The 220,580-nt window shown below is 40.1% G+C and carries 240 protein-coding genes, 17 tRNA genes, 11 pseudogenes and 3 riboswitches (1 of these 271 only partly in view); of the genes and pseudogenes, 76 read left to right on the plus strand and 192 right to left on the minus strand.

Going from position 1 to position 220,580, the window contains the following annotated elements:
* The 7 genes from AC3ZVC_RS23610 to AC3ZVC_RS23640 all read right to left on the minus strand — a co-directional run.
* A protein-coding gene (locus AC3ZVC_RS23610) for an ABC transporter ATP-binding protein (RefSeq protein ID WP_490065504.1) crosses the window boundary here: on the minus strand, window positions 1-323 show its beginning. Its footprint begins 472 nt before the window's first position; the window shows 323 of its 795 coding nt (coding positions 1-323); its start codon is at window positions 321-323; the stop codon falls past the left edge of the window.
* The gene (locus AC3ZVC_RS23615; protein WP_490065505.1) at window positions 298-1,329 is read right to left on the minus strand and encodes an ABC transporter permease; all 1,032 of its coding nucleotides are present in this window, start codon (window positions 1,327-1,329) and stop codon (window positions 298-300) included. The genes AC3ZVC_RS23610 and AC3ZVC_RS23615 overlap by 26 nt, the downstream gene beginning before the upstream one ends.
* A 205-nt stretch (window positions 1,330-1,534) precedes the next feature.
* Window positions 1,535-2,545, minus strand: coding sequence for an ABC transporter substrate-binding protein (locus AC3ZVC_RS23620; RefSeq protein ID WP_490065507.1), 1,011 nt, complete (start codon window positions 2,543-2,545; stop codon window positions 1,535-1,537).
* Window positions 2,546-2,731: 186 nt separating this feature from the next.
* Window positions 2,732-3,508, minus strand: coding sequence for an enoyl-CoA hydratase-related protein (locus AC3ZVC_RS23625; protein ID WP_490065508.1), 777 nt, complete (start codon window positions 3,506-3,508; stop codon window positions 2,732-2,734).
* A gap of 410 nt (window positions 3,509-3,918) precedes the next feature.
* A complete protein-coding gene (locus AC3ZVC_RS23630) occupies window positions 3,919-5,475 on the minus strand; it encodes a fatty acid--CoA ligase family protein (protein ID WP_490065509.1) in 1,557 nt (518 codons plus the stop codon).
* Between the two features lie 193 nt (window positions 5,476-5,668).
* Entirely contained in the window at window positions 5,669-6,658 is a 990-nt protein-coding gene (gene lplA / locus AC3ZVC_RS23635; RefSeq protein ID WP_490065510.1) for a lipoate--protein ligase, read from the minus strand.
* 13 nt (window positions 6,659-6,671) lie between these two features.
* Window positions 6,672-7,406, minus strand: coding sequence for an MBL fold metallo-hydrolase (locus AC3ZVC_RS23640; protein WP_490065511.1), 735 nt, complete (start codon window positions 7,404-7,406; stop codon window positions 6,672-6,674).
* A 356-nt stretch (window positions 7,407-7,762) separates the two neighbouring features.
* Here AC3ZVC_RS23640 and yhfH point away from each other — a divergent pair, with 356 nt between their 5' ends.
* Window positions 7,763-7,897, plus strand: coding sequence for a protein YhfH (gene yhfH / locus AC3ZVC_RS23645; protein WP_069187882.1), 135 nt, complete (start codon window positions 7,763-7,765; stop codon window positions 7,895-7,897).
* Window positions 7,898-7,945: 48 nt separating this feature from the next.
* Here yhfH and AC3ZVC_RS23650 read toward each other — a convergent pair whose 3' ends face one another.
* The 5 genes from AC3ZVC_RS23650 to hemE all read right to left on the minus strand — a co-directional run bounded on the left by AC3ZVC_RS23650 (window position 7,946) and on the right by hemE (window position 14,475).
* On the minus strand, window positions 7,946-10,114 hold the full coding sequence (locus AC3ZVC_RS23650; RefSeq protein ID WP_490065512.1) for a YhgE/Pip family protein: 2,169 nt from the start codon (window positions 10,112-10,114) through the stop codon (window positions 7,946-7,948).
* Window positions 10,115-10,186: 72 nt separating this feature from the next.
* Window positions 10,187-10,759 (minus strand): TetR/AcrR family transcriptional regulator, encoded by a 573-nt coding sequence (locus tag AC3ZVC_RS23655; protein WP_490065513.1) that lies wholly within the window; start codon window positions 10,757-10,759, stop codon window positions 10,187-10,189.
* A gap of 121 nt (window positions 10,760-10,880) precedes the next feature.
* Window positions 10,881-12,320 carry a protoporphyrinogen oxidase gene (gene hemY, locus AC3ZVC_RS23660; RefSeq protein ID WP_490065514.1) on the minus strand — a complete coding sequence of 480 codons (1,440 nt, stop codon included), beginning with the start codon at window positions 12,318-12,320 and terminating at the stop codon, window positions 10,881-10,883.
* Window positions 12,321-12,346: 26 nt separating this feature from the next.
* The gene (gene hemH, locus AC3ZVC_RS23665) at window positions 12,347-13,285 is read right to left on the minus strand and encodes a ferrochelatase (RefSeq protein WP_490065515.1); all 939 of its coding nucleotides are present in this window, start codon (window positions 13,283-13,285) and stop codon (window positions 12,347-12,349) included.
* A gap of 143 nt (window positions 13,286-13,428) precedes the next feature.
* Complete coding sequence (gene hemE / locus AC3ZVC_RS23670; protein WP_490065516.1) at window positions 13,429-14,475, minus strand: uroporphyrinogen decarboxylase; 1,047 nt, start codon at window positions 14,473-14,475, stop codon at window positions 13,429-13,431.
* A gap of 410 nt (window positions 14,476-14,885) precedes the next feature.
* Between hemE and AC3ZVC_RS23675 the strand changes: the two genes are divergently transcribed.
* Window positions 14,886-15,398 carry an antibiotic biosynthesis monooxygenase family protein gene (locus AC3ZVC_RS23675; protein ID WP_490065517.1) on the plus strand — a complete coding sequence of 171 codons (513 nt, stop codon included), beginning with the start codon at window positions 14,886-14,888 and terminating at the stop codon, window positions 15,396-15,398.
* A gap of 21 nt (window positions 15,399-15,419) precedes the next feature.
* Here the strand turns inward: AC3ZVC_RS23675 and AC3ZVC_RS23680 are convergent.
* The 3 genes and pseudogenes from AC3ZVC_RS23680 to liaF all read right to left on the minus strand — a co-directional run bounded on the left by AC3ZVC_RS23680 (window position 15,420) and on the right by liaF (window position 17,949).
* Window positions 15,420-16,075, minus strand: a pseudogene (locus AC3ZVC_RS23680) (response regulator).
* A gap of 1 nt (window position 16,076) precedes the next feature.
* Complete coding sequence (locus tag AC3ZVC_RS23685; protein WP_490065518.1) at window positions 16,077-17,114, minus strand: sensor histidine kinase; 1,038 nt, start codon at window positions 17,112-17,114, stop codon at window positions 16,077-16,079.
* 10 nt (window positions 17,115-17,124) lie between these two features.
* A complete protein-coding gene (gene liaF / locus AC3ZVC_RS23690) occupies window positions 17,125-17,949 on the minus strand; it encodes a cell wall-active antibiotics response protein LiaF (protein WP_490065519.1) in 825 nt (274 codons plus the stop codon).
* 261 nt (window positions 17,950-18,210) lie between these two features.
* Between liaF and AC3ZVC_RS23695 the strand changes: the two genes are divergently transcribed.
* On the plus strand, window positions 18,211-19,521 hold the full coding sequence (locus AC3ZVC_RS23695; protein WP_490065520.1) for a hypothetical protein: 1,311 nt from the start codon (window positions 18,211-18,213) through the stop codon (window positions 19,519-19,521).
* On the opposite strand, the gene AC3ZVC_RS23700 is transcribed toward AC3ZVC_RS23695, so the two are convergent.
* The 3 genes from AC3ZVC_RS23700 to AC3ZVC_RS23710 are packed head-to-tail and all read right to left on the minus strand — an operon-like array spanning window position 19,518 to window position 21,480.
* Complete coding sequence (locus AC3ZVC_RS23700; RefSeq protein WP_490065521.1) at window positions 19,518-20,159, minus strand: hypothetical protein; 642 nt, start codon at window positions 20,157-20,159, stop codon at window positions 19,518-19,520. The two genes, AC3ZVC_RS23695 and AC3ZVC_RS23700, sit on opposite strands and share 4 nt — an antisense overlap.
* A 14-nt stretch (window positions 20,160-20,173) precedes the next feature.
* Window positions 20,174-21,292 (minus strand): FtsK/SpoIIIE domain-containing protein, encoded by a 1,119-nt coding sequence (locus AC3ZVC_RS23705; protein ID WP_490065522.1) that lies wholly within the window; start codon window positions 21,290-21,292, stop codon window positions 20,174-20,176.
* Window positions 21,289-21,480: a hypothetical protein gene (locus AC3ZVC_RS23710; protein WP_490065523.1), complete on the minus strand. Its 192-nt coding sequence runs from the start codon at window positions 21,478-21,480 to the stop codon at window positions 21,289-21,291. The genes AC3ZVC_RS23705 and AC3ZVC_RS23710 overlap by 4 nt, the downstream gene beginning before the upstream one ends.
* A 352-nt stretch (window positions 21,481-21,832) precedes the next feature.
* Here AC3ZVC_RS23710 and AC3ZVC_RS23715 point away from each other — a divergent pair, with 352 nt between their 5' ends.
* Together AC3ZVC_RS23715 and AC3ZVC_RS23720 are read left to right on the plus strand one after the other, a co-directional pair.
* Window positions 21,833-22,045, plus strand: a complete 213-nt coding sequence (locus AC3ZVC_RS23715; RefSeq protein WP_490065524.1) for a helix-turn-helix transcriptional regulator — start codon at window positions 21,833-21,835, stop codon at window positions 22,043-22,045.
* Window positions 22,042-22,236: a DUF4177 domain-containing protein gene (locus AC3ZVC_RS23720; protein WP_490065525.1), complete on the plus strand. Its 195-nt coding sequence runs from the start codon at window positions 22,042-22,044 to the stop codon at window positions 22,234-22,236. Before AC3ZVC_RS23715 ends, AC3ZVC_RS23720 begins: the two co-directional genes overlap by 4 nt.
* 14 nt (window positions 22,237-22,250) lie before the next feature.
* Here the strand turns inward: AC3ZVC_RS23720 and AC3ZVC_RS23725 are convergent, their stop codons facing one another.
* The gene (locus tag AC3ZVC_RS23725) at window positions 22,251-22,475 is read right to left on the minus strand and encodes a LexA family protein (protein ID WP_490065526.1); all 225 of its coding nucleotides are present in this window, start codon (window positions 22,473-22,475) and stop codon (window positions 22,251-22,253) included.
* Complete coding sequence (locus AC3ZVC_RS23730) at window positions 22,468-22,695, minus strand: hypothetical protein (protein ID WP_490065527.1); 228 nt, start codon at window positions 22,693-22,695, stop codon at window positions 22,468-22,470. Before AC3ZVC_RS23730 ends, AC3ZVC_RS23725 begins: the two co-directional genes overlap by 8 nt.
* Window positions 22,696-22,798: 103 nt before the next feature.
* Between AC3ZVC_RS23730 and AC3ZVC_RS23735 the strand changes: the two genes are divergently transcribed.
* Both AC3ZVC_RS23735 and AC3ZVC_RS23740 read left to right on the plus strand, forming a co-directional pair.
* A complete protein-coding gene (locus AC3ZVC_RS23735) occupies window positions 22,799-23,128 on the plus strand; it encodes a YolD-like family protein (protein ID WP_490065528.1) in 330 nt (109 codons plus the stop codon).
* A 2-nt stretch (window positions 23,129-23,130) separates the two neighbouring features.
* Window positions 23,131-23,511 carry a YhjD family protein gene (locus AC3ZVC_RS23740; RefSeq protein WP_490065529.1) on the plus strand — a complete coding sequence of 127 codons (381 nt, stop codon included), beginning with the start codon at window positions 23,131-23,133 and terminating at the stop codon, window positions 23,509-23,511.
* Here the strand turns inward: AC3ZVC_RS23740 and AC3ZVC_RS23745 are convergent.
* Window positions 23,508-23,681 (minus strand): DUF8096 family protein, encoded by a 174-nt coding sequence (locus AC3ZVC_RS23745; protein ID WP_490065530.1) that lies wholly within the window; start codon window positions 23,679-23,681, stop codon window positions 23,508-23,510. The genes AC3ZVC_RS23740 and AC3ZVC_RS23745 overlap by 4 nt on opposite strands.
* A gap of 183 nt (window positions 23,682-23,864) precedes the next feature.
* Here AC3ZVC_RS23745 and AC3ZVC_RS23750 point away from each other — a divergent pair, with 183 nt between their 5' ends.
* Together AC3ZVC_RS23750 and AC3ZVC_RS23755 are read left to right on the plus strand one after the other, a co-directional pair.
* The gene (locus AC3ZVC_RS23750; RefSeq protein WP_490065531.1) at window positions 23,865-24,026 is read left to right on the plus strand and encodes a hypothetical protein; all 162 of its coding nucleotides are present in this window, start codon (window positions 23,865-23,867) and stop codon (window positions 24,024-24,026) included.
* A 119-nt stretch (window positions 24,027-24,145) separates the two neighbouring features.
* Window positions 24,146-24,928: a hypothetical protein gene (locus AC3ZVC_RS23755; RefSeq protein WP_490065532.1), complete on the plus strand. Its 783-nt coding sequence runs from the start codon at window positions 24,146-24,148 to the stop codon at window positions 24,926-24,928.
* Window positions 24,929-25,004: 76 nt separating this feature from the next.
* Here the strand turns inward: AC3ZVC_RS23755 and AC3ZVC_RS23760 are convergent, their stop codons facing one another.
* The 26 genes and pseudogenes from AC3ZVC_RS23760 to AC3ZVC_RS23885 form a co-directional block, all read right to left on the minus strand.
* Entirely contained in the window at window positions 25,005-25,253 is a 249-nt protein-coding gene (locus tag AC3ZVC_RS23760) for a DUF3006 domain-containing protein (protein ID WP_490065533.1), read from the minus strand.
* Entirely contained in the window at window positions 25,240-26,943 is a 1,704-nt protein-coding gene (locus AC3ZVC_RS23765; protein ID WP_490065534.1) for an S-layer homology domain-containing protein, read from the minus strand. Before AC3ZVC_RS23765 ends, AC3ZVC_RS23760 begins: the two co-directional genes overlap by 14 nt.
* Before the next feature lie 118 nt (window positions 26,944-27,061).
* Window positions 27,062-27,847 (minus strand): N-acetylmuramoyl-L-alanine amidase family protein, encoded by a 786-nt coding sequence (locus AC3ZVC_RS23770; RefSeq protein ID WP_490065535.1) that lies wholly within the window; start codon window positions 27,845-27,847, stop codon window positions 27,062-27,064.
* A gap of 44 nt (window positions 27,848-27,891) precedes the next feature.
* On the minus strand, window positions 27,892-28,149 hold the full coding sequence (locus AC3ZVC_RS23775) for a holin (RefSeq protein ID WP_490065536.1): 258 nt from the start codon (window positions 28,147-28,149) through the stop codon (window positions 27,892-27,894).
* 12 nt (window positions 28,150-28,161) lie between these two features.
* Window positions 28,162-28,446 carry a hypothetical protein gene (locus tag AC3ZVC_RS23780; protein WP_490065537.1) on the minus strand — a complete coding sequence of 95 codons (285 nt, stop codon included), beginning with the start codon at window positions 28,444-28,446 and terminating at the stop codon, window positions 28,162-28,164.
* A gap of 95 nt (window positions 28,447-28,541) precedes the next feature.
* Complete coding sequence (locus AC3ZVC_RS23785) at window positions 28,542-28,682, minus strand: hypothetical protein (RefSeq protein ID WP_490065538.1); 141 nt, start codon at window positions 28,680-28,682, stop codon at window positions 28,542-28,544.
* Between the two features lies 1 nt (window position 28,683).
* Window positions 28,684-28,989: a hypothetical protein gene (locus AC3ZVC_RS23790; RefSeq protein WP_490065539.1), complete on the minus strand. Its 306-nt coding sequence runs from the start codon at window positions 28,987-28,989 to the stop codon at window positions 28,684-28,686.
* Between the two features lie 10 nt (window positions 28,990-28,999).
* Window positions 29,000-30,049, minus strand: coding sequence for a hypothetical protein (locus AC3ZVC_RS23795; RefSeq protein WP_490065540.1), 1,050 nt, complete (start codon window positions 30,047-30,049; stop codon window positions 29,000-29,002).
* Complete coding sequence (locus tag AC3ZVC_RS23800; RefSeq protein WP_490065541.1) at window positions 30,049-30,888, minus strand: hypothetical protein; 840 nt, start codon at window positions 30,886-30,888, stop codon at window positions 30,049-30,051. The genes AC3ZVC_RS23795 and AC3ZVC_RS23800 overlap by 1 nt, the downstream gene beginning before the upstream one ends.
* Window positions 30,888-31,997, minus strand: coding sequence for a siphovirus ReqiPepy6 Gp37-like family protein (locus AC3ZVC_RS23805; RefSeq protein ID WP_490065542.1), 1,110 nt, complete (start codon window positions 31,995-31,997; stop codon window positions 30,888-30,890). The genes AC3ZVC_RS23800 and AC3ZVC_RS23805 overlap by 1 nt, the downstream gene beginning before the upstream one ends.
* A 1-nt stretch (window position 31,998) precedes the next feature.
* The gene (locus AC3ZVC_RS23810; RefSeq protein WP_490065543.1) at window positions 31,999-32,889 is read right to left on the minus strand and encodes a phage distal tail protein; all 891 of its coding nucleotides are present in this window, start codon (window positions 32,887-32,889) and stop codon (window positions 31,999-32,001) included.
* Window positions 32,890-32,903: 14 nt separating this feature from the next.
* Window positions 32,904-33,680 (minus strand): phage tail protein, encoded by a 777-nt coding sequence (locus tag AC3ZVC_RS23815; RefSeq protein WP_490065544.1) that lies wholly within the window; start codon window positions 33,678-33,680, stop codon window positions 32,904-32,906.
* Between the two features lie 29 nt (window positions 33,681-33,709).
* Entirely contained in the window at window positions 33,710-36,352 is a 2,643-nt protein-coding gene (locus tag AC3ZVC_RS23820; protein ID WP_490065545.1) for a phage tail tape measure protein, read from the minus strand.
* 220 nt (window positions 36,353-36,572) lie between these two features.
* A complete protein-coding gene (locus AC3ZVC_RS23825; protein WP_490065546.1) occupies window positions 36,573-36,917 on the minus strand; it encodes a hypothetical protein in 345 nt (114 codons plus the stop codon).
* Between the two features lie 12 nt (window positions 36,918-36,929).
* A complete protein-coding gene (locus AC3ZVC_RS23830) occupies window positions 36,930-37,505 on the minus strand; it encodes a major tail protein (protein ID WP_490065547.1) in 576 nt (191 codons plus the stop codon).
* Window positions 37,506-37,835 (minus strand): hypothetical protein, encoded by a 330-nt coding sequence (locus tag AC3ZVC_RS23835; RefSeq protein WP_490065548.1) that lies wholly within the window; start codon window positions 37,833-37,835, stop codon window positions 37,506-37,508.
* The gene (locus tag AC3ZVC_RS23840) at window positions 37,832-38,191 is read right to left on the minus strand and encodes an HK97 gp10 family phage protein (protein WP_490065549.1); all 360 of its coding nucleotides are present in this window, start codon (window positions 38,189-38,191) and stop codon (window positions 37,832-37,834) included. The genes AC3ZVC_RS23835 and AC3ZVC_RS23840 overlap by 4 nt, the downstream gene beginning before the upstream one ends.
* Window positions 38,191-38,538 carry a phage head closure protein gene (locus tag AC3ZVC_RS23845; RefSeq protein WP_490065550.1) on the minus strand — a complete coding sequence of 116 codons (348 nt, stop codon included), beginning with the start codon at window positions 38,536-38,538 and terminating at the stop codon, window positions 38,191-38,193. Before AC3ZVC_RS23845 ends, AC3ZVC_RS23840 begins: the two co-directional genes overlap by 1 nt.
* A pseudogene (locus tag AC3ZVC_RS23850) lies at window positions 38,525-38,786 on the minus strand (hypothetical protein). The gene AC3ZVC_RS23845 and the pseudogene AC3ZVC_RS23850 overlap by 14 nt, the downstream one beginning before the upstream one ends.
* Before the next feature lie 47 nt (window positions 38,787-38,833).
* Window positions 38,834-39,016 (minus strand): hypothetical protein, encoded by a 183-nt coding sequence (locus AC3ZVC_RS23855; RefSeq protein WP_490065551.1) that lies wholly within the window; start codon window positions 39,014-39,016, stop codon window positions 38,834-38,836.
* A 24-nt stretch (window positions 39,017-39,040) separates the two neighbouring features.
* Window positions 39,041-40,197: pseudogene (locus tag AC3ZVC_RS23860) on the minus strand (phage major capsid protein).
* 16 nt (window positions 40,198-40,213) lie between these two features.
* On the minus strand, window positions 40,214-40,978 hold the full coding sequence (locus AC3ZVC_RS23865; protein WP_490065552.1) for a head maturation protease, ClpP-related: 765 nt from the start codon (window positions 40,976-40,978) through the stop codon (window positions 40,214-40,216).
* Window positions 40,975-42,126, minus strand: a complete 1,152-nt coding sequence (locus AC3ZVC_RS23870) for a phage portal protein (RefSeq protein ID WP_490068993.1) — start codon at window positions 42,124-42,126, stop codon at window positions 40,975-40,977. The genes AC3ZVC_RS23865 and AC3ZVC_RS23870 overlap by 4 nt, the downstream gene beginning before the upstream one ends.
* A 4-nt stretch (window positions 42,127-42,130) precedes the next feature.
* Window positions 42,131-43,801, minus strand: a complete 1,671-nt coding sequence (locus AC3ZVC_RS23875) for a terminase TerL endonuclease subunit (RefSeq protein ID WP_490065553.1) — start codon at window positions 43,799-43,801, stop codon at window positions 42,131-42,133.
* The gene (locus AC3ZVC_RS23880) at window positions 43,798-44,169 is read right to left on the minus strand and encodes a hypothetical protein (RefSeq protein ID WP_490065554.1); all 372 of its coding nucleotides are present in this window, start codon (window positions 44,167-44,169) and stop codon (window positions 43,798-43,800) included. Before AC3ZVC_RS23880 ends, AC3ZVC_RS23875 begins: the two co-directional genes overlap by 4 nt.
* A 129-nt stretch (window positions 44,170-44,298) precedes the next feature.
* Window positions 44,299-44,634, minus strand: a complete 336-nt coding sequence (locus AC3ZVC_RS23885; protein ID WP_490068994.1) for an HNH endonuclease — start codon at window positions 44,632-44,634, stop codon at window positions 44,299-44,301.
* A gap of 141 nt (window positions 44,635-44,775) precedes the next feature.
* On the opposite strand from AC3ZVC_RS23885, the gene AC3ZVC_RS23890 reads away from it, so the two are divergent.
* Window positions 44,776-44,931, plus strand: coding sequence for an aspartyl-phosphate phosphatase Spo0E family protein (locus AC3ZVC_RS23890; protein ID WP_490068995.1), 156 nt, complete (start codon window positions 44,776-44,778; stop codon window positions 44,929-44,931).
* 125 nt (window positions 44,932-45,056) lie between these two features.
* Here the strand turns inward: AC3ZVC_RS23890 and AC3ZVC_RS23895 are convergent, their stop codons facing one another.
* From AC3ZVC_RS23895 to AC3ZVC_RS23920, 6 genes are all read right to left on the minus strand, one after another.
* The gene (locus AC3ZVC_RS23895; protein ID WP_490065555.1) at window positions 45,057-45,470 is read right to left on the minus strand and encodes a hypothetical protein; all 414 of its coding nucleotides are present in this window, start codon (window positions 45,468-45,470) and stop codon (window positions 45,057-45,059) included.
* Window positions 45,471-45,497: 27 nt separating this feature from the next.
* Window positions 45,498-46,067, minus strand: coding sequence for a hypothetical protein (locus tag AC3ZVC_RS23900; protein WP_490065556.1), 570 nt, complete (start codon window positions 46,065-46,067; stop codon window positions 45,498-45,500).
* Window positions 46,068-46,386: 319 nt separating this feature from the next.
* Window positions 46,387-46,950 carry a BA5345 family protein gene (locus tag AC3ZVC_RS23905; RefSeq protein WP_490065557.1) on the minus strand — a complete coding sequence of 188 codons (564 nt, stop codon included), beginning with the start codon at window positions 46,948-46,950 and terminating at the stop codon, window positions 46,387-46,389.
* Between the two features lie 225 nt (window positions 46,951-47,175).
* A complete protein-coding gene (locus tag AC3ZVC_RS23910) occupies window positions 47,176-47,436 on the minus strand; it encodes a hypothetical protein (protein ID WP_490065558.1) in 261 nt (86 codons plus the stop codon).
* The gene (locus tag AC3ZVC_RS23915) at window positions 47,436-47,891 is read right to left on the minus strand and encodes an ArpU family phage packaging/lysis transcriptional regulator (RefSeq protein ID WP_490065559.1); all 456 of its coding nucleotides are present in this window, start codon (window positions 47,889-47,891) and stop codon (window positions 47,436-47,438) included. The genes AC3ZVC_RS23910 and AC3ZVC_RS23915 overlap by 1 nt, the downstream gene beginning before the upstream one ends.
* A 59-nt stretch (window positions 47,892-47,950) precedes the next feature.
* Window positions 47,951-48,091 carry a hypothetical protein gene (locus AC3ZVC_RS23920; protein WP_490065560.1) on the minus strand — a complete coding sequence of 47 codons (141 nt, stop codon included), beginning with the start codon at window positions 48,089-48,091 and terminating at the stop codon, window positions 47,951-47,953.
* A 122-nt stretch (window positions 48,092-48,213) separates the two neighbouring features.
* Here AC3ZVC_RS23920 and AC3ZVC_RS23925 point away from each other — a divergent pair, with 122 nt between their 5' ends.
* Window positions 48,214-48,693: a DUF3221 domain-containing protein gene (locus AC3ZVC_RS23925; protein ID WP_490065561.1), complete on the plus strand. Its 480-nt coding sequence runs from the start codon at window positions 48,214-48,216 to the stop codon at window positions 48,691-48,693.
* Between the two features lie 29 nt (window positions 48,694-48,722).
* On the opposite strand, the gene AC3ZVC_RS23930 is transcribed toward AC3ZVC_RS23925, so the two are convergent.
* The 16 genes and pseudogenes from AC3ZVC_RS23930 to AC3ZVC_RS24005 form a co-directional block, all read right to left on the minus strand.
* A complete protein-coding gene (locus AC3ZVC_RS23930) occupies window positions 48,723-49,442 on the minus strand; it encodes an NUMOD4 domain-containing protein (protein ID WP_490065562.1) in 720 nt (239 codons plus the stop codon).
* 10 nt (window positions 49,443-49,452) lie between these two features.
* Complete coding sequence (locus AC3ZVC_RS23935; RefSeq protein WP_490065563.1) at window positions 49,453-49,713, minus strand: hypothetical protein; 261 nt, start codon at window positions 49,711-49,713, stop codon at window positions 49,453-49,455.
* Window positions 49,710-49,829, minus strand: coding sequence for a DUF3983 domain-containing protein (locus AC3ZVC_RS23940; protein ID WP_490065564.1), 120 nt, complete (start codon window positions 49,827-49,829; stop codon window positions 49,710-49,712). The genes AC3ZVC_RS23935 and AC3ZVC_RS23940 overlap by 4 nt, the downstream gene beginning before the upstream one ends.
* Window positions 49,830-50,162: 333 nt before the next feature.
* Window positions 50,163-50,453, minus strand: coding sequence for a nucleoside triphosphate pyrophosphohydrolase family protein (locus tag AC3ZVC_RS23945; RefSeq protein WP_490065565.1), 291 nt, complete (start codon window positions 50,451-50,453; stop codon window positions 50,163-50,165).
* Window positions 50,440-50,664, minus strand: a complete 225-nt coding sequence (locus tag AC3ZVC_RS23950; protein WP_490065566.1) for a hypothetical protein — start codon at window positions 50,662-50,664, stop codon at window positions 50,440-50,442. Before AC3ZVC_RS23950 ends, AC3ZVC_RS23945 begins: the two co-directional genes overlap by 14 nt.
* A 215-nt stretch (window positions 50,665-50,879) precedes the next feature.
* The gene (locus AC3ZVC_RS23955; protein ID WP_490065567.1) at window positions 50,880-51,137 is read right to left on the minus strand and encodes a hypothetical protein; all 258 of its coding nucleotides are present in this window, start codon (window positions 51,135-51,137) and stop codon (window positions 50,880-50,882) included.
* Window positions 51,138-51,163: 26 nt separating this feature from the next.
* A complete protein-coding gene (locus AC3ZVC_RS23960) occupies window positions 51,164-51,703 on the minus strand; it encodes an ERCC4 domain-containing protein (protein ID WP_490065568.1) in 540 nt (179 codons plus the stop codon).
* A gap of 3 nt (window positions 51,704-51,706) precedes the next feature.
* Window positions 51,707-52,132, minus strand: coding sequence for a hypothetical protein (locus tag AC3ZVC_RS23965; RefSeq protein WP_490065569.1), 426 nt, complete (start codon window positions 52,130-52,132; stop codon window positions 51,707-51,709).
* Between the two features lie 264 nt (window positions 52,133-52,396).
* The gene (locus tag AC3ZVC_RS23970) at window positions 52,397-54,751 is read right to left on the minus strand and encodes a phage/plasmid primase, P4 family (RefSeq protein WP_490065570.1); all 2,355 of its coding nucleotides are present in this window, start codon (window positions 54,749-54,751) and stop codon (window positions 52,397-52,399) included.
* 83 nt (window positions 54,752-54,834) lie between these two features.
* Window positions 54,835-55,311 (minus strand): DUF669 domain-containing protein, encoded by a 477-nt coding sequence (locus AC3ZVC_RS23975; protein WP_490065571.1) that lies wholly within the window; start codon window positions 55,309-55,311, stop codon window positions 54,835-54,837.
* Window positions 55,312-55,331: 20 nt separating this feature from the next.
* Window positions 55,332-56,003 (minus strand): annotated as a pseudogene (locus tag AC3ZVC_RS23980) (AAA family ATPase).
* 14 nt (window positions 56,004-56,017) lie between these two features.
* Window positions 56,018-56,575: a host-nuclease inhibitor Gam family protein gene (locus tag AC3ZVC_RS23985; RefSeq protein ID WP_490065572.1), complete on the minus strand. Its 558-nt coding sequence runs from the start codon at window positions 56,573-56,575 to the stop codon at window positions 56,018-56,020.
* Window positions 56,553-56,759, minus strand: a complete 207-nt coding sequence (locus AC3ZVC_RS23990) for a hypothetical protein (protein WP_490065573.1) — start codon at window positions 56,757-56,759, stop codon at window positions 56,553-56,555. Before AC3ZVC_RS23990 ends, AC3ZVC_RS23985 begins: the two co-directional genes overlap by 23 nt.
* Before the next feature lie 98 nt (window positions 56,760-56,857).
* A complete protein-coding gene (locus AC3ZVC_RS23995) occupies window positions 56,858-57,016 on the minus strand; it encodes a YqaI family protein (protein ID WP_490065574.1) in 159 nt (52 codons plus the stop codon).
* A 250-nt stretch (window positions 57,017-57,266) separates the two neighbouring features.
* Complete coding sequence (locus AC3ZVC_RS24000) at window positions 57,267-57,416, minus strand: hypothetical protein (protein WP_490065575.1); 150 nt, start codon at window positions 57,414-57,416, stop codon at window positions 57,267-57,269.
* 50 nt (window positions 57,417-57,466) lie between these two features.
* Entirely contained in the window at window positions 57,467-57,721 is a 255-nt protein-coding gene (locus AC3ZVC_RS24005; protein WP_490065576.1) for a helix-turn-helix domain-containing protein, read from the minus strand.
* A gap of 178 nt (window positions 57,722-57,899) precedes the next feature.
* Here AC3ZVC_RS24005 and AC3ZVC_RS24010 point away from each other — a divergent pair, with 178 nt between their 5' ends.
* The 4 genes from AC3ZVC_RS24010 to AC3ZVC_RS24025 are packed head-to-tail and all read left to right on the plus strand — an operon-like array spanning window position 57,900 to window position 60,337.
* Window positions 57,900-58,259 (plus strand): helix-turn-helix domain-containing protein, encoded by a 360-nt coding sequence (locus AC3ZVC_RS24010; RefSeq protein WP_490065577.1) that lies wholly within the window; start codon window positions 57,900-57,902, stop codon window positions 58,257-58,259.
* A 51-nt stretch (window positions 58,260-58,310) separates the two neighbouring features.
* Window positions 58,311-58,739 (plus strand): ImmA/IrrE family metallo-endopeptidase, encoded by a 429-nt coding sequence (locus AC3ZVC_RS24015; protein ID WP_490065578.1) that lies wholly within the window; start codon window positions 58,311-58,313, stop codon window positions 58,737-58,739.
* Between the two features lie 13 nt (window positions 58,740-58,752).
* Window positions 58,753-60,177 carry a recombinase family protein gene (locus AC3ZVC_RS24020; protein ID WP_490065579.1) on the plus strand — a complete coding sequence of 475 codons (1,425 nt, stop codon included), beginning with the start codon at window positions 58,753-58,755 and terminating at the stop codon, window positions 60,175-60,177.
* Between the two features lie 4 nt (window positions 60,178-60,181).
* Window positions 60,182-60,337, plus strand: coding sequence for a hypothetical protein (locus AC3ZVC_RS24025; protein ID WP_490069012.1), 156 nt, complete (start codon window positions 60,182-60,184; stop codon window positions 60,335-60,337).
* A 30-nt stretch (window positions 60,338-60,367) separates the two neighbouring features.
* Here AC3ZVC_RS24025 and AC3ZVC_RS24030 read toward each other — a convergent pair whose 3' ends face one another.
* Window positions 60,368-60,817, minus strand: a complete 450-nt coding sequence (locus AC3ZVC_RS24030; protein ID WP_490065580.1) for a phosphatase PAP2 family protein — start codon at window positions 60,815-60,817, stop codon at window positions 60,368-60,370.
* 366 nt (window positions 60,818-61,183) lie between these two features.
* On the opposite strand from AC3ZVC_RS24030, the gene AC3ZVC_RS24035 reads away from it, so the two are divergent.
* The gene (locus AC3ZVC_RS24035) at window positions 61,184-62,392 is read left to right on the plus strand and encodes a M20 family metallopeptidase (RefSeq protein ID WP_490065581.1); all 1,209 of its coding nucleotides are present in this window, start codon (window positions 61,184-61,186) and stop codon (window positions 62,390-62,392) included.
* 6 nt (window positions 62,393-62,398) lie between these two features.
* Here AC3ZVC_RS24035 and AC3ZVC_RS24040 read toward each other — a convergent pair whose 3' ends face one another.
* The 4 genes from AC3ZVC_RS24040 to AC3ZVC_RS24055 form a co-directional block, all read right to left on the minus strand.
* Window positions 62,399-62,626: a hypothetical protein gene (locus AC3ZVC_RS24040; protein ID WP_490065582.1), complete on the minus strand. Its 228-nt coding sequence runs from the start codon at window positions 62,624-62,626 to the stop codon at window positions 62,399-62,401.
* A gap of 18 nt (window positions 62,627-62,644) precedes the next feature.
* Entirely contained in the window at window positions 62,645-63,370 is a 726-nt protein-coding gene (locus AC3ZVC_RS24045) for an EcsC family protein (protein WP_490065583.1), read from the minus strand.
* A gap of 77 nt (window positions 63,371-63,447) precedes the next feature.
* Window positions 63,448-64,656: an ABC transporter permease gene (locus AC3ZVC_RS24050; protein ID WP_490065584.1), complete on the minus strand. Its 1,209-nt coding sequence runs from the start codon at window positions 64,654-64,656 to the stop codon at window positions 63,448-63,450.
* A complete protein-coding gene (locus tag AC3ZVC_RS24055; protein ID WP_490065585.1) occupies window positions 64,649-65,389 on the minus strand; it encodes an ABC transporter ATP-binding protein in 741 nt (246 codons plus the stop codon). The genes AC3ZVC_RS24050 and AC3ZVC_RS24055 overlap by 8 nt, the downstream gene beginning before the upstream one ends.
* Window positions 65,390-66,070: 681 nt before the next feature.
* On the opposite strand from AC3ZVC_RS24055, the gene AC3ZVC_RS24060 reads away from it, so the two are divergent.
* From AC3ZVC_RS24060 to AC3ZVC_RS24070, 3 genes are all read left to right on the plus strand, one after another.
* Complete coding sequence (locus AC3ZVC_RS24060; protein WP_490065586.1) at window positions 66,071-66,490, plus strand: HIT family protein; 420 nt, start codon at window positions 66,071-66,073, stop codon at window positions 66,488-66,490.
* Between the two features lie 206 nt (window positions 66,491-66,696).
* On the plus strand, window positions 66,697-67,779 hold the full coding sequence (serC, locus tag AC3ZVC_RS24065; protein WP_490065587.1) for a 3-phosphoserine/phosphohydroxythreonine transaminase: 1,083 nt from the start codon (window positions 66,697-66,699) through the stop codon (window positions 67,777-67,779).
* A gap of 128 nt (window positions 67,780-67,907) precedes the next feature.
* The gene (locus AC3ZVC_RS24070) at window positions 67,908-68,435 is read left to right on the plus strand and encodes a tryptophan transporter (RefSeq protein WP_490065588.1); all 528 of its coding nucleotides are present in this window, start codon (window positions 67,908-67,910) and stop codon (window positions 68,433-68,435) included.
* 51 nt (window positions 68,436-68,486) lie between these two features.
* Here AC3ZVC_RS24070 and yhzF read toward each other — a convergent pair whose 3' ends face one another.
* Window positions 68,487-68,696, minus strand: a complete 210-nt coding sequence (gene yhzF, locus AC3ZVC_RS24075) for a membrane protein YhzF (protein WP_490065589.1) — start codon at window positions 68,694-68,696, stop codon at window positions 68,487-68,489.
* Window positions 68,697-69,019: 323 nt separating this feature from the next.
* On the opposite strand from yhzF, the gene AC3ZVC_RS24080 reads away from it, so the two are divergent.
* The 3 genes from AC3ZVC_RS24080 (at window position 69,020) to AC3ZVC_RS24090 (ending at window position 71,074) form a co-directional block, all read left to right on the plus strand.
* The gene (locus AC3ZVC_RS24080; protein ID WP_490065590.1) at window positions 69,020-69,379 is read left to right on the plus strand and encodes a YtxH domain-containing protein; all 360 of its coding nucleotides are present in this window, start codon (window positions 69,020-69,022) and stop codon (window positions 69,377-69,379) included.
* A gap of 300 nt (window positions 69,380-69,679) precedes the next feature.
* Window positions 69,680-70,255, plus strand: coding sequence for an HTH-type transcriptional regulator Hpr (locus AC3ZVC_RS24085; protein ID WP_214726123.1), 576 nt, complete (start codon window positions 69,680-69,682; stop codon window positions 70,253-70,255).
* Window positions 70,256-70,525: 270 nt separating this feature from the next.
* The gene (locus AC3ZVC_RS24090) at window positions 70,526-71,074 is read left to right on the plus strand and encodes a DUF3267 domain-containing protein (RefSeq protein WP_490065591.1); all 549 of its coding nucleotides are present in this window, start codon (window positions 70,526-70,528) and stop codon (window positions 71,072-71,074) included.
* A 408-nt stretch (window positions 71,075-71,482) separates the two neighbouring features.
* On the opposite strand, the gene AC3ZVC_RS24095 is transcribed toward AC3ZVC_RS24090, so the two are convergent.
* Both AC3ZVC_RS24095 and AC3ZVC_RS24100 read right to left on the minus strand, forming a co-directional pair.
* Window positions 71,483-71,575, minus strand: a complete 93-nt coding sequence (locus AC3ZVC_RS24095; RefSeq protein WP_144543361.1) for a YjcZ family sporulation protein — start codon at window positions 71,573-71,575, stop codon at window positions 71,483-71,485.
* A gap of 63 nt (window positions 71,576-71,638) precedes the next feature.
* Window positions 71,639-71,722, minus strand: coding sequence for a YjcZ family sporulation protein (locus AC3ZVC_RS24100; protein ID WP_490068996.1), 84 nt, complete (start codon window positions 71,720-71,722; stop codon window positions 71,639-71,641).
* Window positions 71,723-72,132: 410 nt separating this feature from the next.
* Here AC3ZVC_RS24100 and AC3ZVC_RS24105 point away from each other — a divergent pair, with 410 nt between their 5' ends.
* Window positions 72,133-73,017 carry a peptidylprolyl isomerase gene (locus AC3ZVC_RS24105; protein WP_490065592.1) on the plus strand — a complete coding sequence of 295 codons (885 nt, stop codon included), beginning with the start codon at window positions 72,133-72,135 and terminating at the stop codon, window positions 73,015-73,017.
* 114 nt (window positions 73,018-73,131) lie between these two features.
* Here the strand turns inward: AC3ZVC_RS24105 and AC3ZVC_RS24110 are convergent, their stop codons facing one another.
* From AC3ZVC_RS24110 to AC3ZVC_RS24140, 7 genes are all read right to left on the minus strand, one after another.
* Window positions 73,132-73,317: a sporulation YhaL family protein gene (locus AC3ZVC_RS24110; RefSeq protein WP_214726118.1), complete on the minus strand. Its 186-nt coding sequence runs from the start codon at window positions 73,315-73,317 to the stop codon at window positions 73,132-73,134.
* 123 nt (window positions 73,318-73,440) lie between these two features.
* Window positions 73,441-74,385, minus strand: coding sequence for a 3'-5' exoribonuclease YhaM (gene yhaM / locus AC3ZVC_RS24115; RefSeq protein ID WP_490065593.1), 945 nt, complete (start codon window positions 74,383-74,385; stop codon window positions 73,441-73,443).
* Window positions 74,386-74,623: 238 nt separating this feature from the next.
* Window positions 74,624-75,241, minus strand: coding sequence for an LrgB family protein (locus AC3ZVC_RS24120; protein ID WP_490068997.1), 618 nt, complete (start codon window positions 75,239-75,241; stop codon window positions 74,624-74,626).
* Complete coding sequence (locus AC3ZVC_RS24125; protein ID WP_490065594.1) at window positions 75,181-75,312, minus strand: hypothetical protein; 132 nt, start codon at window positions 75,310-75,312, stop codon at window positions 75,181-75,183. The genes AC3ZVC_RS24120 and AC3ZVC_RS24125 overlap by 61 nt, the downstream gene beginning before the upstream one ends.
* Complete coding sequence (locus AC3ZVC_RS24130) at window positions 75,309-75,668, minus strand: CidA/LrgA family protein (protein WP_490065595.1); 360 nt, start codon at window positions 75,666-75,668, stop codon at window positions 75,309-75,311. Before AC3ZVC_RS24130 ends, AC3ZVC_RS24125 begins: the two co-directional genes overlap by 4 nt.
* Window positions 75,669-76,059: 391 nt before the next feature.
* Window positions 76,060-79,059, minus strand: a complete 3,000-nt coding sequence (locus tag AC3ZVC_RS24135; RefSeq protein ID WP_490065596.1) for an ATP-binding protein — start codon at window positions 79,057-79,059, stop codon at window positions 76,060-76,062.
* A gap of 30 nt (window positions 79,060-79,089) precedes the next feature.
* Window positions 79,090-80,316: a metallophosphoesterase family protein gene (locus AC3ZVC_RS24140; RefSeq protein WP_490065597.1), complete on the minus strand. Its 1,227-nt coding sequence runs from the start codon at window positions 80,314-80,316 to the stop codon at window positions 79,090-79,092.
* A gap of 223 nt (window positions 80,317-80,539) precedes the next feature.
* On the opposite strand from AC3ZVC_RS24140, the gene AC3ZVC_RS24145 reads away from it, so the two are divergent.
* Complete coding sequence (locus AC3ZVC_RS24145; protein ID WP_214726112.1) at window positions 80,540-81,172, plus strand: LysE family translocator; 633 nt, start codon at window positions 80,540-80,542, stop codon at window positions 81,170-81,172.
* 51 nt (window positions 81,173-81,223) lie between these two features.
* On the opposite strand, the gene AC3ZVC_RS24150 is transcribed toward AC3ZVC_RS24145, so the two are convergent.
* Together AC3ZVC_RS24150 and AC3ZVC_RS24155 are read right to left on the minus strand one after the other, a co-directional pair.
* Window positions 81,224-82,474 (minus strand): ABC transporter permease, encoded by a 1,251-nt coding sequence (locus AC3ZVC_RS24150; protein ID WP_490065598.1) that lies wholly within the window; start codon window positions 82,472-82,474, stop codon window positions 81,224-81,226.
* On the minus strand, window positions 82,467-83,366 hold the full coding sequence (locus AC3ZVC_RS24155; RefSeq protein ID WP_490065599.1) for an ABC transporter ATP-binding protein: 900 nt from the start codon (window positions 83,364-83,366) through the stop codon (window positions 82,467-82,469). The genes AC3ZVC_RS24150 and AC3ZVC_RS24155 overlap by 8 nt, the downstream gene beginning before the upstream one ends.
* 347 nt (window positions 83,367-83,713) lie before the next feature.
* On the opposite strand from AC3ZVC_RS24155, the gene AC3ZVC_RS24160 reads away from it, so the two are divergent.
* Window positions 83,714-83,899 (plus strand): YhzD family protein, encoded by a 186-nt coding sequence (locus AC3ZVC_RS24160; RefSeq protein ID WP_214726108.1) that lies wholly within the window; start codon window positions 83,714-83,716, stop codon window positions 83,897-83,899.
* Between the two features lie 297 nt (window positions 83,900-84,196).
* Here AC3ZVC_RS24160 and AC3ZVC_RS24165 read toward each other — a convergent pair whose 3' ends face one another.
* The 4 genes from AC3ZVC_RS24165 to AC3ZVC_RS24180 form a co-directional block, all read right to left on the minus strand.
* Window positions 84,197-84,988, minus strand: a complete 792-nt coding sequence (locus AC3ZVC_RS24165; protein WP_490065600.1) for an enoyl-CoA hydratase — start codon at window positions 84,986-84,988, stop codon at window positions 84,197-84,199.
* Window positions 84,989-85,148: 160 nt separating this feature from the next.
* Window positions 85,149-86,774, minus strand: a complete 1,626-nt coding sequence (locus AC3ZVC_RS24170) for a long-chain fatty acid--CoA ligase (protein ID WP_490065601.1) — start codon at window positions 86,772-86,774, stop codon at window positions 85,149-85,151.
* Between the two features lie 143 nt (window positions 86,775-86,917).
* Window positions 86,918-88,435 carry a coproporphyrinogen III oxidase gene (locus AC3ZVC_RS24175; RefSeq protein ID WP_490068998.1) on the minus strand — a complete coding sequence of 506 codons (1,518 nt, stop codon included), beginning with the start codon at window positions 88,433-88,435 and terminating at the stop codon, window positions 86,918-86,920.
* 431 nt (window positions 88,436-88,866) lie between these two features.
* Complete coding sequence (locus AC3ZVC_RS24180; protein WP_490065602.1) at window positions 88,867-89,733, minus strand: Cof-type HAD-IIB family hydrolase; 867 nt, start codon at window positions 89,731-89,733, stop codon at window positions 88,867-88,869.
* Window positions 89,734-89,959: 226 nt separating this feature from the next.
* A riboswitch (TPP riboswitch) is annotated at window positions 89,960-90,060 on the plus strand.
* 272 nt (window positions 90,061-90,332) lie between these two features.
* Between AC3ZVC_RS24180 and AC3ZVC_RS24185 the strand changes: the two genes are divergently transcribed.
* The 5 genes from AC3ZVC_RS24185 to AC3ZVC_RS24205 all read left to right on the plus strand — a co-directional run bounded on the left by AC3ZVC_RS24185 (window position 90,333) and on the right by AC3ZVC_RS24205 (window position 94,351).
* Window positions 90,333-90,938, plus strand: a complete 606-nt coding sequence (locus AC3ZVC_RS24185; RefSeq protein WP_490065603.1) for a YkoF family thiamine/hydroxymethylpyrimidine-binding protein — start codon at window positions 90,333-90,335, stop codon at window positions 90,936-90,938.
* Between the two features lies 1 nt (window position 90,939).
* Entirely contained in the window at window positions 90,940-91,536 is a 597-nt protein-coding gene (locus AC3ZVC_RS24190) for an ECF transporter S component (RefSeq protein WP_490065604.1), read from the plus strand.
* Window positions 91,520-93,214, plus strand: a complete 1,695-nt coding sequence (locus tag AC3ZVC_RS24195) for an ABC transporter ATP-binding protein (protein WP_490065605.1) — start codon at window positions 91,520-91,522, stop codon at window positions 93,212-93,214. The genes AC3ZVC_RS24190 and AC3ZVC_RS24195 overlap by 17 nt, the downstream gene beginning before the upstream one ends.
* Window positions 93,201-93,980 (plus strand): energy-coupling factor transporter transmembrane component T family protein, encoded by a 780-nt coding sequence (locus tag AC3ZVC_RS24200; RefSeq protein ID WP_490065606.1) that lies wholly within the window; start codon window positions 93,201-93,203, stop codon window positions 93,978-93,980. Before AC3ZVC_RS24195 ends, AC3ZVC_RS24200 begins: the two co-directional genes overlap by 14 nt.
* A gap of 170 nt (window positions 93,981-94,150) precedes the next feature.
* Window positions 94,151-94,351, plus strand: a complete 201-nt coding sequence (locus AC3ZVC_RS24205) for an alpha/beta-type small acid-soluble spore protein (protein WP_144543346.1) — start codon at window positions 94,151-94,153, stop codon at window positions 94,349-94,351.
* 66 nt (window positions 94,352-94,417) lie between these two features.
* Here the strand turns inward: AC3ZVC_RS24205 and AC3ZVC_RS24210 are convergent, their stop codons facing one another.
* From AC3ZVC_RS24210 to AC3ZVC_RS24220, 3 genes are all read right to left on the minus strand, one after another.
* Window positions 94,418-94,942, minus strand: coding sequence for a D-glycero-alpha-D-manno-heptose-1,7-bisphosphate 7-phosphatase (locus tag AC3ZVC_RS24210; RefSeq protein ID WP_490065607.1), 525 nt, complete (start codon window positions 94,940-94,942; stop codon window positions 94,418-94,420).
* Window positions 94,943-95,106: 164 nt separating this feature from the next.
* Complete coding sequence (locus AC3ZVC_RS24215; protein ID WP_490065608.1) at window positions 95,107-95,457, minus strand: YlbF/YmcA family competence regulator; 351 nt, start codon at window positions 95,455-95,457, stop codon at window positions 95,107-95,109.
* 416 nt (window positions 95,458-95,873) lie between these two features.
* Window positions 95,874-97,013: a DUF445 domain-containing protein gene (locus tag AC3ZVC_RS24220; RefSeq protein WP_490065609.1), complete on the minus strand. Its 1,140-nt coding sequence runs from the start codon at window positions 97,011-97,013 to the stop codon at window positions 95,874-95,876.
* Between the two features lie 172 nt (window positions 97,014-97,185).
* Here AC3ZVC_RS24220 and AC3ZVC_RS24225 point away from each other — a divergent pair, with 172 nt between their 5' ends.
* The 4 genes from AC3ZVC_RS24225 to AC3ZVC_RS24240 are packed head-to-tail and all read left to right on the plus strand — an operon-like array spanning window position 97,186 to window position 102,184.
* A complete protein-coding gene (locus AC3ZVC_RS24225; RefSeq protein WP_490065610.1) occupies window positions 97,186-98,568 on the plus strand; it encodes a YheC/YheD family endospore coat-associated protein in 1,383 nt (460 codons plus the stop codon).
* A gap of 1 nt (window position 98,569) precedes the next feature.
* Window positions 98,570-99,673, plus strand: coding sequence for a YheC/YheD family endospore coat-associated protein (locus tag AC3ZVC_RS24230; protein ID WP_490065611.1), 1,104 nt, complete (start codon window positions 98,570-98,572; stop codon window positions 99,671-99,673).
* Complete coding sequence (locus AC3ZVC_RS24235) at window positions 99,651-101,015, plus strand: YheC/YheD family endospore coat-associated protein (RefSeq protein ID WP_490065612.1); 1,365 nt, start codon at window positions 99,651-99,653, stop codon at window positions 101,013-101,015. The genes AC3ZVC_RS24230 and AC3ZVC_RS24235 overlap by 23 nt, the downstream gene beginning before the upstream one ends.
* On the plus strand, window positions 101,012-102,184 hold the full coding sequence (locus AC3ZVC_RS24240; protein ID WP_490065613.1) for a YheC/YheD family endospore coat-associated protein: 1,173 nt from the start codon (window positions 101,012-101,014) through the stop codon (window positions 102,182-102,184). The genes AC3ZVC_RS24235 and AC3ZVC_RS24240 overlap by 4 nt, the downstream gene beginning before the upstream one ends.
* Before the next feature lie 145 nt (window positions 102,185-102,329).
* Here AC3ZVC_RS24240 and AC3ZVC_RS24245 read toward each other — a convergent pair whose 3' ends face one another.
* Window positions 102,330-102,497, minus strand: coding sequence for a hypothetical protein (locus AC3ZVC_RS24245; RefSeq protein ID WP_490065614.1), 168 nt, complete (start codon window positions 102,495-102,497; stop codon window positions 102,330-102,332).
* A gap of 110 nt (window positions 102,498-102,607) precedes the next feature.
* On the opposite strand from AC3ZVC_RS24245, the gene AC3ZVC_RS24250 reads away from it, so the two are divergent.
* On the plus strand, window positions 102,608-102,817 hold the full coding sequence (locus tag AC3ZVC_RS24250; protein ID WP_490065615.1) for a YheE family protein: 210 nt from the start codon (window positions 102,608-102,610) through the stop codon (window positions 102,815-102,817).
* Between the two features lie 101 nt (window positions 102,818-102,918).
* Window positions 102,919-103,110 (plus strand): hypothetical protein, encoded by a 192-nt coding sequence (locus AC3ZVC_RS24255; protein WP_490065616.1) that lies wholly within the window; start codon window positions 102,919-102,921, stop codon window positions 103,108-103,110.
* 67 nt (window positions 103,111-103,177) lie between these two features.
* Here the strand turns inward: AC3ZVC_RS24255 and AC3ZVC_RS24260 are convergent, their stop codons facing one another.
* Window positions 103,178-103,438, minus strand: a complete 261-nt coding sequence (locus AC3ZVC_RS24260; RefSeq protein WP_026583956.1) for a metal-sensitive transcriptional regulator — start codon at window positions 103,436-103,438, stop codon at window positions 103,178-103,180.
* Window positions 103,439-103,566: 128 nt separating this feature from the next.
* Here AC3ZVC_RS24260 and AC3ZVC_RS24265 point away from each other — a divergent pair, with 128 nt between their 5' ends.
* From AC3ZVC_RS24265 to AC3ZVC_RS24275, 3 genes are all read left to right on the plus strand, one after another.
* Entirely contained in the window at window positions 103,567-103,932 is a 366-nt protein-coding gene (locus AC3ZVC_RS24265; RefSeq protein ID WP_490065617.1) for a hypothetical protein, read from the plus strand.
* Window positions 103,893-104,459, plus strand: coding sequence for a PucR family transcriptional regulator (locus AC3ZVC_RS24270; RefSeq protein ID WP_490065618.1), 567 nt, complete (start codon window positions 103,893-103,895; stop codon window positions 104,457-104,459). The genes AC3ZVC_RS24265 and AC3ZVC_RS24270 overlap by 40 nt, the downstream gene beginning before the upstream one ends.
* A 114-nt stretch (window positions 104,460-104,573) precedes the next feature.
* Window positions 104,574-105,683, plus strand: coding sequence for an ABC transporter ATP-binding protein (locus AC3ZVC_RS24275; RefSeq protein WP_490065619.1), 1,110 nt, complete (start codon window positions 104,574-104,576; stop codon window positions 105,681-105,683).
* 129 nt (window positions 105,684-105,812) lie between these two features.
* Here the strand turns inward: AC3ZVC_RS24275 and AC3ZVC_RS24280 are convergent, their stop codons facing one another.
* Window positions 105,813-106,055 (minus strand): hypothetical protein, encoded by a 243-nt coding sequence (locus tag AC3ZVC_RS24280; RefSeq protein ID WP_490065620.1) that lies wholly within the window; start codon window positions 106,053-106,055, stop codon window positions 105,813-105,815.
* 412 nt (window positions 106,056-106,467) lie between these two features.
* Here AC3ZVC_RS24280 and AC3ZVC_RS24285 point away from each other — a divergent pair, with 412 nt between their 5' ends.
* Entirely contained in the window at window positions 106,468-106,686 is a 219-nt protein-coding gene (locus tag AC3ZVC_RS24285) for an alpha/beta-type small acid-soluble spore protein (protein ID WP_009331467.1), read from the plus strand.
* 62 nt (window positions 106,687-106,748) lie between these two features.
* Here the strand turns inward: AC3ZVC_RS24285 and fumC are convergent, their stop codons facing one another.
* From fumC to AC3ZVC_RS24335, 10 genes and pseudogenes are all read right to left on the minus strand, one after another.
* On the minus strand, window positions 106,749-108,131 hold the full coding sequence (gene fumC / locus AC3ZVC_RS24290) for a class II fumarate hydratase (protein ID WP_490065621.1): 1,383 nt from the start codon (window positions 108,129-108,131) through the stop codon (window positions 106,749-106,751).
* 683 nt (window positions 108,132-108,814) lie between these two features.
* Window positions 108,815-110,826: pseudogene (locus AC3ZVC_RS24295) on the minus strand (ABC transporter ATP-binding protein).
* A complete protein-coding gene (locus tag AC3ZVC_RS24300; protein WP_490065622.1) occupies window positions 110,823-112,580 on the minus strand; it encodes an ABC transporter ATP-binding protein in 1,758 nt (585 codons plus the stop codon). The pseudogene AC3ZVC_RS24295 and the gene AC3ZVC_RS24300 overlap by 4 nt, the downstream one beginning before the upstream one ends.
* Before the next feature lie 715 nt (window positions 112,581-113,295).
* Window positions 113,296-114,084 carry an alpha/beta fold hydrolase gene (locus tag AC3ZVC_RS24305; RefSeq protein ID WP_490065623.1) on the minus strand — a complete coding sequence of 263 codons (789 nt, stop codon included), beginning with the start codon at window positions 114,082-114,084 and terminating at the stop codon, window positions 113,296-113,298.
* Between the two features lie 272 nt (window positions 114,085-114,356).
* Window positions 114,357-114,674: a YbjQ family protein gene (locus AC3ZVC_RS24310; protein ID WP_490065624.1), complete on the minus strand. Its 318-nt coding sequence runs from the start codon at window positions 114,672-114,674 to the stop codon at window positions 114,357-114,359.
* Complete coding sequence (locus AC3ZVC_RS24315; RefSeq protein WP_490065625.1) at window positions 114,655-114,858, minus strand: hypothetical protein; 204 nt, start codon at window positions 114,856-114,858, stop codon at window positions 114,655-114,657. The genes AC3ZVC_RS24310 and AC3ZVC_RS24315 overlap by 20 nt, the downstream gene beginning before the upstream one ends.
* Window positions 114,859-114,869: 11 nt before the next feature.
* Complete coding sequence (locus AC3ZVC_RS24320; RefSeq protein WP_490065626.1) at window positions 114,870-115,076, minus strand: sigma-Y antisigma factor component; 207 nt, start codon at window positions 115,074-115,076, stop codon at window positions 114,870-114,872.
* Window positions 115,073-115,423, minus strand: a complete 351-nt coding sequence (locus tag AC3ZVC_RS24325; protein ID WP_490065627.1) for a YxlC family protein — start codon at window positions 115,421-115,423, stop codon at window positions 115,073-115,075. Before AC3ZVC_RS24325 ends, AC3ZVC_RS24320 begins: the two co-directional genes overlap by 4 nt.
* Window positions 115,377-115,940, minus strand: a complete 564-nt coding sequence (sigY, locus tag AC3ZVC_RS24330) for an RNA polymerase sigma factor SigY (protein WP_490065628.1) — start codon at window positions 115,938-115,940, stop codon at window positions 115,377-115,379. Before sigY ends, AC3ZVC_RS24325 begins: the two co-directional genes overlap by 47 nt.
* Before the next feature lie 151 nt (window positions 115,941-116,091).
* A complete protein-coding gene (locus AC3ZVC_RS24335; RefSeq protein WP_490065629.1) occupies window positions 116,092-117,378 on the minus strand; it encodes an MFS transporter in 1,287 nt (428 codons plus the stop codon).
* Between the two features lie 406 nt (window positions 117,379-117,784).
* Between AC3ZVC_RS24335 and AC3ZVC_RS24340 the strand changes: the two genes are divergently transcribed.
* Both AC3ZVC_RS24340 and AC3ZVC_RS24345 read left to right on the plus strand, forming a co-directional pair.
* Window positions 117,785-118,090 carry a helix-turn-helix domain-containing protein gene (locus tag AC3ZVC_RS24340; protein WP_490064307.1) on the plus strand — a complete coding sequence of 102 codons (306 nt, stop codon included), beginning with the start codon at window positions 117,785-117,787 and terminating at the stop codon, window positions 118,088-118,090.
* Complete coding sequence (locus AC3ZVC_RS24345; protein ID WP_490064306.1) at window positions 118,087-119,046, plus strand: IS3 family transposase; 960 nt, start codon at window positions 118,087-118,089, stop codon at window positions 119,044-119,046. Before AC3ZVC_RS24340 ends, AC3ZVC_RS24345 begins: the two co-directional genes overlap by 4 nt.
* Before the next feature lie 263 nt (window positions 119,047-119,309).
* On the opposite strand, the gene iadA is transcribed toward AC3ZVC_RS24345, so the two are convergent.
* A complete protein-coding gene (gene iadA, locus AC3ZVC_RS24350) occupies window positions 119,310-120,482 on the minus strand; it encodes a beta-aspartyl-peptidase (RefSeq protein WP_490065630.1) in 1,173 nt (390 codons plus the stop codon).
* A gap of 223 nt (window positions 120,483-120,705) precedes the next feature.
* On the opposite strand from iadA, the gene AC3ZVC_RS24355 reads away from it, so the two are divergent.
* Complete coding sequence (locus AC3ZVC_RS24355; RefSeq protein ID WP_214728440.1) at window positions 120,706-121,029, plus strand: HPr family phosphocarrier protein; 324 nt, start codon at window positions 120,706-120,708, stop codon at window positions 121,027-121,029.
* A gap of 176 nt (window positions 121,030-121,205) precedes the next feature.
* Here AC3ZVC_RS24355 and AC3ZVC_RS24360 read toward each other — a convergent pair whose 3' ends face one another.
* Complete coding sequence (locus AC3ZVC_RS24360) at window positions 121,206-121,952, minus strand: class I SAM-dependent methyltransferase (RefSeq protein WP_490065631.1); 747 nt, start codon at window positions 121,950-121,952, stop codon at window positions 121,206-121,208.
* Window positions 121,953-122,021: 69 nt separating this feature from the next.
* The gene (locus AC3ZVC_RS24365; protein WP_490065632.1) at window positions 122,022-124,094 is read right to left on the minus strand and encodes a transglycosylase domain-containing protein; all 2,073 of its coding nucleotides are present in this window, start codon (window positions 124,092-124,094) and stop codon (window positions 122,022-122,024) included.
* Window positions 124,095-124,610: 516 nt separating this feature from the next.
* On the opposite strand from AC3ZVC_RS24365, the gene AC3ZVC_RS24370 reads away from it, so the two are divergent.
* On the plus strand, window positions 124,611-125,153 hold the full coding sequence (locus tag AC3ZVC_RS24370) for a universal stress protein (RefSeq protein ID WP_490065633.1): 543 nt from the start codon (window positions 124,611-124,613) through the stop codon (window positions 125,151-125,153).
* A 64-nt stretch (window positions 125,154-125,217) separates the two neighbouring features.
* On the opposite strand, the gene AC3ZVC_RS24375 is transcribed toward AC3ZVC_RS24370, so the two are convergent.
* Both AC3ZVC_RS24375 and AC3ZVC_RS24380 read right to left on the minus strand, forming a co-directional pair.
* Complete coding sequence (locus tag AC3ZVC_RS24375; protein ID WP_490065634.1) at window positions 125,218-125,607, minus strand: hypothetical protein; 390 nt, start codon at window positions 125,605-125,607, stop codon at window positions 125,218-125,220.
* A 24-nt stretch (window positions 125,608-125,631) separates the two neighbouring features.
* The gene (locus tag AC3ZVC_RS24380) at window positions 125,632-126,102 is read right to left on the minus strand and encodes a helix-turn-helix transcriptional regulator (RefSeq protein WP_490065635.1); all 471 of its coding nucleotides are present in this window, start codon (window positions 126,100-126,102) and stop codon (window positions 125,632-125,634) included.
* A 321-nt stretch (window positions 126,103-126,423) separates the two neighbouring features.
* Here AC3ZVC_RS24380 and AC3ZVC_RS24385 point away from each other — a divergent pair, with 321 nt between their 5' ends.
* A complete protein-coding gene (locus AC3ZVC_RS24385; RefSeq protein ID WP_490065636.1) occupies window positions 126,424-127,557 on the plus strand; it encodes a histidine kinase N-terminal domain-containing protein in 1,134 nt (377 codons plus the stop codon).
* Between the two features lie 43 nt (window positions 127,558-127,600).
* Here the strand turns inward: AC3ZVC_RS24385 and AC3ZVC_RS24390 are convergent, their stop codons facing one another.
* A complete protein-coding gene (locus AC3ZVC_RS24390; RefSeq protein WP_490065637.1) occupies window positions 127,601-128,869 on the minus strand; it encodes a dicarboxylate/amino acid:cation symporter in 1,269 nt (422 codons plus the stop codon).
* A 457-nt stretch (window positions 128,870-129,326) separates the two neighbouring features.
* On the opposite strand from AC3ZVC_RS24390, the gene AC3ZVC_RS24395 reads away from it, so the two are divergent.
* Window positions 129,327-129,869, plus strand: a complete 543-nt coding sequence (locus tag AC3ZVC_RS24395; RefSeq protein WP_490065638.1) for a GNAT family N-acetyltransferase — start codon at window positions 129,327-129,329, stop codon at window positions 129,867-129,869.
* Between the two features lie 224 nt (window positions 129,870-130,093).
* Here AC3ZVC_RS24395 and AC3ZVC_RS24400 read toward each other — a convergent pair.
* Window positions 130,094-130,210, minus strand: a pseudogene (locus tag AC3ZVC_RS24400) (hypothetical protein); the annotation flags it as partial.
* 198 nt (window positions 130,211-130,408) lie between these two features.
* On the opposite strand from AC3ZVC_RS24400, the gene AC3ZVC_RS24405 reads away from it, so the two are divergent.
* The 4 genes and pseudogenes from AC3ZVC_RS24405 to AC3ZVC_RS24420 all read left to right on the plus strand — a co-directional run bounded on the left by AC3ZVC_RS24405 (window position 130,409) and on the right by AC3ZVC_RS24420 (window position 133,788).
* Window positions 130,409-131,701: a hemolysin family protein gene (locus AC3ZVC_RS24405; protein ID WP_490065639.1), complete on the plus strand. Its 1,293-nt coding sequence runs from the start codon at window positions 130,409-130,411 to the stop codon at window positions 131,699-131,701.
* Window positions 131,702-131,969: 268 nt separating this feature from the next.
* Window positions 131,970-132,155 (plus strand): annotated as a pseudogene (locus AC3ZVC_RS24410) (MerR family transcriptional regulator); the annotation flags it as partial.
* Between the two features lie 9 nt (window positions 132,156-132,164).
* Window positions 132,165-132,371, plus strand: coding sequence for a MerR family transcriptional regulator (locus AC3ZVC_RS24415; protein WP_490065640.1), 207 nt, complete (start codon window positions 132,165-132,167; stop codon window positions 132,369-132,371).
* Window positions 132,372-132,435: 64 nt separating this feature from the next.
* Window positions 132,436-133,788, plus strand: coding sequence for a hemolysin family protein (locus AC3ZVC_RS24420; RefSeq protein WP_490065641.1), 1,353 nt, complete (start codon window positions 132,436-132,438; stop codon window positions 133,786-133,788).
* 213 nt (window positions 133,789-134,001) lie between these two features.
* Here AC3ZVC_RS24420 and AC3ZVC_RS24425 read toward each other — a convergent pair whose 3' ends face one another.
* Both AC3ZVC_RS24425 and AC3ZVC_RS24430 read right to left on the minus strand, forming a co-directional pair.
* Window positions 134,002-135,414 carry a sensor histidine kinase gene (locus AC3ZVC_RS24425; RefSeq protein ID WP_490068999.1) on the minus strand — a complete coding sequence of 471 codons (1,413 nt, stop codon included), beginning with the start codon at window positions 135,412-135,414 and terminating at the stop codon, window positions 134,002-134,004.
* A complete protein-coding gene (locus AC3ZVC_RS24430) occupies window positions 135,404-136,105 on the minus strand; it encodes a winged helix-turn-helix domain-containing protein (protein ID WP_490065642.1) in 702 nt (233 codons plus the stop codon). Before AC3ZVC_RS24430 ends, AC3ZVC_RS24425 begins: the two co-directional genes overlap by 11 nt.
* 175 nt (window positions 136,106-136,280) lie before the next feature.
* Here AC3ZVC_RS24430 and AC3ZVC_RS24435 point away from each other — a divergent pair, with 175 nt between their 5' ends.
* Both AC3ZVC_RS24435 and AC3ZVC_RS24440 read left to right on the plus strand, forming a co-directional pair.
* Window positions 136,281-136,919 (plus strand): hypothetical protein, encoded by a 639-nt coding sequence (locus AC3ZVC_RS24435; protein ID WP_490065643.1) that lies wholly within the window; start codon window positions 136,281-136,283, stop codon window positions 136,917-136,919.
* Window positions 136,920-137,010: 91 nt separating this feature from the next.
* Entirely contained in the window at window positions 137,011-137,331 is a 321-nt protein-coding gene (locus tag AC3ZVC_RS24440; RefSeq protein ID WP_490065644.1) for an ArsR/SmtB family transcription factor, read from the plus strand.
* A 24-nt stretch (window positions 137,332-137,355) separates the two neighbouring features.
* On the opposite strand, the gene AC3ZVC_RS24445 is transcribed toward AC3ZVC_RS24440, so the two are convergent.
* Together AC3ZVC_RS24445 and AC3ZVC_RS24450 are read right to left on the minus strand one after the other, a co-directional pair.
* Complete coding sequence (locus AC3ZVC_RS24445; RefSeq protein ID WP_490065645.1) at window positions 137,356-138,267, minus strand: cation diffusion facilitator family transporter; 912 nt, start codon at window positions 138,265-138,267, stop codon at window positions 137,356-137,358.
* 230 nt (window positions 138,268-138,497) lie between these two features.
* Window positions 138,498-139,793: an NCS2 family permease gene (locus tag AC3ZVC_RS24450; protein ID WP_490065646.1), complete on the minus strand. Its 1,296-nt coding sequence runs from the start codon at window positions 139,791-139,793 to the stop codon at window positions 138,498-138,500.
* A 95-nt stretch (window positions 139,794-139,888) separates the two neighbouring features.
* A riboswitch (purine riboswitch) is annotated at window positions 139,889-139,990 on the minus strand.
* 202 nt (window positions 139,991-140,192) lie between these two features.
* Here AC3ZVC_RS24450 and AC3ZVC_RS24455 point away from each other — a divergent pair.
* Window positions 140,193-140,507, plus strand: coding sequence for a DUF948 domain-containing protein (locus AC3ZVC_RS24455; protein WP_214728412.1), 315 nt, complete (start codon window positions 140,193-140,195; stop codon window positions 140,505-140,507).
* Window positions 140,508-140,536: 29 nt separating this feature from the next.
* Here AC3ZVC_RS24455 and AC3ZVC_RS24460 read toward each other — a convergent pair whose 3' ends face one another.
* A complete protein-coding gene (locus AC3ZVC_RS24460) occupies window positions 140,537-141,442 on the minus strand; it encodes a YihY/virulence factor BrkB family protein (protein ID WP_214728410.1) in 906 nt (301 codons plus the stop codon).
* 271 nt (window positions 141,443-141,713) lie between these two features.
* Between AC3ZVC_RS24460 and AC3ZVC_RS24465 the strand changes: the two genes are divergently transcribed.
* Both AC3ZVC_RS24465 and AC3ZVC_RS24470 read left to right on the plus strand, forming a co-directional pair.
* Complete coding sequence (locus AC3ZVC_RS24465; RefSeq protein ID WP_490065647.1) at window positions 141,714-141,884, plus strand: hypothetical protein; 171 nt, start codon at window positions 141,714-141,716, stop codon at window positions 141,882-141,884.
* A gap of 30 nt (window positions 141,885-141,914) precedes the next feature.
* Complete coding sequence (locus AC3ZVC_RS24470; RefSeq protein WP_490065648.1) at window positions 141,915-142,040, plus strand: hypothetical protein; 126 nt, start codon at window positions 141,915-141,917, stop codon at window positions 142,038-142,040.
* A gap of 47 nt (window positions 142,041-142,087) precedes the next feature.
* Here the strand turns inward: AC3ZVC_RS24470 and AC3ZVC_RS24475 are convergent, their stop codons facing one another.
* The gene (locus AC3ZVC_RS24475) at window positions 142,088-142,615 is read right to left on the minus strand and encodes a hypothetical protein (RefSeq protein ID WP_490065649.1); all 528 of its coding nucleotides are present in this window, start codon (window positions 142,613-142,615) and stop codon (window positions 142,088-142,090) included.
* A 309-nt stretch (window positions 142,616-142,924) separates the two neighbouring features.
* On the opposite strand from AC3ZVC_RS24475, the gene AC3ZVC_RS24480 reads away from it, so the two are divergent.
* The gene (locus tag AC3ZVC_RS24480; RefSeq protein WP_490065650.1) at window positions 142,925-143,818 is read left to right on the plus strand and encodes a YitT family protein; all 894 of its coding nucleotides are present in this window, start codon (window positions 142,925-142,927) and stop codon (window positions 143,816-143,818) included.
* A 351-nt stretch (window positions 143,819-144,169) separates the two neighbouring features.
* Here the strand turns inward: AC3ZVC_RS24480 and AC3ZVC_RS24485 are convergent, their stop codons facing one another.
* The 15 genes from AC3ZVC_RS24485 to AC3ZVC_RS24555 all read right to left on the minus strand — a co-directional run bounded on the left by AC3ZVC_RS24485 (window position 144,170) and on the right by AC3ZVC_RS24555 (window position 156,056).
* On the minus strand, window positions 144,170-144,532 hold the full coding sequence (locus tag AC3ZVC_RS24485; protein WP_490065651.1) for a YidH family protein: 363 nt from the start codon (window positions 144,530-144,532) through the stop codon (window positions 144,170-144,172).
* Window positions 144,533-144,631: 99 nt separating this feature from the next.
* Window positions 144,632-145,408 carry a sulfite exporter TauE/SafE family protein gene (locus AC3ZVC_RS24490; RefSeq protein WP_214728400.1) on the minus strand — a complete coding sequence of 259 codons (777 nt, stop codon included), beginning with the start codon at window positions 145,406-145,408 and terminating at the stop codon, window positions 144,632-144,634.
* A gap of 62 nt (window positions 145,409-145,470) precedes the next feature.
* Window positions 145,471-145,698: a sulfurtransferase TusA family protein gene (locus tag AC3ZVC_RS24495; protein ID WP_144543301.1), complete on the minus strand. Its 228-nt coding sequence runs from the start codon at window positions 145,696-145,698 to the stop codon at window positions 145,471-145,473.
* A gap of 64 nt (window positions 145,699-145,762) precedes the next feature.
* Window positions 145,763-146,887, minus strand: a complete 1,125-nt coding sequence (locus AC3ZVC_RS24500) for an MBL fold metallo-hydrolase (RefSeq protein WP_490065652.1) — start codon at window positions 146,885-146,887, stop codon at window positions 145,763-145,765.
* 38 nt (window positions 146,888-146,925) lie between these two features.
* Window positions 146,926-147,504, minus strand: a complete 579-nt coding sequence (locus AC3ZVC_RS24505) for a sulfurtransferase TusA family protein (protein WP_490065653.1) — start codon at window positions 147,502-147,504, stop codon at window positions 146,926-146,928.
* A 35-nt stretch (window positions 147,505-147,539) separates the two neighbouring features.
* A complete protein-coding gene (locus AC3ZVC_RS24510; protein WP_394136593.1) occupies window positions 147,540-148,016 on the minus strand; it encodes a DsrE/DsrF/DrsH-like family protein in 477 nt (158 codons plus the stop codon).
* Window positions 148,017-148,453: 437 nt separating this feature from the next.
* Window positions 148,454-149,587 (minus strand): MBL fold metallo-hydrolase, encoded by a 1,134-nt coding sequence (locus AC3ZVC_RS24515; protein ID WP_490069000.1) that lies wholly within the window; start codon window positions 149,585-149,587, stop codon window positions 148,454-148,456.
* Between the two features lie 66 nt (window positions 149,588-149,653).
* Window positions 149,654-149,950: a rhodanese-like domain-containing protein gene (locus AC3ZVC_RS24520; protein ID WP_490065654.1), complete on the minus strand. Its 297-nt coding sequence runs from the start codon at window positions 149,948-149,950 to the stop codon at window positions 149,654-149,656.
* A 15-nt stretch (window positions 149,951-149,965) separates the two neighbouring features.
* A complete protein-coding gene (locus AC3ZVC_RS24525; RefSeq protein ID WP_214728390.1) occupies window positions 149,966-150,325 on the minus strand; it encodes a rhodanese-like domain-containing protein in 360 nt (119 codons plus the stop codon).
* A gap of 112 nt (window positions 150,326-150,437) precedes the next feature.
* Window positions 150,438-150,833: a metal-sensitive transcriptional regulator gene (locus tag AC3ZVC_RS24530; protein ID WP_490065655.1), complete on the minus strand. Its 396-nt coding sequence runs from the start codon at window positions 150,831-150,833 to the stop codon at window positions 150,438-150,440.
* A gap of 843 nt (window positions 150,834-151,676) precedes the next feature.
* On the minus strand, window positions 151,677-153,452 hold the full coding sequence (arsA, locus tag AC3ZVC_RS24535; RefSeq protein WP_490065656.1) for an arsenical pump-driving ATPase: 1,776 nt from the start codon (window positions 153,450-153,452) through the stop codon (window positions 151,677-151,679).
* A 16-nt stretch (window positions 153,453-153,468) separates the two neighbouring features.
* Complete coding sequence (arsD, locus tag AC3ZVC_RS24540) at window positions 153,469-153,816, minus strand: arsenite efflux transporter metallochaperone ArsD (RefSeq protein WP_490065657.1); 348 nt, start codon at window positions 153,814-153,816, stop codon at window positions 153,469-153,471.
* A 64-nt stretch (window positions 153,817-153,880) separates the two neighbouring features.
* On the minus strand, window positions 153,881-154,303 hold the full coding sequence (gene arsC, locus AC3ZVC_RS24545) for an arsenate reductase (thioredoxin) (protein WP_490069001.1): 423 nt from the start codon (window positions 154,301-154,303) through the stop codon (window positions 153,881-153,883).
* A 96-nt stretch (window positions 154,304-154,399) separates the two neighbouring features.
* Window positions 154,400-155,698 (minus strand): arsenic transporter, encoded by a 1,299-nt coding sequence (locus AC3ZVC_RS24550; RefSeq protein WP_490065658.1) that lies wholly within the window; start codon window positions 155,696-155,698, stop codon window positions 154,400-154,402.
* Between the two features lie 13 nt (window positions 155,699-155,711).
* Window positions 155,712-156,056 carry an ArsR/SmtB family transcription factor gene (locus tag AC3ZVC_RS24555; RefSeq protein ID WP_490069002.1) on the minus strand — a complete coding sequence of 115 codons (345 nt, stop codon included), beginning with the start codon at window positions 156,054-156,056 and terminating at the stop codon, window positions 155,712-155,714.
* Between the two features lie 239 nt (window positions 156,057-156,295).
* On the opposite strand from AC3ZVC_RS24555, the gene AC3ZVC_RS24560 reads away from it, so the two are divergent.
* Window positions 156,296-156,625, plus strand: a complete 330-nt coding sequence (locus AC3ZVC_RS24560; protein WP_490065659.1) for an ArsR/SmtB family transcription factor — start codon at window positions 156,296-156,298, stop codon at window positions 156,623-156,625.
* 251 nt (window positions 156,626-156,876) lie between these two features.
* Complete coding sequence (locus tag AC3ZVC_RS24565; protein WP_490069003.1) at window positions 156,877-157,737, plus strand: permease; 861 nt, start codon at window positions 156,877-156,879, stop codon at window positions 157,735-157,737.
* A gap of 52 nt (window positions 157,738-157,789) precedes the next feature.
* Here the strand turns inward: AC3ZVC_RS24565 and AC3ZVC_RS24570 are convergent, their stop codons facing one another.
* The 4 genes from AC3ZVC_RS24570 to AC3ZVC_RS24585 all read right to left on the minus strand — a co-directional run bounded on the left by AC3ZVC_RS24570 (window position 157,790) and on the right by AC3ZVC_RS24585 (window position 160,873).
* The gene (locus tag AC3ZVC_RS24570) at window positions 157,790-158,278 is read right to left on the minus strand and encodes an STAS domain-containing protein (protein WP_490065660.1); all 489 of its coding nucleotides are present in this window, start codon (window positions 158,276-158,278) and stop codon (window positions 157,790-157,792) included.
* A 32-nt stretch (window positions 158,279-158,310) separates the two neighbouring features.
* Window positions 158,311-158,613: a hypothetical protein gene (locus AC3ZVC_RS24575; RefSeq protein WP_490065661.1), complete on the minus strand. Its 303-nt coding sequence runs from the start codon at window positions 158,611-158,613 to the stop codon at window positions 158,311-158,313.
* Between the two features lie 282 nt (window positions 158,614-158,895).
* Window positions 158,896-160,308, minus strand: coding sequence for a SpoVR family protein (locus AC3ZVC_RS24580; RefSeq protein ID WP_490065662.1), 1,413 nt, complete (start codon window positions 160,306-160,308; stop codon window positions 158,896-158,898).
* Window positions 160,309-160,552: 244 nt separating this feature from the next.
* Complete coding sequence (locus tag AC3ZVC_RS24585) at window positions 160,553-160,873, minus strand: DUF3889 domain-containing protein (RefSeq protein ID WP_490065663.1); 321 nt, start codon at window positions 160,871-160,873, stop codon at window positions 160,553-160,555.
* A gap of 203 nt (window positions 160,874-161,076) precedes the next feature.
* On the opposite strand from AC3ZVC_RS24585, the gene AC3ZVC_RS24590 reads away from it, so the two are divergent.
* Window positions 161,077-161,331, plus strand: coding sequence for a YhdB family protein (locus tag AC3ZVC_RS24590; RefSeq protein WP_490065664.1), 255 nt, complete (start codon window positions 161,077-161,079; stop codon window positions 161,329-161,331).
* A 70-nt stretch (window positions 161,332-161,401) separates the two neighbouring features.
* Here AC3ZVC_RS24590 and AC3ZVC_RS24595 read toward each other — a convergent pair whose 3' ends face one another.
* The 6 genes from AC3ZVC_RS24595 to AC3ZVC_RS24620 all read right to left on the minus strand — a co-directional run bounded on the left by AC3ZVC_RS24595 (window position 161,402) and on the right by AC3ZVC_RS24620 (window position 168,307).
* Complete coding sequence (locus tag AC3ZVC_RS24595; RefSeq protein ID WP_490065665.1) at window positions 161,402-161,941, minus strand: NADPH-dependent FMN reductase; 540 nt, start codon at window positions 161,939-161,941, stop codon at window positions 161,402-161,404.
* 141 nt (window positions 161,942-162,082) lie between these two features.
* A complete protein-coding gene (locus AC3ZVC_RS24600) occupies window positions 162,083-162,733 on the minus strand; it encodes a response regulator (protein ID WP_490065666.1) in 651 nt (216 codons plus the stop codon).
* Window positions 162,734-163,867 carry a GAF domain-containing sensor histidine kinase gene (locus AC3ZVC_RS24605; RefSeq protein WP_490065667.1) on the minus strand — a complete coding sequence of 378 codons (1,134 nt, stop codon included), beginning with the start codon at window positions 163,865-163,867 and terminating at the stop codon, window positions 162,734-162,736.
* A gap of 227 nt (window positions 163,868-164,094) precedes the next feature.
* Window positions 164,095-164,817 carry an SDR family oxidoreductase gene (locus AC3ZVC_RS24610; protein ID WP_490065668.1) on the minus strand — a complete coding sequence of 241 codons (723 nt, stop codon included), beginning with the start codon at window positions 164,815-164,817 and terminating at the stop codon, window positions 164,095-164,097.
* Window positions 164,818-164,869: 52 nt separating this feature from the next.
* Entirely contained in the window at window positions 164,870-166,618 is a 1,749-nt protein-coding gene (locus tag AC3ZVC_RS24615; RefSeq protein ID WP_490065669.1) for a phospho-sugar mutase, read from the minus strand.
* 186 nt (window positions 166,619-166,804) lie between these two features.
* Entirely contained in the window at window positions 166,805-168,307 is a 1,503-nt protein-coding gene (locus tag AC3ZVC_RS24620; RefSeq protein ID WP_490069004.1) for a GNAT family N-acetyltransferase, read from the minus strand.
* Window positions 168,308-168,748: 441 nt separating this feature from the next.
* Here AC3ZVC_RS24620 and AC3ZVC_RS24625 point away from each other — a divergent pair, with 441 nt between their 5' ends.
* Together AC3ZVC_RS24625 and AC3ZVC_RS24630 are read left to right on the plus strand one after the other, a co-directional pair.
* Complete coding sequence (locus AC3ZVC_RS24625) at window positions 168,749-169,186, plus strand: disulfide oxidoreductase (protein WP_490065670.1); 438 nt, start codon at window positions 168,749-168,751, stop codon at window positions 169,184-169,186.
* Window position 169,187: 1 nt separating this feature from the next.
* Window positions 169,188-169,658 carry a thioredoxin family protein gene (locus tag AC3ZVC_RS24630; protein WP_490065671.1) on the plus strand — a complete coding sequence of 157 codons (471 nt, stop codon included), beginning with the start codon at window positions 169,188-169,190 and terminating at the stop codon, window positions 169,656-169,658.
* A gap of 35 nt (window positions 169,659-169,693) precedes the next feature.
* Here the strand turns inward: AC3ZVC_RS24630 and AC3ZVC_RS24635 are convergent, their stop codons facing one another.
* Window positions 169,694-170,092, minus strand: a complete 399-nt coding sequence (locus AC3ZVC_RS24635) for a YhcU family protein (protein ID WP_214728350.1) — start codon at window positions 170,090-170,092, stop codon at window positions 169,694-169,696.
* 343 nt (window positions 170,093-170,435) lie between these two features.
* Between AC3ZVC_RS24635 and AC3ZVC_RS24640 the strand changes: the two genes are divergently transcribed.
* Window positions 170,436-171,356 (plus strand): RluA family pseudouridine synthase, encoded by a 921-nt coding sequence (locus AC3ZVC_RS24640; protein WP_490065672.1) that lies wholly within the window; start codon window positions 170,436-170,438, stop codon window positions 171,354-171,356.
* Window positions 171,357-171,450: 94 nt separating this feature from the next.
* Here AC3ZVC_RS24640 and AC3ZVC_RS24645 read toward each other — a convergent pair whose 3' ends face one another.
* The 3 genes from AC3ZVC_RS24645 to helD all read right to left on the minus strand — a co-directional run bounded on the left by AC3ZVC_RS24645 (window position 171,451) and on the right by helD (window position 175,356).
* Window positions 171,451-171,708, minus strand: a complete 258-nt coding sequence (locus tag AC3ZVC_RS24645) for a GlsB/YeaQ/YmgE family stress response membrane protein (RefSeq protein WP_214728461.1) — start codon at window positions 171,706-171,708, stop codon at window positions 171,451-171,453.
* A 221-nt stretch (window positions 171,709-171,929) separates the two neighbouring features.
* Window positions 171,930-172,751 (minus strand): aldo/keto reductase, encoded by an 822-nt coding sequence (locus AC3ZVC_RS24650; RefSeq protein ID WP_490069005.1) that lies wholly within the window; start codon window positions 172,749-172,751, stop codon window positions 171,930-171,932.
* Window positions 172,752-173,088: 337 nt separating this feature from the next.
* On the minus strand, window positions 173,089-175,356 hold the full coding sequence (gene helD / locus AC3ZVC_RS24655) for an RNA polymerase recycling motor HelD (RefSeq protein WP_490065673.1): 2,268 nt from the start codon (window positions 175,354-175,356) through the stop codon (window positions 173,089-173,091).
* Window positions 175,357-175,761: 405 nt separating this feature from the next.
* Between helD and AC3ZVC_RS24660 the strand changes: the two genes are divergently transcribed.
* The gene (locus AC3ZVC_RS24660) at window positions 175,762-176,025 is read left to right on the plus strand and encodes a CD3324 family protein (protein ID WP_490065674.1); all 264 of its coding nucleotides are present in this window, start codon (window positions 175,762-175,764) and stop codon (window positions 176,023-176,025) included.
* 142 nt (window positions 176,026-176,167) lie between these two features.
* Window positions 176,168-176,806 carry a FusB/FusC family EF-G-binding protein gene (locus AC3ZVC_RS24665; RefSeq protein WP_490065675.1) on the plus strand — a complete coding sequence of 213 codons (639 nt, stop codon included), beginning with the start codon at window positions 176,168-176,170 and terminating at the stop codon, window positions 176,804-176,806.
* A 43-nt stretch (window positions 176,807-176,849) separates the two neighbouring features.
* On the opposite strand, the gene gntK is transcribed toward AC3ZVC_RS24665, so the two are convergent.
* The 3 genes from gntK to gnd all read right to left on the minus strand — a co-directional run bounded on the left by gntK (window position 176,850) and on the right by gnd (window position 180,886).
* Window positions 176,850-178,394, minus strand: coding sequence for a gluconokinase (gene gntK / locus AC3ZVC_RS24670; RefSeq protein WP_490065676.1), 1,545 nt, complete (start codon window positions 178,392-178,394; stop codon window positions 176,850-176,852).
* Between the two features lie 129 nt (window positions 178,395-178,523).
* Entirely contained in the window at window positions 178,524-179,867 is a 1,344-nt protein-coding gene (locus AC3ZVC_RS24675) for a GntP family permease (RefSeq protein WP_490065677.1), read from the minus strand.
* A gap of 122 nt (window positions 179,868-179,989) precedes the next feature.
* Window positions 179,990-180,886: a phosphogluconate dehydrogenase (NAD(+)-dependent, decarboxylating) gene (gene gnd / locus AC3ZVC_RS24680; protein WP_490065678.1), complete on the minus strand. Its 897-nt coding sequence runs from the start codon at window positions 180,884-180,886 to the stop codon at window positions 179,990-179,992.
* Between the two features lie 235 nt (window positions 180,887-181,121).
* Between gnd and AC3ZVC_RS24685 the strand changes: the two genes are divergently transcribed.
* On the plus strand, window positions 181,122-181,976 hold the full coding sequence (locus AC3ZVC_RS24685; protein WP_490065679.1) for a MurR/RpiR family transcriptional regulator: 855 nt from the start codon (window positions 181,122-181,124) through the stop codon (window positions 181,974-181,976).
* Between the two features lie 28 nt (window positions 181,977-182,004).
* On the opposite strand, the gene AC3ZVC_RS24690 is transcribed toward AC3ZVC_RS24685, so the two are convergent.
* Window positions 182,005-182,649, minus strand: a complete 645-nt coding sequence (locus AC3ZVC_RS24690; protein ID WP_490065680.1) for an HAD family hydrolase — start codon at window positions 182,647-182,649, stop codon at window positions 182,005-182,007.
* Window positions 182,650-183,042: 393 nt separating this feature from the next.
* Window positions 183,043-184,698: a M20/M25/M40 family metallo-hydrolase gene (locus AC3ZVC_RS24695; protein ID WP_490065681.1), complete on the minus strand. Its 1,656-nt coding sequence runs from the start codon at window positions 184,696-184,698 to the stop codon at window positions 183,043-183,045.
* Window positions 184,699-185,021: 323 nt separating this feature from the next.
* Between AC3ZVC_RS24695 and AC3ZVC_RS24700 the strand changes: the two genes are divergently transcribed.
* A complete protein-coding gene (locus tag AC3ZVC_RS24700; RefSeq protein WP_490065682.1) occupies window positions 185,022-186,323 on the plus strand; it encodes an NCS2 family permease in 1,302 nt (433 codons plus the stop codon).
* 141 nt (window positions 186,324-186,464) lie between these two features.
* Window positions 186,465-187,040, plus strand: coding sequence for a YitT family protein (locus AC3ZVC_RS24705; RefSeq protein ID WP_490069006.1), 576 nt, complete (start codon window positions 186,465-186,467; stop codon window positions 187,038-187,040).
* Between the two features lie 40 nt (window positions 187,041-187,080).
* Here the strand turns inward: AC3ZVC_RS24705 and AC3ZVC_RS24710 are convergent, their stop codons facing one another.
* Entirely contained in the window at window positions 187,081-188,469 is a 1,389-nt protein-coding gene (locus AC3ZVC_RS24710; RefSeq protein WP_490065683.1) for an L-cystine transporter, read from the minus strand.
* Between the two features lie 414 nt (window positions 188,470-188,883).
* On the opposite strand from AC3ZVC_RS24710, the gene AC3ZVC_RS24715 reads away from it, so the two are divergent.
* A complete protein-coding gene (locus tag AC3ZVC_RS24715; protein ID WP_490065684.1) occupies window positions 188,884-190,128 on the plus strand; it encodes an ATP-binding protein in 1,245 nt (414 codons plus the stop codon).
* A 54-nt stretch (window positions 190,129-190,182) separates the two neighbouring features.
* On the opposite strand, the gene AC3ZVC_RS24720 is transcribed toward AC3ZVC_RS24715, so the two are convergent.
* Both AC3ZVC_RS24720 and proC read right to left on the minus strand, forming a co-directional pair.
* A complete protein-coding gene (locus tag AC3ZVC_RS24720) occupies window positions 190,183-190,659 on the minus strand; it encodes a GNAT family N-acetyltransferase (RefSeq protein WP_490065685.1) in 477 nt (158 codons plus the stop codon).
* Between the two features lie 57 nt (window positions 190,660-190,716).
* Window positions 190,717-191,532, minus strand: coding sequence for a pyrroline-5-carboxylate reductase (gene proC, locus AC3ZVC_RS24725; protein ID WP_490065686.1), 816 nt, complete (start codon window positions 191,530-191,532; stop codon window positions 190,717-190,719).
* 251 nt (window positions 191,533-191,783) lie between these two features.
* Here proC and AC3ZVC_RS24730 point away from each other — a divergent pair, with 251 nt between their 5' ends.
* The 3 genes from AC3ZVC_RS24730 to AC3ZVC_RS24740 all read left to right on the plus strand — a co-directional run bounded on the left by AC3ZVC_RS24730 (window position 191,784) and on the right by AC3ZVC_RS24740 (window position 193,165).
* Window positions 191,784-192,410, plus strand: a complete 627-nt coding sequence (locus AC3ZVC_RS24730) for a DNA-3-methyladenine glycosylase (protein WP_490065687.1) — start codon at window positions 191,784-191,786, stop codon at window positions 192,408-192,410.
* 117 nt (window positions 192,411-192,527) lie between these two features.
* Window positions 192,528-192,920 carry a DUF421 domain-containing protein gene (locus AC3ZVC_RS24735; RefSeq protein ID WP_490065688.1) on the plus strand — a complete coding sequence of 131 codons (393 nt, stop codon included), beginning with the start codon at window positions 192,528-192,530 and terminating at the stop codon, window positions 192,918-192,920.
* Between the two features lie 50 nt (window positions 192,921-192,970).
* Entirely contained in the window at window positions 192,971-193,165 is a 195-nt protein-coding gene (locus AC3ZVC_RS24740; protein WP_490065689.1) for a YetF domain-containing protein, read from the plus strand.
* Window positions 193,166-193,187: 22 nt separating this feature from the next.
* Here AC3ZVC_RS24740 and AC3ZVC_RS24745 read toward each other — a convergent pair whose 3' ends face one another.
* Window positions 193,188-194,336 carry a cation:proton antiporter gene (locus tag AC3ZVC_RS24745; protein WP_490065690.1) on the minus strand — a complete coding sequence of 383 codons (1,149 nt, stop codon included), beginning with the start codon at window positions 194,334-194,336 and terminating at the stop codon, window positions 193,188-193,190.
* A 277-nt stretch (window positions 194,337-194,613) separates the two neighbouring features.
* Between AC3ZVC_RS24745 and AC3ZVC_RS24750 the strand changes: the two are divergent.
* Window positions 194,614-195,078 (plus strand): annotated as a pseudogene (locus tag AC3ZVC_RS24750) (CBO0543 family protein); the annotation flags it as partial.
* 157 nt (window positions 195,079-195,235) lie between these two features.
* Window positions 195,236-195,430 (plus strand): hypothetical protein, encoded by a 195-nt coding sequence (locus AC3ZVC_RS24755; protein WP_214728312.1) that lies wholly within the window; start codon window positions 195,236-195,238, stop codon window positions 195,428-195,430.
* Window positions 195,431-195,513: 83 nt separating this feature from the next.
* Here the strand turns inward: AC3ZVC_RS24755 and AC3ZVC_RS24760 are convergent.
* Both AC3ZVC_RS24760 and AC3ZVC_RS24765 read right to left on the minus strand, forming a co-directional pair.
* Window positions 195,514-196,727: pseudogene (locus tag AC3ZVC_RS24760) on the minus strand (homoserine dehydrogenase).
* Between the two features lie 106 nt (window positions 196,728-196,833).
* Window positions 196,834-196,938, minus strand: a riboswitch (SAM riboswitch).
* 99 nt (window positions 196,939-197,037) lie between these two features.
* Window positions 197,038-197,670 (minus strand): NUDIX hydrolase, encoded by a 633-nt coding sequence (locus tag AC3ZVC_RS24765; protein WP_490069007.1) that lies wholly within the window; start codon window positions 197,668-197,670, stop codon window positions 197,038-197,040.
* Between the two features lie 294 nt (window positions 197,671-197,964).
* Between AC3ZVC_RS24765 and AC3ZVC_RS24770 the strand changes: the two genes are divergently transcribed.
* Entirely contained in the window at window positions 197,965-198,804 is an 840-nt protein-coding gene (locus tag AC3ZVC_RS24770; RefSeq protein ID WP_490065691.1) for a YsnF/AvaK domain-containing protein, read from the plus strand.
* Between the two features lie 213 nt (window positions 198,805-199,017).
* Here AC3ZVC_RS24770 and yhbH read toward each other — a convergent pair whose 3' ends face one another.
* Window positions 199,018-200,190, minus strand: a complete 1,173-nt coding sequence (yhbH, locus tag AC3ZVC_RS24775) for a sporulation protein YhbH (protein ID WP_490065692.1) — start codon at window positions 200,188-200,190, stop codon at window positions 199,018-199,020.
* Window positions 200,191-200,522: 332 nt separating this feature from the next.
* Window positions 200,523-200,708 (minus strand): hypothetical protein, encoded by a 186-nt coding sequence (locus AC3ZVC_RS24780; RefSeq protein WP_214728304.1) that lies wholly within the window; start codon window positions 200,706-200,708, stop codon window positions 200,523-200,525.
* Window positions 200,709-200,823: 115 nt separating this feature from the next.
* Between AC3ZVC_RS24780 and AC3ZVC_RS24785 the strand changes: the two genes are divergently transcribed.
* Complete coding sequence (locus AC3ZVC_RS24785) at window positions 200,824-200,961, plus strand: hypothetical protein (RefSeq protein ID WP_490065693.1); 138 nt, start codon at window positions 200,824-200,826, stop codon at window positions 200,959-200,961.
* Window positions 200,962-201,256: 295 nt separating this feature from the next.
* Here AC3ZVC_RS24785 and AC3ZVC_RS24790 read toward each other — a convergent pair.
* From AC3ZVC_RS24790 to queG, 5 genes and pseudogenes are all read right to left on the minus strand, one after another.
* Window positions 201,257-203,151: pseudogene (locus tag AC3ZVC_RS24790) on the minus strand (PrkA family serine protein kinase).
* A gap of 540 nt (window positions 203,152-203,691) precedes the next feature.
* Window positions 203,692-204,441, minus strand: coding sequence for an oxygen-insensitive NADPH nitroreductase (nfsA, locus tag AC3ZVC_RS24795; RefSeq protein WP_490065694.1), 750 nt, complete (start codon window positions 204,439-204,441; stop codon window positions 203,692-203,694).
* Window positions 204,442-204,538: 97 nt separating this feature from the next.
* Entirely contained in the window at window positions 204,539-205,012 is a 474-nt protein-coding gene (trmL, locus tag AC3ZVC_RS24800) for a tRNA (uridine(34)/cytosine(34)/5-carboxymethylaminomethyluridine(34)-2'-O)-methyltransferase TrmL (protein WP_490065695.1), read from the minus strand.
* 60 nt (window positions 205,013-205,072) lie between these two features.
* A complete protein-coding gene (locus tag AC3ZVC_RS24805) occupies window positions 205,073-205,954 on the minus strand; it encodes an amidase domain-containing protein (protein ID WP_490065696.1) in 882 nt (293 codons plus the stop codon).
* A gap of 261 nt (window positions 205,955-206,215) precedes the next feature.
* Entirely contained in the window at window positions 206,216-207,349 is a 1,134-nt protein-coding gene (queG, locus tag AC3ZVC_RS24810; RefSeq protein WP_490065697.1) for a tRNA epoxyqueuosine(34) reductase QueG, read from the minus strand.
* A 107-nt stretch (window positions 207,350-207,456) separates the two neighbouring features.
* On the opposite strand from queG, the gene AC3ZVC_RS24815 reads away from it, so the two are divergent.
* Window positions 207,457-208,125 carry a B3/B4 domain-containing protein gene (locus AC3ZVC_RS24815; protein ID WP_490065698.1) on the plus strand — a complete coding sequence of 223 codons (669 nt, stop codon included), beginning with the start codon at window positions 207,457-207,459 and terminating at the stop codon, window positions 208,123-208,125.
* Window positions 208,126-208,239: 114 nt separating this feature from the next.
* Here the strand turns inward: AC3ZVC_RS24815 and AC3ZVC_RS24820 are convergent.
* The 26 genes and pseudogenes from AC3ZVC_RS24820 to AC3ZVC_RS24945 all read right to left on the minus strand — a co-directional run bounded on the left by AC3ZVC_RS24820 (window position 208,240) and on the right by AC3ZVC_RS24945 (window position 220,561).
* A tRNA-Gly gene (locus AC3ZVC_RS24820) sits at window positions 208,240-208,313 on the minus strand.
* A 142-nt stretch (window positions 208,314-208,455) separates the two neighbouring features.
* A complete protein-coding gene (locus AC3ZVC_RS24825; RefSeq protein WP_490065699.1) occupies window positions 208,456-209,424 on the minus strand; it encodes a sugar phosphate isomerase/epimerase family protein in 969 nt (322 codons plus the stop codon).
* 19 nt (window positions 209,425-209,443) lie between these two features.
* A complete protein-coding gene (locus tag AC3ZVC_RS24830) occupies window positions 209,444-210,475 on the minus strand; it encodes a Gfo/Idh/MocA family protein (protein ID WP_490065700.1) in 1,032 nt (343 codons plus the stop codon).
* 9 nt (window positions 210,476-210,484) lie between these two features.
* A pseudogene (locus tag AC3ZVC_RS24835) lies at window positions 210,485-211,514 on the minus strand (Gfo/Idh/MocA family protein).
* Between the two features lies 1 nt (window position 211,515).
* The gene (locus AC3ZVC_RS24840) at window positions 211,516-212,256 is read right to left on the minus strand and encodes a ThuA domain-containing protein (protein ID WP_490065701.1); all 741 of its coding nucleotides are present in this window, start codon (window positions 212,254-212,256) and stop codon (window positions 211,516-211,518) included.
* 20 nt (window positions 212,257-212,276) lie between these two features.
* Window positions 212,277-213,008, minus strand: coding sequence for a response regulator transcription factor (locus AC3ZVC_RS24845; protein ID WP_490065702.1), 732 nt, complete (start codon window positions 213,006-213,008; stop codon window positions 212,277-212,279).
* Window positions 212,986-214,800: a sensor histidine kinase gene (locus tag AC3ZVC_RS24850; protein ID WP_490065703.1), complete on the minus strand. Its 1,815-nt coding sequence runs from the start codon at window positions 214,798-214,800 to the stop codon at window positions 212,986-212,988. The genes AC3ZVC_RS24845 and AC3ZVC_RS24850 overlap by 23 nt, the downstream gene beginning before the upstream one ends.
* Before the next feature lie 324 nt (window positions 214,801-215,124).
* Complete coding sequence (locus tag AC3ZVC_RS24855) at window positions 215,125-216,411, minus strand: ABC transporter substrate-binding protein (RefSeq protein WP_490065704.1); 1,287 nt, start codon at window positions 216,409-216,411, stop codon at window positions 215,125-215,127.
* 72 nt (window positions 216,412-216,483) lie between these two features.
* Complete coding sequence (locus tag AC3ZVC_RS24860; RefSeq protein WP_490065705.1) at window positions 216,484-217,311, minus strand: carbohydrate ABC transporter permease; 828 nt, start codon at window positions 217,309-217,311, stop codon at window positions 216,484-216,486.
* Complete coding sequence (locus tag AC3ZVC_RS24865) at window positions 217,311-218,252, minus strand: carbohydrate ABC transporter permease (RefSeq protein WP_490065706.1); 942 nt, start codon at window positions 218,250-218,252, stop codon at window positions 217,311-217,313. Before AC3ZVC_RS24865 ends, AC3ZVC_RS24860 begins: the two co-directional genes overlap by 1 nt.
* Before the next feature lie 791 nt (window positions 218,253-219,043).
* Window positions 219,044-219,125, minus strand: a tRNA-Leu gene (locus tag AC3ZVC_RS24870).
* 23 nt (window positions 219,126-219,148) lie between these two features.
* Window positions 219,149-219,237, minus strand: a tRNA-Leu gene (locus AC3ZVC_RS24875).
* Between the two features lie 29 nt (window positions 219,238-219,266).
* Window positions 219,267-219,340, minus strand: a tRNA-Cys gene (locus AC3ZVC_RS24880).
* A 19-nt stretch (window positions 219,341-219,359) separates the two neighbouring features.
* Window positions 219,360-219,434: transfer RNA gene (locus tag AC3ZVC_RS24885), tRNA-Gly, on the minus strand.
* A 4-nt stretch (window positions 219,435-219,438) separates the two neighbouring features.
* Window positions 219,439-219,513: transfer RNA gene (locus AC3ZVC_RS24890), tRNA-Gln, on the minus strand.
* 61 nt (window positions 219,514-219,574) lie between these two features.
* Window positions 219,575-219,650 (minus strand) — tRNA-His (locus AC3ZVC_RS24895).
* Window positions 219,651-219,661: 11 nt separating this feature from the next.
* Window positions 219,662-219,735, minus strand: a tRNA-Trp gene (locus tag AC3ZVC_RS24900).
* 6 nt (window positions 219,736-219,741) lie between these two features.
* Window positions 219,742-219,825, minus strand: a tRNA-Tyr gene (locus tag AC3ZVC_RS24905).
* A 43-nt stretch (window positions 219,826-219,868) separates the two neighbouring features.
* Window positions 219,869-219,944 (minus strand) — tRNA-Thr (locus AC3ZVC_RS24910).
* A gap of 9 nt (window positions 219,945-219,953) precedes the next feature.
* Window positions 219,954-220,026, minus strand: a tRNA-Phe gene (locus AC3ZVC_RS24915).
* 30 nt (window positions 220,027-220,056) lie between these two features.
* A tRNA-Asp gene (locus AC3ZVC_RS24920) sits at window positions 220,057-220,133 on the minus strand.
* A 3-nt stretch (window positions 220,134-220,136) separates the two neighbouring features.
* Window positions 220,137-220,210 (minus strand) — tRNA-Met (locus tag AC3ZVC_RS24925).
* Window positions 220,211-220,221: 11 nt separating this feature from the next.
* Window positions 220,222-220,297: transfer RNA gene (locus tag AC3ZVC_RS24930), tRNA-Val, on the minus strand.
* A gap of 4 nt (window positions 220,298-220,301) precedes the next feature.
* Window positions 220,302-220,376: transfer RNA gene (locus AC3ZVC_RS24935), tRNA-Glu, on the minus strand.
* Between the two features lie 16 nt (window positions 220,377-220,392).
* Window positions 220,393-220,483: transfer RNA gene (locus tag AC3ZVC_RS24940), tRNA-Ser, on the minus strand.
* Between the two features lie 3 nt (window positions 220,484-220,486).
* Window positions 220,487-220,561: transfer RNA gene (locus tag AC3ZVC_RS24945), tRNA-Asn, on the minus strand.
* Window positions 220,562-220,580 lie beyond the last annotated feature (19 nt).

Consider the following 220,580-nt stretch of genomic DNA (forward strand, 5'->3'; position numbering starts at 1 on the left):
GAGTATGCAATGGCCAGATTTTCCTCTATCGTCATGGATGGAGCCGTACCTGCCATAGGATCCTGAAAAACCCGCCCAATTAGCTTGGATCTTTTATGCTCCTTTACAAGGGTAACATCGGAACCATCAATCAAAACATCCCCCATATCAGGAATCAATTTTCCTGAAATCATGTTCATAAGAGTTGATTTTCCCGCCCCATTGCTGCCGATAACGGTCATAAAGTCGCCTGGCTTTAATTTCAGGTCAATACGGTGCAAAGCGATTTTTTCATCAGGTGTTCCTTCATTAAACACTTTATGAATCTGATTTAATTGCAGCAAGCTGTTCACCACTTTTCCCGTAAGCATTAGATGCCTGATTTTTTTTTGCTTGCATTAGCCTCCGACGCTTTCTTTGCTTTTCCTTTTGCTGCTGAATAAGCTTTGGAAGGATAAGTGCACTAATAACGATTACTGCTGTAATCAACTTCATATCTCCTGTTTCCAGGAATTCAACCCTTAATGCCAGCGTTACAATAATCCGATATAAAATGGCTCCGCCGATTACGGCCAGGGTAGCCCTTACAATTGTTTTTGCACCAAAAATAGCTTCTCCGATAATAACGGATGCAAGACCGATAATGATCATGCCAATTCCCATGCCGACGTCACTGAACCCGTTATACTGCGCCACTAGTGCTCCCGAAAAAGCAACCAGCGCATTTGAAATGGCCAATCCAAAAATCTTAAGAAGATCTGTGTCGGCCGAAAAGCTGCGGATCATCGTTTCATTATCACCTGTCGCTCGAATCGCCAAACCGACATCTGTCTTTAAGAATAGGTCAATCAGTACTTTTACAGCAAGTGCTAGAATAAGCATCAAGATAAGAATACCCCAGGTTTTCGGTATAAAGCTCATTCCCAGTGCAGCCGTCATGCTCTGGATAGCCTGATCAACCCCAAGTCCCTGCCAGAATTCTGTAAGCTTCGTCATAGCAGTCTCCTCTGACAAAAGAGGCACATTGGACTTGCCCATTATCCGGAGATTAATAGAGTACAATGCGATCATCATTAAAATTCCTGATAAAAGCGCATTGATTTTTCCCTTTGTATGAAGCAGCCCGGTTAAGCAGCCTGCTGCAAAACCCGCCAGCATGGCTGTTATTGTAGCCAAAAACGGATTAAATCCTCCTACAATCATGACAGCTGCTACAGATGCACCTGTGACAAAGCTTCCATCAACCGTCAGGTCAGGAAAATCCAATATTCTGAATGATAGGTAAACGCCCAGCGCCATCAAGGCATATATCGCTCCCGCCTCGATGGAACCAAAGATGGCTGTTGGCATAGTAATCTTCCTTTCTATTAGAAAAGCGCAAGCGCCTTGCCCACCCCCGAAAGCACAAGACGAGCCTCACGGAAAGGCGTTCTTTGCCTTTTTGGGAGGATTGGCTTGTGACCTCGAGGGGGTAGGTGCTGGAGCTAGACAGTTCTCGATGTTCAAAGATTTTATTATCTATTAGAAAAGCTTAAGCCCTAATTATTTGCTGTTGTTACTCCACAAACTCAGCAAGGTCGTTCCATTCGTCCTTCAGTTCAATCCCCATCTCTTCAGCCGCTTTTTTATTGATAACCAGCTTTAAATTCTGAGGATATTGAACCGGAAGTTCGGATGGCTTTTTTCCTTCTTTTAAAATTTGCGCAGCCATTGCCCCTGCTTCATAACCAATATCCTCATAGTCAAACCCATAAGCTGCAAATCCTCCGCGTTTTACAGAGTCAAGCTCCCCTACGAATAAAGGTATGTCATTGTCGTTTGAAACCTGAATAACTGATTCCAAAGCAGAAACGACTGTATTATCGGTAATGATGTAGATTACATCCGCTTTGCCTACAAGTGACTCGGCCGCCTGTTTTACTTCTGATGAATTGGAAACGGTTGCTTCAGCAAGCTTCATATCTGTGCTTGACAGAGTTTCCTTCATCTTTTCAATCTGCACCTCTGAGTTTTGTTCTCCAGAATTATAGATAACGCCCACAGTGCCAGCATCAAACTGTTCATCGATAAATTTAACCATGTTTGGAATGGCATCAGGATGAGTATCGGTTGTACCTGTTATATTTCCGTCCGGAGCTTCCATAGATTTGACCAATTGAGCCCCTACTGGATCCGTTACTGAAGTAAACACAATAGGTATATCCTTTGTTGCATTAAGAGCACTCAATGCACTTGGCGTGGAATTGGCAAAAATCAAATCCACTCCGTCACCCGCAAAATTATTCGCAATCGACTGGTTGTTATTTTGGTCGCCCTGGGCGATCTGTACATCATAGCTTACTTCGAGTCCTTCCTCTTCCAATGCTTTCTTAAAGCCCTCGAGTGCGGCATCCAATGAAGGGTGTTCAACAATCTGGGTCACCCCCACCTTATATGAATCTTCTTTATTGCTATCTGAAGAGCTGCTGCCTCCATTAGTACTTTCACTGCCGCACCCGCTAAGAAGCACCGCTCCCAGAACACCTGCCGCAGCTATAGGTTTAAAAGATTTTAATTTTTCAAGCATTTTAGATGATCCCCCTCTTATTCTCTATCTCTCTTCACTTCAACACTTTTATGCTTTTATGCTTTTATTCACTAAATTATATAGTTAAGACACTCATTATTCAAGACCTTTTTTACTATTTTCTAAAAATTTAATAATTTAATAGAAAAAACACGGCAAATTCTGCCGTGTTTTTCTGCTGCCAACCTATTTCCCTTTAAAATCTGGTTTTCTTTTTTCAGCAAAAGCTTCTAGAGCCTCTACTCTATCTTCTGTCGGAATAATGACTTCGTAGGCTTTTCTCTCAATTTGCAACCCAGTTTGAAGGTCAACACCCATTCCCTGTTTAACTGCAAACTTTGCCTGCTGCAGTGCCAGCGGTCCGTTAGCAAGCATTCCACGTGCAAATTCAAGGCATTCATTTAACAGATTATCTCTATCCGTTACTTTTGTAAGTACTCCATACTCAAACGCTTCCTCAGAAGTAAGCCTTTTAGCCGTTAAGATTAATTCAAGCGCTTTTGCCTGGCCGATTAATCTCGGCAGCCTTTGGGTACCTCCTGCTCCCGGAATAATAGCAAGGCTAGTTTCTGTAAGCCCCATGGAAGTTCCCGAGACTGCTATACGGAAATCGCATGATAAAGCCAATTCCATTCCACCCCCAAAGGCAAATCCGTTTATTGCTGCGATTGTTGGCTGCGGGAGCTGATCGATTAAAGAGAATACCTCTCCTATTTTATAGATATTCCTGCGGACTTGTTCATCTGTTAAAGTTCTGCGCTCTTTTAAATCAGCACCAACACTAAAAGCTTTTTCACCGGCTCCTGTAAAAATAACCACACGCACGTTAGGATTGGTGCGCAATTTTTCAGCAGACTCCTGAAGCTCTGCTAATGTTTCATAATTAAAGGCATTCAGCGCATCAGGGCGGTTAATTGTTACGACCGCAATATGTTCTTTAAATTCAACTGCGATAGAACTCATATGTACATCTCTCCTCCATTTGCATTGCTACATATTTCTATTCTATAAATCTCATGAAAACCCTTTCAATTAAAAAAGAAAGGTTCTTTTCGTAAAGATTGTTGTTTTTGCATAAGAACTCTGCCCGTTGATTTCAGCATAAGGCACTCAGCGAACCACGGGGCTACCGGGAGCCTCCTCGACGCTCCCGAGTCTGCGGGTTCTCCCTTGGAAAGCTACTCCCGTAGGACGTTGAATAAGCTTCCTCGAATGGACACCTCGTCGTAAGAAAATGCGATAGTATTTTCGCGGGATTAGCGCCTTCCGCTCCAATCAACTCAGTGATTAAAATTGATTCGAAAGCACCAAACTTTGCGAAACCAGCGAAAAGAAAAAAGGGCAGACGTAGAGATGAGGTCTGCCCTTGCTTTTTATTTTGTCTGAAGTACTTGTTTCTTCAATGCTCTTCGCAATATTTTTCCAGTTGTATTTTTCGGCAGTTCTTCCAGGAATTCAATAGAGGCAGGCACTTTGTATTTAGCTAAATGTTCAGCACAGTATGCCATAAGCTGATCTTCAGTGAGCTGCGGATTTTTCGAAACAACATAGCATCTTACTGCTTCACCAAGGTTTGGATCCGGCACCCCCAATACGGCTACTTCAACAACGTCATCATGGCTGTAAAGCACCTCTTCTACCTCTCTTGGATAAACATTGTACCCTCCAACCAATATAAGATCCTTTTTGCGGTCAACGATGTAAAAATAGCCTTCTTCATCGACTTTCGCTAAATCTCCGGTATAAAGCCAGCCGTCACGGATGGCTGCGGCTGTTTCCTCTGGCTGCTTGTAATATCCCTTCATTACATTAGGCCCGCGAACAACGAGTTCTCCTACTTCTCCTACAGGAACCTCTTCTCCAAGCTCATTTACTACTTTATTTTCAACATTTACGATTGATTGGCCAATCGATCCTGCTTTCCTCGGCTTGTCGAGCGGATTGAAACAAGTAACCGGAGATGCTTCAGAAAGGCCATACCCTTCAGAAATCATAACATTGAATTTTTTCTCAAAACCGTGCAGAAGCGCAACCGGCATAGCAGCCCCCCCTGATATGCAAAGGCGTAATGACTTTAAGTCCTCCGGGTTCCCGTCCTCATGTTGAAGGAGGAAGTTGTACATAGTTGGTACTCCTGCAAAAACGGTAGGTTCAAATTTCTTGGCCAGTCTGAAGATTTCTTTAGGGCTGAACTTAGGGTCTATGAGAATAGTAGCCCCATTCATCAGCGGTGCATTTAAAGCAACCGTTAAACAAAAGACATGGAACATTGGCAAAGTGGTAATAACTCTATCCTCTTCGTTCATATGCAGATAATCACTGACATCCTTCGCATTGCTGTATAAGTTTTTGTGGGAAAGCATGGCACCTTTTGGTTTTCCTGTAGTACCTGATGTGTACAGGATTATAGCTGTTTCATCTTCCCCAAGCTCAGGCCCCTGAAATCCTAAATCACCAGAAGTTACGAGCTGTGTAAACGATTTCATTTTTGGATAAACAGATAAAGCCGTCACATCCAAGTCAGAAGCCTTTCCCTGCGGGGTTTCACAAATGATGTAATTCTCTACCTTTGGAAGAGCCTTATGCATTTTTTCAACCAGTGGCACTAATAAATCAAGTGTGACCACTGCTTTAACATCGGCATTATTGACAATATAGCCAATCTCATCCGGTGTATAAATCGGGTTAATCGGAATGACAGTAGCCCCAAGGCGCAGTGCACCATGCAGACCGATTACGAAATGAGGCGAGTTTCCCAATAATAAGGCAACATGGTCCCCCTTCTTCACTCCCAATTTTGAGAGTCCATCTGCGAATTTCGTTACAGCACCATCAAGCTCTGCATATGTACTAGATTGATCCATAAAATAATAGGCGGTTTTATTTCCCATCTTTTTCGCAGTTTCATGCAGCTGCTGAGTTAAATTCATCTTCACATCCCCTTTAGTGAATGAATAGTCATTCACTATTATTTAAAAAATTTTCTAAATTTATTATATTGAAAGAAATTTTTGTATTCAAGTAGTAAAGCAAATTGTTTACAATTTCTTTTAGCAGCTTGAATCACCTAACTGTCTAACTTTATACAAGCATAGAAAAACCGGCAGGATGCCGGTTTCTGAATTAGTACACAAGATTGATGAATTCTTCTTTTGTTACATTGCCGAAGTAATGTTTGATGTCGACTTCTTCCAGCGTTTTTTCAATTTCTGTTTTTTCATAGCGGATTCCTGTCAGCTTGTTTTCAATATCGCTTACATCGCCCACTCCAAAGAAATCGCCGTAAATTTTGCAGTCTTCAATTTTCCCTTTTGTCACATTTAGCCTGATATCAATTTGCCCAACTGGGAAGCGGTGGGAATGCTGGAGATCAAATTTAGGTGACTTACCATAATTCCATTCCCAATTTTGATATCGTTCTTTGGAGAGCTGGTGAACTTTTTCCCAATCTTCATCTGTCAGCTTGTATTCAGGGACTTCATCCAAATCTTCGAATATATTTTTAAGAAGCATTGAACGGAACTCTTCGATTGTTATTTTTTTATCCAAAAACTCCGAAATGTTAGCGACCCGGCTTCGGATGGATTTAATGCCTTTTGATTCGATTTTATCCTTTTTTACCTTTAATGCGGAAACCACGCTTTCAATTTCCGAGTCAAACAAGAGTGTGCCGTGGCTGAACATTCTGCCCTTAGTAGAAAATTGGGCGTTTCCGGAGATTTTTCTGCCTTCTGCCGTCAGGTCATTTCGTCCGCTCAGGTCGGCATTAACACCAAGTTTCTTTAGAGCATTAATAACGGGCTCGGTAAACTTTAAAAAATTGTGGAAGCTCTCGCCATCATCTTTTGTAATAAAGCTGAAGTTTAAGTTCCCTAAATCATGATACACGGCACCCCCGCCTGATAACCGCCGAACTACGTGGATTCCGTTGCTTTCTACATACTCTGTATTAATTTCCTCAATGGTATTCTGGTTTTTTCCGATGATAATAGATGGTTCATTAATGTAAAACAGCAAATAGGTTTCATTAATATCAAGGTTTTTCAGCGCATATTCCTCAATTGCAAGATTTATTCTTGGATCCGTTATCCCCTGGTTGTCTATAAATAACATACTTTTTCACTCCTTAAAAAGTGTGTGACAATTGATACTCAGCTATTGATATAGGGCCATTATATTTACTTGCGGCCTCATCCTTCAGCTTCTGAAGCTCACCATAATGAGGCAAATGAGTCAGGAGTAAATTCTTAACATTCGCTTTGCTGGCTAATGTTCCAGCATCCAAGCTTGTCATATGTCCTGCGTTTTTTCCATTTTGATGCCCATAAAAATTGCATTCGCAAACGAGCAAATCTGCTTTATCACTAAATATTTCCAATTCTTCTTTATAGGAAGTATCAGCAGTATATATTAGCGTTTTTCCACCTGCTTCAATTCTCATGGCATAGCATGGAACCGGATGATTTGTTTTTAAAAACCAAATTTTGAATGGCCCTGCTGACAGAACATCCTCAGGATTATAGGCCACTCCCTGGGTAATGGCTTTGTATGTAAGCTTGGCAAATTCCGGCTGATCCAAAGCATGTCCATAGATGGGAAGTGTGTCTGTTTTTTTGCCCAAAAATCCCTGGATCAGCCTGGCATGCTGCAGAACCCCAATATCGGCTATATGGTCTGGATGATAATGTGAAATGATCACTGCGTCCAGATCTTCCGGCTGGATAAAATTCTGCATTTTTGCCAGTACCCCGCTGCCGCAGTCAATCAGCAGATGAAATCCTTCATGCTCCAGTAAATAGCCTGAGCTTGCCCCATCAGCTTTAGGATAACCGCCCCAGCCGCCGATTACTGTTAACTTCATCACTATTCCTCCTTATTAGAAAAGCGCAAGGCGCCTGCATTTCGACGAAATGACCTCGAGCCGATGGCGCCTGGAGCTAGACAATAATCAATTTTTCAAATGTAAAATCTTTTCCAAGAGAGCGCATTGCGCCCGAGTTAGAAAATTATTAAGGTTCAGGGATCAAAGCAGGCAAAGCTTCTACGCCTAAATGAGCTCTCATTTTCCTAAGTCCAATATACTCGATTATGCCTATTTTTTCACTTTTTTAAAATTGTATTGAAACAGCCGTTGACAAAATTAATCTGTTATAATACAATATCATTAAATAATCAAACTATTTAGAACAAAAAAACAAATTATTGGGAGGCTTCAACATGATTCAAAACATTATGGAATTCTTTAGAAATTTACCGGCAAAACAATGTTCAGAGTGTGGAAAATCAATTGAAGAGCAGCATGAGTGCTACGGTAACAAATGTGATAAGTGCATGGGAATGACAGATTTATAGGTTACTATACTAAAAGCCAGCCCGGTATAGGCTGGCTTTGTTCTTGTTTTAATCCAACTGTTCTATTACAGCGGCAAATCTCCTTTTATACATAGCAGTGAAGTAGATAAATGTACCGGCAATAAACAGTGCAGTGAATAATAATAGAATCACAGCATTTTCCTGCAAAAAGTCGAAGTTGCCGCTAGAAATTACTGCTTTAAATCCAGAAACTGAATAAGTCATCGGCAAATAGGCATTAATTGGCTGTAACGCATTTGGGATGAGTTCGAGCGGGAATGTACCAGCACTGGTTGTTAATTGCAAGATTAGTATAATAATCGCTGCAAAACGGCCTGGATCTCCGAACACTGTCACCAGGAATTGAATAAGAGATATATACGTCAGACTTGTTATGATCGTGTATAAAATAAATAATGGTACACTTTGCACTTCAAGTCCAAGCCCACCTAGCAGGATTAATGCTGCAATTACAGCTTGAATGATCCCTGCTCCGCATAGGATAAGGAACTTTCCTAAAAACCAGCTCACGCCTGAACGGGGTATCTCCGCAGGCTCCCTCATTGGAAACACAATAGACAGCAATAATGCCCCTACAAATAGACCAAGAGATAAGAAATAAGGAGCAAATCCTGTACCGTAGTTTGGGACCTCATTAATTTTTTCATTATCCACTTTTACAGGTTTGGCCAGCATATTAAATGTTTCATCATTCGCATTTGCCGAAGATGACTGCTCTGCACCTTCGGCGAGTTTTCCAGCTAATTCTGAAGACCCTTCATAAATTTCAAAGTTTCCCTCAGCCATTTTAACTGCTCCGTCTTCAAGCTGCTTTGCTCCGCCTGCAAAAGCGAGGGATCCTTGGGATAATTGGGCAAGTCCACCGGATAATTCAGCCGTCCCGTCAGCTAGCTGGCCTGCACCTTCCCTTGCCTCTGCAAATTTTCGGCCGAACATATCCATGCCTGCCTGGAAGTCCTGGTGGCCTTTCACGAGCTCCTGCGAACCGGTTTCCAGCTTTGCACTACCTTCTGTCAGCTGATTTATTCCTTGCTGAAGCTGTTTTTGTCCTTCATTAAGCTGTCCTGCCTTTTGGGAAATTTCCGCTCCGCCAGCCGATATCTGGCCTGCAGACTGTGCAAGCTGTACAGAACCTGTTTTAAGCTGATCCAAAACAGCTGTCAGCTCAGCTTTTTCCGCAGAGTCTTCAGGAAGCTTTGAAATGACTGCTTGCAGGTTCTGCTCGAGCTGTGCAGCCCCTGCACTAAGATTCTGTGCTTCGAATTGCCATCGCTCCAATGAAGAAGATAGTGTTATTGCTCCATTTTGAAGCTGTTCAGTTCCGGAAATCAACCCTGGGAATTTTTCATTGATGGTGAACATCCCATCTTTCACCTGGGATATTCCCGAAGAAAGTTCTTCACTTCCCGACTCTAATTTGGTTGAAGCATCTTTCAGTTTAATTTGCCCTTCTTCAAGCTGCACCAGTCCATCAGATAGGGACCTTGCACCAGCGGCTATTTCCTGTGATCCTTCGGAAGCACTGCTGAGGCCTCCCTGAAATTTTAGTGACTTGTCTGCTAAAAGAGCTAATTTTTCTTGCAATGTAAGTGAACCGGCTTTTAACTCGGCTGCTCCTTCACTGATTTTATTCGCTCCTTCACTGGCCTGCTCCAATCCATCAGAAAGCTCTCCCATTTTTTCAAACATGGTTTCTGCATAGGTCTCTGTGACTTTTTCAGAAAGAGACTCTTTAATTTTATCAACTGCTGTACCCCCTATTTGTGCTGATAAAAAGTTATAGCTTTCATTGGGCACATAAATCAGCTTCATTTTTTGCGGCCGATCATTTAATAAGGTAGTAGCATTTTCAGAGAAGTCCTCCGGAATTTCAACAAGCATATAATACTTCTGATTTTCGAGATTTTTATAGCCTTCTTCTTTATTAACAAATTTAAAGTCAAAGTCCTTACTTTCCTTCAGCTTATCCACAAGTTCATTGCCAAGCTTCAGTTCTTTATCTTCAAAATATGCACCCGCATCTTCATTTACAATCGCAACTGGCAAATCCTCCAAATGATCATATGGATCCCAGAATGCCCAAAGAAACATGCCGCTATATAAAATTGGGATAAACAAAACGGCAATGATCGGAATTAAGAGCTTTTTATCTTTTACTACCGCTGATAACTCTTTTTTAAAAAGACTGCTTTTCATGGTGTACCCCTCCAATTAACTATTTGACTAAATTATTCATTTGGTCAATACACTCAAAAAATAGAGGATTATCTAGTTAGATAATCCCTTCATGATATATTGTTCAAAAAGCAAGGCTATTTTTTCTTTCTCCAAAGGTTTGTGGCGCTGTTCCCAATCAAAAATCAGCGCAATATAAACTTTTAACATAACAAACGCAGTCAGCTCTGGATCACACTCCCGGATTTCACCTTTTCCGATAGCCTGTGTAACCTTTTCCTTCAAGTAATTTAAAATAGCATCCTCCAATTGTCCTATAACTTCCATTACGGCAGGCGTTCCCATTTCCTTTTCTTCCTGGAAAAGCTTAATGGTAAGCTGATGTTTTAAGCGAAACTCCAATATCTTATATAGACCCCGGTGAACATTTTCATGAAAAGAAAGGGATGGATCAATTGCCTCATCAGCAGCAGCCTTCATCTCCGTAATAAGTGAATGGATAATTTCATCGAAAAGCTCTTCCTTATTTTTAAAGAAAGTATAAATTGTTCCTTTTCCCACATTCGCAAGCTTTGCAACCTGATCCATTGTTGTTGCTTTATAGCCAAACAAGGAAAAAGATTTTGTGGCTGCTTCTAGAATTTGCTGTTTCCGATCGATTGGCATTTCTTCACCTCATGTAATATGACCAAATGAACAATATGGTCACTTTGTTCAAATAGTAATTTAACATACTTCATTATAAAAAAGCAACCCATGCTGTTGCCCAATTCCAAAAGAAAAGCTGTCACGAATGGACAGCTTCTTTCTCGGTGCTATATAAATAATCTAGAACACTTTCGACTGCGGCTTCTCCCTGGTCAATACAATCAGGCACCCCTAATCCGTCATAGGAGCTACCAGCCAGAAAAACACCCGGCAACTTTTCTTTAGCCTGGTTTTTAACACTTTCAATCCGCTCTTTATGTCCCACAGTATATTGGGGCATCGAATCTTTCCACCTTGTTACGTATGCAAAATCGGGGTTCATTGTGATATTCATAGTTTTGTTTAAATCATCGAGCACAATTTTAACAATTTGATCGTCTGATAAATCCACAACGGCCTCGTCACCCGCTCTTCCTACGTAACAGCGCAGCAGCACCTTTCCTTTTGGCGTGGAATGGGGCCATTTTTTGTGTGTCCATGTACATGCTGTAATCGTGTAATCGCTATTCCTCGAGACGACAAATCCAGTACCGTCAATATCCTTTGCAATGGCTTCTTCAGGAAAAGCAAGAGCTACAGTTGCTACAGAAGTGGACGGCATTTCTTTTAATTGATCAAATAGTCCCCAGCGAGAAAATATTGAGTGTAACGTCTGGTGTGGAGCAGCCATAACAATACTATCTGCCTGCAGCTCTTCTCCCCCATTGACAGCAATTGTATATCCGCTGCCATTTTTACCGATAGATTCCACACGATATCCCTTAAGTACAGAGCCAGGCTCCAGCTTGTTTTCAATTGCATCTACAAGCGATTGCAGCCCAGATTTAAACGTGAGGAACATCCCCTCTTTTTTCTTGGGGCTTCCTGCTTTTTTCTGTTGTGATCCTGTAGCCTTTTTCATTCCCAAAATCAGGCTTCTATATTTCTGCTCCACTTGGTAAAATTGCGGAAACGTTGACATTAAGCTTAATTGGTCTATGTCTCCTGCATAAATGCCGGATAGAAGCGGCTCAATCAAGTTTTCAACTACTTCGTCCCCAAGCCTTCTGCGGAAAAATTGGCCAAGCGACTGATCCTGTGCAGGGTTGGAACGAGGAAGTACAAAGTCAGCTGCTGCTCTTGCCTTTGCAGCAGGCGAGAATAATCCGGTTGTGACAAAAGGAGCGATTTGAGTTGGAATACCCATAATAGACCCGCCCGGCATTGGATAAAGCCGCTCCCTCACAAGCACATAGGATTTTCCTGATGTATTCCTGATAAGCTCTTTCTCCATGCCAGCTTCTTTTGCAAGCCTGGATGCACTTTGCTTGCGGGCCAGAAATGAATCCGGGCCTCTTTCAATAACATAACCGTCTCTTTTTATCGTTTGAATCTTGCCGCCAAGACGATGGGAAGCTTCCACAAGCTTTACATCCAAGAGCATACCTTTCTCTTTGGCTTTTTTCTGCAAATAATACGCTGCAGTTAACCCGGTAATTCCCCCGCCGATAATAACAACCTTCTGTCTTTCTCCCTGCACGGTAAATCGCCTTCTTTACTTAATTTTTACTTGCTCCCATTCAGCAATCTAAAAATGGCATCTGACATTGCATCAATAAATTCAGGCTTGGAATTCGGCATTTCAGGACGGTAATAGCTTACACCAAGTTCATCTGTAACGACTCTGCATTCATAATCGTTGTCGTAAAGTACTTCCAAATGGTCTGAAACAAAGCCAACAGGTGTGTAGACAAATGCCTTATATCTCTTCTTCTCATATAATTCTCTCGTCAAATCCTGAACATCAGGGCCGAGCCATGGTTCAGGCGTGTTTCCTGCACTTTGCCAGCCAACAGCATAGTCGCTGACTCCAGCCTGCTCAGCAATCATATTAGCTGTTTCCTGCAGCTGATGCGGATACGGATCCCCTGATTGAAGAATCTTTTCCGGCAAGCTATGGGCAGAAACGATTAACACTGCGGAATTCTTTTCCTCGGAAGGCATCTTATCAAATGTCTCTTTCACCCGATCAGCCCAGTATTTAATGAACTTAGGCTCTTTATACCAGCTTTCAACAGACTTTATATCAGGGCCTCCGAGCTTTTCTGCTTCCTCTTTTGCTCTTCCATTATAGGACTTCACGCTAAAGGTAGAAAAGTGGGGGGCAAGGACAATGTTGACGGCCTCTTCGATCCCATCCTCATGCATTTTTTTAACTGCATCTTCCACGAAAGGCTCAATATGCTTCAAGCCAAGGTACATTTTAAATTCATATTTATCCTGAATTTCATTTAAATGCTGTTCAAGCTTTTCAGCCTGTTCTTTCGTAATTTCTGCAAGCGGGGATATTCCGCCGATCGCTTCATATCTGCTTCGCAGATCTTCTAGCATTTCTTCAGAAGGCTTTCTTCCTCTGCGAATGTGTGTATAGTAACGTTCCAGGTCTTCTTCCTTATAAGGAGTTCCATAAGCCATTACAAGTAAACCCAATGTCTTTTTACCCATGTTATCCACCTCTATTTTTTTCTGTCTCTAGTCCCTTATTGTGCCAAAAAACAGCCGGATTACCAAAACTAATGCTCATGTAAAGTGCTAATCCGGTATGCAGCTTCCTTTCCTGCAGACTGCCAGTTTCTAGTGAAAAAGGGCTACTTGCTCAGTTTTGATGAAGAGTACTCATGGATAAATGCTGTTAGCTTTCTCAATGTATCAGGGTTTACTTCAGGGAAAACCCCGTGCCCCAGATTAAAGATATAGCCTGGCTGTGCCATCCCCTGGTCCAAAATGGCTTTGGCTTTTTCCTCGATAACTTCCCAAGGAGCAAGCAATATAGCTGGATCCAAGTTTCCTTGTACAGTTTTGGTTATTCCCTTCGCTCTTGCCTCCTGAATAGGCAGGCGCCAGTCCAGCCCTACTACATCCAGCGGCAGATCATGCCACTCCATTGCCAGATGGCTTGCGCCAACACCGAACATGATAAGCGGTACATTTTCTTCCTTTAATGCAGAGAAAATACGATTCATAACCGGCTTGATAAAATAACGATAATCCTCAACATTCAATGCGCCTACCCACGAATCGAAAATCTGGATAGCTTTTGCCCCTGCATTGACTTGGGATTTTACATACGTAATCGTCATTTCTCCAAGCTTATCCATTAAAGCAAACCATGCTTTGGGTTCAGCATACATAAAAGCTTTAGTTTTGTTATAGTTTTTTGAAGGACCGCCTTCAATCATATAGCTGGCAAGAGTGAATGGAGCGCCTGCAAATCCGATTAAAGGTACAGTTAACTGCTCTTGTGTAAGAAGCTTAATGGTATCCAGTACATATGGCACGTCCTCTTCAGGATGAATTTCTCCTAACTTTTCCACGTCAGCCAGGGAACGGACCGGGTTAGAGATCACAGGGCCAATGCCTGACTTTATTTCCACGTCCACACCAATAGCAGGAAGCGGTGACATAATATCTTTATAAAGAATAGCAGCGTCATTGTTATATTGTTCAACCGGCAATCTAGTCACATAAGCACAAAGCTCAGGCTGATGTGTAATTTCAAAAAGGGAATACTTTTCTTTAATTGCTCTGTATTCAGGCTGTGAACGGCCTGCCTGGCGCATATACCATACAGGGACATGTTCAGTCTTCTCACCTTTAGCCGCCCTCAGGAATGTATCGTTAAATGATTTAGTCATTAAATTTTATCCACCTTTCAAGACTTGTCTGCATATTATTGTAATATATATGTACATAAAGTGAAACTTCAATAAGAGGGGGTTTTCCTCCTCTGATTGATAGTTGAACCAATCGGCCTTTACGGGCAGTTTGAATCCCACCTATCCTCCTGCGATTCCTCGGATTCATAAAGTGGGAGTCCAACTGCCCGTTAGACTGCGACAATTTAGAAACACGCTAGTGTCCCTTAATGAATATATCCTTTTTTCACTGTTCTTGTATAGATTTGCAGGCCAAATGTCAAAAAATTGACGTTTTTACTATTGATATAAGGGAAATAATTAGAAGATTGGAAGTTTAAAATTAAAAAATTTTTAAATTGCATTGCCCATCTGCATATAATGGGTAAAAAACATGCGAGGTGAAAGAAATGAACTTATATATGACTAGCGGAACTTATAATTATCTGAAGAAGATTGAAGACAAGCATCCAAATGAAACAATGGTAACAATGCAGAATCCTGACAATGCCGTATTAATTCACGAAACATCAGGCGCAACCCTTTTTAAAGAGCCGCGTTCCTATGAAGTAATTGATTCTTCAGGAGTCTTTGCCCCTGCAGGCTTTGCTGTCCTGAATAATATTCCTGTTACAGATGAAGGCAGGCCTCTTTTTGAGCACCGCTTTAAAAACAGGGCAGGACTAATAGAAAATGAACCAGGATTTGCAGCAATCCGGGTACTGCGGCCGCTTGAATCGAACACGTATATCATCCTGACCCTGTGGAAAGATGAGAAGTCCTTTAGAGACTGGCAGAGCTCCAAAGCATACGAAAAAGCACATGAAAATCGCGGGACTGAAAGCGGCATTGACAAGCAGCCGCAAATATTCTCAAGCCCTTCGTATGTGACAAAATATTATATCCCCAAAAAGGACAACTAACAGTGCATAAAAAAGGATGAGCTATACCCGCTCATCCTTTTTTACGCCTGCTTTTATAATTCCATTTCGGTTGGCATATACGGCTGCCTGAGTCCGGTCAGACACGCCCAATTTGCTCAAGATGTTGCTGACATGCGTTTTAACCGTTTTAATGCCAATAAATAGTTCATCACTGATTTCCTGGTTTGTCATCCCTTCTCCAATGCACATGAGAACGTCAAACTCCCGTTCAGTCAAATCATCATGCGGTTTTTTCTCCTGCGCACGGAAACGGCTAACCATCTTATTTGCTACTTTTGATTCTATAACAGGCTCCCCTTGTGCAGCTTTCTTAATGGCAGCGACCACGTCTAAGGCATTTGCTGTTTTAAGCATGTAGCTGAATGCACCCGCTTTGATGGCAGGAAAAACCTGCTCATCATCGTAGTAGCTTGTAATGATGATGATCTGCAGTCTGGGTGACTTTTTAGAATCTCCCTGGTTGCTTCAATTCCGTTTCCGTTTTCCATTAGCAGATCCATAAGGACTATTTCCGGCCTTTCTTTTAAAACCAGATGTACAGCTTCCTTTCCGCTGCAAGCTTCCCCAATAACCTTTATTCCTGCCTCAGTTGCCAAATAGGAAATAATCCCTTTTCTCACCATCTCATGATCATCAACAACAGCAACTCGAATCACCTTAACCCCTCCCCTTTGCTGGAATTCTGATATCTATATAGGTACCTTCATTCTCCTTGGAACGGATTTTAAATATACCTCCAACTTCCTCACAGCGTTCTCTCATTGTTTTCAGCCCATAGGAGGCGATCCTCTCTTTATGAGGATTAAAGCCCTTTCCGTTATCTGCAATAAAAAGATAAACAAACTCTTCTTCCTCTGTTAAGGTTACTTTGATTCTCCCTGCATCAGCATGGCGGAGAACATTTGATAACGCCTCCTGAACAATTCGAAACAAATGCTCTTCAGCTGCTTTCGAAAGATTTTCAATTTCATCAATGCTTGCCTGGAAATCAATATTAGTCTTAGCCTTTAATTCCTGAATTAACTTAATAATTCCATCACAAAGCCTGTCATCACTGAGCTGGATTGGCCTTAAGTGAAGGAGGAGTGCTCTCATTTCTCCCTGGGCTTTGGCAGCGATCTCCGATATTTCATTTAACTGCTCCCTAGCTTTGTCACTGTCGAGGTCAAAAACCCTAAGTGCAGCTGAAGACATCATGCTTAAAGCAAAAAGCTGCTGGCTTACCACATCATGGAGGTCCCTCGCCAAACGCTGTCTCTCCTCCATTACAGCGGCAGAGTGGGCTGTTTGTGCCAGTACGGATTTTTCATCAGCCAGCCTTTGCATGGAAAATACCTGCTCCTGAATATTTTCTGCCAGCTGATTAAGTTCATCTGATATTAAGCCTATTTCATCTTTTTCATATGATTCCATTATGTCTGTATATTTTCCGCTTCTTAATGTGGAAACATATAATAAAATATCCCCTAGCCGCCCTTTGATTAAGTAGCTGCCCTTTAGCCCGAAATATGCACCGGTAAGCAATAAAATGGATAATGCATACAAAAATAGCCAGAATGTGCTTTCTATAGTCAGAGGTGCATCGGGATTATAGAATAAATAAACCTGAAGACCGACAAAAAAAATCAATGAACTAATAATCGCCATCATGATAAAGCTTTGTACAAACCAATATCTGATTCCGGTTTTTTTCATGATATTACCTCTAAACTTTATCGATCCGTATGGATCCTATTTTTACTTGAACAGCTATTTTTAGCTTTCTTGATGCTTCATCATAACCTGGCGACTTATAGTGAAGGCTCCTGTTTATATCACCGGTTTTTTGGTCAAAAATCCGGATATCTCCAATATTGATTGTGGATTGAATCATTACCGGAATATTTTCAGGGATAATCATTTTTACATCTCCAATCCACCCCCGTACAATGACTGGTGTTTCCTTTTCAGGGATGAACGCCTTGCTGAAATCAATGAAATAATCGCCGATCATGGTATATAGATCCATAGGCTCCAGAGCCCAGTTTGGCTGTTTAAAGTCAACATCACCAATAGAAAATCCTCTAATATTTTTTAGCGGCTGAGGGCTTTCGGATTTTGAGATATGAATGATTTTCCTTTCGGCCTGATCTCTGCTTTTTTCATGAATGTCTGCAGGAAAATCCTGTTCGAAATGAACCTTAAAGCGATCCTTTTTCAATAAAATCGTAATTCCTATAAAAACAAGAAGCAGCGGCCAAAGCTTCCATAAGTCCATAAATCCGAACTCAATCACTTCCAGGCGATCCAGGATCAACAGAAAAGAAAAGACAGTCAGAAAAAAACCTGGAAACATTCTGCTGCAATTTTTCTTGAAGATAGCAGACAGCAGGGAATGGGCACCAAAAATAAACATAATGAAAGGATAAATTACGACAAATACCTCTTTTATTTCCAAGGAAATGACACCGATATTCATGAGGAGAAGCAAAACTCCGATTGCCGATAAGCTTACCGCGAAGAGTATTTGATTGACTGACCTGTATCTCACTGGCGTTCCCTTCCTTCTATTCTCCTATTCTAATATTCGCTGAAACCTATATTATTTCCTCTCAAACTGTTACTACTTTATTATTCTATCAATCATCCAGTTCATTGAAACATTCCCCGGGGTGTTTCTGCCTCCGCCTCCAGACTGATTCAATACATATCACAACTTTCCCTTTCCATCATATTCTGTATTACATTCCGAACCGGGTGATTCGCCCAGAGCGGCGCTTCTCTCAAGGAATTATGGAAGGAGGAAAAAAGGATGGGAGTAGAATTAACAGCTATTCATTGGATATACGTTCTTTTCATTCTGTTTATCATTGGCTTCATGGTCATGAGAAGAGACACAACACTCGTTTGTATTGCAGGGATCTTTTTAATTGCCATCACAGCAACAGGCTCTTTAAGCAGTTCGGTCAGCAGTATTTTTACAAGTTTCATATTTGCCATTACAGAACTTCTTTCTACTATACTGGTCATTTCAGTTATAGTGGCAATGAGCCGGACGCTGACCACAACCGGCATCAATGATGTAATGATTTCACCTTTTGCCAGGTTTATCAGGACACCTTCACTGGCCTATTGGACAATAGGAATCCTTATGATGGTTATTTCATGGTTTTTTTGGCCATCACCTGCCGTGGCGCTAATGGGAGCAGTTCTCCTTCCTGTAGCGATTCGGGTAGGACTGCCTGCACTTGGAGTCGCAATGGCTATGAACCTATTTGGACACGGGATTGCTCTATCGGGCGATTTCATTATCCAGGCTGCTCCGAAGCTAACTGCAGATGCAGCCGGACTGCCTGTGGGGGATGTTATTTCAGCGAGTATTCCGCTTGTAATCGTCATGGGGGCTGTTACGACGATTACAGCTTTCTATTTAATTAAGAGAGATATGAAAAGCGGGAAATTGACAGCTGCTACTGGCCTAACCAAAGACTCACCAAACGAGCTTCAGACAGACGTCAGCCAAAAACAATTGCTTTCTCTTATTCAGAAACGGATTTTTGCCATATTAATTCCTATTTTATTTGCGGCAGACTTGGCAGCCATGTTTGTACTGGACCTGCAAGGCGGAGATGCAACAGCTTTAATAGGGGGGACTTCAATCTTTATCCTGCTAATCATTACACTTGCAGCCCATAGAAATAAAGGGCTCGAAAAAACAACAAGTTACTTAATCGAAGGCTTTCAGTTTGGATTCAGGGTATTTGGCCCCGTCATTCCAATTGCAGCTTTTTTCTATTTAGGGGATTCAGGATTTACTCAAATGATTGGAGATCATCTGCCAAAAGGCTCTCACGGAATCGTCAATGATCTGGGTGTCGGGCTTGCATCTGTAGTACCATTAAGCAAGGAAGTCGGTGCGATCACCTTGACAGCAGTTGGTGCCATTACCGGCCTTGATGGATCTGGTTTCTCTGGCATTTCGCTTGCAGGTTCCATCGCCAATCTATTTGCAACTGCCATTGGCACTGGCGCAGCCACACTAACCGCTCTCGGCCAGGTAGCCGCAATTTGGGTCGGCGGAGGTACACTAAAACACACAATAGACATTTTATTTCCCTACTAACCTATCCTTATTTTCACACCGTGACTTATATCCTTTTTATTCTCGTATGTTAATGATTTTAGACTGTTTACAAATCCAGAAAATGATTCTGCCTGGAACACCTTAAATGGGTATTCAGCATCCAGTGCATACCTTTGCTCAGACAAAATCAATACATGTGGAAAGGGAGCTGCCATAAATCCACTATGAAAGAGATCAATATACCTTTCCATTTTTTCCTCCATTTGCTTTTGTGAGTATATACTGTTTTGTACTTCAATAAAAAATGGAGTCTGCCGGAAGTACATATATACATCAGATTCCACTCCACCTTTCTTTCCATACTTGGGCTCCACCAGGAATGATTCTATCTTGCCGTGCTGCCGAATCTCTTTATAAGTATTTAGGATAGCCAGGAAATGGCCTATCTTCTGAGAGTTCTTTTTTATTTGCACCTCAGAGCCAAAATATAGATAAGGAGTGTATTTTGTTGAGCGTTGGATTTGACCATCCCGCAGAAGTCTTAACAGGACATTATTAGCTGCTAAATGCGGCCTTTTAAGATTAGAGAAATGAAGCTCAGCTATTGAATCCCTATCCATTACTCTGAAACGTGCCAGGTTCTTTATGATGGCTTTATCTCGATTAGTTAACATCATTAAACACATCCTTTTCAGTGATTTGTGGAGGATCCCTCTTTGACCTCTTTTACAGGACCCTTAGCTACCATAAAAGGATTAAGCAATTTTTTTGCATTTTCCATAGTGAGATATGGCGCCTGGATCTCATATAATTTGTCACTATTCATAATGAACCTGCCACTGGTTTCAATCTTATGTGCATTAGGTGTATTAACTATTTTAGATTCCATGGCATCCCTTAATTTAAAACCCATGCTTACGGTCAAATTAGCGCGTATTGTCGTATCGAGCACCTTTGCATTAGGGCGTTGCATTGAGAGGATAAGAATCACGCCAAGAGTTCTCCCAATCGCTGCTATTTCCGTTAAAATATCCATGATCTTTTCATCTTTCCTCAGCATTACAAATTCATCGATACATACAACCAAGTATGGCCGTTTGTGTTCAGCCGGCAGTTCATCCACATGACTGACTTCAAATGTCTCTGTTAGATCACTTCGTTCATCCAGCTCCTTTTTGATATGGAATAGCATCTTTTGAATATCTCGGGGACTGCTGTGAACGGATTGCACATGCTCAACCTTCCGGAATATGTGAAACTCTGATTTCTTACAGTCGCCTAAATACAATTCCAATTCTTCTGGACGCTTACTAAGGATCATTGTGGTTAATATGGACCGTAGCTGAGTGGATTTCCCTGATCCGGTTTCCCCTGCGATTAAGATGTGTGGTTGTTTCAATAAATCAAAGGCCACATACTCCCCTTGCCGGTTCTTTCCACAGATGACTCCCAGTTGAAAAGAATCTATGGTTTCTTTAATGTCTTTATAGATGTAAATCAATTCAGAAGACGTTGAGGCGTTATAGATCTTAAGTAAAAACTTTTTATATTCGCCTTCAAGTTCTATCCCATTTCCAAAATGCTGCTGGAAGGCAAAGAAATTCTTTTCTAAAAGTTCCGGGTTTAATCCGTTGGGTAAAGTGAATGTGATGGTAGTGGATTCTTTGGCAAGGTCTACTGAGTGGATTTTTGGGAAGATTAGTCGTTCATTATCCTCTGTCTTATAGGTTAAGTGGATTTTCCCGGATTTAAAGGCATCAATAAGTTTCTTTCTCACTTTGAGTTTTTCCCATTCGCTTTTAAATTTCATCTTAACCACCCCAAAATAGCGTTTGTTTCAAGAAAATACACGCCAGCTACAATTCCAGCTATTGGCAGTAAGATTTTAAGTGTATTCCCCAAGGCATGATAACCAAAAGATTCAAGTGTTTTCTCCAGACAGGTCACTGCAATAGTGGCTGCACCTGCAATAAAGAACATCGGTTCAAATAACATCATTTTTTCCTCCTAAAAGTTTTTTGAAAATTCACGAACCCCCTCGCGCTCCCCCTTCAGGTCTTCTGGCTTCGCCTCCCTCTTAACAGATTTTCTTTTTGCTGTTCTTTTAGCCTTTTTCGTTGTACAAATGCATTAGATATACATGGATGAATCTGTGTAGAAAACAAATATCAAATGCTGCAGCATTCTTTTAGAAATTCATATTCTACTGTGTAGTTACCGTGTATAGTTCATTGTATGGGCAAACAACTAGAAACTTGCCTGTCTATCCTAAATTTCTTTGTAATTATCACAAGTAATTTATGAAAGGATTCAATTAGCTTGTATCGAATACATATAATGGGTGATAAATATGGTAATCGTCTTAATAGGTTCATGGATTAAACAATCTCCTTACAACCGGCCAGAGATCTGTAAGATATTCGGTATATCTCAGAACACATTATCGAATTGGTGCACTGGCAAAACATACCCATCGATTCCACAAGCATTGAAACTTGCAGCATTACTAAACGTAAAGGTAGATGACCTATATAAATTACAGGAGGATGAAAAAATAAGATGAAAAATTTTGAATACAAAACTGTTTCTTTTGGAAAAGCAGGGGGTTTATTTAAATCAAAAGATAAGAGTTCGCCAGACGAAGAATTAAATAAATTAGGGCAAGAGGGCTGGGAATGTGTTAGTGTATATTCCCAAGTAATTGGAGGTTCTGCAACCGAAGTAAATTACTTATTCAAGAGGGAAACTGAATAAAAAATTAAACCGTCTCAATTAAGAGGCGGTTTTATTATGCGCAGCGTTCTTGGCTGTGTTGGCTCCCAGCTGATATATCCTTTATCCTTTAATTTATGAAGAAGGCCCCTCACTGTGGATGGTGATTTCAATCCTAACATTGCAGCTATATCACGATATGCTGGCGGGTAATTATGTGCATTCACATATTGATTTATCACTCCTAAAGTTTCTTTTTGTCTCCTGGTTAAATCACGCATAATTAACCCCTCTTTTTCTACGTTGTTTGGCTGCAGATAAGATGTTTGCTCGTTTAAACAATCTAAGCTGCTGTTTACCAATATCAAATGTCAGGATGCCTTCCACAGTTATTTTTCTAATAATTACTGACCTATGTGTGAGTTCTCCAGCATCATTTATATAGATTAAATCAATCGGTAATTTACTTTCCATTGAGTATTTAAACAAGCAATTCATCATTTCCAGCTCCTTTTGACATAATAATATACGAACAATAGTTCGACTTCAAGTTGATTTCCGAACGAATGTTTGTATAATTTATAGTATAAGGAGCTGACAGGAAATGATTCGTGATCGCGGAAAAATGAAATGGCAAGGCGCATTCTTTATGCCTGAGCATTTAAAATTGCTAAAACAAATAACCTATGATGAAAATAAACAAAAGAAGCCGCAGCTGGATGAACAGGAACTTGAGGAGATTGGATTTGTTGTTATGGACTCACTGAACTATACCATTCCCATTAAGGTAACGATCTGGCAGGATGGTTTTTTCCAGGCTATAACCGGAATAGTTGATAAAGTGGATATGCTAATGAAATACATCCTTTTTAATTCTGAGGAAGGGAAAAGAAAAATCATGATTGAAGAAATCACGGCTGTTGAGAGGGTTTAATTATGACAAGGATTCCAGAGAAAGACCGCGATATTATAGAACAAGCAATTTATCTTCCTATGCTGCTAACCATTCTTGAACGTGATCGAATCATTATCGATAAAGCAGGCTTTAAACTTAAGGAACCTTATCTGCACTTAATTGAGGAAACCATTAAGGCTGTTCAGAGGGATTTAAAAGAAACAAGGAATGCTATAAGGCAGGGCCAGATGAAGGTTGAGCAGATTGCCCGCGATGATGCTTTTACAATGTTTTTATTCATCTACAAAGGGTTTGAAGAACAGCACAACTACTTTAACCCACGGATCCGGAATAAAGTGCAGGAGTTAATGGAGTACTATCTTTATAAGCGATATAAATCAAAAGAAAAAGCCAATAATTAAATCGACTTTTTCATTCCACAATTACTACACTCTCTAAGGAATTCACCATCGCCAACTTTGGATTTAAAATGTGAGTTTCCGCAATTGTCACAGCGCCCAGCTTGCTTATCAGGTAATTCATTATAGGTATAGATTTTATTTAGTTCAATATTATCGTAATCGTATTCCATGTTGTCACCCCAGAAGATAATATATCAAACATTGCAGGATAAATGAAGGCTGTTTATTATTCACAAATTAGACACAAGGACTTTTCTCCTATTAGCTGAATTATTTAGCTGAAGGGAGGGATAAAATTGAAGACCAAAAATAATATAAATCCACATTGTCATGTTTGTATGGAAGAATTTAAGATGGGCGTAGATGTAGTAATGGATGGTACCTTTAAGGGGATCATACATGCAGATTGTAACTATCTGCCGCCAGGTGAGATTGAAGATCGAGGGAAATTTGAGGATATTGTCATGAGGAACCAAAGGTGGTTTAGCCAATTTAATCATGTAATAATGCACTGAAATTAACGCCCCTCTCGATTGAGAAGGGCATTTAATTTCTCATTAAACTAAGTTTATTAAGATTGATTTTTGAGCACCTTGAACTAATATTTTATTATTGTTTATATGAGGTGATAATTATGACATTAATTTCGGCGGTTGTTACAAGCTCTATCCTTACTAATGATACGGTTTACTTAGCTTGTGATAGTAGGGTTAATTTTGCTTCAGATGATGGAAAACCTACTTCTTATACAGATCAGGCAAATAAAGTAGTAATTGTAAATGACTTTTTGGTAATTGCATATGCAGGAGATTACTATAAAGCTAATTTAGCTATTGAAGCATTTAATAAAAATAATATAGACACCAATAAAAATATCTTTAATGTTGCACTAGATATCAGTAACAAGTTACAGGAGAATTTTAACGGCAAGGATACTTCTTTCTTGATTTTTATTAAAAAAGGGAAATGGAATGTATATGAAGTTGATTCTAATACGTTTATTCCCCAACCTAAGTCGGTCGGTCTTCATTTGATAGGAATGGGGGAAGAAGAACAGGATGAATTTCGAAAAGCCCATGACCAAGCGCGGAAAGAAATTGATCCTCCAACAATAGATGGACTTTATACAATTCCTTTACTAAGTGCATTTCAGCGATGTTTTAACCAAGACGTAAATGGTATAGTGAGCTTTTTTATATTAAACAAATTTGGTATTTCAAGACTGGGTATAGGTGCTAACAATGATGGTGAAAATTGGATTCTCTATATTCCGGAAAAAAATGTTACAACTAGGTTCGTTAATGGCAATCCTTTTGGTTCAATAAGCACAAATTTCAAAGAAATAAAAACGGGCGGTGATAAATACCTTAATGATTTGCGTCAATTTTTACAAAAGAAAAAAGATAAAGTGCTATAAATTAGAAAAAACTGGTGATTTTGTACGATAAACAGCATATGAGATAGCCCCTCTCATTGAGAAGGGCTATTCTTTATTACTTTCTCTTTAGTTTACTCAGTAATTCTTTTACTTTTTGTCGATATTCCATGGTTTCTTCTTCTAAAAACTGTACCTTTAGAACTTGTTGATTTTCATCAAAGGTAACTAAAAGAATATCGCCTTCATGAAATTTCTTTCCAAGTTTACTCTTAGGAATAACCTTTTCTACAGATTCATCATCTCTTAACAATAAGACTGCTAAATCTCCTTCAAAACGGTCAAGAGTATACTTACTTGATTTCACTTACCTTCACACCTTCTGCATTATATAGCTCCGCTGCATCTCCACTATTGTTCCATATATATGACCCGGTCCACTTTAAATAAGACGGTGGCTGATCCTTTGCATTTGTTCCAGATGTAACATACACTGTGGCTCCTGCCCTTAAGGTATACCCATCAGGGAAATGATATGTTTGGTTTCCTTCAACACTGACAAGTTTCCACCCTGTCATTGGCACATCGACAGTATCATTATTATTAATCGTAACAATCTCATTATCTAAATCTACATCAACAAGGCTAACATTCGCAGGTGGATCCTGCGGGTCACCTGGATTAGAATCCGATGTACCATGTACTTCAAAGGTATTTCCATCGGTATCAACAACGATATGGCTGGAAGTAGCTGTTGAGTAAACTTGAGATCCGACAGATAATAATCTATCGACTACTACAGAATAAGGATGACCATATTGATTTCCTTCACCATAAGAGAGTATCGAGGCTTCAGGTGATACTTCCTGCAGGAATGACAGGGATGAAGAAGTATCCGAACCATGATGGCCTACTTTAAGCAACTCTGCCTCTACATTATATTTTTCGACCATTTCTTGTTCTGCCTGAATATCTGCGTCACCTGTAAGCAAAAAGTCAATGTCGTTATAGGAGACTTTTAATACAACCGAACCTTCGTTACTGTCTTCCCCTTCATCATAGGTATTTAAAACCTGTATTTTCAAGGAAGAATCCAGCTCGATAAACTCTCCATCATTGGCTACTTTAAAAGGGATATTTTTCTCATCGATTAATGATAAATACTCCAAATAAGTTTGTGAGGTGTGAGAAGCACCACTATCCAAAACTTCCTTTACCGGCAGCATCTTAAGAACATCGACTAGTCCTCCAATGTGGTCCGCATCAGGATGAGTTGCAACCAGGAGATCAACCTGCGACACACCTGCTTCCATAAGGTAAAGAGGCACTCGAAGGTCACTAGATTTTTTTCCTCCGTCTATTAAAATATTCTTACCATTTGGAGTTTTGATTAAAATACTGTCACCCTGACCAACATCAATAAAATGAGTTTCCATTTCAGGGCTAGGGAGCGTTACTTTAAACTGGTCATCTAATGCTCTGGCAAGGAACGCTGAAAAACCAGACCTTTGTAAACTTGTATCTGGCCTAAACGTTCCGTCTGGGTATCCGGCTGTAATTCCATCAGCTATAATTCTCTTTATGTAAACATAAGCAGACATATTAGGTGTCACATCTGAAAAATCAGACTCTGCTTCTTCTACAAGATTAAATGCCCTAGCTAGGAAGATTGCCATTTGTCCGCGAGTGACGGGATTATCCGGTCTAAATGTGTTGTCTGGAAAACCAGAAATGATCCCCATTTGTACTGCTTTATCAATGTAACCAGAAGCAGTAACACCGGCTTTAACATCTTTAAATTTCGTATCCCTCGGTTCTTCATTTAGACCTAAAGCTCGGCCTATCATGATTGCAGCCTGGGCTCTTGTAACTGTAATATCAGGCCTAAATGTATTATCATGAAATCCACTTATAATTGATTTGTCAGTTAAATAAGTGATCTCCTGATAAAAACGGTGTTCAGAATTTAAATCTTTAAAGCCCTGTGCGCTGGCTGTTTGAAATACTCCAGTCAACAGCAAGATTGTAGCAAAAAACACACTAAATATTTTCCTCAATATGTTCCCCCTCCTTTATTTTTCCATTCAATTATAAAGGAGGAAAAATTTGTTTTCTACCAATTTACAAAAATAGTTATTTATTTTCCAAACTACTTACAATTAAAAAATAAAATACTCAATCCTTCGGTATGCCTTGAATATACCCTCGTTCCACTGCAACATACAGCAAACCAACTGCATCGGGTATAGTCATATCACCTTTTAAAAACTTTTCCCTCCACACTTTTGCAAGTGCAGGATCCTTTTGTTCAAAACGCTTTAAAACAACTGCTACTGAATTATTAATGGCTGCACTGGTAGGTCTAAAAGGTTGAGCCATAATATCTTCCACCTCCTCTTTCACTCTAGCTGATGTTATCTTTAGTTTTAATCCAAATGCTTTAACTATCCCATTTACATGCCCGCGAGCAATCCTATCAATATATGCTGATTGTTTTAACTTAGCTGCATCATTAGGGTTATCGATAAAGCCATTCTCCGTTAATATAGCTGGCATATCGCTTTCCCTGAGCATGTGCAAATTACCTTGTTTCTTTCCACGGTCCTCAAAATCCACTTGTTTCATAATTTCTTCGTGGATAACATTCTGATGAGCAGTCGTCGCACCACCATTGCCAGGATAGATAAAATCCTCATATCCATTCGATTTACCATTGAAGGCATTGATATGGACCGATAACAGGAAATCAGCTGCCCATTCATTTGCCATATCCGTCCGCTGATTAAGTGTTAGTGTTTTATCAGTCTTCCTGGTGAGTTTAACAAGAACATTTTCATATTCTAAAAGCATGGCGTCGATTCGCTTGGAGATTTTGAGTGTCAATACTTTTTCAAGGAGTCCATTTCCTACCGCACCCGGATCAATACCACCATGCCCGGGATCAACCATTACTTTAAGCAATTAAAACCTCTCCTTCCATAAGAAAAACCGCCCAGATGGGCAGCTCACTTAGTAGTACCTGGTCTATTGACACCTAATTCAAAGAGACCCGTTGCAGCTAAGCCGGCAAACGCCCCTGCCCACAACCTGAGAATAAGTTCGAGGTCTGTAAAAGGAGATGCAGCTGCACCGATTAACAAACCGACAACTAAAGCAATCAAAGGCAAAAGATTCTTTGGAATATCAAATGTTCGTTTAACTAATTCCACAAATGCCAGAACGATGGGTAAAATAATTGTTGCTAAAATTATTACTGTTTCCATTTCATATCACTCCTAAGGTTTTTTTACGAATGCTTCAAACAATAAATAAAGCAGGCCTCCGGAGCCCGCTAAAATGCCTGCCATTTTCCAAAATTGTTCCTGAGCAAAGGATTTACTTTTGAGCACATGATCCAGAAGCTTTTGGGTCATTTCCTGCTGCTTACCCGATTCTTTCAAAACTGTATTTTCTGTTTCTGATAACTTCCTGCTTATTTCGGAGTTTATTTTTTCTTGTTGGATTCTATAAGCCTCCAGGCTTTGAATCCTTTCCTCATGGTTGTCTAATCTTTGTGGCACATCCATCTCCTCCAATGTCCATTGCCCCCCTTTTGCACTTTCTCCGTATGTTTTTAGACATAAAAAAAACACCTGATATGGTGTTTTGCTTTTTATTAAATTTCAACAATTAAATCTTGATGTCCGTCATTAATCAGTACTTCATCAATATCTGGTTTAAACTGAGGATACAGGGTTATTACTGCTTTATAATCCAATTTACCAGCTTCAATTCTCATTGCTAAATATCCTGCCATTTTATAGTCCTCCATTCATAATTAGAAAATCTAATGCTTCCTGTGTTGCTTTCAACTCAGCTTTTAAAGCAGCCATTTCTTCTTCTTGAGTAGGTAGAATATCTACGTATTCATAGAAAAGTTCAGTCCCACTCCACTTTAGAACAGCACTTTTACCGCTTATAACTTCTGGCTCAGGAATGCTTTCCGCAAAAAAACCACCAGCTTCAAGTTCAGCTTTTGTTTTTCCCATTCCTAATTTTTCGTCAAAGGGAAAATAATGTTGAAAAGTTACCTGACTATTTTCGCCAACTTGAATATAAATCATAGTATCCACCTCATTTTATAGAGTCATAAGTATGCCATATAGCGATAAAGGAATCGGTAAAAAATCCGTCTGGATTTAACGGTAGGTTTTTAGCAATACTACCATCACTTTTATTTACCACTTTTATGGCTTTTTCAATTCCATCAGTTGAAGTCTGTGGTTCGATAAAATAATACACATAATTTAGATCATGTGTTGTGAAGAATTTATTGTTAGTTTGGCCTGTTTCTGTTGAGTCAATTGATTTAGTCCAAACAATTGTTTTATTTACTAAATCAATCTTATAGAGGTAATAAGAAGACAAAGGGTTCCCAAAGTTGGAGTAACCTGAAACATAGGCGTAATCATCTTCAACAGTGAAAGTAATATCTCTTCCAGTTGATGCATTTACACTTGCTATAGTAGTATAGGCAGCTAGGTTGTTATTGCTGACATACCTTAATGTCCCCTCTATCACAAAGTAAATTTTATTACTTTTCGAAAGTGCAACTTTACTGTAAGATGCTGAATCGCTAAATGTTGAAATAGCAGTTAAAGCTGTAGAAACTGTTTTGACTCTTATCATCAATGTTCCTGAATATCCAGACCAGGTTAGGATAACTAAATCATAGCGATCATCAACTACAGGCTTATTGCAAACACGAGAATTACCATATGAAACTTCATTAATAAACGAAAAGTTATAGTCATAGCGTTTTAATCTGAAATTTGTACTATCCGCAACATATATCCATTTATTTTTGGGCGAACAAGCAATCTTATCACCAGTGGTAAATGACTGCTTCCAAATAAGCGAGCCTGTTTTAAGCCCCAGGCAATACACATGCTGATCTGTTACGAAAAACATTAGATTATTCTTTAAATCAAAACAGAAATCTTTAATTGGTCTGGCGTTAGCCTCTGCATAACTCCACCGCATTGATTCATTGACCCTATAGGATGTTTGTGTTTTATTGTACTGTGTAAACAGTCCCATAATTTCTTGTTTAAGTCCTATGTTATGGGCCATTAATCGGTCAGATGGAAGTAACGAATTAAAGTGTTCTGGAATATGAGGCATTACTGCTTCACCTCGTTTTGAATGTTCCCATTAGCATCGTAGATTAGGGTGAAGGTCTCCGTTTTAATGATCGTTAACCCATCGGTAGCATAATAGTCTATTGTTTGTTTTGTGTAATTGGTGTTAACGACATCAGACAATACACTTTTTTTATACAGTGTGCCATTTGACCGCTTCCATTCAACTGTAGTGTAAACATTATTTGTTCCATCCAGGTTAGAACGATAAATATTCAATGGACGTTTTAATTCATCTAACACTGACTCTAGGTTGCTAGAATCAAAGTTATTGTTGGGATCGTTGACGATTACAGCAGCCGCATCAACGTTCTGCATTGCGAATAGATTATTAACTGTTCCACATAAGGCCGAATTCCCACGGGTATCAGTTATATTCGATTGAACTATTGCTGTAACCCCGACTCCAATATAAACATCTGCAATTCCTAATTCATAGATATCCGCATCCCGCTGCAGTTCTGGTGCAACCGGAGATGAAGCAGGTACCCCTTTTTTCACCACAGCTCTTATCATTCTGTCCTGATAATTCAGCTGGATCACAATGCGATCAATACGATTTAAGACACCATCCGCTATATCGTGATTTACAATAAGATCAGATGTATTTTCGTACATATATCCATTGATATAGGCCACACCGTTTTTTAAGATTGTGGACATCCCCTCATTTTCTACCAGTTTCAAACTGGTTTCCGTTTCAGGAAAATACCCGTTTTTAATAAACTTGTTAAAGTATCTGGCAAAGTCTTCAGCTTTATATCGCCTATCGCCAACACCATTTACCTGGACACTATTAAAAAAAGAGGATTGTTCTGCCATTACTTTTTCACCGCCTTTTTCACTTTCTCAATGAAACTAGGAATGTTGCTGCCAAAGTTCAACTGCATCGAAAATCCTTGCTTATTCTCTTTTTCCACTACCGAGATGATCCGGGTGTGGAGGATAATTCCTAATTCATCATTACGGACGCTAACCTTATCCCCCATGAAGTAATCTTCACCGTGAATAAAATTTGCCTCTCCATCCACATCACTTTCAAAAGTTCGAATGGTGCCATTTTCCGAAAGAGTATTTTTCCCCTTCTCCTCTAAAAGCTTCTGATATTCTGCATCCGTTAATGTAATACTCTGGCCATTATCATTGGTGTATGATTTTTTGACATCTGTGGCTTCAACAAGAATCTCTTTCCGATCAAATCCAGATAGGTTATCATTCACTGTAATACTAGTTTGACCGGTCTCAGATTCTTCCCCAAGTACAAGTGCCGTCGTTTTAAAATCCCCGACACTCTCCGAATAATGTTGTTTTAGGACATTATCAAATTCCTTGGAGAAAATAACATTAGGATTTATAGTTTCCTCAGTGGATCTGTCTGCGCCCTGCCAAACGTCAAAAACAAATTTCTTGTTTTGATGATCCAGTAATATATCAAAGGAAACATCATGCTTTTTGCAAAGTTCATATAGGTAATCACATAAAGGACTGTTTACAGCACCTTCAGTGGTCTCTATCGGAATACCCCTACTTGCGGATATTGCCAAATTAGGAATAATCCTATTCGGATTTGAGGGGGCAACTGCATTTACCTGGACGAATGACTTCATGACATTCTCAATGGTTCCTGTGAATTCCTGCTGGCCAAGTACCAGCCGATCATTAAGTAGGAAATTTAAGGACGGAGCAATGATCTGTAGCTCTGTTGATTTTTCATCCCGGTACTCTCTTGTTTTTATTAGGTATCCTTTTGATAAATCAGTTGTTTTGGTTATGATTCTGTCTGGCAGCAACAATTCCATTGCTCCGCTTGATCCATCCACAGTCATATAGAGGACGCTAAGGGAGTCATAGCTCAGCTGGATTTCCACTTCTTTAAAATCATCGATAATCCCTAAACGATTAAGGTTCAAATCAAAAATATAAAACTCCATGCTACACCCCCAGCAATCTTGGTGTGAATGTCATCGAAACTTCCAAATTATCAATTCCCTCCTCCGCATCATAACGGAAAAGGTTATCTCCAATGTCCAGCTGCAGGAACACGCTTGTTAAGTCCAGAGCGTTAAACAAGTCGATCTCCTGTCCATTCCTGAATAACTTAACCCTTTTTCTCCGCTTATAAGTGGAAATCTCAATTATATCTCCCGCTTGCATAGTTGTATTAATCTTTAAAGAATCATAGGTATTAACATTGATAAGGAAAGGATTAAGGAGAGTTCCAAGCGCTTTAAATCTGATGATCATCCCTGTGCTTTCCTGACCTTCATTTAGCACATTTACTATTAACGATTGTGAACGGTACCCCATTTCGATTCCGGTATCTTCAGGTATTTCTAAAGGGAATTCAAATGCGCCTTGCCATAAAGCGATATCTACCTTTTCTGCGTGTTTAGCATAAAAGAATGGATCATTGGCGGAGAACTGTAATAAACCCTTGAGCCAATTCTGGTTATCATTTTCAAAACCAGTAAGAAATGAAGGAGCTCCCTCCAGGTTCGCATTAAGATAATACTCTTCGCCTGCCTTTGTCTGAATATCTATCCGAAAAGGATTAGCCTTTGGATTAAACACCCTGTATGCCTGATTCCTTTTTTCCTCAATCCACCAGGCATCTGAGACGCTTTTATATATAAAAAACGGGACCTCAAAGTCCTTATTATTTAAGACTGTATTTTGATAATTGGAACCAACACTGGTGCTCTCTGAATAGTTAACTGATGCCGTCAAGCCACTTAAAGCAAAGTCCTCAGATAAACGAAAATGGCGACCGAATGTAATCGAATCGCCACGACTGTTGGTAATTGTCATATTATTAATTATCATTCGATCACCATCCTTTAGAATTCATATGCCATTCTCCTTAGCATTCTTTCTGTGCTTCTTGTACTGTCTGTAGTGGTGCTGATGTGGATGGTATTATACATTTTCTTGGATTGATCAATGGTACTTGTTACAGAAGAGCCGTTCCCTGATCCACCCATCATTCTTTGAGCACTATTTGAAATGCTGCCATAAACATTTTCCACAGCTTTATTTAGCTTTGTAGAAGTTGCCTGAATACCTTGGATTAGTCCCTCATTCAGATTGATGCCGTAACCTCTGAATACTCTTGAAGGAGAATTAATATCAAACAATCCAGTGAATTTATCCTTAATATTGTTAGCAATTTCAGCAATTTTTGTATAAACAGCTGATGCTTTGCTTCCTACACCATCAATTAAGCCTTGAATGATGTCTTTACCTATTTGGAGTAAATCGATATCCTCAAATTTATTGATGATCGGATCTACAACATCTTTTGTGATTGTAGTAAGCAAGGTGAAAACAATTGAAATGATACCATCGATCAATGCAAGCAAAATGTCTTTTCCTGCACTAAGAATTGTGGGTAGATTATCAATAATTGCCTTAGCTATTTGAATGACCAAATTTATTGCTGTTTGGATTAATGTTGGTAAAATCTTTATGATCCCATCAATTAAAGCTTCTAGGACCTGAACACCAGCAGATATGATTTTTGGTAAATTTTCGGCTAGGGTTTTAACAATTGTAACAATCAAATTAATCGCAGTTTTGATCAAAGAAGGAAGAATACTTGCTATTCCCTTTATCAAGGCGGTTAATATTTCAACCCCAGCAGAAATTATTTTAGGTAATCTTCAATCAAGGTTTTCACAATTGAAGTTATGAGAAGAAGCGCCGCGCCAATCAATAGTGGCAGAATGGATGTTATACCTTCTATAACCGCATTTAATATGCCTATTCCCGCCTCAATTACCTGTGGCAAAGATTGGGCTATGGTAGTTACTAATGAAGTTATAATCTGAATAGATAACTCGATGATAAGGGGTAAAGCTTCACCAATCCCCTGAATTAACGATAGAATCAAGCTTACTCCTGCTTCTATTACAGATGGTAGCGCACTGATAATCCCTTCAATTAAATTTAGTACAATAGTTAATCCAGCTCCGATAAGTTGTGGAAGGCCGACTTCTAAAAATTCAATAATACTTGCAACTACACCATTTATAGTTTCGATTAATACACCTTTATTACTTTCCATCCCCTCAGCAATTGCAGGAAGGAAGCGCGATGCTGAAATGATTAGACCAGGTATACCACCAACCATAATACCGATTAATGTGGGAAGAATCATTTTGAAAAACTCACCTAGTTGAGCAAAATCTCCATTCAATATTGCCATAATGGATGAGCCTAAATTACTAAACGAAGAAATTACCATATCCACTATTGGCCCCGCAAAATTACTTACAGCAACACTAACTTGGGCGAATGTTTCTTGTATAGAGCTTAAGGCATCATAAATAGTGGTTTTTATACTACCAAACGCAGTGGATGCAGTTTTTTCTATGGTTTTCCAGTTTTGATATAGAGCTACCCCTGCAGCTATAAGAGCAGGAATTCCAACTGCTATTCCTGCAATTATTCCTATTAATGGAGCCATTCCTATACCTAGGGAAGCTACTCCAGCTTGTAGAGTAAATATTATGGGAGCCAAAGCCATTATAGCTCCTATTACTATCCCTAATCCTGTAGCAACAGATGCTATCGTTGCTGCTAATTTAGGATTTTCAGAAATCCACCCTGCAATTTTAGAAATAATATCAGCAATTATTGCTAATGTAGGTTCTGCTGCAGTTTTAACATCCTGCATTGCTTGGGCAAATTTTACTGCTGGGTCACTTTTTACACCTTCTGTAGATTTAGCAAGATCATTAATACCTTCTCCCAAATCAACTGTGGCTTCTTGAGCATTGATTAGAGTTTGTGTTAAATTGATGCCATGCTCTTCATATAAAGTACCAAAAAGCTTTACACCAACGAGATTTCTTGAAGTCTCATCATCGACACCTTCCAAAGCTTTGGCGACTTCAATCATGGCTTTAGATCCGACTTCTCCACCCGCTGCCACAGATTTTCCCCATTCCTGCAATTGCTTAGTAGAAATACCTGTACCCTTTAATAATTCCGCTGTGGCTTCGTCTACACCAGCACCAAACTCTGCAAGAACAATCCGACCTTCCTTTAATCCGTCAAGTAGGACATCGATATTCCAGGAATCTGTTTGGACCCCAGCCATCATTATGGCTTGTATTTCTTCTGCTGAATAACCGGCACGTTGAAGTTGTGTTCCATATTCAGCGATAATATCGAGTTGATCGGGAGGGAATCCCATTTTTAACAAGGAATTTGTAAGTCCTAAAGCTTGTTCATCTGTTATTTTTAAGGCTGCAGAAATTTCATTTGTTTCTTGTATTAATTCAGTAAAATCAATGTCTCCATAGGCTTTTGTTATGGTTGTCGCGCCTCTTATGATAGCCTCATTCGTTTCGTCAGAAGCATCCTTATTAAGAGCCCATTGGCGACGTACACCTTCAAGCGCTGCCTCTTCATCACCAATAGAAGCCGTCACTTCTCGGACAGATGATTTTACAGCTTCTATCGAAGACTCAGGAATCTCCATAGAAATTTCTATTTTTGTATCAATGGATGATGTATTAAGAGCCTGTTCAATTGCACCTGCAATTCCACCACCAGCTACAAGGGCACCGGCTACTCTTTCCAGACTGTCTCCAATGCCTTCCACAGATTCAGCAGCCTCTTCAGCTTCCGATTGTAGTTGCTGTAAATCACGACGGATATTTTGAATGGAGTTTCCGCTATCAACGGATGCAAGGGAAGTTCTTAATTGTTCAATATCTCCTCCTGCTCCAATTGCCTGCCGGCCAATTCGTTGGAAAGCATATTCAAGGTCCCTGCTGGTCGCTGTGCCGTTCTGAATTGCCCTGACTAATCTTTGGCCTATGACATTCGCATAATCCTCTACAGATGTTCCAGTGGCTTCAAACAAAGCACTCATTTGCCTTGTTCGCTGCCCTACCTGCTCTTGCTCTGTTTGCATATCCTGCAATGCCTGTTGAAATCCTGCCATTTGCTGTTCAGTCTGCTGTAGTTCCCTACGGAAACCGCGGTATTGTTCCTGTGATATTTCACCACGTTCAAATTGAGCTTGCACCTTAGCTTCAGCTTGTCGTAGCTGATTAAGTTTTTCAGATGTAGATTGAATAGCATCAGTCAATAACTGCTGCCTCTGCGCAAGGAGCTCAACATTGTTAGGATCAAATTTAAGAAGGCGCTCAACATCTTTTAATTCCTGTTGGACCTCTTTGGTCCGATTATTTACATCCCTAAGAGCATTCTGAAGCCCGACCGTATCCCCGCCAATTTCAACTGTAATTCCTTTAATTCTGCCTCCACTTGCCATATTCTCACCTCACTTTAGAAAGAATCAAAGTCTTTTTGGTTTGCTTTCCGCTTTTTATTCTTGGATGGCTTATTCATCTCAACATACTCGGCAATGTAGTCCAGACACATGCCAATTGGCATTTCTTTAAGATCATCGAGAGATAACCCAACTTGACGACATAAAACAAGGAACGTGTCAGTGGAGATTGTGTCTCCTTGACCCGTTCCTTCTGTGTTTTCTATTTTTTTTTAGATTGAATAGTTTTGTAGAGTAAATCTTGTATTTCCGGTACTAGATCTATGATCGGGAATGAATCAAATTCATCCAGCCAGGTCATGACGTCCGGAATATCCTTGTTTGCCTGTTTGGCCAACACCCAAATGAAATTGTAGAAAAACTCAAAATCAATGTTTTCAATTAAGTCTACATCAATGGTGCCATTTTCCTTTGCCTTTCCACCTTTTACAAGCCTAAAAAGATCAGAAAAGAAATCCCGCTGAAATTGCGCTTTATATCGGAGTACAGTGGCACCTGTGCTTTTAAGCCTTACTTCTTGACCATCAATAACGATTGTTCTTTCCAATTAAATCACCTCTTAGACTGCTGGAGTCTTTTTATAAACAGCTGAGAACCATGCATCATAAACGGCAGCAGGTGTAGCAGTACCTGTTTTTGTTTTAACCATTTTCTTGCCCTCAATAATGGCTGGGCTTGCGACAAAAGTTAATTCATTCGTATTTGGTTCAGTGGTGTTGGTTTTTGTAGAAGAGGAGATGGACGGACGATTTGCTGTGCAATTATACAAAACATGGCGAACCGCTTTAACATCACCTTCAAATTGGAACAACAAGGCAAAAGGCTTTTGCTTTGCATCGGCAATTTCAGTGATTACTCCATCAGTAGTATCTTTTTCTTCCCCTAAAGCATCGATAGCAAATTGCTCAGGAACAGTTGCAATGTTCAATGTACCGTCATACCCCTGGTTACTATTGGCCACATAATAGGCAACATTATCAGCATAAAACTCTGAGAGTTCTCCACGTGGTTGAAGAGAAATCTCCACACCGCCTTGGATTGGAATTGGTGTATCATAAGTAATTACTCCAGCAGCATCCGTATAAGTAGCATAATGAACATTTTCAAGACCAAAGGTAACTTTGTTTTCTGGCATTTAGATCAACCTCACTTCATAAAATTTTTGAAATAATTTTTCGGAATCAATAAAAGTCTCGGAGGATTCATAAGGGATCTTATGGTCATCCAAGACTTTTTCTAAGGTAGCTTCAGCTGCTAAATCTTTTTTAGTTGTATAAAGCTCGATATTTACGTCACTGATTTTGGTATAGACCTTGTTATCGGCAATGAAATTAGGATCGCTGTCCACAAGATAACAAATATATGGAGGTGCCGGCACATGATTATTTTCAGTAGCTGTCCAATGCGAATAAGTAACTGGCAGACCAGTCAAATCAAGTATTTGTCTTAACTCTATAAGTGTCATCCGTCAATCGCCCTTTCTATCTTCCTCAAAAACTCAGCAATGGCCTCCTGCTCTGCTGGCCGGATATGAGGTATACCCTCAACCCTGCCACCTCCAACTTTTGCATGGCCATTCTCAAGCAAATGAGTAAGACGGTATTCAGTGGCATTGTGGATGATAAACTTATTCCCTACCCGCTTTGGCTTCCATCCTTTTCGATAATCACCGGTTAGCTTTGGAGAAGGATGCTTCTTAAGCTGAGAGACCAGTTCCTTAGAAACCTCTTCCTTAGAGGTTTCAACCTTTTCTCGCACACCTTGTTCATACATTCGCAATTGCCTCATTATTTCATTGGTGAGATTATCAACGCCCGCCATTACAAACGCTCCCTTGCAAGAATAGTCAAGGTTGCATCCAGTTCATCATCATTTATTGGAGGCTCAATAATATCAAAAATACGACCATTAAAATCAATCCTCATATTCTTGCTAATCCCTGGAATGTAATGAATTACAAAACGATAAGTCACCTCAGCTTGATCAGATGCTGCAGCTACATATTCTGAACCTTTGACTGTTTTAATCATTGCCCAAGCACTTTTATATTGACCCAATACAATCTCTTTTTGTCCAAGCTCATCTTCTGTTGAAGTAGACTGAAGAAATGTAATACGGTTACGGAACAACCCTGAGTTTAACCGGCTCCGGTATTTAAATGGTTGCATCGGAATCATCCTCTAACACAATGTCTTCAAGTGCTTTATCAATGCCAAGACTATTAATCTCACTTAAAAAATTATCATTAAAAAACTCCAGTGCATCGTTATAGACATACCGAGAACGCTCAAAGACTAGCTCCTTGAACGTTTCATCGGTGTTTATGTCATAAATCCCACACGATCTGATTAGTGCCTTATTTGAAGAAGAAAGGATGCGAATCAGGTTCTCATCCTCTTCGATCCCCTAAATGCATCCTATCCTTGAATTGCTTTAATACCTCAGGAGAGATTTTCACTTACATCACTCCTCTTTTACTTCGACCTTTTCAATAAAAGCCTTTTTATGTTGAGGATTCTCCTTTGAAAGCTCCTCTAAACGTTTCCTATTGGCTTTGGCACCTTCCCTTGGGAAATCATCGCCGACTTTATAAAGAGTGTTATCGTCCTCTTTATCATAAAAGCTATTAATCACTTTATATGGCATTATTAGTTACCTCCTTTTAGATAATTAGACTGTTGGAGCAGGAGCTGGGAATTGAATATCCAAGGTGTAGACTAATGCAGCCTTATTGTCCTTTGGCTTTCCATTTGCAAACTGCTTGATTGTGTACAGGGTAGCATCTTCAATAGCTAGTGTCTGATCAAACTTTTTAAGCTTGTATCCACCGGCAAGACCTGCAAGGTAGCGACCTTTTACGAAGAATGCCGCTTGTCCAACAGGCACTTCTTCTGACTCTACTACTTGAATATTATATGGCAATGCCATTACCCACTGACCGTTAGCTGTCTGAATTGTATTACGGGCTTGTACTCCGATTGCATCCACAGGATTGACTACCATAACCACTTTGTTACTGACTTTAACAGATTCCCCATCAGCATCTGTGGAAAGAGCCTTCACAACGTTATAGAGTTCGCCAGCAACAATCTCCCCTTTATCAGATGGCGCAAAAGTTAATGTACCGGAAGAAACTTTGTTTGTAACAGCTCCAGTGCCCGTGTCCACATCTTTTAAAAGGCCGACAGGTTGGCTTGCAGCTGGCCCGCCACCATTTACAAGACCAAACTCCAAACCTACAGAGTAACTTTCCACCAGCAAGGTCCGTACATAACGCTCCATCCATACAGGGCCAAGTTCAAGCATATCGTTCGGAATGGCAGCAAAAGCTGTCAGCTTTAATTGTGTGAAGCTTTCTTCTCCGAAGGCAGCATTAACCTGACCTTTAGTATCTCCAAATAGATTACCCCAAGCATAAGCTTTTGTTGGATCTGAAGTAATCCAGCGAGTAACCGCTCCGAGATTTGCAGTCCGATTGCTTCAAAGAGAGGGTGTTCTGCCACTAAATCCTCAAACACACGCTCTTGGGTAGTTACCGGTAGGATAGAGTCATCCTTAAATCCTCCGTCGATTACAACTGCATTGAAGAATTTCATTTCTTCAGACGTCAGAACGTTTTGCCCGCGCTGTTGAAGAATGGAGCGATCTAGCATTTCATCATTAACCTGTGAACGGACAGTGTTTACCACCTCAGCTTGCAGCGCATCGAAAAACGACTGAAAAGCTTTAGTTTGTTCTTGCTCTGTTGCTTCAGTGTTTGCTAAAACTGCAGTAAGATTTGCCTTTGCATCGTTAAATAATTCTGATCGATTGAATTGGATTGTCATTAGGTTTGCCCCCTAGTTATTTTAAATTTAAAAAGAGCTTGCTCAGATTACCTTTTGCAACTGCAGCAGGTTTCTGTTCAGGCTCTTTTTGTTGATTTTTAATTTGATTTAATTCATCTTGTAATGCTTGCATTTGAACTTTCATCTGAGCTAATTGATCGTCTTCATTTTCTTTCACAGTTGTTGCAGTAGTAGTGGCAAAGCCAATTCCGACTGCTTCATTTGCACTGAACCATGTTTCTTCATTGACCATACTGCGAATTTCTTCACGCTCAACGTTCGCTCGAGTCATGTAAATATCAATTATGCCGTCTTCTAACTTCTCAAGCATATCCGCTTCTTTTCTCATGAGTGTTTTACTTCCCCATACAATTGTGGAAGCTTCATGGATCATCATCATTGCACCGGCACCCATAATTAATTCATCAGCTGCCATAGCTATGATTGAAGCAGCAGAACATGCCCAACCATCTACATTAATTGTGACTTTTCCTTTATGGGCTTTTAATCGATTATAAATAGCAATCCCATCGAAGGCACTACCACCTGGAGAGTTTAGATTGATAATTAAATCGTTACTTCCCGCTGCTTTCAAGGCACTGTCAACATCAGATGCAGAAGTAGATTCCCACCACCACGATTCACCAATGTCACCATAAAGGGTCAGTTCGCTTACTCCATTTTCCTCATCGTGTGTCACGGCAAAATTATGTGGAATACTTGCCAACTGCTCATTATACTTTTGATTTTTAAAACCAAATTTACGTTTCATCTGCTTCATTCTTCATTCTCACCTCCTTCAGGGCTCTGCATTTCAGTATAGTTTTTCGTGATGAAGTGTTTATCCAAGTTTGAATCATCCGATGGCTCATAGCCTGCCTCCCTTCTAATTTCGTTGCCAGTGAAGGCGCCAGAGGAAATAAGCTTATCAATGCTATTCGCAAGATCAAACAGACTTTGAAAAGAAATACTTTTAATTTCTAATTTCTTACCCTCCAGGTATTCCTGTTTAGTAAAGAACTTGCTATTGCCTTCATCCGATATTTTTTTAAGAAGGGGACTAACCGTATACATCATATAATTCTTAGTTTGCTTCTCCACATCGGCCATATCACCATGAAGCAGGCTAACTGGAATACCTATTGCCATTGCTACCTGTTCTAAAAAACCATTAGTCACCTTATTAACTTCATCCACACTTGGACCATTGGAGGCACCGTTATATTTTTCTTCATACTTGATTCCTTTTTGTTGTGGAACTATGGCGATATCTTTCTCTCCAATAGATTTATACATGTTATCGATAAATTCTTGAAGTTTTGTTACTTGTTCTTGAGTCTTTGCACCAATCATATCCATATCCACAGTGCCGCGGATTTGGTTTTTCCGTTTCTGAGAACTTAAGATCCTGCCAAACAACTCACCGTAATCCGCAAATAATCCATCGATTAAGGGAGCCAATTTCTCATTACTGTATCGTAAATGCAGAACTTCATTTTGCCTAAAAGTCCTCTTAAACTCGTACTCTTTAATTTTTACCTTTGAGAATGTATCTTCCAAAACAGCGTAAGCATTCCTCTGGAAATCATCCGCAATAAGTAAATCATCATCATCCGACTGGATGATCAAACACTCATTATCATAAATAAGTTTGGAGATAACGGTTTGCCAGAAGGTACTGGCAGTCATATTTTTATTTGGTCTGATATTCAGGCGATAATACAGTTCGTCTTTTTCAAAACTATTACCTTGCCTTATTCGGAATTCTGACTGGCTTATTGTCCTGGCCAAAAAGGATGCACAAGTATCAATTGCTAACCGCTTCATATGTAGACGCTTTGCTGTGTCTTGTACCAGCTCCACATCAAACATAAACCCCAGTTCACTATTCCGTTTAAAAATCACGTCCAGGAATCCAATAGTAATCACCTCCTTAAAAGCTAATAGCATCCAGATAAAAATCTACTTCTTGCTCCAGCAATTCATCAGCCCTCCACAAAGCATGAATAAATGCCTGAAATCCATCCGTTTTACGCTTAAATTCATCTTTCTTTAAATACTCTTTGTTTCCATCTGGTTTTGTTTTGACATAAACATTATTTGTATACCATCTCATTAAGGGGTTGTCCCCAAAAATTAAATTATGTTTGGCAAATATCGTTTCCACCCGGGGAGCAAGGAGGGAATGAATCGCTTTTGGATTCCGAATATATTCAATTTCAAAACCTTCTGCCTCGAGTGCTGCTTTAACTAAATCAAGGCGGAAAGTATCGGCAACAATTTTAGTTAGCCCGTATTGCTCTCTCATGACTATGAACCAATTTACAATATGATGGATTTCTATTACTGGGCCCTCCACAATCGTTAGCAGGCCCTTCTCCTCCCAATCCATTATAGGAGCTTCCAGCTTCACCGAATCCAAAAAGCCTTTCCTCACAAACGAATGAGTCTTCCAAATGTAATCCTCTCCTACTTTGAATAAGAGTCCTACAGCAGCAAAGTCTTTGATCCTGGCATAGTCCAAGCCACCAATACATTGTCTATGTTTTAAATCAGGTATCTTCCTTAAAACTTGTTTAACTTCATTCGGACCTGTTTCATATCCTGTTTTCCATATTTCTTCCCAAGTAGCAACTGATTTTTCAAGATCCACCTCAGGGAAGTTCATTCGTTTGGTCATGAACTCCATACGGCTTGAAGGGTTTGTCTTAAGCTGCCGATGCTGTGTTTTTATTTTCCTTAGGAGACCCTTTGCATAGGTGCTTAGTTCTCCCTCGAACATTGGGTTTGCCTTCCCCCATTTATCTGGCTGATCAGCCTCGGCTCGATCATCGATTTTGCAAATAAAAGGGAATAACGGATCTTCCAGTTCCCTTCCTTCTAAAATCGCTAGTGCCCTTTCTTTTGTCTTATCTAAAAACCCATCCCGGACATATCCATCTGTACCGATAAAGAATTCCCTTGAATTCGGCACCTTACCGAGACCAGAGGAGAAAACATTGACTGTATCAAAGGTAGCGTAGGAATGAATCTCATCATAAATTACACAACCATCACGTAAACCGTCCTTCGTTCCTGCATTGGAGGTATGGAACTGAACAATGCTTTTCGTATCGTAACTCATTATTTCTACTTTGGTTCGATAAAACATATCCTCCAGGACATCCTTAGATCCGATGGTATCGTAAATTTCCTTGAATGAGGTCTTGGCTTGTTTCTCGTTGTTGGCCACGATGGAGACGTTGTAGCGATCAATACCATGCAACGGGCTTATAAAGAAGTGTGAGAGAGAAGAAATGAGACCATTCTTTCCAGCTCCTCTTGCCATCAACAAAAGAAATTGTTCATAAAAAATAGCGTCGTCTTCTTTGTACAAAAGAAAAACAAACGCTGTGAAGAACTTTTGAAACGGTTCCAGAGGGAAGTACCACTTCTCAGTAAAAGATATATAGTTTTCATGCATTTCTTCATCGAAATACAAATCATTTCTTGTCAGGATATATTTTTCTAAGTAGCAAATAAGCATTATTCGCTCTTTATTCAGCTCAATTTTGCCTGTCTTCCAGAGCTTAATGTATTCATCAACATATTTATTTTGAATCATAGCAAATCATCTGCCGAGCGCTGTTTTTTGGCCTGAACATTAGTCAAATCAACTGGGGCATTCGGTACCATAGCGAGCAGTTTATCACAAGCAGCAGTGTACCGGTTGATCATGGTGTTATAAGACTTCTGGGAGGGGTTCTCCACATGCATCTTTTGAGAGCCATTCACAAATTTGTATGTCGGCCCTTTCGCTTTAATGTCCTCTTCCAGGATCCGCAAGGTCACTGTCATAAAGGCAACGCGCTCTACAAGAACGGCAGCCGCCTCCTTCTTATTTGCTGGCAGCTTACTCAGCGTTGAATTCCACTTTTCAATTTCAGCAGCAATCAATTCATCCTGGGTTTTTATACTGTATTTCTTAGACATTCATGGGTACCCCCCCTCCCCTCACGCACACACGCGCGATAAATTTCGAAAATCGACCCCCACCCCCGGTGCCCAGCAATTAAAAAATCGTTGAAATTTTTGACCGGGGGTGTCTTATAAAAAATCTTTTCACCATCGTTCATCATGTTCCCACTTATTTGGTTTCCATTCGAATACTCTTCCGTGTTCTTTGTTATGACAGTCCACACAGATTGTTTCAAGGTTGTCTTCTTCAAGAGCTAAGTCCGGATTATACTCGAGCTCCTTGATATGGTGAACGACAAGCTGGATCTTCTTACGCTTGGCACGCTCACTGTATTCATTTGTATCGATCATGACTCGGCCTTGCCGTTTACATTCCTGGCATTCATAGTTGTCACGCTTCTGAATTACTTCACGAAGTTGTTTCCAGTCACCACTATCATAGAACTTACGTTTTTGCTGCCGAGTTTTATATTCCATTATTACTAACCTCATGATTACTTTTTTTGACAAGTTTTGTCGAAACTATTTATCTCATTGTAAAAATTTCGCATAATAGTGTTTGTGTTTGTTGGATTAAAGAATCAAAGCATTAAAGAAGGGTGAAAAATGTTACAAAATAATATGCATGAAAAAAGAGAATATCTTTTCTTATCAATCGTCAGAAAAAGAAATGAGATGATTAGATTAGCCAATTCAAATGGGCTATTAAATAAGGAAACAATTAAATGCAGTCAAGAGCTAGATTCTTTATTAAATAAATTTCAGATTAACAAATAAATATTGGTGCCTGCTTCTAACACAACTATTACAAGCTAGGCACTGTTTTTCTTTATAAGATTCCTTTCCATCCAATCTTCTTTCTCCAAAATAAAAAGCACCCCTTAGGATGCAAAGAAAATCATTTATTCTACTTTAAATCGTGAAATCGATTCTAAATTCCCATTTTTAATTACTTCACCTAAAGAATCAAACTCATCGCTATCCAGGCTTGTCGAGTATATTCTTATTTGGTAATTTCCTTTATCAAAATGGCTATCCTCAACCACAAAAACATTTGATTGCTCTTCAATTGATTTTTCCTTTTGATCAATTGTTATTTCACCTAGTTTTAAAGCTCTCCCCTTTTTTCCCTCTATTTTTTTTATAATTACTACATGTAATAATTTTGATATCTTCCCAAACGAATTGGTAAGTACCACAACATTGAAATTTACGGAATCCGAATTGTATTTTACCTTATCAAAAATATTAATAAATGATCCTGAAACCTCATCAACTTCTTCACATAAAATTATATTTGCATTTAATTTTTCCATTGCTTTTCACCATATCTCTTATTCGATTTAAAAAGGAAGGTCAAAATCTTCAATATCATCACTTTTATCTTCTATATCCACATGTTTTATTGTTAGTTTTTTCTGAAGAGATGATTCAACTTCTTTTGCTGTCTTTGTAGGTAATTCTCCCAATTCATTTTTTACTGTTAATAATAATGCAGAAGTTTTACTATTATTTAACATTGTTTGTTTTAACGTCTTATTCAATTCCTTACTTATTTGATCAATAAATTCAATTTGCTTTTCTGTAGATCTATAATTCCCCTGAATATTTTCTTCAAGTTTCTGCATAGTTTTTATATTATCTTCATTGATCTCATTTGTTCTTTCTAAGTTATAAAAACTAACAACAGTTGAAATTATACTTAATATAGTTGCAACAATACCTAAAATTAAACTTACCCATGAATTCATTGTTTGGATAGTTATATTTTTATCATATATAAAACTTAATAAGAATAGAACAAATAAACTCAGAAGTATTAGTCCATTTAATGACTTAAACCAGTTTTTACCGAACCACGATAGAATATTTCCTAATTTTTTCAATAAAGCTCGATCTGTTTTCTTTTCCATTAGTCCTTACTACTCCTTTAATAGTCACATCTCTTGAAAATAATTATACATTATTTTCATAGAGTTATAACCTTACAATTTACATTATTTTCTCCCGAAAGCCCCCCCTTTTTATTTATTGGTGTCCCGATTTCCCCAAAACTTCTCCCCACTCTCTCTTATAAAGTCTTTCCTGCTTGTTATTCGGCTTAGGCTTTTCTCTCTGATTATCTGCAAACCTACGCAGTTGATTAAACTGCTGAATCTATTCTTTGGATAAATGATCAACGAACTTCATTATTAATCACCCTCTTCCCCATTAAAAAAAGCACCTCTTTTTTCAGAAGCGCCTTCCTGGTCTAACCTTATTTAAATAATGAAAATGGTATTTATCGATGTTCTCACTTGAATATAATCTACTTAAAAATATGATTGAAAATAGAGCATGTACAATTATGAAGTACCACCATGTCCAAAAGTGTATGTTATCTGCAAGCAAGTTAGTAATTAAAATAACTAATTCGGATATACCTAAACTTACGGTAATACCTCCAAGTTCGTGTTTCCTTGATAATAAATACCGGTAACGCGCCTTCTCTTCATTATTACCATTAGTTGAAAAATATTCATCTATAAGTAATTCTTGATCAAAATATTTATCCCACTTCCTGTTTATTATTCTTGGCAGCACCCAAAATAACGAGTGGTGAATCTGATTTAACAAATATCCTAAAGGTACACCCAAAACTGTCAGCACAGCACCTATAGCCAAAAGATCAGAGGAAGTTGAAACATGCTTAGTTAAAAAATCGAAATATATTACTATAAAGTATGGAAAAAGAACCATTACCATTATCCATCCAGGTATCCCCCAGCGTATTAAGTATTTAGTTTCAAAATTCATGTTCGCTCTCCTTTCGTCCTATATTTCTTCGGACCAAGAAGAGATTCCTTCTTTTTACATAAAAAGACGACACTTCCAACCTAAGCGCCGTCTTAATATATTTCGTTAATACCATAATAGCACGGTAAAAACCTAATGCTCGATTTACTTCCGGTTCAATATCTGTCTGGTTTCGGTACTGTTTCTGTTTTCCAATAATTAAATTAGAAAACTTGCTTTCTTTTTTCAGCCAAGGCTAATCCGTTTAGACGTAATTTCTCTTTGGTTTCTTCCGATAATATACGCTCTTTTTTCTTTTGAAACTTGTTTCTCAGACAATTCACCTTGAACACATATTGGTTTGCCATTTTCCTCTTCAATTACTTTCATCTCTCCAAGGGATTGTAATTTACGTATATGCTTCGGTACTGTTGAGTACACCTTCCACAAATTCTTGTCGCCATCGAATGCCAGCACTGTTTCTTGCTCTGCTTTTGAGTAACCCATTATTCTCCCTCCTTTTTCTTGTAAATTTCAACTCTCAAAGCAAATGCCATGTTATAGAAAATACGCGGTTTAAATTTCTTATGATAATAAGCTTCACTCATACCCAGTTGGTTATAAACTTCATAATCAAATAACTCTTCTTCACCAAGGTATTTCATGATGAAAGCTTGTCTTTCCCGCGGCGGCAGCCTATTTACTGCCCTACGGAAATATTCGATGTATGATTCTTTTTTTCTTTGTTCCTCAGCACGTTCAATCGCTATATTTTCTGTAGATGAATGGAATCCATTGGTGTTAGATGGAGGAACAAGTGAATAGGTTGCGGTCACTTTTGGTAGTCTTTCTTCTGGAACACTAAAACAATACAGGCGATATTTTGTGATTTCTCTTTCCACATTCTCTTGAGTAGCTTCTCGATCAATTTCTGGAAGCAGCAAAGATAATTGTTTTCCCACCTTTGGATCCCTCCCATGTTAAAATAGAAGTGGGCATAGTCAGGAGTGATCCTGGCTTTTTATTTTTGTCTTGCAGCAAGGTATTGTTGTTTTAGTTTTTCTATAGTTTCCAAGCTTGGCTTTGGATTAAATGATTTCATGAAAGCTTTAAGCTGTTCCTTATAATCTTGTTGTTCTGTACTTTCTATAATTTTTGACATTTCTCATTTCCCCTTATCGTTCTTTCTTCGTACTGTTCAGTAATTTCAATTAAAATATGTCTAAATTTGTACTTATTAAAATATGCTAAAGTATAAAGCTTGTCTCCAAGGAGGTTTTAAGAATGAAAATTATTAATACCTTCATTATTTTTTTAGTAACTTTTTCTCTAGTTGGATGCAACGATAATAGTTCTTCAGTTAAAACTCAAACAAAAAACAATGTCACTATTTCACATGATAAGCAAAGTGAAAGCAGTGATTCCCTTCAATATGATGGGGTGATCGGATATATAGAAACCTTTCGATCAGATTATTACAACCCACCCAAGGATTATTACAAAATACTAGTTCTAAAAGATACATCTATTCGAGAGGCAAAAACTTCTTCCAAAAAAGAACTCTTGGAAAAGGCTGAAAATGGAAAAGGAATATTTTGTATTCTACCTAAAGAAGCTGTCAACAATTTGAAAATTGGTCAAATTGTAAAAGCACATCTTGGTAAATTTCAAAATCAAATGCTTAGTTATCCACCTGAGTTGGCAGTTGACAGGATTGAAATTATTAAAAACTTACCTGGAAAGGGGATATACCCTATTCAATAATTATTTAATTCGCTTTTTGTGTCGAGAATTCAATAAGCCTCTGACAATTCTTCATACTCATCAGCCCACATGAAGAGCATTCCAGCGCTTGTTTTAGTTTTCTTATTACAATTGTCCAAAACTGATTGATACGACCGATAATTTTGTCTGCTAGCTTCTCTTGATGATCGATATTCCTCTAATACATCAAGTGTTTCAGGATCAATTTTCATCACAGGTCTTGCTTTTGATTTATGAGCAGTTTTCCTTCCCAAATCCTCTTTGCTGATATATTCTAAGTTCCCGACAAAATCATCGGTGACAATTCCGTTTTTATGATGAAGAACTTCTCCTGGACTTGGCTTTTCCATAAAATGACAAGCAACTAAATGGCCTGTTTTCACTTGCTGATATTTCCCTTTGAACCATACTTTCACCATTAAATGTTTTTTATGAAGGAATGGAAGAATAAAAGAGGAATGATTTTTATAAACACGCTGGACACGTCCGTAACTTGATATTAGAAATTTCCCATCCGATCCCTCAATTTCTTTCCAAGCTTCCATGTGATATTTTTCTTTTACATACCACTCTTTCCGTTGTCCAATAGTGATTGATTCATCAACTAAGTAACAATTGATTTTCTTTAACTTACGCTTATGGAATTTCATGGTATGCAAGCTGCTCTTTGTAACACCAGATATTGACTCAACGTACTTATATGTAGTTTCCGTCAGAATGTTTGTCCTGGGATCATATAAGTAAAGCATCTTTTTCCTCCTAATTGATTATTTCGTTCCAATCCCGGCCATCCAGCCATCTGTTTATTTTGGAAACCAACATATCTAATGCAGACCTTTCATTAAGGTGAAGAGCGTAACCAGAAAATCCGGCTGTCTGATAAAAACAAACGCTCTTGTATTTTTCATGTTTCCGGATTAGCAACTTTTCTTTCCCTCTGAAAAACTCCATCTCCTCACCCTGTTTTAGATCGATGATTTGATCTTCCAGGGCGAAGGAGAATAAATCTAACTGTTTCAATCTTTCAGAACCCCAGCCTTAACGAAAATATTCCTCCAAGCCCTGGCTAACCTTTCTTTACGACGGCGGGCAAGAGATTTGCCCAACCGCCTTTTTTGTTTAGTTTTATTAGCCATTATTTAACCCTTTGGATGTTTGACTGCTCTTTATCCTCACCATCTGAAACATTCACCGTTCCATTTCCGTCCACAGAATACTTGATACCTTCATGTTCCTCAATGCTCATTTGCCCTTCTGGTACACTCTCATTCTGTGGACGACTCTCCATAACTTCTTTAGGAGTTTGATAGGCGAAAGTTAAATCGATTAAGAAATACTGACCGTACTTGTTATATTTCTCAGTGATTTAATGCATTTGAAGATTATCGTTTTCTTTAGCAGCTGAAACAATTTCCTCTGCTTCCTGACGTGTATCTGCGTCATGTTGTTCCTTTTGGTTAAGTTGTACTTTAGACATTATTAATCTCCCTTTCTTCTTCAACTTGTTCTGCAATGGCTACTGCTACAGCTGCTAAATGAATTAATTCTTCGTAAAGATTATCTGAATCCGTTTCTTTTGCACCATCCAGAAAATGGATTCTATTTATCGCCTGACCAACTTCACCAAATTCTTCTGTTAATATTCCTAGCCATTTCCCGTATGGATGTCTTTGCCTTCCCCAAATTGCATTTTGCCGGAAGCGTTCCTTTTCGATTGCAAGCAATGCATTATTTTTTAAATGATCATCAAGATTTCTCACTTTGTACCACCTCAAAATACTCTCTTCCAAAATGATTCACGATCTTCTCCATTAGCTTAGGACCAATACCAGGGACTTTTTCTAAGCCCTCGAACTTTGATGCAAAAAGAATTGTTGCGTTATCCTGAGCCATTTCAAAGCCCTTTGTGAAACCTTTGTTATAGGATTCTTCTCTCGCCTTCTGGAGCACCGGATTTAGTTTCTTCCCCATTCAAAACCACCTATTTTCATCTTTTTCAGTTTCAATTACTCTGAAAGAAGCTAGGAGCAATTCATACTTTAGTTCTTCATAATCTATTTCATCGATGGGAATACCTTGCTGCGACTCTTTAACACCTAATTCAACTAATTGACCAAGGACAAATTTCTTCTTTTCACTTCGAAAATTCTTTTGATTAATTGGTCCAGCTATTCCTATATCATCACCTACAATGCTTCATAGGACTTTTGGATTTTTTCTAATTCCTGCTTGTAATGATCCCTTTGAGCCCGGGACCGTTTTAAAGCCTCTTCCAACGCAAGATTTTCTTTCGCCATTTCCATATAGTTTTTAAAGCGCGACTTTTGCTTAAGTTCAGCATTAATTTGTTTCTGATTTTCAAGCTCCGTTACAAGCCAATTGATACTGGCCAAACGTAACCGGCCTCTTTTGATATCAGCTTTGATTTCAGATAATTTATTCACAACTTATCCTCACTTTCAGGTTAGGTTTAGAAAGCACCTGTCCTTAGATAATGTTTTGCCTGGTAATAGAAATGATGATATATCCAATTGCCAGAGTATTTTTGATCTAAATAAACGATTTCGAAATTGTATTTTGCTTTGAATGTATTGAGCCTGCCCAGCAATGCCAATGGATTATACTTTGACCGATATTCACCCTTGAGCATTTTTTCATATCCATGGAGATCCTCCACAATTAAAGTGAAGTGAATGTCCTTGGATCGGATTAATTCATTTTCAAAAGCTGTCTGAGTGTCCTTCTGGAGATTCCCTGTTATTTCATCCATGTGGGCTTTCCGTTCTACCCGGCTTTTTAAAAATATGTCCCGGGTTATCCCCAATTCCTTATTCTTCGGAATCATGCAGCCATAATCACCGGTATCTAATTTTTGAATTTTTATCGGTATATCCTTCTGGCGTAAATAATCAAGGATATGGCCGTTTACCTGTTCGCGAGTATCAACAACGATTGTGAGCGTTTTAAGGATTTTATTTAAATCCGTATCTGAGTAATGATAGGAGATCATTATTTACACCTTCTTCTTCGCAAATGTAACAGCACGTAGATACAATTCATGTGCCATTGCTTGAGATTCTTCATTTTCAAATTGCCGGTAATCCTCATAGATGTCTTTCCAGCCGTTATTAGTTAGTGCAATCATCCAATCATTAAATAATGTGAAAGAAGTCTCTTCAGCGCATAACCAATCTTGTAATTTTCCATTACTTTGCCAGCCGCAGATGTTATGTACCATTTTCATGAGTGTGATTTTCTCTGGACTGGCACCCTTCCATGATTTAAACCAAACGTCAATTGATTGGAAATGCTGTTCAGCTGATTGCATAACTTCTACTGGAATTAAATTTTGATTTTTTATTGCAACCCGATCATCAGTATCAAGATAGATATTTGCACCTGATTTCCAAATTTGACTGAGTATCATTAAAACTTGCAAATCTATCACCTCTGTTATCAAAAACTACTAAAAGTGTTACTGAAAACACCCCAAAATTAGCATGGTTACTTTTTAGTAACATCCTTCAGCCTTACAACCCCATGGCCTTGAGCTACCCCTGTTACTTTTGTTACCTATTTTGGCTATTAACGCTCCTAATAAGTACTTATATATATATTTATTTTTTTGTTTATATATATTTTTAGTAACAAAAGTAACAAAAACAGTATAAAAAGTATCTTGAACCCTTGGTACATAAGGGTTTTAAGAGAATATAAATGTGTTACTTTTAGTAACACTTTCGCTATTTTCATCGTTTTCTAGTAACTTTTGCTGAAAAAAAGTATTATTCCGTTCTATTAAAGTAACACCTTTGATGAAATACTTATTTCTGTTGCCTCGTTCCCTCTTTAAACCCTGGGATTCTAAAATTCTATAAAACGCTCGATTTTTTAGCTGATGCTCTCCATTCTTGAAACACCAATTGGAGTAAACTTCATACAATTCTTTGGCTTCGATTTGGACATCATCTCTTTTGAAGCAACATTCAAACATAAACGGACCGAGTATATCCATTTCTTCTTTATAATCTCCAGTCGCTTTCATAACACTTGCCGGATCATTCAACCCTGACTGCTGCCACTTCATGCAACCCTCTATCGCCCAATTTAAGATGCCGGGCATTTCCAGGCTTAACTTTTCAGGGAGCTTCTTATCGCGCTTTTCTTTGGGTAGCTGCAGATTGAATGGAATTAATCGAATCCGGCGCCAGATCCCTTCGTCCACCCCTTTGATAACGGGCTTATGGTTAGTGGTGAAGAACACTTTAAATTCTGGAATGAACTCAAAATATTCTTGTCTTAGGAAACGGGCCAGCACCGGCTCACCACCTGTTATTTGCTTAACGAAGGCTTCAGACAATTGCTCCCCATCTTCACTTTCGATTGCAGAAACGAAACGAGATCCTACTAATCTGGCAATATCATTATTGGCGCCAGTTTCTTTTTTCTTGATGAATGTATCTGATTTAGCTTGCTTCCCGTATTCGCCCATAAGGTCTTTAATCGTATTAATGAAGGTTGATTTACCATTGGATCCCCCACCAATCAGAAAGACCATGATTTGTTCTGTGATTTCTCCAGTGAGAGAATAGCCAATCAAACGCTGCATGTATTCGACCAACTCTTTATCACCCTGGAATATTTGGTCTAAGAAATTATTCCATTCAGGACATTTCGCATTTTCATCAAATGCAATATTGGTGATTTTAGTTAGGCCGAGATCACGATCATGTGGCTGCAACTTTCCTGTTTTCAAATCAACGATGCCATTGTCAACATTGAACAAATATTTATGCCGGTCAAAGTCTTCACGTTCACCTGGAACCAACGGCATAAGGTCCTTAATGCTATTCATCCGAATATTCCGGCGCTCACACATCCTGGCCCATTTCGTTTCAGCTTCATCCTCTGACTTATAGAGGCTCCGGAGCACCTTTGCAGTGATCCGTTCGATTTCTTTCTTGGTGTCCAGCTTCCACCGTTTACCGTCCCATATCAGCCAGCCCATATCACTTACGTATTTAATAACATGGCCATATTCATGAGCGATCCGTTCTGCATTTCCGAGCTCTGTTAATCTAAATTTTTTCTTGGGCTTATCCTCCGCAACTTCTTCTACATCTCCCGTACGGAAATCAAAGGTGAATTCTTTGAATTGCTCTTTGTTGTCTAAAATCGTTGTAGAAGTGGAAGATATGGCAGTTGCAATTGTTCTTTCTCCGTATGTTTCATTTGTATCTCTGAAATGAATAACATCCCATTTATCACGCATAAGCCCTGATTCCCGAAACATGGTATCCATTCGAGTTGAAGATTTACCCGTCCAGAATGCAAGGTGGTTACATAAAGCCAGATCACTTGCAGAGTGATCATTTTTGATTAAGTTGCCGTTAAACAATGAGCGAATTTCATCACCGTTTTTACTGCGAAACATTCTTTCCCAAAGAGCATCATTTGAAATTTTGATTTCATCTTTTTCAAACTCTGCTAAATTCACACGGCCCTGAATGTCGCTGGCATCAAAATATTGCTCGAAAACTTCTGCCAGCTCGTCTGTCCGATCGTATACATCATTTGAATTTTCACGATTGCCGGTAAAGCTGAAGTACCGGCCATAAGAATAAATTTCTAATCCATGCTTAGTGTTTTTCCGTCCGGTCCCTAAAACAGATTGTGGAAGGCCCCCTTTAATGATGATATGGATCCCATTTCCAGATGGAGAAAACTCTGTATAACTATCCAATGTGTCAATAATCTCAGTAGCAAAAGCATTTGTTTTTCCGTCCACAACACACTTATCAATATCAATCCCGATGTAGTTATCCTGTCTGCTAAATACGAAACCTATGCCGTCATAGTCGCCTTCTAAATAGAATTTGACTGCCGTTGCAAATGTCGACCAGGTACGTCTATTGTTTGCCTGGGCCATTTCACCATTTACTTGATAAGGTACTTTTGTTGTCCTATTATTCCGCGTTTCCGATTTCCACAAAATCCATTGAGGAAGGGCTTTTAATTCAGCTGGGATTTCGTTGAAATTGTATGGATTTTCTTTCATTTCGCCCTCCATTGAAGCTTTATTTACCTAATTTGGGTATAAAAAAGAGAAGCTGGGCAAAACCAACTTCTCTATTCAGTTAATTAAAACGGCAGATCATCATCGCCGATGTGTATTGCTCCACCTTGGGAAATGGGATTTACATCTGACACATCATAATATTTTGCTTTAGCAGCTGTGCGCTTTTGCTTTTCTCCATCAACCACTTTTTCATACTCTTCATGCTTAACAGTGATTTTTATGTTTTTATTGATAAGCTGCTTGGCCATATCCTCAGCAGAGCTGAAAGAATGGTTGTTTGGGAACCCACAAGCTTTTAATAAGGAGTTGACGATCCTTACAGCTACTTCATGTTCAAATGTGAATGTGTTAAATTGGATTTTTGCCCCCTGATGATTTTGCGGCACATCACTACGAATCTCAAAGTCTACAGTTAGCTTTGGCTTACCAGCTTGCGTTTTACCTGCTTCTGCATTTAGAACCACAGCTTCATATTTACCTTCCGCGACTAATTCAAATCCTGTGCTTGCATTTTCTTCATCAAATTTAAAGAATGACATTGTTTATTTCCCCCTGGTTTTTAATTTGTGGATGACACTAATATTTCTTCTTGAATACAGCCTTTACGCTGGTCCAGATGGTTCTTGGCAAAGATACTTTGATTTCCTTCTAAAACAAATCCCCTTGTACCATCTGCTTTTTTTACTAATTGACCGACTACATGAACAATTCCCATGATGTGGTTTACAATCTTATCCCGAATGTCTGGAATGAATTGTGTATATTGCTGGCCATCATCGTGAGTAATGGTCCTTGTTGTTTCCCAAGCTGTGAAAATAATATTTGTATCTAGGGTGTTGAATGTTTCTACTAATTTCAAAAGATGGTTATCTAGCAGTGCATAATCCTTTAATTCAGGCATGCCACTTTTAGTATTTTCACCTTTCTTAAGCAGCCATAGTTTTTGGTAATGCGTTAAATTATCGATAAATACATTGTCATATTTACCAATGTTTGCTTTTGCGATAGCGAAAAACTTTAAAATACTGTTATGAGGATCATCACCATCAATTCTTGCTACATCTACATTTTTATAACCTGATAAGACCTGACTGGTTCCATCGATATCAAGAACCAATGTTTTCCCGGCTTACAATCCAGCAACTGTTGTTTTGCCATTACCTGGCTTGGAATATATGATGATTTTCGCTTTATCACTTTTTGTGATATCTGCACCGTTTGTAAGATCCAATTAATTCACCCCTTTTATACTTCCAAGCTAAAGGAAATGGACTCTGGCTTTACTGCCATTCCAGGCACCAGCTGCCCGTTTTCGTCCACAACAACCTTTTCACCGGCAATTTCCACAATCTTAACTGCCTTCTTAAGGTCAGCCCATTTTATGCTTGTCTTAATGTAATCATCCATGCCATTTTCAATAACATGCTGCAGGATCGCTTCCTCATTTTCTTTCTCTGGAGCTTCCTTAGATTTTCTGGATTTTGACTTACCATATGGAGTGCTGATGGTTTTAGCTTTCGGATCCTCTTCAAGCTGTTTAGCATGATAAGCAGAAACCATAGTTTCAAAGAATGATAGACTGTTAGATATTGTGGAAAGTTCACCGCGCTCCCAATCAGAGATTCTTTCACGCTCTGCATCTGCCAACTGCTTAATTTCTTTTTCCTGAGCTTTTAATGCAGATACTTTGCGGAAGGCCCAGTTAAGGCTGTTTTTATCTGTGATTTCAAACTTTGCTTTCTCCGGAGATAGGGACGTTACATCTTCAACTTCCATAAGTTCAATTTTTTGTAGCTGGTTCATTATTAAATTCCTCCTTTTTCTCTTTAAGTACAAAATCCAAATACTCATATGTTTCAACAAGATCATCAAACAGGTTGCTTCCACCGATTGCTTGATGATATTGCTCAAGAAGTTTATAAAATGGTTCCAGTTTCTCTGTTTGTGGACTATAAACTGTCCGATCTTTACTATCGAAATAAGGCATTTTCTAACCTCCAGTTGATTTTTTGTAAAACTTCCCATAAACTGAAGATGCTTAGTTATACTTTTTCTGAGACCTACTGTTGCAGCAGTTGGTCTTTTTTATATTGCACGGTAGCAATATACCTTCTGGATATTGATTAGGTACGCTTTTAAATTTCCTTCGAGCACCGGGTCGTTTCCAAAAATGAAGTAAACATCATTTGAACAAATCTCATCTCCGAATACATCTTCAATTGGGTGATCTGCTACATTTTCCATTCCTATTCACCTCCCTTTTATTACTCAACAAATCCCCATAACCAACCAATAGCCATACCAGCGAACATCATTACGATAAAGGCAATTCCAAACATCGCAATTCCCATTTGTTTCCTCCTATTCAACTATTAATCTTTCATGCAAACTTTCGTTCACCAAAAACTGCAACACGGCTAAAAAGATAAGGCTTATTCAGCCTGGCAGATCACTTCAAAATATTTAGTCCAACCAGTTTCGACGATTCCATTGTTTAAGCATCCTTTGACTCAACCGTAATCATTCCAACAGTTAAGTTTGTAAATGTGATTTCCTTCCCGTATTTCCGAGACAAGATTCTCTCTATAATTGGTTTAAGTTTCAGCACTTTTTCTTCTGTAATTTCAAAGTCATTAACCATCATGGAGATCACCTCGTTTCACTTTATGCAGCTGGGACAGCCGGACAAATCTATTAATATCGTTCCTTTTTAGGAACACTAATTTCAAAAAAATAAGCACGTGGAATATTAAAGTGCTCTGCTAACATTCGAGCTTCCTGCAATGAAAAGTCACCCCCTGTACCATTTAGTTTCTGGTTAACCGCGCTCTGACTCTTGTTAATCAAGGTCCCGAGTTCCTTCTGAGATATGTTGTTTTCAACTAAGAAGGCTTTAATCTTTCTGTAAGGCGTATGTCTGCGAGAAGTCTTTTCCCTAATATGTGCCATTTTTTCACCTCCTTACCAGTTCCTTTTTAGGAACATTTTCAGTATAAGTTAACATTTTTTATAAGTCAATGAATTTTATTCCTTTTTAGGAACATTTTTTATGTTTTTATTGCATTATAGGAACTAATCATTTAATATATTAGATAAGAATAATATTGAAGAGGAGCAAAACAAAGTTATGTATTCATTTGGAGCAATTCTTAAAAATTTAAGGACATCCAGAAAATTAAGTATTGATCAGTTAGTTAAACAAGTTAATGAAAAGTATGAAACTAAAATTAGTAAAAGTATGATTTCAAGATACGAAAATAACTTATCTGAACCAAAAATGGATATTGTCCGCGTATTAGCAGATTTTTTTGATGCTTCACCTGAGTACATAATGGGAAAAGAAGAAGATCTGCCTGAACAAGAGAAGAAGAGAAATAAAGCAATTGATACTATAGCTGCTCACCTGGAAGGTAAAGAAATTACAGATGAGAAAATGAAAGACGTCTTAAAATACATAGATTTTATTTTCCAAGATGAAGAAAAATAAGTGAGGGAGATCCCGATGCATTACGATAATCTGCTTAGAAGGTACTCCAATGTGCCGGTATTCGAAAAGGATCTTCAATATGGCTTTAAAGGTTTATATAGAAACGGAAAAATAGCAATTGACAATAAACTTAGTACAGTGGAAAAAGGCTGCATACTTGCAGAAGAACTTGGCCATCACTTTTTAACTGTTGGAAACATCTTGGATCAGACTAAAGTTAATAATCGAAAACAAGAAAAAGTTGCAAGGTCCTGGGCTTATAAAGAACTTATCCCTTTAACTTGTTTCATTGATGCATATAAACACGGCTGTAAGAATCGTTTTGAAGTTGCTGAGTTTCTAAATGTCACTGAGGAATTTTTACAAGAAACATTAGATCGTTATGTTGAAAAATACGGTGATTATATTTATCACGAAAATATAATTATTCACCTTAACCCCTTAAACATCTTTTGCAAAGACAAAAAGGAACGTTCTTAAGGAGACCTAGATTATGAAAAGTATTATATACGTGAGGGTATCTACCGAAGAACAAGCAAAGCATGGTTATTCAATTGCTGCACAAATCGAGAAACTAGAGGCTTATTGCAAATCTCAAGGCTGGGAAGTTGCTGAGTCTTATGTTGATGATGGTTACTCAGCCAAAGACTTAAACCGTCCGAACTTTTCTAAAATGATGGATAGAATTAAGCAAGGAGACATTGACGTCTTATTGGTCTACCGGCTTGACCGTTTAACCAGGTCTGTAATTGATCTTTATGACATATTAAAAACCTTAGACAGCTATAATTGCATGTTCAAGAGCGCTACTGAGGTTTATGACACAACTAACGCAATGGGCAGGCTGTTCATTACTTTAGTTGCCGCCATTGCCCAATGGGAACGTGAAAACCTAGCTGAACGTGTACGCCTGGGTATGGAAAAGAAAACCAAAATGGGTAGATGGAAAGGCGGATCTCCTCCCTATGGATATAAAATAGTCAATAAAAACTTGGTTATCAATGAAGAAGAATCCCCGGTAGTAAAGAAAATCTTCGATATGTCTAAGCGTTTAGGCTTCTACACTATCGCTAAACAACTCACCGAAATAGGTTACTCTACACGAAAAGGCAGCAGCTGGCATGTTGATACTGTTAGAGATATTGCCAACAATCCCGTTTATGCAGGCTACCTAACATTTAATGATTCTGGAAAACCTTCTAAAAAGGCTGTAAAAGAGTTTAAATTGTACGAAGGTCAACATGAAAGGATTATACCTCGCGAAGAGTTTTGGGAGCTACAATCCCTGTTAGAGAAGCGCAAAACTGGTGGAGGAAAAAGAGAAACAAGTAATTATTATTTTTCCTCTATCCTAAAGTGTGGACGCTGTGGACATTCCATGTCTGGGCATAAAAGCGCTGGAAGGAAAACTTACAGGTGTTCAGGAAAGAAATCCGGGAAAAGCTGTACCAGCCACATAATTCTTGAAGAAAACCTTGTAATGAAAGTTTTCAGCATATTTGATGATTTAGTTGGCACAATCTACGGATCAACCAGTGTATCTGATTACTCAACTGAGAAGGTTACGGAAATTGAAACTGAGTTGAAGGCTTTAGAAAAGCTAATGGCAAAACAAAAAACTATGTATGAAAATGACATAATTGATATAGATGAATTGATTTCTGTTACGGCAACCTTAAGAGAGAAAGAGAAAGATCTTTCGAGCCAGCTGCGGAACATTAAACAGAACAATAAGAGCAATGATAATGATATTGAATATTTAACAGAAAATATTGAGTCTCTTTGGCCATACGCCAATGAGCATGAACGTAAAGAAATGATGACCACTATATTTTCTCAACTTGTCATAGATACTGAAGAAGAATATAAAAGAGGCACTGGGCACTCCAGAGAAATAGTGATTGTATCAGTAAAATAACAATATGTCTATTGTGGGTGGCGGTACACTTGTCCCATGGGCGCTCATCCCTGCCGCAGCCATTTGTAATGTAGACGCCTTTGAGCTTGCACGCAGAAACCTGCTTCCAGTCACTATTGGTTTAGTTGTGACTACCATTGTAGCCATGTTCCTGATATAAAAGTGCCCTAAGACATTAAAGAGACTATCATCAGGATAGTCTCTTTTCATATGCCTTTTTAGTGAACATTGCCCTCAATTCTTCATATAAAACAATCGAGAGGAAGACCCATATGAAGCCGGCGGCAAAGCCTGCTGCAATATCAGAAGGATAGTGCACCTTCATAATGACGCGGCTTATTCCCATCAGGAATATCCAAATCCCGGCCAAAATACCTGTAATCCATTTTGCTTTAGCGGACTTTAGCTCTTTTATTATTATATATCCGATAAACGTATAAAGGATCATCCCAATCATAGCATGCCCGCTCGGGAAGCTAAGGCTTGCCACATTTACCAGATGCTCCTCGTCCGGGCGAGGCCTGCCAATCACATCTTTGAGCCATTTGTTTGCCTCATTCCCAATTGCAACCGCAAAAACGAGGGCTGCCATGGCTGCATAGTTTTTATGTTTAACCCAAAGCCAAACTAAAAAAACCAAAGTAACGATTCCCACACCAGTCTTATTTCCTAGACGATCCATAAATTCAAAAAAAAATATGAGCCTTCTTTTAATATGCCTGTAAAGAAAGATGAAAGATAGCTATCAAAGCTTAATATTTCCCCGCTTTTGACGGCATATAAAAAATAAAGAAAAATAGCTGCTGATGCAGAAAGAAAAAAATATGCCCACTTAGACCTACTCATTTCCAATCTTGCTAACTCCTTCCATAATATACCTTAATCTATATTATCATTCTTTTTTATCTTTTATTATGTAAAATTTACTGATTACGATAAATTCCTCTTTATCTTAATAAAGAATGTTATAATAATGGAAAAATTAAATCAGATGGGAGAGAGAATCATGTCCGAGAATTTATTTAAAAAATTAGAAAACTATTACGATGAGATGGTATCCATCCGCCGTTTTCTTCATCAGCATCCAGAGGTATCTTTCAAGGAAGAAAAAACCGCCCATTACATTAAATCCTATTATGAGAATTTGGGTATTGAAGTCCGCGGGCATATCGGCGGAAATGGAGTAGTAGCTAAGGTCTATGGCAAAAAACCCGGCAAAACAATCGCTTTACGGGCTGACTTTGATGCACTCCCTATACAGGATGAAAAGGATGTACCATATAAATCTTTGGTACCGGGGGTCATGCACGCCTGCGGCCATGACGGTCATACGGCAACATTGCTTGTCCTGGCAAAAGCGCTTCATGAAATGCGTGAAGAATTAGAAGGTACATATGTAATGATTCACCAGCATGCAGAGGAGTATGCACCAGGCGGGGCTATTTCTATGATTAAAGATGGATGCCTGGATGGAGTTGACGCCATCTTTGGAACCCACTTATGGGCATCAGAGCCAACAGGAAAAGTCCAATACCGCGTAGGTCCATTTATGGCGGCAGCAGACCGATTTGAAATTACCGTCCAAGGGAAAGGCGGCCACGGAGCACAGCCCCATAAAACGAAGGATGCGATCGTAACAGCTTCACAGCTTGTTGTTAATCTCCAGCACATCGTTAGCAGAAAAGTAAATCCAATTGATTCAGCGGTAGTGACAATTGGCTCATTTGTTTCTGATAACGCGTTTAATGTTATTGCCAATAGAGCTAAATTAATCGGAACAGTTCGCACATTTAATGAAGAAGTGAGAACAAATATTGAGGAAGAAATTGAGCGCGTTGTAAAAGGAACATGCTATACAGCTGACAGTTCTTATGAATACAATTATCACAGAGGCTACCCTGCTGTCGTAAATCATAAAGCTGAAACAGAATATTTAGTGGACTGTGCTGAGAAAATTAATGATGTCAATTGTATAGAAGAAACAGATCCTGAAATGGGCGGAGAGGATTTCGCTTATTATCTGCAGCATGTAAAAGGAACTTTCTTCTTTACTGGAGCCAAACCAGAAAACACACCTGAGAATTACCCGCACCATCATCCAAAATTTGATATCGATGAAAAAGCCATGCTAATTGCTGCAAAAACGCTCGGTGCAGCTGCTTTAAATTATCACAGCTTCCAGGGAAGCAAAGATTCAGTTGAAGTAGGACAGTAAGAGGTTTTAAGATTTGAATAAGCTGGCCGGTTTATAATCGGCCAGCTTCTTTATTCTTTTTGATATAATTAATTTCTGGGACACATCCTGTCCAATCTTATCAACACAAGTGTATCCGATGACGATACAATTTCTTTCCCACAACGCAATTGAAGCATTTAATTGCCGGGACAACGTATTGATCGTCAATAGCGACTCAATAACTTCAGGGAACGGCACATTATCTCCCCACATAAAGAAACAGCCCCAAGCCTAATCAGGCCTTGGAGCTGTTTTTAATATTCGAAGGCGGTAGACATTTTTTGCTGTTTCACCCAGATGATCAAGCAAGTTGTAGTTCGCGTATGCCCCAACTGCAGCTCCTATTCCTGGCACAAGCTGAAGCATCTTAACAAAGTCGATATAATCGCGGTATTCCTGCTGAAATTCTTTCCAGTCCAATTCTGTCAATCCCTCTTTGCGGTCATCCCACTCTTCAATCAGCTTAAGGGTGTCCTTCCTTTTATCATCACTTGAAAACGCGAGCTGAAAGATATGCAGGATGAAGAGCCGTTCCTCATACTCATCTGTATCATAGCCATAGATGGCAGCGGCCTCAAAAAGGAATTTCATTTTAATGCTTAACAGGAGAGGAAAATCAGCCAAGCCAAAGAGGATCCCTCCCGCTCCTGTACCGGCTCCCTCTACAGCAGCCGTTTTGCGGAAAGCAGCAATCTTTTGATTCAGCATTTCATCCATGTCGGCCAATTTGCTGCTGGAAGCTTGTTTTTTCCTTGTGGTTGCGTTTGATCCTATCAGAGTTGCCTTCACCATATTTTTAATGCTATCTGTGATGATTTGATGTGCTTTTTCTGGTATAAGGCTATTTACCTTGGTTTGCGCTTTTTTTGAGAGGCGATTTAGCAGTCTGGAGCGTTTGTTTATTTGCCTCTTCCATTCCTCAATTTCCTGATATGCTTTTAATTCATACTGTTTCATGGCATACCTTCCTTTTGTCAGGATTGATATTAATACGCATATCACCGGAAAATAGTTTCAATTTATTCCATCCTGGCTTATTGCAAACGCTTTTGGATATACATATGGGTATACACATAGGCAAAAACAATACCTGCGGCTAAAGTTAAAAGTGAAGCCGCCCAATCTCCCTTTGCCATAACAGCTATTGATAGTAAGAAGGACTGCAAATATAAAATGCCTGACAGCAATTGTTTAAAGGATTTCTCTTTAAGCTTTCCTTGAACGGGATACAGGTTCACCCATAATTTATTTTGATAGTGGTTCCAAAGCGGCAAGAGCTGAAAGCCTGTTAAATACATAAAAAGCAAAACCAGCAGAACTTGGCCTATCCCAAACGAAATAACGTAAATCGCTGCACCGCCGATAATTGTTAAACGAATATACAGGCCTAAATAATCACCCGACCGGAGAAATGTCCTTACAAACAGGTTTTTGAAAGTCTCTTCCTGCCTAAAAGGAATGCTTGTGAGCAGCCAATCGAGCCATTTTCGTCTCTTTATCTGATCCCTGAGCTTAGGGACATCTGTAAACATATTGGCCAGCCGGTAAAAAGAAGTCATTCTTTTTTCCTCCTGGTCAATTAAGAACTCCCATTTTAGTCCCATACCTTTTGACTTCGTGCTGAAGTACCAATACAGTATGATGAGCAGGGCTCCGACCGCCAGAATAAATATCGGATTTGCACCTGAGAACAGCAGATAAAGAAATGCCGCATTGACCGCATAACGGACAAAGGTATCCAATAAATGAACGTTGGTTTCAACATAATATTGAATTTTCCACCGGATAAGGAGATTAACTGCTTTTAAGGCCAAAATAATCGCTAAAAGCGGCAAAAAGGCTTGAAAATCCCCTTCATTGACACGGGCATACATTGGCATAAAAATCCCAAGTCCCATGATAAGCAAGTAGGCATGCACCATAAAGCTGACAACCATCGAACGTTTAAAATACCCTGAAAGCCGGTCTTCAAGCGGCAAAAGGAACACCTTATCCGCTTCTGAAAGAAACGTATAGATCGGACTGTATGTAAGTAAAATAGCAAGAATAACCGCCATCACTGCGGAAGCGGGAAAATGCTCCGGCAGAGTCTTTAGCCATTCCTGATAATAATATGCGGCTGTGCCCAGCAGGAAAACCATGACAATGACCATATGGCCATTAAAAATATATCGAAGGTAGCGGGAAAGCTCTTTGCTTGTCCTTCCAAACCGCTCTTTCCACAATCGTTTTTCATCAAACATAGTCTTCTTCCTTTGTGAGCTGAATATATAAATCGTCAAGAGTCGCTCCCGGCATGGCAAATTGCTGCTGCAGTTCTGCTAATGTGCCTTTTGCCCTTACTTTTCCTTCATGTAATATAACAAAGCGGTCACAATATCTTTCTGCGGTGGCAAGGATATGTGTAGACATAAGAATGCCTGCACCGCTCTCTTTCATCTTCTTCATGAGGTCAAGCAACGACTGGATTCCAAGCGGATCAAGCCCTACGAAAGGCTCATCCACTATATATAAAGAAGGCTGGACAAGAAAAGCGCACATAATCATTACCTTCTGCTTCATCCCTTTTGAAAAATGAGCGGGAAACCACTTCAGTCTCTTTTCCATACGAAATTCCTTCAGAAGCTTTTCTTGTCTTTTTTTATATTCCGCTTCCGGAACACCGTAGGCCATTGCTGTAATCCTCATATGCTCCTCCAGTGTTAATTCATCATATAGAATAGGCGTTTCAGGTACAAAGGTGAATTGTTTGCGATAGCCTTCTTTATCCTCGAGAAACTTCATGCCATTTATCGTGATCCGGCCTTCATGCGGTTCCATCAAGCCAATTACATGCTTTATGGTCGTACTCTTGCCTGCACCGTTCAAGCCGATCAGGCCTACTATTTCATTTTCCCCCACTTCAAAGGAAACGTCCTTCAGAACCGGGTTTCTAGTATAGCCGCCTGTTACATTCCTTATCTCCAAAAGAGCCATTCTCAACGTCCTTCCCTTATGCTATGTAAGACCATTGTAAAAAAAGCCAAAGCGAGTTGTCCAGTTTGGTAAAAAATCTTTAAATTCTTTTACATATAAAAACCCAAAGCGGGCATTCTAATTTATGAAGGGGAAACAAGTCATTTGATTCCATCGAATGATCAAAACTCGAAATGAGGTGTCTGTCGCAGACAGTTTCCTTTCAGTATAAGCTTCAAACGTTCCTAACAAGGGGATGGTTGCATTGCACAACAGTGTGAAAAACCAGCAGATCTTAAACACTTGATCGCTTTACCCGTAAGTGGTCACTAAGTCATTTTTTAAATGAGGTGTTTGTTAAAGACTATCATCCAGGCTTTATACGTTGAGAAACATATAAAGAAATAAGGGGATGGTCCGATTGAACAAAGATCGATTTTCTCTAGAAATAAACACAATTCATTAAAAATGAGGTGTTTGTCAAAGAGAATTTCCTGAAGTAGAAACGTCAAATAGAAGCTTCCCCTTCACGAAGGCAGGATTCCCTTGCGGATCCTGCCTTTATTTATTATTTATCAAGGCTCTTTTCTAAAAGAAAGACTTGCAGACAAAAACTAAACTGTTGGAAGTTTCACTTTATCGTTTTTTGGTGAATATGGTAAAATCGTGTAAAATGGCTAAATGAAGATTGGAGATGTTTAAATGAGCGATTGTATTTTCTGCAAAATCATCGGCGGTGAAATCCCCGCAGCCAAAGTTTATGAAAACGAACATGTGATGGCGTTCCTGGATATTAGCCAGGTCACAAAGGGTCATACACTTGTAATCCCAAAAGTACATAAAGAAAATTTATATGAAATGGATCCGGAAACAGCTCGAAATTATTTTGAAGCTGTTCCAAAAATTGCAAAAGCCATAAAAGCTGAGTTTGATCCGGTGGGTTTAAATTTGATTAATAACAACGGCGAACTTGCAGGGCAAACCGTTTTCCATTTTCATTCGCATCTTATTCCCCGCTATGGCGAGGGAGACGGGTTGGGAGTTGTCTGGAAGTCCCACCAATCAGAATATACTGCATCCAACCTTCAAGAAATTTCAGAAGGCATAAAAAAACATCTTTAGCACTCTGGCTTTCCTGTTCACACAGGAAAGCTTTTTTGCTGTTAACCACCCCTTAAATAATATGCATGACCTCCTAATTAATTTTCTAAATGTTCATTATTTTCTCTGTACAAAACAATAAATTTTGATAACATATAAAATATCTTTATTTCTTCACAGCGTTATAGTAAAAGATAATATTTTCACTTGAATTTGGAGGGAGAAACATGAACCGTGCACTAAATTTTAATGCAGGACCTGCAGCATTGCCAGAAGCGGTTTTAAAGGAAGCAGAAAAAAATTGGCTTAATTTCAATGGTACAGGAATGGCAATTATGGAACTTAGCCATAGAAGCAAGGAATATCAATCTGTTCATGATAAAGCAATCTTACTGCTAAAGAAATTATTATCCATCCCTGATGACTATGAGGTGTTGTTTATCCAGGGCGGAGCTAGTCTCCAGTTTTCAATGGTTCCAATGAATTTGCTTAATGAAGGCCAGACAGCCCATTATGTTTTAAGCGGATCATGGTCGGAAAAGGCGTTAAAAGAAGCAAACAAAATCGGCAAAACCTTTATCGCAGCTTCAAGCAAGGATCAGAAATATCGTTTTATTCCGAAATATAATGAAGATGCAAGTCTGGAAAATGCAGCTTACCTTCACATCACAAGCAACAATACAATTTATGGTACACAATGGCATTCATTTCCTTCAAATGAGAAAACACCATTGATTGCAGACATGTCCAGCGATATTCTAAGCAGGCCATTAGATACAAGCAATTTTGATTTAATTTATGCTGGTGCCCAGAAAAATCTTGGACCTTCAGGTGTTACGGTAGTGATTATCCGCAAAGAACTTTTGGAAAAATCATCTGAAGAATTGCCATCCATGCTGAATTATAATACTTATGCCAATAACAACTCCCTATATAACACACCCCCTACCCTGGCAATTTACTTGCTTGCTTTAGTGCTGGAATGGGCGGACAGGGAAGGCGGCCTTCAGGAGATCGAGAGAATAAATGATGAGAAAGCAAAAATCCTCTATGATGTAATAGATGAAAGTGAAGGCTTTTACCTGGGGCATGCTCTTAAAGACAGCAGGTCCATTATGAATGTCACTTTTAACCTGCACAGCGAAGAGGCTTCAAAAAACTTCTTGCATCAAGCAAAAGAAGCTGGATTCGTCGGACTTGGCGGCCACCGTTCTATTGGAGGCTGCCGCGCTTCCATCTACAACGCTGTTCCGGCAGAACATGTCCAAAGGCTTGCTGATTTTATGAAAGCCTTCAAAAACAAAAATTAAAAGATATTAACACTTTTCATTCAAATAATATATGTTATAATGAGTTAACGTTTTTCGCTGCAGGCAATGAGTGCACTGCAGGAGGAACAATTTTTAAGAGCTTTAGAATAGCAGAGGAGAGATGAGAAATGAATACAAAGAATTTGGTGGCCCTTTCCCTATTAGTTGGGATGGGAGCAGTACTGCATGCTGTAGTTCCTGGATTTTTCCTGGGAATGAAACCCGATATGATGCTTACAATGATGTTTTTGGGAATTATCCTTTTTCCTGACAGAAAAAGTGTTTTGCTTTTGGGATTGGTAACTGGCTTAATTTCCGGCCTAACTACAACCTTCCCTGGCGGATTATTACCTAATATTATTGATAAGCCAGTCACAGCATTCACATTTTTTGCTTTGTTTTTAGCATTAACGAAATTCAGCAAGTCCATTGTCAGTGCAGCTGTTCTAACTGCAGTCGGAACAATTGTTTCAGGGGTCGTGTTTTTAACATCAGCATTCCTGATTGTCGGACTTCCTGGGCCATTCGCAGCATTATTCGCAGCAGTCGTATTACCGGCCGCTGCCGTTAATACAGTGGCTATGGTAATTCTTTACCCGGTTGCCCAATCAATAGCAAGCAGAACAAAGCTGACGCAGCAGCCTATCAGTCAATAATATAATATAAAAATATAAAGCCCGCAGACTGCGGGCTTTTCTATATTTTACTTATTGAAAACTACCCAAAATCAGGCCAATCAGGAATAAGAGTGCCCCCCCTGCCGCTAAAGCAGCGGCTCTTTTTTTAAGAACATATTTCGGTGGATAGACTCCCGGTTTTTTTATTGAAAGCAAAAAATGGATTCCCCCCAAAAACAACACCACACTTAATGCAAATAAGCCAGCCGCCGCTCCCGACAACCGATCTCCTCCCTTCAAACACCATGCTGTAAGTATCCCTTAGTGAATTGTATGCCTGTTTCTGGCCAGCTATGAGAGGATATGGTTTACCCTGCCTGCTTTTGTGATATAGATAGAGGAATGCTCCTTTAATTTTTGCTGTGTCAAAGCTCAATGGTGATTTTGCACTTGTTGATTGGAGCGGAAGGGTACAAGGAGACGAGGAGCATCAGACGCGCCATCAGTTTGCCGGGCGCTTTGAGCGAAATCAGCAGGCAAATTTAAATAGCTTAATTTTTAGCTTTAGAAAAAGGAATAATGTAGTAAAATAGAAATATAATCAACATTTTGAGGTGAAGTTTATGAAAGCCAAATCTTTATTGCTTGGGTTCTTAGTTGGCGGTGCTGCTGCCGGCATTTCCACTCTTTTAACAGCACCTGCTTCAGGAAGAGAAGCAAGGCAATATTTAAAAGACAGCAAATACACTCTAAAAAATCAATTAACAGAGCTTAAGGCTGAAATAATGGATATAAAAAACTCTGCTTCCATTGCATCTAAGGAAGGAAAATCTGCATTTAAAGAATTCTCAAAAGACATTAAACTTTCCATTAATAATTGGAAAAATGAGATTCGCCCCCATCAGCATGAACTGCAGCGTGAATTACAGGAAATTGAAGCAGCCATCCGCGAGCTTGAAACAAACTTAAATTCAAATAAATAATTTTCCAAAAAGTCCTTCTTTTTATTTGGTTAAAAAGAAGGATTTTTTAATTTTTAACCGAAAACCAATATATTATAAAAATGCTTCATTTTTTATTTTATATCAAAAGTTGCTATAATCCTTGTCGTAGAGCCTTTTACAGAAATGCGAGAAGATATTTCTAAAAATTTTGTAAATTTATATCTTTATTAATTTTTGTTTTATTGGCATAATGATAATAAGAAAAGCAATAGTACAGCTGGACTATCGTCCAGAAATGAAAGCTTTCTTATTAATTTTACAAAGTAGGTGAATTACTGAATGACGGATAAACCAATTTCAATGAAGGAAGCAATGATTTTCAGCCAAAGAATTGCACAACTGAGCAAAGCCCTTTGGAAGTCGATTGAGAAGGACTGGCAGCAATGGATTAAGCCTTATGACTTGAATATTAACGAACATCATATTTTATGGATTGCCTATCATTTGAACGGGGCTTCTATTTCGGATGTTGCAAAGTTTGGTGTCATGCACGTTTCAACTGCATTCAATTTCTCCAAAAAACTTGAGGAACGCGGTTTTCTCCAATTTTCAAAGAAAGAAAGCGATAAAAGAAATACTTATATCAAATTGACTGAAGAGGGAGAAAAGGTGTTATTAAGCCTAATGGAAACTTATTCACCTGAAAAAAATGCCGTATTCTCCGGTGCGATGCCATTGAGGGAGCTGTACGGAAAGTTCCCTGATATCATTGAAATCATGGCTATTGTCCGCAATATTTACGGTGATGACTTTATGGAAATCTTTGAAAAGTCCTTCGCTAATCTTGAAAATCAATTCGATGAAGAAGAAGGTAAATTAAAGAAAAAAGAAACAGCTGAAAAGGAACTTGTATAGAAATAGAATAGTTCCTTACCTTATAAAATAGTATGTAAACCCTTACAAAGCGGATGAATCACATTCGCTTTCCGTCTTGGTTCCGTTTGCTCACTTTTTCACATTCTCCTTATACTCCCCCTCTTTTATATAATCCGATTCCCCTAAAATAAAAAAGATTTTATTCGACAAAATGCTTTAAATTTCCCTATTGATTTTTTTCTATATTCATCGTAAAGTATCTTAGTGAGTTTGAAAGAATACTAATTTCTCCTTTTGGAGGTATTTGATATGATGAATTGCTGGAAGACGATTAACTTCACGAAGCAATATGGATCGCAAAGACTTTTTATATTGTCTTCCTTAACCATGCTGGCTACGTTTATTTTTACTTATGTTCCTGCAACATACTTATTTGTGCCAGAAACCTTTTACGATAATTATTTTATTTTCTTTGTGGCAGGCTTATGGTTTATGTATCCATTGCATAAACTGCTACATTATTTGCCTATTGCCCATCTAGGGAAAATTGTTAAAAAGCGCGTATCATTTAGATATGGCATTTTGCCAGTTATATATATAAGGATTACTGAACCTATTTCAAAATGGCTTTTCCTGACTGCTATTATGGCGCCGACTTTGATCATTAACAGCTTACTGTTAGCTGCATGCTTTATTTTTCCGAATTATGTTCATTATTTAGTTATCTTGTTTGCATTTCATGCTGGAATTTCCTTTTCCGATATGGTTTGTGCCAAAAATGTGCTTACTGCACCAAATCATTCATATATTGAAGAAAACGAAGACGGATTTGAGATTCTGCTGCTTACACATCAATAACTTTATAGGATGATAGCAGGTATCCTGAAAAAGGATACCTTTTACATAACATTGCCTTTCTTCTTAGGCAATCTTTTATACTATCTTTTTTTTGTGAATTTTGTTATTGTAAATAACAGACAAAACATAAAAAGCTACTAAATGACTGCCCAAGGAGGGAATCTTGGATGATTCTCCATTTTTATTATTTTTGCCGTTTTTATATTATTTTATATTAACAAGATGACAAATTCACTTTGTCTCCAAAAAGAGATTCCTGAGGAACGGCAGCCTAAAGTATTTAGAACGATTAACATTCTTATTACCATACTGCTTATATCTTCCTTTGTTGAAATCTTGTATGCATAGCAAAAGCGGCGGAATTTTTCCGCCGCTTTTTATATACTTTTATTATTAAGCATCAAAATCTTAGTACAGCCAAGATGCTCCAATAATGATTAACAAAATGAATAACACGACAATTAAGGCAAAACCTCCGCCGCATCCGTGTCCTCCAGACATATGATTGCCTCCTTTCGAATTCCGGCACAGGGCCCAATTAACCAGCCCTATGCCCTCTTAGATTTACAGCCACGCTGCGCCAACGATGATTAATAAAATGAACAATACAACGATTAACGCGAAACCTCCGCCGCATCCAGCACCCATGATAACACCTCCCCTTCAGGTTGCTACCATATCCTACTCATTCGCCTCTGTGGTCGGATAGGCTTTTATCCCGGCTAACCCGACTTTTTCAGGCTGCTTGAAACCTCCCATCAGAGGGTTTCCATGTATCATATGTACAAAAGGACGTAATGGGATGGGCAAATACCCAGATTTTCTAAAAATCACGTTGGATAAACATCCACTAAGATGATTTTTATACCGCCTTTCTGCTTTTGTTATTTTTTACATTTATGGTATAGTAGGGATTGTGATTAAATTGAAAAAAGTTCTGTTAAAGTGCATTTCTGGTTATGGCACCCTGTTGATTGGGACGAAGTCGCCAGTATCTGGAGCGGAAATCAACAGACAAGTTTAATGGGGCTTTGAAAAAAAAATTAGGAGTGTTCAACATGAAGAAATGGATGATATCCCTCTCCATTGCAGCCGGAGTAATCGGGCTAAGCGCATGCAACAATGCTGGTGATGAGTCTGGTGATGTAGTCGTTGAAACAAAGAGCGGAAACATTACAAAGGACGAGCTTTATGAAGCGATGAAGGAAAAATACGGGGAACAGGCTCTTCAAGAGCTCATTTATGAAAAGGTTCTTTCTGATAAATACGAAGTAACAGATGAGGAATTAAATGAGAAAGTAGATGAATTAAAGCAGCAGCTTGGCGCTAACTTTGAAATGGCACTAATGCAATATGGATATAAAGACGAAGAAGATATAAGGGAAACATTCAAAACTGGCTTAATGCAGGAAAAAGCAGCCATTAAAGATATTGAAGCAACAGAAGAAGAAGTCAAAGAATATTACGATAACTACAAGCCTGAAGTAAAGGCCCGTCATATCCTTGTCGAAGATGAAAAGACAGCCAAGGAAGTAAAGAAAAAGCTTGAAGAGGGCGGAAAATTTGAAGATTTGGCAACAGAATATTCAAAAGACCCAGGCTCTGCTGCTAATGGCGGCGATTTAGGCTGGTTTGGCCCTGGCAAGATGGTACCTGAATTCGAAGAAGCAGCTTATGCACTAAATGTGAACGAAATTAGCGATCCAGTAAAGTCTGAACATGGGTTCCACATCATACAAGTAACAGAGAAAAAAGAGAAAAAGTCATTTGAAGAAATGAAGGAAGAAATGGAATACCAAGTTAAAGTGTCCAAGCTTGACGGTGAGAAGATTCAGCAGGCGATGGAGCGCGAATTAAAGGCTGCTGATGTAGACATTAAAGATAAAGAGCTTAAAGGCATCCTTGAAGAACCTGAAGCTGAAGCAGGAACTGAAGAAAAATAAATTCCTTTAAAAAACGGGCCTTCCTTAGGAGACCCGTTTTTGTTTTTTATTGATCTATTTGTCAGTTTATGGATGCCATAGATGAGGAAAAATACGGTAGCTGTAAATTTTATTTCACCCTGCAGATTGCTGGGAAGTCTTTCGCTCTTCTTTTTCCCTTTCAAGACGTTTCATATAAATCTCGCCTTCACGTTCAATGCTGTCGTGTTCTACCTGTTTCTCTTCCCTGCCTGTCTTGACAGCCATATATGCACTTGCAACGATCCCGGCTGCTACAAAATATACCCATAATGGAATCATTATTTTTCCCCTCTTTCTATCAAAATGTTTATCCAGTTATTAAAGATATGTATGCTTGTACTAAAAAAATATGTTGGGAGGAAACAAAAAAACACCCCTCCCAAATGGGAAAGGCGGCTTATTTTAGTTATGAAAAGTAGGCTTATAGAATGAACGATTGTCGAGAGGAAATACTCGTTCAGTAAATTCTCCCGGTTTCACTCTCTCAAGAGCCCTGTCCAGCATATTCATTTTCGCATCAATATTATCGATGTAATGAAGCATTTCTGCTTCCTTAATAAGAGGCGGCTTCGGACTGCCCCATTCAGCTTTGCCGTGATGGGAGAGAACCAGGTGCTGCAGAATCATGATTTCTTCACCATTGATGCCCAGTTCCTCAGCTGCCTTGCCAATTTCATTAATCATAATGGTAATATGACCCAGTAGATTTCCTTCTACCGTATAGGATGTTGATATCGGTCCAGACAGTTCCGTTATCTTCCCTAAGTCATGCAATATGACTCCGGCGTATAATAGATCTTTATCCAGGCTTGGATACAGCCCGGCAATTGCTTTCGCCAAATCAAGCATGGATACAACGTGATACGCAAGGCCAGATACGAACTCATGATGATTCTTGGTAGCGGCCGGATATTCAAGGAAATCATTTTGGTGTTTCTTCAATAAATGGCGAGTGATTCTTTGGATATTGGGGTTTTTCATTTCAAATATATATTGTGTAATTTTACTCATCATTTCATCAGTACTTAATGGCGCTGTTTCGAGGAAATCTGCCAGTTTTACCGGGTCTGCCGGGGACGCCGGCCGAATTTGGCGGATTCTAAGCTGATTGCGGCCACGATAATTCAGGATGTCCCCTGCCACCTTAACAATCGTTTCAGGGCTATAATTCTTCGCATCATCATCTGAAACATCCCAAAGCTTCGCTTCAATTTCTCCACTTTGATCCTGGAAAATAAGTGTCAGGAATGGCTTTCCATTACTGGCAATCCCTTTAGCTGCACTTTTAATCAGTAAAAAAAGCTCAATTTGTTCTCCTACTTCGTAATAAACAATTCCTTTTGACATACGTGCACCTACGCTCCCTTCAAGAGGTTGTTTAAAAAGGCCGGGAAAAATACCAATCAGGCTTTTTGTCCTCCTTTTCAAACACGCAATTCTATTAACCTAGTATACCATACAGACCTGTTCCCCTACTAAACTAATCATTTACCATTCTAACGGTCTGACTGCGCTTATTGCTTTATCCAGCATAAAAAGCCCATTCATCATTGGATGAATAGGCTTTCTATTTTTTGATATTTTATTACAGTAAAAGCAAAAAGACTGGAATCAATAAAGACAGCAAAATCGCGGATGTCGTCATTGCTATGCATCCCATTGCCCCTTCTTCCTTTCCCCACAGGAGCGACCGATTGGCGCCCAGCATTTGAGCGGAGGTGCCCATCGCAAGGCCTTTTGCAGCTTTGCTTTTAATTCCAAGCAATTGCAAAAGCCTGGGTCCTAACATGACAGAGAACAGGCCTGAAAAAAGAACAAAAAAAACAGTAAAGGCAGCGGTACCTCCAAGGCCATCTGAAACGGTTAAGGCAACAGGCAGCGTTACGGAGCGCGGAATGAGAGACGCCTTGATTTCCTCGCTAAAATGAAAAGCGTGGGACATCAGATAAACTGCAAATATACCTAAAAAGGTTCCAAAAAACACACCCGATAATATCTTCTTAAAATGTTTCCTCATTAGTGGCCATTCTTTATATAATGGTACTGCAAAAGAGACGATGGACAACTGCAAAAGCAGCTCAAATAAACTGCTGCCTTTTTGATATTCAGCAAGAGGGATATTAAATAAAAGGAGAATTATGATCAGAAGGGCTGTTCCAGTGTACAGGGGATTGAGCCAGCTTTTCTTAAACTTTCTGAAGATTGCAAGCTCGCGATATAACTGCCAAGAGTCATCGTTATGCAGCCTATACTGCTGAATAAAATTGAACTCATTTTTTACTCCTCCTCCTTATTTTTTCAACCCATTGAACAGAGTACGCTGTTCCCAATAGACAGCAGAAGCTGCTTATAATCAGTACTAGAATAAAATGAAAATCCAGTAAAGGAATGAAATTGGGAGATAAAAACAATCCAATTATAAAGGGGATAAACAATAGGGTCATGTGTTTGATTTGAAAGACTGCTATCCTCTCTATCCAATCCAGCTTAACTAGACCTTTTACCAAAAGGGCTAATAGCATGATCATACCCACTACACTGCCGGGGAGCGGAATATGAAAGACGGCAACAACAAAATTCCCTGCAAGAAGAAAAACAGCAAGTATAAATATTTGAATGGGCCATGGCAACTTTTATTCTCCTTCCTGACTGCTTTTTATCAGCATAAAGGATAAAATCAGAAAAAACATGAAATGTGTAAGGTTTCCTTACATACTTTTTAACTTTTTGTTAGATTTTCTTCCTTCTCTTAAATATAGGCTGTGTTAAACCTGAATGTTGATTTTAGCACCCTGTTGATTGGAGCGGAAGGCACTAATCCCGCGAAAATGCAGTCGCATTTCCTTACGACGAGGTGTTTATACAAGGAAGCTTATTCAAAGTCCAGCGGGAGAAGGAGTCAAAGGGAGACCACACAGGTGCTAAGCGCCGAGGAGCGTCGGACCGCCCGCTGTTCGCTGAGTAGCTGGAACGGAAATCAACAGGCAAGTATAACAGAGCATAAATATAAAAAGCTGCCTGTCATATTCGAACAGGCAGCTTTTCCTTCGTAACCGACTTTATTTGTTCTTCCGGAAAATATGGAAGCAGATGTTTATGACAGGTAAAAAATAAAATTTGCCGGTCTGGAAGATTTTTTAACAAGCTGATCATTTTCTCAGTCCGGATATGATCGAAATTTACAAAGCTGTCATCGATAATGATCGGGAAAGGATATTTTCCGTAAATAGTAATTGCCAGCGCGAGCCTAAAGGAAACATATATCTGTTCCGCAGTTGCCTGGCTCAGCTCTTTTGCTTCAAAAGTTGCGCCTTCCTTGCTTTCTATAAGAAACCCGTGCCCTTCCTCTTTAGGATAAATGCGGACATAGTTCCCATTTGTTAAATAAGAAAGATATTCTTCTGCCTTTTCAAGCATTTTAGGCAAACGTTCATTTTTAAAGCTGCTAATCGTTTTTTCCAAAATATCCTTCGCAGCTGCATACTTGGCCCATTCTCTGGCCTCTTCCTCAAATTCAGCTTTTAATAAAGCAAATGTGTGAAGCAGTTCTGTATAAGTCCCTCCCTCTTCAAGCAGCTGAATCTCATACTTTATTTCTGCCAGGCTGCTTTGCAGAGAAGGGATGCTATCACGAAGCTTGTTTAATTCGTCAGTAAGATTATGAATGGCCATTTCTGGATTTTCCACATTCATAAATTTATCAATTTCATCCTGTGAGAAGGAGTGCATATTTATTTGTTTACGAATTTGTTTAATTTGTTCATCAAGCTCTGCTAATTTCTGTGCGGCTACACCTATTTCAAGATAATCTTCAGCTGTTTCTGTTCCCGCAAGTGCCAGCTGCTGATCATATTCTTTATTGAAATGTTGAAGTTCAGCAAGTACTGTGCTATATTCATCCTCCAGCTCATGAAGCTTGGCTTTTCTTTCTGCCAGCTTAATATGTTTCTCTGTTTCTTCCTTCATTCTTTTTCTTAATTGGTAAGCGACTTCTTGGACACTGCCCTGCTGCTCCTCCAAAAGTTCTTTTAGGCGCTGAAAGTTGATTAGCTTCTCTTGGATTCCCTGAGCTGCTGCAGTTTTTCTTTCCATTACATAATTCTTCTCCCTGTAGAGCGCCTTTAGCTGCTCAATAAGGCTAAAAGCCTCAGGCAAATGGGATTTGGAAATATCAGCAGGAAGGAATAGCAAATTCCCAAGTCCAATCATTTCTTTGTCCACATCAGCATATTCCTTTTCCCATTCTTCAAAATATCCAATGACTTTTTCATATTTCTCATTGGCCTGCACAAGCTGAAACTTATATTGACGGAGCAGGCTTTGCAATTCGCTGTCTTCTTGAAGCAGTGCCTCCAATTTAGCTGCATGCTGAATTGGAGGCTGTTTCAATTTATCCTTTAGTGCGCTCTCTTTTTCAGCAAGAGCCATTATTTCATCTTTTATAAAGTTATGATTTTCCTGCACATGCTTTTTGTTAACCATGAAGCCACAATAGGCTATTCCTATCAAACCTGCAAATGCAAGAACCCACGTTTGGCTCCACAATCCCCATCCGAACAAGACAGCAAAAAGAATTCCAAAAACAAAAAGCTGAGCTTTTTCCTGCTTTCTTTTTTCAGAACTATTTTTCCGTTCTTTTTCTTCAGCTTTTTGGAGGAAAAAAAGCCTTTCCTGTGTATCCTCCAGTTCTTTTTCAAGAAGATTCCTGTCTGCTGAAAGGCTCAATTTTTCCTTAATAGCTGCCCGTTCCGTTTCCGTTAAGAGCTGATCTTTCACCCCGTCCAACTTGCTTTCGATGTCCTCCAATGCTGACCTTTCATCGTTAAAGCGCTCGTCCAGTTCCGACTTTTTTGTAAGCAAGCGATTATGGCGCATTTGAGCTTTATTTACCTTTTCTTTCATGAACACACTGGTGTCTATTTCTTCCAGCTGTGTTTCATCAATTTGAAGATGAAGCTTTTCCTGAAGGATCAAAATTTCCTCTGAAATGTTTGCAAGCTTTAATGATAATTCGCTTTCCTCTTGCCTAAGCTTTTCCAATAATGGAATTCCCTCAATTGCTGCATGTATTTGCGGCTCATTCTCCAGCAGATCATAATCAGGCTTATTCTTCTCCAGCTCCTGTCTAAGGGTGCCTATCCTGGCCTCTAGACTTGCTTTACGCCCCTCCAGCGGCTGAATTAAACTTTCAAGCTTTTCAATCTTCGCCATGCCATCAACAGGGAATGAAATGTCTTTAAATTGTTCCCTTTCTCTTCTTAGCTCTCTTTCCTCTGTAATCAGCGGAAAAAGCTCCTGCCATTCCTTTAAGTGATACAGCTTCTGCTGTATATACTGCTGGTCATCCTGAATCCTTGTTATGTGCTTTTCAAGCGTTTCTTTTTCATGTAGTAAAGTCCAATACTGTTCATTTTGCCTTTCCGCTTTTTTCAGATTCTGATGCAGCTGTTTCAATTCGTTTAACTTTACGTTCAAACTCGGCTTTTTTCCGTTTGGCTTAAAGCGGCTTTCCAATTCTTTTTGGAGCGTATTTTCCGCTGTTACCAGCTGGTCAGTCCCCAATGAACCTGCTGAAAATAAATATCGTCCCAAATCTTCGCCCTTCATTTGGTTTATATTTTGCAAACCATGGATGTTAAAGGAAAAAATGGATTGAAAGAGGGACTTATCAACATGGTGAAGAAGCTCGCTTAAAAGCTCTTCTCCTCCCCTTGTACCATCTTGAAGAATAACGCTAACATCTCCTGCAGCCTTTCCCTTTACCCGCTCGATAATAGCCTTCCCCTCTCCAGGAAACACCGCTGTAAGCCTCCCGCCAAACTTTGCGCCTTCCTTTGGCTCATACCTTAACTCTGTCTGAAGCCTAGTCGGAAAGCCAAAAAGAATGCTATGAATAAAAGACATGATGGTGGATTTCCCAGCTTCGTTCTCACCATAAATCACTTGAAGAGATTGAATATCGGATAGGCTGAAATCCGTTAACTTTCCGTACCCATAAATATGTATATCGGTAATTTTCATATCCGCACCTCCTTCATTGTATACTGCGTTTTAAGCGTGCTCTTTGTATAAAAGATCCACAAGCAGGACCTCTGCCTCCCCGGCAATCCTGCGCTTTTCTTCCTCATGAAGATCTTCCAAATATTTTCTTGCAAGCGGGTGCCCATACAAAGGGAGAATACTTTCGCAAACGTCTGCAGCTTGCTCTGCTGTTTTAAAAAGCTCGCTGAAAAAATCGGATTCCTGTACCAGTTTTTCTTTACTCCATATTCTTTTTTCATTTACAGCAAGATTGGAAACCCACACGAACGATTCCTCTACTGTTTCTTCCTCCTGCAAGGCGTCAAGCAGTTCACCATTTGCGATACTTTTCATTTCGTGGCTGGAAAGTCTGACATTGTTTAATGTCAGACTAACTATTGTCCCCTTCGTGTTCTGCCTCTTATCTTCAATCAGTCTTTTACACATTTCAAATAGATCATGAAAAGAATCAGCATTTGAAGCATTCATTCTCGCTTCTTCCCATATTACAGCCGACGCTTCCAGGAACTCTGTCTTTGCACCCGTTTCAGTCAATTCAACCAAATAGCATCCTTTCAGACCAGTTTCTTTCCGGTTTCGTCCCTGTGTATTGCCAGGATAAATCACTGGAGGCTGTTCGTTTAATATTTCCCGTTTATGTATATGGCCGAGCGCCCAATAATCAAAGTTTTTTTCAAGCAAATCCTTTAAACGGAATGGAGCATATTTGTCATGCTCACTGCTGCCTTCAAAATGGCCATGAAGGATCCCGATATGCAGGTCGGCTCCATCCATTCTTGTGTAACGGTCAATCATCCGCTCCAGCACATGTCTCCTGGGATAGCTGAAACCATATAAATGGACAGAGGTGCCATTTTCAACTGTATGTTTCATCACTTCAACATCATGCGAAAATATTCGGACATTATCGGGCATTGGCATATGGACCCATTGTCCCTCCCTATGATCATGGTTTCCATGAACCGCAAAAACAGAAATCCCTCTCTCAGCCAGACGTTCCATCTCTTTGCGAAAGCGGGTCTGCGCCCTAATGCTCCGGTCTTCCCCATCAAACAAATCCCCAGCCAGAATAACAAAATCCACCGCATTGATAATAGCTGCATCAACAATTTTGGAAAATGCGGCAAACGTGCTTTCCTGGAGCTTTTTAAAAATAGCTTGAGGCAAACTCTTCAACCCAGCCATCGGACTATCCAGATGCAGATCAGCAGCATGAATAAACGTTACCCTCTTCATATGAACTTCCTTTCATTCCTTTTCTTTCATTTTAACTCATCCAAAAAGCGAATGCACGTTCCTATCGCAAATAGTTAATAAACTTCTTTTTTTCCTAAAAAGTTTTCGTGAAAAACCCTATCCGGTTTTAACCATGGAGGCTTGTGCATAAAAATGTACAAGTACTCTTTCCAAGGGCTGAAAATATAGCCTGCGGAAAAATAAATGGGCGGAGTGGTCATTATTGGGAATTGGAATTTATCTAAGTTATGTTTTTCTTGGACTGTCTTTAGCAGCCCCAATAGGGCCGGTTAACGCAGTCAGACTGGAAAAAGGCATTAAAAACGGGTTTTGGCATGCCTGGATTGTAGGGGTAGGCTCCATGTTTGCGGACGCCTTTTATATGCTGATTGTATACCTCGGACTTGTGCACTTTTTGGACACCCCAATCGTACAGATCTTTCTGTGGCTATTCGGGGGATTTATTCTCTTATATACAGGATTTGAGAGCATTATTAATGCCAATAAGATATCCATTAACTACGTCCGCAGTAAAGATTCATTGTTCAAGTGCTTTTTCTCTGGCTTCATAATGTCCGTTTCAAGTCCACTTTCTATCCTGTTCTGGCTGGGCATTTACGGATCTGTTCTGGCAAAAACAGCAGCTGCTTACGGGAAAGCAGAACTCTTTTTGTACAGTACGATGATTTTTATCGGACTAATGCTCTGGGATCTTTTTGTAGCAGGCCTGACAACAGGCTTCCGCAAGTTCCTGACATCGAAAGGTATTATTCTCATCTCCATTCTCTCAGGTTTATCCCTGATCGGATTTGGCGTTTACTTTGCATTCGAAGGATTAAAGGCATTGTTTGCTTAAAAACTTTCAGCCATGAAAAAAGCTCCGCTTAGAACGGAGCTTTTCCCTTTATTATTCATTTTTGGTTAGCTGAATGGCTTTTTTAATATCTTTAAAAGAGTTGGATTTTCCGTACATCAATACGCCGCCCCTATATACTCTTGCGCCAAACACAGCCAGTATAGTAATGGTCACCAGAAGAATAAGAATACCTAGCAAAGGCTCCCATGCAGGCAATGACAGCATTCCAACCCTCATGAACATAAGCATTGGCGTAAAGAATGGAATATATGATGTGATCGTCACGAAGGGTGCATCCGGCTGGTTCAAACCGAACATGGCAATCATGAAGCCCGCAACAACCATCATCGTCATCGGTGTAATCATCTGCTGGATATCTTCTATCCTGCTGACAAGCGAGCCAAGAAAAGCCGCCAAAGTCGCATAAAGAAAATATCCAAGCAAGAAAAAGATAAGTGCATAGGCGATTGTAGAGGCAGGAATATCCCCAAATCCGAAAAATTCAAAAAAGCCGCCTTCCATTGAATCGAGATTTTGTTTAATTGAATAATAACCTACCAGTAAAATCAATGCCATCTGTGTCAGGCTGAGCAGCCCGATGCCCAGTATTTTGGCAAACATCTGCTTGATCGGCGACACACTGGAAATTAGAATTTCCATCACCCGGGAGGATTTTTCAGTCGCTACTTCCATGGCAATCATATTTGCATACATGATAACAGCAAAATAGATGACAAATAACAGGACGTAAACCAGACCTCTCGCCTGGTTCAGTTCTTCCTCAGTTTTAGCATTTTCCTCCAGGGCTATTTGGTTAAAAGCAATAGGTTCATATAATTTCCCCAGCTCCTCAGGACTAAGATTGATTTGCGTAGCGGCCAGCTGGGTTTTTAGCTGCTGCAGTCCACTCTGCAATTCGGAAGGAACGGCAGAATCAGCAATGCTTCTTGCTTTATAGGTTGCTTCGGGGAGATTTTCCTTGTTAAAAGACAGCAGCAGCAAACCCTTGAATTCGCCCTCTTTGACAGCTTCTTCTCCTCCTGCTTCTGTGCCTTTGTAAGCTTCTAGGATGATGTCCTTGTTTATGACCTTCATTTGCTCTTCCAATGAACTAAACAGCACACCGGTCTGGTCCATAACTGCGATTTTTTCTTCATTTTCTTTATTAAAAAAGTCAATAATACCGGATAGATTCGCAAGGCCTACCACAATCAGCACAGTAATAACGGTCGTAATAATAAATGATTTGGTTTTCAGCTTGCTAAGATAGGTATGAAGAAGGATAGTCATAAAATTATTCATAGGAAGCACCTGCCTTTTCTATGAAAATGTCATTCAGGGATGGCTCCTCCAGCATAAATTTTCGGACAAAGCCCCTCTCAGCAATCTCCCTAAATATTCCCTCAGCCGCTTCTTCTCCTGGTATCTGTAAATGTATTCCTTCTGCAGTCTTCCTGGCCTTAGTTACACCAGGGCTATTGGCCAAAAAGCTTAAATCATAATCAGCGTGGATCACAAGATTCTTCTTTCCAAAGGAGCGTTTAATTTCCTTAAGAGAGCCATGTACGACAGGCCTGCCTTTCTGCATAATACATAAATGCTCGCAAAGCTCTTCCACATGTTCCATCCGATGAGAAGAAAAAACAATCGTCGTACCATTGTCTTTTAGTTCCAAAACCGCTTCCTTCAGCTGCTCCACATTAACAGGGTCAAGCCCGCTGAACGGTTCATCCAAAATCAAAAGCTTCGGCTTATGAATAACAGCCGTAATAAATTGGATCTTCTGCTGATTTCCTTTTGAGAGCTCATCCACTTTTTTATTTGCATTTTCAGGTACTTTAAAGCGCTCTAGCCAATAGGCTAATTCTTTTAAAGAATCCTGCTTGTTCATTCCTCTAAGCTTTGCAAGATATACAATCTGGTCCTTTACCTTAAGCTTCGGATACAACCCTCTTTCTTCAGGAAGGTAGCCAATCAGCGGACTTGTTGAATAATCAATCCGCTTTCCGTTCCAAGTAATCTTCCCTCCGCTAGGATCCAGCAATCCCAGAATCATCCGAAACGTTGTCGTCTTACCTGCTCCGTTTGCCCCAAGAAATCCAAACATCTCACTCTCGGGTATCGACAGAGACAAATTATCAACAGCCGTAAACTGGCCAAAACGCTTTGTAACATGTTCAAGCTGCAATGCCATTTTCTAACTCCTCCTTTGCCTAACTTGTAATACGGACAAAAGGCGAAAAAGGTTCAATTTTCCATAAAAAAATATTAAGTATTAGATTTTTCTTCCGTATAGGCAAGATTCGTTTTAAATTAAGGCCTTTAGCTTGTTTTTCTGCTTCAATGGGAACTATTGACTCCGGTTAGTGCCTTTCAGCTCGGTTTTCCTCCTCCGACGGGAACTATTCAACTCGATTAGTGCCTTTCAGCCCATTTCAGCCCGACGAGGCTCTGGCTTATAAATTTCTTTTGCACATTCACAAAAATTATGCAAGAATAATAGTAACTATCTGAATTTTATAATAAAGAGGGGGAATCACGATGAAAACATACAAACTTACTGCATTTGAGCAGGACGGGGAAAAGATTTTGGAGGAGTCCTTCCAGGCAGCTAATGATGATGACGCAAAGGGTCTCGGAGAAAAAATGCTCAAGGAAAAGGGCTTGGATGAAAAAACTCACCGCTGCACTTCACCAGCAGGAAAACTTATATTGTTTCATAGATAAAAAAGCAAAGGGCTCTGGCCCTTTGCTTTTCCTTTTGGCTCTATTAAATTTGGCTGTTGATTTCAGCACGAGGCACTCAGCGAACAGCGGGGCTACCGGGAGCCTCCTCGACGCTCTGCGCCTGCGGGATCTCACTTGGAGCGCTACTCCCGCAGGACTTTGAATAAGCTTCCTTGTATAAACACCTCGTCGTAAGGAAATGCGAATGCATTTTCGCGGGATTAGTGCCTTCCACTCCAATCAACAGGATTTCAAAAACAACAATGAGCTTTAACAGAGCCTTTCTTTAAAATCTATTTACTTTCCTTTAAAGACAGGTTTCCTTTTTTCAATAAATGCCTGGATGCCTTCCTGATGATCCTCCGTTTGTCTCATCTTATGCTGACCGAGTTTTTCAAGCTCCAGCACTTTTAACAAAAGAGGACGGTTTTTATCTGCAAGGATTTTCTTCGTCTTGATCATGGCTTCTGTTGGGCTGTTAAGCCATTTGCTTAGCTTCGATTCAACAGCGGTGCGTAATTCGTCTTCAGCCACTTCATGAATAAGACCTATCTGCAGCGCTTCATCCGCAGAAAGTGCCTTTCCTTCCCATATTAATTGCTTGGCTTTATCCTCGCCAATACGCTGCTGGAGGAAGAAGTGAGAGCCTCCATCCGGAATTAATCCTATTCCAATAAAATTCATAGCCAGTTTGCTGGATTTCTCTGCCAATATATAATCTGTTGCTAATGCAAGGCTGAAGCCAAGGCCGGCTGCTGCCCCCGTAACTGCACTGATGGTCAGCTTCGGCATACTGTAAAGAGTTACAACCAGCTCATTAATACAATCCATAACCGAAGAGAAATCGCTTTCATTTGCTTCCAGAAGCATCGTTTTAATATCTCCACCTGAGGAAAATGCACGGCCGTTGCCTTTTAAGACAACTATGTCGACCTCATCCATATGGCTTACTTCCTTCATTATCGCCAATAAACCCTTTAGCATTTCAATATTTAATGCATTTAATGATTCCGGCCTGTTCATCTCAACGGCTGCAACACGCCCATCGATTTGCAGATTGACAGTATCAGTTACAAAATCTATTGCCAAAATCCTTCCCCTCCTTTTCTTCGCTTCTTTTATTATAAAGAGTATTATTATATTTAAAAAGCATTATGTCTAAAGATTTTAAATTTTGTCATTTATTTTCATAGATAAAAGGCAGCACCTAAAATAAGGATGCTGCCCTTTATTAGTGTATTACTGTGTATTACTGTGTATTTCCTGTATATTTTTTTTGAACTTGATCCCTTAATGCCATCTTTAGAAATTTTCCAACAGAAGTCTTTGGCATCTCCTCAAGGAACAAAATATCATCCGGAAGCCACCACTTCGCAAATTGCGGTTTAAGAAATTCATATAATTCTTCTTTCGTTGTCTTGCCTTTAAAAGGTTCTTTTAAGACAACACACGCCACCGGCCGTTCCTGCCATTGCTTATGAGGCACAGCAACAACTGCTGCTTCGAATACTGCTTCGTGTGCCATTAAGGTATTCTCTATATCTACAGAGGATATCCATTCTCCTCCACTCTTGATCAAGTCCTTCGTTCTGTCAACAATTTTCATAAACCCTTCTTCATCAATTGTCACGACATCACCCGTATACAGCCAGCCATCGCGGAACGCTTCATTTGTCCGTTCATCCTTGTAATATTCGGAAGCAATCCAGGGGCCTCTTATCGCAAGCTCGCCCATTTCCTTTCCATCCCAAGCGGCTTCCCCATCCTTGCCGACAACCTTCATCTCCAGACCTGGAACAAGGATGCCCTGCTTGGCTTTAATATAAAGCTGTTCCTCCGCAGAAAGCTCTTCCTGATAGCTTTTTAGAGTCGAAATGACAACAAGCGGACTGGTTTCAGTCATTCCATAGGCATGCATGAAAGGAATTTTATGTTTTTGCTCAAACGCTTTAATCATACCTTTCGGAGCTGCAGATCCGCCGCAAAGCACCGAACGGAGCGAACTCATATCATACTCGTTTTCATCCAGCTCTTTTAAAAGGCCCAGCCAGATTGTCGGCACCCCGGCTGTAATGGTTACTTTTTCCGACTGGATGAGCTCAGCCAGCAGCTTTGGAGTAAAGTAAGGGCCCGGCAGTACAAGTGTCGTCCCGAACCAAACAGCAGCAAATGGCAGCCCCCATGCATTTACATGGAACATTGGGACAACCGGAAGTGCTATATCCTTCTCGCTAACAGCTGCGCTATCGGCCATTCCCAGTGCCATACTGTGGAGGACAATCCCTCGATGTGAATATACGACACCCTTTGGATTGCCGGTTGTAGCAGAGGTATAGCACATCCCTGCAGCTGAATTTTCATCCAAATCATCAGGAAATTCATATTCTCCGCTTGCTTCTTCAACCAATTTTTCATAATGGTAAACAGGGGAGAGCGATGTTTCCGGCAATTCTTTGTCGTCGGTCATAATAATAAATGCCTTGACGGTCTTGAGTTCATCTTTTACCTTCTCGATTAGCGGAACAATGTCGGGATCGATTAGCAGCACCTTATCTTCAGCATGATTAATGATATAGGAAATATGCTGAGGCGACAGGCGGATATTAATTGTATGGAGGACGGCTCCACTGCATGGGATCGCAAAATAAGCCTCAAGATGGCGATGATGATTCCAGGCTAGCGTTCCGACCTTATCTCCTTTATCAACCCCTAACTTCTGCAGGCTTTCTGCGAGCTTACGGGTTCGTTCTGCAATTTCTTTATATGTAAATCTTTGAATTCCGCTGGACGTTCTGGATACGACCATTTTCTTTGGAAAATACTGTTCTGCCCTCTTAATCATCTGCGTCATAGTCAAAGGCGTTTGCATCATCATTCCTAATCCCCCTTTTTGTAAACGCTTTCATTTTATATAAGCTTATAAACAGTTATACCTATTTCTTTCATTCTATTTATTTAAGATAAAGTCCTTTAATTTTTATCAAAATTTTCTAAAAGTAAGCACAAAAAAATCCCCGCCTATTCAGCCAGGGATTTTTGTTTTTTATTAAACAGTTCATTTAATATTTTCAATTTCTCGTCAGCATAATGCTCGAAGCTGTCATTATATGACTTCGGGTCTTTCGGATTGGCAAAATGAGTTATTTTTCCTGTTTGTGGATCAATGAATTTGCTTGAGGCTCCACATCCAAGGCCAATGATTGTTTGCAGTTCTTCCATGATCATAATATTATAGATGCTCTCCTGGTTTGGAAGTGCATAGCCGACATTTTCAAGATTGCCGAGAATATTTTTCTGGCGGTACAAGTAATAGGGTTTATAGTTATGCTCGTTCGTCCAATTTTCCGCCATCTTCATCATTCTTTCGATTTCTTCCCGATCGGCAACCTTATATTTTTGCTTATTTTTCGTCATTTCCGATGCACGTTTAAAAGATAATGTATGGACAGTTAAAGATTCCGGCATCAGTTTTTCCGTTTCATTCAGAGTATGGGAAAACTCGGATACACCTTCCCCAGGAAGACCGATAATTAAATCCATATTAATATTGTTCATCCCCATATTGCGGGCAAGGTGAAATTTATCAACTGTTTCTTCCACTGTATGATGACGGCCGATTGCCTTCAGCGTTTCCTGAATATAAGACTGCGGATTGATGCTGATGCGGTCAATATTCCATTTCTTCAGCACTTCCAGTTTTTCAGGTGTAATTGTATCTGGACGGCCGGCTTCCACTGTTACCTCACGGATGTTTTTTACATCAGGGAAAGACGTGTACATTTCTTCATAAAGCAAATCCATTTCTTCCGCAGTAATGCTTGTTGGTGTCCCGCCGCCATAATAAACAGTCGTAATTTTAACATCATTTTCTTTCAGCCATTCGCCAATTTTGCGCATCTCATAATGCAGACCGCCAAGGAAGGAGTTCACAGACCCCTGTCTGCCGTTAATGGCGTATGCCGGGAACGTGCAATAAGCACACTTTGTCGGACAAAAAGGAATTCCAATATAAATGCTGACCTCATTTTGGAGCTTATATAAATCCGGAACAACAGCCAGCTGCCTATCCACGATATTCTGCATAAGCTGAATTTTTTCGTCCGTAATCAAATACTCTTCCTTCAGCTGCTGATGGACTTCATGCTGCGGCGTCTTGTTTTGCATTGCGCGATGGAGAAGTTTCGTAGGGCGGACCCCTGTTAAAATCCCCCACTTTTGCGTGATGCCTGTCCAGTCCTGCAGAACAGTCAAATATACATGTGAAACAGCATTTTTCACTTGTTTGAAATTCTCTTTCTCCGTTTTAGCAGGCACGAATGCTTTTTCAAAAACAGCCAGCCTTTTTTCGCCTTCTTTGTCGGCCAGTTCTGCTTGTGCCTTAAAGCTCGCACCTTGTTCCAGGCGAAAACCAATCGTTAAATCAGCTTCTGAAGCTTCTCCTAAAACCACTTCGCACTCCTCGAAAAATAGATTTCCAATTAGGCGAAGCGGCCGATGAAACCGTTCATCCTGTATACCTAATATCGAAATTTTCAAAGCGATCACCTTTTTAAAAAGAATATAATGAAAACTGCCATCATTCTGTTCGCTAACGGCAGCTAAAAAGTAGATTTTCTTTGTTGCTGACAAACTTCTTTAAGTGTACAGAAACAGGTAAAGGAGGTCAATATAGGGTAAAAGATTCCTAATAGATTGGTAAATTGTTTTTAGCATATATTTAAGCCGGAATCCTGCTTTTGGGTCCTGCCTCTACTGCTTCGTGCCCAAATGGGCTTGCGTCCTCCTGGCACTTTTTTTCGTTATTTTCACGAGTCTTTGCGTCGTTCTCTCCTTTTTTCGTCATATTTCCACATCAGCCTGCATTGCGTCCCTATCGCCCTTGCTTGCGTCAATTTCCCAATTATATGCGTTGGTTTTCACATCTAAAAAGAGAGCCGATTAGCATAATCGACTCTCTTTTGTTTTCTTTATTTTAAAAGATTCATTTTCCTCAGGAATTCGATCGGATGCTGCTTGCGGAAGTGCTCTTTGACCATATAGCTGACTCCGTTTTGGTTATTGGATCGGGTTAGCCAGTCTGCAGCTTTTTTCACTTCCGCCGGGGCATTCCCCATTGCCACACCGAGGCCGGCTGCTTCAATCATTTCCAGATCATCTATAGAGTCGCCAATAACGACCATTTGGTTTCTTGAGATTCCCAGATGTTCTCCCAAATAAAGCAATCCGTTCACCTTGGATACTCCTGCCGGAACAATATCCATGCGAAAGTCATTCAGTTTTATGATGTCGATGTTTTGAAACATGCCTTTAATAGAAGCATGAGCATCTTGCAGGTCCTCTTTATCTTCAAAGTAGACTTCGATTTTTGGAGGTGTGACAGGTTCATCCAAAATGGTATCGCTCAATGAATCTACAAATTGCTGTGAGTAAAAGATGGGATCACCTGTAGTAAATACTGTTTTAGCAAGCATATTGGAATTTAGTTTTGTTTTGTTAGCCAGGGAATATTTTTCGTGCACCAGCCTGATTTGGCATGTAAAGCCTTCAAGCAGGCGCACGATTTCAAACGTCTCATCTTCCTGTATGCGTTTTACAAAAATTGGTTTTTCCTGAGAGGCTGCAATATAAGCCCCTCTGTGTGTGACCAGCAAAGAATTAATTTTCAGTGCTTTCGCCACTTTCTTTGCAGAAGGAAAGCTCCTTGACGTTACAAGCGTTACATAAATTCCTTTTTGCTGTACATATTCAATCGCTTCTTTAGTGGATTTATGAAGTCTTCCATTTGATTGGAGAAGTGTTCCATCAATATTTAAAGCAAGCATTCGGTATATCATCTACTTTGCCCCCTATTCTCGGTGTAAAATTGTCCTATTACACTTTTATGAAGAAATGCAATTGATTAGAACATGACATGGACAATGCAAACATTTTTCTTTAGCTTGTAGGAATTGGCCTGACTATTTCAATTTGAGAGACTTTTTAATTCAAAGAATTATAAATTATCCATTTACAATTCAATGTTCGCGTATTAAGATGGAGTCAAATAAAAACTGCATATCAAGTTTGCACTAGGGGAGCTTTTGGCTGAGAAGAACATTCCGTTCTGACCCTTATGACCCGATCTGGATAATACCAGCGTGGGGAAGTGCAGGTGGACGGCTATCATTTTTTATGTATTGATAACATTCAACTGCATTTCCTCATGGAAATGCAGTTTTTTATTTTTCAGGCTGTGTTAAAGCTAAATGTTGATTTCAGCCCCTTGTTGATTGGAGCGGAAGGCACGGATTACAGCGGGAGAAGCGAGTCATAGGGAGATCACACAGGCACTATGCGCCGAGGATGCTTCCCGACCGCCTGCGGTTCGCTGAGTGCCTGGGGAGGAAATCAACAGGCAAGATTAACAGTATAAAAAATTAGGAGGAATGACAGTATGCAAGAAAATTTTTTATGTGGAACAAGCGAGATTACAGGGTGCAGATTTTCTATTTATCCTATGTCTGACCGGTTTGTGGATATTATTTTATCGGCACTGAATGAAGTGGACACAAGCAAGGTATGGATGGAAACTGATGATGTCAGCACATGTGTGCGCGGCCGTTCCATTCATGTCTTTGATGTTGTAAAAGCCATTTACCTGGAAGCAGCCAAGCATGGCGACCATGTTGTTTTCTATGGCACTTTTTCAAACGGCTGTCCTGGAGATACGGCAGGTGATGCTTACCTTGCTGAAAATGAAGAGAGAGCGAATAAGGAAAAGTCGGCAAGTTTCCTTCAGAAAGTTGCCGCCCAATTTGCTCTTTATCCAATGGGGATCCCTACATACATGGATGTCATAATGGACCAGGTAGAGCTGGCGAAATCACAGGGCACATTTTCAAAAGGTGTCCATTATGCTTCAAGACTTGATGGAGATGCACATGCTGTTTTTAAAACGCTTGAAGAAGCATTCGAGGGATGTAAAAAAAGTGATTCCACGCATATTGTTATGACAGTTAATATGTCTGCGAACAGCCCTTCCCATAAGGGGGCTGAATAATATGCTTGAAAAATGGAAGCTTCGTGAAGTGATCGTCCTTTCTGTTTTGGCTGTTGTGTTTGCGGTGGTTTATCTCGTTTTTCTTCAATTCGGAAACGTACTTTATGGGTTGTTCGGCTTGATTGGCTATGATATTATCTTTGGAATCTGGTTTATCGTTTCGATTATCGCTGCCTATATTATCAGAAAGCCCGGGGCTGCCTTTTTATCGGAAACCATTGCCGCAACGGTTGAGATCATGATTGGCAATGCTGTCGGCCCGCGCCTTATCCTTTCTGGAATGATACAAGGAATTGGGGCAGAAGCTGTTTTTGCGGCTACAAAATGGAGTAATTACCGGACTTGGGTTTTAATCACTGCAGGTATGGGCTCATCTGTCACAAGTTTTATATGGGGTTACTTTATCTCAGGCTATGCTGCACTTTCACCAGGTTATGTGACAGCCATGTTTTTCGTCCGGCTAGCAAGTGGCGCTTTACTGGCAGGTTTACTCGGAAAATGGCTGAGTGAAAGTCTAGCAAAAACAGGTGCATTGAGCAGCTTCCCGATCGGCAAGGAACGGAAAAGGGGAAAACCGGACAATGGAATTACAGCGTAACGAGGCTATTCTAAAGACAAAGCTGCTTACTTTTCGGCATGAAGAAGAGAAAAATCCTGTTTTTAATGATGTGAATTTAAACCTTTATCCTGAGGAGGCAGTTCTTATTCTCGGGCCCAGCGGCTGCGGAAAAAGTACACTTGCACTTTGCCTAAATAAATTGTACCCGGAGGCTGTAGATGGCCATCTTGAAGGATGGGCCTCTTTTAAGGGAAAATTGCTGAGTTCATTCAGGCCTGGTGAGATTAATAAAAGCATTGGAATGGTATTTCAGGATCCTGAAAGCCAGTTTTGCATGGTAACCGTCGAGGATGAACTGGCGTTTGGACTGGAAAATATGAATATTCCTCCTGAGGATATTGGGCCAAAGATTGATCATGCACTTGAACTTGTCAATCTTCTCCCATATAAACATGCTATGATTCACACCCTCTCAGGAGGGCAAAAACAAAAGCTGGCTTTGGCATGTGTTTTGGCATTGGAACCGGAGATCCTGATTCTTGATGAACCGACAGCAAATTTGGATCCTGCCTCAAGCAGCGAGCTTGCCAGCATAATCAAGAAGCTTAGAACTGAACTTTCTCTTACACTGCTGATCATTGAACACAAACTGGATGATTGGATTGATCAAATTGATCGCTGTCTGGTTTTAAACCGAGGGGGCGAAATTTTATTTAATGGCAAGCCGGATGCCTGCTTTACTGATTATGCAGAGGAGCTTCAGTCAGAAGGAATCTGGCTGCCGAGCACAGTAAGAGCTGGCCTTATAGCAAAGAAAGCCGGATTATACTCCGGGTCCGCCCTTCCGCTAAATCAAAATGAACTAATTAATGGATTAGCAGACCCTGATTCAGCAGTTCGACTTTTTGAAAAAAAGAAAAATGTTTTAACTGGCACAGCGGATCAAAGTATTCTTGAAGTCCAAAGACTTTCTTTTAGCAAAGGCGGAAATGAACTGTTAAAAGATATTAGCTTTTCTGTTAAAAAGGGGGAATTTATTGCAATAGCAGGCCCGAACGGATCCGGTAAAACCACACTTTCCAGACTTCTCTCCAGATTAAATTTGGGTTCCTCCGGGGAGATTTCCTTTCTTGGACGTACTCTCTCCAAATGGAAGGAGAATGAATTGAGGCAGAAAATGGGCTACATTTTCCAGAATCCGGAACATCAGTTTATTACAGATTCTGTGTTTGAAGAAATTGTATTCAGCCTAAAAGTCATGGAGATGGAAGAAGCGGAAATAAATGAAACAGCCAAAACTATACTGAAGCAGGTTCGTTTACATAAGCAGGCATACCTTCACCCTTTTTCCTTAAGCCAAGGGCAAAAACGGCGGCTAAGTGTTGCAACCATGCTTGTGAATAATCAAGATTTGCTGCTGCTTGATGAGCCTACATTTGGACAGGATGCCAATACTGCACGTGAACTTATGGCTCTTTTAGAGGAGAAGATATATGACGGAGGATCCGTCATTATGATCACCCATGATATGGATCTAATCCAGTCCTATGCCCATAAAGTGATTATTCTTTCAGATGGAGAAATAATTTATGATGGAACGCCAGATGACCTATGGAACAAACAGGAAATTATGAAGCAGGCCTCCCTTCAGCTTCCATACTTTGAAAAGTTCAAGAACGATATCCGTACGGGGAGTGGATATTATGCTCTTACATGACATTAATCCCAGTATAAAAGCGCTCACTGTAGTGATTTGCGTACTAATTTTATCTATCTTTTTTGATCCGCTCACACCCTTGCTCACCCTGATAATAACAGCGAGTGCTACCCTCTTACTTGGAAGGGTGTCAATTAAGAAGTGGCTGTTGTTATTCTCGCCTTTCTTGTTTATGGCGTTCATTTACATCTGGTCAGCTATTCTTTTTTCAAGGATAGATCAAGGAGAAACCATCCTATGGGCTTGGGGCATCTTAACGTTAACTGAGGAAGGCTTTCAGCGTGCCCTCTCACTTGGGCTGCGCGTGTTAAGCTTTACGTCGCTGTCCCTTTTGTTTATTTTAACCACAAAGCCAACAGAGTTTCTGCTCAGTTTAATGCAGCAATGCCGGCTTTCACCGAAGCTTGCATATGCCATTATGGCTGGCTATCGATTTTTGCCATTAATAAAAGAAGAATTTGAGATTATCAGAAGTGCTCACCGGATAAGGGGGGTGGGTAAAGCAAGGTCTTTTTCCGAAAAATTAGCTGAGCTTAAAAGGTATGCAGTCCCTCTGCTTGCCGGGGCCATCCGCAAAGCAGAAAGAACAGCCATGGCAATGGAATCGAAAGGTTTCACCGGCGATAAGAACAGGCAATTCTATCATAAAATCACAGTTTCATGGAAAGACCTGGCATTTTCCGTTATTATGGTGGCAGCAGTTCTATTAAGTGCATACACCTCCTGGAAGCTTGGCTATTTGCAGCTGTATAACGGTGAGCTGTGAGGGGATATGTTGATTTTATATGCGGTATGCTCCCTATGAAAAAGTATAACAAACTTGTCAGCAGTAAAAATACCTTTAATTACCAACTGGACCTATGAATAAATTTTTATTGCCCTTCTTAAGCTATGATTGTAACAATCAAGAAAACTACACCAAAGGAGATGATTTACATGGCAAGAAGCAACAATTCTAATCAGCTTTTAGTATCAGGAGTCAGTCAGGCAATTGATCAAATGAAGTATGAAATCGCAACAGAATTCGGTGTGAACCTTGGCCCGGAAACATCTTCAAGAGCAAATGGATCAGTAGGCGGGGAAATCACAAAGCGCCTTGTCCAAATGGCTGAACAACAGCTTGGCGGAGCACGCTAATTTTTAGGCAATTATCGAAAAATAAAACGCCGCTTACAGCAATCTGCGAAGCGGCTTTTATTTTTCTTAATTAAGCATTTCCACAATATCTTCTACTGCCTCAAACAGTGAATTAGCCTGTATATCTGCTTTTGTCGGGTCTGAACCAATGAAAACTGTTTTACAGCCTGCCTTCTTACCTGCTTCAATATCTCGCTCGTGATCGCCAACCATAATGCTGCTGGCAAGATCAAGATTATATCTTTCTGCAAGATCCAGCAGCATACCTGCATTTGGCTTCCGGCATCCGCAACCCGCTTTTGGTTTATGCGGACAATAAGCTACTTCCTTAATATGGCCGCCTTTTTCTGCAATTAGCTCCTGCAGCCTATCATGGATTCTCTTCAATTCTTTTTCTTTTAAGTAGCCCAGTCCGACGCCGCCCTGATTGGTCACGACAAAAATCTCATAACCTGCTTTTGTCAATTCTGCAACTGCTTCAGCTGCGCCTTCAAGCAAAAATAACTGTTCCGGCTTGTTTACAAATTTAACCCTGTCAGATAAAACCTCATTTAAGACACCGTCCCGGTCGAGAAAAACTGCTTTTCCCATTTTTCTCCCTCTTTCCTATTTCCAACGTCTATCATAAAGGTACCCAATTCAAAGTACCTTTATTACAGAGTAATGCCGTTGGATAAGATTTGTCTGAAAAAATTGGATAACAGCCTAAATGAAAAAACTCCCAGTTCCATTACCGGGAGTTCTAATCCAGCTATTTATTCTACAGCACCGTATAGCTCTTCAAGTGGCTTCATGATGATTTTGTTCATTTCAGCTACCATCATGCTCATGCGCTGTTCAGCTTCCATAAGCTTTGAAATTTGCTCATGCTGCTGTACAAGAGCTACTGTTTTTTGTGCCTGTTCCACTTCTTCCTGCGTAATATCCTGACCCATCATTTGCTTTTGCTGAAGTTCCATTTGGATATTGCGGAAGTTTTCAAACATTGTTTTTGCAGAGGGATCTGCATTCACATTATCGTATGCTTGTTTTAAAGCCTTGTATTCATCGCTTTCACGCACGGCTTTCTCTAATTCATAGGCTGAATCATGTAAATTTACTGCCATTTGTAAACACTCCTTCCGGTTCTCGTTCAAAAAGGAGAATAATAAACACATACTATTTCCCGTACTTTGAACATCTACTCCACTATAACAAACTATGACAGTAAACGCGAGGCCATACCTTTTTTATTAGGTCTCTTTTCTTATAGATTGTTGTTTTTGTTTATGAATTCTGCCCGTTGGTTTCCGCTGCGAGCACTCAGCGAACCCGCGGGGAGGGTTGCGAGCCTCCTCGGCTTCGCCTGTGGGGTCTCGCACTTCCCTCTCTTCCCGAGGGCATTGAATAAACACCCTTGAGTAAACATCGCACGAAGAAAATGCGGATGCATTTTCGAGGATCAAGTGCCCTGCGCTATAATCAACTCAGTTGGTAAAAATACGTTTGCCTTCAAAAAGAAACAAACTTTACGAAAACAGCCTTAATTTATGAAAATAACCAGAATCCCCTGGAAAAGCCCGATAACCCCGCCAAGCAATGCGCCTAGATAGGTAATCATTTTCAGTTCGCTTCTTGTAATGGAAAGAACCATTTCTTCAAGTCGTTCAACTGAGAAAGTTTCCACCTGCTGACGGACAATTTCCGCTAGGTGCAGACGCTCCATGAGAACATCGATACGGCGGGAAAGCCAGCCGCCAAGCAGTTCAACACTTTTCGGCGCTATCTCTTCAATTACTTTTGTCCTATAAGAGTCCGTCAGCTTAGATAAAGGCGTCATGAAGATTACATCAAGCTTAACCACTTTTTGTACAAATCCTTTGATCATATTAACGAGCTTTTCTTTTTCAAACTGCTCTTCAATCCGCTCTGCTTCCCAGTCAAGCACCTTATTCCATTCTTTTTTCAATATTGTGGTGATTAGGTCTGCTGTTCCTTCATTTTTTAAAAACCTGACAATTTCCGGCTGGATTTTATCCGCTAGATTGATGTTTCCCATGAACATTTGCAGCATATTGCTCAGCATTCCGCTTCGCTCACGGACAAAGTCATCAGCCATTCTTTGGATGCGCATTTTTCCTTCAATGCTGGAAAAATAGTCGACTCCTTTTTCAAGAATATAAGAAGAAATGATAGGAAGCTTCGCATCTACTTTTTGGATGATTTCCGGTGAAACAACTTCTCTAAGTGGTTTAGTCCGGTATTTCACCATTAAGTTTTCATATTTCTCTTCAACAAACTGATTCAACTTATCCTCAGCTTTTTGCTGAGCATCCTCCATTCCAAGAACCGCAAGCAGTTCGGCTGGTGTCTTATCAGTATTCAGAAGATTCTCCAGTTCCTTTTGGACAAGGCCGGTCATATCCTTTTGAAAGCCTTCATTTAAAAATTTTCGTTGGATGCTTTCGGGTGTCAGCAAATGATCAGTTACCATTTTCCCCATTTGTGCGGCCAGCTCGTCCCTTCGCTTCGGAATCAGCCCCGGGGTGAATGGAACTCTCCAATTTTTAATATAAAGTGGCTTATAAGGCCTGAACAGCATTTTAATGGCCAGGGAATTGGTAAAACCCCCAATGATAGCCCCAATTATAATCATAATGATAATTGTGATTGCGATTTGCATTTACATCTACCTTCCATGCACAAATTTAGAAAAGCGGAAGCGCCAGGCAGAAAATATTCCCCCGCTCCGCCATTGCACCAATTTTCAACCTTTTACATACGATACCGTATCAGCTTTTGCCTATTTTTTCATTATACGCGCACACATAAAGACGAGCAAATGAGGAATGATCATGTCAGTTTCTTTATTGCCTATTACGATTGTTCCGGTAAAAATGTTTCAAGAAAATCAGCATCAGATTCAAATTAGCCATTCTCTTATTCATTACTGGAATATAGACTTGCATATTCCCCATGTTCTGCACATCGGGAGGAGATCCATACAGATTACCATTGAAGGAGCAAGCATTACCAAGGATGAGCTTTTTTTCAGTGATTGGCTGTTTCAGGAATGCTGTCTTCCTATCCAGGAGCTCGATTTTATTGCGAGCTATTCCAAAAAAGATCATTCCATTACCCTCGGGCCTGTTGTCGGTCTTATGACAGATTTGAATGATAAGGGGGCAGAACCAGACTTCCGCTCCATTCATGCTTTTTGCGAAGAACTGAATGAGGTTGTGTCAAATATGGGCGGCCTTTTTTATGTGTTCCACTTTAAAGATTTCGAAGAAGGCAAATTGCAGGGTTATTACCTTCAAGCGGGCCAGTGGATAAGAAGTGAGGTACCGCTTCCAGGCGTCATTTACAACCGGGTTCACTCCAGGGCGCTTGAAGCCAGCACTTTCTTCCAAACATTTAAAAACAGCATAAGAAGCCTTTTTATCCCCCTATTTAACGACCGTTTTTTATCCAAAACAGAAGTTCACAATCTGCTATATTCTGAAGAACATATGAAGCCATATCTGCCCGATACGGTTATCGCAAATGAATATTCAGTAAAAGAGCTGCTAAATAAACACAAGTCCCTTTATATAAAGCCGATCCACGGAAGCCAGGGCCGGAACATAATCAGAATAACCTTAAATGGAGAAGAAATCCTCGCAGAATTATCATCTGGAAACCGCAGGGAAGAAACGCTGCTGTTCGAGAACTATACCCGCTTTACCCATTGGTTTAAGCAGCAGCAAAAGAATAAAAACTTTTTAGCCCAGCAGGCAATCCCCCTGCAAACCTATAAAAACAGGCAGCTTGATTTCCGTGTTCTCTGCCATAAAAATTTTCAGGATACATGGAAAGCCACTTCCGCAGTAGCAAGAATTTCAGCTGAGCAGCAATTTGTTTCCAACATCGCGAGGGGCGGAGAAATTATGAAGCCGCTAAAAATTTTTTCGATACTGTCAGATCCCAGAACAGCCATCCAGCAGCTTGCGTTGATGAAAGAACTTGCGGTCGAAACAGCCTCCATAATCAGCCAAAAATGCGATGGGCTGATAGGTGAGCTTGGCATTGATATAGGCGTTGATAAAAATGGAAAGCTATGGATCATTGAGGTTAATTCAAAGCCCTCGAAAAACTTTGAAGATAGTGATAATAGAATAAGGCCATCTGCAAAGGCGCTCATCGAATATGCCGCGGCCTTATCCTTTTCAGGCATACCCCCAAAGGAGGATTACTAGAATGCTTTCATTCGGAATCATGACATTAAATAAACGAAATGAAAAATCTTACTTTTTGGAAATGGCAAAAAGGGCTAATGCATACGGCATTAACTGCTTCCGTTTTGTTCCTTCTGATATAAATCCCATATCCGAAAAAATCAGCGGCGACTTCTTTAATCCAAGTTCAGCCGAATGGGAGCAAAAGGTCTTTTCAGCTCCTGAAATCCTGTATGACCGCTGTTTTTATGGAGAGGATTCCCATTCAAAGCAGTGTATGTCCATTGTCAACTGGCTGAAAGCGAGAGAAGATATCCATTTTATTGGCTACGGTTTGCCTAATAAGCTTGAATTATATGAACTCCTTTCCCATTCAAGCATTTCACCTTATCTGCTTAAAACTGACCCCTTTTTAAGTTCTGAAAAGTTCTTTGAAAAATTGCGCCATGATCAGCCCCTTATTCTTAAGCCGGCGAGCGGGTCTCAGGGACAGGGTATCTATTATATTGAAAAAACCGGTAAAAATATTCTGGTTAAGACTGATAAGAAGGATGGACAGATTTCCCATTGCTTCGAAAAGCCCCAAAAGGCAATTGCTTGGCTGAACAGGCTGACATCAACCCGGCAATACCTCATACAGCCTTATGTGAACCTATCAAATAAAGAAAGCCAGCCTTTTGATGTAAGGATATTATTGCAAAAGGATTCAAAAGGCACTTGGAAGGAAATAGGCCGGGGAATCCGAACAGGGAAAAATGGGGGCATCATTTCCAATTTAAGCGCAGGCGGAACAAATATCTCCTTTAATGAATGGATTGCTGCCTTTCCTTCTCCAATGCGAAATTATATTTGTGAAGAGCTAAATGAAATTATTAATACACTTCCTGCTGCCCTGGAGGATAAACTGCCGCCATTGTTTGAGATGGGAATAGATATAGGGGTTGGAACTGACGGTTCAATATGGGTTCTCGATATTAATTCCAAACCGGGGAGAAAAACGATACTAAACATCCACCCTGAAAAAAATGAAGAATTATATAACGCTCCCCTCCTTTACGCGAAGCACCTTGCAGCCAGCATTCAAAATGAAAGGAGACAGGATCATGCGAAAACAGTATCAAATTGAAATTTTGGACTCCCCGTCTAAAACTGTTTATATCCCGAATGAGCTAAACCTCCATACCCATTTAACCAAACTGGCATTCGGCACCCAATCGGCCGATGCTGCTTTCTTACTCCATAAAACGAAGAAGAACTCGATTATAATAAGCAAAGACGTAGCAGAAGCTCTTAGGTTTCCTGATTTAACGATTCCCTTGCACGCTTTCACCAATCATGAAACACTGTATATTGGCCCGCTCGTCGGGATTTTCACATCCGGTTTTACCTCTTTTCCATTAAGGCCAATTGGCGATAGAACCTTGTTTTTCGCCAAACTTTTATCAGTCAAGAAAACAGTGGGAGCCATTCCGTTTTTATTCGGCGAGCACCACATTAACTGGGAACAAGGGACCATCCAAGGTCTTTTTTATCATCAGGACGGCTGGGAAACCTATGAAATCCCTTTTCCAAATGTTGTTTACGACAGACTCCCCAACAGAAAAAGCGAAAGAAAGAACGAACTAAAGGCTGTACGTGACCGCCTCCAGAAAGAATATTTGATTCCCTGGTATAATCCGGGCTTCTTTAATAAATTGGATGTATACGAAAGGCTCCAAAATGAGGAATCAATCAGCGCATACTTGCCTGAAACCCATCCTTTTTCTTCTTTTTCCATAATCGAAAGGATGCTTTCCGATTATGGCCATGTTTTTTTAAAGCCGATTAATGGCAGCCTTGGGCTAGGTATCCATCAAATCATTTATGATAAGACGGAAGGAAATTATTATTGCCGATACAGGGACCGGGACGAAAACCGGCTAAGAAAGTATAATAGCCTTGAAAGTTTAATGCGCAATGTATTCGCAGGCAGAAATTTAAGCCGGATGATTATTCAGCAGGGGATCCATTTATTGCGCTATGATCAGCGCCCAATTGATTTCCGCATTCATACCAATAAAGATGAAAATGGAGAATGGAAGATTACCGCTACGGCTGCAAAGATTGCTGGTCCAGGCAGTGTTACGACCCATGTAAAAAGCGGCGGGGTTATCAAGACCTTGGATGAAGTTTTTGAAGCCTTTGAAGAAAAGGAAGAGGCATTGAAAAAGCTGACTGCCGCAGCACTAAAAATAAGCAAAGCTCTTGAACGGAATATGGAAGGGATTATAGGCGAAATTGGATTTGATTTTGGTTTGGACCGCAAAGGGAATGTATGGCTTTTCGAAGCAAACTCCAAGCCGGGAAGATCTATATTTAAACACCCGCAGCTCCGTGAATTTGACCTTCTTACCCGGAAGCTATCACTGTCATTTGCTGTTTTCCTTGCTGAGGCGTCCATTACTAAACCCGAGGAAGTTTTCAGATGAGGGTCTTTTATGACTGGGCCAGCAAAGAGTGGTCCAGTCATTCTGGAGCCACCCTAGGCAGCAATCTTCTCCCTTTAAAGTCACCAGATCCGGAAACAGAACTTAGACCCCTTTCCTTTTCATTATCAGGCCAAAATCAAAATGCAGGCCCGGTTATTGGCATCCTGACTTGCAAAGGAAAGGATAACACTCTAGCTGGCAATGGCCCGTTATTTAAAGCCCTGCAAAAAGAAATCCTGCAAAACAAAGGAATTTCGTTTGTCTTTACAGCAGAAGACATTGAAAAAAATTTCTTGAACGGTTATATTTTTTTGCCCGATCAAGACAAATGGATTCAGGCTTGCTGCCCTCTACCTCATCTTGTATATAACAGAGTGCCGTTCCGGAAGCATGAACAAACCGATTCTTATAATGAAGCCTGCGATTTTTTTAAGAAACATAATATTCCGTTTTTCAATCCCGGGTTTCTCGATAAATATGAGGTTTGCCAGCTTTTTATGGCTCATCCTCATCTGCAAAGATATATACCGGATACAATCCTCATAACTGATGAATCGGTACTGAAGAATTTTATCGGGAAGTACAGAGACATTTACCTAAAGCCCGCACAGGGAGCAAAAGGAAAAGGAATTTATCGTTTAAGCGATTCGGATGGGAAAAGGCTGATAATATCAGGGCTTAAGGATTCATATTCTTACAAAGCTTTTGAAAGCTTTTGGAACGAATGGAAAGTAACGCTTACAGGCAAAGCTTATTTGGCACAGAAAGCGATTAGCCCTGCCCTGCTTGACGGCAAACGCTTTGATTTTAGGATTCTGGCTCATTTCATCAGAGGCGAATATCGGGTTACGGGTATTGGCATTCGCCAGGCTCAGGACCAGGAGATCACTACCCATATCCCCAATGGCGGCATAGTGATTCCGTATGAAAAGGTGCGGACAAAGGAACATGATGAATTTATTAATATGGCAGTGTCAGAGGCTGGAAGGCTCTTAAAAAAGGAATTTGGCTGCTACAGAGAATTTTCAATGGATGCAGGATTATCTAATAAAGGCAAGTATTTTATTTATGAATTAAATGCAAAGCCCATGAGCTTTGATGAACCTTCTATTGAATCGAAGAGAATCCAAGAACTCACCCGGATATTTTTCCATATGGCTGGATTTTAAGACAGAAAAGAATCGAAGTCGATAATAAAAATAGCCGTACACCAGTTAGGTGAACGGCTATTTTTATGCGATTTTAAGCAATATTCGATGGTGTACCCAGAATTGACTTTTCACAACGTGCTGTCAATCGCAAAACACAATATGATTAAGTAGTTATAGGTCTTTTAGTTGTTTTTACCTTATTTCTCTTGGAGGAAGTACCGGAAAATGACTGAAATTGATCTTTAAGCTTCTGGCGGGCTTCCGGGTTTCTCATTAAATAGGCTGCTCCAAGTGCCATGGCTGACATCATGAATTTATTGTTCCTTTTCATCAATTTTGCCTCCTTTTAATGTTAAAATGTTTCTACATCTATTCAATTCCCTTTTACTTGGACTATAAACGGGAATTTTAAAAATGATAGCCAGGGGGGGCATTAGCCAATTGTTAACACACTTTCAATTCAAACCGTTGTATGAAAATAAGCAACTGCCGGGATGGACATTCTCCTGCTATTTCCAAAAACAAAAGATAGCGGGCATTTACCATCCTGATGGAAAAATCGAATGGACATCCGGGAAACCAGGAAGTCAGGCGGAAGATCTCAAATCGCAAATCCACGAATTAATGTTATTCCATGTTTATGATCAGTAAACAGTCAGCAGGCTAAACCGCTGAATCCTCCGTATTATTTCTTGCCGATCTTGGAAAAATAACCGCTACAGCATTAATTTTATAAAAAGGAGCGGAAAACGATGGACAAAGATAAGAACCCGCAGGCGGCAGATGATTTGGGTTATGAGGGCCGGGATAAAGCATATGTAGACATTGACAGAATCATCAACGAAGGTTTATCAGGCGGATCCGTGCATGGGCGCGGCGATGAAGTTAATATCGAACAGGCTAGGGAACTCCACAAGGAAGAACCGCCATATAAAGCGGATTGAACCGCAAAAAGGCACCTTGAACGAATAACCGTTCAGGTGCCTCTTATGTTTTATAGACAGACTATTACTATCTGCTCTTTACAATCATGTTAACTGCTTCCTGGATTGCATCTTCAGCATTCTTGCCTTCCGTATTTGCATCCCGGATACAAGTTTCAAGATTCTTTGCTACGATATATCCCATGGCACGGTCAACCGCTGAGCGGACTGCGGATAATTGCGTTACAACATCCTTGCAATGCTTTTCTTCTTCCATCATACGGATTACGCCCCGTACTTGTCCTTCAAGCCTTTTCAAGCGATTTTTCATCTCTGGTGTGTACTCCATATTCTCACCCCTTAACTTTCTTTACCCATTTATAAAATCTAAGACTGTTTACACGAAAGTTTTTTACTTAAATTATAACTGCTATAATATAAGAAACACAAAAATTTATCAAATTAAAGGATAAAAATATGTTAAAAAAAATACATGGCAAATATCCTAGCTCTATACTAATGGAAGTAAAGCCTGATTTCCACTTTTTTTCAAACACATACTGGTTTTATTATCAGGAAACCGGAGAATGGCTTGGCATACCTGCAAAAGATATTTCAGAGGAAAGCCTAGAGATTTTAAAAACTTTATTTGATTTTCATGACGTTTCTCTCCATCATAATCCTGCTGCACAATCCTGGTTTGACTTTTTATTTTCTAATGGGAGTGTACCCAAAATCGCCCGGGATTTCCATACAGGCTTATTCAATTTAAAACGGCCGAAGGCGACTGGGTACGCGAAGATATGGAGGCTGCTTTTAAAGGTTTTTTTGAGAAGGACATAATTGTTTTATGGAATCAACCATCAAAAGGCGTGATTGTTGAAGAATTTGAAGAGCCTCTGGCAGAAGACGATTTCTATGCCATTTCAAATGCTTTGGAGAGCGATTTTTTTGTAAAGACATATTTTTATATTGGTGTTCCGAATAAGCCAGGGGATGATTTTCCCAATCATTTAAAAGAAGAAATTCAATTTTTTGAACTTGCCTCATCCTTGCTGCCTTCAGAAAGGGTGTTTTCATTCGAGAAAACATTCCCATCTCTAGTTGCGGCAAACCTGGACATTTTTTTAAAAGGAAGCCTGCTAGCCCGTCTGTCTTTTCTTAAAGAGGATCCAGAACTGTTAAATACCATTAAGATATTTCTGCAGCATAGTTCCAATGTATCCTTAACAGCAAAAAAATTGTATCTTCACCGAAACACACTGCAATACAGATTAGACAAGTTCACGGAGAAAACAGGCATTCAATTAAAAGACTTTAACAGCTCCGTGACGGTATACCTGGCTTGTCTGCTGTATGAACAGCACTGAATTTGAACACATTGCATAAAACCGCCTACAGGATTTTTGTGCAGTTTAGCCATATGGAAAAATCCCTAATCCCTTTAAACTGAATGTAAGCAAAAATACTGGGAGGTTATCTTAATGGCTGAATTAAAATTAGATAATATATACAAAATTTATGACAATAAAGTAACTGCAGTAGAAAATTTCAACCTTCATATCCAGGATAAAGAATTTATTGTATTTGTCGGCCCTTCAGGCTGCGGTAAATCTACGACACTTCGTATGATTGCAGGCCTAGAGGAAATTTCAAAAGGCGACTTTTATATCAATGAAAAGCGTGTTAACGATGTACCGCCCAAGGATCGTGATATTGCGATGGTGTTCCAGAATTATGCACTTTACCCGCATATGTCCGTATATGACAACATGGCCTTCGGACTTAAGCTCCGCAAATTTCCAAAGGACGAAATCGATCGCCGTGTAAAGGAAGCAGCTAAAATCCTTGGCCTTGAACCATATCTTGACCGCAAACCTAAGGCATTATCAGGCGGTCAGCGCCAGCGTGTAGCTTTAGGCCGTGCCATTGTCCGAGACGCAAAAGTCTTCCTTATGGATGAACCTTTATCAAATCTTGATGCAAAACTTCGCGTGCAAATGCGTGCAGAGATTGCCAAGCTTCACCAGCGTCTGCAAACAACAACCATCTATGTGACACATGACCAGACAGAAGCCATGACAATGGCAACTCGCCTGGTTGTTATGAAAGATGGCATTATCCAGCAGGTTGGTGCGCCAAAAGAAGTATATGAAAAGCCAGAAAACGTATTTGTCGGCGGTTTTATTGGCTCGCCTGCTATGAACTTCTTTAACGGGAAGCTTGAGGATGGCAAATTTGTTGTCGGCCAAACACAAGTAGCCGTTCCAGAAGGCAAAATGAAGGTACTTCGCGAACAAGGCTATGTAGGCAAAGATATCATTCTAGGCATTCGCCCAGAAGATATTCATGACGAGCCTGTCTTTATTGATGCTTCCACAGGTTCAAAAATCAATGCCCGCATCGACGTTTCCGAACTGACTGGTGCTGAAACAATGATTTACTCTAGCATTGAAGGCCAAGATTTTGTTGCCCGTGTTGATTCCCGTACAGATATTAAACCAGGGCAAAACCTTGATTTAGCATTTGATATGAACAAGGCTCACTTCTTTGACGCCAATACTGAAAGCAGAATCCGCTCAACAAAAGAATAAAAGATAAAGCGGAAAATCAAAAGGCAATTTTAACAGAGCGTAATTTTAGAAAACCCCGTCTGCCAGACGGGGTTTTTCCATGTTTTAAATACTTTTAGCAACCTCTTTATTGGCTCGCAGACTCCATGTCTATTCTTTAATAAACTTCACTGTATCATGGCCGCATGTTGGGCATTTTAAAAGATGAGGACATTCCTCTTTTTGGTAGTCATGCGGATAGCCATCTTCCAGCTTCATTTGGTCAATCGGCATATAGGCACTGTAATCGTCGTAAAAATCCATTACCCTTCCGCTATCCTCCATATTCTTTCCACAAGAACTGCAGGTTGCTTCGAGTTTTTCAAACCCATTACAAACAGGGCAAATAGCCATTTCCAAAACCTCTCACTTTCTTTTTTTTGCTCTGTTAAGCTTATTGTTGTTTTTAGCACCCTGTTGATTGGAGCGGAAAGCACTAATCCCGCGGAAAGGGAGTGCCTCCTGCTGAAATCAACAGGCAAATTTCACAGAGCTTTTTTTTAAGTTTATTTCTTATCGTTTGTTTGTTTTGACTGTGTTATGTAAGTTGCTAATCAGCAAGTCTTTCAGGAAAAAATTCCCGATTTTATAAAAGCATAAACTTTTATAAATCAAACATAATAGAGAGTAAACACAGCGGCAACAAGCCGCCACTCACCTTAACCGATGGGTTAAGCCAGGCAGTGGAGCAGGATTAATCCTTGCGCTGGTGCAATTCCAGCTAACCCAACCAAAATCCAACAAAATTTTATGAGGAGGAAATCACATGAACAACCAATCATCTAGCAGAAGCAATTCCTCAAACCAATTATTAGTACCAGGAGTATCACAAGCACTTGACCAAATGAAGTACGAAATTGCAACTGAATTTGGCGTAAACCTTGGAGCAGAAACAACTTCTCGCGCTAACGGATCTGTTGGTGGAGAAATCACAAAACGCCTTGTACAAATGGCTGAACAACAGCTTGGCGGCGGTTCTTTCTAATAAAAGCAAGATAACAATTGAATAAATTTGGCTTGGCCCCCCCTAAGGGGGGCCTTTTACTTTTACACCATCTTCTCGGGAATAACCCATTCATCATATTGCTCTTCAGTAATGTAGCCCGTTTTTAATGCAGCTTGTTTCAATGTTGTATTTTCCTTAAAAGCAAGTTTGGCTATTTCAGCCGCTTTTTCATATCCAATATGGGGATTAAGAGCAGTTACCAGCATTAGTGACCTTTCTACGTGGCCATGAATTACTTCTTCATTAGCTTCCAGTCCTGCCATGCATTTTTCATTGAATGAAGCCATTCCATCTGCTAGAATTCTGATGCTTTGAAGGAGATTATAAATGATAACTGGCTTAAATACGTTTAATTCGAAATTCCCCTGGCTTGCAGCAAAACCGATTGATGCATCATTTCCAAAAACCTGGCATACCACCATGGTAAGGGCTTCACTTTGGGTAGGATTTACCTTTCCCGGCATTATAGAACTTCCAGGTTCATTAGCAGGAATTGATAGTTCTCCTATCCCGCTTCGCGGACCGCTTGCCAGCCATCGTACATCGTTGGCAATCTTCATAAGATCAGCGGCAAGGGCTTTTAATGCACCATGGACATGGACAACTTCATTATGGCTGGTCAGTGCCTGGAATTTATTTTCAGAAGAGCGGAAAGGATAGCCTGTAAGATTGGAAATTTCCTTTGCCATTTTATCCCCAAATGACTTATCTGCATTGATGCCTGTTCCTACTGCCGTACCGCCAATTGCCATATCCAGAAGGTATTTTCTGGACTCCTCCAGCATTTTTTCATTTTTATCAAGCATTGCACGCCATCCGCTTATTTCTTGTCCCAATGTAAGCGGAGTTGCATCCTGTAAATGGGTTCTGCCTATTTTCACGATATTTTTATAGGCTTCTTCTTTCGTTTTGATTGTCTCTTTTAATTTTTTCAATGAAGGTATAAGCTTTTCCTCTACTTCCGTATAAGCAGCTATGTGCATGGCTGTCGGGAATGTATCATTCGAACTTTGAGACATATTGACATCATCATTGGGGTGAATTTTCATGTCAGAGTGACCTTGTTCGCCGATTAACTCATTTGCCCTTTTAGCCACAACCTCATTTACATTCATATTTGATTGCGTTCCGCTCCCTGTCTGCCAGACTGCCAAAGGAAAATGGCTATCAAATTTATGTTCAAGAATTTCGTCACATGCTTTTGTGATGGCTTCTTTTTTCTCATTAGGAAGCTTGCCGAGCTTATTATTAACAACGGCAGCTGCCTTTTTTAGCCTTGCAAAAGCATAAACCACTTCCATCGGCATTTTTTCAATCCCTATCTTAAAATTATCCTTGCTCCGCTGCGTTTGAGCTCCCCAATATTTATCAGCCGGAACCTTTACTTCACCTAGCGTATCCTTTTCGATTCGAAAATCAGCCAAACTTCATACCTCCTAAAATTATCACTATAGTTCATATATATTCTTTTCCCTGAATTTCAAACTTTAATGATAAAATTTGAATCGAATGAGAATTTAGCCATAAAGAAACTTAAATCAGCAGGGGGCCTTATCCCTGCTGATTGTTAGTTGAACCAATCGGGCCTTTACGGGCAGTTTGACCCCCACATATTCTCCATTGATTCCTCTTAGTCTTGAATTGGGATCTTACTGCCCCTTAGACTGCGATAAAAAAACTGCCTGGCTGAAGCAGCCGGCAGCTATGCTTTTACAATCGTATAACCAATAAAGTAACCAAGTACCATAATACTTGCTATCACCAATGTAATAGAAAATTCCTCCACGTTCATCCCTCCAGACAATATGATAATTTAAAGCTATCATGGAAGAGCTGATTCGGATCATATAAATCGGTACTATTCTGTGTCTGTGATGTGAAATTTTTATGAACATGAAAACGCTTTTATTGTGCAAAAGCTAATAAAAATTCATTTCACTGGTAAAAACAATTTACCGCGTTATATTGAGTTTTTCGCGTATATATAAATATTTAATCATTCAGCTAAGAATTGTTTCGCAATATTTTTTTGCTAATTATGCACTTTTCCAAATCCATATTTTGGCCAAAAAATATAAAAAGAAAGCGCCATTCGGCGCTTTCCCCTTTACCCAGCTAGGGTCGATCCCTGCTGGAGCTGATACATTTGATAATACTTTCCGTTCTGCCTCATTAATTCATCGTGGTTTCCTTTTTCAACGATTTTTCCCCGGTCGAGAACAAGGATTTGATCAGCGTTGCGGATTGTTGACAGACGGTGGGCGATGATAAAGGTCGTTCTTCCCTTTTTCAGCACATTCATTGCTTCCTGTATGATCATTTCCGTTTCTGTATCAATACTTGAGGTTGCTTCATCCAGTATCAAAATCGCCGGGTCAAAAGCCAATGCCCGCGCAAAGGAAATGAGCTGCCTTTGCCCGCTGGATAGTGTGCTGCCTTTTTCAATAACGGGTTCGTCATAGCCTTTCTCAAGATGCTTAAAAATTTTATCTGCCCCAACATCCTTAAGAGCCTTTTCCACAGTCTCACGCGAGATATTGGGATCATCCAGGCTGACGTTTGAAGCGATGGTCCCCGTAAACAGGAATGGATCCTGCAGGACGATCCCCATATGCTTGCGAAGCTCCTGCCTTGGAACTTCCCTAATATCCATGCCGTCAATCATGATTCTTCCTTCCTGGGAATCATAAAAACGGAACAGCAAATTCATGATTGAGCTTTTTCCTGAACCGGTATGGCCGACCAGCGCCACTGTTTCCCCGTGCTTTGCATCAAAGTTGATATCCTTCAAAACATATTCATTCTCTTTATAACCGAAATGCACATGGTCGAATGTAACATTTCCTTTATAGCGCGGGATTTGCTTATCGCTTACATCAATACCTTCTTCATCAAGCAGACTAAACACCCTATCTCCGGCTACAAGCGCCTGCTCCAAATTGGCTAACTGATTCACAATACCCTGTACCGGCTGGAATAGACGGTTAATATAATCGACAAAAGCGTATAGCATTCCAAGTGAAATTACTGATGATGCATTTAAGGATTCCCCCCAAAGTACCATATAAATGCTACGAATACTATATTCCTTAACACTGCGGTTAAATTATGGGAGGTCAGCGAATTCAAGCTTAGAAGTTTATTTTGATACGTATAATGCTCTGTATTCAGCTTCTCAAAGGCCTTTTGCGTATCTTTTTCCCGGCTGAATGCCTGGATGATGTTCATTCCCTGAATCGATTCGTTAATCATTCCGTTAATATCACTCACCCTGGATCGGATGACGTGATTGTATTTGGATGCATATTTACGGTACACTACCGTCCATACGTAAAGAATCGGCAGCAGGATTAAACAGATCGCCGCAAGCTTGGCATTCAGAATAAATAAAGCGATATAAATACCAAAAATATAAATGGCGCTTGTAAAGAAAGTGGCCAATACGGTTACGTATAATTCGCGAATTGCTTCCGTATCGTTGGTAATTCTGGCGACCACCTTGCCGGCCGGCAAATTATCAAAATAACCGATTGGAAGCCTTTGGATCTGTCCAAATACATCCTTCCGCATTTTTTGAATAATCCTGTTTGCCGACTTCTGGAGATAAAAGCGCTGCCCATACTGAAAGAATGCAGCTATAACCAGCATACCAAAGTAAAAGGCCAGCAGCTTAAAAATCTTCGGAATCTCCGGCCTGTAAAATTGCATTAATTCGTCACTGGTCAGTACCTTTCCTTCGTACGCTTCTGTTTGACCGCCCTTTTCTATTACCAGTGTGCCGTCTTTAAAGGTTCTGTTCCCATCAATAGTAACTTCGCCATTTACAAAAATAAATTGGCTGCCCACCTGGAGGATGCGGGCCTGATCGATTCTTTTCTCTCCATTGGAGATATTTTGTTCTTTTTTATAAAAGTGGCCATCGTACGGCACTGCCTCTTTATCCCCCTGAGTCTGGTACCAGACAGATTCAATGCCAAGGATATGATCATCAATCATTTTCTTCGCGATAAATGGCCCTGCGAGATCAGCAGCAACAGCTACTGTTAGCATCAGCAACGCAGCAATAATCATTTTTTTATAATGGAGTGCATAGTGGAATAATCGCTTCCCTGTTGTCATGAAAGCACCTCCTCTTCAGCGGCAGCCTGGGTCTGCTGCCTTTCAAATTGTTCCTTGTACCAGCCATTCATGTTCATCAATTCTTCATGTGAACCTTCTTCAACAATTTCACCTTCATCAAGGACGATAATATGATCGGCATGCTGGACAGCCGACATCCGGTGGGTTGTGATAATCGTTGTTCTATTCTTTCGTTCAGATCGAATATTATTGATGATGTTTTTCTCTGTTTTTGCATCAACTGCTGACAGCGAGTCATCCAGTATGAGTATTTCCGGATCTTTTACAAGTGCACGAGCAATGGAAATCCGTTGTTTTTGACCTCCTGATAAAGCAACCCCTTTTTCGCCAATTAGCGTCTTGAGCCCTTCTGGAAGCATCTCCAGGTCTTTGCGGAATGCCGCCAAATCAATGGCCTTTTGCATCTCTTCTTCAGTCGCATCCATTCTTCCAAAAAGGATGTTTTCACGTATGGTTCTTGAAAAAAGAACGTGATCCTGAGGGACATAACCGATCCAGCCTCTTGTTCTCTCAAGTTCCTGATCTTCAATCGGTACATTTTCAATTGCAAGCGTACCGGTTCCCGCAGGATACTCTCTCAGCAGCTGTTTAATAAAAGTGGTTTTCCCGCTGCCTGTTTTTCCGACAATTCCCAGCGTTTCCCCGCGCTCAATATGCAATTGTATCCCTTTCAGGTTTGCTGCTTTGGATGAAGGATATTGGAAGTGTACATCTGCAAAAGAAACACTATTAGGTGTTTCAACAACGGAAGGTGTTTCAGGATTTTTTATATCCTGTTTTGCAGATAAAGTTTCCTGTACCCGATCGAGTGAGGCGCTTCCTCTTTGCATAACATTTATTAATTCTCCGATTGCAAACATCGGCCAAATCAGCATTCCTAAATATACATTGAAAGAAACAAGCTGTCCCAATGTAATGGATTGATGGAAAACAAGATAAGCCCCGTATCCAAGCCCAATAAGATAGCTTAGACCGACAATGACTTTGATGGTTGGCTCAAACAGAGAGTCTATTTTGGCCACTTGAATATTTTTCTTATAAACATCCTCGGTAAGATTATGGAAGCGCTGCTGATCGGCCCTTTCCTGTACATAAGCGCGCACAACCCTTACTCCCGAAACCGATTCAAGGACCCGGTCATTCAGATCTCCAAATGCATCCTGAGCACTCATAAATCGGGTATGAATCTTCTTGCCGTATACCTTTATCAAATAAGCCATAATAGGCAGAGGCAAAATGGCTGCAAAAGTTAATTTCCAGCTCACTAAAAACCCCATAGTAAACAGAATCGTCAGCATAAAAACACTGGAATCCACGAGTGTGAGTATCCCAAATCCGGCTGTGACCGAAATGGCTTTTAAATCATTTGTCGCCCTGGCCATTAAGTCACCTGTACGATTCTTCTCAAAAAATGTTGGAGTCATTTTCAGCAAATGGCCCATAAACTGTGTCCGCAGCTTTCTTTCTACCAGAAATGCCCCGCCAAAGAGCTGATACATCCAAATATACGTAATGGCGTAGGACACTACAGTGATTAATGCCAGTAAACCCAGATATTCCATAATTTTTGCACTGTCCAATGCACCAAGGTGAATATCGTCAATCGCCATTCCTACTAGCCTCGGCGGCATCACATCCAGGATGCCGACAATGATTAACAGGGTGATTGCTAAAGTATATCTTTTCCAGTTTTCTTTAAAAAACCAGCTTAATTTCCCTAAAATTGAAATCAAAGTTCTCTCCCCTTTCCGGCAGGAAGTTCACGGATTAAATGTCTAATTCAATCCGCTTCTTCCCTTAGCCAATACCAGATCCTTTACTAGCCTCCATCAAGATCCTCTGGCAAAACTGCTTTTCTTTCCACTCTTACTGTAATCATGTAAATCTCCTCCTAAGTTTGTTTTTCCGCTGTTCAACAGCGGCGCTCTCTTTCAAGCAAAAGTATATGGAAACAGGCATTGCCTGCAGTTCCTACTGGTAAAACCTTCTGAAATTTTGTCCAAAAGCTATAATAAAGCTCTTTGGGATTTTGTTAGGATGTATTCGCAAAAATTTGTTGCTTTTTAATCAAGTAGTGAGGAGTGGTTGATTTCCGCTTCAGGATCGACCGCGCCTCAAGCTGAATCAAAAGACAAAAAAAGACATACCGCGGCATGCGATATGTCTTAAAAGACAACAGAGCCCACGTTACGATTCGTAACCTGAGCTCCCTAAAAAAGTGCAGAAAATACCTACTTACATTTTTATTTTATTCATAGGAGAGGTTACAATTTTTGTGTATTCAGCTTTTTTCTGAAGATGATGGATTAAGATCATTTTGTACCCCTCCTTTTCATTATTTTCCATATTGGTAAGATTATCATCGCTTTTCTCAAAAGTCAATCGGCTTTTTTCCCATTCTTAAAAATTTTCTGTATTCAAAAAAGATCCCTATTTATTAAGGATCTTTTATGAAGCCAATCTTCGTTTTTGTCTATTGATAAAATCAATTGTAATTTGATTAAATAAGTCTGGTTCATCAATATTGCAGACGTGCCCCGCACCTTTGATTACCTTAAATGTAACCGTTTTTGCTTTTTGGGTGATCGTTTTAACAGACTTAATAAACAGGTGGTCCTCCTGCCCCATAATGAAAAGAGTAGGTATATGCAAAATGTTCGATTGCAATTTTTCAAGGTAAGGATTCACCGACTTGGTCAGAGAGAGCCAGTTTATAAATTCCTTTTGGCACATTTTCGCTGCCTGCTTTACAAATGCGTGCCTTGATTCAAGATGATTCTTCTTTGGCATAATGATCCAGGCAAACAAACGGTAAAGAAGCATATAAGGCAGCATATACTTTGTCATATTAGCTATCGCAATCAAAAATCTTGTCCGCCAATTCAATTCCGTAATGGCACCGCCAAGAATCATAGATGCAACTCTTGCAGGATGGTCCTGGGCAATTGTTTGAATCACAATAGTTCCCAAAGAAATACCGACAAAATGGGATTCCTCGATACGCAAATGATCCAGCACATCAATAATTTCCCGGGACACCTCTGAGAAATGATCCCCTTCTTCCCAAGTTCCTCTGCCAGACTGCCCATGACCGCGCAAATCTACCAGCAGTACATTAAAATGCTTTTTATATTCTCTCATTTGTTTATACCAAATAGCTGAGCTACCTCCTGCGCCATGCACAAAGGTTACCCAGGGCAAAGACTCGTCTTTCACATAGGTGCGGTAATATAGCATATAAAACTCCTAACCTCTTTCCAGCGTCATTTGATCTAAGTAATTAAAATAAATGAAGTTTCACTTTATTGTAAAGGATTTCACTAAAAAAAGCTTTGAAAATCACATAATATTCACTAGTCTATTTTCAAGTTTTTTTTTCCAAAAAAAATTATCCTACAAATAACTTCCCTCTTTTTCAAATCCAAAACCCAATCAGCATCTTTTTCCAATTAATTGTTAAATACATTTACATTAAAAAAACCAGCAAATTCAGCTGGTTAGTTTCCCCCTTATTCTTCAACAACTGCTGCTGTTCCATAGGCGATAATCTCGGCAGCATTTTGCATGACTGCCGAAGTTTGCAGGCGCATGCCAATGATTGCATTTGCCCCTTTTGCCCTGGCATCCTCCACCATTCTGCCAATAGCCTTTTGCCTTGCTTCATCCATCATTTCTGTATACTCGCCAATTTCTCCGCCTATAATTGTTTTTAACCCGGCCAATAAATCTTTCCCGATATGTTTGGTCTGTACAGTACTGCCTCTTACAAATCCTTTTATTTCTTTAATTTCTTTTCCATGTACAATATCAGTAGTTACGATAATCATTCCCGTCATCCTCCTCTTTTTCCTTCTTTCTCTCAACCAGCAGTACAATAAATATGGCAAAAATCATAATTGCATATAATATATAAAACATAATTGCTGCTTTAATATTAATGAATAGCATGATAACGCCTAGAAGCTGGCCGCCTGTAGCTGTAAGCAGGAGCATCTGCTTTAATCTTTTCATCCTTCCATCCCTCAATACTTATCTTTTTTCTGCCAAATCTTTCTAACAAAAATCAAATAAAACAGCGTCGGCATTGGTGCCTGAATCAAGCCGATTATTCCCCATAGCCAATAATTATGCCCATGCTTTCTTGCATCCAAAAATAAAAAGGTGCTTTGTGCAATTAAAATGATCCCGACAACGATCAGTAAAGGAAGGGAGATTTCTTCGTTATTCATGTACCATTCACCTGCTTAACAAAGCTGACTGTACTATAAGCAATAATAAAAACAGTGACAATTCCCTGCAAAACAAAAAAGGCAATCGGAAGCTGGTATAGCATGAATAAAACTGAACTTACAACAAGGAGCGCAACAACTATAAAGATGGCCAAATCCCTCATGAATTTCTTTTTCATGATTTGTCTTTGGTCCAAAACTAATTGTTCAAAGAATTGCACATCAGGTGTGTACACCGGGACAATATTTTCAAGCAAATCCAATCCGTCCTCTATCTCCTTTATTGCTTCCAAAACATTTTCATCTTGATGTTCGTGTTCGAGCGGCAGCACTTTTCGGTTCTTCATGAAGTTTCAACTCCTCTCTTACAGCCATAATCCCGTTATGCACTCTTGACTTAACAGTGCCAGATGATATTTTCATCATCTCTCCTATTTCCTCATAAGAATAGCCGTAATAATGTTTCAGTATAATTGGGATTCGGATATCTTCTTTAAGCTTTCCAAGGGCTGATAAGGCATCATTCCATTCCTCATTTCGGCTTTCAAGCTGCCATTTCATCCTCCTGAATGCTTCTTCCTGCTGTTTCCAATTTCTCTCTCTTTTAGACTTTCGCTGCTGATCAATATATAAATTGGTCGCAATCGAAATCAGCCAAGAGGAAAATTTTGCTTTACCATTATACATACTGATTTTTTCAACGCATTTGGCCATCGTTTCCTGAGCAAACTCTTCTGCTGTATCAGGATTCATCGTAATTTTGATTAAGTACTTAACCAGAAAGGGATAGTTATTTTTAAAAAGCATGGCAAAAGCGAGCTGATCTCCTCGTTTGGCACTTATAATAAGGTCTTTCTCCTCCATCAGCTTCTATCCTCTCTTCCCCATCATCCCATTGTTTACTGTTTATTTCACTCATAAGACGCTCAAGAGATGAATTCGTTCATTAAGTTTAAAAAATATTTTTTTAAACATAAAAAGCCCCAAATATAGGGACTTTTTATCTGATAATTCATTATACTGTACCAGTTTGTTCTAAAGAATGCGTTTTTATATTTTTTTCGGTTTTTTTTGTTAACTTTGGCAAAACCAGGCTGTAAAACACACCTACGAGCGATAAGCAGCCGCCAACCATCCAGTAAAGCATCTCTACTTTAAGTAAGGATGGGAAGCTCACAGCAATGAAGCCGAGTGTTATGGATTGGGAAAACATCATTAATGGGCTGATCCATCCCTGAACCCTTCCCATCATTTTGGGATCAACAATACTTGGCATCCAACCCCCTAAAGCGATATTTACTAAAGGCAAACCAAACGCTGCAGCAAATAATAATGAAAGAAAGAAAAACGTATTTTCCGTGAATGAGGCAGCTATAATAAAGCTGCTTGATATTAATAATCCGGCAATAATAAGCTGATAAAGCTTGAACTTCTGAGTGAGCAGAGAGGCAACAAAGCTGCCAATCAGCACGCCAACCCCAAATATAACTCCCAGCAAAATAGAATATTCTTCGTAGCTTTGCGGCTCCAGCTTATATTTCAGCATAAAAATCGGCATCACAGAAAAGCCGCCATTTACTATCCCAAACACAAAAAAGCCAACAAGCAAAGCAGATAATAGTTTGTGCTGTAAAATATATTTCATCCCAAGCTTAAAATCCTTGAAGACAAGGGGGATATTAAGGTCTTTAAGCTTATGGACCCCATTTGGCAGTCTTACTTCCTCGGGAATGCGGCAGGATTTTACTAGCAATGCACTTACAATGAAAGTAAGAGTATCAGCAAGAATGGCACCGTAAACGCCGACAGTCCAGTATACAAGAATACCAATGCCATTGCCAAACAGCATAAAAAGGCTCATGACCACCTGGTTCAATCCAGCAGCGGTTGTATAATCTTCACTCTTTAATATACCTTGTATCATTGCATGCTCAGCTGGGAAGAAGAATTTCTGAACCGCACTCCTTAAAAATAATATCGCAAAAACGAGCGGCATCCAGCCGATAATAATGGTCATAAACAGTACAATAGATAGAAAAGCGCTGATCCAGTCACAGTAATAAGCTATTTTCTGGCGGTCCATCCTGTCCGCAAACACACCGACAAGGAAAAATACAGTCAATGTCGGCACCGAAAACATCAGCTCCGTTAAAGTTGCATAAAATGGCTGCTCTGAAAAGCGATCAAGAAGAAAAAACATAAATGCTGTAAGACCGATCGTACTGCCCATCTGTGAAGTAAAATTAGCAAAAAACAATTTAACATAATTTGCATTCTGAAAAATTTCTTTAAATTTCTTCATCTGCTTTTACCTCAGTTCCCCTGTTTTATAGCTATATTTTATCTCAGGAAAAACCATTGCATAAGCGGCTTCTGATGGTATCCATCTCCTCCTGGAGACTGATAAGGCTTAAACAATACTATGAATAGCTTAATTATATGATTTTTGTGAGATTTACATCATTATTAAAGATTGTGTAAGGTTTTGCTATTCAAACTGATCTATTTTACCAGCGGGAAAGGACTTTATCATCAACTTTAGGAGAAATATCCTCAACTGCGGCTATATATCATCAACTAAGCCAATAAATCATCAACTTTATCAAAAATATCGTCAACTCCTTTTAGGACCCCTTAATCATTTGGACACGAACCTACTGGAAAAAGTAAACTAGAGGTAAGGATTCTATGAGGAAAGGAGTGTCCAAATGCCCAAACAAAGAATTGATATTATTGAAGATGTTAAGAAGAAATATGTTCGGATGGCTATAGAGACAGGGAACATTTCTTCCATTGCCCGTAAAGCAGGTATTTCAAGAGAAACTTTAAGAGCCTGGATGAGAACCTATGAAGATGAAGTTCAGGACTTGATGGATAATGAAGGTACAGTGAGGCTTTCTGAAGATCCTTCTAAGGATGAGTTAATGGAAAAATACGAACAAGCCATGAAGCTTCTTGGAGAAAAAGAACTTGAAGTAGCTATGTTAAAGAATTTATTAAAAAAAAGAGAGTGACCGTACAGGAGCGTTTGGCAGAGGTTGAGCTTTGGGTATCTGAAGGCTTCCCTATTAATAGGGCGATGAAAGCATTGGAGGTTTCTCGATCCATGTACTATTACGAGCAGAATAAGGAAAAGACATCTACAGATGTCAAAAGAGGAAGACCTTTTCCGGGGTATTCTTTGACAAACACAGGAGAAAAAATTCCAGACGAGCAGATAGAAGAATTTTTGATGGAAGCCATCGAAGGAGAAGAAGGAATTTACGGGTATAAGAAGCTGACTCATTACCTTCAAAAACAACATAACCTTGTGATTGATAAAAAGAAGGTTTACCGGTTATGTGCGAAGTTAGATATTCTATTACCGAAACGAATTGCTCAATCAAAATTCCCCAGAAGAATGGCTAAACAGCATATGATCACGCAGCCTAATCAACTATGGCAGCTAGACATTAAGTACGGATCCATTGAGAAGAGTGGAAGGTTCTTTTTTCTGGCTAGTGCCATTGATGTATTTGACCGGAGTATCGTTGGATATTATCGAGGTTCAAAGTGCCAAGCAAAAGATATTACAAACATGCTTAAAGAGGCATTAAAGACTCGGCAGGTTTATAAATCTAACGAAAAAGATGAATATAGTATCATTATAAGAACCGATAATGGCCCTCAATTTGTCAGTTATCACTTCGGGGAGTTTTGTGCGGAAAACAAGATATACCATGAAAGAATCCCACCTAAATCTCCTAACTTAAATGCATTCATTGAATCATTTCACAGTGTGATTGAACGGGAGTGTTACCGTAGGTATACTTTTGAGTGCTTTGAGGAGGCCTATTTTCGGATAGATGAATTTATGGAGTTTTACAATTTGCGAAGATTTCATGGGAGTTTGAATTACAGGGCCCCTCTTGAGTTTCATGATTTATATAAAGAGCTAGGAAATACAGAAGAAATGGCGATTAGCTTATAGCATCGCAAAGGTGCTCCTTCTTCACTTAAACCGCTCATAGATGATGAAGCGAAAGGGTCAAGCGTAGTGGGCTTGACGCTTGAGTGCAATCATCTATTATGCAAAAAGTGAAGAAGGATAGAAAAAATAAAAAACTGTGAATAGACAAGAAAAGTCGAGTATGTGTCCGAAATTAGGGGGCCAAGCCGACTCCACGTTTTTTACCGGCCAAACCGAAACCTTATAAAAAAGCTTGAACCTTTACAGTCCAAGCCCTCTCGTTTTTATTCAAATGTCCCTTTAACAAGCGCTTCTCCATTCTCAGCCATTTTCCTGCCGAGGGCAAATACAGAATGGATTGACAGATCGTCTTTATTTAATAGCACCAGGTCTGAATCCTTTCCTGCCTCTACTGATCCCTTGCGATGAAGCTTTAAAATGGAAGCCGGGTTTTTAGTAATAACAGATATTGCATCTTCAATGGATACACCCTCATTTAAAATTGCATCCCGGACTTCATTATAAAGTGTGGAGACTTTGCCGATTTGAAGCCCGATTAACTCTCCATGTTCATTAAAGTCCGGCAGACTGGCTTGTCCATCAGAGGTAAAAGTAATTTGCGAAATTGGTACTCCCTCATCAAGCATCCTTTTGAAGCCAACGCTGCATTTAACCTCCCCTTCCTCAAAAAACTTCGGAATGCTGCTTGTCGTAAAGTCGACAAAGCCGCCTTTTTTGGCAAAGCGAATGCCCTCTTCAAATAAATGAGGATTGCGGTTAATATGCGTTGGATAAAATTGCTTGATTGGAATATCCGTTTTTTCCACTACTTCTTCAATGAGTTTCAAGTGATCATAACTGTCTCCAACATGGACATTCACGATTCCAGATTTGCCGGAGAGCATGCCGCCGATCCGTGCTGCAGAGGCAATTTTGGACATTTCTTCAACTGTTGGCTGCGATGAACGATGATCAGCAATAGCTATTTCCCCAACCCCAATAATTTTATCAACCAAGATAAGATCATCCTCAATCTTGCCTGTCAGTGTCTTTACTGGGACCTGGTAAGAGCCGGTCTGTACATAGCAGGTAATGCCTTCTTCCTCCAGACCTCTTGCTTTCGCAACTAGGCTAGCCATCGCCCTCGTTGTTCCGTCTGTCCCGATAACCCCTACCAGAGTAGTGATGCCTGATAAGGTAGCATCTGTCAGCTGTATCTCGGGAGTCCGTGTTTTATAGCTGCCTTCCCCGCCTCCTCCGATAATATGGACATGGGAATCAATAAAACCTGGAACCGCAATCTTTCCTTCTGCTTCAACTACTTCGATATCAACGAAGCCCTCGGGTTTTTGTATGGAATCTTGAATAAAACCGATTTTTTCATTAACGATTAAAAGATCTTTTTTCCCTAAATATTTAGGAGCATAAACTTCTGCATTTTTTATGAGAGTTAGCATGATTTCTCCCTTCTAAATATCAACTGCTACTACTATCTTATCTATTGACCGCCTTCCAGTGCAACCCTTGCCATCTATACCGTTAATTGGAAAAAGAACAGGTAATTATTCACACTTTGTTGATGTGTGGTTTACCTTTTCTCCCCCCTGGGTAAATTCCTAGTACAAACGACATCACCTATTAATCGATTAATATAAAAACTTTTAAAAGGAGATTTTAAAAATGAAAGAAATTATTTCTACCAACGTTCTTGTACAAAATAAATTTACAATGAAGAAAATGCTGGAAATCTATCAGGCATCAAAACAATTTAAAGGCACTACATATTTATACAGCAAGCATAAAGCTGTAGATGCCTCAAACTTGTCCAAATTGGTTTCATTTCTGCTGACTGTTAAACCGCAAACGACACTAAAAATTATTGTAGAAGGAAATGAAGTGCAGGACCACCTTGAAAAGATTAAGGATATGTGTACAAGCCATATTTCAGTGCTGCGCATGACAGAAAAACGCTTCATCAATTCTTCCGAAACAATTCAAATCTAACTAACTATATAAACTATACAAATTGTTTATCTGAAATGGAACGGGGTGAATTTGAATGATACGCACTATTTTTATGGTTGTTGGAGCTATTGTTGTAATCGGCGCTTTAATTAGCTGGTTATTCTAATTCATATATAACTGTTAAAAAGGTCTGGACTCCAGGCCTTTTTTTTATTTTATTTATAGGCAATTGCAATCGGCTGATAGAATCCTGTTGCTCTCGGAAAGAGCCATTTTACACGCTTAAACCCCGCTTTTATTGCTAGTTCATCCAGCTCATGCCTTTTATAGGCACGGTACTGTGAAACCCTCTCGGATACTGTCCATTCACCTTCCTTTTGCAGCATGGTAAAATGCTTTAAATCATAAATATTACTTTCTTTATGCCACTGCCAAAGCTGAAATGTTATCGTATTATGCCTTTGCGCTGGCAAAGTGGAAGCTGGCTTAGTTTTAAGAATTTCATCGTAATCCCGGATGGAATAAAGAAAGATTCCCTCCGGTTTAAGAAGACGATAAATCTCTGAAAATGCCGATGCACACTCCTCTTCAGTCAACAGATGCGGCAGGGCATTATCTATTGAAAGAATAACCTGGAACGGATCGGAGAAAACAGATGACAATGCCCGCATATCAGCCTGAACAAATGGGATATTCAGGTTTCTCAATTTAGCTTCACTCTTCGCACGTTCAATCGATTTGCTGCTAATATCCGAGGCGCTTATTTTGTATCCTTTTTTAGCAAGTCCCAATGTCTGTGTACCAATACCACATGAGCAATCCAAAATACGGGAAGAATCCTTCACACCTTCTGCGGTTAACAGCCTTGCAAAAACGTCCCCCTGTCGATCTATGGAATGATCCCAGTCTTTAAAAATAAAGTGATATTCTCCTGCCAATTCATCATAGAACTTTTGTGCCATTTTGTATGACCTCCCAATGGTTATAAAAAAGAGTACAGCTTTTCAACCGTACTCTGAAGATTCATACTATTAATCATTCTTCTTTTCTTTATCTTTTCCTTTACCCTTTTCTTTCTCTTTATTCCATTTCTTTTTCCATTTTTCTTTTTCTTTTTCAATTTTTTCTTTTATCTTCTCTGCTTCCTTTTTAATGTTTTCCTCCCAAGCTTTTCTTTGCTGCTCCCTTTGTCTTTGCTCCATAAGTGCAGCAACTTGAGGAACATTAAATGACTCAGGTTCCTGATTCTTAAGGGCTCCTGACATAATTTCCCGGAATATTGGCGCTGTTCCCTCACTGCTGGATGTAGTAAGGTAGTTATTTGCATCTGTTTTATCATGCCCTACCCAAACTGCACCAACAAGCTGTGGTGTATACCCGACAAACCATTGGTCTTTAACCCCGTCTATTCCTTCTATTGTCATTTGTGTGCTGCCTGTTTTTCCTGCTACTTCTCTCCCGGGAATTTGAGCAGCCTTACCGGTACCATGCTGGACAACTCCCAGCAGCATGGTCGTAACTTTATCAGCTACTTCCTTAGATATAACTCTTGTATTCTTTCCTTTCCATTCTGCAACTGTCTCGCCCTCTTTATCTACTATTTTGGTAATGGCGTGAGCTTCCGGCCTTTGACCGCCATTTGCAAAGACAGCGTACGCCCGAGCCATTGTTAATGGTGAGACATTCTCACTCGTGCCTCCCAGCGCAAGCGCGAGATTCCGGTTTATGGCTTCATCAGGTATTCCAAATCGCTTTGCAGCATCTACCCCTTTTTCCATACCTATCTCATTAAGGAGCCACACTGCAGGAACATTTAAAGAGTCCTTGACAGCTTCATACATTGGAACATTCCCGCGGAATTGCCCATTATAGTTGTTTGGCTCATAATCTTTTCCAAAAGTCATTTTTTCATCTTTTAGCTCGTCTTCTATATTCCATCCCATTTCCAGGGCAGCTGTATAAGGTACGATTGGCTTCATGGTTGATCCAGGCTGTCCTACCGCATGAACTGCACGGTTATGGCCTAAAAGAGTATGCTCACCCCTGCCGCCAGCAAGAGCACGGATGCTGCCATTTTGAGGATCAAGCAGGATGGCTCCGCTCTGCACCAATTGATCGCCAGTACCTTGAGGGAATAGGGCATCATTATTATAAGTTTCTTCTACACTTCTTTGCATCTCCTGATCCAATTCAGTGTAGATTTGATAACCGTCGCTAAGCAGCTCATCGAGTGAAAGATCATATTTCTCTATAGCTTCCTCCAGCACAACATCTACATAATAAGGGAATTTCCCCTTTAAAGGATCACCGCCGCTGTCATCAAAAACAAGCTTTTCATTCTTCGCTATTTCCCATTCCTTTTCAGAAATGAAGTTGTGTTCCTTCATTCGATCCAGAACTAAGTTTCTTCGTTCAATTGCCTTCTCTTCACTTTGATATGGATTAATTGCTGAAGGAGCCTTTACCAACCCTGCAAGCAACGCTGCTTCGCTTACAGTCAGGTCCTGAACATCTTTTGCATAGTATTTCATAGCAGCCCGCTTAATGCCCCAAGCCCCTTCTCCAAAATAAACCTGGTTAAGATACATTTGTAAAATTTCATCTTTGCTATATTCCTTTTCAATTTCCAGCGCTAGAAAGAATTCTTCCAATTTTCGCTTGTAGGTTTTCTCAGACGACAGAAGGGCATTTTTAGTCAGCTGCTGGGTAAGCGTGCTTCCACCCTCAACGATCTCCCCAGCCTTCATGTTAGTGAAAAATGCTCTGCCTATTCCCTTTAAATCAATTCCTCCATGTTCATAAAAACGGTGATCTTCAATGGCAATGACAGCATTTTTCATATGATCCGGAACTTGGTCAATCGAAACTCCCTCGTTTTTATTTGCCGAAATTTTACTGGCGATTTCTCCATCAGCGTCATAAATGATTGTAGACTGCGCCAATCCGGCTTCAAGAGCACTTATATCTGCATCTTTGTATGAAAAATAAACGAAGCTAAGGAATGCTAAAACCAATGTGGATGCCAGTAATATAGATACTTGCGTTAAGTGGAGCTTTTGCCATGTTGATTGAAATCTGTTAATAAATGAAGTTTTCTTGCTCATAAGTCCTCCAATTTCTCTTACTATAAAGCTTTTACTGGGTTCATATGTATGGAAGCGAATCCCAGTTTTTTGATCCAAATTTGAACCTTGCCTAATTAGGCAGCTATCAGTCTATACGGATTTCAGGATAACTGCAAAGATAAAGTTTTCATATAGTATTTTATTCCCAAATCGGTAAACAGAAATATGCCTGACATATACACTTACCCCAAAAAAACAGCTATTACACAACTTTGTTGAAAAAAGTAGAACTTTCATAAAAAAAAGCAATCGAAGAGATCGAATGCTTTCCTTATTCCAATGCTATAGTTGTACAGTAAATTTCGCTTTTATTTCTGATACTCCTGCACCAATTCAAAGTATTACTAATAATTTTCGCGGCTCCCCTGGTTTTTTTGGGGGCTTTAAAATAATATGCGGATTCCGGTCTGACTGTGTGAAGATTGTTTTTTGTGCAGGCGGGTATATATACAATAGGTAACTTCATTTTTATTCCTCACGAAAGGATGATCGATAATGAGTTTACAGTTTAACCGAATCGTAGTTGGTTATGATGATACAGAAGGAAGCAAGAAAGCTTTAAATTTAGCTATTAGCTTAGTGAAAGAAAATCATAATGCCCAATTGCTGGTTGCCCAGGTTTTTGAAGAAAAAATTGAAAATATTCCTGTTAGTAATGAAAAGGTCGTAGAGCCGGTTCGAACGAACGGCTATTTGCTTGAAGGGATTCAGATTCCTCCGCTGCCAGTATACCACGATGAATCAAATATCACCACACATGCAAAAGTTACACACAGTGTCGACAAAGCTTTTTACAACGCAAGGGAATCAATTGAACCGTACAATATTAATGCCAAGTATGATGTTCTCGAAGGAAGCCCTGCCGATAGCATTTGTGACTATGCTGCTGTGGAAGATGCAGATTTGATTATTGTCGGGAACTCCGGTAAAGGGGGAATTAAAAGAATGTTTCTTGGAAGCACAAGTGCCAAGATCGCACGAAACGCTCCATGTCCGGTGCTGATTGCCAAAGATAAGGAAAATCCGAAGAGGCTTTAATACAGATTAGCCATTTCAATAAAAGAGGCAGCCTGATAAAGGTTGCTTCTTTTATGAAACGGTCCTATAGTGCTTCTTTTTTGCTGTGAGATAATCTGTCATGCTTCATCCGTATTTTACGCGCTTCAGCTTGAATTCTGTCATATCCCCAAAGAAATAAAAAGCTTATGCCTATGTATAGAAAGGTGAATGTATTAGGCACCAAAAATATATCTATCCATTGCCGGAACTTTAAGTCTGTAAACAGTCCAAGCTTGAGTAATTCCTTAATAAGCGGCCCTTTTGCAAAGGCTCCCTCCACAAACAGATAGATTCCTAAATTGGAAAGGATATATATTAAGAGAATGATCCAGCCATTAGCCTTGCTAGAGCCGCGAAACACAATTTTAAAAGTTGCGGCAATCACAATTGCCGAAAGCGGGTAAATGAGGAAAAGCGCGATGTTTGGAGCCATCTTCACCCCTCCGAAACTATACTATTAGCCCAAAAGGCCACCATTTTCTGCAGACAATTCTTCAAACCGTTCTTTCGAGGAAGCTTCATCAAAACTGCTGTAGATGCGGAAATGATCCTGGTCAATGATCCGGTAATGCTGGCTGATTATATTCTGCTGAAGAATTAAACCATTGCTTCTCTTTAGTTCACGCCACCAGATTTTACCTCCAAGCGTCTTTTCCTTCCTATAATCGATCCCCTCTCTGGCAACCGTTTCCAAAACCTCAAGCGGTTCATTTCCAAAAAGAAATCTGACTGTTTCAGTTTCCCGGAACAAAGCACAAACAGCGACAACAGTTGACCAGCCTGCTTCTGCTCTCCCTTTTTCAATTTGTACAAGGGTCTTCTTTGAAACTCCAATTATTTCTGCCATCTTATCTTGTGTATAGCCTGCTTCCGTACGGATTAAGCGGATTTTATCAGATACCTTTAATATAATTTCATCTCTTGTCAATGCAGCTTCATTCCTTTTCATTTATGGTGTAAATTTACACCTGATTATCTTATTATAAAAGAAATAGTGGCAAAATTTCAAATAAAATAAACTGCTGTTTTGCTCAGCAGTTTATGTCAGTTTTTTCATTTACTTTATATGCTCATTCCCTTTAGCTGTATGGCATATAGAAGAGCAGGAGTTCTTTGTAGCACAACTGGAAAGTTAGAGCTGAAATTATAAAGGCTGCTTTAATTTTCCATAAAATTCACAAAGGATTTTGCCGCATTCTAGCGAAATCTATGGAATAGACTGTTTTTTTGTGAAAGAGTGGAGGTAAAAATGGCAATCGAAACAAATGATGTCGTATTGGAACTATTGCTTAGCGAGAGAGAAACCATTTTGAGTGAATGGAAGAATAAAGTTCTCATCACAGACGATGATCCATATAAAGAACAGATTCGAGACAACGGCGATGCGATGTTCAATCTTGTTATCCAGTTCCTGCTAAGGAATGAGAATGATCTGGAAATATATATTCAGCAGCTCGCATACTCTGTTGCCGAACAGCGTGTTAAAGCTGAAATAAACATTGGAGACTTTGTTCACAATGTGAACATCGGCCGTTCAATCGTTCAAAAATTTTTGAACCATGCCGATATTAGCTACCATGAACTGCAGGAATATCATGAAAAAATCAGTTATTGCTTTGATAAATTTTTATATCATGCAGTTTCAAGATATACGGATGCTAAAGACCAGATTATCAAAGAAAAAACCCAATTTATCGATTCTACCCATAAGGACAGATTAACTCTGCTGGGGCAAATGACATCGAGCTTTATCCATGAATTCAGAAACCCGCTTACTTCCGTACAGGGTTTTATCCAGCTGCTGAAATCCGAACATCCAAATATGAAATATTTGGACATCATTTCAAATGAACTGGAACAATTGAACTTTCGAATATCACAATTTTTGCTTCTTTCCAAAAAGGAATTGATTGGAAAGGAAAAAATCACTTTTTCCTTAAATGAATTAATAGAAGAAGTGCTGATTTTTTTGTACCCAAGCATTTTGGACGGGAAGGTCAAAATTTTGCAGGACTTAAAGCAGGAAATTTACCTGAAAGGCTATGCAGATGAAATCCGCCAGGTATTAATTAATATCATTTTTAATGCAATCGATGTCCTAACCCAATACCGAAGCGATCCTGTAATTGAAATTAAAAGCAAGTTAACGGGAAACAGGCAAATTAAACTTGATATCGCTAACAACGGTCCGAGTATTCCCGACCATCTTGTTTCTTCCATATTCGAGCCATTTGTAACGACAAAAACTCTTGGAACCGGACTTGGATTATTTGTTTGCAGGGAAATAATTGAAAAACATCAAGGTAAACTTACATGTGACTCTAACCCCGATCGGACTGTGTTCAGCATACTCCTGCCGATTATTGAACAAAAAGCTGATTAAATAACAAAGGGCTGACTTCCTTAATTAGGAGTCAGCCTTTATTTTATATTTCATTTATGGAGGTTTTGTAGGACTTTTTCTTTTTTCCGGCAGAAAGCTTGAGGGTCCGCTTTCTTTCCGTTTCTGCCACTACAACTGCACATGAAGCGTCACCAGTTATGTTAACAGAAGTACGGATCATGTCCAGCAAACGGTCAATTCCGAGAATCAAGCCAATCCCCTCCACAGGAAGGTTAACAGATTGGAGAACCATGGCCAGCATAATCAAGCCTACACCCGGAACACCTGCTGTTCCAATGCTTGCCAATACAGCAGTGAGAACAACCGCTGCCAATTGCCCAATCGTTAAATCTGTGTTGTACACCTGGGCAATAAAAATGGTGGCAACCCCTTGCATAATGGCGGTTCCATCCATATTAATCGTTGCCCCAAGAGGCTGCACAAAGCTGCTGACCGATTCGGGAACTTTGAGATTTTTTTGGGCAGTTTCCATCGAAATTGGAAGAGTCGCATTACTGCTTGAAGTACTAAAGCCCACTCCCATGGCAGGAGCAAATCCTTTAAAGAAAGAAATAGGGTTTCTGCCTCCCAGAAAATATACTGCTGATCCATAGGTGACAATAGCATGGAAAAATAATGCTCCCACAACAACAAGCATATAAATGCCCATTGCCTTTATAGCATCCAGCCCCTGGCTGCCAATTGCAGAGGCAATCAGCCCAAAGGTTCCGTATGGAGCAAATTTCATCACAATGCTAACCAGGAACATCATAATTTCGTTTCCTTGCTCAACCAGATTTAGGATGCCTTTTGTTTTCTCGCCTAATGCAGTAAGAGCAAAACCAACAAATATAGCAAAAGCAATAACCTGGAGCATATTTCCAGAAGTTAATGCCTCAAAAGGGTTTACTGGAATAATATTCAATAATGTCTCACTGACAGGCGGTGCTTCTTCAGACTTGAATTCTGCCCCGGAAGTATCAAATTTCCCCATTTCACCAGGCTTAATGACTAAAGCGAGTGAAATCCCGATAATAATGGCAATCGCTGTCGTGGAAAGGAAATAGGCAATTGTTTTAGCACCAATTCGGCCAAGTTTTTTCGGATCGCCCAAACCTGCTACACCCAGAATGATTGAGAATAATACAATCGGTACAACAAGCATGCTGATTAAATTGATGAATATCTTACCAAGAGGGCCAAATAGCCATGTATCTGCTGTTGTAAATAATTCAGGTGCTGCCATATTTAACACCAAGCCTGTTATGGCACCCAAAATTAAGCCCAGAATAATTTTTGTTGTGAGCTTCATAGGATATACCTCCGTTAATATAATTTAAAAAAATATTATTTAAGACAAAATATTTTCAGGAATTATACCCGGATAATTTCTTCTTGAAACTCACAATTCTCTGGAAGAATAAGTTTTTTATTATTTTCCTAAAAATCTATGTATTATTTTAAAATTTCCTATTATTATAGAACTATTTAAATAAAAGATTCTGTTAAACTTGCCTATTGGCTTCCACTCCAGGGCACTCAAGCGAACCAATGGCGGTCGGGAGCCCCAACGGCGCCTATGGACTGCGGGGTCTCCCCTTGGACTCGATTCTCCTGCTGGACGTTGAATCAGCATCCTTGAATCAACACCGCACTAAGGAAATGCGCATGCATTTTCGAGGATCTGCGCTTCTTTTCCAATCAACAGGGTGCCAATATCAAACAGGAAATTTAACAGAGCAAAAATAAAAAAAGAAGGAGAGTTGCCTGTGTTTTCCTTAAAAGTAGATAAGGATATTGAATTGCAATTGTTTCAGCTACACCACTCCGAAGATCTTTTCAATCTAGTCGATAGCAACCGCAAGCATTTAAGGGAGTGGCTGCCCTGGGTGGATAACATGGCATCGCCAGTCCAGTATCACTCCATTATTCCAATGTGGCTGAAACAATTTGCTGATAACAATGGCTTTAACGCTGGCATCCGTTATCGGGGCCGGCTTGCAGGCTCAATTGGGTATCATCAGATTGACTGGCACAACGGGCAGACTAGCATCGGGTATTATCTGGCTAAAGGCTTTGAAGGAAAGGGAATCATGACGCGCAGTGTACAGGCCATGGTTAATCACGCTTTTATTGATTTAAAATTAAACAGGGTCGAAATTCGCTGTGGAGTTAGAAATTTGAAAAGCAGGGCGATTCCTGAAAGGCTCGGGTTTAAACAAGAAGGAATTATCCGAGATGGGGAGCTTCTTTATAATCGATATCATGACCTTGCTGTGTACGGAATGCTTGCAAGAGAATGGAATTTTTAATTAAGGAAGCCTCTCTGCAGGCTTCTTTTTCATGATGGTTCTTGCAACTTTCTTTATTTTCCGATACATACCCATTGAACATTACAGGCTCATCCCACACAATGTTAAACACCACCTCTCTTGGTTTCGTTACCTTTCAGCCCAATATCTTGCTCAAAAAAGAAAACAAAGGTCTGATAAGCATTTTTATTAGCGGCAGTTTCCACTTCTCAGGTGCAAACTTATCAAAATAATATATAACCGCCTTTTTTTGTAACTCTCAAAAAGCTCTGCAAATGCCTTCCCGGCAAAGGAATCACTATTATCACAAGGCTGGAAATAACAGCATTAGAGTGCTCTTCCTCAAATTCAGTTTGTCAAGAAATTCTTGTGACATCTTTTAGCTTTTTGCCCCTTCTATTGTTATCTTTCTCCTATATAAGGGTAGTTTCATGGTAAACAAAGCTTTTTAAGCGTATCTATTTGTAAAATCCATGAATAAAGGGAAAAGTACATTATAAAGGAGGTGCAGGCCCTTACATATCATGTAAGGATTTAATATGACTATCCTTAACGTATTGTTATTATTCTTCTTAATCGCTTTAACTGCCTTTTTTGTTGCTTCTGAATTTGCCATTGTAAAGGTTCGTACTTCACGGATTGATCAGCTGATTGCTGAAGGAAACGCCAAAGCTCATTCAGCGAAACGGGTCATCAGCAATCTGGAAGAATATTTATCTGCCTGCCAGCTTGGAATAACGATTACAGCACTGGGCCTTGGCTGGCTGGGAGAGCCCACCATTGAAAGGCTGCTGCGGCCTGTTTTTGAAAGCTTGAACCTGCAGGCATCCATTACCCATATTCTTTCTTTTGTTATTGCGTTTGCTGTTGTGACTTTTCTGCATGTGGTAATTGGAGAGCTTGCGCCGAAAACTTTTGCCATTCAAAAAGCAGAGGCTATAACGATAACTTTCTCAAAGCCATTAATATGGTTTTATCGAATTATGTATCCCTTTATTTGGATACTAAATGGTTCAGCAAGGATTGTCACTGGGCTTTTCGGACTTAAGCCTGTGTCCGAACATGAAATGGCCCATTCCGAAGAAGAACTTCGCATCATTTTATCCGAAAGCTTAAAGAGCGGTGAAATCAACCCTTCAGAGTTTCAATATGTTGACCGGATTTTTGAGTTTGATAACCGGGTAGCAAAAGAAATCATGGTTCCAAGAACCGAGATTGTCAGTCTTCCCGAGGAATCCACTTTATCGGAAATACTGGACGTCATATTGGATGAGCGATATACCAGATATCCCATCACTTCGGGTGATAAGGATAATATATTGGGCATTATTAATGTCAAAGAAATATTAACAGATTGTGTAAGGAAACAATGTGAAGGCGAAAAACCATTGTTGCAGTATATTAAGCCTGTTATAAGGGTTATTGAAACCATTCCCATTCATGATTTACTTTTAAAAATGCAAAAAGATCGATCACATATGGCTATTCTCCTGGATGAATATGGCGGAACAGCCGGATTGGTCACAGTTGAGGACATCCTTGAAGAAATAGTTGGTGAAATTCGTGACGAATTTGACACAGACGAACTCCCGCTTGTACAGAAAATGGATGAAGGCCATTTTATCCTGGATGCAAAGCTGTTGATTTCGGAGGCAAATGACCTCCTTGGCACTAATCTTAGCGAAGAGGATGTAGATACAATTGGAGGCTGGATCCTGACTCAAAAATATGATCTTGTTCAGGGGGACTTTGTGGAAGAAGAGGGCTACAAATTTATTATTCAAGAAATAGAAGGCCACCATATATCGTATATCGAAGTCATAAAAACTTAACAGCTGCTTTTGCATAGGTTCCAGGGTCTGATATTTTTCTCCTGGAACTTAAGGTGAAAGCATTTTTTAATTTTTCCGAATGTTTTTATTTCATATTTTACTCATTTTCTCATAAAATAAAAGTAACCCTTTTTTCCAAACTGCTACGTTTGACTGTATGGTTTGGGCTAAAGTATAATTAATTCTAACTATATCTCTATACGGAGCGGTACTCTGGTGAGATATAAGTAACCAAAAGCAGAGGTGATATGATGGGGCTTACTATCGTATCGGCGAATTAGCAAGTATTGCTAATGTATCTAAAAGAACAATTGACTATTATACTAGCATTGGCCTTATAAAAGCGAAACGCTCAAAATCGAACTACCGAATATATTCTGAAGATGTACTGTCTGATTTAAGATTTATTGAAGAATGCAAAAAACTGCATCTTCCGCTTGAAGAGATTAAAAGAAAACTAGAAATGAAGACGAAAAGGGAGATACGTACAGGGGATGTTGAAAAGCACATTGACGCAGTCACACTGCAAATGAAGCAGCTTCACCAGGAAATATCCGTTCTCATGCCGCTAATTAATACACTGGATGAAGAACAGAAGGATGGCCTTTCCAAGAAGCTGACAGTTGAAAGCATTGCATTGCTCCGTTCCCTTTCCAGCCTGACAAGCTAATCCCATTTTCACATTATCAGGAGGTGACACCCTGCCCGTTTCTAGCGGGATATGGGGAACTTATTTGGACATATTAAACTTGGTTTTTATAGCCATTTTAATTGCTTTAACGGCTTTTTTCGTAACTTCGGAATTTGCCATCGTAAAGATACGAAGTTCAAGAATTGATCAATTAATAGAAGAAGGCAATAAAAATGCAATTGCTGCCAAGAAAGTAATTTCAAACCTGGATGAATACCTTTCAGCCTGCCAGCTTGGAATCACGATAACCGCCCTTGGCCTTGGCTGGCTTGGTGAACCGACGATTGAACATCTGCTTCGGCCTGTGATTAACCAGTTCGACTTACCAGGTTCGATTGCCCAAGTCGTTTCATTCAGCATCGCGTTTGCTTTTATTACCTTCCTTCACGTGGTTGTTGGCGAATTGGCTCCTAAGACGCTGGCTATTCAAAAAGCTGAAGCCGTTACCCTTTTAACATCGCGTCCTTTAATTTGGTTTTACCGGATTATGTATCCGATTATCTGGGCGTTGAATGGCTCTGCCCGTCTTTTAACCAGCATGTTTGGACTAAAGCCCGCTTCTGAACACGAATTGGCCCATTCGGAAGAAGAACTTCGCATTATTTTATCTGAGAGCTATGAAAGCGGCGAAATCAACCAATCTGAGTTTAAGTATGTAAATAAAATTTTCGAGTTTGACAATCGTATCGCGAAAGAAATTATGGTTCCGCGCACAGAAATTGTCTCACTCTCTAAAGATGATACACTGGAAAACTTTCTTCAAATCGTTCAGGAAGAAAAATTCACACGTTATCCAATTATAGACGGAGATAAGGACCATATTATCGGCATGGTCAATATTAAAGAAGTCATGACAGACCTGATCATGAACCGAGAGTTATCTTCAAGCACACTTGAAGCATATATACGTCCGATTATCAGAGTCATTGACAGCATTCCGATCCATGAACTGCTTCTAAAAATGCAGAAGGACCGAATCCACATGGCTATTTTGATGGATGAGTATGGCGGAACTTCAGGTCTCGTAACTGTAGAGGATATTATTGAAGAAATTGTCGGGGAAATCCGTGATGAATTTGATATGGATGAAGTGCCAATGGTCCGAAACACAAAAGAGGGCCACTATATTATTGATTCAAAAGTTCTTGTCAGCGAGGTCAATGACCTTCTTGGAACTGATATCAATGATGAAGATGTCGACACAATCGGCGGATGGATCCTGACTGAAAATTATGAAGCTAAACAGGGCGATACAATCCAGCATGAAAAGTACCTCTTTAAAATCCTTGATATGGAGGAACACCATATTAAGTACATTGAGGTAACAGCAGTTCCTGAAACAGAAACTGCTCCGGCGCAAAAATTGCCCTTAACGGAGACCCAGGTCATGTCATAAAATATTAGTAAAGGAACAGCCCTCTGGGAGCTGTTCCTTTTTTTAATGGTCCACTTACCTATTCACGAAAAGGCAAGCTAATAGAGTTTCTTTGTGTGCTTTGGTAGAATCCGATGCCCACGTTCCCGTTCTCTCCTCTTTTCTTCATCCACGGGTACGAAGGAATTCGGCTACACATAGCTCTTTGTATGCACAAAAGGCCGGCTGCACCATTTAGCCCTGCGCTCTCGGAATCCTAATCGTAAATTTTGTTCCCTTCTCTCTTTCACTGCTCACCATTATTTTTCCCTCATGGAGCTGGACAAGCTGCTTAACAATTGAAAGCCCAATGCCGAATTCACCGAAAGAATGATTGGTTCTGGATAAATCAGCCTTGTAAAATCGCAGCCAGATGGATTCAATTTCCTTCGGGTCAATCCCGATGCCCGTATCTTCAATTTCAATAATGGTTTCATCAGGGCTCTCGTTCCCCCTTAAAAATACGCTGCCACTTTCCGTAAATTGGATACTGTTCTTGACAATATTGACAAGAATTTGGATGAGACGGTCATAATCTGCATAAACAGAAATTTCTTCATCAGCTTCTATATAAATCCTATTTCCTTTTTCCTCTGCCTGAATTTCAAGTTGTTCCTTTACAATTTCAAGGGCTTCCATCAGATTAATATCCATTTTATTTAACTGCAGCTGATTCGATCTGATTTTCTCATAATCAAGATTTTCATTTACAAGCCGAATAAGCCTTTTTGCCTCCCGATCGATCAGTACCATTCCTTTGGCTTTATCCTCCTCCGGGATCAATCCATCCTTAATCCCTTCAGCCAATCCGCTGATTGTAGTGAGGGGTGTCCGCAGCTCATGCGACACGTCGGCAATAAACTTTCTTCTTCTATTTTCCAGCCGCTTAATTTCTTCATTTGATTTCTTTAGTTTGGCTGCCATTTCATTAAAATCCTTGGCCAGATCACCGATTTCATCCTTATATGTATATGGGACATTTACATTATAATTCCCGGAAGAAATCATGGAGGCGGCATTCCGGAGATCCGTAATCCTTTTGATCAGGTTTTTGGAAAGAACAAGGCTTAATAAAATAGTAGCTGTTAATGAAATAATGATGGTATATAATAAAAATCTGTTTAGCTGACTTACCACTTCCATTGCGCCGGTGATGGGCGATAAAAGCAGCACGCCGCCAATGAGCCTGCCTCCCTGCATATAAGGAAGGGCAACCAAAGTTACTTCCTGATCAAAACGTTTTATATCATGCTTGACAGATACTCTTTTCCCTTTTGAGATTTCCTCCCATTCATCATTCGTCAGCTGAATCATCGGATCTGATTTTAACTCCGGATACAAGACTCTGCCTTTATTGTCAAAAAGAATATATTTAATATTTCTTGCGTCCAGCAGCTGGCTGTATTCAGTTAAAAATTGCTCGTTACCTTCGATCCTGACAGTTAAATCTGTTAAAATCCGTTCTCCATAGGAATTTAATTCATCCACTTTATTTTCGAAAATATAATTCTCAACAAACTGGGAGAAAAGCAGGCTTAATAACAGGAACGCCAAAATTAAAATACTGACGTGGCTGATCAGCAGCTGATAAAAATATTTAATTTTCATCATCCGCTGCCGTTTCATCAAATTTATAGCCAACTCCCCAAACTGTATGGATATATGGCTGCTCTGCCGTTCCTATCTTTTTCCTGAGACGTTTTATATGTACATCAACTGTCCGCTCATCCCCGTAAAACTGATATCCCCAGACGCTATCAAGCAGCTGTTCCCTTGTGAAAACCTGCTTTGGGTGTTTAACCATATAATATAACAAGTCAAACTCTTTAGGTGTCAGATTACTGAGAAGCTGGCCATTATAATACGCCTCTCTCGATTCTTTGCTGATTTTGAAAAATTCACTGGAAATAGTTTGGCTGTCTTCTCCTGAAGCCGTTTCGGCCTGAAACCGTCTTGTGACAGCTTTAATTCTTGCCATTAGCGTTAGGGGGCTAAATGGCTTTGTTACATAATCATCAGCTCCCATTTCGAGCCCTAAAACCTGATCGGATTCACTATCCTTGGCCGTGAGCATAATAATTGGCACCTTGCTCAACTCCCTGATTTTTCGGCATAGAGTCACACCATCCATAATGGGAAGCATCCAGTCCACAATTATGAGATCCCATTTCTCTTTATTAAACCGCACAAAGCCTTCTTGGCCATCATGGACAAAAACTCCCTGATACCCTTCTTTCATAAAAAACATCTCAAGCATTGAACAGACACTTTGGTTATCTTCCACAACAAGAATTTTCATTTTCGACACCATCCCGGAACATCTTCTTCCCTTAAATTAAATCGAAATTAATGTTTTTTTTCAATGAATATCTCTGTCCCTTTAGGTTTTTTCTTTAGAAAATATATTCATGGTTTCACTATATCTTGGGACATGCTATTAACGAAGCATTATTTCGAAAAGGAGTGTTAACACCATGAAAAAAAGATTATTAACAGTATTGGCTTTTTGCTTTCTTTTAATTGGATCAGCCTTTTCAGTGAACGCAGAAACGCTGCCAAAAGACAAAACACCAAATCAAGAGCAAAAAGGCGAACATACTCACCGCATTATTGATGAGTCCCTTTTAAAAAGCCTGCAAGAGAAAGGGTATCCGAAAAAAGAAATTTATATAGCAGCCCATATTGCCAAATTTTCAAATCAAAAGGTTGAAGAGGTATTAGCTTTTTATAAAAAGAATGGCTCCTCCTGGGAGAAAACGGCCCAGCATTATGGAGTTGATTTAAATAAAATTAAGAAAAACCATCATCACATGGATAAGTTCCTTGAAAAAAATAAAGACATTGTCCTTAAAAACGTCTCAGAGTTTTCAGGAAAGACAGCTCAAGAATTACACGGTTATCTTGATAAAGGAATACCTTTACGATTCCTCGTTTCCGGTTCAGCCATGGCTAAGGCGGCCAACAAGGATTTAGACGAGATAATAAAAATGAAGGAACAGGGAAAGTCTTTTCATGAGATAAAAAAAGAACTAAATATTGAAAAAGAACAAATCCATACTGAAATGAGAAAACTTGTTGATAAAATCCAAGAAGATATTAAAAAGGGAGAGTAAGCTTATTTTACAGCAATAAACCGCAGAGGCCCCTTCTCTGCGGTTTTGTTTTTTTTTATTCAGGATTATAATTTAATTGGAGGTGTTAACTATGAGGGATGAAAACCCGCTTCCGTCCCCTGACGGCTTAGATGAAGAAACATTATTTATGGTTTCCCAGACTTTCAAAGCCTTATCTGATCCAACCAGACTGCGCATTTTGCATTTATTATTTCACGGGGAGTATTCGGTAAATGAAATAGCAGAAAAACTCTCCCTTTTGCAGTCAACTGTATCACACCAGCTCCGTTTTTTGAAAAACCTTAGACTGGTAAAGTTCCGCCGTGAAGGAACTACTCTTTTTTACAGTCATGACGATGAACATGTCATCAGTTTATTAAAGCAGGCTATCGAACATGCCCAGCATTCCTGATTAGCTGTCCGGTCACCTGCAGCATTAATTGCAGCTCTCACTATGGCCGGGACAGCCTTCTTTCTCTCCCTCTACCTGTATAGTACTGTGCTCAACGCCGTATTCGTCATGAAGCACAGACTGCGCTTCATGAAGGACAGCATCATGGCCTCCAGTATGTTCAATAACAAGGTGGCAGCTCAGAGAAGGGAAACCCGATGTAATCGTCCAAATATGAAGATCATGGACACCCTTGACATGTTTAACTTGAAGAAGCTTCTTTTTTATATCTTCAGGATCCAAATGGGAAGGAGTCCCCTCCATTAAAATATGGAATGATTCCTTTACAACTCTCCAGCCGCTAATTAAAATCAGAATAGCCACAATCACACTTGCAATCGGATCTGCAATACCCCAGCCAAAGAAGTAAATCAAAAGCGCAGCCGCAATGGCCCCAACAGAACCAAGCAAATCTCCCAGAACATGCAAAAATGCGCTCCTGACATTCAAGTTGTGATCCTTATCCCCTCTCATTAATATAAAGGCTGCAGCAATATTCACTAGCAGGCCAATAGATGAGATAACAAGCATTCCCAAGCTTTGAACAGCCGGCGGCTCAAGAATACGATGATACGCTTCATAGAAAATATAAAAGGAAATCAGGAGAAGTGTTATTCCGTTAATAGATGCTGCAATGATTTCAAACCTTTTATATCCAAATGTTTTCGAACTTGTAGCCTTCTTTTCCCCCATTTTTATGGCTAAAAAGCTTAAACCCAGTGCGGCTGCGTCACTCAGCATATGTCCTGCATCCGATAGGAGCGCAAGGCTATTGGTCAGAATACCGCCTATTACCTCCACAACCATAAAGGAAGCGATCAGAAAAAATGCCCACATTAAAGCTTTTTTATTGCCTGTATGATGGTGATCATGTGAATGTCCATGTCCGTGTCCCATCCTCTGCACCCCTTTTATATGAATATATGCTCATATATATTATGTATGACATTGTTCTATTGTTCAATGTTTTTTACTGCCTTTCTTTTATATTTAGACTAATTACATAAAATAAAACAAAAGGGTCTGTTAAATTTGCCTGCTATTTTCCGCTGGAGGTTGAAAAAAAAAATAAGCATTAACAGAGCCAAACAAAAAAAGACTGCCTGAATGAACAGGCAGCCTTCATTTTATGCCAGATAAACAAAATAGCCCATAAAGGCAATACAAAGTCCGTACATAATGGGATGAATCTCTTTTGGCTTACGGAGTGCCAGCATTGTAATAGGGTAAAGAATGAATCCCAAGGCGATTCCTGTTGCTACACTAAATGTTAGAGGCATCATCAGGATAGTTACAAACGCCGGAATGGCTATTTCAAGTTTGCCCCAATCAATATGCTTAACCTCCATTGCCATTAATGCACCTACTATAATCAGTGCCGGTGAAGTTACCTCCGCTGTAATTACACTCAGCAATGGGGAGAAAAACAACGCAACTGTAAAACAAGCTGAGATAATCACAGAGGTAAAGCCGGTTCTTCCTCCAGCCGCAATTCCTGAGCTTGATTCTATCATTGATGCAGTGGTAGAAGTACCCAATACAGAACCGACTACAGTTGCACTTGAATCCGCCAGCAGTGCTTTCCCCGCATTTGGAATTTCATTATTTTTCATAAGCCCTGCCTGGCTGGCAATCGCAATCAATGCTCCAGCTGTATCAAAAAAGGCTACAAATAAGAAAGTAAATATGACGGCAAGCATCTCTGCAGTAAAGATTTGATCAATATGCAAAAACACTTCTCCAAAAGTTGGCTCAAGACTTGGGATCGCACCAATTATTTTTTCTGGCTTATCAATTAGATCCATAAGCATCCCGATAGCAGCAGAGATGACCATTCCATAAAATAGAGCACCTTTAACGCCTCTGATCATTAAAACAATGCTTAATATAAAACAAAAGACAGCGAGTAGTGTAACTGGTGATTTAATATCGCCTATCGAAACAAACGTGGCTTCATTGCCGACAATCAGACCGGCATTTTTCAAACCGATAAAAGCGATAAAAAAGCCGATTCCGCCAGCAATTGCATGCTTTAAATCCTTTGGGATGATGTTAATAATTTTTTCCCTTATCTTTAATAAACTTAAAATCACAAATAAAATTCCGGAAACAAATACACCCGTTAGTGCTGTTTGCCATGGGATGCCCATCCCGATGCAAACAGAAAAGGTGAAAAAGGAATTCAGGCCCATACTTGGCGCAATTCCGATCGGATAGTTGGCCAGCAGGCCAATTAGAAGAGAGCCTATAATAGCTGACAATGCTGTGGCAGTAAAAACTGCCCCCTTATCCATTCCAGCCTGGCTGAGAATAATAGGATTTACAATTAATATATAAGCCATTGACAAAAAGGTGGTTAAACCCGCAATTGTCTCCTGCTTGAATGATGTTCCTCTTTCATAAAACTGAAAAAATGATGACACACAATCTCCCTCCTTCTTCTAAATAACCAAAAAAAAAGCTCCGCAATATGCGAAGCTGCCCATAAAGAATACAGAAGAAAATAGCATGTAAATAAAAAACAGGCTACATCCCCTGTAGTCAAGCTATTTACGGCAGCCTGGTAGAAACGTTCAGACCCTATTTCTGAACATATACAGGTAATAAGAAAAGCGCAGAGAACCGAATTTATGACACCCGAGCTAATCTTATAATATATTAATATAATGATGATTATTCTAGCAAACTCATATATGGAGGTCAATTCTTTAATTTATTCTGAGAATTCTCCTTATTCCTATGCTTTATAAAAGAGATCCCGATGTTACTTTTTTCGGAAAAAGGGTAAACACTAAAAAAGCAACATAAGGAGGTGGATCACTATGTACATTGTTTATGCAAGCCTGATACTTATTGTCGCATCATTGGTATTTCTCGGCATCTACGCATTTAAAACCTACAAGGATGCCAAGCCGGCAATTGAAAAACTGACAGCGATAAGCACTGTCATGCAGCTAAAAGCTGATCAAATAAAAAGTGGAGTTGATGAGCTGACATCAACACAACAAGAGATCCAGAAGGATATTGATTATAAGAAACAAACATTTCATAATACTGTATCAGCTGTAAAAGAAACACCGAAAAAATTCAAAAAATGGTGGAATATTAAAATACCATTCATCCACCAAATCAAATAAAACGAGGGGCTAACCCCTCGTTTTTTGTGTTACTTTATTGAAAGAGTACTATAAGCCTCTGCATCCAATTTACCACTGCTATTATCTTTATCAATATCCTTCTTATTATCGTCAGGCTTTTTCGTCTTATGCCTATGGTAAATAGCACTGATTTCTCCGCCAATAACAAGAGCAAGACCTGTCAAAAAGAACCATAGCATCATAACAATTACCCCGCCCAAACTTCCATAAGTTGCGGAATAATTTCCAAAGTTGCTTACGTAAAAAGATAATCCAAGTGATATCATCAGCCACATTACTGTTGCAGCCAGTGCACCAGGGATAACATGTTTAAACGGGTAATGCTTATTTGGAGCCACCTTGTAAAGGATGGCTAAAACAGATACCATGATGGCAAATGCAATTACCCATCTTAAAACCGTAATAAGGATTTGCATGCCGTTTGGTATATGAATAAAATTCTCCACAAAATTCATAATCAGTTTTCCGAAAACCGGCAAAACCATTGCAATGATAACTGCTACAATCAATCCTATTGTCAAACCAATAGATATGAGTCTTGATTTAATAAACGACCTTGTTTCTTTAACATCAAAAGCATCATTCATAGCTCTTATAAATGCCTGCATACCGTTAGAGGCCGACCATAATGTACCGATAATACCAAAAGTCAGCAGCCCGCCATTGGGCTTCGTTATAATATTTATTACATTGTCCTCAATTACACTATATGAATCTGCCGGCATCACTGCCTGCAAATAAGATAATGCTTTTTGGGGATCTAAAGAAAGATATGGAACAATGGAAATAAGCAAGATTAACAAAGGAAAAATGGAGAGCATATAGTAATAGGCTTGTTCAGCTGCAAGCCCGGTTGCCCGATCATTTTTGAACTCCTTCCCGAGTTTCTTGCCATATTTGATCACCTTATTCATTTTTACATCCTCCCTTCTCTAACCTAAGCCTTGTAAGAAGTCTTTTCCCCTCGGATAGGGTTCATAATCATTTTTCGCAGAAAAAATATTTATCAATTTTTTTTGATTTTTAAGTTGCATTTTGGAATTAATGGAACTATAATACAAATATCAAAACATTTTGATTTAAAACATACATCAAATTTAATTACACACCACTGTTTATTTTACACTAAAAATCAATTTTTTTTGATTAATAAAACAAATTTTATTGATTAAGGAGTTGGAATTTATGTTTCGATTTGAAGACTTTATGGTCGCAGAGCTTAAACAAAAGGAAATTGAAAGGATAGCCAGAGATGCTTGGAAGTTCTCTCCACCTCTGAAAGATAAACCTGCCCGCCAAACGCCCACCAAACAGGAATTATCAGGCTGTAGTTGCATTCCATGTGAAACCTGTTAGTTTCGTTTTTTGCTGGAAGGAGGTGAATTCATGTTGAATGTCTTTAAATTCCTATCTGTCACAAAGGATGGCAAGGAATGCTGCCAAATTGAAATCAAGGAAGCAGATAATAAAAAAGATACAGATTGCTGCAAGGAAGCCAAAACTTGCTGCTAATCCCTGAAATGGAAAGGTGCCGCCAGATTGATCTGGGGCACCTTTTTCTATTTTTGATATAAATTATTAAACATCCTTTTCATAAAATAATCGTCTTCGCATTTTTCACGTTTGAAGGGTATCCTCTTCCCTTTTTTCACGACCCTTTCCTGTACTTTCCAGCCTACTTGCTCCTTCTTTAAATGGACCATATTATTACCGTTTTTAAGGTCTTTATAAAAGATGTATGCCTCATCAGGATTCCCATGAAAAAAGTAAAGCCTTTTTTCTCCAATTGAAGCGCCGCTCATTTGCTTCTTTAAACTCTCCAAATGTGCATCTTCACCGGCAGAAAGAACTGTATACTTCATCAGGTCAATCATATTCATATACATGCTCTGATCAATTATTTCATCATATTTATGTCCGAAACTTGCAAACACATCACTCGTTACCTGTTCGTTGAATTCCTTTGTGCGAAATTCCTGCTTCCTTACACATTCAAGATCGTCTTTGATACTATCTTTTGCAGACGCAGCTGGTGAAAAATTTAAGGATAGCAATAATGCCAGCAAGATAATAATCCACCTATACATTTAACCACCTCGCATGTATTTTTCCAAGAAATGAAGAAATTATACTTATAAGCATATTCATAACTATAGAGGCAGTTTGGATTCAACCAAATTAATCCATGAAATGTTATAATTATATTTAAATTGCACGACTAAAAATTTTAACCTGTTCAATAGGTAATTTTAAGAAGGCCTAAATTGGCACAAGCTATCATACTTTTTATAAAGGATTAGAAAAAACACCGGCTCTTCAAATAACCACTATTTACATACTTTTTAATATGCGGCGACGTAAAAATTTTTCTAAAATAACATAATTGGGGGTCATTTATGAATGTTTCATTAGAACCTGCTGTTGAACAAAACCTACATAAAGGATTAACGAAAGCCAAGCTAGCCAAAAGGATCATCTTTATCATATTAGGGGCAATTCTTATGGGGGTCGGGATTGAAGAATTCCTGGTGCCAAATAAGATTCTGGATGGCGGGATCGTTGGCATCTCCATTATCCTTTCACATTTATCCGGCTGGAAACTCGGCTGGTTCATCTTCGTCTTAAATATTCCTTTCTTCTATATTGGCTACAAGCAAATAGGAAAAACCTTTGCGTTATCCACCTTATTGGGCATCGCGGTTTTATCCGCTACTACACTCCTTTTGCATGACGTCCCTGTATTTACAGAAGACTTGCTATTGGCGACGGTATTTGGCGGAATTGTCCTTGGAATAGGGGTCGGCATGGTTATCAGATACGGGGGATCATTGGATGGAACAGAAATTCTGGCCATTCTTGTCAACAAAAAACTCCCCTTCTCTGTTGGGGAAATCATCATGTTCTTCAATATCTTTATTTTTGGAACAGCTGGATTTGTTTTCGGCTGGAATCGTGCCATGTATTCCATCCTTGCTTATTTCATTGCTTTTAAAACAATTGATGTTGTCATACGAGGACTTGATGAGTCCAAATCTGCCTGGATTATTAGTGAAAAGCACAAAGTTATCGGCGAAGCAATTCTTGCCCGGCTCGGAAGAGGAGTTACCTATTTAAATGGCGAGGGAGCCTATACAGGCGACGATAAAAAGGTAATATTTTGCGTAATAACCAGACTGGAAGAAGCAAAACTAAAAGCCATTGTCGAAGAAATCGACCCCAATGCGTTTTTGGCTGTAGCTGATATCGCTGAGGTAAGAGGCGGTAGGTTTAAAAAGAAAGCCATCCACTAAGGATGACTTTTTTTATGGGTTCAGATGGATTTGATAAGTAGAAATAAATATCGACACGGGAGGATGTGTTTTACACTTCGTCCCCGCACCGCTTCGGGTATTGTTGCGCCCTTGTGCGGAGGATTTGCTTCGTTTTGAATTGGTTATGCGGCGTTAAATGAGAAGTCCGCTATACACTCGTCGTTAATCCGTTCGATTAACTACACTACCATATGGGTGTTTGGATCTAATTATCGTCTTAACCAGTTTGATTAACTACCATATTTGGTGGTTGGATCTTATTATCGTCGTTAATCAGTTTGATTAACTATCATATCTGGTGGATGCGTAGGCGGCCCAGCCGCCCGGCTATTAAATTAATATGACAAATAAATAGGTTAACAACAGAATGAATATCAAAAAGATGATGATAGTTATTAAATAGATTAGAGACCTTGATGAAGTGTAGGTTTGCGTATTAATTCTTTTGCGAACCCGAAAATAATTCATGGTTGCATATAATAGGATGGTAAGTCCAGTAACCAGCGAGAATAGGCTTAATGCCACCGCAATCCTGTCAGCAAATTCATTTACCCTCTGTATGTTATTAAAATGCAGTGTAGATGCCAGAACCCCTATGCCGATTACAGCTATAGACGTACGAACCCAAGCCAAAAAAGTACGTTCGTTTGCCAAGTGCTGCTGTATGTATTTTGACTCCTTTGTTTCTTCCATTTGAAACAACTCTCCCCGGATTAGAGTATAGCTTTATATTTTCCTTTTTATCTCAAGTTAAACTCAAAAAGGGGACAGCAAACGCTGACCCCTTTTTTATTATAGAATATCCATCCAGATCTTAATAGATGTACCTAGGATAAGCACAGCCAAGATAATCTGCAGGATTTTTGTATTTACTTTCTTTCCCGCATTTGCACCTAGTGGAGATGCAATTAAGCTTGCCACGATCATGATGGCAGCTGGGATGTAATCAACCTGGCCAGTTGCAACCTTGCCTACTGTTGAGCCAATTGAAGAAATAAATGTAATCGCCAATGATGTTGCAATGGTCATCCTTGTAGGGATTTTTAACACAACAAGCATGATTGGAACAAGCAGGAATGCTCCTGCAGCACCGACAATACCAGCTCCAACTCCGACCACCAGAGCAAAGAAAGCTGCAAGCCATTTATTGAACTTTACCTGATCCAATGGTATATCGTCCAAACCCTTTTTCGGTACGAACATCATGACAGCAGCGATCAAAGCCAATACTCCGTACACCAGGTTAATGCCACCTTCAGACATGAAACGTGAACCGTAGCTTCCGATCAAACTACCAATTAATATAGCAGAACCCATATATATGATAAGTGTTTTATTTAAATAGCCGCCTTTTCTGTAGGCCCAAACGCCCCCAATAGTAGCAAAGAACACCTGTACAGCACTGATTCCCGATACTTCATGGGCGGAAAATGACGCTAAACCAAATAATGGTGGAATGTATAAAAGCATAGGATACTTAATAATTGAACCGCCGATTCCGACCATACCGGAAATATAAGAGCCGATGAAACCAATTAAAAAGATAACGATTAAAAAGGTAAAATCCATGTGGCTGTTCCCTCCTTTAAATCAAAAAGGGAGTAACAACTCCCTTTTATCATTTCATTATATTAGCCTTTTTTAACCCAGAACTTTAGAACTCCATTATCGTCCTCATGCTTTAAAAGTTCATGGCCAGTTGATTCTGTCCAGGCAGCTAAATCTTTAACTGCACCTTTGTCAGTTGTATGAATTTCAAGCACTTGGCCTGATTCGATTTCACCGATTGCTTTCTTTGTTTTTACGATTGGCATTGGGCAAGCTAGACCTTTTGCATCTAATACTTTTGTTACATTCATGATTTCATTCCTCCGATTTTTAATAGTTAGTATTAAAGTTAAAGCAAAATCCAATTCAAAAAAGTTATCTTACCGCACAGCGGTTTGGTCCGATTTCCATTTCACGCTGTTTCTCTTCATCCGGGCTGATTTTTCCCATATTTGTTTCACGGATTTCCTGATAAGCATTCGGCTGAGGAGGAAGGTTTTCAGAAACCAATTTTCTGAACTCGCCTTCATCTTTAATGTTTAATCCGTGGTTTTTAGCAAATAAAGTCCCAAGCTTTTCAGATACACTGCCATCTTCATTTAACTCATCAATGATCATGAAGTGTGCAGGCATAACAATTAATTCTCCTGATAGCTCTTTATAACGCTTGTAAAGTGTTTCCCTTAAATCTCCAGCCCAGTCACCAGCTTTACCCGCCAAGTCAGGACGTCCAATTGAATCGATGAACAGGATATCACCTGATAGAAGGTATTGATCATCAACTACAAAAGATGTTGAACCGATTGTATGGCCTGGTGAATAAACAGCCTGAATGCTAATCTTTGTGGAACCAATCATTACCTCGTTTCCATCTTCAAGGCGGTTATATTCAAATGTTACTTCCACGGCATCCTTAGGAGGAAGCCAGTATGAAGCACCTGTTTTTTCAGCAATTTTTCTTCCGCCGGAAATATGGTCAGCATGCAGGTGTGTATCAAAGACATGCTTGATTTCTGCATTCTTTTCAGCAGCAAAATCAGTAAATACATTAGTCATTCTAGTTGCATCAACGATTGCAGCTTCACCGTTGGAAATAACCATGTAAGATAGGCAGCCCTTGCCGATGCGGACGAATTGATACATTTCTCCGCCATCCTTCAAATCGCCTACTTTAACAGGCTCAAGATGCTCACTCCAAGATTTCATTCCGCCTTGAAGGTAAGAGGCTTCACGTCCTGCTTCTTCAAGCATGTCTGCAACCATTACGGAAGATCCTTCTTTTGCACACACTACTAAAAGCTCTTTATCCGCTGGAATTTTATCAAGAATAGGTTCTACTCCATCAAGAAGATCGAAGTAAGGAACATTTAAATATTCGAAGTTTTTACCTTCGATTTTCCAATCGTTAAAGTCACTTTCATTGCGGACATCAAGGATGAAAAGTTCTTCATTATTGAAAACTTTTTTCGTTACTTCTTTAGCTGTCATTGCTTTCGCCATCTTTATACCTCCTACCGTATCATTTCAGTTAAAATTTTTTAGTTAACTTTTGTTTCAGTTGGTCCATTCCACTCAGACATTCCAGGTAAAACATTAATTACGTTTGTGAAGCCTTTTTCGGCTAATGTCTGTGACGCCATATCACTGCGGCTTCCTGTACGGCATACAACGTATGTCTTCTTATCTTTGTTAAGTTCGCCGATGCGCTCTTCCAGTTCGCCGAAAGGAATTGAAACAGCGTTCGGAATATGGCCGAATGCAAATTCAGCTGGTTCCCTTACATCAAGAATGACAATATCTGAATTTGAGTCAAGCTCTGTTTGAAGCTCTTCATTTGAAGCAACAGTCTCAAAATTTGCAGCATCGCGCTCTTCATTTGCACTTGCTTTTCGGATATAATGCTTAAGCACATCTCCTTCTTCAATTGTTCCAAGGTACTGGTGGCCTGAGCTTTTAGCCCATGCCTGGATATCAGCCTTTGATCCTTTATCTGTTGCAAGAACCTCAAGTACTTCTCCAGGATTTAAGTCATTAATCGCTTTTTTTGTTTTTACAATCGGCATTGGGCATGCAAGGCCTTTCGCGTCAACTGTAAAATTTGTTTTTAATGCTTCCATTCAAAAAATCCCCCTATCATATTTGCGAAATTTGATTATATGAATAAGTTGACATTGCCATCTTCTGCATCAGCTAAGTACGCAGCAACACCGGCAAATTCAACGCCATCAATAATTTCATCTTGCTTAAAGCCGAGAAGGTCAACAGTCATTTGGCAAGCTACAAGCTTAACGTCCTGTTCTTTTGCCATTTCAATAAGGTCGCTTACTGGCATTGTGTTGTGTTTTTTCATGATATCTTTAATCATTTTAGGACCCATTCCAGCCATATTCATTTTTGATAGGCCCATTTTTTCAGGTCCTCTTGGCATCATTTTGCCAAACATTTTCTCCATAAACGATTTATTCACTTGAATTGGTTCATCTTTTCTTAAAGCATTTAATCCCCAAAAAGTGTGAAAAATCGTTACCTCGTGATCGTAAGCAGCAGCACCATTTGCAATAATATAAGCCGCCATTACTTTGTCATAGTCCCCACTGAAAAGAACAATCGTTGTTTTTTTCTTTTCCATTTGTTCTTCTTCCTCCCTTTACCCTAATAGGTATATATTTAATCAAAAAAATATTTGTATATTTTATTTTTACTGTGATAATAGTGTTAATACCTTATATCGTATTAATACCTTACAGGGTATATAATATCTTATATTAGATGATCTGTCAACAAGGCTTTTCCTTTTAATTATATATGATCTTTGTTGATTTCCCTTCCAGGCACTCAGCGAACCACGGACGCATGAGAGCTTCTCTGCGTTATACGCCTGCTGAGTTTCGATCCGCTTCTCCCGAAGGACACTGAACAAGCATCTTTGAATAAACTCCTGGCGAAGATGCCAATCCTTTTCGAGGATCTCCCGCCACACGCTTCAACCAACAAGTATTAAAATCATTAACTAGTTAACAAAGCCTTTGATAAAGGGGAGAAACATTCTCCCCTAGGATTTCAAAATTAATGTGTATGGTGAAGCACACAGCGGTTAGGACCGATCTCCAGTTCTTGCTGCTTTTCTGCTTCAGCCTTAATGACACCACGGTTAATCGCTACAATTTCCTCAAAGTTTGGAGGAGTTTCAGTATTAGCATTCGATATAACCATATCTACGAATTCTTCCTTATTTTTGTTCTGCATAAGTTCGTTTCGTGATCGGATATTTCCTAATAGGTCTCCAATAAAGCCTGCTTCGTTCATTTCATCATCCAAATCTGCATAATGTCCAGGAAGAACAATTACATCATCAGCAATCGCTGCAACTTTTTCATAGACTGTGTTAAATAAGTCCTGTGCCCATTCGGCAACTTTTCCTCCCAGGTCTGGGCGTCCAAGTCCCCCTACAAAGATTGTATCTCCAGAGAACAATAGCTTATCGTTCACAAAAAATGATACGCTGCCTGGTGTATGACCAGGTGTTTTAACTGCAAGTACTTCCAGCTTTACATCTTCATAAACGATTTCATCATGCTCTTCCAATGCGTTGAAGTCGAAAATAGCTCCTTCACTTCGCATTAGGTAGTATTTAGCCCCTGTGCGTTCTGATAGTTCTTTACCGCCTGAAATATGGTCAGCGTGTAAATGGGAATCTACAATATGAGTGATTTTAATCCCAGCTTTTGCTGCTTCTTCTTCGTATACTCCAGTAAATCTGGATGGATCAACCACCAGGGCTTCTTTTCCGGATACAACCATATAGGAGAGACATCCTTTTCCGACACGGATGAATTGGTATACCTTTACGTTTTCATCACGATATACTTCTGCTTTATATAAGTATTCGCTCCAGGATTTCATACCCCCTTGAAGATATGAAACGTTAGAGATTCCAGCTTCCTCCAAAGATTCAGCTACAAATTTTGAAGATCCCTCTTTTGCACAAACAACAAGAATTTGCTTATCGTTTGGAAGTTTTTCAAGAGCAGGTTCTACTCCGTCAATTAAATCAAAATATGGAATATTAATGGATTCTACTTTTTCCCCTTCAATTTTCCAGTCCTTATAATCACTTTCATTTCTAACATCCAGAATGAACAAGTCCTTTTTCTCAATTACAAACTCAGCAACTTGTTTTGCAGTCATTTCCTTCATAATTATTACCCCCATTGGTATATTTTAATTTAAAAAAATATTGCCAAATAGTCAAATGGCTTTGCCCGATTATTCTGTAGGGCCATCCCAGTTCATCATACCGCCAAGCATGTTAATTACACTAAAACCCTGGTCTTCAAGAAAGCGAGCAGCTAATCCGCTGCGGTTGCCTGATCGGCACACCAAAACATATTCTTTATTCTTATCCAGCTCATGCATACGGAATTCAATTAATCCAAGCGGAATATGGATAGCTGAAGGTATCTTTCCTTCTTTTACTTCATCCACTTCACGAACATCAATGATATCTAATTTCTCTCCGGCAGCTAGTTTGTGTTCTACTTCTTTAACAGTCATTGTTTTCATTTTATATCCTCCCCGTTATCTCCAGGCGCTTACTCCGCCTTTGATGTTTGTAATGTTTTTAAAACCCGCTTTTTTTAGTATTTTGCTTGCTTTGCTGCTTCTCATTCCGCTTTGACAAATAACAACTACTTCTTTGTCCTTTGATAGCTGCCCCATTTTCTGGTGAAGCTGATGAAGAGGCATGTTAACAAACCCTGGAACATGGAAGCCTTTAAATTCTGCAGGTGTCCTTACATCAATGTATTGCTTGTTTTTGTCCTTTAATTCATTCTTCAGCTGAGCAGTTGTCATCTGCTTTATGCCCTTTACCGGGATCAGCTTCTGAGCTAGAAGAATAATAAGCAGGGCGATAATAATTCCATTTACAATAGTCATTTGTTTACCTCCGAATTTGTGTGATTGTAAGTATTAATATAGTGTTAATCAATCATCATTATACCTCACAGGGTATATTGTAACTTAATAAAAAAAGGAAGTCAACTACCTTTTATCTGCTTTTAACAAGTAAGTTGACAGCCTCTTCAATCATGCTGGAATTCTCAGTTCCCTTTTCAGTGCTTTCGAGAATACATTGTTCAAGATTTGAACTGACGATAACTGCAATTGCTTTATCAATCGCTGACCGGGATGCTGTTAGCTGGGTAATGACAGATTTGCAATCTTTTTCTTCCTCCATCATTTTCAAAATGCCTCTTAGCTGCCCCTCCGCCCTTTTGATTCGATTTTGAGTTTTTGCATGGTATAACACAATATTCACCCCATTTATTTTTATTTTGGCTCTGTTAAATTTGCCTGTTGATTTCCACTGCAGGCACTCCCTTTCCGCGGGCGGTCCGACGCTCCTCGTCGCTTCGCTCCTGCGGGGCCTCCCTTTAATCCGCATTCCCGCAGGAGTCTCGTGCCTTCACAACGGGGTGCTAAAAAAACAACGATAAGCCTTTATTTTACACAATGGCATTCTGGCATTGAAAAACCGACTATTTTAAAACCCTTTTTGCGAAGCATCCTTATTCCCACATTTTTTTCTAATGGGCTGGAAGCAACCAAATGGATTTGGTTATGGGGTATTTCTTTAATGTGCCTATTTATATATGGAATCGGAAGATTCGATCGCCCCAGGTATTTCACAGTGGCAGGAATCATTATAATCCCTGACGTCCAGCAGGACAGTATCTTCTTTGGGACTGCACTTTTCCAAACTATAACATGGTATGTTTTTCACAGGGTAATACCTTTTGAACAACGGGATTATAAGTAACAACAAAGTTAGTAAAATATATAGCATTATAATCTCCTCTGAATGTATATTTTAAATACAATACATATATTATACCCCCAAAGGTATATTGTCAACCTATAAATCAAATTTTTTTAATCAAACAATTTAACACAACCTATAATAAAAAGACACCCCAAAAAATGAGGTGTCTTTTGCTTGCTGTTTAGCAGCAATCACTTTCATTACCTAGCAGGACAAGACCTTCTCTTTGTTGATCATGCTCAAGAGTCATGCCTTCTGTGTAAGATTTGATTTCCGGGTCAAAGGCAACCTGGATTTCATTGATGGTTTCTGTTATGTCATCTGCTTCCGGCTCATCCAGAGCCAGTCCAATCTGTGGGCCTCCTCAGCCATAGCCTGCAAAATAAACTCTAATACCACCCGTATTTTTCTCCTGAAGCACTTGCTTCAGCAGGTCACGGGCTCCGTCCGTAATTTTCAAGTCGTTCATCCTTTCTTCTTGTATATTTTCAGTAATTCGCTATAGCCAATTTGCTCGTCCTCTAACCATGGAATAACTGCAAGGTCCTTAGCCAGTTCATTCTTAACCTTAAGAATCCATTCTTTTTCATAAGCGGCCTTACCACGCAAAATGGGGTCTTCGGTATCCGCAGCATAGAAACTTTGATTTATGACCCACCATTTAGGCGATATATCTGCCCTTTTTAAATCCTCCTGGAGCCTCGCAGCTTCAAATACAGGGGTTGCTTCTGGAAGTGTAACAATTACAACCTCTGTTTCTTTAGTGTTCCTCAATTTAGGCAGCAGCTCTTTTACACTTTCAGGAACTTCACCAGTGGACCTCTCCAACTCTTTATGATAAGAATGAGCTGCATCCAGCAGAAGCAGGGTATGTCCGGTTGGGGCCGTATCAATAACTACCACTTCTTCTTTAGCCCTCGCCACTACCTCTGCAAAAGCTCTGAACACGGCAATTTCTTCTGTGCACGGGGATTCAAGATCCTCTTTGATATATGCGATCGCTTCTTCATCAAGCTTTTCTGATACCCTGCCCAGTACCTCTTTACGGTATTTTTCCACTTCATCCTTTGGATCGATGCTGCTAATTGTTAAATTGCCAAAGCTATGCTCATTGCCAAATATATGGGTTAAATGTGCAGCTGGATCTGTTGTTGTCAAATGGACACGTTTGCCCTTCTCTGCAAGTCCGACAGCAATAGCCGAAGCTGCAGTTGTTTTTCCAACTCCGCCTTTCCCCATTGTAAAAATAACATTTTTGTTGCTCTCGTGTAAATCATCTAGTACCGCCTGAAGAGAAGGAATTTCAATTCGGTCCTTTTCCTGGGCGATTCCAGACTCAGACTGGTTTTTAGTAAATAGTTTCCTTAATGATTGCGGGCCGGTCAAGGACCCAGCGATTAAAGGAACCGCGTATAGGGGGAGTTCTGCCAAATTAGCCGGCATGGCAGAAAGGGCTTTTTGCTGCTTTCTATAAAACGCTTCGGAAATGGTATCACCTTCTAATTCATTTTGAAGGATACCGTTAATTAACACAATCTGGCTTTTGATTCCTGTCTCGCCCAATTCCTTTGAGGCGCGATCTGCTTCCGCTAATGCAGACGCCTCCGGACGTGATACGAGAATCAGAGTTGTCTTTTCCCCATCTGATAGCGCTGCCAGAGATTTTGCATAAAGATCTTTTTTTGCACTCAATCCCGAAAGCGGTCCCAGACAGCTTGCCCCGTGTGTGCTCTCATTTAAAAAGTCCGTCCAGGCTGCTGGAAGCTGAAGCAAACGAAGTGTGTGGCCTGTTGGAGCAGTGTCAAAAATAATATGATCATACGCTTCATGAATTTCGGGATTTGCCAATAAGTTTGTAAACTCATCGAAGGCAGCGATTTCAACTGTGCAGGCACCAGAAAGCTGTTCCTCCATTGTTTGAACTACACTTTCAGGAAGCTTGCCCCGATATGGCCCGATGGTCCTTTCTCTATAGGCTCTTGCTGCCTCTTCAGGATCAAGATTACAGGCATATAGTTCATTGACATCTGGAACAGCGCTGATTTTATTCGTCAATTCCGTTTTGAAAACATCCTGAAGATTGGAAGCAGGGTCAGTCGATACAATCAGCACCTTCTTGCCCTGATCAGCCAGTGTAATAGCCAGCGCACTTGCGGTCGATGTTTTGCCTACTCCTCCCTTCCCCGTAAAAAACATAAAAGGAGTCATGACAATTTCTGCAGGATCGAATCGTTTTAACATTTTAAAACCTTCCCTCTTATAACAAGCTATTAGATGATTTTTTTGCCTCCAATATAGATGCGTTAACGCCAAACCATGAAGCCAGCTCCTCATTTGTTGGGTAACTGCCTTCCTTAACAGCTCTCCCGTCAAGAAGAATCAGCGGCAGCACATCAGGCCCCTTTTCATTTAAAAGCTTGCTGACAATTGGATTATTAACATAGACATCTGGCTCATTTCCCAGATTGTATCTTTTTATAGAAAAGCCTTTGCCTTCAAGAATAAATAATGCGGACGCCACTCTTGCCAGTTCCGGGTCCACGCTTGGTCCGCAAACGCCTGTCGCACAGCATAATGCCGGATCAAAGATTTCTAATTTCGCCATGTTATCCTCTCCTTTATGAAAATAGCCGGGAAAAGCCCCGGCTTGTATTAACTTTATGGCAGTTTTACTCGCCTGTTTCTTTAAACTTCTGGATTCGTTCGCCGATTTCATCACGAACACGCTGGAAAAATGCCCATTTCTCCTCTTCAGTTCCTTCAGCTCTCGCAGGGTCATCGAATCCCCAGTGAACACGTTTAACATGCGGAGGCGTGACAGGGCAATGATCTGCCGCATGTCCGCAAAGCGTAACAACCAAATCTGCGTTATTTAAAATTTTAGGATCAATTGTATCAGAAGTCTGATTTGAAATATCAATGCCTGCTTCCTTCATAGCTTTTACAGCGTTTGGGTTCAGGCCATGAGCTTCAAGACCTGCACTTTTTACTTCCCACTGGTCTCCCAAATGTTTTTTTGCCCAACCTTCCGCCATTTGGCTTCTGCATGAATTGCCTGTACATAAGAAATAGATTGTTTTTTTGTTTTCCATCATAATCATCTCTCCTTGGATTCAATTTAATTGTATTGCTGTAGAAGATAGCTGTTTCATTATGTTAATTCTTGATAATTTAACTTCCATCATTTATCAAGATATAATCAACAGCCATATATATAAGCCTGTTAAGGTAATGAATAAAGTAGGAATTGTTAAAATAATACCCACTTTAAAATAATAACCCCAAGTAATTTTTACCCCCTTGGTATTAAGTACATGCAGCCATAAAAGGGTAGCAAGTGAACCAATTGGCGTAATTTTAGGACCCAGGTCAGAACCAATAACATTTGCATAAATCAAAGCTTCCCGTATAGGACCGCTTGTGTTTGTGTCTGCTATCGCTAAAGCGTCAATCATTACAGTGGGCATATTGTTCATAAAGGATGATAAAATTGCTGCAATGAATCCCATGCCAATGGTTGCTGCAAATAAGCCCTGGTCGGCCACAGCCTGGATGACATCGGCAAGAACGGATGTCAATCCAACATTGCGGAGGCCATATACCACAACATACATGCCGATTGAGAAAAATACGATTGCCCATGGAGCTCCCTTTATAACGGCAGAGGTATGAACTGCAGGGCTTCTTCTTGCGATAAGCAAAAATAAGATCGCAATGGCACCGGCAATAAAGGAAACGGGTATTTCCAAAAACTCACTCGCAAAGTAGCCGATTAAAAGCACTGCCAGCACTAACCATGACAGTTTGAACATTCTTTCATCCTTAATAGCTTCAACAGGACGTTTCAATTGGGCCATATCATACTTTTTGGGTATGCTTTTTCTGAAAAATAAATACAGGACAAGAATACTGGCACCTAAACTGAAGAAATTCGGCACAATCATTCTTGATGCATACTCGGCAAAGCCGATATTAAAATAGTCAGCGGAAACAATGTTAACAAGGTTGCTGACTACCAGCGGCAGGGAAGTCGTATCTGCAATAAATCCACTCGCCATAATAAATGGAAGAATCATTGTATCTTTAAACTTCAAAGCTCTGACCATCGCCAGGACAATTGGCGTTAAAATAAGAGCGGCTCCATCATTCGCAAAGAATGCGGCCACTATTGCACCCAGGAGGGTAACAAGCAGGAACATGCGAAGTCCATTGCCCCCTGCATATCGGGCCATATGTAAAGCCGACCATTCGAAAAATCCGATTTCGTCTAAAATAAGTGAAATAATTATTAATGCTACAAATGTTAATGTGGCGTTCCATACAATTCCTGTTACATCGATTACATCCTGAAAGGACACGACTCCGGCTATCAGGGCCACAATCGCTCCGCCGACAGCCGACCAGCCAATACCAAGTCCTTTTGGCTGCCATATGACTAATGTCAAAGTAGCAAGGAATATAATGGATGCCAATATGACTGATGTCAAACCTTATCCTCCTCTATTCACAAGAAATTCGTTTTCCCTGTCTTTCTAACTCTTTAAGCTTCTCTTCCTGGCTTGGTAAAGCATCAAGCAGCATTTTTACAAATGAATAATACTCATGGCTCTCGTTCAGCGCATAAATGATCCACTGCCCTCTTCTGCTCTCTTTTACCAGGCCAACATCCCTGAGCTTTCTTAAATGCTGGCTGATAGCAGGCTGGCTCATCTGGAAAATTTCAGTGAACTCGCATACACAGCAATCATGCTCTGAAAGAATTCTCATCATCGACAAACGGGTCTTATCGCCAAGCAGCTTTAAAATGCCAGCAGCACGTTCAATATCCAAAGTTTGATCAGCAATCAAAACAAAATCACCTCTTCCTTAATTTCTTCAATATAATCATAAGTATCAAAAATATTAATTCCTCATCATTATATAAGTATATTCTTATATACGCAATTAAAAATTAATAAATGTTTTTATTCAGTCCCTCTTTCATAAAAATAAATCAATTTTTTTTGATATATTTAGTTGCACATTGCCACTATTGGAAGTATAATACAATGTATCAAAGGAATTTGATTTAAGGAGGATACACCATGGACAATATCATTCCTTTAAAGGATACTACTTCACTGGATGAAACTTTTTCTAAATATGAAGCGAAATTTAAAGCACTTGCCGATCAAAAACGCCTCCACATTTTGAATCTGCTGTGCAAACAGGAATCCAGCTGCGTTTGCGATTTAAGCGAACTTATTGAAATGCCGCAGTCCAAACTGAGCTATCACCTAAAGATTCTTCTTGATGCAGGATTAATTCTAAAAGAGACAAAAGGAACATGGAGCTATTATCGAATTAATCAAGAGGAAATTAATCACTTGCTATCTCCGGAGTTATGCTGCTTATTTAGACCTAGCTGCTGTTAGGTCCTAAATTTAGACTTTATATCAATTTTTTTTGATATATAAATCAATTTTTTTTGATAAAAAGGAGAAGATTTCATCTTTATTCAAGAACACTTCCTAAATGCCCAATTGAAACAGAAAGAACTGGAGAAAAAATCGCATCACTTAGGGAAATTTTCAAAAGAGCCGGTTAAAGGCTTAAATTCTAATCTCTTAAAAGAGAGGAAGTGCTGCACCGTTATACGTGAAGCATAATAAGGAGGATAAATATGATGGAGTTTCTAAAAAGCTTTTTATGGATTACGCTGGAGCTTACAATATTATTTGTCGGTATTTCATTTGCCATAAGCCTGCTGCAAGGATATATCCCTTATGAAAAAATTGAGAAGAAGTTAACCGGCAGGAACAAGTTTCTGGCCAGTGCAGCAGCAATTGCTTTTGCATTTATTACACCTTTCTGCTCCTGCTCCACTATTCCTGTTGTGGTCAACATGCTAAAAAACAAGATTCCCTTTTCAATTGTCATGATCTTTCTTTTTGCTTCCCCTGTATTAGACCCGACAATATTAACGATAATGGGTGTTGTCATGGGCTGGAAGGTTGCAATTATATACACTGTGATTACTACCGTTTTTTCTTTTATCATTGGATTCTCTTTGGAGAAGCTAGGCTATCAGCAGTATGTAAAAAATGTAATCATGACAGGACATCAGGAAAAACAGCACAAATTCAACTGGTCCTTCGCATGGCAGGAAACTTTAAGCCTTATGAAAAGTGTGTATCCATACCTCCTCATTGGTGCCGCTATAGGAGCAGGTATACACGGGCTTGTACCGGATGATTTTATAGCAAAATGGTTTGGACATGATGCGTGGTGGCTAATACCTGTTGCATCGATTGCCGGAATTCCACTTTATATCCGTTTATCAAGTATGATTCCGATTTCCCAAATTCTTATCTTAAAAGGAATGGCTCTTGGCCCTGTCATGGCTATGATGATCAGCTCAGCCGGTGCAAGTCTTCCGGAGGTCATTCTTTTAAAATCCATTTTCCGCAAACAGCTTGTGATCGCCTTTATTGCTTCAGTCATCACAATGTCGACAATATCAGGATTTATTTTTTATTTAATATAGGGAAAACAAAAAACTGTTCATTCCGCCTGAACAGTTTTTTCTTCTGGCTATATTATTGCGTTAAATGGTCTATAGCCTGTTTTAAGTTCGTGTATATCGGTATTTCATCAAGTCTTACTCCACTTTCAACAAATGATTTGCTTAGCTCTGGCCTGATTCCGGTTACAAGAGGAGATACACCGAGTAATTTTAGGCTCTTAACAAGCTTTTGAAGGGTTTCGATCACCAATGGTGTTGCCATATACACACCCGATACATCTAAAATGAGGTGTGCATACCTCTGCTTAACACTGACAGACAAGGCCTCTTCAATTAAAATTCCTGACCGAACTTCATCAATTTCGCCAATAAGCGGCAAAATCGCTATATTATTAGATATCGGGACAATCGGTACAGAAATTTTCAGGTACTGGCTTTGTGATTCTTTTATTAGCTCTTCCGCATGTTTTATAAATGCGTTTGTAAAACCGTATGTAGTAATGGTGATAATTCTGTCCACTCTGGATATTACCTCAATCAACGAAGTGGCTGGCAATTTCATTTCTTCTGCCTTCGTTAAGATAAAGGTTGTTATCACATCTTTATATAGTGTAGTACTTTTAATCGTACCGCCGAATATCCGCCTGTTTGAACAGATATATACCCTACTTCTTCTCCCCATGTTTCAGCCTTGTCCCATACTTTATCATCAATCAATCCTTTGCCGACAATCGTCACTAAATGAGAGAATGTCTGTAACGCATTATCTCTGGCTTCCTCTTTAGAAAGCTCATTTTCAAAATGGACCATTAAGGAATCCAGCATCTCCTGTGCCAGCTCTTCTGTTTTTTCCAAAATTGAGCTGCTTAATAACTCTTGTACTTTTCCCTGCTCCATGTTTTCATCTCCGTCCTGAGAGGTATCTCTATAACATTTGTACCTGATAATAATTTACCTCAACTTGGCCAGAATGAAAATAAAATTATACTAATGAATAGTTCTTTCAAACCTATCTCCTTTTTTAATAGAAGGCGTGTTAAATCTCAATGTTGATTTAGTGCCCTGTTGATGGGAGCGGAAGCAGAAGGCGCGTGCCAGAAGCGCAAGGCAAATTTAACTTAGCCAATAGAAAAAACGAATCACAACATGTGTGATTCGCGGTTTCCCTCAGATAGATACTTACAGATACTTCCTGTGAATACTCTTTCCATCATATGTGAAGAGCATGTTTTTGCCTTCAACGATTGTTTCCATATGGACACTGCGGCCCCATAGCTGGTGCACGTAAGGGAGGACCTTTTCAAGATATTTCAGATCGAGCTCAACGCCCTCAAACCAATGCTTTAAGTATAGTTCTCCATTTTTCATATAATCGCCGTCATTGACAGTCAGGTATGGGAAGCCCCCGTTTACGCGCATGCTGACAAGCTGATCGCGGACATGCTCCCACTGCTTATCAACAACTTTATAATCCTTGCCCTGCTTTTGGAATAGATACATATCTTCCCTCATTACAAGGTCCTTTGTTAAGTAATTCCGTAAAAAGGAAATATCAGACTCAATTTCACGGACCTCGAACATCTTCTCTCGGCCCGATCCCGGCTCTACACCGCGTCTTTTCATTTCTTCTGTTGGGTTGTCGTATCTTTCTTCAATATCCTCGAAAATTTTAAGGCCAAGATAATATGGATTAATTCCGGTTTTTGAAGGCTGTACAACCCCTGCGTTCAGTTTAGCAAATTCAAGCGCTTCTGCAGATGTCAAATCCATTTCTCGCAAAATCCGCTGATGCCAATACGAAGCCCAGCCTTCGTTCATGATTTTTGTTTCGAGCTGCGGCCAAAAATAGAGCATTTCCTCCCGCATCATGGTTAGGATGTCCCGCTGCCAATCGGTAAGCTCCCTGCTGTAGCTCTCTATGAACAAAAGCAAATCCTTTTCCGGTTTTGGAGGGAACTTTTTTTTCTTCTTTTTAGGCTCACGTTTATTATTTCGTTCATCGAGACCCCATAAATCATCATATGGACTTGGTGCTACAGTATCACCGCTGCTTTCATTTTCATCTTCCATATTCCAGGCCAGCTTTGGCCTCATTAGCGATGGATCGATATGCTCTTCAATAGCGAGCACTGCATCCAGAAAGGTTTCTACTTCTTTCTTTCCAAACTCAATTTCATATTGCCTGATTCTCTCAGCAGTTGCTGCCATACTCTCCACCATGTCACGCTTGGTGTTTTGGAAGCGGACATTATTTTTAAAGAAATCACAATGTGCTAAAACGTGAGCGACAATTAATTTGTTCTGGATGAGCGAGTTGGAATCTAGCAAAAAGGCGTAACAAGGATTAGAATTGATTACCAGCTCATAAATTTTTGATAATCCCAGATCATAATGCAGCTTCATTTTATGAAACTGTTTTCCAAAACTCCAATGTGAAAATCTTGTCGGCATTCCATAAGCGCCAAAAGTATAAATAATTTCCGCAGGACATATCTCATATCGCATAGGGTAATAATCCAAGCCAAAGCCATTAGCAATTTCAGTAATTTCCTGAATGGCATATTCCAGTGATTTATTATCGTCTTCGCGCATTGCCACTCCCCCTTTTAGTCCTTAACATAATCTATGAACAAAATGGGGGATTAATGATTTTGTGATAACCTTTTATAAAGCAAAACCGCTTCTTATTTCCATCAAAAGTAAAAACCGCTACAAATAGCTGCAGCGGATAATAAACGTAAAGGTCAGGTTTACAGTATTTTTCACAATCTTAGACGAAGAGCAATGCTTTTTTTCGAAAGGCAATACCTAAAAGTGTTAATCATTATAATTGAGCTTACTGCTGTAATTTTCTCTCTGCTGTTAAGCTGACCAGTTTATTACTTTCAAGGCTATGGGTTACTTTTACCAGCACGGTTACCGGCTTGCCATTTTCTTTTACTGTGAAAGTAAAGGTATCCGTTACATCTGTTTCAGATACTTTCTGCCTTCCGCCATATTGGTAATCCACCACTTCTTCTCCTGGGTAATCTTCCTTTACTACCGTGATGGCGATACGTCCATATTTCTCATAATCAGGCTTTTGAACAGCTCCTGCCAATGAGCTTCCTCCAGTCAATATGCATAACATCATAAGAATTGATAAGAACTTTTTCATGTTAGCCTCCATTCTTTTGCCATTAAGATTATTTTTCGCCTGGTCCATATTTTTATGTATGCTTTTATTGAGATAAAACGAAATTCTTTATACAGGTAAAAGATGAAAACCTCTTTAAATCAACAAGTCCAAGATTTACTGCGGAAGAAATATCATCTTCATCGCAAACTAAAATCATCTCCTGAAAGAGGAGGCAAGGACAAATGAATAAAGTGGATTATGATCGTGCGTTATACTATACGCACCGATCGGAATGGGATAACTTGTTAATATTGATGGTCAGAACAGAAGATCAGTTCCTTTCGAAGAAAATTGAACACTTTCTTCATGCCTACAATTTTGAAAAAGACTATTCCGTTATTGAGAAACATTTATATTCTTTGTTAAGATACATCGACCATGCCAACGAATTATCGGAAGAACAGCTGCCAGACGCTTCTTTTTATGAAATAACTTAAAACCTAAATCAAATGAATTCCACCAATAAAAAACACGGATCGTCATGATCCGTGTTTTCGTTTTTGTTGTTTAGTTGTTTATTTCCTGTTTAATTTGTTTATAGGCTTTCATATATACCTGAAGCTCCTGTATGAGTCCTTCGACCAGCTTAGCCGGCTCTTCATACAGGCCGTCATTTTCATAATCAAAACAGTGGGGATCAAGTACCAGCTGCTTAGGAATGACATTGGCATATACGCCCCTGCCGGCAATCCTCATATTGGTAAGTGCATTTATACCGCCTTTTCCACCGCCTGCTACAACGAGCAAACCGACTGGTTTATGGGCAAATTGCTCGCTTCCCAGAAAATCAAGTGCATTTTTTAACGCACCGCTCATGGCACTATGATATTCAGGGGAAGCTAAAATGACTCCGTCCGAGTCCGCAATCAGCTGGCGCAGCTTTTTAACCGCAGGAAGCTGATATTGTTCCTCGGTTCCATTATATAAAGGAATTTCTCCCAGGCTTAAATCAATAAGCTCTGCATTATATTTTCGTGCTATATAACGTGAGGCAATTCCTGTTCTGCCCTTTTGTCTTGGACTGCCGTTAATAATTATAAGCTTCATTATAAACTCTCCTTTAATTTACTATCTGCTATTAGTATATAGAGACATGGCGTTTTTAACATCGTCAGTATGAATGAGTTTTCAAGCTTACTTTAGGACTAATCCAGTAAGTGTTTTGTAAGACTTTAGGATGAGACTCGGTCAATTATTCCCAGCTGCGAGGCCGTTTCGTACTGCGTATAGAGCTGCTTGCGTTCTGTCTGCCAGCTCCAGTTTGGATAGAAGATTCGAGACATGGGTTTTCACTGTTTTTTCTGTTATATAAAGAGATGCAGCAATTTCTTTATTGCTTTTTCCTTTAGCAATTTCCCCCAAAACCTCCAACTCCCTTTTGGTCAGCTCTTCAATCGGTTTTCTTTCTGTACTGTTTTTATTCGTTAAATGTGTGAGCAAATGGGACGTTGCTTTCGGATGCAGCTGATTTTCCCCTTTCATAAGCTGCATAATAGTCTCAACAAGGCCATCAGGCTCAATGTCCTTAAGCTGATAACCCGAAGCTCCTGCTTCAATAGCCGGGATGACATGATCCTGGTCTGAAAAGCTTGTAAGGATCAGGATTTTTACATCGGGATAATTCTTTTTAATCTCCCGTGTCGCTTCTATCCCATTCATCTCAGGCATATCTAAATCCATTAATACGACATCAGGCTTATTTCTTTTAATCAATTCCACTGCTTCACGGCCGTTTTTTGCCTCGCCGGCAATTTCTATTTCCGGCTGTGTTTTCAGGAAAAAAACTAGTCCTCTCCTTACTACATGATGATCGTCAGCAATTAAGACCCGAATGGCCATCTAATTCCCTCCCTTTTTAATTGGAATCATAATTTCGATTTTAGTTCCTTTATCATGTCCTGTGTCTAACATAAAAGTCCCATTTAATGCTTCAGCGCGGTTTTTCATGCTTTTCAGGCCAAGAGAGGGAATTTCGTTGTTCCAGCTGTAATGAAACCCCCTGCCACAATCGGAAATTACCATCATTACTTTTTCATCTTCCACTGTCAGCGTTACCTCTGCTGTTGACTGACCCGAGTGTTTTTTGCAATTGGCCAATGCTTCCTGTCCAATTCGCCAAAGTGTTTCTTCTACTTTTCCAGGCAGGGAAATGACACCGTTAACTTTTGATGTAAGCTTGAGGCCCAGCATTTGGCTGTAACCCTGCATGGCACAGATAATGCCATTTTCAAGTCCACGCGGTTTCAGCTGCCATATTAGCGCCCTCATCTCGCTCAAAGCTTCCTGGGCAAGGTCCTGCATATAGGAGAAGGTCTCCTTTACTTCGGGATCCCTAGCCATCTCGGCTCCTCCCCTTGCTGTTAAGCTAAGGGAAAACAGAAGCTGATTGACTGAATCATGGAGGTCTCGAGCCAGCCTGTTCCTTTCTCCTGCAAGGGCTGTTTCCTGCTCAAGCTGCGTGAGTTTAATTCTTTTTAGAGCAGTTCCTATTTGAAAAGCAATGGATTCCAACAAAGCTAGCTCCTCGGGCTCAAAATGTGTTTTATCGGGTGAGCCAATATTAAGGATTCCAAACTTTTCATCACCCGCTCTAAGAGGAACAGAAGCATGATGGGTAAGCCCGTTTGTATCATTTCTTTGCTCGGCAATTGCATCTTCTATCCTTTTGCATTCAATAATGTTGGAAGCCTTATTTAATCTGCCGTCATTATACCGGTCGATACACCAGCAGTCTCCTTTGCACATTGGTTTGAAGCTATCCCTCGAAAGAGCCGGGGGCAATTTTTCCTCTGCAGCAAGACGGAATTCACCTTGTTCATCAATAAGAAACACCCAGCCGGTTTCAAGGCCGGTAATATGAAGCAATTTTTGAAGTACCTCTTTTAGCAGGGCATCAATTTCGGTTCCTTCATTTAAAAGTTCTGCAATTTCTTTTAAGATTCTGATTTCAGATTGTCTCTTTTCCCCTACCACCCTTATCCCCCTTTTGACTGATTGAATATGTTCTTATATTATATAACTTTTTTTCCTCCCCTTCCTTGGCAATTGGAAGGAAGTTTATTACGACTAAAGTTGTAGCTTCATCAATAAATCTTAAAACAGATCGTTGATTTGCCACCCTGTTGATTGGAGCGGAAATCAACAGGCAAGTTTAACAGTGCAAAAAAACACCGCAGAGGGAGCCTCTACGGTGCAGTATGTTATGCGATTGGATAGTCCTGGACAAATGGATGAAGAACGATTTCATCAATCATCATATGCTTAGGCGCAGAAGCCATATAAATAACGGCATTTGCAATATCCTCAACCTTCAGCCAATCCTTTTTCTCTTCAAGCCCCTGCTCGGATTCCGCAAAATACGTATCTACCATGCCAGGGTTTATGGTCCCGACACGGATACCGTATTCCCTTACCTCCTGAGCCAAAGAACCCGAAAAGCCTTGAACAGCATATTTTGTTGCAGTATAGGCTGATCCATTTGGGATCGTATATCGGGCCACATCTGAAGAAATGGTAATAATCGTACCGGATTTCTGTTCTTTCATGTGAGGCAGAACAGATTTACTGCCAAGGAATACTCCCTGAACATTGACTTCGAAGACTTTTTTCCATTCTTCAAGAGTGGTTTCATCAACCTGTTTAAAAAAGCCTACACCTGCATTGTTTACTAGCAGATCAATTTGTTTGTATTCCTGAAGTGTCCTTTCGACAGCTTCCTTTACTTGGGCTTCAATTGATATGTCCGCCTGTATCGGCAGCACATCGGCAAACCCTTGTCCTTTTATATCAGCAGCAGATTTATGGATATCCTCTGAGCTTCCGATTACTGCAAGCTTCATCCCCTGCTCGGCCAGCTTAATGGCAATCTCTTTTCCGATTCCTCTTGAAGCACCTGTTACGATTGCAACTTGTCCTTTTAACATCATATCTTCCTTTCAGCATTATGCGTTTCTGGATGTTTATTATGTTAACTAATTATTTTGCAAGCGATGAATTACCCATTCTTTCTTCTACAATTTCCATAAAAGCTTTTTCAACCGATTGCAGTTTTTGCGTGCTTTCTTTCAGGGAAGCAGCGTTAATGCCAAAATAAAACTTAATCTTTGGTTCAGTTCCTGATGGTCTTAGGCAGATCCATGTACCATCTTCAAAGAAATATTTAATGACATTTGATTTTGGAAGATCGATATTTTTTTCAGCCTCATCTACTTCCGTCCTTATTCCGGTTAAATAATCTTCAACAGCCTGAACCTTAATCCCTTCAAGCTCTTTCAGAGGATTTGCACGGAAGGAAGCAAGAGTCTGCTGAATCTGTTCTGCTCCTTCAATCCCTTTTAAGGTGAGTGAGCGCAGCCCTTCAAGGAAATATCCATACTCTTCAAAAAGATTGAGAAGTGCATCATAAAGCGACATGCCTTTCTTTTTATAAAAAGCCGCCATCTCGGCTGCAAGCAGTGCTGCCTGAACCGCATCCTTATCTCTGGCAAAGTCACCGATTAGATAGCCATAGCTTTCTTCATATCCAAACAGGAATGTATATTCACCTGACTCTTCATATTCCTTGATTTTCTCCGCAATAAATTTAAACCCAGTCAGAACATCAATGGTTTCAACCCCAAAAGACGAGGCAACCTTGCGTCCAAATTCTGAGGTAACAATGGTTTTAAGCATGATTCCATTGGCAGGGAGGCTGTTCTTTTCCTTTTTCTGCAACAAAATATAGTGCAGCAGCAGGGCACCTGTCTGATTTCCTGTCAAAAGCACATAATCTCCATCTTTGTTCTTCGCAGCAATGCCAAGTCGGTCTGCATCAGGATCTGTTGCAATTAAAATATCAGCATCTGTTTTTTTTCCATCCCTCATAGCCAGCTCAAATGCTGATTTCTCCTCTGGGTTGGGGCTTTTTACCGTTGAAAATTCCGGATCCGGAAGCTCCTGTTCTTTAACGACTTGTACATTTTTATAATTTAATGCTGATAAAGCCTCTCTTACAGGCTTGTTGGCTGTTCCATGAAGCGGAGTGAAAACAATGTTCAAATCCGTTTCTTCACCAATGGAAGGGTTCTCGGATATTGTGAGGAGCTGCTTTTGATAAGCTCGATCTACCGCAGTGCCAATCATAGTGATCAGCCCTTTTTCCTTCAGCGCTCCCTCATCCATTACTTCGATCATCAATTCATTTTCTATTTCATTTACTTTACTGATGACCACATCCGCTTCCGCAGGCGGAAGCTGTGCACCGTCAGAACCATAAACCTTATATCCATTATATTCAGGAGGATTATGGCTTGCTGTAATGACAATGCCAGCGTAGGCATGCAAATATCGAACTGCAAAGGATAATTCTGGAGTAGGGCGCAATTCCTCAAACACATATGTCTGAATTCCCCTTGAAGCAAGGGTTTTGGCTGCCTCCATGGCGAACTCTGGAGACATATGGCGGGAATCATATGCAATCGCTACCCCCCTGTTCTTTGCTTCCAAGCCTTTATCTTCTATGTAAGCGGCCAGCCCCGCAGATGCTTTTCGGACCGTATATAAATTCATTCGGTTGGTTCCCGGCCCAATTTCGCCGCGCATACCGCCAGTACCAAATTCAAGCCCTTTATAAAATGCCTCTTCAAGGAGTTTTTCATCCCCCTGCAGGCTTCGCAGCTGTTTCATTAATGCGCTGTCCAAATTCTCATGTTTAATCCATCGTTCTGCAGCTGTTTTCCATTCCATTGTTTGACCTCCCAGATCTGCCTTCTACTACCTTTTCGATTTAAAAATTGATTTTCCTTTCAAAAACATCCGTGATATTTTGACAAATTTCACGCTTTACAGTATTTATGTATTGATGTTAGGAAAGTTCTCTAAAAGATAAGAAAAGCAGCTAAAGTCCCTTGCTTTTGCCGCTTCTCTTCTATGTTACTTCTTATATTTAATGCTGTAAATATCATGGCGGCGGTCCTTTAATTGGCGGACCGTGCCATCTTGCCTTTGGCGCCTTAGAATTTCAAGATCTACATCCCCGATCAGCACCATTTCAATATTAGGATTGGTTTCACCTACTACACCATCTCTTGCGAATTCGAAATCTGAAGGAGCAAAAATCCCTGACTGAGCATACTGAATATCCATGTTCTCCGTTTGCGGCAAATTGCCGACAGTCCCGGATATAACGGTGTAAATTTGATTTTCTACCGCGCGCGCCTGTGCACAGTATCGGACCCGTAAGTAGCCTTGGCGGTCTTCTGTACAAAAAGGCGTAAAAATGATTTTTGCTCCTTTATCTGTCGCAATTCTTGCAAGCTCTGGAAATTCAATATCATAGCAAATTTGAATGGCTATTTTTCCGCAATCGGTGTCGAATACCTTCACTTCGTCACCTCGGCTTATCCCCCACCATTTCCGCTCGTTTGGAGTGATATGGAGCTTGTATTGCTTTTCGATCGTTCCATCGCGGCGGAACAGATAAGCAATGTTATAAATCTCATCATCATCCTCTTTTACGAAATGCGAGCCCCCGATAATATTAATATTATACCTGACAGCCAAATCCGTAAATAACTCGATATACTGCTCTGTATACTCAGTCAGCTTACGGACTGCCAGGCTCGGCGAACGCTCATCCAAAAAGGACATGAGCTGGGTTGTGAAAATCTCCGGAAATACCGCAAAATCCGATCCGGCATCCGAAGCTACATCAGTGAAATACTCTACCTGGTGTGCAAATTCATCAAAGGAATTAATCTGCCTCATCAAATACTGCACCACACAAATCCGTACAGGGTAGCTCGTTTTATAAAACCGTTTTGTCATTGGCCGGTAGTCCACGTTATTCCATTCCATCAAAGTGGCATACTTATTTGACTGCACATCATCAGGCAAATAATTTGGATTAATCCTCATCAAGGTGAATCCATTCAGCAGCTGGAAGGATAAAACAGGGTCATAAATTTTATGGAGGGATACTTCATTTACATATTCCCTTGGACTCATCTCATTTGCATATTTGTGAAAATTAGGAATACGCCCGCCGATTATGATGCTTTTTAAATTTAATGCTCTTACTAGTTCCTTCCTTTCCTCATATAGGCGATGGCCGATTTTCATCCTTCTGTAATCCGGATGGACCATTACCTCAATTCCATATAGATTATAGCCTTCCGGATTATGGTTTGTTATGTACCCTTTATCTGTCACATCATCCCAGGAATGGCGGTCATCATATTCATCAAAATTAATAATCAGGCTCGAACAGGAGCCAATGATTTCTCCGTCATATTCTGCTACAAACTGGCCCTCTGGAAAAATTTCAAGATGGCTTTCTAAATGCTCGCGTTTCCATGGGTCCATTCCAGGAAAACAAGCCTCCTGAAGGGAAATGATATGATCAATATCTGTATGCCGGGTATTCCGGATAATCATTTTTTTCTCAAACTTCGTCAAATCCAGCTTTGTCAATGGTGGTGCACTCCTTTTGGTAAGTATTAAGTATTTCATCCTGGACGCTGATCCCAAGGTTCAACCCCTCCAGTGATATACAGTTCCTTTCCCTTTTTTACAGCATTCATAACGCCCTCTGAAATTTCATTGTCCGTAAGCCATCTGTATCGTCCCGTTTCCTTCCTAAAGGCGAGGATGACACGATTCCATTTCAGGTGCTTGCTCACCTCTTATCTTACGTATTTTCCTTCATATATATTTCTATAGAGACGATTGATCTCTTCCTTTTTCAGTAAAGTGCATTGAATTATTTTTTGCTGATTAAATTAGCCATATCCAAATAAGGCCTGCACAAGTTGATTTACATGCATGGCCATTAGCTTTATAATTTTTAGAGTACATATACCTTAAGGAGATCACTATATGGAGAAAAAACAAAAAGACCAGCGGGAAACTTTGCTGTTTACTGCTTGGGCAGTATCCATACTGGCAATGTTCGGCAGCCTGTATTTCTCGGAAATTAGGCAGTATGAGCCCTGTGAGCTTTGCTGGTATCAAAGGATTATAATGTATCCTTTTGCTGTTATACTTGGAATGGCTGTCATAAAGAAGGATTTTCGTATCTGCCTTTATACGATGGTTTTATCAGCAGTGGGAGCAGGCACTTCCATCTACCATTATTCCATTCAAAAAATATCATTTATGGCAGATCATGCTGCAACATGCGGAAGGGTTCCATGTACAGGCCAATACATAAACTGGTTTGGATTTATTACAATTCCCTTTTTGGCTTTAACAGCTTTCATTATTATATTTATTTGCAGTTATCTTGTCTGGAAGAACTCAAAGGAGGAGGCATAAAATGAAAAAAGTCATTATCTTTCTCGCTGTGATCATTGCATTATTTGCAGCTGTAGGAATTCTAACCAAAATGCAAAATGAAGAAAAGGTTTCAGAGGATAATCCATATGGCAAGGAAACCCTTCATCCTGAAACGGTAGCTCAGCTTGACGATCCGAACTACCAAAATATCATCCTGCCAGGGGAACTTGAAGAAAAATTAGATAACAAGAAAGATGTAACCGTTTATTTCCATAGCCCCACATGCCCGCACTGCCAGAGAACAACTCCTATAGTGGCTCCGCTTGCAGAGGATATGGATATCGATCTTGTTCAATTCAATTTGCTTGAATTTGAAGACGGCTGGGATCATTATAAAATTACCGAAACTCCAACAATCGTACAATATAAGGATGGCAAAGAAGTAAACAGGATTACGGGCTATCAGGAAAAAGCCGTATTTGAACAGTGGTTTAATGAAAATACAAAATAAGACAAGAAAAAACGCCTGGGCTGCAGGCGTTTTTCTTATACCAATATTTCATTTGCGGCTTTGGCGTATACGCTGAATAAACCATTCCTTGGCATTCTTTCACTGCAGAAATGACTGTAGTCAAATGGGAAAGACAGGCCAAATTCTTTAAGGATTTGCACATTCTTTACGAAAATGGCTTCATATTTATCCTCCTGCCGGGGGGATTCCAAAATAGCCATTAGCGTTTGCAGTCCTGAAATTACCTGATAAGCCTCCTTTAAAGTTCCAAAATACTCAAAGTGTCTTGTAGAAGTATGTAAAATCTTCTGCTGCTCAAATTCTCTTATGTCATCATCCGTGAAATAAAGAGGAAACACATTTGAATAGAATTTTTCAATTAGCTCCATTATTTTTTGTTCCTGATCAGGAGTTGATGCAAATACAACCTTCACTGATAACCCACCTTTGTAATCCTTGTAATCAGTCCGTAATATATACTTAAGAATATCATATTCTGAAAGCCCTTTAGGGTGGTAATTATACCCATGCAGAAGGTATTTGTTGACAAATTTTCCTCCTACGGAAATAGTTGGCATACTGTTGTTTGCGCCAAAATAGTCCTAAAGTTCTATATTACCCCCATTTTTAGCAAAACGGAAGTAGGTTTTTGATTATTACAATAATATTTTTCTGACCATAACCCTTTTATCAGCAAGTTTAAAGGGCTAAAATATTATTGTAATTAATTTATATGTGCAAAAAGCTGGATTATTCAAGTAGTGTAAGGAGTAATTTATGGTAAAAATACAAAGGTTTGGTGAATGGTGTGAACTTTTGGTTCCCCCTGATTGGGAAGGCTACACAGTGGAACTTATTTTCCGCACCGTTTGGTCCGCGCCTAAGAAGCAAACTCATAACATGAGAATGGAAAAGCAGGTTTTGATCAATGAAGAGCCGGCAAACTGGACAAAGCCTTTGCTTACGGGCGATAGGCTAAGATTGCATTTATTTCAGGAAGAAAATTTCGGAGTTGTTCCTTCTTATCTGGATGTTGATGTCCTATATGAGGATGACCATTTGCTGATACTAAATAAACCGGCTGGAATGGATACACATCCTAATTCCCCTGGGCAAAGTAATACACTTGCCAATGCGGCAGCCTTTCATCTTCAGATCCAGGGTGAAAGCAGAAGTGTTAAACATGTCCACCGATTGGACCGGGATACGACTGGAGCTGTTCTCTTTGCAAAGCATTCCTTGGCTGGAGCAATCTTAGATAAAAAGCTTGAGGAAAGAGCGATTAAGCGTACTTACTTGGCAATGGTACAAGGAACGCTTCAACAAAAAAAAGGGACGATCCGTGAATCGATTGGCCGTGACAGGCACCATCCTACCAGAAGAAGAATTTCTCCCAAAGGGCAGCCGGCCGTAACACATTTTGAATTAATAGAAACGTATTCCCGACAAGATCTTTCCCTTATCAAGTGCCGGCTAGATACCGGAAGAACACATCAAATCCGTGTCCATTTAAGCCATCTTGGCTATCCGCTCGCAGGAGATTTATTATATGGAGGGAAACCCGTTTTCCCCCGTCAAGCGCTGCATGCGGTCAAGCTCGAAATCCCCCATCCTTTTTCCGGGGAATCGATTGTCTGCCATGCGCCTTTCCTAGATCACCCCGAGATTTTCAAAGGGATTGATCCTTATGCATTTTGATGAACCAATTTTAACAGTAATTTGATGAGAAATCTCTCAAAAGGATATCAAAAAAAGAAGTCCCACTCGGGGACTTCTTTCATTTAATTTCCTATTAGTCATGAGATTTACGCATAGCTTTCATAACAAAGCTTACGATGAATACAAGCAAGATAGCACCAATTAAAGCAGGAATAATAGCAAAGTCCGCTACAACTGGACCCCAATCACCAAGAATTAATGAACCTAACCAAGCACCAATGAAACCTGCAATAATGTTACCGATAATTCCGCCTGGAATATCTCTTCCTACGATCATACCTGCTAACCAACCAATGATACCACCTATAATTAATGCCCATAAAAAGCTCATCATTAAAAATCACTCCTTGTTAGTTTTTAAAATTAGTTTTTGTTCAGATTAAGACTTTCATTCAGTAGCTGCGCAGCTTTTGGTGATCTTATCTGCTTGTACAATTAAATTACCCATCATTCCATTTCTAAAACCATTTTTTTTAAATCTATTCTTTTGTATCAAAAGATAAATAAAAAAAGCACCCCTAAGGATGCTTTACTGACTGTGTTTGCACATTGTTAAAATGTATCAGGATCTGGCCCGTATCTTTCGTTTATATTTAATTGATTCATTCGATTCATCTCATCCAAGCTTAATTCAAAATCAAAAAGATCAGCGTTTTCCTTAAGCCTCTCCTCATGGACTGATTTTGGAATAATGATAATGCCGTTTTGAAGGTGCCATCTTAGGATGACCTGGGCCGCTGACTTACCGTGTTTGACCCCAATTTCCTTAATCACTGAATCATCCAATATCCTTCCTCTGGCAATCGGAGACCAAGCCTCTACTTTAATGTTGTGTTCATCACAAAATGCCTTCAGTTCCTCCTGTGATAACCGCGGATGAAGTTCTACTTGATTAACTACAGGCTTTTCAGCTGAGTTTTCCATAAGGTATTTTAGATGATGGATTTGAAAATTGCTTACACCAATGGCTTTTACTTTTCCGTTCTGGTATAGCTTTTCAAGAGCTTTCCATGTATCAAGGTATTTTCCCTTAACCGGCCAATGGATCAAGTATAAATCTATGTATTCCATATCCAGCTTTTTTAAGCTTTGTTCAAACGCAGCTAGAGTCTGTTCATAACCCTGATCTGTATTCCACACCTTTGTTGTAATAAAAAGCTCTTCCCTCGGCACACCACTTTCCTTGATTGCTCTTCCTACCCCTTCTTCATTTTCGTAAAAAGCGGCAGTATCAATCAGTCTGTAGCCTAAATGAATGGCATTTTTTACGGTCTCTTCAACCTGCTGACCTTCCTCCACTTTATACACACCCAGGCCAAATTGGGGCATCTCCACCCCATTATGCAAAGTTAAAGTACTGTAGATATCCTTCATATCATGGATCAACTCCTTCAATGCTTTATTCCTCATTGTAGCATTTGCTTAAACTAAGGACCTAATATTAAGACTTTTCACAAATAATAAAGCGATTGCCTGAGGGAAGCAATCGCCTATCTATATAAACGGCAGATGCCGGGATTATTTATTCGTAGCATTTCTAATCCTCGTTTTTCTGCTGCATCTTATTGCCATTTTTTTAGTTTGTATGGATGTTCTTCCCGATGAAAAAATGTCCTAAACAAAGGACAGTGAATTTTTTATATATTTTTTAAATTCTTTTTAACACAAAAAACAGCGGCTGCTCAAAATGGACAGCCGCTATTTTAGATCATTATCCTAATATGAAATTGTCCTCTTCCATCCCATAAAAATACAATCGGTGCAGCGGCCGTGTCATAGCAACATAAAGAAGTTTTATATCCAGCTCAGATTCTCTCGAGAATTTCTCTTCAATCGACAGAACCATGACCGCATCAAATTCCAGCCCTTTGGCCAAATAGGAGGGCACGATAACAATTTCATCCTTCGGAATGCTTTCCTGCTCCTGCAGCAGCTTAAAAGGCAGCTCTCCATGTTTTTCAAAAAGAGAGTGAAGAATCCTGCAATCCTTCATCGTTTTTCCGATCACCGCAAATGTTTTATAATCTTCTTCCTTTAATGAAGTTACCTGGTTTTCAAGCTGCTTTACAAGATCTTGACCATCTTTTCTTTTTATAAACTCAGGGCTTTTCCCATGGCGGACAACTGGTTCTACTTCCGGAAATGAATAGGGAAGCAGCTTTAACAAGTCATTTGCTTTTTCCATAATTTCAACTGTCGTACGATAGCTTTTCTGGAGTTCGGTATAGGTTGCGCGGGGAAAAATATAATCAAGTACTTGCTCCCAGCTTGCTAGTCCCCTGTATGAGTGGATTCCCTGTGCCAGATCCCCGACAAGTGTAAACATATCAGTATCCAGCGCTTTTTTTAGAGAAAGAAGCTCCATAAAGCTGTAGTCCTGCGCCTCATCTATAACTATATTTTTTGCCCGGAGCTCTTTAGGGACGCCAAAAAGGTTTTCCTGTAAATAAAGCATTAAAGCAAGGTCTTCTCTCTCATAAACCTTTTTCTTGAATAATTTCTGATTATACTCGCAAAGCAAGCCTGCTTCTTCTTCCGAAAGTTTCCCTCCAGACATCTTTGATAGGCGATCTGCGTCCGCAAATAGCTCCTTATAATATCGGATCAGGCTTTTTTTCGTAAATTGCTTCATATATTTTGGCACAGCGGTTCTTATGCTCTTCTTTATTTCTTCAAGCCTGTCTGCTTTTTTATCAAGGGCCTCTGAAACATATTGCCTTCTTTTTTCCGGATCTTTCCCTCTGTATAGAGCCCGTTCAATCCGTTCATCATAATAGGTTTCAATTTTTTTAATGATGTTCTTCTTTTTCTTTGCCAGGTCATTCTGAAGTACTGCTTTTAGCTTATCCAACCTTCTATAAAGGGGAAGATACTGATAATCATCCTTAAAAAGCTGGATGAATTTTTTATGGCTGAACAGCCGGAACTTATCTACGGTAAAATCCTCTTTAGGGTAAAAACTCTTATAAATATCCTTTAAGTAATTGCTAAGAACGATTTGAAAGAGAGGCGATCCTTTGATGGAGGAGGCCCAGGCAGCAAGCTGTGTTTCTTGAGTGTCCTTACTTTCAAGAAGCCTCACCAATTTGTTATCCTCAGCCAGCACGAGTTCCTCCCCCAGGCAAGCCTGCACATATTCCTGATAGGTTGTCTGGCGGACTCTTTCTACCCCAAGTTCCGGGAGTGCTTCTGAAATATAATCAATAAAGAGCCTGCTGGGTGCAAGAATCATAAGCTGCTCCGGGGCGAAATTTTCTTTGTACTGATAAATGAAGTAGCTTATCCTGTGCAGAGCAATCGTTGTTTTTCCGCTTCCTGCTGCTCCCTGCACAATAATCGGGTTATTTAAATCAGCGCGGATAATTTTGTTCTGTTCTTCCTGAATCGTCGAGATAATTTCTGTGAGGCGGTTGCTTGAGCTTTTTGACAGAGATTCCTGTAGCAGTTCATCTGTTGTGGTTAAATCAATATCACGGATTTCATCAAGAACCCCGTTTTCAATCATAAATTGGCGCTTTAATGAAAGGTGACCATGAAAGCTTTCTTCAAAAGAATTATACTGAACCTCTCCAAGCCTGCCTTCATAGTATAGATTGGCAATTGGAGACCGCCAGTCAACAATAATCTGCTCTTGATTTTCACGGGAATATAAAGAGGTTTTTCCTATATATAATATTTCTTTTTCATTAAGGTCTTCCCGGAGAAAATCAATCCTTGCAAAATAAGGCTTTTTTCTGGCCTTTTTCAATTGGGTTAATTCATCCTTAGACATTTCAAAAAAGCGGGCATTCGTTAATAAAGAAGAATAACTCAAACTGGATTCAAGCCAATCAACGTCTTCAAAAGCTTCTTTCATGTTCTCCTGAAACTTGTCTTTGCTGGATTCGGATGTCTTAATCACCACGTCAATATAACGTTTCGTAAATTCCAGCCGCTGAATCTCCTGTTGAAAATCGGGGTGCTCATGTTCAGATGGCATATGTTTCTCCTTCCTTTATTTTTTTAGCCGCAATGGAGAAAAATATATGAGCGTACGCGTGGGCAGAAAAACATATTATCAGAAAACTCTGCATTGGGCAAGCAAATTAATTATGGGTACCTGGTACCACCCGAATTTTGTCGAACTTCAACTGTGATATACATTGGTATATAGTTTATTTTATAATGTAGGAAAATCTACTTTTTAGGAGGTGATAGAGATGGCAATTGTGTTTGAATTGCCTGATACTGCAGCGTCTCATGCAAAGCCTGATATTGCTGGCGATACTTTGCATGAGGTGGTAATTTATTGAACTACATCGCCAATTCAAGCTTATGCCATTTCTGATATCGGCTTTGCACCTTATTGATTTTTAGATACAAAAATAATAAGGAGCTGGCAGAAATGAGTTATGTAAAGGCAAATGCCGTTTTACCTGAAAACCTAATCGCGGAAATCCAAAAATATGTACAGGGTGAAGCTATTTATATTCCAAGGCCCGAAAAGGCCCACCGTAAATGGGGTTCTCGATCCGGAGCAAGAAAAGCTTTGGATGAAAGAAATCGTTCGATTAAACATGCTTTCAAGAACGGTAAAACCATCAGCCAATTATCAGAGGAATATTACCTATCCATTGAAACCATTAAAAAGATTGTTTATAAGAGATAGAGTACTTTAAGCACTGAAGAATTTCAGTGCTTTTTCATATGCCGATTTCATTTCCTAATCGATTTATACATTTACAATTTTAGGAAAACCTTTTAAAGTGAAAGAGATATGTTCGGTGCTGCATATATAGGAGTGATTGATAATGGAAGCTTTCATCAGAAATGATCAATACAATTTTATTAAATCACAGGCACAGGTCCTGATTAACGGCCATGCGTCAGTAAATGATACAGGGGTGTTAAATGCACTGAAATCTCTTTCTGCAGACAAGATTTTTGACCTTTTTGGAGAACTTAACGAAGATCAAAAACGGCTCCTAAATCCGATCATTGAAATAAAAGAAAGAGAACAGGCAGAAGCAATTCTTGCCGAAATAAAAGGATATGTCATTCCTTTTAAGCCTATAACTGACCAATCCATTAAAAAGCTGTTCCCTAAGGCGAAAAAATTAAAAATGCCCGTACTCGAAGATATCGATTTCCGGGAAATCAGCTACTTGGGCTGGAATGATAATGGCACAAACAGGAAGTATATAATCAGCCAGCAAAATGATAAATTGTCAGGTCTTCATGGAACTTTTAGACCTGTAAGCAAAAAGGGAATCTGTGCTATCTGTAATAAGTTTGAAGAGATCGGCATGTTTCTGTCCGAAACGAAAGGATCTCAATTAGGAACATATACAAAAAGGGGAAATTACATCTGCCAGGACAGTCAAAAATGTAATGATAATCTGATTTCACTGGAGCAGTTAAACGATTTTGTCGGGCGGCTTAAAGGCTAAAGACATAAAAAGGAGCCGTGCTAAAACAGCAGGCTCCCTTCTTTTATCCCAGATATTTTCTTTGAAAATCAGCTATGCTTTTATATTCATTTTCAAAGAGACGGGATAACCGGATATAAATCGGCATAAGCTCCCGATACACTTTCGCACTCTCTTCTTTTGGCTGATGGCTATAGGTTGCACCAACCATTTCTGAGACCACATTCAGGTCATCAACCTCACCTAAAGCGTATAACCCAAGAATTGCTGCTCCCAAGCATGAGCTTTCATAACTTTCCGGAACCACAACTTCCTGGTTGAAAATATCGGCCATCATCTGGCGCCACAGCTCTGACCTCGCAAATCCGCCGGTTGCCTGGATCCTCTTTGGTTCACCTGTAAGCTCCTCCAAAGCAAGCAAAACTGTATACAAATTATAAATAACCCCTTCAAGCACAGAGCGGATCATATGCTCTTTTTTATGGTGAAGGCTTAAGCCGAAGAAAGATCCTCTTGCATTTGCATTCCATAAAGGCGCACGCTCTCCGGTCATATACGGATGGAAAATTAGGCCGTCAGAGCCCGGTGCAACGCCGGAAGCAATTTTAGTAAGGACATCATAAGGATCGATTCCGAGCCGCTTGGCTGTTTCAACTTCCGAAGCAGCAAATTCATCGCGCACCCAGCGGAAAAGCATGCCTCCATTATTTACCGGCCCTCCAATTACCCAGTGCTTTTCTGTAAGGGCATAACAGAAAATCCTGCCTTTCGGATCGGTTACGGGCTTATCAGTCACAGCACGAATCGCACCGCTTGTTCCAATCGTAACTGCAACAACTCCTGGGTCAATTGCATTAACACCCAGGTTGGAAAGAACACCGTCGCTGGCACCCGCAATAAATGGCGTATCCTTATCCAGCCCTAAGAGCCTGCTGTATTCTTCCTTCATACCTTTTACAGAAAAGGTAGTGGGAACAGGCTTTGAAAGTTTTTCATTTGAAATCCCTGCAACTTCCAAAGCTCCTTGGTCCCAATCAAGCTTTTCTAAGTTAAACATTCCCGTTGCCGATGCAATTGAATAATCAACAATATACTCACCAAACAACTTGTAAAAAACATACTCTTTAATGGAAATAAATTTATAAGCTCGCTGGAAGACATCCTCCTGTTCATTTTTCAGCCAAACAAGCTTTGAAAGAGGCGACATTGGATGAATCGGAGTACCGGTCCTTAAGTATATATCATGGCCATTCATTTCCTGTTTAATCTTGTCTGCCCATTTTGCACTGCGGTTATCCGCCCAAGTAATGCTGTTGGTCAATGGCCGTCCTTCTGAGTCAACAGCAATAACACTGTGCATTGCTGAGCTGAAGGACACACAAGTAACTTCCTCCGGGCTGACTTTAGCCTCCTTCATGCATCCTTTAATGGTTCCAATGACAGCCTGAAAAATCTCATCTGGTTCCTGTTCTGCCGTGGAAGGATTAGGTGTATGTAACGGATAACCGATTGTAAACTTTCCAAGGACCTGCCCTTTATGATCAAATAAAACCGATTTTGTGCTTGTTGTACCTATATCAGTACCTATTACGTATTTAGTAGCAGCCATGATGAATAATCTCCTTTCATAAAGAAAAGCTAGACAACTGTTAGTTTTAGCAGCAATCTTCCTATTATATATAATAGAAGAAGGAAGCAGCTCTATATTAAGTCGCCCCTTCCTTCTCAACATTATATTTTAGGCAATAAAGAAGCCAAGTATAAATACTGTCGCAAAACCGACTACGGCAATTAATGATTCCATTACAGTCCATGATTTCAGCGTATCTTTTACGTCAAGGCCAAAGTAACGGTTTACAAGCCAGAAGCCTGAGTCATTAACGTGAGAGAAAATCGTTGCTCCAGCAGCAATTGAGATAACAATTAGCCCAAGTACTGGCCCTTCGAGTCCCATCGTTTCAATCAGCGGTGCAATCAGGCCTGCAGCTGTAACCATCGCTACTGTCGCTGAACCTTGTGCAACACGAACGAAAGTGGCAATTAAAAATGCCAGTAAAATTGGAGGCAGCGCAGAAGCAGCCATCATATCTCCCAATACCTGTCCAACACCTGAATCAATTAAAACCTGTTTGAACACACCGCCGGCACCTGTCACAAGAATAATGATTCCAGCTGGCTCTAAAGACTTTGTTGCAATATCTTGTACTTCCTGGCGAGAATAGCCTCTTTTTGTTCCCAGGCTATAGAACGCCAATAATGTAGCAATTGTCAAAGCAACAAAAGGATGTCCCATAAATGTAAAGAATGACCTTAGCGCATTGCCTTCATCCAATAGAACACCAGATACTGTGTTTACTAGAATAAGAACAAGCGGAATAAAGATGATGCTCGCAATAAGTCCAAAGCTTGGAAGCTCTTTATCATACTCTTTTTCTTCAATTTGCATGTATTCTGGAACAGTTACATGAATTTTTTTCGCGATATATCTTCCAAATAAAGGACCAGCAATAATCATTGAAGGAATACCGGCTATAACACCAAATAAGATAACCCAGCCAAGATCTGCACCAATTAAATCAGCAACCGCAATCGGTCCTGGAGTCGGCGGAATGAAGCTATGTGTGACAGCCAAACCGGCCAAAAGCGGAATACCATAGTAAAGCAATGACTTACCTGTTTTCTTTGCCAGTCCATAAACAATCGGTACAAGAATAATGAAACCAACATCAAAGAAAACTGGGATTGCTACGATAAAACCTGTAATACCTAGCGCCCATTGTGCCTTGTCCTCACCGAATTTCTTAATCATTGTCTGTGCAAGTCTTTCAGCACCGCCAGAAACTTCTAGCATACGGCCAAACATGGCACCAAGACCCACGACAACTGCTACGAAACCAAGCGTACCGCCCATTCCATTTTGTACAGACTGTATAACATCGCCTAGCGGCATTCCTGCAGCAATACCAACTAGCAAACTCACAAGCAGCAAAGCTACAAAAGCATGAAGCTTTGTTTTCATAACTAGGAACAATAGCGTAAAGATACCAGCCATCGCTACTAAAATCAACATTGAGCCTGACATTTTATTTCCCCCTTAGATAGTTAAAGCGTTTTCATTTTGTGCAATAATAGAGTTTGAAGCTTTTATTTAGCGGAGTCCTGGAAAACCAGCCTCTTTCAGGCGGGTCTCCCAGTCCCCTTAGATTATTTTTTTTCTACTGCATGCCCGCCAAATTCATTTCTTAGGGCAGCTACTACCTTACCTGAGAAAGTGTCTTCTTCCAGTGAGCGGTAGCGCATCATTAGGGACATCGCAATAACCGGAGCAGCTGTTTGCAGATCCAGCGCAGTTTCAACTGTCCATTTTCCTTCACCGGATGAATGCATAACGCCTTTTAAGCCATCAAGCTTTGCATCCTTTGAAAAAGCATTCTCTGTTAATTCCATTAACCATGAGCGAATGACAGAACCGTTATTCCAGACTTTGGCGACTTTTTCATAATCATAATCAAACGGACTTTTTTCAAGGATTTCAAAACCTTCAGCAATGGCCTGCATCATACCATACTCGATTCCGTTATGTACCATTTTTAGAAAATGGCCGCTTCCAGCTCTTCCAGCATATAAATAACCATTTTCAATGGTAATATCCTTAAAGATCGGCTCAATCGTTTTGAATACTTCTGCATCTCCGCCAATCATGGTGCAGGCACCATTGCGTGCGCCTTCCATGCCGCCGCTTGTTCCGCAGTCAAAGAAATAAATTCCTTTTGGCTGCAGCATTTCCGCCCGGCGCAATGTTTCTTTATAATTGGAGTTTCCACCGTCAATCAGGATATCTCCCTCATCAAGCAGAGCAGAAGTCTCCTCAATAACTGCCTCAGTAATATCGCCAGCAGGTACCATCAGCCACAAGACACGCGGCTTTGAAAGGCTGCTGACCAATTCTCTGACTGATGAAACTCCCTGAATGCCATCAGCGGAAATCTTTTCGCTTAAACTGCTGTCTTTATCAAAAGCTACTACTTCATGCCCATGATCCTTTAAATTTAGGGATAAGTTATATCCCATTTTTCCAAGACCAATCATTCCTACTTGCATAAAAGCCTCCTGGATGAAGAAAATTTTTTTCGTTTGTGATTTAATTATACAAAATATTTTTCTATTTGCAATCGTTTTCAAAAAAATATTTTTCTTTTATAATAGAATTAGATTTTAGAAAGCGCTTTACTGAATTTTCAGCTTCGCATCAGTACATTCTTATTAACACTTTAATAATGACGGATCTTTACTAACGAAAATTATTTCATAAAATTTATTCTAGGGAGCTGCCCATATGGTTCATGACAATTTGTATTGTTTTGCCCGAATTAAAACTCATTATGCAAAATTCAGCGATAAAGAAAAAAAGATTGCGGATTATATACTCGAACACCCTGAAGAAATAGTGCACAGCTCGATCAACCAGCTTGCAGATGATCTTGGCATTGCTGACTCAACAGTGTTTCGTTTTTGCAAGCGAATTGGATTTAAAGGCTATCAAGCTCTTAAAATAGCACTGGCATCTGAAATTGTAACGCCAATCAAAGACATCCATGAAACCATTAATGAAGATGATGAGGTGTTGACTGTTTCTGAGAAGGTGTTCCGCTCCAATATTAAGACCCTTGAGGATACCCTGCAGATCCTTGGCGGTGGGGCTTTTGAGGAGGCAGTGGAAATGATATTGAATGCCAATAAAGTGGAATTTTTCGGGAGCGGCGGCTCAAGCATCATTGCCATGGATGCTTACCACAAATTTATCAGGACCGGAATTACTGTGTTGGCGAACAGCGATTCCCATATGCAATTAATGTCCGCCTCGCAGCTAAATGAGGATGATGTTGCTGTCTTTATTTCACACTCCGGAACAACAAAGGATGTCATCCAGGTGCTAAATGTCGCCAAGGAAAATAAAGTGAAGACTATCGCCATAACGAACTTTGCCAAATCACCGCTAAGTCAAAAGGTGGATATCTCGCTTTATACAGTGGCTGAGGAAACAGATTACCGCTCGGAAGCTCTTTCTTCCCGGATTGCCCAGCTAAGTATTATTGACGCCCTTTATGTAAACGTCATGATGGCAAGAAAAGAAGAAGGCAAAAAAGCACTCCACAAAATGCGGAATGCCATTTCTGTTAAGAGGATATAATGAAGCAGGGGTTCTTTCCCCTGCCTTGTTATTTTATCAGCTCTTCAAAAGACGCTTCTGTAAAAGTTTTATATCGCAAAACCTTTTCATGAAAAGCAAGAAAATCCGTGACATCATTCGGCACTGCTACACAGGACATTCCCGCCTTTATGGCAGCGATTGATCCGTTGGCCGAATCTTCAATAGCAATAGCTTCTTCAGGCTTTACACCCATTTCTTCTAGTGCCTTTATGTACAGGGCTGGATCCGGTTTTACCTTTTCAACATCCTCTTTTGTTTTAATAACGGGAAAATGACCTTCAATCCCAAACTCCTTTAGGTAATGAAGTACCCACTCTCTTCCTGAACTAGATGCGACTCCCAGCTGAAGACCTCTTTCAGCAAACTTTTCAATAAGCTCCTGAACCCCTTCTCTTAAAGTCAGTATATCTCTTTGACTATGAAAGACTCTTTCGGTTTTCTCCTTTACCGAATTGCGGTCGATGGAAATTCCATACATGCTGTCAAGATAATCAAAAAGGATATCATCCGTGGTGCCAATGCACTTCGCAAACTCCTCCAGCCTGAGTTCAAATCCATAGTCTTCGGACAGAACAGCTTTAAACACCTCAAACCATAAAGACTCTGTATCTACGATGGTGCCGTCAAAATCAAATATAACTGCTTTAATCATTCTATCACTCCGTCTGTAGATTTAGTTTCCTTAGATTAGACGCTGATTTCCTTTTCAAGTTTCCTTTATTAGCAAAAGAGCCGAGAAACATTATCTGCTTCTCAGCTCTTTATATTAGGCTGCTTTCGACTCCGTTTAATTCACTGAGTTGATTGGAGCGGAGGGCACTTGATCCTCGAAAATGCATCCGATTTTCTTCGTGCGGTCTAATTCAAGGAAGCATATTCAATGTCCTGCGGGAGGAGAGGGAGCGGGAGAACCCGCAGGTGAAGCCGAGGAGGCTCTTGTTCCTCCCTGTGGGTTCGCTGCGTGCCCGCAGCGGAAATCAACGGGCTGAATTAATAAGCAAAAACAACAATCTATGATAAAACAGCCTATAGAAGAGAGCTTTTTTTAAAGAATTTTCTTTGTCAGCTTTCTAATAAGTTCAGGCAAAATGTTAAAAGTATATGGTTTATAAACTCGTTCAGTCCACTTATGTCCTGCCTTCCCGTAGACACCAAGATTGATTACTGGAATATTTAAATCTCTCATATCTCTTAGCGGGATTGGAAAAAGGATTTTTAATGCAGGAAAGTTCTTTTTAAGAGATTGGATATCCTCGTCCGAACCGCGGAAGGATAAAAAACTTCCATCAGATAAGTATGGAAAATATTTGCGAATCTTAAATACTTCACCGGAATTCTTTGTTTCTTCTTCCAGCACTGCCTTTAGGCTCTGTTTCAAAAATATGCCTTTTTCCGTGCTCGTATTAATCGTGTTAGCAGGCAAAAAAGGTGTGCCATAGAAGAGGATTATTCTCGGTTTCTTTTCCGGATCAGACTGGTGGAGTGCTTCTACTATATCAAACGCTATGATTCGGGCATCGGTTTCTCTTAATGCGCCTTGCTTTAGAGCGCCTTCCATAATTTTAGCGGTATCGATTCCTTTTTCTTCAAGGTACTTAAAAAAATCGTCCAAGGTTGTGACTTCCGTGTACCAGTCCAGCTGCCTTTCCGGAAGTTCGTTTGCACGCCTAAAATCCTTAAATGCAGCTTCAAGGCGGTTTTCCACCGCTATGCTCGCATCTTCTGCAATCATCTTTAGCTCTTTGGATAATTGCTTCAGTGGCTTTTCATATACAAAATAATTGAAGTAAAGCCGGCAGCCGACTGCAGTCTGCACATCATAACGCTTCTTATCATCTCGCAGATAAAGACAGCTTGGAGGAAGAACCAGCTCTCCCTCAAGCTTTTCAGTGAGCTGAAAATTTTGGCTTATCCGTGCAGTCAATTCCGCTGCAATTAGAGTCGGGTCAATACCAGCAAGACTTTCCCCCGCATGGGCTTCTCTTCCAAAAACGGAAAAGCAGGGCAGCACCTTTCCTGCTGTACCTGTATAAATATATTTGGTTTGGTCTCCATCATATAATGGGGAAATAAAATCGTTGTTTATAGCTGCCACATATTCTAGATCCCGGGTATTTTTAAGGGATAGCAATTCTCCAAGAGCAGCTCTGCTTCCCCTATGCTCTCCCTCTTCATCGGCATTGAACATAACCAGCAAATTCCCGTCCAATTCCTCCCGGTGTTCTGAAAAGTAAAGCAGATTGGCAAGATGGACAGCTATTCCGCTTTGCATATCCAGCGAACCGCGGCCAAAAAGCCAGTCATCAGATATTGCGTCCTGCTGCACCTCCGGATCGGCATCATATTGCAGGAAGTAATGGCGTAATGCATCCGGATCATGGGCAATATCCTGGAGCGGCCCAAAGTCTTCAGTTCCGACTGTATCCAGATGCGACAGATAGATAAGGGTTTTCCTGCTTCCGGAACTACCGCTAAGAAAAGCAAAAACATTTTTTCTTCCCAGATCATCCCCCGGTATATCCTGAGTCCATACATGATCCTTATGCTGCTCAAAATAAGGGAAAGAGCGGAGGATGTCTTCGAGTAATCCAGCCTTTTCCCTTTCTCCATCTGTATGGTTATAGCTCATCATTTGCACAAGGGCTCTTGTCATATATTCAGCCTGCTGATCCAGGCTCCGTAATTTCAGATTAGCAAACATAAGCCAACCTCATTTCCTTGTCGTTTTGTCACTAGTGTATAAGCTTTCTTCCTTATTAATCAACCTATTATGAAAAAAATATTTAGGTGAATTTCCAGTTCATTTCTATAAGACTAAATCGCCGTATTGGGAAGATATGGCGCTCTATAGGAAGACATCCTTATAGCTGCTGAGGAATGAATAAAGCTCTATAAATAAATAATAGTAATTAAGCACTTGAAATACAGTACAAAAACGAATATTATATAAGTTGTGCTTTTTAACGTTCGTGTTTCCGACTTGCAATACATGTAAAAGAAGCTTTACTTTATGGAGGACTTTATATGTTCAAATTAAAAGAAAATCAAACAAATGTGAAGACCGAGGTTCTCGCTGGGATCACAACCTTTTTAACAATGGTTTATATAGTCGTTGTAAATCCTGTTATTTTATCTGATGCCGGTGTTCCATTTGAACAAGTATTTTCAGCGACCATTATTGCGACTGTTGTCGGCACTCTTTGGATGGCTTTATTTGCCAACTATCCAATTGCCATTGCACCAGGAATGGGCCTGAATGCTTACTTTGCCTACTCAGTAGTTGGCACGCATGGGAATATTGATTATATGACAGCTTTTTCTGCTGTATTTATTGCGGGTATTATTTTTATTATCTTGTCGCTCACTCCTTTCCGGGAAAAATTAATAATCGCGATTCCGGATAATTTAAAGCACGGAATTACAGCCGGAATTGGATTATTTATAGCCTTTATCGGTTTGCGTCTAACCGGGCTGATTACAAGCCATCCAACTAATCTTGTAGCGCTTGGCGACCTTCATTCCCCTCAAGCCATTCTCGCTTTGGTCGGACTTGCTGCTACATTAATATTAATGACTCTCGGCATTAATGGGGCTCTGTTTTTCGGAATGATCATTACTGGGTTGGTTGCGTATTTTACCGGGCATCTTTCTTTTGATCAGGGTTTTGTATCACTCCCAACTCTTCCGGATGGAATCATTATTTTAAATCCGTTTGATGCCATAGGGGATGTTATCCAGCATAGTTTGTATGCAGTTGTTTTCTCATTCCTCCTTGTAACCATTTTTGATACGACAGGGACAATGATTGGAGTTGCCCAACAGGCTGGTTTAATGAAAGGCAAAACGATGCCTAGAGCACGTGAAGCCTTGTTATCGGATTCTATTGCTACTTCTGTTGGCGCCATGTTTGGTACGAGCCCGACTTCTGCTTATATTGAATCCTCTACAGGGGTTTCTGCCGGCGGAAGAACCGGATTAACTACTTTGACTGTAGCAGGCTTATTCCTTCTTTCAGCTTTCTTTGGCCCTTTAGTCGGTGCTGTATCTGGACTTGCAGCTATCACGGCACCTGCTTTGATTATCGTTGGAAGCCTGATGATGGGAAGCATCTCCCACATTCGCTGGAATGAACTTGACGAAGCATTCCCGGCATTCCTTATTATTTTAAGCATGCCACTGACATCAAGCATCGCTACAGGAATTGCGCTTGGGTTTATCGCCTATCCGCTAATGAAAGTAGTAAAAGGAAAATGGCGTGAAGTCCATCCGCTTGTGTATTTATTCGCAGTGTTATTCTTTTACCAGCTTGCGTTTTTGCCTCATTAATTCATGCGCTCCAATATTTAAAAAAGCTTGTCCTCTTTGGGCAAGCTTTTTTTGGTAATTTGTAAGACTCCACCACTTCTATTTTGCCTGCATTGCATCATAGTCTAATAATAAAGATAGGACAAGTTAGGGTGATGGCTTATTTTCGAAAAGCTGATTGCGATTTTATTAGGAAGTTTTTTATTGGGCATTGGCATTAATGGGTTCCTGGTGCCACACCATTTGCTCGATGGCGGCATTATTGGCATCGGGCTGATTCTCCATTACTATTACGAGCTGCCCACAGGTTTGAGTATGATTGTTTTAAGCATTCCCTTATATGTTCTTGCTTGGTTTTACGAGAAAAAATATTTTTATTATAGTCTTCACGGCCTCCTCATTTCATCGCTTACCATTGATCTTCTTTCGTATTTGCACGGCCATTTTGATCTCGCTGTGCTTCCAAGCGCCATTATAGGAGGATGCCTGGTTGGTTTCGGGATTGGGCTTATGCTCCGCTATGAAACAAGCACCGGGGGAACGGATTTACTGGCCCAGCTGATGACAAAGCTTATACCTATCAATATTGGAGCATTAATTTTCGCGATTGACGGAATAGTCATTTTAAGCGGATTAAAGATTGTCGGAATGGAAAAATTCCTTTATTCCTTTATCACTATTATGTTTGTAGGGGCCATGACATCTTTAACGGTCATTAAAAAATCCGAACCGCGTTAAAAGAAAAAACGACAGGTACCAGGTACCTGTCGTTTTTTCTTTATGCTTCCGCTTCTATTTTATTATTCATATCGCTATAAATATTTCCGTCGATTTCACCGGTAATTCGGCTGGTAAGGATTCCAGATGTCATCGATCCGCTTACGTTTACGGCTGTACGGCCCATGTCGATTAACGGTTCAATCGAGATCAGTAAGCCGGCAAGTGCTATAGGAAGGTCTAATGCAGACAATACAAGAATCGCTGCGAATGTTGCACCGCCGCCGACACCTGCCACACCAAAGGAGCTAATGGCTACGATGAGAATGACAGTGAAAATAAATCCTGGTGACAGTGGATTAATTCCAACCGTCGGTGCAATCATAACAGCCAGCATAGCCGGATAAATGCCCGCACATCCGTTTTGTCCGATGGAAAGTCCGAATGAACCTGCAAAATTGGCAACCCCTTCAGGAACACCCAAAGATTTTTGGGTTTTAATATTTAAAGGCAATGCACCTGCGCTTGTTCTTGAAGTAAAGGCGAAGGTTAATACCGGAAATGCCTTTTTCATATAAGTTATAGGGTTTAAGCCACTCATAGTCAAAAGCAGCAGGTGAATCAGGAACATGATTCCAAGCGCAACATAAGAGGCTACAACAAATTTACCCAAATTCAAAATAGAGTCAAAGTCACTCATTGCGACAGTTTTAGTCATAATCGCCAGAACACCATACGGAGTTAAGCGCAAAATTATTGTAACCACACGCATGATAATGGCATAGAAAGCATCTACGATTTTTGCGAAAAGCTCTGCTTGCTCCGGTGCTTTCCTTCTGGCACCTATATACGCAATTCCTAAAAAGGCTGCAAAGATGACCACAGAGATCGTGGATGTTGGACGCGCCCCTGTAAAATCAAGAAAAGGGTTGGCCGGAAGTAAATCCAACATTTGCTGCGGGAAGGTTCTTCCTTCAATTCCCTGAAATTTTTCTTCAAGCTGTTCTCCGCGGGCTGTCTCAGCATCGCCTCCGCTTATTTGGACTGCCTCCAAATCGAACCCAACAGCGGTTGCAATCCCGACAGCTGCAGCAACTGCTGTTGTACCCACCAGCAATCCAAGAATAAGCACACTGATTTTCCCGATATTATTCGTTAATTTAAGTTTCGTAAAAGCTGCCAGAATGGAAATGAAAACTAGCGGCATAACAATCATCTGCAGAAATTTAACATAACCTCCGCCGACTAAATTAAACCAGTCAGCCGAATTTGCAATAATTTCTGATCCTGCACCATAGATTAGCTGAAGTGCAAAACCAAACAAAATTCCTAATCCCAATGCAGTAAACACCCGCTTTGAAAACGAAATATGCTTTTTTTGCATATAAAACAAGCCGGATATAAGCAATAGCATAATAGCAATATTTAAAACCAAAAGACCTGTAGTCATTGGATATGATCCCCCTAAAAAGTTATTATTTTTATAATGACTAACTATAATACACGTATTCCTATGCGTCAAGTCGGGATTAAAAGGTATTTTTTTCTTCATTTGCTGGCCTTTTAATTATATTCTGCAGGAAAGAAGAAGGTTCTTTTATTTTGGCTGTTTTCGCAAACTTTGTTCTATTCAAAAACAACAAGTTTAAAAACAACAAGCTTTTAGAAAAGTACCTTTATTTTTAATGTCGTCAGACTCTTCTTCCATCTTATCTCATTAATAAAACAAAGATTAAATCGAAAAGATGAAACATTGTCGAAATTTGTCTATGATTGTGAATAGTCGATTCGCTGCAATTCCGATAAAATAGGTACAAAGCTACGGCAAATGTACAATTCCTATCGAAAAGGAAGGGTTATTACAATGAAGGATTTACTGCTTAACCTCCTTCTTTTATTTATGGTTTTATTATTTTTCCAGCTTATCGTGGTAGACAGGCTGAACTCATTGTTTGTTAAATATCAAAAAATACTAATTTTTATATTGGTATCAGTCGCGGCAATATTATGTATGCTGTTCTCCATAAATATAGGCGGACAATTTATTTTTGATCTTAGATTAATTCCTGTACTCCTTGGCGGATTATACGGCGGGCCAAAGCTTAGTTTATTATTGTTTATTCTCGTTATGGGCGTGCGGCTGCCATTCGGCGGTATGGGTATTGTTAATACAATCATCATCATGGCTATGGTTACATTTTCTGCATTTCTGCTGTCTAAGCGCTACCGAAAGCTTATGCTGGCGGAAAAACTAATAATGGTGACATCTTTGTCTGCTGTTTTTTCAGTGATTTCTCTTCTAATCCCTGAAGTTGTCTTAAATTTTAAGATCGATATATCCTTTATGCTGCTCTTTTTTATTACTCAAACAATTGGTACGCTTATGATTGCTTACACCGCCGAACTGATTATTGAAAACTACCATTTGGATACGGCTTTAATGAAAAATGAAAAAATGGAGGTGGTCTCCCAGCTTGCCGCAAGCATCAGCCACGAAGTCAGGAACCCCATGACAGTAACCCGCGGTTTTTTACAGCTTTTAAAGGACCCTGCTATCAATGAAGCTAAACGTGCTTACTACCTGGAAACAGCTTTAGAGGAACTGGACCGGGCAGAGAGTATAATCAGCGATTACTTAACATTTGCCAAACCCCATCTAAACGAAATGGTGAAGCTATCAGTACAAGTAGAAGTTCGGAAGGCTATTGATTTAATCACCCCATACGCCAATCATTATTCAGTAGAAGTGATTGAAAGCCTGCAGGGGCAATTATACATAAAAGGGGATTCAGCAAAATTTCAGCAGTGTTTGCTCAATCTCTTTAAAAACAGCATAGAAGCAATGCCCGATGGTGGCATCTTGCATATCACCACGAACGAAAAGGAAAAGAAACTGATTCTCCAAATAGCTGATACAGGATTAGGCATGAATTCTGAACAGCTTAAAAGACTCGGTGAGCCATATTTTTCAACAAAAGAAGGAAAAGGGACAGGTCTCGGAATGATGGTAGTTTACAGAATTATTGAAAGTATGGACGGTACAATAAAGGCTGAAAGTAAAGTGAATAAAGGCACCCAATTCACCATTCGCCTTCCGCTCATGACTTAAAGAAACCCGGCATGTAATTCGTGCCGGGTTTTTGAGTCTACTGCATAGTAAATCCTAAGAAACTTCATTAAATGCCGGGGGATATCTAACCGCTCCCTCTATACCACTTAGTGACCCTTCTGTTAACTCGAGAGCCATAAAGACATTCTCAGGGACAGGAAATGGCGGCTTTATACCAAATTTTACAGACGGCTCAAATCCGAACCTGGGATAGAATTCCGGATGGCCTAAGACAACAACATGGCCGTATCCAAGTTCTTTGCACCTTTCAAGGCCTGCAATTACTAAAGCTGAGCCTATACCCTGATTTTGAAAATCAGGCTTTACTGCCATCGGAGCGAGTCCAATTGTGTTTATAGTGGTTCCCTGTGAAGTCTCAATCATTACCTCACTAAATAAAATATGCCCTGATAGTTCCCCATCTTTCTCCGCAATAATGGATAGTGTCGGGATAAAATGTGGGGATGCTCGTATCAGACTAACAAGCTTCCCTTCGTTTTCCTCGCCAAATGCCAAATTGTTTATCTCCAAATATTCTCAAATTCACTTGGTTTTTCGGGACGTATATCTAACATTCTAATCCTCTTTCTATTTCCTATTATCCGAGAGAGCCTTTGTTTTAACGTAACATTCTTCCATTGCAGACAGGACAGCCGCACGGAATCCCTTCTTCTCCAGTTTGGCTATTGCTTCAATCGTTGCCCCGCCTGGAGTGCAAACCTGGTCCTTTAATTCTGCGGGATGTTTCCCCGTTTCCAGTACCATTTTAGCAGCCCCCAAAACAGCCTGCGCGGCCAGCTGATAGGATTGTTCCCTAGGCAGCCCCGCCCTTACACCCCCATCAGCCAAAGCTTCAATAAACATGTAAACATAGGCTGGCGAGGAGCCGCTGATTGCCGGAATTGCATCCATCATTTTTTCATCCATCACTTCTACTCTTCCTATGCTTGAGAAAATCTGTATAACCACTTCAAGATCCTCTGCGGATACTAATTTATTCGCCGCAATCGCACTCATTCCTTCTCCAACCATCGATGGTGTGTTTGGCATGGAGCGAATCGCCTTTATCTTTTGGCCAAAAGCTCTTTCCAAATAGTCCATGCTGATGCCTGCAGCAATTGTTATAATGATTGCACCCGGCTTAATACTATCTTTGATTTCATTAATTACTTCAATATGAAGATCAGGCTTTACAGCCAGAAATAAAATATCCGCCTCAACTGCTGCATGTTTATTGGTAAGGCTTATCTCAATGCACAGCCTATCTTTAACATCAGCGAGTGTCTCCTTCGTATTTGCAGTGGCTATAATCTGCCCTGGAATGACCAATTTAGATTTTATAATTCCGCCAATGATAGCCTGTGCCATTTTCCCGCATCCGATAAACCCCATTTTTTTATTCATGTCATTACACATCCTGTTATGTATTTGCTTTTGCTATTATACTTCAGGCTATTTAACTTAACAAAAGTCTTCACCTTACATTTGTATGATTATGAAAAAATGGCACAGGGTAATAGCATAAGAAAAAGGGATGCAGCATATTAAGCTGCACTCTATCAAAAAATAGATTCGATGCAAAGATTACCCTTTGCACACAAAGGCTTTTTCACCGTTTCATTCTTCCAGAGAAAAACGAATTTGGAGAGATATTCATGACCGATAAACACCTTAAAAACAATATTCCATATATTCCACTTCCAAAAGATTTCTTTCAGCAGTCCACACTAAGATTGGCTGAAGCTCTCTTGGGCTGCCTTTTAATAAAAGAAACAGGAGAAGGACTTACTTCAGGCTATATCGTTGAAACAGAGGCATATATGGGGCCGGAAGACCGGGCAGCACACAGCTTTGGAAACCGGAGAACAAAGCGGACTGAAATAATGTTCAGCGAGGCTGGAGTTGCCTATACATATGTCATGCATACTCACTGTTTGGTGAATGTCGTCAGTGGCCCCATTGAAAAGCCTGAAGCCATTTTAATTAGGGCAGTCCAGCCCGTTGATGGGATTGAACTTATGAAACAAAGGAGAAACATAGACATCCCCAAGAATCTCACAAATGGACCTGGAAAATTGACGAAAGCTCTAGGAATTACCATGGGAGACTATGGCAGCAGCTTTACCGAGCCTCCTCTTCTGATTGCAAAAGGAACCACCCCACAGGATATCTCATGCGGAAAAAGGATTGGGATCGACAACTCCGGTGAAGCTAAGGATTATCCTTGGAGATTTTGGATTACCGGCAATCCTTTCGTATCACGGCATAGAAAGAGGGGTTAATTACCCAATCGCTGAAGAACTTTTTCAATAATTTCATCATTTTCATAAAACTCCCTGTGTAAAAAAGAAAAACTAAAGCAACAATGTCTGATAAAGATAGTTTTATGGGGTGCTGTCATGGATGCATTTATTGATTTAATGAAGGTCCTTGGAAGGATCTATACGATCTTGCCATTATTATTAGCTGTCACATTAATTATGGGAAAAAGATCCATAGGCGAGCTGCCCGTCTTTGATTTTTTAGTTATCCTAACCCTGGGATCTGTTGTTGGCGCCGACATAGCAGAACCAAAGGTTAATCACCTCTTCACCATGTTCGCAGTGATTGGCATTGCCTCACTGCAAATGCTTGTTTCCTATTTGAAGATTAAAAATAGAAAGTTTGGGAAATTGGTCACATTTGAGCCAACTATCGTCATTTACAAAGGGCAGTTTCTTGTCAAGAATATGGAAACCATTAAATATTCAATTGACAATGTGCTGCGGATGCTGCGTGAGAAAACCGGGTAGAGCATTTTTCTTCTCCTATTACGGAAAGCAGCTGGGAGCTCCCCATCATTGTGGACGGTATTCTTTATAGAAATATCATGCGGCGGGAAAACATTAGCGAAGAGTGGCTTAAGCGGGAATTATTAAAAAAGCAGATTAAAAATCTTGAGGATGTATTTTATGCTGCTGTAAATAAGAAAAAAGAACTTCATATTTCATTAAAAGATGATAAAAATAAACCGGAAGAGCCGCTCCTATTTCATTAGCGAAGGGGCACTTTTTCCGGTTTTATGCTTGTTTCTCCTGTTTTCTACTCAGCCATGACTGAATACGGGGGGCCAGTTGGAACAGCAGCATACCGATTAAGGCAGCAATTAAGATATAAGCACCAGCAAATACCTTTAGTCCTCCTGTTGCCAATCCTGCAATAATAACAGAGAATTCACCCCTTGAGGCTAGTGAAAATCCCGACTTGAGGGAATCCGTTTTAGATAATCCATACCATTGTCCTCCAAAATAACCCACAGCCAGTTTATGGATGATTGACCATAAGACGATAACAGCCAGGAGCCCAATTGACGGTACATCTTCTTTAAACTCCAGTGAAAGACCAAAGTTAAGGAAGAAAAATGGAAGAAAGAGGTTTCTGACTGGAAAAACGACTTCTTCCACTTTGTCCTTTACGACCGTACCGGCAAGCATGATTCCAGCTAGAAAAGCGCCAATTACCTCTGAAAGCCCAAGGAATACAGCGAAGCCTCCATAGGTAATCGCTACTCCCAATACTAAAATTAAAAACGAATCTTCATTCGCAACCTTTTTCATCCAATGCTGGGCTTTATGAAGAACAATTCTGCTCATCCATATAGCAATCCCGGCTAAGAGGGCTACTTTTAGAAAGATTAAAAGAAAATCTACAAATGAAAAGCTTTCTCCGCTTAAGCCAATTAAAACTGTCACGAGGATTGGCGCAACTAGATCCTCAAAAATTAAAAGGGAAAGTATATATTCGGAATCCTTATTGTCAAGGCGATTTTTGCTTTCCAGAAGCTTGACCGTAATAGAGGAGCTTGTAGCATATACAATTCCTCCGATTAACAGCGATACAAATAAGTTTTGACCAGAAATATAGGCAATTGCCGTTGTCACTCCCACACCAAGCAGGACATCCAAAAGACCTGGTTTCCAAACTTTATTCCCATTTTTTCTTAATTCACGAACAGAGAATTTCATTCCAAGCAGGAAGAATAGCAGGATTAGACCTATCTCCCCAGCAACCTCAATTACCTTTGTATCCTGGAAATATCCGGAAAAGCCGATGCCGGCTCCTAAAATAATATAAATAACAATATCAGGTATCCTTAGAATCTTTATCCCGATAAGAGCAGTAATAAATAGGACAAGAAAAATTAGCCCTATGGCAAGAGGCATATTCATGTGCAGTATATCATCCTTTTTGTAAGCTATATTTATGAAGTATCCATACCCCTTTCCTTGCAAATTCATTCCTGTAAGTTAGGACCAATTTGGGATTTAAGGAAAATCACTGAAAAAACAAACTAAGGACCTAAGTTATTTTTTTAAAATTCATTTCTATTGGATAATATAGGAATGGACAGGTTTGTGCACTGGTAAGGGGATGAATCGATTGAATGCGCTCTATGCTTTTGTATGATTTTTTGCTTTATGGAAATGGGGAGATTGGAGAAACTGGAGAAATTATTATCCCTCTCTGCTTTTCTTCATCTTGGGGGACTTTCTTTATTTATATTTGCTATCTGACCACTACCCAATGTGGAGATATAATCCACAGGGAATTGATGAGCAAGTCCGCCTGACCAACACTCATGTCACTTTTTCCATCATGGCCGTTAAATACCCAGCCACCATTCTCATTTTTTTATACAGATTCCCCAAAAACCGCAGCTTATTTAAGAAGATCCTTTACATTGCAGGCTGGGTTCTCCTCTATACTGTTAATGAAATCATTGACATTAAATTAAACCTGATTAAATACTCTAATGGATGGAGCTTAAAGTGGTCTATCTTTTTTAACACAATCATGTTTACCATTCTTATAGTTCACCACAAACGGCCCGTAGCAGCCTGGATCCTGTCCATCCTATTTACCATCTTCCTATGGAACCAGTTTGATGTGCCATCATCTGTCTTCCGTTAAAGAAAATTCGACAGGTACCTGGTACCCAATGGAATTTGTCGATAAAAAAACAGGCTTTTTTACTGGACTTTTTTCATTTGAGCGTTTATTTTACTATAAAAAGGCAATATTCTTTGTATGAATGATTCTTAATAAAATGGAATGGGATGGTGTTACAATGGCAGATAAGAAGAACGTGAAGGTTGCTGATAAGGATTTAAATATTGGTACGAATGTGTCATTAAACGGCCTGGTAACAGCTGTTTTTGATAATATGGTCCATGTCCAGATTGGCGCTAAGATAGTGACGGTTCATGTGAAGGATCTATACTCCGGACTAAATCAGTCTTTATTAAAAAATCAGCAGGCATAACATCCACCATCTCTATAAGTATAATGCAGGAGGGGCAGCCCATAAGCTGCTCCTCCTGTTTGTTTTTTTATGGACTTCACTTCTTATACTGGCTGCAATTCTGCCCGAATTTCAGCAAAGCCATGATCTCCAAGTATTTGATAAGCAACTGCAGTGTTATCGTCCAATGAAGCTACAGCTTCCTCTGAGGCCTTTACAATCACCGCATCCGCTGAAACTCTTCCAAGGATATCAAAGTCTTCAGGCAATTCTGCTTTGTCCGCTTTACCGAACAATGCCCAAACAGGCAAGCCCGCTTCAATCCCTTCAGCATTAAGTTCTTCAAAGACAGCTGGGAAATCATTTGTACCAAGATGAATTAAGTCCTCTACGATGGCACTCGCTGTTGGAAACATTCCCGCTCCAGGCCCTTGGAGGCTTATATTCCCTACTATATCTGCATCAATTGAAACCGCGTTTTGTACCCCTTCAACCCTGTACAAAGGATGGGACTCTCCAACCAATACAGGCTTTACTGTACATTGGACTGCACTTTTTTCCTTCTCAAGAGAAGCCACATGCTTAAACCTTAAGCCCAAAGAAGAAGCAATATTGATTTGCTCGATTGAAATATCGGTAATGCCTATCCTTATTGATTTCTCCCACTCCGGCGCTTTCCCGAATACAAGTTCACTCAGGACGACCGCTTTATAAAAAGCATCGTATCCTTCGATGTCGTTTTCAGGATCGCTTCTGCGTACCCTTTTTCCTGGGCGATTTTTAACGCCGCTTCAAATGAAAGCTTCTCTTCACGCATACTTGTTAGAATAAAATTGGAGGTGCCATTTAGGATGCCTTCAATCCTCTCAATTTTATTGGCATTAAGCAGCTGTTTGAGAGTCTGGATAATGGGAATCCCGCCTCCTACCGTTGCTTCAAAGCCCAATGAGACATTATGCTTTTTTGCCAGCACTTTTAATTCACAACCATGATGCGCAAACATTTCTTTATTTGCTGTTATCACATGGCAGCCTCTTGTAATAGCCTGACGTAAATATGTATAGCCCGGCTCCTTCCCAACAATCGCATCAATCACTACATCAAGCTTTGGAAGATCAATAATTTTTTGAAAATCATCAGTCAGAAGTACGTCCTTTTCAGGTAAAGCATGCTTATCTACATTCTTTACAAGAATGGCAGTGACTTTCACTTCTTTTCCAAGTATTGCTTTAAGCCGTCCCTGATGTTTGTTTATTGTTTCATAAACACCTTTTCCTACTGTGCCAAATCCCAAAAGCCCTACTGATATAGCTGACATAATTGCATTCCCCCTGCTTTAATAATGTGCCTTTATCAACATAAAAAACCCCTTCTGCCCATAACAGACAAGAAGGGGTTTGAATTAACGTACCATTCATTCCGCCTTCTCATCTTCGGAAATTAAATTTCCTCTGAATTTGGCACCGGGCAAATATATGCTGGTTGCCGAGGCTTCATAGGGTCAGTCCCTCCGCCTCTCTTGATAAGAAGTTTTTAAAGTATTTAAATTAATAAGATAAATCATAAACATTTAAATGAGCCGCGTCAACCACTTTTTTAAAAATAGTTTTCATAAAACGCTTTCACTTTTAATTATTCTCACTGGGGGTTTCGCAAATGATTTCAAGGAAATGCTTAAGAATCCTTGCTGTGAGTCCCCAAATGACTTTGTCCTCAAAATAGTAAAATACCTCTTCTATCTTCCGTGTTTGCCAATTATAATTCTCGCCTCCAACAATTAAGTCGAAAGGAAAATTCTCTTCAGGCTCTACCTTAAAATTCACATGGTAAGTTTCGGGCTTAACTTCCTTGAGAAACAAAAGCGGCACAGTAAAGATCTCTTCCACTTCCGCAGGATTAGGCACAATTTGGCCGGGGTTTTTAATAATGCCTGCATAAGGATATATGATTTGCCCAAAAGAAATCATGTAATCCAACGGGGAGATATCTGTGATGCTGTCTTCGCTAATCCCCAGTTCCTCTGATGTCTCACGGACAGCAGTATGTTCTTCATCCCTGTCGCCAGGATCAATTCTTCCTCCCGGAAAACATACCTCACCAGGCTGCCTCCTCATTTTAAGCGAACGCACTTCAAACAGAACATGAATTTCATCATTCATTTCAACCAGCGGAAGCAAAATGGCAAATTTCGAAAACCGCTCACTCCCTAATATAACAGGGGTTCGGACTTTCAGCTTTTTAGCCAGCTTCTCAATCTCCATATATCCACCTCCAGCAGCAAGTTCCAGATAATAGAGTGATATCACTATCATACTGTATTCACCTAGATTTATTAATTCATACGGCTTGTACCTGTTAAATATTCGGGATTCGTTTATATTTTACTTGCATGGAAAAATAGTTTCATGCAGGAAACCATGCCTGCTCAGGCTCTCGCTTAGCCGCCTAAATTAATATTTTTCGTATCGTCCTTGCTCCCTAATCTATTAATAGAGTTTCCCGAGACGCTCTTCCGGGAAAGTCAGAAAAAAACAAGACTATAGGAGTGAGAAAATATGAAGAAAAATATATTAATCGGCGGTTATGATACACAGCATGAGCTCAAAGATGCAATTGAAAGAGCAGAGTCCAACGGGTACCAGAAAGAAAACCTGGTTATTGTTTCAAAAGATGGAGCAAATCTTGAAAGCTTTGCAGACAATTATGGTGTAAACCTAAAAATTGTCGGATCCCAGGAACTGGGCAACCAGCGCTTCCTTGACTCCGTAAAAGCTCTATTTATGGGAGAAGACCCCGCAACGAGTTCGGGAATAGATCCTGATAAAAAAGACGGAACAAGATTTGATGAGCATGACTTGGATAAGTATGCCAGCATGGTTTTTGATGGAAAATATGTCTTAATTGTCGACCACTATGGCACATATCCCGCTGCCCAAAATGAAAGTCAGGCGCAGACAGAGGAACGAGCTGAAGCCTACCGGGAAAGTGCCTCGGCCCGTGAAGAGATGCTTGAGATAAAAGAAGAGCAACTGGATATTAAAAAACTGGCTGAAAAATCAGGTGATGTGGAGGTTACCAAAAAAGTTATCGAGGAACAGCAAAACGTGGATGTTCCTGTCTCACATGAAGAAGCTTTTCTTAAGCGGAGTAAACCGGCAAACACAACCGCAGACGCCCAAAAACCCATAGATGAAGAAGAAACCATCCGTGTGCCGCTGAAAGAAGAAATTCTCCATGTGGAAAAAAAACCAGTGGTGACGGAGGAGATCGTGATTGGGAAAAGAAAGGTCCAGGATACTGAGACAATCACCGAAAAAGTAAAGCATGAAGAAGTAGATATTAAGACCAGTGCTGAAATGAACGCAGATGGCCGATTAAACAGAGACAGGCCGTAAATAGTTTTTCACCCTAATATATCTCGATAATGGGTATATTCATCGATCCAGGGGGCGGCAAAAATAGAATTCTCCTGCTGGCTTAGCATTTGCAGGTATTTTCCTTGGCAGACTAGGAGTCTTTTTCAATGCCATATGGACACATTTTTTATGACCTCGATTAGGGGTCTTTTTTCTGCGAAAATAATAAAAAGAGAGGTTTCCCCCTCTTTTTTACGCATACATCTTCTTTTCATCTTCCTGTTTGAAAAAGCTCTTCATAGCGTGGAATACATCTGCTTTTTGCTTAAGGATATAATATCGGAAATCGTCATTTTTGATGTTTTTATACGCGGACATTAGGGTCGAGTGGCGGTTATACTGGTTGACCTCACCGTATCCAAACATATTGGACACTTTCATCAGGTCTTCCACAAGCTTAACACAACGGGCATTGTCAGAGGTCAGGTTATCACCGTCAGAGAAATGGAACGGATAAATATTATACTTTAGCGGGTTATATTTTGCATCAATAAGTTCAAGCGCTTTTCGGTACGCAGATGAGCAAATCGTTCCGCCGCTTTCCCCCTTGGAGAAGAAGTCCTCCTCTGAGACCACCTTTGCTTCCGTATGGTGGGCAATAAACTCAATTTCTACCGTTTCATACTTGGTTCTCAGGAATCGGGTCATCCAGAAGAAAAAGCTTCTGGCCATATACTTTTCCCATATCCCCATACTTCCGCTCGTATCCATCATAGCAAGAACAACTGCTTTTGAATCGGGCTTTACAATTTCATTCCATGTTTTGAACTTCAGATCTTCCTTATAAATGGGGTGGAATGCTGCCTTCCCGCTCATCGCATTTCTTTTAAATGCGGACATCATTGTTCGTTTCTTATCAATATTGCCCATAAGACCTGTTTTCCGGATATCGTTAAATTCAATGTTTTCCACCAGGTTTTCATCCTGCTCTTTTTTCTTCAAATTAGGCAATTCCAGCTGTTTAAAAAGTGCTTCTTCAATTTCCATTAAAGAAACTTCCGCTTCGAAATAATCCTCGCCTGCCTGGTCGCCTGCTCCCTGCCCTTTTCCGGGTCCTTTTTGGCTGCCGGAACCATCGCGTGCCACTACATCTCCAATCTGGCTTTCTCCATCGCCTTGGCCGACATGTTTGTTTTTATCATAGTTATAACGGATTTTGTATTCGTCCAATGAACGAATTGGTATTTTTACTACTTCCCGCCCATTCGACATTACAATGTTCTCTTCCGTTATTAAATCAGGCAAATTGTTGCGGATTGCTTCTTGAACTTTATCCTGATGACGCTGCTGGTCATCATGGCCTTTGCGATGGAGGGACCAATCTTCTTGGGAGATCACAAACTGATGGTTATTGACATTCGTCATTTAAACCCCTCCTTTAATAATTTAATTTTTCACACATTCCAGCCTTCCAACATACAATATCGCGAGTGTCAAAAAGATACATCATCCCTAAATCTGCAGTCTGCCTGCAATCCAAGACTCATTTCCCTGCCATACTGGCAGCGTCCAAAACCCTTTTAGGCTCCAGCAAAAGAAATGTTTATTACTCTATCTTATGCAAGAAGACAAAATAATTTACAAATAATTTTGACAATAAGACATTAGTAACCTCTTTTGGACAAGCCCTTTTTATAAATAGGTTAGTTCCTTTAGTGAAGTGCTGTTTTTTTTACAATAAGAAAACCTCCGCTTTTTTAGCGGAGGTCTTTATCTTTCTTTTTATTTTGTATAGGGTCTGGGTATTTATCATAATCTTCCTTTAATTCTTTATTGGTGCGCAGGTTTTCCATCTGATTGCCCAGATTCTTCATCTCTTCAACATTCTCTGCCATTGAGCTGTTTCTCGGTGTATAATCTTTGTCCAATTCTTTTTTCTTCATGAATATCACCTCTGGTAGTCTTATTCCCTCCATCAGGCTTCTTTAAACTTCCCCTTGCTTTCGGTCATAAAAAAGGCCAAGTTAAAATATGATTTAACCAAAGGAGGGGACCTAATTGAGTGAATTCCTTTGCTGTGGTTGGTGCGGAGAATTATCCCTATATGATCGGGCTGCTTATATTGAAAACAAGCCAGTTTGTCCCGAATGTCAGGAGAAACGAGAAACTTCCATAGAAAAAGCTGAAGAAGAATGATTAGGAGGCGCTGCAGCCTCTTTTTTATTTGGGGTTTTGAAGAAAAAGTCGTTCTTTTGGCAGCTTTTACAGCAGTTTTTACAAGTTGACCTGCTTTTTTATCTGAATTAAGACTTCTTTGACCGTTATGGCACTCTTTTATACACTCAAGCGAACTGTCATTAATACTTATTTGCAGAATGCATCTTTTTATTTGCAGATTTCCCTATTTGCAGATTCTTAGATTTATTTGCAAATTCCACCAAATATGCTTTCTGCATAAAAAAGCCTGGCGCATTGCCAGGCTTTTTAAAAATTATCGATTCAGCAAGCTTCCAACATAACGCAGTAATTCATTTGCAGATGTTGAGTTATAACCATGCTCATCAATTAATCTTGCTACAACCTCATTAACTTTCTTCAGCTGCTGCTCATCAGGTGTTTTGGAGGATGTTGTAATCTTTACTACATCCTTCAGGTCTGCAAACAGCTTCTTCTGGATGGCTTCACGAAGACGATCATGTGAATTATAATCAAACCGTTTTCCTTTTCTTGCATAAGCGGAAATTCGGATAAGGATTTCCTCTCTGAACGCCTTTTTCGCATTTTCCGAAATTCCAATTTGCTCCTCGATGGAACGCATAAGCTTTTCATCCGGTGAGATTTCCTCGCCTGTTAATGGATCGCGCAGCTTCGCTTTATTACAGTATGCCTCAACATTATCCAGATAGTTTTCCATAAGGGTTTTCGCAGATTCTTCATAAGAGTAGACAAAAGCTTTCTGGACTTCTTTTTTGGCAATATCATCATACTCTTTTCGGGCAAGGGAAATAAAGTTCAAGTATCTTTCTTTAAGTTCAGGAGTGATGGATGGGTGCTGATCCAATCCTTCCTTAAGGGAACGCAATACATCAAGCGCATTAATACTGGTAATATTTTTGCGGATGATCGTAGACGAGATTCGGTTAATAACATAACGCGGATCAATACCGCTCATGCCTTCATCCGAATGCTCTTTTTTCAATTCCTCCACGTCCGCTCTGTTATAGCCTTCTACGCTTTCTCCATCATACAATCGCATCTTCTTCACTAAATCAATATCGCCTTTTTTCGGATCCTTCATCCGGGTTAAGATTGTAAACATCGCTGCAACTCTCAAAGTATGCGGAGCGATATGCACATTGGCAACATCACTTTCGCGAATCATTTTATCGTAAATCTTTTCTTCCTCTGAAACTTTTAGATTATAAGGAACCGGCATGACGATTATCCTGGAATGCAGAGCTTCATTTTTCTTATTTGAAATAAACGAACGGTACTCCGTTTCATTCGTGTGCGCTACAATAAGCTCATCAGCTGAAATTAAGGCAAAACGCCCTGCTTTAAAATTACCTTCCTGTGTTAGAGATAATAAATGCCACAAGAATTTCTCATCGCATTTCAGCATTTCCTGAAATTCCATCATACCGCGGTTTGCCTTGTTCAGCTCCCCATCGAAGCGATATGCTCGAGGATCAGATTCTGATCCATATTCAGCAATGGTTGAAAAGTCAATACTGCCAGTTAAATCGGCAATATCCTGAGATTTTGGATCCGAAGGGCTGAAAGTTCCAATGCCTACCCTGCGGTCCTCAGAGAAAATAATTCTTTCAATCAAAACATCCTCTATGCGGCCGCCATACTCCTGTTCGAGACGCATACTATTCAATGGCGATAAGTTCCCTTCAATTCTGATTCCATATTCATCATGAAAGTCCTTGCGGAGATGATGCGGGATTAAATGAAGCGGATCTCATGCATAGGGCATCCCTTTATAGCATAGACCGCTCCCCTATCAGAATGGGAATATTGCTCCAAACCTCTTTTTAACATTGTCACTAATGTTGATTTACCGCCGCTGACCGGTCCCATTAGTAAAAGTATCCTTTTTCGGACATCCAGGCGCTTGGCAGCCGGATGGAAATATTCCTCCACGAGTCTTTCAAGTGCTTCTTCAAGGCCAAAAAGCTGATTGCTGAAAAACTGATATCGTTTTTGCCCCTTCACTTCTTCTACACCGGCATCTTTTATCATGTTATATACCCGTGAATGTGCTGACTGGGCAACCCATGGCTTCTCTTTAATAATTTCTAAATACTCTCCAAAAGTCCCTTCCCATTTAAGCTTTTCCTCTTCATGTCGATACATCTCAATTTTTTTTAGAATATCCATAAGGACCTCCCCCTGTCGCATTATCAGAGACGATTAATATACTCTATGCGCTTGGGCAAATGAACATGCGTAAATCTGTTGAGAGTTTAGTTTGTTCTTTTTATGGGGGAGGTGTAGGAGGGAGCCGGTCCTTCGATTTTTTTAAAATATACAGCAGCAGTCAAGCTGTTAAAAAAACTCCACACTTTTCATTCACACCAATCCTTTTTTGGGCTATAATAAGCTTATATATTTATGCAGATTAACGGTCAGTAAAACTCCTTTCTATAATTTTAAGAAGATTGATTGACCGTATAGGCCCGATTGGCTAAACTAATCATAAGAAAGGGAAATGCATTTCCTCTTATGGAAGTTTCGCTTTATGCTTGCCTATTAACATATACGTTAAAGGAGGATTACATATACATGGGTACAATTATTATTATCGGTGTAATGGTTGCTTTCCTTGCTGCTATCTTCACTGCTGGATATGACGACAAGCCAGGCGTAAACAACAAATAAGCTGCTGATTATCAGCAGCTTTTTTCTATGGTTTATATTTTACCTTAAATCCATTTTCTTCCCTTGAACAAAATCCTTCATATACATTCTAGTCTGTTTTTCCATCATGCCGCCAATTTGGGCGGTCCAGGTGTCCGTCCTTCTTCCGCCTGTCCGTTCATCATAATACTCGGAAATTATTCTATTATATTCTTCCAGTTCCTTACGGTAGTCTTCTTCATCCTGCTTGTATTCATTTTCATGATAAATGTGCTGAAGAGGAAGCCTTGGCTTTTTTTCATTCTTTTTAGAAGGATAGCCTACAGCCAAGCCAAATAGCGGAATGACGCGCTCAGGTGTTTTTAAAAGATCGGCCACACCCTCAAGGTTATTTCTGATACCGCCAATATAGCAAATCCCCAGCCCCATAGATTCAGCAGCAATAGCAGCATTCTGAGCAGCCAATGCTGCATCTATTACAGCAACCATAAACTTCTCCGTGCTTTCGATTGATGGAATCACATCTTTGTTTTCCATCTGGCCAATTACCTCATGGCGATGCAAATCTGCACAAAAAACAAAGAAGTGTCCATTTTCGGCAACATAGCTTTGATTGTTGGCGAGTTCCGCCAGCTTTGCTTTCTTTTCTTTATCCGTAACCCCAATTATCGAATAGGCTTGTACAAAGCTTGAAGTGGAAGCAGCCTGGGCAGACAGCACGATGGTTTCAATCTGTTCCCTAGTTAAAGATTTATCCTCAAAATGCCGTACTGAACGATGGTCCTTAAGCAAATTGGTAACTTCATTCATTACTTCTCATCCTTTCCATTTGTCATTTTCATTTTACCCAGAAAAGAGAGTTTTCTCCAAAGGAAAAGGCCTGACAGAATTCAGGCCTCGGACAGCTCTATTTTAGATGTAAATATTCCTGCTGGCGCAGCGCTTCATAGATAAGAATGGCTGCTGTGTTTGATAAGTTCAGTGAACGGACATTGTCGTTCATCGGAATTCTTAATGCACGGTCTTTATTGCTTTCAATAACTTCCTTTGGAAGGCCAGTCGTCTCTTTGCCAAAAATAAAATAATAATCTTTTTCCACATTACTATAATCAAATGTGGAATGCGGCTTGGTGCCGTACTTCGTTAAATAGAAGTATTCACCGCCTTCACTGCTTTGATAGAAGTCATCAAGTGAATCATGATACATAATATTTACATACTGCCAATAATCCAATCCGGCACGCTTCAGCATTTTATCATCAGTGGAAAAGCCTAGCGGGCGGATCAAATGCAATGTTGTATCAGTTGCCGCACAAGTACGGGCAATATTTCCTGTGTTAGCCGGAATTTCCGGCTGGTATAATACTACATGCAATGCCACGTTTTTCACCTCTAAATTATACTCTCATGCAATTATATCACTTTGAATTCCTCTGACAAATTACCTGTCATCGGTGATAGTGAAAAATTTGTACTTTATGTTGGGTGTGTATGCAGTTGAGTCTTCATAAGCCCAATAACGCATCCTGCTGTTATAAGTATGGGCATTGACAAGGGGCATCCCTACAGCATCTTTTCCCGTTACAATGGTCGTATGGTCAAACCGCCCGTCTCCCTGAAAATCATAGCAAATGACATCTCCCAATAAGAGCTGATCCGGACTGGAGACCTCTTTTGCCCTTAACCCAGCACTCGAACCCGGAAGATACAATCTCATCGAATTGGCTACCGACCAGCTGAAGCTCCAGTTTTCGCTCCTCATCCACCACCCTTTTCCACGGTTTGGATAACCCCTCATAGGACCACCGCCTACATGAAGGCACTGGGAAATATAATTGGTGCAATCCACCTCGAATTTTTTATATGCGGGATTATAGCTGTTCCACCATTTTTCTGCATATTGCACGGCTTTCATCCGATCATATTTATATTCCAGTCTCTCTTCTTCCTCTTCATTTCCGCAGGTTAATTGCTCTTCTTCGACCCGGATATCTTCAAAAGGATTTATCTCCTTATCCTCGACTAAAACTCCTTTATAAAAGTCAGCTATGCGTTCTTCAATTTCCTCTTCCATATAGAGCATGCCCTTATGTTTAATTAAGTATTTGAAGTGGACATTGTATTCAACCCGCTTAACTTCATCCTTTTCCTCGCCAACTCTTTTAACTTTCCCAGTGGCCTGGGCTTTAACGATTTCCCCTGAGCGTCCAGACAAAGATTCCTTCTTCTTTACAATTTTAGGGCAAGTATGAATTGAATTCCTTGAATGGGAAACGCATTGCTGCACTCTTTTAACTAAAAGTTCCTGAAGCTGGTCTCTCACGCATCTCACTCCTCTCATACTCAATACATATGAAGGCGGTGAATGGACCTTGCTTAAATTTTTGCTTAAATAAACAGTATTTTACTAATAAAATTGCTTTTCTATCAGTCTTTAGCAGATTCTTTGCACATAAAAATTTCCTCTGCACATAGAACCATTTTGTCTGCATATAAAATATTTTCTCTGCGTATAATAGAATTTCTCTGCGCATAGCTATTCCAAGGTAAAAACACAAAAAAGAGGAGGTAAAAAACCCCCTCATCATTGTCCGATATAGCTTAAGCCTTTTTCGATTTCTTCAAGAACTTCTTCATCTTTTTCCTGCTGTAAAGCTAGTTCCAGGGCGGAAAGAGATTCTTCACCGCCGATTTTCCCCAGTGCCCAGGCAGCCGTTCCCCTGATTACTGGCCGCGGGTCGGATGTCATAACACTAATCAAGTCACCGATTGCTGTTTCATCTTTATAATGGGCCAAAGCAATAATTGCATTTCGCTGTATTGGCTTCTTCCCTCTCCAGGAGCCTGAAACAGGTCCGAACTTTTCTTTGAATTCACGGTTACTGATGAAAAGCAGCGGTCTTAAAAGCGGTTTGGCAACTTCCGGATCGGGCTCCATTTCTTCATGAAAATGAAAGTCCTTGCCTTTATTTTCAGGGCAAACCGTTTGGCAGGTATCACAGCCATAAAGCCTGTTCCCCAGCTTCTCTCTATAAGGCTCGGGAAGAAAGCCTTTCGTTTGCGTTAAGAAAGCAATACACTTCTGTGCATCTAGCTGCCCACCTTGGATTAAAGCCCCCGTCGGGCACACCTCGACACATTTATTACAGCTGCCGCATCTATCCTCCATTGGCTCGTCAGGTTCAAACGGAAGGTTCGTAATCATTTCTCCCAGGTAAACATACGAACCAAATTCTGGTGTAATAATGGAACAGTTTTTCCCGCTCCACCCAATGCCAGCTCGCTGTGCAACTGCTCTATCCACCAGCTCACCTGTATCTACCATTGATTTGCAGATCGATTCAGGAACCCGTGCTTGAATAAATTCTTCAAGCTTTTGGAGGCGGTCTCTCAGTACATGGTGGTAGTCTTTGCCCCACGAAGCCCGGCAAAAGATCCCTCTTCTCTCACCTTTTTTGCTGACAACTCTTACTTTCATTTTTGAAGGATAGGCAAGTGCAATCGAGATAATCGATCTAGGCTTGTCCACCAAAAGCCCCGGATTCACCCTCTTCTCAATATCAGGCTCTTCAAATCCTGATTGATACTGAAGCTCCTGCTGGCGAATTAGCCTGTTTTTCATCTCACCGAAAGTGCTCGCCGATGTAAAACCGATTTTATCAATCCCGATTGTTTTACTATACTCAATTACTTCCTGTTTCAATTGAGCAAAGTCCATATTAAAACCCCCCTTCTATGGAAATTTATATATTTAAAAGGTCATTGTTTATAGGAACATCGCTTATTATGATAAACTATTTTAAAGTAAATTTGGAGGTGGAATGCTTGGAAATTACAATTTCTCCTGAGTTGTGCGGACTATTTCCGCATTTTAAAATCGGTATTATTACATATACAAATATAGAAGTCGGACAATCTCCGCAAATGGTAAAAGGCCGTCTCCAGCTGTTCCAGGAATCTATCTATTTTGATTTAGAGGAAAAAAACGTCACGGATCTGGAGGGCATTAAAGAATGGAGACAGATCTTCAAGACAGCCGGAAAGGATCCTAACCGCTACCGCCATTCTGCTGAAGCATTGTACCGAAGAATAAAAAAGCAGAATTATCTGCAGCCAGTCAATAGCTCTATAGATATTAACAACTTCTTCTCATTGGAATATCAAATTCCGATTGGCGTTTATGATGCAGACAAGCTTACTGGTAATTTATCTATCAGGCTTGGCAAAGATGGCGAAGAATATAACGGTTTAAATGGGAGACCCAATTCACTGACCAATTTAATTATTAGTGAAGATGCAGCGGGTCCCTTTGGGAGCCCATTCGTCGACTCTGAAAGAACAGCAGTGACAGAACAAACAAAAAATGCCGTCCAAATCGTCTATTTGCGCCATTCACTTGAAACCGGGCAAGCTGAGAAAATGGTTGAATCATTGATGAACATGTACACACAAGTCCATGGGGGCGAAGGGAACTTTAAGATAATCGGGTGCTAAAAGCACCCTTTTATTTCGACAAAATTCGGGTGGTACCTGGTACCGGATAATAGCCAAAATTGAAAAAACGCAATACCTCGTTCTTTTCGAACGAAACACTGCGTTGGCTATGTATGGAGCGGGTGAAGGGAATCGAACCCTCATCATCAGCTTGGAAGGCTGAGGTTTTACCACTAAACTACACCCGCATTGTATTAAGTTTAAGCACTTTGTCGAATCAACTATTTAATTGTACTAAATTCACCAGAAAGGGTCAACCCTAATCGAGAAATTTGTCGAAAAAAGCGCCGGAGAGGTTTTTTAATTTCCTCCCCAGCCATCAAAAAATGTTTACACCCACCACATGGAAGCCGGCTGCTCTTCTATTAAGATCGATTGTAAATTCATAACTGCCCGTGTAAATCCTTCTTCAATCGACATAAGCGGATCTTCATGTTCAATGCTTACAGCATAATCATAGCCAAAGGTCCGTAAAGCACTCATCATATCTGACCATTCCTGAAGGCTGTGTCCGCATCCTACTGACCGGAATGTCCACGCTCTTGTCTGCACATTGCCATATGGCTGCATATCCGTTAAGCCATACATATTTACATTTTCACGGTCAATATAGGTGTCCTTTGCGTGGAAGTGGTGGATAGCATTTTCTTTCCCCAATATTTTTATGGCTGCAACAGGATCGATTCCCTGCCACCATAAGTGGCTAGGGTCCAGATTAGCCCCGATTGCCTCACAGGTTTCTTCCCTTAATTTCAAAAGCGTATAAGGTGTATGCACAAGAAAACCGCCGTGGAGCTCCAGCCCAATTTTAACATTATGCTCCTTGGCAAACCGGCCGGCTTTTTTCCAGTAAGGAATGAGCTTTTCTTCCCATTGCCATTTTAATACCTCTCCATATTCATTCGGCCATGGTGCAACAGGCCAATTCGGATGCTTGGCATCTTCCCCATCACCTGCTGTTCCGGAAAAACAATTTACAACCGGAACATTCATCAAGCTTGCCAGTTTGATGGTATCATATAACACTCTGTCTGATTCCTCTGCAAAAGCTTTATCAGGTGAAATAGGATTGCCATGGCAGCTGAATGCGCTGATTTCCAGTCCTCTGGACGTAACCTTTTCCAAATAATCTTGACGAAGGACTTCACTTTTCAAAAGCTCCTGCAGATTGCAATGAGCATTTCCGGGATAAGCACCCGTTCCGATTTCAACTGTTTTCAGACCCGCGGCCTTCACATGATCAAGCATATCCTCAAAGTTTTTTTCCGCAAATAAAACTGTAAATACACCCAGCTTCACAAGTGTCCCCTCCTGCTTCTTAAAATTTTTCTCTTTTTCCACTGCTTTTATAGATTGCATCGATTATTCTTGTTGTCTGTAAAGCTTCTTCAGCTTTAACTGTAAACTCTTCCCTGCCCATACAGGCATTAATAAAATTCTGCGTTTGTGCCAGAGAGTAGTCTCCCTCCCCAGGCAGCCATTCTGGGAGGGTGTTGAGGAGCATCCCATGCTTGGATTGGTTCATCCTGAATGGAAACACATCGATTCCTCCATGCTCTCCTGAAAGGCTGACACTTTCTTCATCGCTTTCAATATTGGCTGACCAGGAGGTTTCAAAAATCAGAGATGCACCATTTTTAAATTTTATGTAGGCTGTCACATGGTCATCAACATTAAAGGTTTTATGGTCAAAGCTGCCCCATAGATTGACCTGGTCAGGCATTTTGCTTAACGTATTATAAGCTGACCCTATTACTTCTGTTTCTGCAGGATTTCCCATTAGCCAAAGCGAGAGATCCAAAAGATGGCACCCATAATCAATCAAACTTCCGCCACCCTGCAGTTCCTTGTTCGTAAAAACACCCCAGCCCGGCACCTTCCGTCTTCTCATAGCCCTTGCCCTCGCAACAAATGGCCGGCCAATTTCATGTGCAAGAATGAGCTTTTTAGAGGCTTGTGCTTCTTTCATAAATCGGTAATGATAAGCAATAGCCAGGATCTTTCCGGACATGTTCCTAGCTTCAACCATTTTTTCGCATTCTTCTGATGACATTGCCATCGGCTTTTCACAAAGTACATGCTGTCCAGCTTCCAGTGCAGCAACTGTAATCTCAGAGTGAAACTTATTCGGAGTACAAATGACCACTGCATCTGTTTCACTGAACATGTCCTTATAATTTGTAAAAGACTTTTCAATGCCGAATTGGCTTGCAGCTCTTTTTGCTGTTTCTTTATTCACATCGCATACAGCCGTAATAGTTATGATGTCAGAAAATTTCAAAAAGGCAGGAATGTGCCTGGATTGGGCAATACCGCCAGCTCCGATGATCCCTATCCGCAATTTCCTCATGAGTGCACCTCAATTAACTTTGACGATTTGTTTGGTCTCGCTGGATTCTAGGGCAGCAAGAATAACCTCAAGCGATTTCATTCCTTCTGAACCTGGAATGGCAGGTTCTTGATCATTTACAATACAATCCACAAAATGGTCGATTACTCCTGATCTCCTTTTGGCCGCCTTCGTCATTTGTCTGGATTCCGCCAAGCTCATACTTTACAGTTTCACCGTTCGCATATTGCACAATAAGAGAATTTATTGGGTCATCTTCTAATCTTAAAATCGCTTTTTCTCCATAAATGACCGTTGAGTTGTCTTCCTTGGAAACATAGGACCAGCTTGCCGCCAAAGTGCCAATTACACCGCTTTCTGTTTTCAATACACATGCAGCAGTGTCATCTACATCGGCATTTTTCTTTGCACTCGTTTCCACAAAGGCTCCGACCTCAGCAAACTCTTCTCCAAGTACATAGCGAAGCAAATCCGTTTTATGAACCCCAAGGTCACCCATTGCGCCAATGAAAGCCTGATTCTTTTTGAAAAACCAGCTATCTTTGCCATCCGCACTCCATCCCTCAGGGCCGCCATGGCCAAAAGCTGTCCGGAAGCTGTAGATTTTTCCGGCTTCGCCTCTTTCAATTAGTTCTTTTGCCTTTTTATGTGAAGGTACGAACCGCTGGTTGTGTGCAATCATTAGTTTTTTTTCATTTTTATGGGCTGCTTCAATCATTTCCAACGCCTCTTCCTTTGAGGTAGCCATTGGTTTTTCGCATAAAACATGTTTCCCTGCATTAAGTGCCGCAACTGAAATCGGAGCATGCAGATAATTCGGGGTACACACGCTGACAGCATCCACATCAGCATCAGCAAGCAATTCTTTATAGTCGGTGTACCCTTTTGCCTGGTATAATTCAGCAAACCCCTGTGCTCGTTCTTCTGCAATGTCACAAACCGCCGCAATGACTGTCCCGCTGTTTGCATGATATTCAGGCATATGGCGATGCTTCGCAATACTTCCGCAGCCAATAATCCCTATTCTGATTTTTTCCATCTTATTTCTTCACTCCTTCACACTTCGCACTGATTTTCTCCAATGGTTTTGCGTTTCCATAAACCGGTGTCGGAAGACCGGCAGGCTTAGCCCACTGAACAGCGTTTCTAATGACTTGCTGAATGTCCTTATGATAATAAGTTGGGTACGTTTCATGCCCTGGGCGGAAATAAAATATCTTTCCCTTACCCCTTTTATATGTACATCCGCTCCTGAAGACCTCACCGCCTTCAAACCAGCTTACCATTACAAGTTCATCAGGAGCAGGAATATCAAAATGCTCCCCGTACATTTCTTCTCGTTCAAGCTCAATATACTCTCCCAATCCTGCAGCAATCGGGTGGCTCGGGTCGACAATCCAAATCCGTTCCTTTTCATCTGCTTCCCTCCACTTTAAGTCACAAGAGGTTCCCATTAACGTTTTAAAGATTTTTGAGAAATGCCCTGAATGAAGAACAACCAGCCCCATTCCTTCAAGCACTCGTTGTTTCACCTTTTCAACGATGGAATCTTCCACTTCCCCATGGGCGAGATGGCCCCACCAAATCATTACGTCAGTTTCCTTTAAAACATCGTCAGTAATTCCATGCTCGGGCTCATCCAATGTTGCAGTACTAAGCTTATATCCGTCATTTTTTAAAAAGCCGGCAATCGCACCGTGAATTCCATCCGGATACACGGCTCTTACCTTTTCATCCTTCTTCTCATGGCGGTTCTCATTCCAAACTAACACGTTAACCATGGTTACTCCTCCTTCTGTTATCAAACAAGTGAGCTTCTATATTCATTCGGCGAAATTCCTGCTGTCTTTTTAAACACCTTGCTAAAATATTTTTCATCCTGATAGCCGACTTGAAAAGCAACTTCATAGATTTTAAGCTTTGGATTCTGCAATAAGTCTTTCGCCTTTTCCATGCGGATATTTGTTATAAAATCGGTGATGGTAGCCTGGTACTCCTGTTTAAACTTTCTTGAAATATACTCTCTGCTTAAATAAAAACGATCCGCAATTTCCTGAAGAGTAAAATCTTTGTTGTAGCTTTCCAGCAAAAATTCTTCTATTTGCTGCATGACATTCTTTTCTCCGTATTGCACCGCCTGAGGTATTCCCGGACAACTTTGCTGGTTCCATTCCGTAACAGCTCTCTCCAATGTTTCGTTTAAAACCTCTGGATCGATTGGCTTTAGGATGTAATCAAAGCTTTTATAGCAGATGGCGTTTCTCATGTATTCAAAATCATCATATCCGCTGACTACAATGGTCTTGCTGGGAATTTCCGAAGAATGGATCCATTTTAAAAGACTGATTCCATCTCTTTTCGGCATTCTCATATCTGTAAAAATAATTTCCGGTCGATGCTCGCTAATGAGCTTCACGGCCTCATTTCCATCCACTGCTTCTATGATTGTTTTAATGCCAAAACGCTCCCACTCTGCTAAAAGCATTAACCCTTCACGTACATGCTTTTCATCATCCACGATAATCGCTTTCATCTAGACCACCTTCCATCCATTTTGGAAGTTTAATAGAAACTATAAGTCCACCTTGCTCGAGGTTCTTTATCTGAAGAAATGCACGGTCGCCATAATACAGCTTTAAGCGGACATACACATTTTTCAAGCCAATATTCGTTTCCTCACCCTTTTGTCCTATCCGATCATTCATAAGGTTTCTGTGGATTTCATCAAGCCTGGTTTCTGAAACACCTATCCCATTATCACTCACAAAAATATCCAGAAAAAACTCATCCTGCCTGCAGGCAATTTTTATCTCACCTGATTTTTCCCGCGAATCAAAGCCATGCTTGAAGTAATTTTCAACAATTGGCTGCAGAATCATTTTAGGTACCGGAATCTTCATAGCCTCTTCATCAAGCTCAAAGGAGAATTGCAGCTGATCTCCAAACCGCTCTTTTTGGAGCAGAAGATAAGCTTTGGTATGCTCAATCTCTTTTAAAAGCGGTACCATATCTTCTTCCATATTCATGCTATATCTCATGATTTTAGATAGGTGGGTAACTGACGAATAAATCTGTGGAACCTGATTTTTTAAGGCAGCAGTGCCGATTGACTGCAGTGCGTTATATAAAAAGTGCGGATTCACCTGAGACTGCAAAACCTTTAGCTGATTCGTTTTATTTTCCAATTGCAATTTATACTCCCGGTTAATCAAATCATTAATTTTATCGATCATGTGTTTAAACCGGTCACCGAGATAACCAATCTCATCGTTTCCAATAGATTTAAAATGGACCTTCAGATTGCCCTTTTCTACCTGTTCAATATATTGAAGAAGTACTCTGATCGGAGAAGTTATTTTAAAAGAGATAAATAATGTAGCAAGAATGACGAGAAGAAGCCCAACGGCTCCAAACATAATATTGATTTTGGCTACACTAAAGGCACTTTCATATAAGGTTGTATACGGAACTCTCTTTACGAGGTACCAGCCGCCAGAATTTTTTGACAGTTGATCGTAAACCATAACACCGTTGAATGAACCTTCTTTCCATTCAACTGTTCCTTTTTCTTTGTCCGTCTTTATTACCCAATCAATCCATTTAGGCTTATTGGCTCCCCCCTCACTATCATCATTGGAGCGGTATATCAATTCTCCTTCTTGTGATACAATATAAAATTCCTCATTTCCTTTAGTATAAAGGTTGCGGCTAATATTATTGATTTGGTCCGGTGAAAATTCCAGCGAAATGTAAGCCAGGACTTCATCTGATGGGATATTGGTCAGTGAACGGTGGAGGGTGATGACATTTTTAGGCTTTTTATCCTCCGGTTCCTTAATCTTATGAATAGGTTCAAGATACATATTGCTTGGGCTGTCTTTTGCCTTTACATAATACTCCTGATTAATGTTCGTCAGCTTTCTTGAAAAGATAACAGTAGAACGCTTGGAAGCAGTAATGAGCCGATCTTCCTTTGCTACAGCAATATTTACTCGTTTTATATTTTCTTCTGCATACAGAATGGTTGAAATCACATTTCTTGTTGCATCTACAGCCTGATAATTGTTTTCTTTCTGGGGATCTCTTATAAAATTAATAAAACCCGGATTATTATAAAGAGATAGCGTTAATCCGTTCAGTTCATTTATGTAGCTTTCAAGGTTCACCTTTCCCTGGTACAATAAATTGCTATTTTCCTTAATGGCCTGATTTTTCAGCGATTCTGTCGTATGGAAATACGTGATCACAATAGATGCCCCAAATGGCACAATTGTTGCAATCAGCAACAGAATAATCAATTTATTTCTAATGCTCCCCTTAAACATTTACATCCCCCGCTGCTTTGTTGTCTTTACAATAGTATAAAGGGAACTGTATCAGACAGATATGTTTTTTTAGTAATAGATACAATAGAAAGCATATCTGCAGCAGACATGCTTTCTTTTTTTATTGGCTCTGTTAAATTGGCCTGTTGATTTCCGCTGCAGGCACTCCCTTTCCGCGGGCGGTCCGACGCTCCTCGTCGCTTTGCTCCTGTGGGGTCTCCCTTTGATCCGCACTCCCGCAGGAGTCTCGTGCCTTCCGCTCCAATCAACAGGGTGCTAAAAAACAACATTAACCTTTAACAGAGCCTTTTTATTAAAACCAAGTTATTTCAGGTTATCCCATGAAGCCTGGAACCTCTCCAGAACAGTATCATAATCAATTTTACCTGCAGCATATTCCTGGATGGTTGCGGCAAACTCTTTGTTAGCCCCATCAGGCCATCTGAACCAAGTCCAAGGAATCGTTTTATCCTCCTTCGAATATTCAAGAATGGATTGGCCAAGTGGTCCTAAACCGTTAGGCTCAATATTGTCGAAGGCAGGAATGAAGGCAAATTCTTCTGTGATATAACGTTTTCCTGTTTCAGATGATACCATCCAATCAAGGAATAGTTTTGCTTCTTCAAGATGCTCTGAATTTTTATTAAGTACCCAGTTATTAGGAACTCCAACAGGCAAACGGTCCGCTGCTGCTTCATCATCGCTTAATGGAATCGGCAGGAAGCCCATATTAATATCAGGATTAATTTCAGTAATCATATTCTCTGTCCAGTTTCCTTGCTGCAGCATTGCCGTTTTACCTGAAGCAAATAATGTAACTTGCGTATTGTAATCAGTAGTTAATGGGTTGTCATTTCCGAAGTTGATTTCTGTATCCATTACTTCTTTAAATTCTTTAAATTTGTCATTGCCCGTAATCTTTTCAGATCCGCTATATAAACCTTCGATATAAGCAACCGGATCTTCCTGCTGTGCAAATGGAATATTTAATAAGTGCTGCCCGATTACCCACCATTCGCCATAGCCGGCAGAGAAAGGCGTAATCCCTTTATCTTCTAGTTTCTTAGCTGCATCCTTAAGCTCGGAAATCGTGTTAGGAGGCTCTTTAATTCCCGCTTCTTCAAATAAATCTTTATTATAAATAAATCCATAACCTTCAAGGTTTACCGGCATACCGTAAAGCTTGCCATCTGTATCTGTCATTGGCACTTTTCCGATTGGAAGCACGTGCTCTGCCCATGGCTCATTTGAAAGATCAGCAAGATGCTCTTTCCAGAGTTCCAGCTCTTTAAATCCTCCATTGTTAAAAATATCAGGATGTTCGCCCGAAGCAAATTTCGCTTTTAAAGCTGCACTATAGTCTGCTCCGCCGCCAACAGTCTCAAGCTTAACTTTAATATTTGGATGTTCTTTTTCAAACTCAGTAATCATTTCCTGAAGCTGTTCGGCAATTTCAACTTTAAATTGGAACATATTCAGTGTTACAACCTCATCCTCATTTTTTGAATCACCCTTTGCCTTTTCGTCCCCTGAAGAGCTTGAAGAAGAACAGCCTGCAATAATGCCTGCCGCCAAAATCAATGACAGCAATAGAAGAGCAAAGCGTTTCATATTTGTTTCCCCCCTGAATAATTTTTATATAAATTTTTACCGATTCGTGTTTAGCGGCAAAAATCTCTACAACTACTTAATAGAACCTGAAGCAATGCCTTTAATAATATGCTTCTGCAGAAACAAGAAGAAAATAATAACCGGTGTAATGCCCATTACAAGAGCGGCCAGCCCCATATCCCACTGCTTCGTGTATTGTGCAAAGAATGAGCTTGTTGCCAATGGGATCGTACGAAGTTCTGCATCCTGCAGCACAAGCAGCGGCAATAAGTAATCATTCCAAATCCACAATGTATTTAATATCACGACTGTTACCGTAATTGGCTTTAAGAGCGGAAAAACAATCCTCCAGAAGACACCAAATTGGCTGCAGCCGTCAATCTTTGCTGATTCTTCAATTTCAATGGGAACTGTTTTTATAAATCCGTGATAAAGAAATAAAGATAACGGGACACCAAAGCCAAAATACATAATGATTAATCCCGGAATACTATTTGTCAGATTTAATGCACCGCCCAGCTTCATCAGCGGAATCATAACCGTCTGAAACGGAATGACCATAGCAGACACAAAGAATACAAACAGAATTTTGCTGAGTTTCCCCGGAGTCCGAACCATTTTCCAGGCAGCCATTGAGCTAATGACAACAAGGCCGATATTGCTGATTACCGTAATTATAAGCGAATTCCAGAAGGCCTGCGGAAAATTAATAATATCCCATACCTTTACGTAATTTGAAAAAAGAAATTCTTTTGGCCAAGCCGCCGCATCGATCAGAATATCAGCGAAGCCTTTTACGGAATTAACGAGAACGAAGTAGAAAGGAATGAGGAAAATAACACCTAATACAATTCCGATCATTTCAAGAAGAAACGTATACTTCGTGTATTTTGGGTTCATTATGCCTCAACCTCCCTCTTTTTCGTCATCATAACCTGGACAGTTGTAAAGATCGCAACAACCAGGAAGAATAAAATTGATTTCGCTGTGCCCAGGCCGTACCGGTTATTTTGGAATGCTTCCTGGTAGATGTTAATCGCAACTGATTGTGTTGAATTAAATGGACCTCCGCCAGTAAGCGAAATATTCAGGTCAAATATTTTAAATGCCATCGAAATAGTTAAGAAGAAACAGATTGTAAATGCCGGCAAAATAAGCGGGATGATGATTTTGGTCAGCAGTGTCCAATTTGATGCTCCGTCTATCCTCGCTGCCTCTAAGAGATTTTGATCAACCCCCTGAAGAGCCGCAATATAAATGACCATCATATAACCGCTGATCTGCCAGGCAAACACAATCACAATTCCCCAAAAGGCAGTGGTCTCATCACCGAGCCAAGGCAGCTTAAAAATTGAAAGCTCAGTAAGGTTTCCAATTGCAGCAAACCCCTTTACAAAAATAAACTGCCAAATGAAACCGAGCAATAAACCGCCAATGACATTCGGAATAAAGAAAACAGTCCGCAATAAATTCCGCGACTTCAATGCTGCATTTAATAATAAAGCCAGTCCAAATCCTATTAAATTACTAATAATAACCGAAGCAAGCATAAACTTTGTTGTAAAAATAAATGAATCAAAGAACTTGGGATCATTCTTAAAAATCTTAAGATAATTTTCAAGTCCTACCCATTCAACTACAGAACTTACACCATTCCAGGAAGTAAAGGAATAATAAATCCCCATTGAAAAAGGAATAATTTGAATCAGAAGGAAAAATAACAACGCCGGCCCCACAAAAGCCCCATATGTTAAAATCCCCTTTAACTTCGTCTTTTTCCTGGATACTGTTCTTACCTCTGATTGAATAACTGGTTCTTCAATCTGAATCTTTGTCTCCAATCCTTTTCACCGCCCCCTCTGCTCTTGCAAACGCTTTCCTATATTATATTTGAAAACGTTTGCATATATGGGTGACTTAATTGACCAAAATAGTGCAATATTTTGACTTCTGTTTTAGATATGGGAAAAGCTCTCATCGGGGTGAGAGCTTTGTCTTGTAAATTTAGGGTGTATCTCATAAAATAAATCTAACTTGAACAAAGGATGTGAATTATGTTTTTAAAGCCCCGTTATGAAACAGATGAATTGATGATGCTTCGATATTTAAGTGGACGAATGCATTTGAATTCAAAGGATTATAGTCATTATCTTAACTTAGAAAATCTTAACTTAGAAAAAGGTTTTGATGGGGAAAAGCAGTTTGACAAGTGGCTGGACTTCCCACTTTGCTGAGTACGGGCACGATTGCCGCTCTTTCGTTCCCTTTCTCATCCATTTTGCTGAGTGCGGACACGATTGAAGCCCTTTCGTTCCCTTTCTCTTCCCGTCCTCTGAATCGAGATACCTTGTTTACTTCATGCAGCAGCAGCCCTTATACTAGGACAAGTATAGGAATCATTTAATTTCATTGTTATTCCTTAAATAACTAAGGGTTCCGAACCACTCAGAACCCATTCGAAACCACCTTCCGAACTGTTCAGAATCTAATGCAAGTACATCCATTTTAATAACTTGGTAAAAACACCTCTAAAATTATCATCGATTATAGACTATCTAATTTTCTTCCATTATAAAAAATTAAATAGCACAAAAAAAACGGTTTTCCATTAAGGAAAACCGTTTTTTCATGATACCGGTGGTCGGGGTCGAACCGACACTCCAGAAGGAACACGATTTTGAGTCGTGCGCGTCTGCCAATTCCGCCACACCGGCATATTAAAATGTAGAAAATCTTGTGGTGCCGAGGACCGGAATCGAACCGGTACGGTAGTCACCTACCGCAGGATTTTAAGTCCTGTGCGTCTGCCAGTTCCGCCACCCCGGCGTATATCAGCGTTTCAAGATTTAAATTTGTGGAGGCGGCAACCGGATTCGAACCGGTGGTAAAGGTTTTGCAGACCTCTGCCTTACCACTTGGCTATGCCGCCATAAAGTTTAAAGTTCATCTGGAGCGGAAGACGGGATTCGAACCCGCGACCCCCACCTTGGCAAGGTGATGTTCTACCACTGAACTACTTCCGCAAAATGGCTGGGCTAGCAGGATTCGAACCTGCGAGTGACGGAGTCAAAGTCCGGTGCCTTACCGCTTGGCTATAGCCCATTGATAATTTCATGTTACATATATATGAGTTTGCTGCTTGTTTAATCACTTTAAAATATTATGGGGCGACTGATGGGAATCGAACCCACGAGTGTCGGAGCCACAATCCGATGCGTTAACCACTTCGCCACAGCCGCCATTATAATATTGGCAGGGGTAGTAGGAATCGAACCCACATCAAAGGTTTTGGAGACCTTCGTTTTACCATTAAACTATACCCCTATTAAATGGTGGAGGGGGGCAGATTCGAACTGCCGAACCCGAAGGAGCGGATTTACAGTCCGCCGCGTTTAGCCACTTCGCTACCCCTCCGCTATATTTATTAACCTTATAAGTATATTACTTTATAAGAAAATGGTGCCGGCTAGAGGACTTGAACCCCCAACCTACTGATTACAAGTCAGTTGCTCTACCAATTGAGCTAAACCGGCTTATAAAGGTGGCTCAGGACGGAATCGAACCGCCGACACAAGGATTTTCAGTCCTTTGCTCTACCGACTGAGCTACTGAGCCATATTTTTTTAACTAAATTACTAATAAAAATGGCGGTCCGGACGGGACTCGAACCCGCGACCTCCTGCGTGACAGGCAGGCATTCTAACCAACTGAACTACCGGACCAGATTGCGGGGGCAGGATTTGAACCTGCGACCTTCGGGTTATGAGCCCGACGAGCTACCGGACTGCTCCACCCCGCGATAATGTTATATGGTGGAGGATGACGGGATCGAACCGCCGACCCTCTGCTTGTAAGGCAGATGCTCTCCCAGCTGAGCTAATCCTCCAAAATGGTGACCCCTACGGGATTCGAACCCGTGTTACCGCCGTGAAAGGGCGGTGTCTTAACCGCTTGACCAAGGGGCCAATATGATATTTATAATGGCGGAGAGCAAGGGATTTGAACCCTTGATACGCGGTTAGCGTATACACGATTTCCAATCGTGCTCCTTCGGCCACTCGGACAGCTCTCCATATGGCTCCGCAGGTAGGATTCGAACCTACGACCGTTCGGTTAACAGCCGAATGCTCTACCACTGAGCTACTGCGGAATAGTGGTATATTGAAACA

This window comes from Cytobacillus sp. C11.1, assembly GCF_058145115.1.

What these genes read in the sequence shown, in the direction of transcription:
- AC3ZVC_RS23720 (WP_490065525.1), top strand. Translation starts at nt 22,042, where the DNA reads ATGAAAAATTTTGAATACAAAACTGTTTCTTTTGGAAAAGCAGGGGGT.
- AC3ZVC_RS23975 (WP_490065571.1), bottom strand. Translation starts at nt 55,311, where the DNA reads ATGTCATTCTTTAAATTTGATGAAGAAAATGCAAGCACAGGATTTGAA.
- AC3ZVC_RS24580 (WP_490065662.1), bottom strand. Translation starts at nt 160,308, where the DNA reads ATGCGCGAAGACGATAATAAATCACTGGAATATGCCATTCAGGAAATT.
- AC3ZVC_RS23840 (WP_490065549.1), bottom strand. Translation starts at nt 38,191, where the DNA reads ATGGCGGGCGTTGATAATCTCACCAATGAAATAATGAGGCAATTGCGA.
- AC3ZVC_RS24220 (WP_490065609.1), bottom strand. Translation starts at nt 97,013, where the DNA reads ATGCAAATCGCAATCACAATTATCATTATGATTATAATTGGGGCTATC.
- AC3ZVC_RS24675 (WP_490065677.1), bottom strand. Translation starts at nt 179,867, where the DNA reads ATGTCAGGCTCAATGTTGATTTTAGTAGCGATGGCTGGTATCTTTACG.
- AC3ZVC_RS24140 (WP_490065597.1), bottom strand. Translation starts at nt 80,316, where the DNA reads ATGAAGAGGGTAACGTTTATTCATGCTGCTGATCTGCATCTGGATAGT.
- yhaM (WP_490065593.1), bottom strand. Translation starts at nt 74,385, where the DNA reads ATGTCAAAAGGAATTGTTTATTACGAAGTAGGAGAACAAATTGAGCTT.
- AC3ZVC_RS24575 (WP_490065661.1), bottom strand. Translation starts at nt 158,613, where the DNA reads ATGGAGCAGGGAAAAGTACAAGAGTTATTAAGCAGCTCAATTTTGGAA.
- AC3ZVC_RS24685 (WP_490065679.1), top strand. Translation starts at nt 181,122, where the DNA reads ATGGTTCATGACAATTTGTATTGTTTTGCCCGAATTAAAACTCATTAT.
- AC3ZVC_RS24040 (WP_490065582.1), bottom strand. Translation starts at nt 62,626, where the DNA reads ATGTGGGGAGATAATGTGCCGTTCCCTGAAGTTATTGAGTCGCTATTG.
- proC (WP_490065686.1), bottom strand. Translation starts at nt 191,532, where the DNA reads ATGAATAAAAAAATGGGGTTTATCGGATGCGGGAAAATGGCACAGGCT.
- AC3ZVC_RS23640 (WP_490065511.1), bottom strand. Translation starts at nt 7,406, where the DNA reads ATGAAGTTAACAGTAATCGGCGGCTGGGGCGGTTATCCTAAAGCTGAT.
- AC3ZVC_RS23730 (WP_490065527.1), bottom strand. Translation starts at nt 22,695, where the DNA reads ATGATGAATTGCTTGTTTAAATACTCAATGGAAAGTAAATTACCGATT.
- AC3ZVC_RS23970 (WP_490065570.1), bottom strand. Translation starts at nt 54,751, where the DNA reads ATGAAAGAAAATCCATACAATTTCAACGAAATCCCAGCTGAATTAAAA.
- AC3ZVC_RS23655 (WP_490065513.1), bottom strand. Translation starts at nt 10,759, where the DNA reads ATGCCAATCGATCGGAAACAGCAAATTCTAGAAGCAGCCACAAAATCT.
- AC3ZVC_RS24240 (WP_490065613.1), top strand. Translation starts at nt 101,012, where the DNA reads ATGAGGGTCTTTTATGACTGGGCCAGCAAAGAGTGGTCCAGTCATTCT.
- AC3ZVC_RS24000 (WP_490065575.1), bottom strand. Translation starts at nt 57,416, where the DNA reads ATGATGGTTAATGACTTTGAAATTACAGAAGAAAAAGTGCTGAAACTT.
- AC3ZVC_RS24005 (WP_490065576.1), bottom strand. Translation starts at nt 57,721, where the DNA reads ATGGCACATATTAGGGAAAAGACTTCTCGCAGACATACGCCTTACAGA.
- AC3ZVC_RS24850 (WP_490065703.1), bottom strand. Translation starts at nt 214,800, where the DNA reads ATGTTTAAGGGGAGCATTAGAAATAAATTGATTATTCTGTTGCTGATT.
- AC3ZVC_RS24085 (WP_214726123.1), top strand. Translation starts at nt 69,680, where the DNA reads ATGACGGATAAACCAATTTCAATGAAGGAAGCAATGATTTTCAGCCAA.
- AC3ZVC_RS23925 (WP_490065561.1), top strand. Translation starts at nt 48,214, where the DNA reads ATGAAAATTATTAATACCTTCATTATTTTTTTAGTAACTTTTTCTCTA.
- arsD (WP_490065657.1), bottom strand. Translation starts at nt 153,816, where the DNA reads ATGGCGAAATTAGAAATCTTTGATCCGGCATTATGCTGTGCGACAGGC.
- AC3ZVC_RS24150 (WP_490065598.1), bottom strand. Translation starts at nt 82,474, where the DNA reads ATGAATAATTTTATGACTATCCTTCTTCATACCTATCTTAGCAAGCTG.
- AC3ZVC_RS24435 (WP_490065643.1), top strand. Translation starts at nt 136,281, where the DNA reads ATGAAAAAAAGATTATTAACAGTATTGGCTTTTTGCTTTCTTTTAATT.
- AC3ZVC_RS24440 (WP_490065644.1), top strand. Translation starts at nt 137,011, where the DNA reads ATGAGGGATGAAAACCCGCTTCCGTCCCCTGACGGCTTAGATGAAGAA.
- helD (WP_490065673.1), bottom strand. Translation starts at nt 175,356, where the DNA reads ATGCCATCTGAACATGAGCACCCCGATTTTCAACAGGAGATTCAGCGG.
- AC3ZVC_RS23800 (WP_490065541.1), bottom strand. Translation starts at nt 30,888, where the DNA reads ATGGCAGAACAATCCTCTTTTTTTAATAGTGTCCAGGTAAATGGTGTT.
- AC3ZVC_RS24045 (WP_490065583.1), bottom strand. Translation starts at nt 63,370, where the DNA reads ATGAAACAGTATGAATTAAAAGCATATCAGGAAATTGAGGAATGGAAG.
- AC3ZVC_RS23705 (WP_490065522.1), bottom strand. Translation starts at nt 21,292, where the DNA reads ATGAAATTTAAAAGCGAATGGGAAAAACTCAAAGTGAGAAAGAAACTT.
- AC3ZVC_RS23875 (WP_490065553.1), bottom strand. Translation starts at nt 43,801, where the DNA reads ATGATTCAAAATAAATATGTTGATGAATACATTAAGCTCTGGAAGACA.
- AC3ZVC_RS24135 (WP_490065596.1), bottom strand. Translation starts at nt 79,059, where the DNA reads ATGAAAATTACCGATATACATATTTATGGGTACGGAAAGTTAACGGAT.
- AC3ZVC_RS24310 (WP_490065624.1), bottom strand. Translation starts at nt 114,674, where the DNA reads ATGATTATCGTAACTACTGATATTGTACATGGAAAAGAAATTAAAGAA.
- AC3ZVC_RS23985 (WP_490065572.1), bottom strand. Translation starts at nt 56,575, where the DNA reads ATGAACCAGCTACAAAAAATTGAACTTATGGAAGTTGAAGATGTAACG.
- AC3ZVC_RS24355 (WP_214728440.1), top strand. Translation starts at nt 120,706, where the DNA reads ATGAAAGAAATTATTTCTACCAACGTTCTTGTACAAAATAAATTTACA.
- AC3ZVC_RS23880 (WP_490065554.1), bottom strand. Translation starts at nt 44,169, where the DNA reads ATGTCTAAGAAATACAGTATAAAAACCCAGGATGAATTGATTGCTGCT.
- AC3ZVC_RS24365 (WP_490065632.1), bottom strand. Translation starts at nt 124,094, where the DNA reads ATGAGCAAGAAAACTTCATTTATTAACAGATTTCAATCAACATGGCAA.
- yhfH (WP_069187882.1), top strand. Translation starts at nt 7,763, where the DNA reads ATGATTCAAAACATTATGGAATTCTTTAGAAATTTACCGGCAAAACAA.
- iadA (WP_490065630.1), bottom strand. Translation starts at nt 120,482, where the DNA reads ATGCTAACTCTCATAAAAAATGCAGAAGTTTATGCTCCTAAATATTTA.
- AC3ZVC_RS24855 (WP_490065704.1), bottom strand. Translation starts at nt 216,411, where the DNA reads ATGAAACGCTTTGCTCTTCTATTGCTGTCATTGATTTTGGCGGCAGGC.
- AC3ZVC_RS24025 (WP_490069012.1), top strand. Translation starts at nt 60,182, where the DNA reads ATGTCTATTGTGGGTGGCGGTACACTTGTCCCATGGGCGCTCATCCCT.
- AC3ZVC_RS23650 (WP_490065512.1), bottom strand. Translation starts at nt 10,114, where the DNA reads ATGAAAAGCAGTCTTTTTAAAAAAGAGTTATCAGCGGTAGTAAAAGAT.
- AC3ZVC_RS23805 (WP_490065542.1), bottom strand. Translation starts at nt 31,997, where the DNA reads ATGGAGTTTTATATTTTTGATTTGAACCTTAATCGTTTAGGGATTATC.
- AC3ZVC_RS24585 (WP_490065663.1), bottom strand. Translation starts at nt 160,873, where the DNA reads ATGAAAAAGTTCTTATCAATTCTTATGATGTTATGCATATTGACTGGA.
- AC3ZVC_RS23950 (WP_490065566.1), bottom strand. Translation starts at nt 50,664, where the DNA reads ATGGGGAAGAAACTAAATCCGGTGCTCCAGAAGGCGAGAGAAGAATCC.
- AC3ZVC_RS23835 (WP_490065548.1), bottom strand. Translation starts at nt 37,835, where the DNA reads ATGACACTTATAGAGTTAAGACAAATACTTGATTTGACTGGTCTGCCA.
- AC3ZVC_RS23785 (WP_490065538.1), bottom strand. Translation starts at nt 28,682, where the DNA reads ATGGCAGGATATTTAGCAATGAGAATTGAAGCTGGTAAATTGGATTAT.
- AC3ZVC_RS24690 (WP_490065680.1), bottom strand. Translation starts at nt 182,649, where the DNA reads ATGATTAAAGCAGTTATATTTGATTTTGACGGCACCATCGTAGATACA.
- AC3ZVC_RS24125 (WP_490065594.1), bottom strand. Translation starts at nt 75,312, where the DNA reads ATGAGTTCAATTTTATTCAGCAGTATAGGCTGCATAACGATGACTCTT.
- AC3ZVC_RS24280 (WP_490065620.1), bottom strand. Translation starts at nt 106,055, where the DNA reads ATGGCTATTTGCCCTGTTTGTAATGGGTTTGAAAAACTCGAAGCAACC.
- AC3ZVC_RS23995 (WP_490065574.1), bottom strand. Translation starts at nt 57,016, where the DNA reads ATGGAAAATGTAGCAGATCACCCAATTGAAGATGTATTCGGAGATGAG.
- AC3ZVC_RS24190 (WP_490065604.1), top strand. Translation starts at nt 90,940, where the DNA reads ATGCTTGAAAAATGGAAGCTTCGTGAAGTGATCGTCCTTTCTGTTTTG.
- AC3ZVC_RS23990 (WP_490065573.1), bottom strand. Translation starts at nt 56,759, where the DNA reads ATGCCTTATTTCGATAGTAAAGATCGGACAGTTTATAGTCCACAAACA.
- AC3ZVC_RS24185 (WP_490065603.1), top strand. Translation starts at nt 90,333, where the DNA reads ATGCAAGAAAATTTTTTATGTGGAACAAGCGAGATTACAGGGTGCAGA.
- AC3ZVC_RS24570 (WP_490065660.1), bottom strand. Translation starts at nt 158,278, where the DNA reads ATGAAATTGCCAGCCACTTCGTTGATTGAGGTAATATCCAGAGTGGAC.
- AC3ZVC_RS24500 (WP_490065652.1), bottom strand. Translation starts at nt 146,887, where the DNA reads ATGGCGAAAGCAATGACAGCTAAAGAAGTAACGAAAAAAGTTTTCAAT.
- AC3ZVC_RS24305 (WP_490065623.1), bottom strand. Translation starts at nt 114,084, where the DNA reads ATGCTATATTACCGCACCTATGTGAAAGACGAGTCTTTGCCCTGGGTA.
- AC3ZVC_RS24505 (WP_490065653.1), bottom strand. Translation starts at nt 147,504, where the DNA reads ATGGAAGCATTAAAAACAAATTTTACAGTTGACGCGAAAGGCCTTGCA.
- AC3ZVC_RS23675 (WP_490065517.1), top strand. Translation starts at nt 14,886, where the DNA reads ATGAACTTATATATGACTAGCGGAACTTATAATTATCTGAAGAAGATT.
- AC3ZVC_RS24050 (WP_490065584.1), bottom strand. Translation starts at nt 64,656, where the DNA reads ATGTTTGATGAAAAACGATTGTGGAAAGAGCGGTTTGGAAGGACAAGC.
- AC3ZVC_RS24090 (WP_490065591.1), top strand. Translation starts at nt 70,526, where the DNA reads ATGATGAATTGCTGGAAGACGATTAACTTCACGAAGCAATATGGATCG.
- yhbH (WP_490065692.1), bottom strand. Translation starts at nt 200,190, where the DNA reads ATGACGAATGTCAATAACCATCAGTTTGTGATCTCCCAAGAAGATTGG.
- AC3ZVC_RS24730 (WP_490065687.1), top strand. Translation starts at nt 191,784, where the DNA reads ATGACCGATAAACACCTTAAAAACAATATTCCATATATTCCACTTCCA.
- AC3ZVC_RS24110 (WP_214726118.1), bottom strand. Translation starts at nt 73,317, where the DNA reads ATGATTCCATTATGGGTATATTTTGTAGCAGCCGGGATCGTTGCAAGT.
- AC3ZVC_RS24340 (WP_490064307.1), top strand. Translation starts at nt 117,785, where the DNA reads ATGCCCAAACAAAGAATTGATATTATTGAAGATGTTAAGAAGAAATAT.
- AC3ZVC_RS24210 (WP_490065607.1), bottom strand. Translation starts at nt 94,942, where the DNA reads ATGGGAAAAGCAGTTTTTCTCGACCGGGACGGTGTCTTAAATGAGGTT.
- hemE (WP_490065516.1), bottom strand. Translation starts at nt 14,475, where the DNA reads ATGACTAAATCATTTAACGATACATTCCTGAGGGCGGCTAAAGGTGAG.
- AC3ZVC_RS24285 (WP_009331467.1), top strand. Translation starts at nt 106,468, where the DNA reads ATGAACAACCAATCATCTAGCAGAAGCAATTCCTCAAACCAATTATTA.
- AC3ZVC_RS24180 (WP_490065602.1), bottom strand. Translation starts at nt 89,733, where the DNA reads ATGATATACCGAATGCTTGCTTTAAATATTGATGGAACACTTCTCCAA.
- AC3ZVC_RS23905 (WP_490065557.1), bottom strand. Translation starts at nt 46,950, where the DNA reads ATGAATTTTGAAACTAAATACTTAATACGCTGGGGGATACCTGGATGG.
- AC3ZVC_RS23620 (WP_490065507.1), bottom strand. Translation starts at nt 2,545, where the DNA reads ATGCTTGAAAAATTAAAATCTTTTAAACCTATAGCTGCGGCAGGTGTT.
- AC3ZVC_RS24080 (WP_490065590.1), top strand. Translation starts at nt 69,020, where the DNA reads ATGAAAGCCAAATCTTTATTGCTTGGGTTCTTAGTTGGCGGTGCTGCT.
- AC3ZVC_RS24405 (WP_490065639.1), top strand. Translation starts at nt 130,409, where the DNA reads ATGACTATCCTTAACGTATTGTTATTATTCTTCTTAATCGCTTTAACT.
- AC3ZVC_RS24590 (WP_490065664.1), top strand. Translation starts at nt 161,077, where the DNA reads ATGAATAAAGTGGATTATGATCGTGCGTTATACTATACGCACCGATCG.
- AC3ZVC_RS24360 (WP_490065631.1), bottom strand. Translation starts at nt 121,952, where the DNA reads ATGGCACAAAAGTTCTATGATGAATTGGCAGGAGAATATCACTTTATT.
- AC3ZVC_RS24625 (WP_490065670.1), top strand. Translation starts at nt 168,749, where the DNA reads ATGGAGAAAAAACAAAAAGACCAGCGGGAAACTTTGCTGTTTACTGCT.
- AC3ZVC_RS23910 (WP_490065558.1), bottom strand. Translation starts at nt 47,436, where the DNA reads ATGGGTTACTCAAAAGCAGAGCAAGAAACAGTGCTGGCATTCGATGGC.
- AC3ZVC_RS24430 (WP_490065642.1), bottom strand. Translation starts at nt 136,105, where the DNA reads ATGAAAATTCTTGTTGTGGAAGATAACCAAAGTGTCTGTTCAATGCTT.
- AC3ZVC_RS23700 (WP_490065521.1), bottom strand. Translation starts at nt 20,159, where the DNA reads ATGATGTTAACTAATCGAGATAAAGCCATCATAAAGAACCTGGCACGT.
- AC3ZVC_RS23890 (WP_490068995.1), top strand. Translation starts at nt 44,776, where the DNA reads ATGCATGAAAAAAGAGAATATCTTTTCTTATCAATCGTCAGAAAAAGA.
- AC3ZVC_RS24100 (WP_490068996.1), bottom strand. Translation starts at nt 71,722, where the DNA reads ATGGGTGCTGGATGCGGCGGAGGTTTCGCGTTAATCGTTGTATTGTTC.
- serC (WP_490065587.1), top strand. Translation starts at nt 66,697, where the DNA reads ATGAACCGTGCACTAAATTTTAATGCAGGACCTGCAGCATTGCCAGAA.
- AC3ZVC_RS24650 (WP_490069005.1), bottom strand. Translation starts at nt 172,751, where the DNA reads ATGAAGGATATCTACAGTACTTTAACTTTGCATAATGGGGTGGAGATG.
- AC3ZVC_RS24160 (WP_214726108.1), top strand. Translation starts at nt 83,714, where the DNA reads ATGAAAACATACAAACTTACTGCATTTGAGCAGGACGGGGAAAAGATT.
- AC3ZVC_RS24860 (WP_490065705.1), bottom strand. Translation starts at nt 217,311, where the DNA reads ATGAACCCAAAATACACGAAGTATACGTTTCTTCTTGAAATGATCGGA.
- AC3ZVC_RS23615 (WP_490065505.1), bottom strand. Translation starts at nt 1,329, where the DNA reads ATGCCAACAGCCATCTTTGGTTCCATCGAGGCGGGAGCGATATATGCC.
- AC3ZVC_RS24520 (WP_490065654.1), bottom strand. Translation starts at nt 149,950, where the DNA reads ATGAAAACAATGACTGTTAAAGAAGTAGAACACAAACTAGCTGCCGGA.
- AC3ZVC_RS24320 (WP_490065626.1), bottom strand. Translation starts at nt 115,076, where the DNA reads ATGAATAACGAAGAAATCTCCCTTCCTTTACTGATCGTTGTCGGGATC.
- AC3ZVC_RS24230 (WP_490065611.1), top strand. Translation starts at nt 98,570, where the DNA reads ATGCTTTCATTCGGAATCATGACATTAAATAAACGAAATGAAAAATCT.
- hemH (WP_490065515.1), bottom strand. Translation starts at nt 13,285, where the DNA reads ATGGGTAAAAAGACATTGGGTTTACTTGTAATGGCTTATGGAACTCCT.
- AC3ZVC_RS23930 (WP_490065562.1), bottom strand. Translation starts at nt 49,442, where the DNA reads ATGCTTTACTTATATGATCCCAGGACAAACATTCTGACGGAAACTACA.
- AC3ZVC_RS24070 (WP_490065588.1), top strand. Translation starts at nt 67,908, where the DNA reads ATGAATACAAAGAATTTGGTGGCCCTTTCCCTATTAGTTGGGATGGGA.
- AC3ZVC_RS24745 (WP_490065690.1), bottom strand. Translation starts at nt 194,336, where the DNA reads ATGAATATGCCTCTTGCCATAGGGCTAATTTTTCTTGTCCTATTTATT.
- AC3ZVC_RS23625 (WP_490065508.1), bottom strand. Translation starts at nt 3,508, where the DNA reads ATGAGTTCTATCGCAGTTGAATTTAAAGAACATATTGCGGTCGTAACA.
- AC3ZVC_RS24060 (WP_490065586.1), top strand. Translation starts at nt 66,071, where the DNA reads ATGAGCGATTGTATTTTCTGCAAAATCATCGGCGGTGAAATCCCCGCA.
- AC3ZVC_RS24155 (WP_490065599.1), bottom strand. Translation starts at nt 83,366, where the DNA reads ATGGCATTGCAGCTTGAACATGTTACAAAGCGTTTTGGCCAGTTTACG.
- AC3ZVC_RS24225 (WP_490065610.1), top strand. Translation starts at nt 97,186, where the DNA reads ATGTCAGTTTCTTTATTGCCTATTACGATTGTTCCGGTAAAAATGTTT.
- AC3ZVC_RS24275 (WP_490065619.1), top strand. Translation starts at nt 104,574, where the DNA reads ATGGCTGAATTAAAATTAGATAATATATACAAAATTTATGACAATAAA.
- AC3ZVC_RS24235 (WP_490065612.1), top strand. Translation starts at nt 99,651, where the DNA reads ATGCGAAAACAGTATCAAATTGAAATTTTGGACTCCCCGTCTAAAACT.
- AC3ZVC_RS24315 (WP_490065625.1), bottom strand. Translation starts at nt 114,858, where the DNA reads ATGAAAAGATTAAAGCAGATGCTCCTGCTTACAGCTACAGGCGGCCAG.
- AC3ZVC_RS24200 (WP_490065606.1), top strand. Translation starts at nt 93,201, where the DNA reads ATGCTCTTACATGACATTAATCCCAGTATAAAAGCGCTCACTGTAGTG.
- AC3ZVC_RS24530 (WP_490065655.1), bottom strand. Translation starts at nt 150,833, where the DNA reads ATGCGGATTAAAGGGAGGCCCCGCAGGAGCGAAGCGACGAGGAGCGTC.
- AC3ZVC_RS24370 (WP_490065633.1), top strand. Translation starts at nt 124,611, where the DNA reads ATGAGTTTACAGTTTAACCGAATCGTAGTTGGTTATGATGATACAGAA.
- AC3ZVC_RS23795 (WP_490065540.1), bottom strand. Translation starts at nt 30,049, where the DNA reads ATGCCTCATATTCCAGAACACTTTAATTCGTTACTTCCATCTGACCGA.
- AC3ZVC_RS24260 (WP_026583956.1), bottom strand. Translation starts at nt 103,438, where the DNA reads ATGGAGTACACACCAGAGATGAAAAATCGCTTGAAAAGGCTTGAAGGA.
- AC3ZVC_RS24840 (WP_490065701.1), bottom strand. Translation starts at nt 212,256, where the DNA reads ATGGTTAACGTGTTAGTTTGGAATGAGAACCGCCATGAGAAGAAGGAT.
- AC3ZVC_RS24640 (WP_490065672.1), top strand. Translation starts at nt 170,436, where the DNA reads ATGGTAAAAATACAAAGGTTTGGTGAATGGTGTGAACTTTTGGTTCCC.
- AC3ZVC_RS24525 (WP_214728390.1), bottom strand. Translation starts at nt 150,325, where the DNA reads ATGACTATTGTAAATGGAATTATTATCGCCCTGCTTATTATTCTTCTA.
- AC3ZVC_RS23725 (WP_490065526.1), bottom strand. Translation starts at nt 22,475, where the DNA reads ATGCGTGATTTAACCAGGAGACAAAAAGAAACTTTAGGAGTGATAAAT.
- AC3ZVC_RS23820 (WP_490065545.1), bottom strand. Translation starts at nt 36,352, where the DNA reads ATGGCAAGTGGAGGCAGAATTAAAGGAATTACAGTTGAAATTGGCGGG.
- AC3ZVC_RS24660 (WP_490065674.1), top strand. Translation starts at nt 175,762, where the DNA reads ATGAGTTATGTAAAGGCAAATGCCGTTTTACCTGAAAACCTAATCGCG.
- AC3ZVC_RS24195 (WP_490065605.1), top strand. Translation starts at nt 91,520, where the DNA reads ATGGAATTACAGCGTAACGAGGCTATTCTAAAGACAAAGCTGCTTACT.
- AC3ZVC_RS24695 (WP_490065681.1), bottom strand. Translation starts at nt 184,698, where the DNA reads ATGTTTGCTAATCTGAAATTACGGAGCCTGGATCAGCAGGCTGAATAT.
- AC3ZVC_RS24460 (WP_214728410.1), bottom strand. Translation starts at nt 141,442, where the DNA reads ATGAATAAGGTGATCAAATATGGCAAGAAACTCGGGAAGGAGTTCAAA.
- AC3ZVC_RS24560 (WP_490065659.1), top strand. Translation starts at nt 156,296, where the DNA reads ATGGACAATATCATTCCTTTAAAGGATACTACTTCACTGGATGAAACT.
- AC3ZVC_RS24765 (WP_490069007.1), bottom strand. Translation starts at nt 197,670, where the DNA reads ATGGAGATTGAGAAGCTGGCTAAAAAGCTGAAAGTCCGAACCCCTGTT.
- AC3ZVC_RS24445 (WP_490065645.1), bottom strand. Translation starts at nt 138,267, where the DNA reads ATGGGACACGGACATGGACATTCACATGATCACCATCATACAGGCAAT.
- AC3ZVC_RS24475 (WP_490065649.1), bottom strand. Translation starts at nt 142,615, where the DNA reads ATGTATAGGTGGATTATTATCTTGCTGGCATTATTGCTATCCTTAAAT.
- AC3ZVC_RS23750 (WP_490065531.1), top strand. Translation starts at nt 23,865, where the DNA reads ATGGGCGTAGATGTAGTAATGGATGGTACCTTTAAGGGGATCATACAT.
- AC3ZVC_RS23735 (WP_490065528.1), top strand. Translation starts at nt 22,799, where the DNA reads ATGATTCGTGATCGCGGAAAAATGAAATGGCAAGGCGCATTCTTTATG.
- AC3ZVC_RS24205 (WP_144543346.1), top strand. Translation starts at nt 94,151, where the DNA reads ATGGCAAGAAGCAACAATTCTAATCAGCTTTTAGTATCAGGAGTCAGT.
- gnd (WP_490065678.1), bottom strand. Translation starts at nt 180,886, where the DNA reads ATGCAAGTAGGAATGATTGGTCTTGGAAAAATGGGATATAACTTATCC.
- AC3ZVC_RS24510 (WP_394136593.1), bottom strand. Translation starts at nt 148,016, where the DNA reads ATGGAAAAGAAAAAAACAACGATTGTTCTTTTCAGTGGGGACTATGAC.
- AC3ZVC_RS24490 (WP_214728400.1), bottom strand. Translation starts at nt 145,408, where the DNA reads ATGGATTTTACCTTTTTAATCGTTATCTTTTTAATTGGTTTCATCGGC.
- AC3ZVC_RS24485 (WP_490065651.1), bottom strand. Translation starts at nt 144,532, where the DNA reads ATGGAAGAAACAAAGGAGTCAAAATACATACAGCAGCACTTGGCAAAC.
- AC3ZVC_RS24480 (WP_490065650.1), top strand. Translation starts at nt 142,925, where the DNA reads ATGAATGTTTCATTAGAACCTGCTGTTGAACAAAACCTACATAAAGGA.
- AC3ZVC_RS24620 (WP_490069004.1), bottom strand. Translation starts at nt 168,307, where the DNA reads ATGATTATCCGGAATACCCGGCATACAGATATTGATCATATCATTTCC.
- AC3ZVC_RS24415 (WP_490065640.1), top strand. Translation starts at nt 132,165, where the DNA reads ATGAAGACGAAAAGGGAGATACGTACAGGGGATGTTGAAAAGCACATT.
- AC3ZVC_RS24845 (WP_490065702.1), bottom strand. Translation starts at nt 213,008, where the DNA reads ATGAAAGCGATTATCGTGGATGATGAAAAGCATGTACGTGAAGGGTTA.
- AC3ZVC_RS23895 (WP_490065555.1), bottom strand. Translation starts at nt 45,470, where the DNA reads ATGGAAAAATTAAATGCAAATATAATTTTATGTGAAGAAGTTGATGAG.
- AC3ZVC_RS24610 (WP_490065668.1), bottom strand. Translation starts at nt 164,817, where the DNA reads ATGTTAAAAGGACAAGTTGCAATCGTAACAGGTGCTTCAAGAGGAATC.
- AC3ZVC_RS24325 (WP_490065627.1), bottom strand. Translation starts at nt 115,423, where the DNA reads ATGAAGAACCGAAAAGTGCTGCCGCTCGAACACGAACATCAAGATGAA.
- AC3ZVC_RS23830 (WP_490065547.1), bottom strand. Translation starts at nt 37,505, where the DNA reads ATGCCAGAAAACAAAGTTACCTTTGGTCTTGAAAATGTTCATTATGCT.
- AC3ZVC_RS24780 (WP_214728304.1), bottom strand. Translation starts at nt 200,708, where the DNA reads ATGAAGAAAAAAGAATTGGACAAAGATTATACACCGAGAAACAGCTCA.
- AC3ZVC_RS23865 (WP_490065552.1), bottom strand. Translation starts at nt 40,978, where the DNA reads ATGAAGCAGATGAAACGTAAATTTGGTTTTAAAAATCAAAAGTATAAT.
- AC3ZVC_RS23960 (WP_490065568.1), bottom strand. Translation starts at nt 51,703, where the DNA reads ATGATCTCCTATCATTACTCAGATACGGATTTAAATAAAATCCTTAAA.
- AC3ZVC_RS24735 (WP_490065688.1), top strand. Translation starts at nt 192,528, where the DNA reads ATGGATGCATTTATTGATTTAATGAAGGTCCTTGGAAGGATCTATACG.
- AC3ZVC_RS24105 (WP_490065592.1), top strand. Translation starts at nt 72,133, where the DNA reads ATGAAGAAATGGATGATATCCCTCTCCATTGCAGCCGGAGTAATCGGG.
- AC3ZVC_RS23715 (WP_490065524.1), top strand. Translation starts at nt 21,833, where the DNA reads ATGGTAATCGTCTTAATAGGTTCATGGATTAAACAATCTCCTTACAAC.
- AC3ZVC_RS24390 (WP_490065637.1), bottom strand. Translation starts at nt 128,869, where the DNA reads ATGAAGCTCACAACAAAAATTATTCTGGGCTTAATTTTGGGTGCCATA.
- AC3ZVC_RS23685 (WP_490065518.1), bottom strand. Translation starts at nt 17,114, where the DNA reads ATGAAAAAAACCGGAATCAGATATTGGTTTGTACAAAGCTTTATCATG.
- AC3ZVC_RS23810 (WP_490065543.1), bottom strand. Translation starts at nt 32,889, where the DNA reads ATGATAATTAATAATATGACAATTACCAACAGTCGTGGCGATTCGATT.
- AC3ZVC_RS24455 (WP_214728412.1), top strand. Translation starts at nt 140,193, where the DNA reads ATGTACATTGTTTATGCAAGCCTGATACTTATTGTCGCATCATTGGTA.
- AC3ZVC_RS24385 (WP_490065636.1), top strand. Translation starts at nt 126,424, where the DNA reads ATGGCAATCGAAACAAATGATGTCGTATTGGAACTATTGCTTAGCGAG.
- AC3ZVC_RS24215 (WP_490065608.1), bottom strand. Translation starts at nt 95,457, where the DNA reads ATGGCAGTAAATTTACATGATTCAGCCTATGAATTAGAGAAAGCCGTG.
- AC3ZVC_RS24010 (WP_490065577.1), top strand. Translation starts at nt 57,900, where the DNA reads ATGTATTCATTTGGAGCAATTCTTAAAAATTTAAGGACATCCAGAAAA.
- AC3ZVC_RS24710 (WP_490065683.1), bottom strand. Translation starts at nt 188,469, where the DNA reads ATGACTACAGGTCTTTTGGTTTTAAATATTGCTATTATGCTATTGCTT.
- AC3ZVC_RS24265 (WP_490065617.1), top strand. Translation starts at nt 103,567, where the DNA reads ATGTTAAAAAAAATACATGGCAAATATCCTAGCTCTATACTAATGGAA.
- queG (WP_490065697.1), bottom strand. Translation starts at nt 207,349, where the DNA reads ATGGACTTTGCTCAATTGAAACAGGAAGTAATTGAGTATAGTAAAACA.
- AC3ZVC_RS24595 (WP_490065665.1), bottom strand. Translation starts at nt 161,941, where the DNA reads ATGAAGCTTATAATTATTAACGGCAGTCCAAGACAAAAGGGCAGAACA.
- AC3ZVC_RS24700 (WP_490065682.1), top strand. Translation starts at nt 185,022, where the DNA reads ATGTTCAAATTAAAAGAAAATCAAACAAATGTGAAGACCGAGGTTCTC.
- AC3ZVC_RS24755 (WP_214728312.1), top strand. Translation starts at nt 195,236, where the DNA reads ATGGCAGATAAGAAGAACGTGAAGGTTGCTGATAAGGATTTAAATATT.
- AC3ZVC_RS23900 (WP_490065556.1), bottom strand. Translation starts at nt 46,067, where the DNA reads ATGGAAAAGAAAACAGATCGAGCTTTATTGAAAAAATTAGGAAATATT.
- AC3ZVC_RS24170 (WP_490065601.1), bottom strand. Translation starts at nt 86,774, where the DNA reads ATGATGATGCAAACGCCTTTGACTATGACGCAGATGATTAAGAGGGCA.
- AC3ZVC_RS23920 (WP_490065560.1), bottom strand. Translation starts at nt 48,091, where the DNA reads ATGTCAAAAATTATAGAAAGTACAGAACAACAAGATTATAAGGAACAG.
- AC3ZVC_RS24565 (WP_490069003.1), top strand. Translation starts at nt 156,877, where the DNA reads ATGGAGTTTCTAAAAAGCTTTTTATGGATTACGCTGGAGCTTACAATA.
- AC3ZVC_RS24715 (WP_490065684.1), top strand. Translation starts at nt 188,884, where the DNA reads ATGAAGGATTTACTGCTTAACCTCCTTCTTTTATTTATGGTTTTATTA.
- gntK (WP_490065676.1), bottom strand. Translation starts at nt 178,394, where the DNA reads ATGGCTGCTACTAAATACGTAATAGGTACTGATATAGGTACAACAAGC.
- AC3ZVC_RS24615 (WP_490065669.1), bottom strand. Translation starts at nt 166,618, where the DNA reads ATGGAATGGAAAACAGCTGCAGAACGATGGATTAAACATGAGAATTTG.
- AC3ZVC_RS24645 (WP_214728461.1), bottom strand. Translation starts at nt 171,708, where the DNA reads ATGAGCTTTTTATGGGCATTAATTATAGGTGGTATCATTGGTTGGTTA.
- AC3ZVC_RS24470 (WP_490065648.1), top strand. Translation starts at nt 141,915, where the DNA reads ATGTTGAATGTCTTTAAATTCCTATCTGTCACAAAGGATGGCAAGGAA.
- AC3ZVC_RS23940 (WP_490065564.1), bottom strand. Translation starts at nt 49,829, where the DNA reads ATGGCTAATAAAACTAAACAAAAAAGGCGGTTGGGCAAATCTCTTGCC.
- AC3ZVC_RS24255 (WP_490065616.1), top strand. Translation starts at nt 102,919, where the DNA reads ATGGACAAAGATAAGAACCCGCAGGCGGCAGATGATTTGGGTTATGAG.
- arsA (WP_490065656.1), bottom strand. Translation starts at nt 153,452, where the DNA reads ATGTTAAAACGATTCGATCCTGCAGAAATTGTCATGACTCCTTTTATG.
- lplA (WP_490065510.1), bottom strand. Translation starts at nt 6,658, where the DNA reads ATGTTATTTATAGACAACCAGGGGATAACGGATCCAAGAATAAATCTT.
- AC3ZVC_RS23630 (WP_490065509.1), bottom strand. Translation starts at nt 5,475, where the DNA reads ATGAATTTAACTCAGCAGCTGCATGAAACTGCGAAAAAGATGGGAAAT.
- AC3ZVC_RS24270 (WP_490065618.1), top strand. Translation starts at nt 103,893, where the DNA reads ATGGAGGCTGCTTTTAAAGGTTTTTTTGAGAAGGACATAATTGTTTTA.
- AC3ZVC_RS24375 (WP_490065634.1), bottom strand. Translation starts at nt 125,607, where the DNA reads ATGGCTCCAAACATCGCGCTTTTCCTCATTTACCCGCTTTCGGCAATT.
- AC3ZVC_RS24770 (WP_490065691.1), top strand. Translation starts at nt 197,965, where the DNA reads ATGAAGAAAAATATATTAATCGGCGGTTATGATACACAGCATGAGCTC.
- AC3ZVC_RS23710 (WP_490065523.1), bottom strand. Translation starts at nt 21,480, where the DNA reads ATGATGTTATTTGAACCGATGTTCTTTATTGCAGGTGCAGCCACTATT.
- AC3ZVC_RS23755 (WP_490065532.1), top strand. Translation starts at nt 24,146, where the DNA reads ATGACATTAATTTCGGCGGTTGTTACAAGCTCTATCCTTACTAATGAT.
- AC3ZVC_RS24830 (WP_490065700.1), bottom strand. Translation starts at nt 210,475, where the DNA reads ATGAGGAAATTGCGGATAGGGATCATCGGAGCTGGCGGTATTGCCCAA.
- AC3ZVC_RS24495 (WP_144543301.1), bottom strand. Translation starts at nt 145,698, where the DNA reads ATGAATGTAACAAAAGTATTAGATGCAAAAGGTCTAGCTTGCCCAATG.
- arsC (WP_490069001.1), bottom strand. Translation starts at nt 154,303, where the DNA reads ATGGAAAACAAAAAAACAATCTATTTCTTATGTACAGGCAATTCATGC.
- AC3ZVC_RS24035 (WP_490065581.1), top strand. Translation starts at nt 61,184, where the DNA reads ATGTCCGAGAATTTATTTAAAAAATTAGAAAACTATTACGATGAGATG.
- AC3ZVC_RS24465 (WP_490065647.1), top strand. Translation starts at nt 141,714, where the DNA reads ATGTTTCGATTTGAAGACTTTATGGTCGCAGAGCTTAAACAAAAGGAA.
- AC3ZVC_RS23790 (WP_490065539.1), bottom strand. Translation starts at nt 28,989, where the DNA reads ATGATTTATATTCAAGTTGGCGAAAATAGTCAGGTAACTTTTCAACAT.
- AC3ZVC_RS23845 (WP_490065550.1), bottom strand. Translation starts at nt 38,538, where the DNA reads ATGCAACCATTTAAATACCGGAGCCGGTTAAACTCAGGGTTGTTCCGT.
- AC3ZVC_RS24600 (WP_490065666.1), bottom strand. Translation starts at nt 162,733, where the DNA reads ATGGCCATTCGGGTCTTAATTGCTGACGATCATCATGTAGTAAGGAGA.
- AC3ZVC_RS24095 (WP_144543361.1), bottom strand. Translation starts at nt 71,575, where the DNA reads ATGTCTGGAGGACACGGATGCGGCGGAGGTTTTGCCTTAATTGTCGTG.
- AC3ZVC_RS24245 (WP_490065614.1), bottom strand. Translation starts at nt 102,497, where the DNA reads ATGAAAAGGAACAATAAATTCATGATGTCAGCCATGGCACTTGGAGCA.
- AC3ZVC_RS23775 (WP_490065536.1), bottom strand. Translation starts at nt 28,149, where the DNA reads ATGGAAACAGTAATAATTTTAGCAACAATTATTTTACCCATCGTTCTG.
- AC3ZVC_RS24425 (WP_490068999.1), bottom strand. Translation starts at nt 135,414, where the DNA reads ATGAAAATTAAATATTTTTATCAGCTGCTGATCAGCCACGTCAGTATT.
- AC3ZVC_RS23740 (WP_490065529.1), top strand. Translation starts at nt 23,131, where the DNA reads ATGACAAGGATTCCAGAGAAAGACCGCGATATTATAGAACAAGCAATT.
- sigY (WP_490065628.1), bottom strand. Translation starts at nt 115,940, where the DNA reads ATGGAGGAGAAAGACCTTATTATAAGTGCCAAACGAGGAGATCAGCTC.
- AC3ZVC_RS23695 (WP_490065520.1), top strand. Translation starts at nt 18,211, where the DNA reads ATGGGAGTAGAATTAACAGCTATTCATTGGATATACGTTCTTTTCATT.
- AC3ZVC_RS24665 (WP_490065675.1), top strand. Translation starts at nt 176,168, where the DNA reads ATGGAAGCTTTCATCAGAAATGATCAATACAATTTTATTAAATCACAG.
- AC3ZVC_RS24020 (WP_490065579.1), top strand. Translation starts at nt 58,753, where the DNA reads ATGAAAAGTATTATATACGTGAGGGTATCTACCGAAGAACAAGCAAAG.
- AC3ZVC_RS23855 (WP_490065551.1), bottom strand. Translation starts at nt 39,016, where the DNA reads ATGCCATATAAAGTGATTAATAGCTTTTATGATAAAGAGGACGATAAC.
- AC3ZVC_RS24335 (WP_490065629.1), bottom strand. Translation starts at nt 117,378, where the DNA reads ATGAAGAAATTTAAAGAAATTTTTCAGAATGCAAATTATGTTAAATTG.
- AC3ZVC_RS24055 (WP_490065585.1), bottom strand. Translation starts at nt 65,389, where the DNA reads ATGGCTCTTTTGGAGATAAGGAATGTAACAGGCGGCTATACTAGAAAC.
- nfsA (WP_490065694.1), bottom strand. Translation starts at nt 204,441, where the DNA reads ATGAATGAAGTTACCAATTTGCTTAAGGACCATCGTTCAGTACGGCAT.
- AC3ZVC_RS23745 (WP_490065530.1), bottom strand. Translation starts at nt 23,681, where the DNA reads ATGGAATACGATTACGATAATATTGAACTAAATAAAATCTATACCTAT.
- AC3ZVC_RS24630 (WP_490065671.1), top strand. Translation starts at nt 169,188, where the DNA reads ATGAAAAAAGTCATTATCTTTCTCGCTGTGATCATTGCATTATTTGCA.